Annotated in this window: 182 protein-coding genes and 15 pseudogenes (2 of these 197 cut by a window edge); 91 read left to right on the top strand and 106 right to left on the bottom strand. The window is 70.8% G+C overall.

Translation table 11 applies throughout. From position 1 onward, the window contains the following. Positions 1-21939, bottom strand: the 5' portion of a protein-coding gene (locus ACFPP6_RS02555; protein ID WP_382036594.1) for a type I polyketide synthase. The gene continues 1470 nt to the left of window position 1, outside the view; only the first 21939 of its 23409 coding nucleotides appear in the window; it begins with the start codon at positions 21937-21939; its stop codon lies beyond the left edge, outside the window. A 338-nt stretch (positions 21940-22277) separates the two neighbouring features. Between ACFPP6_RS02555 and ACFPP6_RS02550 the strand changes: the two genes are divergently transcribed. Together ACFPP6_RS02550 and ACFPP6_RS02545 are read left to right on the top strand one after the other, a co-directional pair. Beyond that, positions 22278-23495: a cytochrome P450 gene (locus tag ACFPP6_RS02550; protein WP_382036591.1), complete on the top strand. Its 1218-nt coding sequence runs from the start codon at positions 22278-22280 to the stop codon at positions 23493-23495. A gap of 13 nt (positions 23496-23508) precedes the next feature. Then, positions 23509-23700, top strand: a complete 192-nt coding sequence (locus ACFPP6_RS02545) for a ferredoxin (RefSeq protein WP_382036789.1) — start codon at positions 23509-23511, stop codon at positions 23698-23700. 107 nt (positions 23701-23807) lie between these two features. Here ACFPP6_RS02545 and ACFPP6_RS02540 read toward each other — a convergent pair whose 3' ends face one another. The 3 genes from ACFPP6_RS02540 to amcB all read right to left on the bottom strand — a co-directional run bounded on the left by ACFPP6_RS02540 (position 23808) and on the right by amcB (position 25507). Beyond that, entirely contained in the window at positions 23808-24029 is a 222-nt protein-coding gene (locus ACFPP6_RS02540) for a hypothetical protein (protein ID WP_382036588.1), read from the bottom strand. A gap of 94 nt (positions 24030-24123) precedes the next feature. Further along, complete coding sequence (locus ACFPP6_RS02535; RefSeq protein ID WP_382036586.1) at positions 24124-24333, bottom strand: hypothetical protein; 210 nt, start codon at positions 24331-24333, stop codon at positions 24124-24126. Between the two features lie 4 nt (positions 24334-24337). Continuing rightward, positions 24338-25507: a cyclophane-forming radical SAM peptide maturase AmcB gene (gene amcB / locus ACFPP6_RS02530; protein WP_382036583.1), complete on the bottom strand. Its 1170-nt coding sequence runs from the start codon at positions 25505-25507 to the stop codon at positions 24338-24340. A gap of 265 nt (positions 25508-25772) precedes the next feature. On the opposite strand from amcB, the gene ACFPP6_RS02525 reads away from it, so the two are divergent. Beyond that, the gene (locus ACFPP6_RS02525) at positions 25773-26546 is read left to right on the top strand and encodes an alpha/beta fold hydrolase (RefSeq protein ID WP_382036580.1); all 774 of its coding nucleotides are present in this window, start codon (positions 25773-25775) and stop codon (positions 26544-26546) included. 81 nt (positions 26547-26627) lie between these two features. Here the strand turns inward: ACFPP6_RS02525 and ACFPP6_RS02520 are convergent, their stop codons facing one another. The 3 genes from ACFPP6_RS02520 to ACFPP6_RS02510 form a co-directional block, all read right to left on the bottom strand. Next, positions 26628-27242, bottom strand: coding sequence for an AAA family ATPase (locus ACFPP6_RS02520; RefSeq protein WP_382036577.1), 615 nt, complete (start codon positions 27240-27242; stop codon positions 26628-26630). Between the two features lie 124 nt (positions 27243-27366). Then, positions 27367-27651 carry a hypothetical protein gene (locus ACFPP6_RS02515; RefSeq protein WP_382036575.1) on the bottom strand — a complete coding sequence of 95 codons (285 nt, stop codon included), beginning with the start codon at positions 27649-27651 and terminating at the stop codon, positions 27367-27369. Positions 27652-28001: 350 nt separating this feature from the next. Next, positions 28002-28253 (bottom strand): hypothetical protein, encoded by a 252-nt coding sequence (locus ACFPP6_RS02510; RefSeq protein ID WP_382036572.1) that lies wholly within the window; start codon positions 28251-28253, stop codon positions 28002-28004. 493 nt (positions 28254-28746) lie between these two features. Between ACFPP6_RS02510 and ACFPP6_RS02505 the strand changes: the two genes are divergently transcribed. Both ACFPP6_RS02505 and ACFPP6_RS02500 read left to right on the top strand, forming a co-directional pair. Further along, positions 28747-31329, top strand: coding sequence for a SpoIIE family protein phosphatase (locus ACFPP6_RS02505; protein WP_382036569.1), 2583 nt, complete (start codon positions 28747-28749; stop codon positions 31327-31329). 312 nt (positions 31330-31641) lie between these two features. Next, positions 31642-32142, top strand: a complete 501-nt coding sequence (locus ACFPP6_RS02500) for a hypothetical protein (RefSeq protein ID WP_382036568.1) — start codon at positions 31642-31644, stop codon at positions 32140-32142. 21 nt (positions 32143-32163) lie between these two features. Here the strand turns inward: ACFPP6_RS02500 and ACFPP6_RS02495 are convergent, their stop codons facing one another. Further along, entirely contained in the window at positions 32164-34233 is a 2070-nt protein-coding gene (locus ACFPP6_RS02495; protein WP_382036565.1) for a DUF8189 domain-containing protein, read from the bottom strand. Between the two features lie 69 nt (positions 34234-34302). Then, on the bottom strand, positions 34303-35826 hold the full coding sequence (locus ACFPP6_RS02490) for a DUF8189 domain-containing protein (RefSeq protein WP_382036562.1): 1524 nt from the start codon (positions 35824-35826) through the stop codon (positions 34303-34305). Positions 35827-36118: 292 nt separating this feature from the next. On the opposite strand from ACFPP6_RS02490, the gene ACFPP6_RS02485 reads away from it, so the two are divergent. Continuing rightward, positions 36119-36874, top strand: a complete 756-nt coding sequence (locus ACFPP6_RS02485; protein ID WP_382036559.1) for a serine hydrolase — start codon at positions 36119-36121, stop codon at positions 36872-36874. On the opposite strand, the gene ACFPP6_RS02480 is transcribed toward ACFPP6_RS02485, so the two are convergent. The 4 genes from ACFPP6_RS02480 to ACFPP6_RS02465 form a co-directional block, all read right to left on the bottom strand. Then, the gene (locus tag ACFPP6_RS02480; RefSeq protein WP_382036556.1) at positions 36824-37978 is read right to left on the bottom strand and encodes an aminotransferase class I/II-fold pyridoxal phosphate-dependent enzyme; all 1155 of its coding nucleotides are present in this window, start codon (positions 37976-37978) and stop codon (positions 36824-36826) included. The genes ACFPP6_RS02485 and ACFPP6_RS02480 overlap by 51 nt on opposite strands. A gap of 129 nt (positions 37979-38107) precedes the next feature. Continuing rightward, positions 38108-39007, bottom strand: a complete 900-nt coding sequence (locus ACFPP6_RS02475) for a galactosyltransferase-related protein (RefSeq protein ID WP_382036553.1) — start codon at positions 39005-39007, stop codon at positions 38108-38110. After that, the gene (locus ACFPP6_RS02470) at positions 38995-41025 is read right to left on the bottom strand and encodes a glycosyltransferase (protein WP_382036551.1); all 2031 of its coding nucleotides are present in this window, start codon (positions 41023-41025) and stop codon (positions 38995-38997) included. The genes ACFPP6_RS02475 and ACFPP6_RS02470 overlap by 13 nt, the downstream gene beginning before the upstream one ends. Next, positions 41022-42560 carry a carbamoyltransferase C-terminal domain-containing protein gene (locus tag ACFPP6_RS02465; RefSeq protein WP_382036548.1) on the bottom strand — a complete coding sequence of 513 codons (1539 nt, stop codon included), beginning with the start codon at positions 42558-42560 and terminating at the stop codon, positions 41022-41024. The genes ACFPP6_RS02470 and ACFPP6_RS02465 overlap by 4 nt, the downstream gene beginning before the upstream one ends. A 144-nt stretch (positions 42561-42704) precedes the next feature. Here ACFPP6_RS02465 and ACFPP6_RS02460 point away from each other — a divergent pair, with 144 nt between their 5' ends. Continuing rightward, a complete protein-coding gene (locus ACFPP6_RS02460; protein ID WP_382036545.1) occupies positions 42705-43622 on the top strand; it encodes a galactosyltransferase-related protein in 918 nt (305 codons plus the stop codon). 24 nt (positions 43623-43646) lie between these two features. Here the strand turns inward: ACFPP6_RS02460 and ACFPP6_RS02455 are convergent, their stop codons facing one another. The 3 genes from ACFPP6_RS02455 to ACFPP6_RS02445 all read right to left on the bottom strand — a co-directional run bounded on the left by ACFPP6_RS02455 (position 43647) and on the right by ACFPP6_RS02445 (position 47767). Further along, positions 43647-44750: a glycosyltransferase family 2 protein gene (locus ACFPP6_RS02455; RefSeq protein WP_382036542.1), complete on the bottom strand. Its 1104-nt coding sequence runs from the start codon at positions 44748-44750 to the stop codon at positions 43647-43649. Further along, a complete protein-coding gene (locus ACFPP6_RS02450; RefSeq protein WP_382036540.1) occupies positions 44747-46438 on the bottom strand; it encodes a carbamoyltransferase C-terminal domain-containing protein in 1692 nt (563 codons plus the stop codon). Before ACFPP6_RS02450 ends, ACFPP6_RS02455 begins: the two co-directional genes overlap by 4 nt. Before the next feature lie 393 nt (positions 46439-46831). Beyond that, the gene (locus ACFPP6_RS02445; protein ID WP_382036537.1) at positions 46832-47767 is read right to left on the bottom strand and encodes a CAP domain-containing protein; all 936 of its coding nucleotides are present in this window, start codon (positions 47765-47767) and stop codon (positions 46832-46834) included. Positions 47768-48046: 279 nt separating this feature from the next. On the opposite strand from ACFPP6_RS02445, the gene ACFPP6_RS02440 reads away from it, so the two are divergent. The 4 genes from ACFPP6_RS02440 to ACFPP6_RS02425 all read left to right on the top strand — a co-directional run bounded on the left by ACFPP6_RS02440 (position 48047) and on the right by ACFPP6_RS02425 (position 50758). Then, positions 48047-48631, top strand: coding sequence for a TetR/AcrR family transcriptional regulator (locus ACFPP6_RS02440; protein ID WP_382036534.1), 585 nt, complete (start codon positions 48047-48049; stop codon positions 48629-48631). Between the two features lie 215 nt (positions 48632-48846). Next, the gene (locus tag ACFPP6_RS02435) at positions 48847-49233 is read left to right on the top strand and encodes a VOC family protein (RefSeq protein ID WP_382036532.1); all 387 of its coding nucleotides are present in this window, start codon (positions 48847-48849) and stop codon (positions 49231-49233) included. A gap of 4 nt (positions 49234-49237) precedes the next feature. After that, entirely contained in the window at positions 49238-49567 is a 330-nt protein-coding gene (locus tag ACFPP6_RS02430; RefSeq protein WP_382036530.1) for a TfoX/Sxy family protein, read from the top strand. Between the two features lie 297 nt (positions 49568-49864). Beyond that, entirely contained in the window at positions 49865-50758 is an 894-nt protein-coding gene (locus tag ACFPP6_RS02425; protein WP_382036527.1) for a hypothetical protein, read from the top strand. A 393-nt stretch (positions 50759-51151) separates the two neighbouring features. On the opposite strand, the gene ACFPP6_RS02420 is transcribed toward ACFPP6_RS02425, so the two are convergent. Beyond that, positions 51152-51508 (bottom strand): DUF805 domain-containing protein, encoded by a 357-nt coding sequence (locus tag ACFPP6_RS02420; protein ID WP_382036525.1) that lies wholly within the window; start codon positions 51506-51508, stop codon positions 51152-51154. 365 nt (positions 51509-51873) lie between these two features. Here ACFPP6_RS02420 and ACFPP6_RS02415 point away from each other — a divergent pair, with 365 nt between their 5' ends. From ACFPP6_RS02415 to ACFPP6_RS02385, 7 genes are all read left to right on the top strand, one after another. Beyond that, entirely contained in the window at positions 51874-54570 is a 2697-nt protein-coding gene (locus ACFPP6_RS02415; protein WP_382036522.1) for a lantibiotic dehydratase, read from the top strand. A gap of 40 nt (positions 54571-54610) precedes the next feature. Next, positions 54611-55963, top strand: a complete 1353-nt coding sequence (locus ACFPP6_RS02410; RefSeq protein WP_382036519.1) for a B12-binding domain-containing radical SAM protein — start codon at positions 54611-54613, stop codon at positions 55961-55963. Then, on the top strand, positions 55960-57063 hold the full coding sequence (locus tag ACFPP6_RS02405; RefSeq protein ID WP_382036516.1) for an arginase family protein: 1104 nt from the start codon (positions 55960-55962) through the stop codon (positions 57061-57063). Before ACFPP6_RS02410 ends, ACFPP6_RS02405 begins: the two co-directional genes overlap by 4 nt. Further along, positions 57060-58112: a hypothetical protein gene (locus ACFPP6_RS02400; protein WP_382036513.1), complete on the top strand. Its 1053-nt coding sequence runs from the start codon at positions 57060-57062 to the stop codon at positions 58110-58112. Before ACFPP6_RS02405 ends, ACFPP6_RS02400 begins: the two co-directional genes overlap by 4 nt. Continuing rightward, a complete protein-coding gene (locus tag ACFPP6_RS02395) occupies positions 58109-61831 on the top strand; it encodes a lantibiotic dehydratase (protein ID WP_382036511.1) in 3723 nt (1240 codons plus the stop codon). Before ACFPP6_RS02400 ends, ACFPP6_RS02395 begins: the two co-directional genes overlap by 4 nt. Beyond that, positions 61828-63075 (top strand): MFS transporter, encoded by a 1248-nt coding sequence (locus ACFPP6_RS02390; RefSeq protein ID WP_382036508.1) that lies wholly within the window; start codon positions 61828-61830, stop codon positions 63073-63075. The genes ACFPP6_RS02395 and ACFPP6_RS02390 overlap by 4 nt, the downstream gene beginning before the upstream one ends. A gap of 120 nt (positions 63076-63195) precedes the next feature. Further along, complete coding sequence (locus ACFPP6_RS02385; RefSeq protein ID WP_382036505.1) at positions 63196-64110, top strand: phosphotransferase family protein; 915 nt, start codon at positions 63196-63198, stop codon at positions 64108-64110. Between the two features lie 177 nt (positions 64111-64287). Here the strand turns inward: ACFPP6_RS02385 and ACFPP6_RS02380 are convergent, their stop codons facing one another. Beyond that, on the bottom strand, positions 64288-64497 hold the full coding sequence (locus tag ACFPP6_RS02380; RefSeq protein WP_382036502.1) for a hypothetical protein: 210 nt from the start codon (positions 64495-64497) through the stop codon (positions 64288-64290). A 489-nt stretch (positions 64498-64986) separates the two neighbouring features. Here ACFPP6_RS02380 and ACFPP6_RS02375 point away from each other — a divergent pair, with 489 nt between their 5' ends. Together ACFPP6_RS02375 and ACFPP6_RS02370 are read left to right on the top strand one after the other, a co-directional pair. Continuing rightward, entirely contained in the window at positions 64987-65487 is a 501-nt protein-coding gene (locus ACFPP6_RS02375; protein ID WP_382036499.1) for a hypothetical protein, read from the top strand. A 300-nt stretch (positions 65488-65787) separates the two neighbouring features. After that, entirely contained in the window at positions 65788-67044 is a 1257-nt protein-coding gene (locus ACFPP6_RS02370) for a protein-glutamine gamma-glutamyltransferase (RefSeq protein WP_382036786.1), read from the top strand. A gap of 434 nt (positions 67045-67478) precedes the next feature. Here the strand turns inward: ACFPP6_RS02370 and ACFPP6_RS02365 are convergent, their stop codons facing one another. Then, a complete protein-coding gene (locus ACFPP6_RS02365; protein ID WP_382036497.1) occupies positions 67479-67760 on the bottom strand; it encodes a hypothetical protein in 282 nt (93 codons plus the stop codon). Positions 67761-67969: 209 nt separating this feature from the next. On the opposite strand from ACFPP6_RS02365, the gene ACFPP6_RS02360 reads away from it, so the two are divergent. The 3 genes from ACFPP6_RS02360 (at position 67970) to ACFPP6_RS02350 (ending at position 70984) form a co-directional block, all read left to right on the top strand. After that, entirely contained in the window at positions 67970-68344 is a 375-nt protein-coding gene (locus ACFPP6_RS02360) for an ectoine synthase (RefSeq protein ID WP_382036494.1), read from the top strand. A 230-nt stretch (positions 68345-68574) separates the two neighbouring features. After that, on the top strand, positions 68575-69483 hold the full coding sequence (thpD, locus tag ACFPP6_RS02355; protein WP_382036491.1) for an ectoine hydroxylase: 909 nt from the start codon (positions 68575-68577) through the stop codon (positions 69481-69483). Between the two features lie 643 nt (positions 69484-70126). Beyond that, the gene (locus ACFPP6_RS02350; RefSeq protein ID WP_382036488.1) at positions 70127-70984 is read left to right on the top strand and encodes an LppY/LpqO family protein; all 858 of its coding nucleotides are present in this window, start codon (positions 70127-70129) and stop codon (positions 70982-70984) included. Positions 70985-71037: 53 nt separating this feature from the next. Here the strand turns inward: ACFPP6_RS02350 and ACFPP6_RS02345 are convergent, their stop codons facing one another. After that, positions 71038-71505 carry an SRPBCC family protein gene (locus tag ACFPP6_RS02345; RefSeq protein ID WP_382036485.1) on the bottom strand — a complete coding sequence of 156 codons (468 nt, stop codon included), beginning with the start codon at positions 71503-71505 and terminating at the stop codon, positions 71038-71040. Positions 71506-71640: 135 nt separating this feature from the next. On the opposite strand from ACFPP6_RS02345, the gene ACFPP6_RS02340 reads away from it, so the two are divergent. The 4 genes from ACFPP6_RS02340 (at position 71641) to ACFPP6_RS02325 (ending at position 74395) form a co-directional block, all read left to right on the top strand. Further along, positions 71641-72219: an arginine deiminase family protein gene (locus ACFPP6_RS02340; RefSeq protein ID WP_382036483.1), complete on the top strand. Its 579-nt coding sequence runs from the start codon at positions 71641-71643 to the stop codon at positions 72217-72219. A gap of 212 nt (positions 72220-72431) precedes the next feature. Then, entirely contained in the window at positions 72432-73226 is a 795-nt protein-coding gene (locus ACFPP6_RS02335; protein WP_382036480.1) for a HalD/BesD family halogenase, read from the top strand. A 207-nt stretch (positions 73227-73433) separates the two neighbouring features. Further along, positions 73434-73934, top strand: a complete 501-nt coding sequence (locus ACFPP6_RS02330; protein WP_382036479.1) for a hypothetical protein — start codon at positions 73434-73436, stop codon at positions 73932-73934. A gap of 134 nt (positions 73935-74068) precedes the next feature. After that, positions 74069-74395, top strand: a complete 327-nt coding sequence (locus ACFPP6_RS02325) for a hypothetical protein (protein ID WP_382036807.1) — start codon at positions 74069-74071, stop codon at positions 74393-74395. Here ACFPP6_RS02325 and ACFPP6_RS02320 read toward each other — a convergent pair. The 3 genes and pseudogenes from ACFPP6_RS02320 to ACFPP6_RS02310 form a co-directional block, all read right to left on the bottom strand. After that, a pseudogene (locus ACFPP6_RS02320) lies at positions 74352-74591 on the bottom strand (helix-turn-helix domain-containing protein); the annotation flags it as partial. The gene ACFPP6_RS02325 and the pseudogene ACFPP6_RS02320 overlap by 44 nt on opposite strands. A gap of 96 nt (positions 74592-74687) precedes the next feature. Next, positions 74688-75131: a hypothetical protein gene (locus tag ACFPP6_RS02315; protein ID WP_382036476.1), complete on the bottom strand. Its 444-nt coding sequence runs from the start codon at positions 75129-75131 to the stop codon at positions 74688-74690. A gap of 461 nt (positions 75132-75592) precedes the next feature. Further along, the gene (locus ACFPP6_RS02310; RefSeq protein ID WP_382036473.1) at positions 75593-75853 is read right to left on the bottom strand and encodes a hypothetical protein; all 261 of its coding nucleotides are present in this window, start codon (positions 75851-75853) and stop codon (positions 75593-75595) included. A 182-nt stretch (positions 75854-76035) separates the two neighbouring features. Between ACFPP6_RS02310 and ACFPP6_RS02305 the strand changes: the two genes are divergently transcribed. Continuing rightward, entirely contained in the window at positions 76036-76434 is a 399-nt protein-coding gene (locus ACFPP6_RS02305; RefSeq protein ID WP_382036470.1) for a hypothetical protein, read from the top strand. A gap of 213 nt (positions 76435-76647) precedes the next feature. Continuing rightward, positions 76648-77175 (top strand): hypothetical protein, encoded by a 528-nt coding sequence (locus ACFPP6_RS02300; protein ID WP_382036467.1) that lies wholly within the window; start codon positions 76648-76650, stop codon positions 77173-77175. A 22-nt stretch (positions 77176-77197) separates the two neighbouring features. Here the strand turns inward: ACFPP6_RS02300 and ACFPP6_RS02295 are convergent. Further along, positions 77198-77357, bottom strand: a pseudogene (locus ACFPP6_RS02295) (IS5/IS1182 family transposase); the annotation flags it as partial. 821 nt (positions 77358-78178) lie between these two features. Here ACFPP6_RS02295 and ACFPP6_RS02290 point away from each other — a divergent pair. Together ACFPP6_RS02290 and ACFPP6_RS02285 are read left to right on the top strand one after the other, a co-directional pair. Then, entirely contained in the window at positions 78179-78484 is a 306-nt protein-coding gene (locus tag ACFPP6_RS02290; RefSeq protein WP_382036464.1) for a hypothetical protein, read from the top strand. Continuing rightward, on the top strand, positions 78481-79185 hold the full coding sequence (locus ACFPP6_RS02285) for a spirocyclase AveC family protein (protein WP_382036461.1): 705 nt from the start codon (positions 78481-78483) through the stop codon (positions 79183-79185). Before ACFPP6_RS02290 ends, ACFPP6_RS02285 begins: the two co-directional genes overlap by 4 nt. A gap of 127 nt (positions 79186-79312) precedes the next feature. Here the strand turns inward: ACFPP6_RS02285 and ACFPP6_RS02280 are convergent, their stop codons facing one another. From ACFPP6_RS02280 to ACFPP6_RS02265, 4 genes are all read right to left on the bottom strand, one after another. Continuing rightward, positions 79313-81136, bottom strand: coding sequence for a ricin-type beta-trefoil lectin domain protein (locus ACFPP6_RS02280; RefSeq protein WP_382036458.1), 1824 nt, complete (start codon positions 81134-81136; stop codon positions 79313-79315). 326 nt (positions 81137-81462) lie between these two features. Next, on the bottom strand, positions 81463-84132 hold the full coding sequence (locus tag ACFPP6_RS02275) for a SpoIIE family protein phosphatase (protein ID WP_382036455.1): 2670 nt from the start codon (positions 84130-84132) through the stop codon (positions 81463-81465). A gap of 277 nt (positions 84133-84409) precedes the next feature. Continuing rightward, a complete protein-coding gene (locus ACFPP6_RS02270; RefSeq protein ID WP_382036452.1) occupies positions 84410-84691 on the bottom strand; it encodes a peptidylprolyl isomerase in 282 nt (93 codons plus the stop codon). Positions 84692-84916: 225 nt separating this feature from the next. Further along, positions 84917-87343, bottom strand: a complete 2427-nt coding sequence (locus ACFPP6_RS02265) for a glycoside hydrolase family 65 protein (RefSeq protein ID WP_382036450.1) — start codon at positions 87341-87343, stop codon at positions 84917-84919. A 420-nt stretch (positions 87344-87763) separates the two neighbouring features. Here ACFPP6_RS02265 and ACFPP6_RS02260 point away from each other — a divergent pair, with 420 nt between their 5' ends. From ACFPP6_RS02260 to ACFPP6_RS02250, 3 genes and pseudogenes are all read left to right on the top strand, one after another. Next, positions 87764-87934 carry a hypothetical protein gene (locus ACFPP6_RS02260; protein WP_382036447.1) on the top strand — a complete coding sequence of 57 codons (171 nt, stop codon included), beginning with the start codon at positions 87764-87766 and terminating at the stop codon, positions 87932-87934. Continuing rightward, positions 87934-88284, top strand: coding sequence for an ArsR/SmtB family transcription factor (locus tag ACFPP6_RS02255; RefSeq protein ID WP_382036445.1), 351 nt, complete (start codon positions 87934-87936; stop codon positions 88282-88284). Before ACFPP6_RS02260 ends, ACFPP6_RS02255 begins: the two co-directional genes overlap by 1 nt. 314 nt (positions 88285-88598) lie before the next feature. Next, positions 88599-88805 (top strand): annotated as a pseudogene (locus tag ACFPP6_RS02250) (DUF6126 family protein); the annotation flags it as partial. A gap of 110 nt (positions 88806-88915) precedes the next feature. Here the strand turns inward: ACFPP6_RS02250 and ACFPP6_RS02245 are convergent. The 4 genes and pseudogenes from ACFPP6_RS02245 to ACFPP6_RS02230 all read right to left on the bottom strand — a co-directional run bounded on the left by ACFPP6_RS02245 (position 88916) and on the right by ACFPP6_RS02230 (position 91415). Continuing rightward, the gene (locus ACFPP6_RS02245; protein ID WP_382036443.1) at positions 88916-89335 is read right to left on the bottom strand and encodes an ATP-binding protein; all 420 of its coding nucleotides are present in this window, start codon (positions 89333-89335) and stop codon (positions 88916-88918) included. Continuing rightward, positions 89332-89760: a pyridoxamine 5'-phosphate oxidase family protein gene (locus ACFPP6_RS02240; RefSeq protein ID WP_382036440.1), complete on the bottom strand. Its 429-nt coding sequence runs from the start codon at positions 89758-89760 to the stop codon at positions 89332-89334. The genes ACFPP6_RS02245 and ACFPP6_RS02240 overlap by 4 nt, the downstream gene beginning before the upstream one ends. Before the next feature lie 77 nt (positions 89761-89837). After that, positions 89838-91071, bottom strand: a pseudogene (locus ACFPP6_RS02235) (SulP family inorganic anion transporter); the annotation flags it as partial. Beyond that, positions 91068-91415 carry an ArsR/SmtB family transcription factor gene (locus ACFPP6_RS02230; protein WP_382036437.1) on the bottom strand — a complete coding sequence of 116 codons (348 nt, stop codon included), beginning with the start codon at positions 91413-91415 and terminating at the stop codon, positions 91068-91070. The gene ACFPP6_RS02230 and the pseudogene ACFPP6_RS02235, both read right to left, overlap by 4 nt. Positions 91416-91570: 155 nt before the next feature. Here ACFPP6_RS02230 and ACFPP6_RS02225 point away from each other — a divergent pair, with 155 nt between their 5' ends. Both ACFPP6_RS02225 and ACFPP6_RS02220 read left to right on the top strand, forming a co-directional pair. Further along, entirely contained in the window at positions 91571-91924 is a 354-nt protein-coding gene (locus ACFPP6_RS02225; protein WP_382036434.1) for a zinc ribbon domain-containing protein YjdM, read from the top strand. Positions 91925-92137: 213 nt separating this feature from the next. After that, positions 92138-92869, top strand: a complete 732-nt coding sequence (locus ACFPP6_RS02220) for an SDR family NAD(P)-dependent oxidoreductase (protein WP_382036431.1) — start codon at positions 92138-92140, stop codon at positions 92867-92869. A gap of 388 nt (positions 92870-93257) precedes the next feature. Here the strand turns inward: ACFPP6_RS02220 and ACFPP6_RS02215 are convergent, their stop codons facing one another. Together ACFPP6_RS02215 and ACFPP6_RS02210 are read right to left on the bottom strand one after the other, a co-directional pair. Beyond that, positions 93258-93794, bottom strand: a complete 537-nt coding sequence (locus ACFPP6_RS02215) for a GNAT family N-acetyltransferase (RefSeq protein WP_382036783.1) — start codon at positions 93792-93794, stop codon at positions 93258-93260. 320 nt (positions 93795-94114) lie between these two features. Further along, the gene (locus ACFPP6_RS02210) at positions 94115-94930 is read right to left on the bottom strand and encodes an MFS transporter (RefSeq protein ID WP_382036429.1); all 816 of its coding nucleotides are present in this window, start codon (positions 94928-94930) and stop codon (positions 94115-94117) included. Here ACFPP6_RS02210 and ACFPP6_RS36635 point away from each other — a divergent pair. The 3 genes and pseudogenes from ACFPP6_RS36635 to ACFPP6_RS02200 form a co-directional block, all read left to right on the top strand. Then, positions 94916-95056 (top strand): annotated as a pseudogene (locus ACFPP6_RS36635) (IS256 family transposase); the annotation flags it as partial. The gene ACFPP6_RS02210 and the pseudogene ACFPP6_RS36635 sit on opposite strands and share 15 nt — an antisense overlap. 252 nt (positions 95057-95308) lie before the next feature. Continuing rightward, complete coding sequence (locus ACFPP6_RS02205; RefSeq protein WP_382036426.1) at positions 95309-95611, top strand: hypothetical protein; 303 nt, start codon at positions 95309-95311, stop codon at positions 95609-95611. A gap of 73 nt (positions 95612-95684) precedes the next feature. Next, positions 95685-96191: pseudogene (locus ACFPP6_RS02200) on the top strand (Tn3 family transposase); the annotation flags it as partial. Positions 96192-96287: 96 nt separating this feature from the next. On the opposite strand, the gene ACFPP6_RS02195 reads toward ACFPP6_RS02200, so the two are convergent. Continuing rightward, on the bottom strand, positions 96288-96890 hold the full coding sequence (locus ACFPP6_RS02195) for a TetR/AcrR family transcriptional regulator (RefSeq protein ID WP_382036423.1): 603 nt from the start codon (positions 96888-96890) through the stop codon (positions 96288-96290). 152 nt (positions 96891-97042) lie between these two features. Here ACFPP6_RS02195 and ACFPP6_RS02190 point away from each other — a divergent pair, with 152 nt between their 5' ends. Further along, positions 97043-97888 carry a 4Fe-4S domain-containing protein gene (locus ACFPP6_RS02190; protein WP_382036420.1) on the top strand — a complete coding sequence of 282 codons (846 nt, stop codon included), beginning with the start codon at positions 97043-97045 and terminating at the stop codon, positions 97886-97888. 54 nt (positions 97889-97942) lie between these two features. Beyond that, positions 97943-98401: a recombinase family protein gene (locus tag ACFPP6_RS02185; RefSeq protein ID WP_382036417.1), complete on the top strand. Its 459-nt coding sequence runs from the start codon at positions 97943-97945 to the stop codon at positions 98399-98401. A 50-nt stretch (positions 98402-98451) separates the two neighbouring features. On the opposite strand, the gene ACFPP6_RS02180 is transcribed toward ACFPP6_RS02185, so the two are convergent. The 6 genes from ACFPP6_RS02180 to ACFPP6_RS02155 form a co-directional block, all read right to left on the bottom strand. Then, positions 98452-98679 carry a hypothetical protein gene (locus ACFPP6_RS02180; protein WP_382036415.1) on the bottom strand — a complete coding sequence of 76 codons (228 nt, stop codon included), beginning with the start codon at positions 98677-98679 and terminating at the stop codon, positions 98452-98454. A gap of 581 nt (positions 98680-99260) precedes the next feature. After that, a complete protein-coding gene (locus ACFPP6_RS02175; protein WP_382036412.1) occupies positions 99261-101840 on the bottom strand; it encodes a glycosyltransferase in 2580 nt (859 codons plus the stop codon). Further along, complete coding sequence (locus ACFPP6_RS02170; RefSeq protein WP_382036410.1) at positions 101837-104863, bottom strand: glycosyltransferase; 3027 nt, start codon at positions 104861-104863, stop codon at positions 101837-101839. The genes ACFPP6_RS02175 and ACFPP6_RS02170 overlap by 4 nt, the downstream gene beginning before the upstream one ends. Beyond that, the gene (locus ACFPP6_RS02165) at positions 104860-105669 is read right to left on the bottom strand and encodes a glycosyltransferase (protein ID WP_382036407.1); all 810 of its coding nucleotides are present in this window, start codon (positions 105667-105669) and stop codon (positions 104860-104862) included. Before ACFPP6_RS02165 ends, ACFPP6_RS02170 begins: the two co-directional genes overlap by 4 nt. A 166-nt stretch (positions 105670-105835) precedes the next feature. Continuing rightward, entirely contained in the window at positions 105836-106198 is a 363-nt protein-coding gene (locus tag ACFPP6_RS02160; RefSeq protein WP_382036404.1) for a hypothetical protein, read from the bottom strand. Positions 106199-106293: 95 nt separating this feature from the next. Then, on the bottom strand, positions 106294-107067 hold the full coding sequence (locus ACFPP6_RS02155; RefSeq protein WP_382036401.1) for a hypothetical protein: 774 nt from the start codon (positions 107065-107067) through the stop codon (positions 106294-106296). A gap of 1173 nt (positions 107068-108240) precedes the next feature. On the opposite strand from ACFPP6_RS02155, the pseudogene ACFPP6_RS02150 reads away from it, so the two are divergent. Next, positions 108241-109016, top strand: a pseudogene (locus ACFPP6_RS02150) (transposase). A 17-nt stretch (positions 109017-109033) separates the two neighbouring features. Here the strand turns inward: ACFPP6_RS02150 and ACFPP6_RS02145 are convergent. Beyond that, positions 109034-109462, bottom strand: a complete 429-nt coding sequence (locus ACFPP6_RS02145) for a VOC family protein (RefSeq protein WP_382036398.1) — start codon at positions 109460-109462, stop codon at positions 109034-109036. 246 nt (positions 109463-109708) lie between these two features. Here ACFPP6_RS02145 and ACFPP6_RS02140 point away from each other — a divergent pair, with 246 nt between their 5' ends. Then, positions 109709-110035: a hypothetical protein gene (locus ACFPP6_RS02140; RefSeq protein WP_382036395.1), complete on the top strand. Its 327-nt coding sequence runs from the start codon at positions 109709-109711 to the stop codon at positions 110033-110035. A 249-nt stretch (positions 110036-110284) separates the two neighbouring features. On the opposite strand, the gene ACFPP6_RS02135 is transcribed toward ACFPP6_RS02140, so the two are convergent. Next, positions 110285-112357: a SpoIIE family protein phosphatase gene (locus ACFPP6_RS02135; RefSeq protein ID WP_382036392.1), complete on the bottom strand. Its 2073-nt coding sequence runs from the start codon at positions 112355-112357 to the stop codon at positions 110285-110287. 477 nt (positions 112358-112834) lie between these two features. Between ACFPP6_RS02135 and ACFPP6_RS02130 the strand changes: the two genes are divergently transcribed. Beyond that, positions 112835-113515, top strand: coding sequence for an adenosylcobinamide amidohydrolase (locus ACFPP6_RS02130; RefSeq protein ID WP_382036389.1), 681 nt, complete (start codon positions 112835-112837; stop codon positions 113513-113515). 70 nt (positions 113516-113585) lie between these two features. On the opposite strand, the gene ACFPP6_RS02125 is transcribed toward ACFPP6_RS02130, so the two are convergent. The 3 genes from ACFPP6_RS02125 to ACFPP6_RS02115 form a co-directional block, all read right to left on the bottom strand. After that, positions 113586-113759 carry a CsbD family protein gene (locus ACFPP6_RS02125; RefSeq protein ID WP_382036386.1) on the bottom strand — a complete coding sequence of 58 codons (174 nt, stop codon included), beginning with the start codon at positions 113757-113759 and terminating at the stop codon, positions 113586-113588. Between the two features lie 87 nt (positions 113760-113846). Further along, positions 113847-114023, bottom strand: coding sequence for a hydrophobic protein (locus ACFPP6_RS02120; protein WP_382036383.1), 177 nt, complete (start codon positions 114021-114023; stop codon positions 113847-113849). A gap of 1196 nt (positions 114024-115219) precedes the next feature. Further along, positions 115220-115774, bottom strand: a complete 555-nt coding sequence (locus ACFPP6_RS02115) for a hypothetical protein (protein WP_382036380.1) — start codon at positions 115772-115774, stop codon at positions 115220-115222. Positions 115775-116456: 682 nt separating this feature from the next. On the opposite strand from ACFPP6_RS02115, the gene ACFPP6_RS02110 reads away from it, so the two are divergent. Further along, the gene (locus tag ACFPP6_RS02110; RefSeq protein ID WP_382036377.1) at positions 116457-117203 is read left to right on the top strand and encodes a hypothetical protein; all 747 of its coding nucleotides are present in this window, start codon (positions 116457-116459) and stop codon (positions 117201-117203) included. 94 nt (positions 117204-117297) lie between these two features. Here ACFPP6_RS02110 and ACFPP6_RS02105 read toward each other — a convergent pair whose 3' ends face one another. The 3 genes from ACFPP6_RS02105 to ACFPP6_RS02095 form a co-directional block, all read right to left on the bottom strand. Next, the gene (locus tag ACFPP6_RS02105; protein ID WP_382036374.1) at positions 117298-117825 is read right to left on the bottom strand and encodes a hypothetical protein; all 528 of its coding nucleotides are present in this window, start codon (positions 117823-117825) and stop codon (positions 117298-117300) included. A gap of 176 nt (positions 117826-118001) precedes the next feature. After that, positions 118002-118454 carry an STAS domain-containing protein gene (locus ACFPP6_RS02100; RefSeq protein WP_382036372.1) on the bottom strand — a complete coding sequence of 151 codons (453 nt, stop codon included), beginning with the start codon at positions 118452-118454 and terminating at the stop codon, positions 118002-118004. A gap of 946 nt (positions 118455-119400) precedes the next feature. After that, positions 119401-119631, bottom strand: coding sequence for an e9imm peptide (locus tag ACFPP6_RS02095; protein ID WP_382036369.1), 231 nt, complete (start codon positions 119629-119631; stop codon positions 119401-119403). Positions 119632-119691: 60 nt separating this feature from the next. On the opposite strand from ACFPP6_RS02095, the pseudogene ACFPP6_RS02090 reads away from it, so the two are divergent. Beyond that, positions 119692-119910 (top strand): annotated as a pseudogene (locus ACFPP6_RS02090) (Tn3 family transposase); the annotation flags it as partial. A gap of 100 nt (positions 119911-120010) precedes the next feature. Here the strand turns inward: ACFPP6_RS02090 and ACFPP6_RS02085 are convergent. Next, positions 120011-120595 carry a DinB family protein gene (locus tag ACFPP6_RS02085; protein WP_382036368.1) on the bottom strand — a complete coding sequence of 195 codons (585 nt, stop codon included), beginning with the start codon at positions 120593-120595 and terminating at the stop codon, positions 120011-120013. A 148-nt stretch (positions 120596-120743) separates the two neighbouring features. Further along, a complete protein-coding gene (locus ACFPP6_RS02080; protein WP_382036366.1) occupies positions 120744-122060 on the bottom strand; it encodes an MFS transporter in 1317 nt (438 codons plus the stop codon). A gap of 89 nt (positions 122061-122149) precedes the next feature. On the opposite strand from ACFPP6_RS02080, the gene ACFPP6_RS02075 reads away from it, so the two are divergent. Next, positions 122150-123130: a winged helix-turn-helix domain-containing protein gene (locus ACFPP6_RS02075; RefSeq protein WP_382036363.1), complete on the top strand. Its 981-nt coding sequence runs from the start codon at positions 122150-122152 to the stop codon at positions 123128-123130. Positions 123131-123147: 17 nt separating this feature from the next. Here ACFPP6_RS02075 and ACFPP6_RS02070 read toward each other — a convergent pair. The 3 genes and pseudogenes from ACFPP6_RS02070 to ACFPP6_RS02060 form a co-directional block, all read right to left on the bottom strand. Then, a pseudogene (locus tag ACFPP6_RS02070) lies at positions 123148-123456 on the bottom strand (transposase family protein); the annotation flags it as partial. 129 nt (positions 123457-123585) lie between these two features. Then, on the bottom strand, positions 123586-124452 hold the full coding sequence (locus tag ACFPP6_RS02065) for a TauD/TfdA family dioxygenase (RefSeq protein WP_382036360.1): 867 nt from the start codon (positions 124450-124452) through the stop codon (positions 123586-123588). Between the two features lie 383 nt (positions 124453-124835). Beyond that, positions 124836-125258 carry a hypothetical protein gene (locus tag ACFPP6_RS02060; RefSeq protein ID WP_382036357.1) on the bottom strand — a complete coding sequence of 141 codons (423 nt, stop codon included), beginning with the start codon at positions 125256-125258 and terminating at the stop codon, positions 124836-124838. A 180-nt stretch (positions 125259-125438) separates the two neighbouring features. Between ACFPP6_RS02060 and ACFPP6_RS02055 the strand changes: the two genes are divergently transcribed. Then, positions 125439-126644, top strand: coding sequence for an ATP-grasp domain-containing protein (locus ACFPP6_RS02055; protein ID WP_382036355.1), 1206 nt, complete (start codon positions 125439-125441; stop codon positions 126642-126644). Continuing rightward, complete coding sequence (locus ACFPP6_RS02050) at positions 126641-128341, top strand: IucA/IucC family protein (RefSeq protein ID WP_382036353.1); 1701 nt, start codon at positions 126641-126643, stop codon at positions 128339-128341. The genes ACFPP6_RS02055 and ACFPP6_RS02050 overlap by 4 nt, the downstream gene beginning before the upstream one ends. A gap of 1049 nt (positions 128342-129390) precedes the next feature. Here ACFPP6_RS02050 and ACFPP6_RS02045 read toward each other — a convergent pair. Next, on the bottom strand, positions 129391-129993 hold the full coding sequence (locus ACFPP6_RS02045) for a hypothetical protein (RefSeq protein WP_382036350.1): 603 nt from the start codon (positions 129991-129993) through the stop codon (positions 129391-129393). After that, positions 129990-130877 (bottom strand): hypothetical protein, encoded by an 888-nt coding sequence (locus tag ACFPP6_RS02040; protein WP_382036347.1) that lies wholly within the window; start codon positions 130875-130877, stop codon positions 129990-129992. Before ACFPP6_RS02040 ends, ACFPP6_RS02045 begins: the two co-directional genes overlap by 4 nt. A gap of 207 nt (positions 130878-131084) precedes the next feature. On the opposite strand from ACFPP6_RS02040, the gene ACFPP6_RS02035 reads away from it, so the two are divergent. Together ACFPP6_RS02035 and ACFPP6_RS02030 are read left to right on the top strand one after the other, a co-directional pair. Next, positions 131085-132500: an FAD-dependent monooxygenase gene (locus tag ACFPP6_RS02035; protein ID WP_382036344.1), complete on the top strand. Its 1416-nt coding sequence runs from the start codon at positions 131085-131087 to the stop codon at positions 132498-132500. 26 nt (positions 132501-132526) lie between these two features. Further along, positions 132527-133981, top strand: a complete 1455-nt coding sequence (locus tag ACFPP6_RS02030) for an MFS transporter (RefSeq protein ID WP_382036341.1) — start codon at positions 132527-132529, stop codon at positions 133979-133981. Between the two features lie 52 nt (positions 133982-134033). Here the strand turns inward: ACFPP6_RS02030 and ACFPP6_RS02025 are convergent, their stop codons facing one another. Then, positions 134034-134264: a hypothetical protein gene (locus ACFPP6_RS02025; protein WP_382036339.1), complete on the bottom strand. Its 231-nt coding sequence runs from the start codon at positions 134262-134264 to the stop codon at positions 134034-134036. Here ACFPP6_RS02025 and ACFPP6_RS02020 point away from each other — a divergent pair. Further along, positions 134263-134559: a hypothetical protein gene (locus tag ACFPP6_RS02020; protein WP_382036337.1), complete on the top strand. Its 297-nt coding sequence runs from the start codon at positions 134263-134265 to the stop codon at positions 134557-134559. The genes ACFPP6_RS02025 and ACFPP6_RS02020 overlap by 2 nt on opposite strands. Before the next feature lie 979 nt (positions 134560-135538). Here the strand turns inward: ACFPP6_RS02020 and ACFPP6_RS02015 are convergent. The 3 genes from ACFPP6_RS02015 to ACFPP6_RS02010 form a co-directional block, all read right to left on the bottom strand. Continuing rightward, entirely contained in the window at positions 135539-136339 is an 801-nt protein-coding gene (locus ACFPP6_RS02015) for a GNAT family N-acetyltransferase (protein WP_382036334.1), read from the bottom strand. A gap of 67 nt (positions 136340-136406) precedes the next feature. After that, positions 136407-136481, bottom strand: coding sequence for a 50S ribosomal protein bL37 (locus ACFPP6_RS36630; protein WP_387571198.1), 75 nt, complete (start codon positions 136479-136481; stop codon positions 136407-136409). Positions 136482-136527: 46 nt separating this feature from the next. Continuing rightward, positions 136528-137340 (bottom strand): SDR family NAD(P)-dependent oxidoreductase, encoded by an 813-nt coding sequence (locus ACFPP6_RS02010; RefSeq protein ID WP_382036331.1) that lies wholly within the window; start codon positions 137338-137340, stop codon positions 136528-136530. A gap of 461 nt (positions 137341-137801) precedes the next feature. Here ACFPP6_RS02010 and ACFPP6_RS02005 point away from each other — a divergent pair. Next, positions 137802-138166: pseudogene (locus ACFPP6_RS02005) on the top strand (DNA-binding protein); the annotation flags it as partial. A 1013-nt stretch (positions 138167-139179) separates the two neighbouring features. Here the strand turns inward: ACFPP6_RS02005 and ACFPP6_RS02000 are convergent. Together ACFPP6_RS02000 and ACFPP6_RS01995 are read right to left on the bottom strand one after the other, a co-directional pair. Next, positions 139180-139389: a DUF6243 family protein gene (locus tag ACFPP6_RS02000; protein ID WP_382036328.1), complete on the bottom strand. Its 210-nt coding sequence runs from the start codon at positions 139387-139389 to the stop codon at positions 139180-139182. Positions 139390-139620: 231 nt separating this feature from the next. Then, complete coding sequence (locus ACFPP6_RS01995) at positions 139621-139872, bottom strand: hypothetical protein (RefSeq protein WP_382036326.1); 252 nt, start codon at positions 139870-139872, stop codon at positions 139621-139623. A 222-nt stretch (positions 139873-140094) separates the two neighbouring features. Between ACFPP6_RS01995 and ACFPP6_RS01990 the strand changes: the two genes are divergently transcribed. After that, complete coding sequence (locus ACFPP6_RS01990) at positions 140095-140574, top strand: transposase (RefSeq protein WP_382036324.1); 480 nt, start codon at positions 140095-140097, stop codon at positions 140572-140574. A gap of 267 nt (positions 140575-140841) precedes the next feature. Here the strand turns inward: ACFPP6_RS01990 and ACFPP6_RS01985 are convergent, their stop codons facing one another. Continuing rightward, positions 140842-141357 carry a GNAT family N-acetyltransferase gene (locus ACFPP6_RS01985; RefSeq protein ID WP_382036321.1) on the bottom strand — a complete coding sequence of 172 codons (516 nt, stop codon included), beginning with the start codon at positions 141355-141357 and terminating at the stop codon, positions 140842-140844. Positions 141358-141603: 246 nt separating this feature from the next. On the opposite strand from ACFPP6_RS01985, the pseudogene ACFPP6_RS01980 reads away from it, so the two are divergent. Then, positions 141604-142543, top strand: a pseudogene (locus ACFPP6_RS01980) (IS5 family transposase). A 192-nt stretch (positions 142544-142735) separates the two neighbouring features. On the opposite strand, the gene ACFPP6_RS01975 reads toward ACFPP6_RS01980, so the two are convergent. Further along, positions 142736-143482, bottom strand: a complete 747-nt coding sequence (locus tag ACFPP6_RS01975; RefSeq protein ID WP_382036318.1) for an SAM-dependent methyltransferase — start codon at positions 143480-143482, stop codon at positions 142736-142738. A gap of 370 nt (positions 143483-143852) precedes the next feature. Beyond that, positions 143853-144047 carry a Fe-S cluster assembly protein IscX gene (locus ACFPP6_RS36625; protein ID WP_465269359.1) on the bottom strand — a complete coding sequence of 65 codons (195 nt, stop codon included), beginning with the start codon at positions 144045-144047 and terminating at the stop codon, positions 143853-143855. Positions 144048-144378: 331 nt separating this feature from the next. Here ACFPP6_RS36625 and ACFPP6_RS01960 point away from each other — a divergent pair, with 331 nt between their 5' ends. After that, on the top strand, positions 144379-145899 hold the full coding sequence (locus ACFPP6_RS01960; protein WP_382036312.1) for an APC family permease: 1521 nt from the start codon (positions 144379-144381) through the stop codon (positions 145897-145899). Between the two features lie 119 nt (positions 145900-146018). On the opposite strand, the gene ACFPP6_RS01955 is transcribed toward ACFPP6_RS01960, so the two are convergent. Further along, complete coding sequence (locus ACFPP6_RS01955) at positions 146019-146375, bottom strand: hypothetical protein (RefSeq protein ID WP_382036310.1); 357 nt, start codon at positions 146373-146375, stop codon at positions 146019-146021. Positions 146376-146743: 368 nt separating this feature from the next. Between ACFPP6_RS01955 and ACFPP6_RS01950 the strand changes: the two genes are divergently transcribed. Both ACFPP6_RS01950 and ACFPP6_RS01945 read left to right on the top strand, forming a co-directional pair. After that, positions 146744-147043 carry a hypothetical protein gene (locus tag ACFPP6_RS01950; protein WP_382036309.1) on the top strand — a complete coding sequence of 100 codons (300 nt, stop codon included), beginning with the start codon at positions 146744-146746 and terminating at the stop codon, positions 147041-147043. Between the two features lie 1209 nt (positions 147044-148252). Further along, positions 148253-148498: pseudogene (locus ACFPP6_RS01945) on the top strand (IS5 family transposase); the annotation flags it as partial. Positions 148499-148571: 73 nt separating this feature from the next. Here ACFPP6_RS01945 and ACFPP6_RS01940 read toward each other — a convergent pair. Next, positions 148572-150092 (bottom strand): DUF4231 domain-containing protein, encoded by a 1521-nt coding sequence (locus ACFPP6_RS01940; protein ID WP_382036306.1) that lies wholly within the window; start codon positions 150090-150092, stop codon positions 148572-148574. Positions 150093-150202: 110 nt separating this feature from the next. Then, on the bottom strand, positions 150203-151846 hold the full coding sequence (locus tag ACFPP6_RS01935) for a DUF4231 domain-containing protein (RefSeq protein ID WP_382036304.1): 1644 nt from the start codon (positions 151844-151846) through the stop codon (positions 150203-150205). 532 nt (positions 151847-152378) lie between these two features. Here ACFPP6_RS01935 and ACFPP6_RS01930 point away from each other — a divergent pair. From ACFPP6_RS01930 to ACFPP6_RS01915, 4 genes are all read left to right on the top strand, one after another. Then, complete coding sequence (locus tag ACFPP6_RS01930; RefSeq protein WP_382036301.1) at positions 152379-153290, top strand: TIR domain-containing protein; 912 nt, start codon at positions 152379-152381, stop codon at positions 153288-153290. A gap of 21 nt (positions 153291-153311) precedes the next feature. Then, complete coding sequence (locus ACFPP6_RS01925) at positions 153312-153689, top strand: CD225/dispanin family protein (RefSeq protein WP_382036299.1); 378 nt, start codon at positions 153312-153314, stop codon at positions 153687-153689. A 653-nt stretch (positions 153690-154342) separates the two neighbouring features. Beyond that, positions 154343-154642, top strand: a complete 300-nt coding sequence (locus ACFPP6_RS01920) for a helix-turn-helix domain-containing protein (RefSeq protein WP_382036296.1) — start codon at positions 154343-154345, stop codon at positions 154640-154642. Next, entirely contained in the window at positions 154639-155025 is a 387-nt protein-coding gene (locus ACFPP6_RS01915; protein ID WP_382036294.1) for an ATP-binding protein, read from the top strand. The genes ACFPP6_RS01920 and ACFPP6_RS01915 overlap by 4 nt, the downstream gene beginning before the upstream one ends. A 258-nt stretch (positions 155026-155283) precedes the next feature. Here ACFPP6_RS01915 and ACFPP6_RS01910 read toward each other — a convergent pair whose 3' ends face one another. The 3 genes and pseudogenes from ACFPP6_RS01910 to ACFPP6_RS01900 form a co-directional block, all read right to left on the bottom strand. Beyond that, the gene (locus ACFPP6_RS01910; protein WP_382036292.1) at positions 155284-156612 is read right to left on the bottom strand and encodes a competence protein CoiA family protein; all 1329 of its coding nucleotides are present in this window, start codon (positions 156610-156612) and stop codon (positions 155284-155286) included. Positions 156613-156926: 314 nt separating this feature from the next. Then, positions 156927-157178 (bottom strand): hypothetical protein, encoded by a 252-nt coding sequence (locus ACFPP6_RS01905; protein ID WP_382036289.1) that lies wholly within the window; start codon positions 157176-157178, stop codon positions 156927-156929. A gap of 540 nt (positions 157179-157718) precedes the next feature. Further along, positions 157719-158607: pseudogene (locus tag ACFPP6_RS01900) on the bottom strand (transposase). A gap of 315 nt (positions 158608-158922) precedes the next feature. Between ACFPP6_RS01900 and ACFPP6_RS01895 the strand changes: the two are divergent. The 3 genes from ACFPP6_RS01895 to ACFPP6_RS01885 all read left to right on the top strand — a co-directional run bounded on the left by ACFPP6_RS01895 (position 158923) and on the right by ACFPP6_RS01885 (position 165397). Next, positions 158923-162936 carry an AAA domain-containing protein gene (locus ACFPP6_RS01895; protein ID WP_382036286.1) on the top strand — a complete coding sequence of 1338 codons (4014 nt, stop codon included), beginning with the start codon at positions 158923-158925 and terminating at the stop codon, positions 162934-162936. Positions 162937-163080: 144 nt separating this feature from the next. After that, positions 163081-165030, top strand: coding sequence for a hypothetical protein (locus ACFPP6_RS01890; RefSeq protein WP_382036805.1), 1950 nt, complete (start codon positions 163081-163083; stop codon positions 165028-165030). Positions 165031-165199: 169 nt separating this feature from the next. Next, positions 165200-165397: a hypothetical protein gene (locus ACFPP6_RS01885; protein ID WP_382036283.1), complete on the top strand. Its 198-nt coding sequence runs from the start codon at positions 165200-165202 to the stop codon at positions 165395-165397. Between the two features lie 110 nt (positions 165398-165507). Here the strand turns inward: ACFPP6_RS01885 and ACFPP6_RS01880 are convergent, their stop codons facing one another. Beyond that, the gene (locus tag ACFPP6_RS01880; RefSeq protein ID WP_382036280.1) at positions 165508-166545 is read right to left on the bottom strand and encodes a CU044_5270 family protein; all 1038 of its coding nucleotides are present in this window, start codon (positions 166543-166545) and stop codon (positions 165508-165510) included. Continuing rightward, positions 166542-167162, bottom strand: a complete 621-nt coding sequence (locus tag ACFPP6_RS01875) for an RNA polymerase sigma factor (RefSeq protein WP_382036780.1) — start codon at positions 167160-167162, stop codon at positions 166542-166544. The genes ACFPP6_RS01880 and ACFPP6_RS01875 overlap by 4 nt, the downstream gene beginning before the upstream one ends. A gap of 164 nt (positions 167163-167326) precedes the next feature. Between ACFPP6_RS01875 and ACFPP6_RS01870 the strand changes: the two genes are divergently transcribed. From ACFPP6_RS01870 to ACFPP6_RS01855, 4 genes are all read left to right on the top strand, one after another. Next, a complete protein-coding gene (locus ACFPP6_RS01870; RefSeq protein WP_382036278.1) occupies positions 167327-167878 on the top strand; it encodes a DnaB-like helicase N-terminal domain-containing protein in 552 nt (183 codons plus the stop codon). Between the two features lie 172 nt (positions 167879-168050). After that, positions 168051-169223 carry an ABC-three component system protein gene (locus tag ACFPP6_RS01865; RefSeq protein WP_382036275.1) on the top strand — a complete coding sequence of 391 codons (1173 nt, stop codon included), beginning with the start codon at positions 168051-168053 and terminating at the stop codon, positions 169221-169223. Next, complete coding sequence (locus ACFPP6_RS01860) at positions 169220-169693, top strand: ABC-three component system middle component 2 (protein WP_382036273.1); 474 nt, start codon at positions 169220-169222, stop codon at positions 169691-169693. Before ACFPP6_RS01865 ends, ACFPP6_RS01860 begins: the two co-directional genes overlap by 4 nt. Further along, complete coding sequence (locus ACFPP6_RS01855; RefSeq protein ID WP_382036270.1) at positions 169686-171521, top strand: ATP-binding protein; 1836 nt, start codon at positions 169686-169688, stop codon at positions 171519-171521. The genes ACFPP6_RS01860 and ACFPP6_RS01855 overlap by 8 nt, the downstream gene beginning before the upstream one ends. A gap of 188 nt (positions 171522-171709) precedes the next feature. Here the strand turns inward: ACFPP6_RS01855 and ACFPP6_RS01850 are convergent, their stop codons facing one another. Continuing rightward, the gene (locus ACFPP6_RS01850; RefSeq protein ID WP_382036267.1) at positions 171710-172258 is read right to left on the bottom strand and encodes a DUF5655 domain-containing protein; all 549 of its coding nucleotides are present in this window, start codon (positions 172256-172258) and stop codon (positions 171710-171712) included. Further along, positions 172185-172610, bottom strand: coding sequence for an endonuclease NucS domain-containing protein (locus tag ACFPP6_RS01845; protein ID WP_382036265.1), 426 nt, complete (start codon positions 172608-172610; stop codon positions 172185-172187). Before ACFPP6_RS01845 ends, ACFPP6_RS01850 begins: the two co-directional genes overlap by 74 nt. A 368-nt stretch (positions 172611-172978) precedes the next feature. On the opposite strand from ACFPP6_RS01845, the pseudogene ACFPP6_RS01840 reads away from it, so the two are divergent. Beyond that, positions 172979-174349 (top strand): annotated as a pseudogene (locus ACFPP6_RS01840) (MFS transporter); the annotation flags it as partial. Here the strand turns inward: ACFPP6_RS01840 and ACFPP6_RS01835 are convergent. From ACFPP6_RS01835 to ACFPP6_RS01825, 3 genes are all read right to left on the bottom strand, one after another. Beyond that, a complete protein-coding gene (locus ACFPP6_RS01835) occupies positions 174348-176441 on the bottom strand; it encodes a helix-turn-helix domain-containing protein (protein ID WP_382036262.1) in 2094 nt (697 codons plus the stop codon). The pseudogene ACFPP6_RS01840 and the gene ACFPP6_RS01835 sit on opposite strands and share 2 nt — an antisense overlap. 128 nt (positions 176442-176569) lie before the next feature. Next, positions 176570-177433: a 3-hydroxybutyrate dehydrogenase gene (locus ACFPP6_RS01830; protein WP_382036259.1), complete on the bottom strand. Its 864-nt coding sequence runs from the start codon at positions 177431-177433 to the stop codon at positions 176570-176572. A 284-nt stretch (positions 177434-177717) separates the two neighbouring features. Then, positions 177718-178395 carry a macro domain-containing protein gene (locus ACFPP6_RS01825; protein WP_382036256.1) on the bottom strand — a complete coding sequence of 226 codons (678 nt, stop codon included), beginning with the start codon at positions 178393-178395 and terminating at the stop codon, positions 177718-177720. A gap of 332 nt (positions 178396-178727) precedes the next feature. Between ACFPP6_RS01825 and ACFPP6_RS01820 the strand changes: the two genes are divergently transcribed. Further along, positions 178728-180359 carry an ADP-ribosyltransferase domain-containing protein gene (locus ACFPP6_RS01820; protein WP_382036253.1) on the top strand — a complete coding sequence of 544 codons (1632 nt, stop codon included), beginning with the start codon at positions 178728-178730 and terminating at the stop codon, positions 180357-180359. A gap of 84 nt (positions 180360-180443) precedes the next feature. Here the strand turns inward: ACFPP6_RS01820 and ACFPP6_RS01815 are convergent, their stop codons facing one another. Then, on the bottom strand, positions 180444-180740 hold the full coding sequence (locus tag ACFPP6_RS01815) for a GNAT family N-acetyltransferase (protein ID WP_382036777.1): 297 nt from the start codon (positions 180738-180740) through the stop codon (positions 180444-180446). 556 nt (positions 180741-181296) lie between these two features. Between ACFPP6_RS01815 and dmpI the strand changes: the two genes are divergently transcribed. Continuing rightward, positions 181297-181479, top strand: a complete 183-nt coding sequence (gene dmpI / locus ACFPP6_RS01810; protein WP_168094642.1) for a 4-oxalocrotonate tautomerase DmpI — start codon at positions 181297-181299, stop codon at positions 181477-181479. A gap of 158 nt (positions 181480-181637) precedes the next feature. Here the strand turns inward: dmpI and ACFPP6_RS01805 are convergent, their stop codons facing one another. Then, the gene (locus ACFPP6_RS01805; RefSeq protein WP_382036250.1) at positions 181638-182099 is read right to left on the bottom strand and encodes an SRPBCC family protein; all 462 of its coding nucleotides are present in this window, start codon (positions 182097-182099) and stop codon (positions 181638-181640) included. A 303-nt stretch (positions 182100-182402) separates the two neighbouring features. On the opposite strand from ACFPP6_RS01805, the gene ACFPP6_RS01800 reads away from it, so the two are divergent. Continuing rightward, the gene (locus tag ACFPP6_RS01800) at positions 182403-183320 is read left to right on the top strand and encodes a DMT family transporter (RefSeq protein ID WP_382036247.1); all 918 of its coding nucleotides are present in this window, start codon (positions 182403-182405) and stop codon (positions 183318-183320) included. Positions 183321-184136: 816 nt separating this feature from the next. On the opposite strand, the gene ACFPP6_RS01795 is transcribed toward ACFPP6_RS01800, so the two are convergent. Then, complete coding sequence (locus ACFPP6_RS01795) at positions 184137-185009, bottom strand: phosphotransferase family protein (protein ID WP_382036246.1); 873 nt, start codon at positions 185007-185009, stop codon at positions 184137-184139. Positions 185010-185448: 439 nt separating this feature from the next. Continuing rightward, positions 185449-186213 carry an alpha/beta fold hydrolase gene (locus ACFPP6_RS01790; protein ID WP_382036243.1) on the bottom strand — a complete coding sequence of 255 codons (765 nt, stop codon included), beginning with the start codon at positions 186211-186213 and terminating at the stop codon, positions 185449-185451. Between the two features lie 160 nt (positions 186214-186373). On the opposite strand from ACFPP6_RS01790, the gene ACFPP6_RS01785 reads away from it, so the two are divergent. Both ACFPP6_RS01785 and ACFPP6_RS01780 read left to right on the top strand, forming a co-directional pair. Then, positions 186374-187363: a LysR family transcriptional regulator gene (locus ACFPP6_RS01785; RefSeq protein ID WP_382036242.1), complete on the top strand. Its 990-nt coding sequence runs from the start codon at positions 186374-186376 to the stop codon at positions 187361-187363. Between the two features lie 319 nt (positions 187364-187682). Next, complete coding sequence (locus ACFPP6_RS01780; protein ID WP_382036239.1) at positions 187683-189431, top strand: hypothetical protein; 1749 nt, start codon at positions 187683-187685, stop codon at positions 189429-189431. A 143-nt stretch (positions 189432-189574) separates the two neighbouring features. Here the strand turns inward: ACFPP6_RS01780 and ACFPP6_RS01775 are convergent, their stop codons facing one another. Beyond that, positions 189575-190801, bottom strand: coding sequence for a cytochrome P450 family protein (locus tag ACFPP6_RS01775; RefSeq protein WP_382036236.1), 1227 nt, complete (start codon positions 190799-190801; stop codon positions 189575-189577). Positions 190802-191034: 233 nt separating this feature from the next. Between ACFPP6_RS01775 and ACFPP6_RS01770 the strand changes: the two genes are divergently transcribed. Then, positions 191035-191706: a TetR/AcrR family transcriptional regulator gene (locus tag ACFPP6_RS01770; protein WP_382036234.1), complete on the top strand. Its 672-nt coding sequence runs from the start codon at positions 191035-191037 to the stop codon at positions 191704-191706. Positions 191707-191839: 133 nt separating this feature from the next. On the opposite strand, the gene ACFPP6_RS01765 is transcribed toward ACFPP6_RS01770, so the two are convergent. The 7 genes and pseudogenes from ACFPP6_RS01765 to ACFPP6_RS01735 form a co-directional block, all read right to left on the bottom strand. Beyond that, positions 191840-194017, bottom strand: coding sequence for a hypothetical protein (locus tag ACFPP6_RS01765; protein ID WP_382036232.1), 2178 nt, complete (start codon positions 194015-194017; stop codon positions 191840-191842). Between the two features lie 71 nt (positions 194018-194088). After that, positions 194089-194925 carry a DNA glycosylase AlkZ-like family protein gene (locus ACFPP6_RS01760; RefSeq protein ID WP_382036774.1) on the bottom strand — a complete coding sequence of 279 codons (837 nt, stop codon included), beginning with the start codon at positions 194923-194925 and terminating at the stop codon, positions 194089-194091. Next, positions 194925-195287 (bottom strand): annotated as a pseudogene (locus tag ACFPP6_RS01755) (DNA glycosylase AlkZ-like family protein); the annotation flags it as partial. The pseudogene ACFPP6_RS01755 and the gene ACFPP6_RS01760, both read right to left, overlap by 1 nt. A 147-nt stretch (positions 195288-195434) precedes the next feature. After that, complete coding sequence (locus tag ACFPP6_RS01750) at positions 195435-195899, bottom strand: SRPBCC family protein (protein WP_382036229.1); 465 nt, start codon at positions 195897-195899, stop codon at positions 195435-195437. After that, the gene (sigJ, locus tag ACFPP6_RS01745; RefSeq protein WP_382036772.1) at positions 195887-196729 is read right to left on the bottom strand and encodes an RNA polymerase sigma factor SigJ; all 843 of its coding nucleotides are present in this window, start codon (positions 196727-196729) and stop codon (positions 195887-195889) included. Before sigJ ends, ACFPP6_RS01750 begins: the two co-directional genes overlap by 13 nt. A 202-nt stretch (positions 196730-196931) precedes the next feature. After that, on the bottom strand, positions 196932-197378 hold the full coding sequence (locus tag ACFPP6_RS01740; RefSeq protein WP_382036226.1) for a hypothetical protein: 447 nt from the start codon (positions 197376-197378) through the stop codon (positions 196932-196934). A gap of 185 nt (positions 197379-197563) precedes the next feature. Further along, a complete protein-coding gene (locus ACFPP6_RS01735; RefSeq protein ID WP_382036224.1) occupies positions 197564-198016 on the bottom strand; it encodes a VOC family protein in 453 nt (150 codons plus the stop codon). 57 nt (positions 198017-198073) lie between these two features. On the opposite strand from ACFPP6_RS01735, the gene ACFPP6_RS01730 reads away from it, so the two are divergent. The 3 genes from ACFPP6_RS01730 to ACFPP6_RS01720 all read left to right on the top strand — a co-directional run bounded on the left by ACFPP6_RS01730 (position 198074) and on the right by ACFPP6_RS01720 (position 200057). Continuing rightward, positions 198074-198676 carry a CGNR zinc finger domain-containing protein gene (locus ACFPP6_RS01730; RefSeq protein ID WP_382036222.1) on the top strand — a complete coding sequence of 201 codons (603 nt, stop codon included), beginning with the start codon at positions 198074-198076 and terminating at the stop codon, positions 198674-198676. Positions 198677-198681: 5 nt separating this feature from the next. Next, positions 198682-199080, top strand: a complete 399-nt coding sequence (locus ACFPP6_RS01725) for an SRPBCC family protein (RefSeq protein WP_382036220.1) — start codon at positions 198682-198684, stop codon at positions 199078-199080. 203 nt (positions 199081-199283) lie between these two features. After that, a complete protein-coding gene (locus ACFPP6_RS01720) occupies positions 199284-200057 on the top strand; it encodes an isocitrate lyase/PEP mutase family protein (RefSeq protein WP_382036219.1) in 774 nt (257 codons plus the stop codon). Positions 200058-200102: 45 nt separating this feature from the next. Here the strand turns inward: ACFPP6_RS01720 and ACFPP6_RS01715 are convergent, their stop codons facing one another. The 3 genes from ACFPP6_RS01715 to ACFPP6_RS01705 form a co-directional block, all read right to left on the bottom strand. Further along, entirely contained in the window at positions 200103-200993 is an 891-nt protein-coding gene (locus tag ACFPP6_RS01715) for an aminoglycoside phosphotransferase family protein (protein WP_382036216.1), read from the bottom strand. A gap of 133 nt (positions 200994-201126) precedes the next feature. Continuing rightward, entirely contained in the window at positions 201127-202668 is a 1542-nt protein-coding gene (locus tag ACFPP6_RS01710; RefSeq protein ID WP_382036213.1) for a sensor histidine kinase, read from the bottom strand. Continuing rightward, positions 202661-203347: a response regulator transcription factor gene (locus ACFPP6_RS01705; protein WP_382036211.1), complete on the bottom strand. Its 687-nt coding sequence runs from the start codon at positions 203345-203347 to the stop codon at positions 202661-202663. The genes ACFPP6_RS01710 and ACFPP6_RS01705 overlap by 8 nt, the downstream gene beginning before the upstream one ends. Before the next feature lie 155 nt (positions 203348-203502). Here ACFPP6_RS01705 and ACFPP6_RS01700 point away from each other — a divergent pair, with 155 nt between their 5' ends. After that, positions 203503-203943, top strand: a complete 441-nt coding sequence (locus ACFPP6_RS01700; protein ID WP_382036208.1) for a PepSY domain-containing protein — start codon at positions 203503-203505, stop codon at positions 203941-203943. 39 nt (positions 203944-203982) lie between these two features. On the opposite strand, the gene ACFPP6_RS01695 is transcribed toward ACFPP6_RS01700, so the two are convergent. Further along, complete coding sequence (locus ACFPP6_RS01695; protein ID WP_382036205.1) at positions 203983-204513, bottom strand: RDD family protein; 531 nt, start codon at positions 204511-204513, stop codon at positions 203983-203985. Between the two features lie 101 nt (positions 204514-204614). Here ACFPP6_RS01695 and ACFPP6_RS01690 point away from each other — a divergent pair, with 101 nt between their 5' ends. Further along, a complete protein-coding gene (locus ACFPP6_RS01690; RefSeq protein ID WP_382036202.1) occupies positions 204615-205076 on the top strand; it encodes a hypothetical protein in 462 nt (153 codons plus the stop codon). Positions 205077-205100: 24 nt separating this feature from the next. On the opposite strand, the gene ACFPP6_RS01685 is transcribed toward ACFPP6_RS01690, so the two are convergent. Then, on the bottom strand, positions 205101-206147 hold the full coding sequence (locus ACFPP6_RS01685; protein WP_382036200.1) for a DUF6461 domain-containing protein: 1047 nt from the start codon (positions 206145-206147) through the stop codon (positions 205101-205103). A gap of 198 nt (positions 206148-206345) precedes the next feature. On the opposite strand from ACFPP6_RS01685, the gene ACFPP6_RS01680 reads away from it, so the two are divergent. Beyond that, on the top strand, positions 206346-206777 hold the full coding sequence (locus ACFPP6_RS01680) for a cupin domain-containing protein (protein ID WP_382036197.1): 432 nt from the start codon (positions 206346-206348) through the stop codon (positions 206775-206777). A 35-nt stretch (positions 206778-206812) separates the two neighbouring features. Here ACFPP6_RS01680 and ACFPP6_RS01675 read toward each other — a convergent pair whose 3' ends face one another. Continuing rightward, complete coding sequence (locus ACFPP6_RS01675) at positions 206813-207859, bottom strand: magnesium and cobalt transport protein CorA (protein ID WP_382036194.1); 1047 nt, start codon at positions 207857-207859, stop codon at positions 206813-206815. 415 nt (positions 207860-208274) lie between these two features. On the opposite strand from ACFPP6_RS01675, the gene ACFPP6_RS01670 reads away from it, so the two are divergent. Further along, positions 208275-210848 carry a DUF4332 domain-containing protein gene (locus ACFPP6_RS01670; protein WP_382036191.1) on the top strand — a complete coding sequence of 858 codons (2574 nt, stop codon included), beginning with the start codon at positions 208275-208277 and terminating at the stop codon, positions 210846-210848. Positions 210849-210869: 21 nt separating this feature from the next. Here ACFPP6_RS01670 and ACFPP6_RS01665 read toward each other — a convergent pair whose 3' ends face one another. Both ACFPP6_RS01665 and ACFPP6_RS01660 read right to left on the bottom strand, forming a co-directional pair. After that, the gene (locus tag ACFPP6_RS01665) at positions 210870-212507 is read right to left on the bottom strand and encodes a carboxylesterase/lipase family protein (protein ID WP_382036188.1); all 1638 of its coding nucleotides are present in this window, start codon (positions 212505-212507) and stop codon (positions 210870-210872) included. 64 nt (positions 212508-212571) lie between these two features. Beyond that, positions 212572-213972, bottom strand: coding sequence for a condensation domain-containing protein (locus ACFPP6_RS01660; protein ID WP_382036186.1), 1401 nt, complete (start codon positions 213970-213972; stop codon positions 212572-212574). Between the two features lie 298 nt (positions 213973-214270). On the opposite strand from ACFPP6_RS01660, the gene ACFPP6_RS01655 reads away from it, so the two are divergent. Continuing rightward, positions 214271-214939, top strand: coding sequence for a dienelactone hydrolase family protein (locus ACFPP6_RS01655; RefSeq protein WP_382036184.1), 669 nt, complete (start codon positions 214271-214273; stop codon positions 214937-214939). Positions 214940-215099: 160 nt separating this feature from the next. Here ACFPP6_RS01655 and ACFPP6_RS01650 read toward each other — a convergent pair whose 3' ends face one another. Next, positions 215100-215951: an alpha/beta fold hydrolase gene (locus tag ACFPP6_RS01650; protein ID WP_382036181.1), complete on the bottom strand. Its 852-nt coding sequence runs from the start codon at positions 215949-215951 to the stop codon at positions 215100-215102. 3 nt (positions 215952-215954) lie between these two features. Next, on the bottom strand, positions 215955-216548 hold the full coding sequence (locus ACFPP6_RS01645; RefSeq protein WP_382036178.1) for a TetR/AcrR family transcriptional regulator: 594 nt from the start codon (positions 216546-216548) through the stop codon (positions 215955-215957). 120 nt (positions 216549-216668) lie between these two features. Here ACFPP6_RS01645 and ACFPP6_RS01640 point away from each other — a divergent pair, with 120 nt between their 5' ends. Then, a complete protein-coding gene (locus tag ACFPP6_RS01640; protein ID WP_382036176.1) occupies positions 216669-217244 on the top strand; it encodes a GNAT family N-acetyltransferase in 576 nt (191 codons plus the stop codon). Positions 217245-217306: 62 nt separating this feature from the next. Here ACFPP6_RS01640 and ACFPP6_RS01635 read toward each other — a convergent pair whose 3' ends face one another. Then, the gene (locus tag ACFPP6_RS01635) at positions 217307-219526 is read right to left on the bottom strand and encodes an MMPL family transporter (protein ID WP_382036173.1); all 2220 of its coding nucleotides are present in this window, start codon (positions 219524-219526) and stop codon (positions 217307-217309) included. Between the two features lie 372 nt (positions 219527-219898). Here ACFPP6_RS01635 and ACFPP6_RS01630 point away from each other — a divergent pair, with 372 nt between their 5' ends. Beyond that, complete coding sequence (locus ACFPP6_RS01630; protein ID WP_382036170.1) at positions 219899-221134, top strand: sensor histidine kinase; 1236 nt, start codon at positions 219899-219901, stop codon at positions 221132-221134. 86 nt (positions 221135-221220) lie between these two features. Continuing rightward, on the top strand, positions 221221-221952 hold the full coding sequence (locus ACFPP6_RS01625; protein ID WP_382036769.1) for a response regulator: 732 nt from the start codon (positions 221221-221223) through the stop codon (positions 221950-221952). A gap of 29 nt (positions 221953-221981) precedes the next feature. Here ACFPP6_RS01625 and ACFPP6_RS01620 read toward each other — a convergent pair whose 3' ends face one another. The 3 genes from ACFPP6_RS01620 to ACFPP6_RS01610 all read right to left on the bottom strand — a co-directional run bounded on the left by ACFPP6_RS01620 (position 221982) and on the right by ACFPP6_RS01610 (position 223225). Then, a complete protein-coding gene (locus tag ACFPP6_RS01620; protein WP_382036167.1) occupies positions 221982-222335 on the bottom strand; it encodes a hypothetical protein in 354 nt (117 codons plus the stop codon). A gap of 175 nt (positions 222336-222510) precedes the next feature. Then, positions 222511-222684, bottom strand: coding sequence for a hydrophobic protein (locus ACFPP6_RS01615; protein ID WP_382036165.1), 174 nt, complete (start codon positions 222682-222684; stop codon positions 222511-222513). A 79-nt stretch (positions 222685-222763) separates the two neighbouring features. After that, positions 222764-223225, bottom strand: coding sequence for a VOC family protein (locus ACFPP6_RS01610; RefSeq protein WP_382036162.1), 462 nt, complete (start codon positions 223223-223225; stop codon positions 222764-222766). Positions 223226-223443: 218 nt separating this feature from the next. Here ACFPP6_RS01610 and ACFPP6_RS01605 point away from each other — a divergent pair, with 218 nt between their 5' ends. The 4 genes from ACFPP6_RS01605 to ACFPP6_RS01590 all read left to right on the top strand — a co-directional run bounded on the left by ACFPP6_RS01605 (position 223444) and on the right by ACFPP6_RS01590 (position 227403). Beyond that, positions 223444-224979, top strand: coding sequence for a phage tail sheath family protein (locus tag ACFPP6_RS01605; protein WP_382036160.1), 1536 nt, complete (start codon positions 223444-223446; stop codon positions 224977-224979). Between the two features lie 86 nt (positions 224980-225065). Continuing rightward, a complete protein-coding gene (locus ACFPP6_RS01600) occupies positions 225066-225506 on the top strand; it encodes a phage tail protein (RefSeq protein WP_382036157.1) in 441 nt (146 codons plus the stop codon). Positions 225507-225576: 70 nt separating this feature from the next. Further along, the gene (locus tag ACFPP6_RS01595) at positions 225577-226905 is read left to right on the top strand and encodes a phage tail sheath family protein (protein WP_382036154.1); all 1329 of its coding nucleotides are present in this window, start codon (positions 225577-225579) and stop codon (positions 226903-226905) included. A gap of 45 nt (positions 226906-226950) precedes the next feature. Further along, entirely contained in the window at positions 226951-227403 is a 453-nt protein-coding gene (locus ACFPP6_RS01590) for a hypothetical protein (protein WP_382036151.1), read from the top strand. Positions 227404-227495: 92 nt separating this feature from the next. Here ACFPP6_RS01590 and ACFPP6_RS01585 read toward each other — a convergent pair whose 3' ends face one another. Together ACFPP6_RS01585 and ACFPP6_RS01580 are read right to left on the bottom strand one after the other, a co-directional pair. Continuing rightward, positions 227496-229832, bottom strand: coding sequence for an ADP-ribosyltransferase (locus tag ACFPP6_RS01585; RefSeq protein ID WP_382036148.1), 2337 nt, complete (start codon positions 229830-229832; stop codon positions 227496-227498). After that, on the bottom strand, positions 229829-230686 hold the end of the coding sequence (locus ACFPP6_RS01580; RefSeq protein ID WP_382036146.1) for an AAA family ATPase. It continues 1509 nt past the right edge of the window; 858 of the gene's 2367 nt are visible here — the last part of the coding sequence; the start codon falls outside the window, past its right edge; it ends in the stop codon at positions 229829-229831. Before ACFPP6_RS01580 ends, ACFPP6_RS01585 begins: the two co-directional genes overlap by 4 nt.

The raw sequence follows: 230686 nt of genomic DNA, 5'->3' as shown, positions 1-230686 counted from the left end.
CTCGGCCTCCACCAGCACGATCCGATCCGGGTTCTCCGACTGCGCGGACCGCACGAGACCCCACACCGCAGCATGAGCCAGATCACCGGGACGGGTCACCAGCGCCAGACGCGCCGGACGCTCCTCCCCCAGCCACCACTGCACCAGCTCCAGAACCTCGCTCACGATGCCGTGCACCCGCTCGGCGGTGTGCGCACCGGACCCGGATCCTGCCGGGCACGGCACGACCGCGACATCGGGAAGGGCCGGTTCGGCGGACAGAGCGGCCAGGTCAGCGTAAGCCCGTACGTCACTCCGGACGTCACTCGGTACGTCGATCCCTGCGGCAGTCCCGGTGAGGGCCACCGGCTGCCACGCGAGGCCGAACAGCGAGTCGTCGGCACGCCCGCCGGCGCCGCCCGCCTTGAGCAGCTGCTCCCGCGACACCGGGCGCAGCGACAGCGAGCCGGCCGTGGCCACCAGGCCACCGGCGGCATCGGCCACGGTCAGCGACACCGCGTCGGTGCCCGTCCGCGAGGCCCTGACCCGCAGCGCCGTCGCCCCGGCGGCCCGCACACCCACCCCGGACCAGGCGAAGGGCAGCAGCGGCCCGTCGCCGACGGGGACGAGCCCGCCCGCGCCGATCGCATGCAGCGCCGCGTCCAGCAGCGCCGGATGCAGGGCAAACGCGCCCGGTTCCGTGCCTTCGGGCAGGGCGACCTCGGCGAGGACGTCGTCCCCGCTGCGCCACACCGACCGCAGCCCCCGGAAGACCGGGCCGTAGCCCAGGCCGAGTCCGGCCAGGCCCTCGTAGTACCCCGTCAGGTCGACGGCCTCCGCGCCCGCCGGCGGCCACGCGCCGGCGTCCGCACCGTGCGGCGGCTCGGACAGCACATCCGTGAGGAAACCGACCGCGTGCCGGACCCACGGCGCCGCATCCGGAGCGTCCTCCAGCCGCGAGTGCACGCTCAGCGCGCGCCGGCCCGGCTCCTCCTCGGCACCGACCCACACCTGCACGGCCACACCGCCGCGCTCCGGGACGACCAGCGGCGCTTCCAGCGTCAGGTCCTCGATCTGCGCACAACCGGCCTCGTCACCCGCACGCACCGCCAGCTCCACCAGCGCGGTACCCGGCAGCAGCACCCTGCCCATGACCGTGTGGTCGGCGAGCCAGGGGTGGGTCTTGAGCGAGAGCCGCCCGGTGACCAGGAACCCGCCGGCGCCCGGCAGCGCGACCGCCGCACCCGCCAACGGGTGCTCGGCCGCACCCAGCCCGAGCCCGGTGGCAGCAGCGCTGCCCGTGAACTCCTCGGGCACCTCCAGCCAGAACCGCTCGTACTGGAAGGCGTACGTGGGCAGGTCGACGCGACGGGCACCCGGGAAGAGCGCCTGCCAGTCGGGGGAGACGCCGTACGTGTGCAGTTCGGCGAGCGCGGTGACGACGGCCTGCGGCTCGGGACGATCGGCCCGTACGACCGGGATGGTGATCACGTCGTCGTCCAGGCAGCCCTGGGTGAGGGCGCTGAGAACGCCGCCGGGGCCGATCTCCACGAAGGTCGTCACGCCCAGGTCGTGCAGGGTCTGGACACCGTCGGCGAAACGGACCGCCTCGCGGACGTGCCGGACCCAGTACTCGGGGGTGTACGACTCGGCGAGGCGGCCGGTGAGGTTGGAGACCACCGGGATCCGCGGCTCGTTGAAGGTCAGACCGCGGACGACCGCGGCGAAGTCCTCCAGCATCGGGTCCATGAGGGGCGAGTGGAAGGCGTGGCTGACCTTCAGGCGGGAGGTCTTACGACCCTGCTGCTTGAAGACTTCGCCGATCGCGGTGACGGCGTCTTCGGCACCGGAGACCACGACGGACTGAGGTCCGTTGATCGCCCCGATGCCCACCTGCTCAGTGAGGTGCGGCAGGACTTCCTCCTCGGTCGCCTGGACCGCCACCATCGCACCGCCGGCGGGCAGTGCCTGCATCAACGCAGCACGCGCCGACACCAGCTTCGCCGCGTCCTCCAGGGACAGCACCCCGGCCACGTGAGCCGCAGCGATCTCGCCTACAGAGTGACCGGCCACGTAATCCGGCCGGACGCCCCACGACTCCAGCAGACGGAACAGCGCCACCTCAACAGCGAACAGCGCAGGCTGGGTGCACCCGGTCTGATGAAGCGTTTCCGCATCCACATCGACCGGCGCGTCCAGCAGCGCACACACCTCGTCGTAAGCCGCCGCGAACACCGGATAGGCCGCGTACAGCTCACGCCCCATTCCCAGCCGCTGCGACCCCTGACCCGAGAACAAGAACCCGACCTTGCCCCCGGCGCCCGTCTCACCCTCGACGACCCGGGCGGACGGAGACCCTGCGGCCAGCGCACGGAGCCCTTCCAGGAGTTCGTCCCGGCTCTCCCCCACGACGGCAGCTCGGTGTTCCATGGCCGAGCGCGTGGTGGCGAGCGAGAAGCCGATGTCGGCCGGCTGCAGATCGGTGGCCGCGTCGGAGAGGGACAGCAGGCGTTCCGCCTGCGCCCGCAGCGCCGCCTCGGTCCTGCCCGACAGCACCCATGGCACCACCACGTCCGAGACCGGAGTCGGGGAGGAGGACGGGGACGGCTCGGCCATGGCAGGCGCCTGCTCGACGATCACGTGGGCGTTGGTGCCGCTGATGCCGAAGGACGACACAGCTGCTCGCCGCGGCAGGTCGCCCGCGGGCCACTCCACCGCCTCGGTCAGCAGGCGCACCGCGCCCGCCGACCAGTCCACGTGCGGCGTCGGCTCGTCCACGTGCAGCGTCCGCGGCAGCACACCGTGCCGCATCGCCATCACCATCTTGATCACGCCGCCGACACCCGCAGCGGCCTGCGCGTGACCGATGTTGGACTTCAGCGACCCCAGCCACAGCGGCCGGTCGCCGTCCCGCTCCTGGCCGTACGTGGCGATCAGCGCCTGGGCCTCGATCGGGTCGCCGAGCCGCGTGCCCGTGCCGTGTGCTTCGACGGCGTCGACCTGGTCCGAGGACAGGCCGGCGTTCGCGAGCGCCTGCCGGATCACCCGCTGCTGTGCCGGACCGTTGGGCGCCGTCAGGCCGTTGGACGCACCGTCCTGGTTCACCGCGGTGCCGCGAACGACCGCCAGCACGTGATGCCCGTTGCGCCGGGCGTCCGACAGCCGCTCCACGAGCAGCATGCCCGCACCCTCGGCCCAGCCCGTACCGTCCGCACCCGCGGCGAACGCCTTGCACCGGCCGTCGGCCGACAGGCCGCGCTGACGGCTGAACTCCACGAACGTAGAGGGAGTCGCCATGACCGTGACGCCGCCGACGAGGGCCATCGAGCACTCGCCGGTACGCAGGGCCTGGGTCGCCAGGTGCAGCGCCACGAGGGAGGACGAGCAGGCCGTGTCGACCGTGACCGCCGGTCCTTCGAGGCCGAAGGTGTACGAGACGCGGCCCGACGCGATGCTGCCCGCGCTGCCGCTGCCCAGGTAGGCGTCCATGCCCTCCGGGGCCGTCTTCACCCGCCCGCCGTAGTCGTGGTACATCACGCCGGCGAAGACACCGGTCCTGCTGCCCCGCACCGAAGCCGGATCGATGCCGGCCCGCTCGAACGCCTCCCACGACGTCTCCAGCAGCAGCCGCTGCTGCGGATCCATCGCCAGCGCCTCACGCGGCGAGATCCCGAAGAAGGCGGGGTCGAACTCGGCCGCCTCGTGGAGGAAGCCGCCGTGGCGCACGGAGGACTTGCCGGAGCGGTCGGGGTCGGGGTCGTAGAGGTTCTCGACGTCCCAGCCGCGGTCCTCGGGGAAGCCGGAGATCGCGTCGCCGCCGGACGCGACGAGGCGCCACAGGTCTTCGGGCGACCGCACGTCACCGGGGAACCGGCAGGCCATGCCCACGATCGCGATCGCCTCGTCCGTCCCGCCGACCGCGGCGACCGCGGCCTCGGACTGCTCCTGGACGCCCAGCGTCTCGGCCAGCAGGTAGCGGGAGAGCGCGGCGGGCGTCGGGTGGTCGAAGACCATGGTCGCGGGGAGCCGCAGCCCGGTCGCCGCGTTGAGGCGGTTGCGGAGTTCCACCGAGGTGAGGGAGTCGAAACCGGCGTCCTGGAAGGCGTGTTCGGGCTGAACCGCCTGGACCGAGGCGTGTCCGAGGACGGCTGCGACCTCGGTACGCACCAGGTCCAGCACCACCTGCCCGCGCTCGGCCTCCGGCAGCCCGGCCAGCCGCTGACCCAGCGATCCCTTCGGCGCGGTCTGCGCCGCGCGCCGCGCGTTGCCACGCACGGGGCCGCGCAGCCCTCGCAGCACCGGGGGCACCGTGCCCTGCAGGCCGCCGAGGTCCAGCCGCAGCGGGGCGACGGCCGCCCGGTCCAGGGCCAGCGCCGCGTCGAACAGCCGCAGGCCCTCGTCGACGGCTATCGGGGCCAGGCCCACCCGCTTGAGCCGGGTGAGGTCCGCCTGGTCGAGCCGGTCGGCCATGCCGCTGCCCTGCTCCCACAGGCCCCACGCCAGTGAGGTCGCGGGGAGGCCCTGGGCGCGGCGGGCTTCGGCGAAGGCGTCGAGGAAGGTGTTCGCCGCCGCGTAGTTGCCCTGCCCGGCGCTGCCCAGGATTCCGGACACCGACGAGAAGACCACGAACGCCGACAGGTCGCTCGTCAGCTCGTGGAGGTTCAGCACGGCGTCGACCTTCGGGCGCAGCACCGTATCCATGCGCTCCGGGGTCAGCGCGGCGATCACGCCGTCGTCGAGGACGCCGGCCGTGTGCACCACGGCGGTCACCGGTGTGCCGGCCAGTACGCCGGCGAGGGCGTTCCGGTCGGCGGCGTCGCAGGCCGCCCAGCGCACCTCGGCACCCCATGCGGCCAGCTCGGCCTCCAGCTCGACTGCGCCCGGGGCCTGCGCGCCGCGCCGGCTGAGCAGCAGCAGGCTGCGCACACCATGGGCGGCGACCAGGTGCCGGGCGACGAGCCCGCCCAGCGCACCGGACGCACCGGTCAGCAGGACAGGGCCTGCGCCGAAGTCCGGCGTAACAGCGTCCGTCCCGGTGGCCTTCGCCAAGCGCGGTACGAGTACCTCCTGGCCGCGCACCGCGAACTGCGGCTCACCGGAAGCGACCGCGGCGGGCAGCACACGGACCGCTTCCTCGGTGTCCTCGGCCTCCACCAGCACGATCCGGTCCGGATTCTCCGACTGCGCGGACCGCACGAGACCCCACACCGCAGCATGAGCCAGATCACCGGGACGGGTCACCAGCGCCAGACGCGCCGGACGCTCCTCCCCCAGCCACCACTGCACCAGCTCCAGCACGGCATGGGTGACTTCGCGGACCCGGGTGGCCGTGTCCACGCCGGCCCCGGTCGGGCACGGAACGGCGACGACGTCCGGTGCCCCTTCCGATTCCGACTCCCGCAGTGCCTCGAAGCCCGCGAAGGACTCGATCACCAGCGCTTCCGCTCCGGAGGAGGCGGAGGGCAGTGCGAACGGCGTCCACTCCAGCCCGAACAGCCGGTCACCGTCACCCGCACCGCGCAGTTGCTCCGCCGAGACGGCACGCAGCGACAGCGACTCGACCGAGGCCACCGGATCACCGGCACCATCGGCCACGGCCAGCGTCACCGAACCGGTGCCGGTCCGCGACAGCTTCACCCGCACCATGGCCGCACCGGCCGCCTGAAGAGCGACACCGGACCAGGCGAACGGCAGGACCGGCCCGTCGTCCAGCGAGACCAGCCCACCGGCGGCCAGGGCGTGCAGCGCCGCGTCCAGCAGCGCCGGGTGCAGAGCAAACGCGCCCGGTTCCGCGCCTTCGGGCAGGGCGACCTCGGCGAGGACGTCGTCCCCGCTGCGCCACACCGACCGCAGCCCCCGGAAGACCGGGCCGTACTCCAGGCCCGCAGCAGCCATGTCCGCGTAGAACGCGGTCAGATCGACGGCCTCCGCGTGTGCGGGCGGCCATGCGCCGACGTCCGCAGCGGGCGGTGCCTCGGCCGAGGACAACACACCCGTCGCGTGCCGCACCCAGGAACCGTCTTCGACGCGCGAATGCACCCTCAGCTGCCGCCGGCCGGACTCGTCCTCCGAGCCGACCGCCACCTGAAGGGTGACGCCGCCGCGCTCGGGCACGACCAGGGGCAGTTCCAGCGTGAGGTCCTCGATCCATCCGCAGCCGGCCTCGTCGCCCGCCCGGACCGCCAGCTCGACGAACGCGGTGCCGGGCAGCAGAACGGTCCCGTTCACGGCGTGGTCGGAGAGCCACGGGTGGCTTTCGAGGGACAGCAACCCGGTGAGCAGGAACCCGTCGCTGTCGGCGGTCGCGATCGCGGCACCGAGCAGCGGGTGGTCCGCCGCCCCGAGCCCGGCCGCCCGGACGTCACCGGGGGCCTGGGGTACGTCAAGCCAGTAGCGCTCGCGCTGGAACGCGTAGGTGGGCAGGTCGACGCGGCGGGCGCCGGGGAAGAGCGCCTGCCAGTCCGGGGAGAATCCGTGGGCGTGCAGCCGGCCGACGGCGGTGACGATCGCGTACGGCTCGGGGCGGTCGGCACGCAGGGCGGGGATGGTGATCACGTCGTCGTCCAGGCAAGCCTGGGTGAGGGCGCTGAGCACGCCGCCGGGGCCGATCTCGACGAAGGCCGTCACGCCCAGGTCGTGGAGGGTACGGATGCCGTCGGCGAAACGGACCGCCTCGCGGACGTGACGGACCCAGTACTCCGGCGTGTAGGGCTCGGCGAGGCGGCCGGTGAGGTTGGAGACCACCGGAATCCGCGGCTCGTTGAAGGACAGCCTGCCGACGACCTCGGTGAACTCCTCCAGCATCGGGTCCATCAACGGCGAGTGGAAAGCGTGGCTCACCTTCAACCGCGACGTCTTACGACCCTGCTGCTTGAAGACCTCGGCAATCGCCACGACGGCATCCTCGGCACCGGAGACCACGACGGACTGCGGGCCGTTGATCGCCGCAATGCCGACCCCGTCGGTCAGATGCGGCAGCACCTCGTCCTCGGTCGCCTGAACGGCAACCATGGCTCCACCGGCGGGCAGGGCCTGCATCAGCGCGGCACGCGCCGACACCAGCTTCGCCGCGTCGTCCAGCGACAGCACACCCGCCACATGAGCCGCAGCAATCTCACCCACAGAGTGGCCGGCCACGTAATCCGGCCGGATCCCCCACGACTCGAGGAGCCGGAACAGCGCCACCTCGACCGCGAAGAGGGCAGGCTGCGTGGATCCCGTCTCGTGCAGGGTCTCGGCATCGACGTCGACCGGCGCATCCAGAAGCGCACACACCTCGTCATACGCCGCAGCGAACACCGGATACGTCGCATACAGCTCACGGCCCATCCCGATCCGCTGCGAACCCTGACCCGAGAACAAGAACCCGACCTTGCCCCCGGCAGCACCACTCACCGCATCGGCACCGGAAGCAACCGCCTCCAGCCCCCGCCGGAACTCCGCGAGGTCACCACCCACGACCACGGCCCGGCGCTCCAGCGCCGCGCGCGACGTGGCCAGCGAGAACGCCACATCAACCGGGTTGACCCCAGTACCGCCGCCGGCACCCTCGGTGTCCATGAACGACAGCAGCCGGTCCGCCTGGTCCCGCAGCGCCGCCTCACTCTTCGCCGACAGCACCCACGGCACCACCGCAGCCGAGGCCGCGTCCGAAGAAGGCGTCGGCGACGGCGTGGCCCTGGCAGGCGCCTGCTCGACGATCACGTGGGCATTCGTGCCGCTCACACCGAACGAGGACACTGCCGCTCGCCGCGGCGCGTCGCCCGCGGGCCACTCCACCGCCTCGGTCAGCAGCCGTACCTCACCCGCCGACCAGTCCACGTGCGGCGTCGGCTCGTCCACGTGCAGCGTCCGCGGCAGCACACCGTGCCGCATCGCCATCACCATCTTGATCACGCCACCGACGCCCGCGGCCGCCTGCGCGTGACCGATGTTGGACTTCAGCGACCCCAGCCACAGCGGCCGTTCGCCGTCCCGCTCCTGGCCGTACGTCGCCAGCAGCGCCTGCGCCTCGATCGGGTCACCCAGTTTCGTACCCGTACCGTGCGCTTCGACCGCGTCGACCTGGTCCGACGACACACCGGCGTTCGCGAGCGCCTGCCGGATCACCCGCTGCTGTGCCGGACCGTTGGGCGCCGTCAGGCCGTTGGACGCACCGTCCTGGTTCACCGCGGTACCGCGGACCACCGCCAGCACCTGATGCCCGTTGCGCCGGGCGTCCGACAGCCGCTCCACCAGCAGCATGCCCGCGCCCTCGGCCCAGCCCGTACCGTCCGCACCCGCGGCGAACGCCTTGCACCGCCCATCGGCCGACAGGCCGCGCTGACGGCTGAACTCCACGAACACGGACGGGCCGGCCATCACCGTGACGCCGCCGACGAGAGCCATCGAGCACTCGCCGCTCCTCAAGGCCTGGGCCGCCAGGTGCAGCGCCACCAGGGACGACGAGCACGCCGTGTCGACCGTGACCGCCGGTCCTTCGAGGCCGAAGGTGTACGAGACGCGCCCCGAAGCGACGCTGCCCGCACTGCCGTTGACGAGGTAGCCCTCCAGGCCGGCCGGCGAGGTGTGCACGCGGCCGCCGTAGTCGTGGTACATCACGCCGGCGAACACACCGGTCCTGCTGCCCCGCACCGAAGCCGGATCGATGCCGGCCCGCTCGAACGCCTCCCACGACGTCTCCAGCAGCAACCGCTGCTGCGGATCCATCGCCAGCGCCTCACGCGGCGAGATCCCGAAGAACTCGGCGTCGAAGTCCGCCGCGTCGTGCAGGAAGCCGCCTTCTCGCGTGTAGCTGGTGCCCCACTGGTCGGGGTCCGGGTCGTAGAGGTTCTCGACGTCCCAGCCGCGGTCCTCGGGGAAGCCCGACACCGCGTCGCGGCCGGAGAACACCAGCTGCCACAGGTCTTCGGGCGACTGCACGCCGCCGGGGTAGCGGCAGGCCATGCCCACGATCGCGATCGGCTCGTCCGCCGCGCCGCCGGCCGTGGCGACGGTCACCGGCGCGGTCGCCGTCTCGCCGGAGCCCGCGGCTTCGGCGGTGAGGAAGCGGGCGAGGGCGAGCGGGTTCGGGTAGTCGAAGATCAGTGTGGCGGGCAGGCGCATGCCGACAGCCGAGTTGAGGCGGTTGCGCAGCTCGACGGCGGTCAGCGAATCGAACCCGACGTCCTTGAACGAGTCGTCCGCGCCGACCGCCTGCGCGCCGGCGTGCCCGAGCACGGTGGCGACCTCGGTACGCACCAGGTCCAGCACCACCTGCCCGCGCTCGGCCTCCGGCAGCCCGGCCAGCCGCTGACCCAGCGATCCCTTCGGTGCGGCCTGCGCCGCCGATGCCGCGCGCCGGACCGGAGCGACCCTGACGAGGCCGCGGAGGACCGCCGGTACGGGCTGCTGCCCCGGTCCGTCGCGGAAGGCGGAGGTGTCGAGCCGGACCGGGACGACGGCCGCCCGCCCGGTGGCCAGGGCCGCGTCGAACATCCGCAGGCCGTCCGCCGACGGGATCGCGGCAAGGCCCATGCGCTTGATGCGCGTGAGATCGGTGTGGTCGAGGCTGCCGGTCATCGCGCTCTCGCTGTCCTGCGCCCACAGGCCCCACGCCAGCGAAGTGGCGGGCAGGCCCTGGGCACGGCGGTGCTCGGCGAGGGCGTCGAGGAAGGTGTTGGCGGCGGCGTAGTTCCCCTGGCCCGGCGTGCCGAGGGTGCCCGCCACGGAGGAGAAGAGCACGAACGCGGACAGGTCGCCGGACAGCTCACCGGCCAGTTCGTGCAGGTTCAGCGCCGCGTCCACCTTGGGGCGGAACACGCCGTCCAGCCGCTCGGGTGTCAGCGCACCGATGATTCCGTCGTCCAGGACGCCGGCGGTGTGGATGATCGCGGACAGGCCCCGCCCGGCCAGGAGTTCGCGGACGGCGTCGCGGTCGGCCACGTCGCAGGCGGCCCAGGTGACCTCGGCGCCCTGCGCGGTCAGGTCGGCGGCGAGCTCGGCCGCACCGGGTGCGTCCCCGCCGCGGCGGCTGACGAGCAGCAGGCTGCGGACACCGTGCTCGGCGACCAGGTGCCGGGCGAACAGTCCGCCCAGCCCGCCCGACGCGCCGGTCAGCAGGACGGTGCCGGAACCGAGGGCGGGAAGCTCTGCCCCGGTGTCCGTCCCCGTCCCCGTCCGCGTCTCCCTGTCCGTGTCCGGCGCGGCGATGCGCACCAGCCGCGGCACCCGGACCTCGCCCGCGCGCACCGCGGCCTGCGGCTCGCCGGAGGCGATCAGGCCGGGCAGCACCCGGGCAAGGCCGGCGCGGTCGTCACCGCTGTCGGCGGCGGTTTCCACCAGCACGATGCGGTCGGGGTTCTCGCTCTGTGCCGAGCGCACCAGCCCGCTGACCGCCGACTGGGCGAGGTCTCCCGTACGCATCACGAGCACCAGCCGCGACGGGCGTTCCTCGGCCAGCCACCACTGCAGCAGCTCCAGCACGGCGTTGCCGACCTCGCGGACCCGGGCGGCGGTGTCCGAACCGGCCCCGGTCGGGCACAGCACGACCACGGCGTCGGTGCCGATGCCGGTGCCGGTGCCGGTGTCCGGCAGCGCGCCTGCGGCCCGTAGCGCGGCGAGGTCTTCGTACGTGTCGATCCTCATGCCGTCCGGCGCGGCCGGCAGGCTGACCGGTGTCCACTCCAGGCCGAAGACCGAGCCGTCGCCACCGGAACCGGCGCGCAGCTGGTCGGCGGGGAGCGGGCGCAGCGTCAGGGAGTCGATCTGTGCGACCGGCTCGCCGGTGCCGTCGGCCAGTACCAGCGACACCGTGGAGGTGCCGGTGCCGGCGCGCGAGACCTTCACCCGCAGCACGGAGGCTCCGGCGGCCGCCAGGCGCACGCCGCTCCAGGCGAACGGCAGCAGCCCGTGCCCCGTCCCGGCCTCGGGCTCGACCGCCCCCAGCCAGACGGTGTGCAGGGCGGCGTCGAACAGTGCGGGGTGCAGACCGTACGCGCCCGCGCCCGTCCGCTCGGCGCCGGGCAGTTCCACCTCGGCGAAGAAGTCGTCCCCGCTCCGCCACGCGGCGCGCAGCCCCTGGAAGACGGGGCCGTAGTCGAGCGCCATGCCCGCGAGGCGGTCGTAGAAGCCGTCGACGTCGACCGGCTCGGCGCCCGCGGGCGGCCATGCGGCGAGCGAGCCGTCCACCGGGCCCGGGGCGACGGCCAGGAAGCCGGACGCGTGCCGGACCCACGTCCGCTCGGACTCGTCCTCGTGGGCGTACGCGTCCCCGTCGTCGATCCGCGAGTGCACGGTCAGCGGCCTGCGGCCGGCGCCGTCGTCGGCGCCGACGCGCACCTGCAGGGCGACGCCGCCGCGCCCGGGCACGAGCAGCGGGGTCTCCAGCGTCAGCTCTTCCAGCAGGTCGCAGCCCACGGCGTCGGCAGCGGTGATCGCCAGCTCGACGAACGCGGTTCCCGGCAGCAGGGCGACCCCGTTCACGGCGTGATCCACCAGCCACGGATGCGTGTGCGCCGAGAGCCGCCCGGTGAGCAGGTGCCCGTCGCCGTCGGCCAACGGCACGGCGGCCCCGAGCAGCGGGTGACCGGCCTCGCCCTGGCCCACCGCACGCATGTCACCGGCGGAGGCGGGGGCGTCGAGCCAGTAGCGCTCGCGCTGGAAGGCGTACGTGGGCAGGGTGATGCGCCGGGTGCCGGGGAAGAAGGCGTGCCAGTCCACTTCGACGCCGCGGACGTGCAGCTGGGCGTACGCGGTGGTGATCGCCTGCGGCTCGGGGCGGTCGGCGCGGAGGACGGGGACGGTGAGGACGCCGTCGCCTTCGTCGTCGAGGCAGCCCTGAGTGAGGGCGCTGAGGACGCCGCCGGGGCCGATCTCCACGAAGGTCGTCACGCCCAGGTCGTGCAGGGTCCGGACACCGTCGGCGAAGCGCACGGCCTCGCGGACGTGGCGGACCCAGTATTCGGGGGTGTACGGCTCGGCCAGGCCGCCCGTGAGGTTGGAGACCACCGGGATCCGCGGCTCGCCGAAGGTGAGGCCGCGGACGACCTCGGCGAAGTCCTCCAGCATCGGGTCCATCAACGGCGAGTGGAAGGCGTGGCTGACCTTCAGGCGGGACGTCTTACGCCCCTGCTGCTTGAAGGTCTCGCCGATCGCGACGACTGCGTCCTCCGCGCCGGAGACCACCACGGACCGCGGGCCGTTAACGGCCGCGATGCCGACCTGTTCGGTCAGGTGCGGGAGGACTTCCTCCTCGGTGGCCTGGACGGCCACCATCGCACCACCCGCGGGCAGCGCCTGCATCAGCGCAGCACGCGCCGACACCAGCTTCGCCGCATCGGCGAGCGACAGCACACCAGCCACATGAGCCGCAGCAATCTCACCGACCGAGTGACCGGCCACGTAATCCGGCCGCACACCCCACGACTCCAGCAGACGGAACAGCGCCACTTCGACCGCGAACAACGCAGGCTGCGTCGAACCCGTCTGATGAAGCGTTTCCGCATCGACATCGACCGGCGCGTCCAGCAGCGCACACACCTCGTCATAGGCAGCAGCGAACACCGGATGCGCCGCGTACAGCTCACGACCCATCCCGATCCGCTGCGAACCCTGACCCGAGAACAAGAACCCGACCTTGTCCGCCGGGTGCGCGCGCCCCGCAACGACGTTGGCCGCCGGCTCTCCCGCTGCCAGGGCTTCCAGCCCCGCCCGCAGTTCGGCCGTGTCGGTGCCGATCACCGCGGCCCGGTGGTCGAGTGCCGATCGCGTCGTGGCCGACGAGAATCCGGTGTCGGCCGGCGAGACGTCGTCGGCTGCGAAGGCCAGCAGACGCTCGGCCTGTGCCCGCAGCGCCGCCTCGCTCTTCGCCGACAGCACCCACGGCACGGGCACAGGACGGTGTTCCCCGGCTCCGGCCGGCTCGGCCTCGGCCGGGGCCGAGCCGGTCGGCTCTGCCCCGGCCTCCGCGGGCGCCTCCTCGATGATCGTGTGCGCGTTGGTGCCGCCGATGCCGAAGGACGACACCGCGGCCCGGCGCGGCAGGTCGCCCGCGGGCCACTCCACCGCCTCGGTCAGCAGGCGCACCGCGCCCGCCGACCAGTCCACGTGCGCGGTCGGCTCGTCCACGTGCAGCGTCCGCGGCAGCACACCGTGCCGCATCGCCATCACCATCTTGATCACACCGGCGACACCCGCCGCGGCCTGCGTGTGGCCGATGTTGGACTTGACCGACCCCAGCCACAGCGGCCGGTCGCCGTCCCGCTCCTGGCCGTACGTCGCCAGCAGCGCCTGCGCCTCGATCGGGTCGCCGAGCTTGGTGCCCGTGCCGTGCGCCTCGACGGCGCCCACGTCGGCAGGCGTGAGTCCGGCCGAGGCCAGGGCCTGCCGGATGACGCGCTGCTGCGAGGGGCCGTTGGGCGCGGTCAGGCCGTTGGACGCACCGTCCTGGTTGACGGCGGAGCCCCGCACGACCGCCAGCACCTGATGTCCGTGGCGCTGAGCGTCGGACAACCGCTCCACCAGCAGCAGGCCGACGCCTTCGCCCCACCCGGTGCCGTCGGCACCGGCCGCGAACGCCTTGCAGCGGCCGTCCGCCGACAGGCCGCGCTGACGGCTGAACTCCACGAAGAGGTCCGGCGTGGTCATGACGGTGACGCCGCCGACCAGGGCCATGGTGCACTCGCCGCTCCGCAGTGCCTGCGCGGCGAGGTGGAGGGCCACGAGCGAGGACGAGCAGGCCGTATCGACCGTGACCGCCGGGCCCTCGAGGCCGAACGTGTAGGAGATGCGGCCGGAGACGACCGACGCCGCCTTGCCGGTGAGCGCGTACCCCTCGATCTCCTCGGGTGCGTTGCGCAGCCCGTTGGCGTAGTCCTGGCCGTTGGTGCCGATGAAGACGCCGGTGCGGCTGGCGCGGACGGACGCGGGGGCGATGCCGGCGCGTTCGAAGGCCTCCCACGCGGTCTCCAGCAGCAGGCGCTGCTGCGGGTCCATGGCCAGTGCCTCGCGCGGCGAGATCCCGAAGAGGGCGGCGTCGAAGCGGTCGGCGCCCTGGATGAATCCGCCCTCACGCGCGTACGTCCTGCCGGACCGGTCGGGGTCGGGGTCGTAGAGCGAGTCGATGTCCCAGCCGCGGTCGGTGGGGAAGCCGGACACCGCGTCCCGGCCGGAGCGCAGCAGCTCCCACAGGTCCTCCGGCGACTGGACGCCGCCCGGGAAGCGGCAGCTCATGCTGACGATCGCGAGGGGCTCGTCGGCCGCGGCGGCGGCCGACGCCTGCGCGGCTTCCGCCTCCAGCCCGTGCCGGCCGAGGAGTTCCTCGCGCAGGTGGCGGGCGAGGGCGGTGGGGGTCGGGTGGTCGAAGACCAGGGTGGTGGGCAGCTTGAGGCCGGTGGCCGTGTTGAGCCTGTGGCGCAGCTCGACGGCGGTGAGCGAGTCGAAGCCGGTCTCGCGGAACGTCCGGTCGGCCTCGAAGGCGCCCTTGCCCGTGTGGCCGAGCACGGTGGCGGCCTGCTCGCGGACCAGGTCCAGCAGGATGCGGTCCTGCTCCCCCGGCGTGCCGCCCAGGAGGCGCCGGCCCAGCGCGGACGCGGGCACGCCGGTGCTCTGCGCGGCCTGGGCGCGTGCTTCGAGGGCCTCTCGGGCCTCGGGCACACCCTGCAGCAGCGGGCAGGGGCGGGTGCCGGCGAAGGCCGGGACGAAACGGTCCCAGTCCACGTCGGCGACGGTCACGGAGGTCTCGCCGTGGGTCAGCGCGCCGTGCAGCACGGAGATCGCGGGAAGGGCCGCGATCGCCCGGACGCCGCGCCGCCGCAGGTGGTCGCCGGCGGCGCCGCCGGCCATGCCTCCGTCCGCCCAGGATCCCCACGCGACGGCGAGCGCGGGCAGGCCCTGTGCACGGCGCTGCTCGGCGAGGGCGTCGAGGAAGGCGTTCGCGGCACCGTAGGCGCCCTGGCCGCCGTTGCCCCAGACGCCCGTCATCGAGGAGAACATCACGAAGGCGTCGAGGTCGTGACGGCGGTCCTGCGTGAGCTCGTGCAGGTGGAGCGCGGCGCCCACCTTGGGGCGCAGCACGTGGTGCAGGCGCTCGGGCGTGAGCGATTCGACCAAGCCGTCGTCGAGCACGCCCGCGGTGTGCACCACGGCGTTCACGGCGTGCCGGCCGAGCAGCTCGGCGAGCGCGGCCCGGTCGGCCGCGTCGCACGCGGCGACGGTGACCCGTGCGCCCAGTTCCTCAAGCTCCGCCTTGAGTTCGGCGGCGCCCGGAGCGCCGGGGCCCCGGCGGCTGGTGAGCAGCAGGTGTTCGGCTCCGGCGGTGGCGAGCCAGCGGGCCACGTGCCCGCCGAGCGCACCCGTGCCGCCGGTCACGAGCACGGTGCCACGCGGCGACCACGGCGTGTCCGCCGGTGCGGCGCTCTGCGGGGCGCGTACGAGCCGGCGGCCGGACACGCCGGACGCGCGCACGGCGAGCTGGTCCTCGTCGGCCTGGGTCAGCAGGCCCGCCAGCCGCTCCAGCGAGCGCGGGTCGAGTGCGGCGGGCAGGTCGACCAGCCCGCCCCAGCGCTGCGGCTGCTCCAGGGCGACGACGCGGCCCAGGCCCCAGATCAGGGCGGATGCGGGGTCGGTGAGCGGGTCGGAGGTGCCGGTCGACACCGCGCCGCTGGTCAGGCACCACAGGGGGGCTTCGATCCCGGCGTCGCCGAGGGCCTGGACGAGGAGGACGAGCCGCTGGAGGGCGTCCGTTCCCCCCTCGGCCCGTGCTTCGGCCCGTGCTTCGGCCCCTGCCGCGGCGAACACGATGCCTGCGGCTTCCCCGTGGCCGGCGTCGGCCAAGGACCGGGCCAGCGAGTCGCGGTCGGCGTCCTCGTCCACGACGAACGGGACGAGGTCGACGCCGAGTTCCGTCAGGCCGGTGTGGATCGCCTCGGTCCAAGCGCTCTCCTCGGAGGTCACATAGAGCCAAGTCCCCGAGGGAGCAGAACCCCTGATGTCGCCGAGCGGCTGCCAGGTGATCCGGTAGCGCCAGCCGTCGGCGGTGGACTGCTCGCGCCGCTGCCGGCGCCAGGCGGACAGTCTGGGCGCGACCACGTCCAGTGCGGCGGGCTCCAGCCCCAGGAGCGCGCCGAGCGAGGCACGGTCCTCGCTCTCGACCGAGTCCCAGAAGTCGGCGTCCAACGCCTCCGGTGCGCCGGCGGCTGCCGTTCGGGGCGCATCGAGCCAGTAGCGCTCGCGCTGGAACGCGTAGGTGGGCAGGTCGACGCGGCGGGCGCCGGGGAAGAGCGCCTGCCAGTCCGGGGAGACGCCGTGGGTGTGCAGCTGTCCGAGGGCGAGGGTGATCGCCTCCGGCTCGGGACGGTCGGCACGGAGTGCGGGAACCGTGACGACGGCTTCGTCGTCCAGGCAGCCCTGGGTGAGGGCGCTCAGCACGCCGCCCGGGCCGATCTCCACGAAGGTGGTCACGCCCAGCTCGTGCAAGGTCCGCACGCCGTCGGCGAAACGTACGGCCTCGCGGACGTGCTGGACCCAGTACTCGGGGGTGTACGGCTCGGCGAGGCTGCCGGTCAGGTTGGACACCACCGGAATCCGCGGCTCGCTGAAGGACAGACCGCCCACGACCTCGGCGAAGTCGGCCAGCATGGGGGCCATCAGCGGCGAATGGAACGCGTGGCTGACCTTCAGACGGGACGTCTTACGGCCCTGCTGCTCGAAGACCTCGGCGATCGCGGTGACCGCGTCCTCCGCACCGGAGACCACGACGGACCGCGGACCATTGACCGCCGCAATACCGGCGTGCTCGGTCAGGTGCGGCAGGACTTCGTCCTCAGTGGCCTGGACCGCCACCATCGCACCGCCCACCGGCAGCGCCTGCATCAGCGCAGCACGCGCCGACACCAGCTTCGCCGCATCGGCGAGCGTCAGGACGCCCGCCACATGAGCGGCCGCAATTTCACCTACGGAGTGACCGGCCACGTAATCCGGCCGGATCCCCCACGACTCCAGCAGACGGAACAGCGCCACCTCGACCGCGAACAACGCCGGCTGCGTCGAACCCGTCTGGTGCAGCTCCTCCGACTCGACGTCCACCGGCTCGTCCAGCAGCGCACACACCTCGTCGTACGCCGCGGCAAAGACGGGGTGGGCCTCGTACAGCTCACGCCCCATGCCGATCCGCTGCGAACCCTGCCCCGAGAACAGGAACCCGACCCTGCCTCCGAGGGCACCGCCCACCGGAGCAGCTCCCGAGGCGACCGTCTCCAGCCCCCGCCGGAAGTCGGCAAGTTCCTCACCCACGACCACCGCGCGACGCTCCAGCGCCGCACGGGACGTGGCCAGTGAGAACCCCACATCGGCCGGCCGGACCTCGGCACCCTCCGCGTCCAGGAAGGACAGCAGCCGGCCCGCCTGGTCCCGCAGCGCCGCCTCGCTCTTCGCCGACAGCACCCACGGGACCGGTCCTGCGGCGGTCACCTCGCGGGCGGGCTCGTCGCTCGTGGCGGCCTGCTCGACGATGACGTGCGCGTTGGTGCCGCTGATGCCGAACGAGGACACCGCGGCCCGGCGCGGCAGGTCGCCCGCGGACCACTCCACCGCCTCGGTCAGCAGCCGTACGCCGCTCGCCGACCAGTCCACGTGCGGGGTCGGCTCGTCGACGTGCAGGGTCTGCGGCAGCATGCCGTGCCGCATCGCCATGACCATCTTGATCACGCCGGCCACGCCCGCCGCGGCCTGGGTGTGGCCGATGTTGGACTTCAGCGACCCCAGCCACAACGGCCGGTCGCCGTCCCGCCCCTGGCCGTAGGCGGCGATGAGGGCCTCCGCCTCGATGGGGTCGCCGAGCCGCGTGCCCGTGCCGTGCGCCTCGACCGCGTCGACGTCGCCCGGCGCGAGTCCGGCCGAGGCCAGGGCCTGCCGGATCACCCGCTGCTGGGAAGGACCGTTCGGCGCCGTGAGTCCGTTCGACGCGCCGTCCTGGTTGACCGCGCTGCCGCGTACGACCGCCAGTACCTGGTGGCCGTTGCGCTCGGCGTCGCTGAGCCGCTCCACCAGGAGCATGCCGACGCCCTCGGCCCAGCCGGTGCCGTCCGCGCCGGCCGCGAACGCCTTGCAGCGGCCGTCCGCCGACAGGCCGCGCTGACGGCTGAACTCCACGAACATGCCGGGCGTGGACATCACGGTCACGCCGCCGGCCAGGGCCATCGTGCACTCGCCGCTCCGCAGCGACTGGACGGCCAGGTGCAGGGCGACCAGCGACGAGGAGCACGCCGTGTCCACCGTGACCGCCGGGCCCTCGAGGCCGAACGAGTAGGCCACGCGGCCCGAGGCGACGCTGGTGGTCGTGCCGGTCAGCAGGTAGCCCTCGATGCCGTCGACCGGCTCGTGCAGCCGGGGGCCGTAGTCCTGTGCCGTCGCGCCGATGAACACGCCCGCCCGGCTCCCACGGAGCGTGGCCGGGTCGATGCCGGCACGTTCGAAGGCCTCCCACGCGGTTTCCAGGACCAGGCGCTGCTGCGGGTCGATCGCTACGGCCTCCCGGGGGCTGATGCCGAAGAAGCCGGCGTCGAACTCGGCCGCCTCGTGGAGGAAGCCGCCCTGCCGTGTCGAGGACTTGCCGGGGGTGCCGGGCTCCGGGTCGTAGAGCGCTTCGACGTCCCAGCCGCGGTCCGTCGGGAATCCGGAGACGGCGTCACCGCCGGAGGCGACGAGCCGCCACAGGTCCTCCGGAGAGCGCACGCCGCCGGGGAGGCGGCAGCTCATGGCCACGATGGCGATGGGCTCGTCGGGGTCGGCGGCGGTTCCGGGGAGGGCGACCCCCGCGACCTCGCCCTCGCCCTCGCCCAGGGATTCCGCGCCGAGGTGGCGGGCGAGGGCGGCCGGGGTCGGATGGTCGAAGAGGAGTCCGCTGGGCAGGCGCAGTCCGGTGGCCTCGCCGAGCTGGTTGCGCAGTTCCACCGAGCTGAGCGAGTCGAAGCCGAGGTCCTTGAAGGTCCACTCCGCCTGGACCTGGTGGGCTTCGGCGTGTCCGAGGACGGCGGCGATGTGGGCGCGGACCAGGTCGAGCACCACTTCGTCGCGCTCGGACTCGGGCAGGCCGGCCAGCCGCCGGGCCAGGGCTCCCACCGGCTCGCTCGCGGTCCCGGCGGTCGCTTCCGGCTGCGGGGCGGCAGGCGCCCAGGAGGTGTCGGTGGAGGCCGGGACGGAGGTGGAAGCGGAGGCAGAGGCGGAAGCGGAGGGCGTGGCGGCATCGTCCAGCCAGTACCGCTGCCGTTCGAACGCGTAGGTGGGGAGCGCGACCTTACGCCGTGCGCCCCGGCCGTCGAACAGGGCGGTCCAGTCCGGTTCCACGCCGTGGACGTGCAGTGAGCCGACCGCCGCCAGCAGGGCGTGCGCCTCGGGGCGGCGGGCGCGCAGGGCGGGCACGAACAGGGCGTCGCCGTCGGCGCTGGTGCGGGCCATGGAGGTCAGCACACCGCCGGGGCCGAGCTCCAGGTACGTGCGGACGCCCTGCTCGTCGAGACGGGCGACGCCGTCGGCGAACCGGACCGCGTCACGGACGTGGCGGACCCAGTAGTCGGCCGTGCTCCCCTCGTACGTGTCCTCGGCCTCCTCCCCGGCGGACAGCCGGCCCGTCACGTTGGACACGATCGGGATGCGCGGGGCGTGGAAGGCCAGGTCCTCGGCCACGCGGCGGAACTCCGCCAGCATGGGTTCCATGTGCGGGGAGTGGAAGGCGTGGCTGACCCGCAGCCGGCTGGTCTTGCGGCCCAGGGCCGCGAAGGCGTCGGCGATCTCGGTGACGAGGTCCTCGTCGCCGGAGACGACGACGGAGTCCGGGCCGTTCAGCGCGGCGATGCTCACGCGGTCCGTGCGCTCGCCGATGCGGGCGCGGACCTCGTCCTCCGCGGCCTGGACCGCGATCATGGCGCCGCCGGCGGGAAGCGCCTGCATCAGGCGGCCGCGCGCGGCGACCAGGGCGCAGGCGTCGGCGAGCGAGAGGACGCCGGCCACGTGCGCGGCGGCGAGTTCACCGACGGAGTGGCCCATCAGCACGTCGGGGGTGATGCCCCAGCTCTCCAGCAGCCGGAACAGGGCGACCTCGACGGCGAACAGCGAGGTCTGCGTGTAGAGGGTTCGGTCGAGCTCGGCCGCTTCCGCGGAGCCCTCGGGTGCGAACATCACCTCGCGCAGCGGCCGCGGCAGCCGGGGGTCGAGGTGTGCGCACACCTCGTCCAGCGCGGCGGCGAACGCCGGGAACGCCTCGGCCAGTTCGCGGCCCATGGCGGCGCGCTGGCTGCCCTGGCCCGAGAAGAGGAAGGCGAGCTTGCCGCGCGGGCGGGTGCGGCCCGTGGTCAGGGCGGCGTCGATGCCGCCGGTGGAGAGCTCGCGCAGGGCGCGCAGGAAGTCGTCGCGGTCCTCGCCCACGACGACGGCCCGGTGCTCGAAGGCGGTGCGGCCGGTGGCCAGTGACCGGCCGACGTCGGGCAGGGAGAGGCCGGGGTGCGCCTCGGTGTGCGAGAGCAGGGCGGCGGCCTGGGCGCGCAGCCCGGAGGCGGTCTTGGCGGACAGCGGCCACGGTGTCGGTGCCGTGTCCGGCTCTCCCACGGCCCCCGCGGGTTCCGCCTCGTCCGCCGCGGCGCGGTGTTCCGCGAGCACGATGTGGCAGTTCGTGCCGCCCATGCCGAACGAGCTGACTCCGGCGAGCAGCGGGCGGTCGTCCTGGGCGTCCCAGGCGGCGTGCTCGGTCTGTACCCGGAGGTTCAGCCGTGTCAGCGGGATCGCCGGGTTCGGGGTCTCGAAGTTGAGGCTGGCGGGCAGTTCGCGGTGGCGGAGCGCCAGGGCGGCCTTGAGCAGGCCGGTGATGCCGGCGGCGCCCTCCAGGTGGCCGACGTTGGTCTTGGCCGAGCCGACCCGCAGCGGCTGCTCGGGGTCGCGTCCGGCGCCGGCGCCGAGCACCGTGCCGAGCGCGGCCGCCTCGATCGGGTCGCCGACCTTGGTGCCGGTGCCGTGCAGTTCCACGTAGCCGACGTGGGCGGGGTCGACTCCGGCGCGCTCGTAGGCGAGGCGGAGCACCTGTTCCTGTCCGGACTGCAGGGGCACGGTCAGGCCGTCGCCGCCGCCGTCGTTGTTGACGGCGCTGCCGCGGATCACGCAGTGGACCGGGTCTCCGTCCGCGACGGCCTGGGCCAGGGGCTTGAGGACGACGATGCCGCCGCCCTCGCCGCGGACGTAGCCGTTCGCGCGGGCGTCGAAGGTGAAGCAGCGGCCGTCCGGGGACAGGCCGCCGAACTTGGCGGCACCCAGGGTGCTTTCGGGGACGATGTTGAGGTTCACGCCGCCCGCGAGCGCGATCGTCGACTCCCCCTTGCGGAGGCTCTCGCAGGCCAGGTGGACGGAGACCAGGGAGGAGGACTGGCCGGAGTCCACGGTCATGCTCGGGCCGTTCAGGCCGAGGAAGTACGACACCCGGTTGGCGATGATGCTGCGGTGCAGACCGGTGACGGTGTGCGGGGAGATGGCGGTGAGCCCGGATCGGTGGTGCAGGGTCGCGTAGTCGTCCCAGATGGCGCCGACGAACACACCGGTCCGGGTGGAGCGCAGCGTCCCGGCGCGCACGTGCGCGTCCTCCAGCGCTTCCCAGGCCAGTTCCAGAACGAGCCGCTGCTGCGGGTCCATGGCGGCGGCTTCCTTGGGGGAAAGCCCGAAGAACCCGGCGTCGAAATGGCCGATGCGGTCGAGGAATCCGCCGCGGCGGATGTCGGTCCTGCCCGGTACGGACGGGTCGGCGTCGGCCACCGCGGCGCCGTCCCACCGGTCCGGGGGGACATCGGTGATCGCGTCCGCACCCTCGCTGAGCAGCCGCCAGAAGGCGGCCGGATCGTCGGCTCCGGGCAGCCGGCAGGCAAGACCGATGACAGCTATGTCATCGGTCCCGACCGCCGAACCGGCGCGATTCCCCGATCCGTTGAGCCCGGACTCGACCATATTGCGCTCCACCCACCCACACAGAGAACGAAAAGGCACCACCCCGCCCGCGATGCGTGCGATCGGCTCGGCGGCTCGATGGCTCGACGGCGGCTGCGGCGCGACGGGCACGATGGGCACGACCGGCCACAGCATGGGGCGGAGTCACCCCAGTTTCGTTCCCACGGCCGTCTTCCGGCGCTGCAGCCGATGAGGTCTAGGGGAATCCCAAACGGACGACAGGCGTGAAGGCTTGCGACCGAGGCGCATCACTAAGGAGATCCCTAGGGACAGCCGTGGGAAGGTTATCGGCCGTATAACTTCCCCGCATTTTCCTCTGACGAAGAGGTCTCTTCGCTATGACGCAATCGAGAGAATCCGAGAATCGCTTAGCCCGGTCCTTTCCCACGGCGCGCCCCTCAGGCTGTCCCTTCGACCCGCCCGCGCCCTTCACCGAAGCGCGCGAGGAATGCCCCATCACCCCGCTGCGCTACCCCGACGGGCACGTCGGCCGCCTGGTCACCGGACTGCAGAGCGCGCGGACCGTGCTGGGCGACACCCGGTTCAGCTCCCTGCCGGCCGGGAAACGCTCCCCGGTGAAGGTGCCGGGCTCCGAGCTGAGCACCGACGCCCTCCCTCCGGGCATGTTCGTCAACATGGACCCGCCGGAGCACACCCGCTACCGCCGTCTGCTGAGCAAGCACTTCACCATCCGGCGGGTACGGGAACTCCGGCCGCGCATCCAGGAGATGACGGATCGCCTGCTGGACGAGATGGAGAGCACGGGCGGGCCCGTCGACCTGGTGCAGGCCTTCGCCAAGCCGCTGCCCACCCTGGTGACTTCGGAGCTGCTCGGGCTGCCGGAGGCGGACCGGTCGCAGTTCGGGCATCATGTCGACGTCCTCTTCAGCCTCTCCAGCAGCGGAGAGGAGATGCAGCAGTCGATGATGGGGCTCGGCGGCATGCTGAACGCCCTCATCGCCGCCGCACGCAAGGACCCGGGCCCGGACATCCTCGGCCGGCTCACCGTCGAGACCGACCTGACCGACGAAGAGCTGCTCGGCATCACGATCGTCCTGCTCATCGCGGGGCTGGAGACCACCACCAACATGCTGGCGCTGGGCACCTACGCCCTGCTGCGCCACCCCGAACAGCTGGCCGCCCTGCGCGCCGACTGGTCCCTGATGGACGACGCCGTCGAAGAGCTGCTGCGCTACCTCAGCGTCGTGCAGATCGGCCCGATCCGCGTCGCCGCCGAGGACTTCGAGTTCGAGGGGCAGTCGATCCGCAAGGGCGAGGTCGTCACGGTGTCGCTCCCCGCCGCCAACCGTGACCCGCTCGGCTTCGACGACCCCGACAGCCTCGACATCCGTCGCGGCGCGACCCGGCACGTCGCCTTCGGCAGCGGCCCCCACCAGTGCATGGGCCACCACCTGGCCCGCCTCGAACTCTCCATCGGCTACGAATCGCTGCTGCGCCGCTTCCCCCGCCTGGAGCTCGCCGTTCCGGCGGAAGAGGTCGGCACCCGGGAGATGATGGTGACGTACGGCGTCCTCGGACTGCCGGTGCGCTGGTGAGGAGGCGGCCGTGATGAGGATAGAAATCGACGAGGACCTGTGCTGCGGCGCGGGCACCTGTGTGCTCCTCGCCCCCGATGTCTTCGACCAGAACGACGAGGACGGCACGGTGATCCTGCTCGACGCCGCCCCGGGCGAGGAGCAGCGCGCAGCGGTGGAGGAGGCCGTCGCGCGGTGCCCGACGGCGGTCATCAGAATCGCGTGACGTAGCACCCGCCTGTACGCCGCCGTCGCCGCGGCCGTCCCGGGCACCGGCCAGGTCGTCCCGCGCGCCGAGAACGCGAAGACGAAGGCCGCGGCGATACCCCTTTGTCACACACCGGGAATCAGCAGACTGAGGGGGTTGATGTCCATTCCGACCGCCTGAACCGGCACGAACACCTCACGCCCCTCCGTATTGCCGGTGCCGTTCCCGCCGGCGATCTCGGCCGCATCGGCCGAAGCCGCGTGCCCGGCAGCATGGCCTACGGCTACGGCCGACAGCACGAGCGCTCCGCTGACAGCACCCAGGACAGAAATCCTTCGCAGGGACATAGCGACCTCCTCAAGTACAGAATCAACGCCTCTCCGAGGAGCAACCGCATCCGGAGCATACGGTTGCGGCCATTCGGCCGATCGGCAAGCAATTTCATCCCAACGCCACAAGCGTCCGCCGGAGCGCTCGCTCGCACCTCACCACGGGGAGGGCCGGTTCACGACGGACCACCCTGAACGGCAGCACCTGGAACCCGTTCACCAGGGCTTGGCCGAGGTCGGTGTGGTGGAGGGCTCCGGAGTAGCTGTAGTCGCCGCCGTGGGTGAGTGTGTCGCAGGGCACGGCCCGGTCCAGCAGTCGCATCAGGTCACGGCTGCGGCCCCGGACCTTGTGTGCCAGGGGGGTCTTGGGAGTGTGGTCGGTGGTCGGGTCGGGCATGGCGCAGGAGTCCTTCCATGAGTTGGATCTTGCTGCTGTTGCAGTGGTCGGTGACGGTCGTGTCCAGCCGTCCGGTCTCGAAGTACTTGTTGGCCGCCTGGCCGCCGCGGCAGTAGGCGAAGTGGTCGCAGGTGGTGCGGCAGTTCGTGATGCCGTCGAGGGCTTCGCGTACCCAGGGCAGGTCCGGGGCGCGGGCAAGGAGGGTGTCCAAGGGGGCGTCGCGGAGGTTTCCCGCGGTGAAGGGGCCGTGGCGGGGTGAGGAGAAGCCGGCCAGGTCGGGGCTGAGCGGGACGACGTCGCCGTCCCAGGTGATCAGGGGCAGTGGGCTGAACGGCCGACCCGCTCGGCTCTCGGCCGTGCCCGCGAGTTCGTCGCGGAGGTAGCCGAAGGCCTGGTCGAAGTCGCGGATCGGCACGGCCGGGTCGGCTCGCCAGGCGCCCGCCAGCGCGGCCCAGAAGTCTGCCGCCCCGGCCCGTGGACCCGGCCGGCGGTGGGCACCCTTGTGTTCGGCGAGGTTGACCCCCAGAGCCCTGACCCCCAGATCTCGGACGAAGCCATACAGGCGCTCGGCAGCGACGGGCGTGGGATCGGAGACCACGGCGATGCCCCCGAAGGGGATGCCGTGGGCGCGCAGCCTGCCGATACCGGCCAGGGTACGTCCGGTCGAGGAGCGCCCGGACCGGTCCGGACGCTGTGCGTTGTCCGCGCCGGGGCCATCGATGCTGACGGTCACCTCGACACCGCGCTCGGCCAGCATTTCGCACCAGGCGTCGTCGATGAGGGTGGCGTTGGTCTGCACCGCGTGCCGCACCGGGTGAGGACGACCGGGGCCGAACTTGTCCAGCAGCGCGCTGAAGTGCTCAAGACCGGTGGCCAGCGGCTCCCCGCCGTGCCACAGGACGCGTACCGGGTGCAGCCGCGACCATCCGGACACGGCAGCGGCGACCGCAGCTGCCACCTCCACCGTCATCCGCCGCGCCGTGGTGCGCTCCGGCAGGTAGCAGTAGGCGCAGTCCAGGTTGCACAAGGTCGTCGGCTGGCAGAACACCAGCGGCGACGTCGCCGCCAGACACACCCCGACGCCCTGGCCGTGAGCCATCGCCACCCCTTCCGCCGGTGCCAGGGTCCCCCTTCAGGCACGTGCCTGTCACCGGCCTTACCGGCCGCGTCTGCTCCTACGGCAGTCCGCGCAGTGCGGCCGCATACCTCCGGCGAGCGCCGCGAACCGGCTGGGACGTGGAAGGCAGAAGCGCAGGCATAAACGGTCCCTGCGCAGGCCGGGTGCGGGGTCGTGCGTGGCGCGTTGACCTGTCCCCCGGTGTCCGCAAGAGTTGATCACAGGGGAACTTCCGGACCAGAGGTGGATGGTGAAACCGCAGGTCATTCCGTACGACGTCCAGGGCTCCGGCCAGGAACGAGTCCTCCTGCTCCACCACTGGTTCGCGGGGCGGTCGAGCTTCGACGGGATGCGCGCGCATCTCGACGGGGACGCGTACAGCTACGCGTTCGTGGACTGCCGCGGGTACGGCGAGGCGATCGACACCGAGGGCGACTTCACCATGGATGAGGTCGCCGGCGACGCCCTGGCCGTGGCCGACCACCTGGGGTGGCGGACGTTCTCGGTCCTCGGCCACTCCATGGGCGGTATGGCGGCCCAGCTGATGCTACTGAACGCCCCCTCGCGCATCCGCTCGATCATCGGCGTGTCGCCGGTCCCGGCGTCCGGCCTGCCGCTCGTGGGAGAGGCCTGGGAGCTGTTCACGGGGGCCGAGGACAACCCCGGCAACCGGAAGGCCATCATCGACAGCACCACCGGTGGACGGCATGACGACGCCTGGCTGGACGCCATGGTGAGCAGCTCAATGGGGCAGTCCTCCCCTCAGGCCTTCCGCGCGTATCTGGACTCCTGGTCGCGGACCGACTTCCACGTGCGGGTTCAGGGCAATCCCGCCCGGGTGTTCCTCATCGCCGGTGCCCACGACCCCGTGATGGGAGCCGAGGCCCTGCAGGACACCTGGCTCCGGTGGTATCCCAACGCCGAGCTGGAAGTACTTGAGGACGCCGGCCATTTCGCGCCTGAAGAGGCCCCACGGGCCCTTGCCACGGCTGTCGAGCGAGCCCTCGCCGGTCCGGACTGAGCCCGCCTTCGCCCGGCACGACGCGCCCGGCCGTCGACGGTCACTTCCCGGGTGGTTGTCAGCCGCATGCGTTCCCGCCGGTCAAGCCTGCGAGGTCGCCCGGCCGAGGGCCCGCTCGACGCGTACGGCCACATCGTGCCACGGGCGGCACGACACGACAGGCATGCCGTGGAGCGCGGCCTGATCGGCGAGCCAGTGTGAGTATCGGACGCTGACTTGGGCCCTATGGGTCTGAAGACCGCTGTTCGGCTCGCGGGCAGCGTAGTTGGCGGTGATCTGCTCCGGATCGTCCTCGTGCAGGAAGACGGCCCGTATGTCCCGGCCGATCACCGCGCCTTCCCGTGCGGCGCGGGCAGCGGCGGCCGGGGTGAGGTAGTCGCCTTCGATGACCGCCGGCACGTCGATGGTCAACCGGTTCTCCACGACGCCGAGGAGGGCGGGCTGCAACGCGTCGGCTGTGGCGATCTGCAGCTCCACCACACGGCCGACGTCGAGTACGGAGGTGTCGGGGATCCGGTCGAAGCAGTGCAGGCCGGGGTGCTGTTCAACAGTGGTGAGGCGTTGGACGGCGCTGACCACGTCGTCGAACTCGACCACGAATGCGCCGTTCGACCGGGCCAGTTGGTCCGCGGCCCGGCTCTTGCCCACGCCCGAAGCGCCGCCGAGGAGAAGGACGTCCCACGATGAGTCGATCATGCTCAAACCGTAGCTGCGGGCAAGCGTGCGACGACCTCCAGACTCCCCGTTCCGGTCGCGACGGTGAGCGTCTCCGACAGCCGGCCGGTTGGTGAACGTGACGTTTTCGGCCGTCTCCGGGGTTTCAGGTGATGGTGAGGTCCGCGGTGCCGTTGGGCGCGGCGTGGACTTCGAACCGTACGGTGCTGGTGCCGGGAAGGGCGTCAGGGTCGATGGCGAGGTCGGCCGCGACCATGACGGTGTCGCTCCCGGCCGCCTGGGCGTGCAGGTCCAGCGGTACCGCGTCGGCGGTCAGTTCCCCGCCGTCGCCGGAGACGGCCGCGGGGATCGGGCAGGAGCGCCTGCGGGGCCACGCCGTCGAGCTGACCGGCCGCGACGTTCCCGGACGGCTGCACCAGGCCCTGGCCACGGAACGGGGCTGGACCTACGACGTCAGCTTCTGGGCCGGCTACCCCACCTCACCGAAGCCACCGCCGAAGAGGTCTCGCTGCTCGCCGAGGCCGTCGACCGCCATGACACCGGCCTGCGGCTCGCGGCCCTGCCGGTGACCATCACCCGGAGCGGGCAGCGAAGGCCGGACGGGTCCTTCGCCCCCATGTGGTGCCAGCACCGCTTGCAGTTCACCTCAGCCAGCACCTTCACCGTCCTGCGCTTCACCGACACCGCCGCCGCCCCCGGCCGGAGTGGGAACGGGTTCTCCGGCGCCCTGCTGGCCGACGTCCGCGTGACCGCCGAACTGACCCTCACCGGAACCCGGCCCTACCAGAAGGAGCCCATCCGCGTCATCGCCCCCGAAGGCATGCGTTCCTCACCGGCGAACGCGTACTCGCCCTTGATGACGCTTGCCGCGCATCCGGGCCAGCCGTCGTATCCGGCGGTGCGGGCCTCGATCGTCCAGCCCTCCAGCAACACCGCCTGCTCGAACGCGCGCACCCGCGGGTGGCCGGCTTCGCCGCCGTTGAAGCGCGGACCTTTGGTGAAGTCCCCGTTGAAGACGCGCTGCCTGCCCATGTACCCCCTCCCCTCGCCGAAGAGCCACCGGAGATCTCCGCGTTGCAGACGGGGCATGCCGCACCGCCACCGACCCGTGGCCGTACCTGGCCGCCGAGGGCGACCAGGAGCAGCGCGCCCAGTGTCCAGCCGCCCGACCATGCGGTCGAGGCCGCTACAAGCCATCACGCACCCCGCGTACGGCACGGGCTCGGCCGTGGCCTGCTCGTGGGCGTGCTTGAGCGCCATCCGCGTCGCCACGGCGGTTTCGCCGGACAGTCCGTGCCGCTACGGGTGGCAGGAGACGGTGACGGCCGGCCGCGCGGGATCACCTGCCGTCCGGGAGCCCGGAATGACCGGGTTCGCCAGGGGAAGTGACGGCACATCGGTTCGTACGCTTCGTGTCCGATCCGCCACTGTCCCCGCGAGCCGGGCGCTACGTCCTCCGCCCGGCCGGCTCCCGGCGCCTGCGCACACGGTCCCTGCGGCTGCTGCCTGTGACATCCTCGGTGACGTGACGAGCGAACCTGTCAAGGACGAGGAGTCCGGCGTCGCACCCGACGTCGTCGCGCTGGCCAAGGTCGTGGCCGCGTTACGCGCCGAAAACGAGCGCCTGCACCAGCAGGCGTCCACCGCGGCCGTACTGGAGCGCGCCAAAGGCCTTCTGATGGCACGGTCCGGGTGCTCGGCTGCCGAAGCACACGAGGAGCTGACCCGACGGGCGCGAGCCGACGGCCGCACACTGACCGAGGAGTGCTGGATCGCCCTCGGTGACCTCCCGCAGGCGGCCCGCCCGCCCTTCCTCCCCGTCCAGAGCGTGACGGACGTTCCCGAAGTCCCGGGCCAGGGTTCCGCGGGGCCGTCCCGGGCGACGCGCCATGGCCCGGCCCCCGCCGCCGACCGGGCCGGACAGGTGCCGGAATCCCGGACGGAGCCGCGCACGCCCTCCCGCACCGCGCTCCTCGGCAACCTCAGCCGGGCCCTCACCGGTGCCGGCTGCCCGCAGGACGTCGCGGAACGGCTGCTGGACCACCTGGCCGGGCCCCCGGTCCGGGCCGACGCCGTCCTCCTCTTCTCCCGCACCGTGCACGACGCCCTGGAGCTCGCCGGGCACGTCGGCACCGGGGCCGCGGTCGCCGCCCAGTGGCGGTCCGTGCCGCCCGTCGGCGGCATCGCCGCCCTGGACGCCGTCCGTCGCGGCGAAGCCGTCTGGCTGGAGAACCCGGCACAGGACGCTCAGCGCTACCACCTCATCGGGCAGCCGCCGCAGAAATGGCGTACCCGCGCCTGGCTCCCGGTCACCACCGGCGGCAGGGTCACCGCGGCCCTCGGCGTCCTGCGCACGCTGGACACGCCCTTCGGCGAGGACGTGCGCGAGCTGCTGCAGTCCGTCGCCCGGCTGTGCGCCGGCAGCCTCCGCGCAGGGGATGCAAGCCCGGAGCCGCTCCGGCTGAACGGACGCCCCGAACCACCCAGGTGCTCCGGGAGTTCCGGGGCCCCCGAGGCCTCCGAATCGTTTCCACCGTCCGGGCAGCCCGCGCAGCCCGGCTGCCCGGGAGTGCCCGAATCCGGCACGGCCGCACTCGTCCAGGCCGTCTTCGACGTCCTCCCGGGCCACGCCGTCCTCCTCGCCCCCCTGCGGTCACCGGCAGGTGACGTCGAGGACTTCCGCATCGACGCCGCCACGCCGCAATCCGTCGACCTCGCAGGCCGACGCGGCCGCCGGCTGGTCGGGCTGCGGGTCCTGGAGTGCTACCCCACCGTGGCCGGCGCCGACGTCTGGCAGGGCTACCTGCGGACACTCACCACGGGAACGCCGTACGAGGGCGATCCCTTCACCTACGAGGAGGTCGTCGCCGGCCTGCGGCAGCGCTCCACCTACTCCGTCCGTGCGGTGAAACTCGGTGACGCCCTCGTGGTCACCTGGACGGGCCACGACGATGTCGCCCGGCAGCAGTCCCTCCTGGCCGACCTGCAGCGGCTCGGCAACCTCGGCTGGACGGACTGGAACCTCAGCACGGGCGCCATCACCTGGTCACCCCAGGTCCACGCCGTCCTCGACCGCGACCCGGAATCGGGCCCGCTTCCCCTCGACGCCTTCCCCGGGGACGTCCTGCCCGAGGACGCCCCGGACTTCACCCGCGCGGTCCGGAACCTCATGAGCACCGGCACGCCCGTCGACCGCCAGGTCCGGATCACGACGCGGGGCGGTGTCCGACACCTGCGGGTCGTCGCCGAGGCGGTGCCGGATGCCCACGGCGCACCCGTCGAAGTGCACGGTTTCGTCCAGAACGTCACAGCGCAGCGCGCCGCCGAACTGGCCCTGACGGAGACCCGGCAGGCCGTCCTTGCCCAGCGCAACATCCTGCAGGCGGAACGGACGGTCGCCGCCCGCCTGCAGCACGCCCTTCTGCCGCTGCCCGGGCAGTCGCTGCACCTGGGCGATCTGCGCGTCGACGTCTCCTACCTCCCCTCCCACGACGACCTCAACGTGGGCGGCGACTGGTACAGCGCCCTCGAAATGCCCGGCGGCGGCGTGCTCTTCGCGGTCGGCGACGTGGCCGGACACGGCATCGACGCCGTGGCCACGATGGCCCAGCTGCGGTTCACGGCCAAGGGCATGATCGTCACCGGCTCGTCGCTCACCGGCGCGCTGCACCGGCTCAACACCCTGCTCCTGCACACCCGCGACCACCACGCCACCGCCACCCTCGTGCTCGGCCGCTACGACCCCGCCGACCGCTGCCTGACCTGGGTCCAGGCGGGCCATCCACCGCCCCTCCTCGTGCGCCACGGGAAGGCGGAGTTCCTGTCTCCGCCCGAGGGCATACTGCTCGGCGCCACGCTGCAGCCCTCCTTCGGCGAGGCCGTGTGCCGGATCGCACCCGGCGACCACCTGCTGCTGTACACCGACGGCCTGGTCGAACGCCCCGGGGAACACTTGGACAAGGGCCTTGACCGCCTCGCCCGCGCCGCCGAGACCGAACTGTCCGCGGACGGCGCCGGCTCGCTGGACACCCTGCTGCCCCGTCTCCTCCCGGACGAACAGCGCGACGACGTGTGCCTCCTGGACATCCACCTGCCCCCATCCACCTGACAGGCGATCTTCGCGAGGCCCCGGTGACGAGTCCGAAGGAGGATCACAGAATCGAACCGGAGCCGCGCTCGCGGACATCACGCGCGGGGACAGGCGGGTAGTGCAGTGTGCGGACGCGCGCTGGGGTGTGCGTGCCTTGGCGCGGCCGGGACGGGTGTGCTGCGGGAGCTTCCTACGGCGGATCGACGCGCGCGTTCCGCTCGGGTGGAGAACAGCGGAGCGGGGTAGAGAGCGGCGGAGCGCGATCGTAGACGCGGCCGTGGCTGTGCGGAGGGGTGGGAAATGTTCGGTGTGTGTGGTGCCGTGGTGGCCGTGTGTTCCCTGGTACTGGCGGGAGCGCCTGCGGCACCGGCGCCGGCCGCGGAACTCGGCAAGAAGATCGTCTGCGAGGGGGCGGAGAACACCAGATACAGCCCGGGGCTGACCCTTCTGCCGAAGCGGGTCTCCCTCAAGGCCGTCAGCGACTACAGCTGCCACGGTCTCGGGACGACGCCGGTTCCGGCCGCCGGGCACAGCGTGGGAGACTCGCCCGGCGCTTCCTGCTTGACCGTGAACTCGCCCCGCGTACGGGAGCGGGTGCGCTACGCCGACGGCCGCAAGTCGCTGATCGTCTACGGGGAGTCGACCGCCGTCCGGGTCGCGGGCCTCACGGTCGTGACGCTCACGGGACGGGTGACGGAAGGCCTCGGCGCGGGCGGCACGGCGCACCGCACGGTCCGGATGCTGCCTGCGGAGCCCCCGACGGCGTGCCTGACGCCGACCGGGCTGGGAGGCGTCACCGGAGTGGGCACGCTCAGGATCCTGACCGGATGAAGCGGGAGTATGACCGCAGTTTCAAGCCCAGTAGGCGGGACTCCCCGACGGCACGGGCGCGACGGTGCGGTCGCCGAATGCGGTCCACGGAAGCCAGCCGCTGCCGGGCCGGGCCCGTACGCGGGTGCGTATCCGTCCTTGGGTGGTGACGGCGAAGACGTGGACGCGTCCCGTGGCATCGGTCGTGGCCGTGGGCGGGGCGGCGAGGTGGACGCCGGGCTCGCCGAAGTCGTCGGCGGGATCCCAGCTGCCGCCGGGGGCGGCCTGCCGGCGGTGGCTGAGCCGGACGCCACCGGGAGACAGGGCGAAGGCGTCGAGCCTGCCGTCGGCGCCGGCGACGAGTGCCGGGGCCGTGGCGGTCCAGCCGAACATCGGTTGCCAGTCGTCCCAGCCTCCGCTCGGGACGGTCTGACGCCTGGAGAACGTCGCCACACCGGACGGGGCCGTCGCGGCGACGGTGAGTCTGCCGCTGCCGTCGCGTGCCACGCGCGGCGCGGTGCCGGCCGCGGTGCCGAAGCGGCTCCACGGCGCCCAGGCGCCGTTGGGTGTCTCCTGCCACCGGTGGTAGATCCCGGCGCCACCGGGCGAGAGGGCGAAGACTTCCAGTCGCCCGTCGGCGTTGGCGGTGACGACGGGCGGTGCGCCCGCGGGCCCGCCGAAGGCGCCGTCCCACGCGTCCCAGGTCAGCGATCCGGGCGAGGTCTGCCGTCGCCGGGCGACGGCGGTGCCGCCCGGGCCGAGCACGAAGACCTCCAGTCTGCCGTCGGCGTTGCGGGCGACGGCGGGGGCTGCGCCTGCCGGGCCGCCGAACTCCTCCCAGTCGTGCCAGCTGCCGTCCGGCCGCTGCACCCGGTGGTGCAGCTCGGCGCCGCCCGGGGCGAGGGAGAACACCTCCAGCCTGTCGTCGGCGTTGCGGCCGAGCGTGGGAACCGCCCCGGCCGGTCCGCCGAACGACTCCCAGGGCGACCACGTGTCGGCCTGCGGGTCGAGCTGGGCGCGTTGCAGCAACGAACCGTCGTTCGCGTCCAGTGCGAACACGGTCAGCCGGCCGTGGACATCGAGTCCGGCGACGGGGTTGTCGACGCTCTGCCAGGGCGGTGGTGTGTCCCGCCACTGCAAGGGGGCGAGGCACAGCCCCTGGTGGAACCAGCCCGCGGCACTCCCGTGCCACTCCTGTCCGCTGGTGACCTGCCCGTCGGTGGCCTGTACTCCGGTGACCACCTCGACCGCGTGACCGGGCACATGGCCCGCGTAACCACCGAGGTCGAAGGAGAACGGGTTCCGGGACGCGAGCACGTCGGTGCCGTCGTAGCCGTTGCGGGGCCCGATGAACAGGTAGTACCAGCCGTCCCGCTCGACGACGAAGGGCGACTCGGTGACCGACACCGTCGCGTCGGTGGTCGCGTCGGTGAACGCGACTCCCGGTTCACTCCAGTGCAACAGGTCGGCGGAGCGCCGGAAGGCCACCACGTGCCGGCCGTCCTGGCCGGACAGTTCGGTGTAGTACATCACCCACTGACCGGCGATCCTCACCACCATCGGGTCGCGCGCCACGCGCCCCCGGAAGAGCGGGCCGGTCGGGATCCGCGTCCAGGAGAACAGGTCGGTCGAGGTCGCGAGGTTGATCGCGGCGCCGCTCCGGCCACCGGCGGCGTAGAACATCCAGTACGTGCCGCCTGCCTCGATGACGTGCGGCGCCCATAGGTGTTCCTCCCCGAAGTAGGCCGGGTCGACGGTCAGCGCGTCGGCGTGCGTGGTCCACGGTCCGTACGGATCCGGGGCGGCGGCGTGGGCGAAGGAGACCTCGGCCGCGCTGTCGGGGGCCTGGCCGGGAGGCGCACCGGCACCGACGATGCTGAACAGGTGCCACCGGCCGGCCGCCTTGATCAGCGTGTGGTCGTTCAGGTAGCGCCGCACACCGGGGGTGGACGGATCGTGGACGTGCGTGAAGGGCCCCGCGCCGATCCACTGGTGGGGCGGGGGCGGCGCGGCGTCGGCGACCGCGCCGCCCCCGCCCACGGCTCCCGGCAGTACGAGTGCGCCCGCCGCGGCGCAGCCCTGGAGCAGACGGCGTCTGCTGATCGGATGCATGGGTCCTCCCGCAGGGGTGCCGCGGCCGGCCGGGCGGTCTCGTCGCCCCGGCCGGCCGCGGGTGTCGGGTCACTGGATGGGCGGGCCGGGAGTGCTGTTGAGCCGGGCCCATTCGGACCAGGTGCTGAAGCCGGTCTGCCACCTGTGGTGGACCCCGGCCTGGCTGGTGCCGAAGACCTCGATGCGGCCGTCGGCATTGGTGGCGGCAGTGATCTCGGTTCCGCCGATGCCGAAGTTGTCCCAGTCGCTGTACGCGGCGTTCAAGCCGTTCTGCCAGATGTGCGCGGCGGTCTCACCGTTGATGGCGAAGACCTCCACACGCCCGTCGGCGGTGCGGTCGCTCGTGAGCCGGGAATTGGCAGGGCCTCGCGTGGGCTCCCACTCCGACCAACTGGTGGGGCTCGTCTGGTACCGGTGGAACACCCCCACCGGCCCCGAAGCGAACACCTCGAGACGGCCGTCGGCATTGTGGTCGACGGTCACGTCGTGCCCGCCGACGCCGAACTCCTCCCACTGCGACCAGCCGCCGTTGACGGCGGTCTGGTACTGGTGCTGGAAGACGTTCCCGTTGAGCGCGAACACCTCGAGCCGGCCGTCAGGAGCCTTCCCCATCTTCACCCGGCTGCCGGCGGGGCCGCCGCCCGTGGGCTCCCACTCCGACCAACCGCTGTTGGGCGCGGTCTGATATCGGTGGAAGACGCCCACCGGACCGGAGGCGAACACCTCGATACGGCCATCGGCGTTGACTCCGGCAGCGACGGTGCTTCCGCCGGTACCGAACTTCTCCCAGTCCGACCAGGCGCCGGACGGCGACAGCTGGTAGCGGTGCTGGACGGTGTCGCCGTTCGCCGCGAACGCCTCCAGCCGCCCGTCGGCGTTGGGAGCGACGGCGAGCTGCGCGTTGGCGGGGCCGCCCAGTCGTTCCCACTCCGACCAGTCGCCGTTGACCCGGGTCTGCCAGGCGTGGTGCACCCCGTCGGCCCCGGCCGCGAAGATCTCCAGCCGGCCGTCGGCGGACCGCGCCGACACCACCCGGCCCGACTCCACCGGATACACGAGTGGCGGGGGCCCTGGGCGCCGGCCCGGCGTGCACGGTATGGTCACGCCGCGTTCCGCGAGGTAGGGAACCGGGTCGATGCCATGACTCATGCTGGTGTCGCGTCGCACCCGCAGGTGGAGGTGGGGACCGGACGCCTGACCCTCGGCACCCATGAGCGCGATGCGCTGACCTGCCGTGACCCGTTCGCCCACGGCGACGTCCCGGTGGTACATGTGCCCGTACTCGGTCACCGTGCCGTCGGGGTGCAGGATGCGGATCCACTGGCCGTAGCCCTCGGCAGGCCCGGAGTTGATGACCTCGCCGTCGCCCACGGCATGGATCGGGGTGCCGCGGGTGCTGGCGATGTCGATGCCGTCGTGATCGCGCGCGCCGCCGAAGGGATCGGAAATGAATCCGACCGTCGGGCAGGAGGCGGCGAATCCGGCTACCTGGGGTTGAGCGGTAGCCGGGGACGTCGTCACCAACGACGGCAATACGGTGACTGCCGCCGCGAGAACGAGGCGCAGCGCACGTCTGGAAAGACCGTGTAGCACGTGGCGTCCTTCCCCTCTCGGGGTCGTGTCGGAACGGACGGGTGGGGTGGGTGGGGTGGGTGGGGTACGGTCGCGGCTCGTTGCACGACGGCTCGCGCGCACCGGCGGGGTGGACGCTAGCCACGGCTGCCCGGGGAGGGCATCGGGAACGCTACGGATTGACAGGGTGGCGCCCCCGGGCGCATCGCACCCGCCCCTGCCACTGCCCCGGCCTGCTCCTGCGCCTGCCCGTCCCATGAACGCCGACATGCCGGACGGCACCAGGCTGTGTCTCGCCGGATACGATGCCGGCATGCTGTCGATGGTGGTGGCACCGTGGGGGCGCGGTCCGGCGGTGCTCCGCAATGCGGACGTTCCCCATGATGCGGCGAGCATGATGAAGGTGGCCGTTCTGGCGGCTCTTTGCCGCAGCGGTGTCGACATGGACGCGCAGATACCGGTGGTCAATGAGTTCCGGTCGGTGACGGGCAGCAGCTACGGCAACAGCCCCGCGTGGGACAGCGATCCGTTGCCCTGGGAGCGGGTCGGGGGCTGCGCCTCGGTCCGCTGGCTCGCCGGGCGCATGGTCACCCACTCCTCCAATCTGGCGACGAACCTGTGCCTGGCGCAGGTCGGACACGAGGCAGTGGCCCGGGTCTGGCGGCGGGCGGGGGCCACGGCCGGCGGCAGCCCGCGCGGGATCGAGGACTACGCGGGGCGCGATGCCGGTGTCCACAACCGCGTCTCCGCCCGGGACCTCGTCCGGCTGCTGGAGTCCCTGGAGCCGGAGGTGCTGGCGCTGCTGGAGCACAACGTGCACCGCGTTGACATCGCGGCCGGGCTGCCCCCGGGGACTCCCCTGGCCGGGAAGAACGGCTGGTTCCCGGGGATGCGTCACAGCGCGGCCGTCATCCGGCCCCCCGACTCGGCTCCGTACGTCCTCGCCATCTGCTACACGGGGCGGCTGGCGAACGGCCACGCTGCCGACGATCCCGCCGCCCGGCTGCTGGCCCGCATCTCAGCCGGAGTGTGGCGGCGCCGCCACGCCCTCGCCGGCCGCGGCGCCTGACGCCGAGCGGCCCAGGGACCCGCCGTTCCCGGGTGGGCCGGAGGCACCGCGGTCGGGGACGGTGGCCGTCAGGGCTTCGACGGCGGTGGGGTTGAGCAGGTTGATGCGGACGTGGCCGGGGTGTCCGCCGAGTTCGAAGTACCGCTCGTCGAGCGCCAGGAACCAGCGGTGCGGGACGCGTGGCCGGCCGAAGAGGAAGAAACCGGTCTCGACCGGTGTCCAGGCGTCGAGCGCACCGCTCGCGGTCAACCGCGCGTGGTTGTCCCGGATGTGCCCGACCAAGTCCCCGTTGCCGTGCCCGAGCATGAGGTCTGCGGCACGGTGGGCGAACAGCCGGTCGGAGACGGCGACGTCGCCATGGAGGTTGGTGTGCAGATCGGCCAGCTCCTGACGCAGCGTGGCGGGCACCAGCAGGTGGGCGCAGCGGTATCCGTGGATGGACAGGTACTTGGTGGGGCAGACCATGCGCAGCGTGTGCTCGGCCGGAAGCCGGGCGCTCGCCTCGCCCGGCCTTCCGTCCCAGGGCATGTACTGGAAGGTGCCGTCCACGAACACCATCGATCCCGTGGCCTGCTGCCATGCCGCGATCACGTCCAGGACAGCCACCGGCACCCGCCGCCCGGCGTACCAGACGGGGTCGGTCAGCACGAGGACCGTTCGCTCCCCGGGCAGGCTCAGGTCGAATTCCGGCTGGTAGGCGTGCCCGGAGGCCACCGGAACCGGCTCGATGCCGAACCTGCGTAAGAGGTAGGCCAGTTTGTAGTACACGGGCGCCACGTAGTGGATCCGCCGGTGACCGTTCACGGCGAGCCAGGTGACGAAGGTGCCGAGCACACTGCTCGAACCGCCGGCCGGGACGACGTTCCGCTCACCGTAGGCCACTCCGTCGTACCGCTCGTGCATCGCGGCGATCCTGGACCGGAGATCCAGGTCTTCGTCCAGGCCCGCGTACCGGGTGATGTCCGCCAGATGACGCGGCGCGGTATCGGCGAGCGGCCCGAGATACCGCTCCACGTAGGGGTGGCCGCCGTTGTAGTCGGAGAGGAACACGCGGGCGCCCGGTTGCTGCCGCTCCGCCTCGATGTGTTCGTGCAACTCCAGCATGCGGAACAGCGAAGGGTTCGCAGTTCGCCCGGACCCGGTCTGCATTCTTCCCCCTGGTGTGCCTGGAGACCCTGTCGGCCCGGCCCGGCAGCCCTACGGAACCCGACAGTCCTACGGAGCGCGACAGCCCTACGGAATGCGGAACCGGGCCGCGGAGCGCAGGTCCTCCTCGATCATCGCCGCCGGCCCCGCCGCCAGGCGTTCCCGCAGGCGGTCCTTGTTGGCACCCCACTCCGGCCCGGCGACATAGTGGCGCGGATGTTCCAGGTGCAGGCAGGTGAGGGAGGGCTCGGTCATCCAGGCGCGGACCAGCGGGACGCGCGAGGCGGTCTTCGCCAGCAGGTCGTCGTCCTCGCAGCCCCAGCCCGTGTAGGCCGGGCAATAACCCCCGACCTCCGCGAACCGCTCGGCCGGCACCATGAGCTGGCCCCAGTGGAAGGGCGCCTGGCGTTGCATCCACGACGGCAGGTCGGGGTCGTACGCGGGCGGTGGCGGCCAGACCATCGGGGTGGGCACCCGCATGCAGCCCGCCCCGATCAGTTCCCGCTCCATCCGCTCACCCCCGTAGGGGACGAGAGCGGGGCCGGGAGCCGCCGTGACGTAGCAGGTCCGCCCGGCCGGGGCCGTCACCCGGATGTCGACGGGCTCCGGCAGGCCGGTGCGCGCCAGGGCCGCGGCGCCGCCGGGCAGCCGGTACATCCAGGGCTGGGCGAACGCGGCGCCGTCCGCCAGCCGCAGGGCCCGCCGCACGAAGTCCCGGCCCAGCGGGAGGACGTCGGCGTCCGTCAGGCACAGCACGGGGGCCCGGGCTTCGGCGGCGGCGATGTTGCGCAGCGTGCCCGCCGACCGGATGCCCGGGTCGGCGCGGACGACCCGGGCCCCCGGGAGGTCCACGCCGAGGTCCCCGGCGGTCGCCACGACCACTTCGCAGGGCACGTCCTGCGCCAGCCAGGCCCCGGTGACGGCGGCGAGCCCGGCGCGGCCCCGGTGGTCCCCGTACAGCGGTATGGCCACGGTCACTTCGGGCATGAGGTTCCTTCCTGCCGGGCACGGCGCCAGCGCGCCGAGGGGCTGAACTCGACGCCGTTCTTCCACAGGTGCAGCAGGTGGTGACAGGCGGCCGGCCCCTGGGCGGCCAGCAGGTCGGCGTGTTTGGCGAGGATGTACTGGTGCTCGTCCACGAACTGTTCGCCCGCGGAGGCGAAAGTGAGCGACTCGGCGTGCCGCCGGTAGGAGAAGAGGGCCCGCGGGACGATGTCCCCTTCCTGCCCGGAGCGCTCCAGCCGGATCAGCAGTTCGACGTCGTCGAGCGTGGGAAGGCGCTCGTCGTAGCCGCCGACGGCGGCCAGGGCCGAGCGCCGCAGGAGGCGGGTGCGTTTGCCGCCGGTGCTGAGGAAGGGCATCAGGGCGGGAACCGTCCCCAGAGGCGCGTCCATGGCGTTCACCAGCCCGAAGTGCCGCACATAGCAACTGACATGGCCCAGCTCGGGGGCCCGTTGGAGGGCCGCCAGGGCGGTGGCGACGCAGTCGGGCTCCAGCAGGTCGTCCCCGTCGAGGGGGAGGACGAACTCGCCGCTCGCCGCGGCGATGCCCGCGTTGTACGCCGACCCGGGCCCGCCGTTGCGCTTGTCGACCTTGATGACTCCGGTCAGTGCGTCGAAGGCGGCACGCGTCGCGGGATCGGTGGAGCCGTCGTTGACCACGACGACCTCGGTCCGGGGATGGGTCTGCGCCCGGACGGAGGCGAGGGTCTCGGCCAGCCACCGGCCCTTGTTGTAGACGGTGATCACCACCGAGACGACGGGGGTGCCTGCCGCACCCGCCTTGCGGGGGCCTCGGCGCGCTTCGCGGTAGGCGTCGGCGAGGATCCGCACGGCGGAGGCGGGGTCGCTGTGGGACCGTACAGCGGCGGACGCCCGCCGGGCTGTCGCGTCCAGGAGGTGCGCGTCGGCGCCGGTGAGCCGGTCCAGCAGCCGGGCCAGCGCGTCCGGATCGCCCGCCGGGGTGACGAGCCCGGACACCCCGTCCGTGACCAGTTCCGCGGTGCCCCCGCCGGCGGCGCACACGACCGGGCAGCCGTGGCTCATCGCCTCCAGCGCCTCGTAGGGGCGGTTGTCCCAGCGCGCGGGGACCACGCACAGCCGCGTGTTCCGCCACAGGCTCCCCCGGTCGGGGGCTTCGGCGGGGTCGAGGAAGGTGACGCGTCCGCGCAGCGGTCCGGTCACGAGCCGGTCGAGGTGCCGGTCACCGAGCAGTCCCGCGCCCGGGCGGCCGGCCCTGCGGCCGAACAGCGTGAAGGTGACGTCCGGGTCGGACTCGGCGAGCCGGGCGGCCGCGGTCAGGAACACATCGGCTCCGCCCAGCGTGCCGACCGGTCCCGCGAACGTCACCTGCCGCAGCGGTTCGTCGCTCGGCGGCCGCGTGAGGAGATCGGAGGGGGCCAGCGGGCAGGGGCTGTAGCGGCACCTGCCGTTGAGGGACCGGGCGTATCCGGCGACCCGATGCGAGGGGAGCAGCACCAGATCGGCGTGGCGGATGCAGTACTCCTCGGCGTACGTGGCCATCGCCCGGTCGGTGTCCCCCGGGTGTTCTCCGCTGAGGGGACCGGTCAGGGCGGCGGGTGCGTGCGCCCGTACGGTCAGGGCGGTGTCCGGGAACTCGCCGAGCAGCCGCTTGGCCCGGATCGTCGTCAGTCCCTCGCCGTCGCGGTCGGGGAATTCCACCGCGTCCAGCCCGGATTCCGCGGCGAGCGCGCGCAGGGTCTCGTAGATCCGGTCGGCGTGGGCGTGCGCGGGGGTGAAGTAGGTGTACCCCTCGGGCCCGGCGGCGAGCGGGACGGGCCGCAGACCGTGTCGTTCGGCCTCGCCGAAGTCGCCGGTGGCCGAGAGCAGATGGACCCGGTGGCCGTCACGCGCCAGTTGCCGGCCCGCGTTGAGGACGTATCTGCTCACCTGGTCCCACGACGGCCGGAAGTCACGGACCACCAGGGCCACCCGCAGGCCCTCCCCCGCCCCTGCCTTCGCCCCCGCCGCCCCAGTTGCCGTCACAGCCGCCGGTAGCACTGGTCGCCCACCACCATGATGTCCACACCCCGCTTCTGGCAGTACCGCGTCAGATCGGACATGCGGTTGATGAAGCCGAGGCCGTTGAAGTTGAGCGAGGTGTTGCACAGCACCCCCGCGCCGTACTGCGCGGCGAAGGCCGAGAGCAGGGTGTGCAGGGCAGGGTTGGTGTCCGGGGTGACGGTCTGCACCCGGGCGGAGCCGTCGACGTGGGTGACCGCGCGCAGGTCCGCCGAACGCACCTTGCGGAAGAAGAGCATGTACGGGTCCTCGAAGCCGCCGTGGAAGAGGCGGTCGGTGTCCTCGGCGCGGCAGCAGGGCGCGATGGGCCGGTAGCCCTCCCTCTTCTTGATGGCGTTGAGCCGTTCCCTGGTGCTCTCCCGGAACGGCTCGGCCAGCAGTGAACGGTGGCCGAGGGCGCGCGGCCCGATCTCCCAGCGGCCCTGCACCCAGGCCACCACCGCGCCCTCGCCGATGGCCCGCGCCAGCGCTCCGTGGTCCAGCGCGGACCGCTGCCACACGGCGGGATCGGGCTCGGTGTCGTGGACGAAGTCCAGGCCGCGGTAGACGTCCCACTCGATGCGCGGGTCGCCGGTGAAGTGTGCCAGGGCGTCGGCGGCGGTGCCGATCGCCGAGCCGGAGTCGTTGGCGACAGGCGGCACGAACACGGAGGAGAAGTGGCCGAGCCCGGCCCACATGGCGTTCCAGTCACAGTTCAGGCCGCAGCCGCCGGAGACGAGCAACGGCGTCCCCGCGGGCAGGTGCGCGCGGGCGGCGTCGGCGAAAGTCCTGAACAGGCGGCTGCTGAGCAGCGCCGCCGCGGCCTTGGTGCGGGGCGACTCGACGCCCGCGTCGTGCAGCGGGGAATCCCGGAAAGCGTCCTTCGGCGGCGGGTAGACGGTGGGCAGGGCGAGAATCCGGTCGACGGCCTCCGTGGTCTCCCGGTCCGCGTCGCCGGGATCGGCGTAGGCGGCCAGCGCCATCAGCTTCCCCGCGTCTCCCAGCCGGGGTGCCCTGGCCTCCGCGGGGAAGGAGGGGTCGGCGAGCGCGAAGAGGAAGGCGTAGCGGCCGCCCGGCTCGTCCAGCACCGGAATGTGGCGCACGATGCGGCAGTCCCGGTCGACGAGGTAGAAAGCACCCGTCTCGCCCTCCCACACCAGAACGCTGCGCAATTCCGCGTCGTCCGGTGGCGCCAGGGCGAGTGCCGCCATGATGTGCGAGCGCTCGTGGGAGGACGAGAACCAGCGGACTTCCTTGCCGAAGAAGCGCGAGGTCCGCTGCTCGACGGCGTGCGGCCCGGTGTACCCCGCCCCGACGACGCGGTACGCGACCGGCGGGTCCTGGTTCCAGCCGCCGAGCGCGATGACATCGGGCAAGTCCCCGGCCAGCTCGGCCGCTTGGAGCAGCCCCGTGGCGCCGAGGGCGGAATAGCGCTTCCCGGAGTCCTTCTCCGCCTCCAGCGAATACAGCAGCTTGCGGTCCCGTACGACGGCGATCGTTCCGTCGTGAGCCGGCTTCACGGCGAATATCAGCAATTTCCGACCCTTCTCGGCATGGGGGCAGGCATGGCTTTCTCCTGTGGGCTCCGGTGGTTCCCGAGCGCGCTGGCCGAAATTCCCACGGCCGTGTTCTGCGGAATGGTCCGCGGATCTATCGTTCCGGAAATGACCGGGTACACGACTGAAGTGAGCGTGATCATTCCGCTCTACGGAGAGCACCGAGGGCGGACGAGCATTCCCGCCGTGACCGCCGCGTGGCTGGCCCAGGACGTGCCCTGCGAGGTGATCATCGCCACCGCGGGCGACCTGTCCCTCGGCGACACCGGCGGTGCCCGGCTGGTGCGCGCCGCTCCCTCGTTGCGCGCGCCGGGGCTGCTGCGCAACGCCGGGGCGGCTGTGGCCCGCGGCCGGATGCTGTACCTCTCCGACGCCGACGTGGCACCGCTGGGGCGCGACTACCTGACCCGGGCCCTCGCCGCCGCCCGGCACCGCGAGGGCGCCTGGGCGCAGCCGTGGATGTACCGGCTGGACGGGGCTGGGGAGCATGCGGAGCACGGCCCGGTCGTCGACCTGCGTCCCGGGCCGAGCCGCGACGGCCGGCCCTACTGCACGGTGACCGCGGGCCCCGGAGGGGTGCTGCGTCCGCTCCCCGGCGAGGTCATCGTCCGGCGCAGCATGCTGCACTGCGGCACGGTCACCGATGTCGCCGTCATGTACCCGCCGCCGGGCCCTGCTCCGGACTCCGGTGACCGGCGCGACTGGCGGGCCCCCTTCCACTGGGGCGCGATGCTGCTGGAGCGCCGGCTGTTCGATGCGGTCGGCGGCTACTGCAGGCGCTACTACGGCTGGGGCGGCGAGGACGACGACCTGTTCGTGAAGGTCGCCTCTCGGACTCCGGTGACCATGGCCTGGGCCGAAGCCGGTACGGGCATCAGCTGTCTGCACTTCGAGCATTCCTACCCCTACAGCGGCACGCCGGAGCGGGAGGCCAACAGCGATCTGTACGCGCGGCGGACGGCCGAGGGGCCGGAGGCCATGATCGGGCAGGACCTCGCCGACGCGCGGGCGGCGTCCCGTTCCTGAGGCTGCCGCCGGCTCCCGCCGCGCTCACGGCACCAGTTCGTAGCACTCGACCCCCGGCCGGCCGGCACCCGCGGCGCGCCGCAGCCGGTGCCGGGGGAAGCGGCGTTCCCCCAACGGCTCTCCCAGCATGCTCCGGTAGCGGTCGAGGGCCTGTTCCAGCCGGGCGCGTTCGACGGCCCGCGGCACACGCCGGCCTTCGTGCCGCAGGTGGAAGGCCACCCAGTCCAGCGCGGGCACGACCAAGATGCCACTGGCCGCCATCAGGGCCCCGAAGGCCAGGTCCTCCGCACCCCAGCGGGTGGCGTACTCCTCGGGGAACCCGCCGACGGCCACGGCGTCGGCACGCTTGACGCAGAGGCTGTGGCTGCTGACCATGCCGGGCAGGTCCCAGAAGCCGATCACCCGGCCGCGTCCGAAGTCCTTGAAGCACCGGCTCTCCTCGACGAGCTCGAAGGACGTCCGGTCACAGTGCGGGACATCCCGGTCGGCGGTGGTCATCAAGTACCGGTCACCGCCCCGGTCGCTCAGCCACCTCCAGTCCCGTTCGATGCGCGGTGTGTGCGGGCTGTCCGGGGCGAAGAAGACGTCGGGGCCGGTGTTGTCCCGGAAGCCCGTGAACATGCAGCCCTCGGTGTGCTGCTGCCGCAGCGCCAGCAGTGCCATCGCGTTCCGTGACACCCGGATGTCGTCGTCCAGGAACACCACGGTGGAGCCCCGGGCCACGGTCAGCCCGACATTGCGGGCCGCCCCCGCGCCCATGCCTACAGGGTTGCGGACGACCGTCACCGGCACCGCGAGGCCCGCGTCGAGCACCACTTGGAGCACGGGCGGGTCGGAGCCGTCGTCGACGACCACCACCTCGAAGCCGCGCCAGAGCTGGGCCTCCAGCCCGGCCAGCGTTCCGGCCAGCGACCGGGCGCCGTTGTACGTGGCGACGACGACCGAGACCGGTTCCGAGATCCCCTCCGGCATACGGTCGAGGGGGCCGGTCAGGTCCGGACCGGTCGAGGCGAGACCGGTCAGGGCGAGACCGGTGCGGGCGCGGAAGGCCCGCTCGGCCCCGGAGTAGTCGTTGCCGTGCGCGCGCAGGCCGTCGAGCACGGTGGCTGTCGCGACCGTCCCCGTCACGAACGCCTGACCAGATAGGGCGGCATGGCGAGCAGATCGATGTCCGGGCTCGCCACCATGAGGTCCACCCCCTGCTCGGGTGTGAGCACCATCGGCTCCCCCTTGATGTTGAGCGAGGTGTTGACGACCCCGGGCAGTCCGGTCTCCTCGGCCACAGCGGCGAGCAGCGCCCCGAACCCGGTGTCCGCGTCGGGGACGAGCTGTGCCCGGGTCGTACGGTCCACGTGCACTCCCGCCGGCGCGCGCTCGATCCGCTCGCGGCCCACCAGGTGCATGTTGAGCATGTAGTCGCTCAGCCCCTGGACCGGGGGCTCCATGTCCAGCGCGCGGAAGCCCTGCGCGGTCAGCGAGAGGGCGGCGGGCCGCCAGGGCTCGCGCCCCTTGACCCGGTTGATGCGGTCCAGCGTCGTACGGTGCCGGGGCGAGGCGAGCAGGCTGCGGGCGCCCAGCGCCCGGGGACCGAACTCGTTCGGGCCGTCGAACCAGGCGACCACCTCACCCTGCGCGATCGCGGCCGCGACCTCGGCCAGCAGCCGGTCCTGCTCCAGGGCGACGGCGGTGCAGCCCGCACGCTCCAGGGCCTTCTCGACCGCCCGGGCCGGCACCGGCGGCCCGAAGAAGACGGGCTGTCCCGCCTCGGCGGGCAACGGCGCGGGCATGGTGCCGAACAGCGCCTCCGCGAGCAGCGCGGCGCCGAAGACGGTCCCCCCGTCGTTGGGCGCGACCGTGCCGGAGACCCTGGCGTAGCCGCTCTCCAGCGCGATCCTGCGGTTCATGTGCGCGTTGAGCGCGACGCCGCCCGACAGCAGCAGGGTGTCCTCGCCGGACAGCCGCCGGGCCCGGGCGGCCAGGGCGAGTCCGGCCTCCTCCACGGTCAGCTGGGCGTCGGCGGCGAACGGCGCGTAGTCGAAGGCGTTGGCCGAGGAGTCCGTGTACGGGAACACGTTCTCCTCGAAGGCGGCGAGCCACTGCTTGCCCAGCTTCTCCCAGCTCGGGCCGCCTGCCAGATCGCCGCGCAGCCGCCGGTCGAGGGAGAAGCCGCCGGTCGCGGCGTCGAAGGAGATGAACCGCATGTCGCTGGTGCGGCCGTAGGAGCTCAGCCCCATCAGCTTGCCCGCGCCCCACCAGCCCAGCTTCGCGTACGCTGCCGCCGCGCCGTAGAACATGCCCAGCGACCAGCACTTGTCGTAGCGCTCCAGCAGCCGGAAGCGGCCGTGGTCGACGTGGAACAGCGAGGTCGAGCCGTCGCCGCCCCAGCCGTCGGCGACCAGGATGTCCGCCGTCGCGTAGGGGTTGAGGAAATAGGCACCCGCGGCATGGCACAGGTGGTGGTCGAAGAAAGTGATATCACGCGTGCCCAGACGGGAGGCGAGGTTCGGCAGGATCGTCTCGGTCAGGGCGTCGGTGACGTGCACCCCGCAGGGGATGCCGGGCGCCTCGGTGACCGGGGTGCCGGGTGGGGCGTCCGCCCACGCGTAGCCGATCGCCTGGATCTCACGTGGATGCACGCCGAACGCGTCCAGCAGCACGCGCACGGCATCCTCCGGGCCCTCACCCGGGGCGTGCCGCCGGCGGCTGACGCGTTCCTGCTCCAGCGCACCGACCACCTTGCCGTCGACGGCGAGACAGACGGCACCGTCGTGACAGCCGGGGACATCAGGGCGGCCGACGAGACCGAGGACGATCATCCGCACCTCCTAGAGGGACAGGGCGTGACCTGCCGCACCAGAGTGACGCGGCATGGCCGCACGACCCCGTGTCTGTTCGACGGATGTCCCGTTTCACTCCTCGATCGGCTGGTTCGGCAGACTTGCGGATCGCAAACCGCGGGCGATGCCCTGGCTTGTGATCCGACAGCGCCTACGCTCGGCCGGGCCGGACTGCGCCCCGAGGAACTCGCCGCGCACGGGGACGAGTTGGAGGTGGGTGCCGTGCTGTTCGAGCCGATCGCCAACCTCCCGGCGGACGTGATCACCGGTGCGCCGCCCGGCGCCGACGGCCGGCTCCGTCAGGCGCCCCGCCCGCGCCTACCGGTTGCAGGCGAATGTGCGTCGTCGCCGCCGGGCCGGGGGTGCGGCGGGTCAGCCGACGAAGTCCTGCGCCCACCAGTAGGTGCCGTTCGGGTCGATCGTCACGCCGACGCCGGTGTACTTGTGCCGGTCGTCCAGGATGTTCCGCTCGTGCAGCGGCTCCTTGATCCAGGCGTCGACCACCGACCGGGCGTCCTTCCAGAAGCCGCGGGCGCCCGCGGCGTTCTCGGCGACCTCGCTGAACGGGCGCGAGTAGCCGTACTTGCGGAGCGAATCCATCGTGCTGATGTAGTGGCCCTGCTGCTGGCGCCGGGCCTGCTCGTCGGCCGCGTCCTGGGCGGCGCGCTCGACGACGGGGTCGTACTCCAGGCGCGTCTTGCCGTGCTGCGCGCGGTAGTCGTTGACGAGGTCGAAGACCTGGCGCTGCAGCGAGGTGGAGTCCGGCATCGGATTCGGGTTCCCGTCGCCGCCGCCGGAGAACTTCCAGACCTGGGACGCGGTGTAGTTGCAGCTGTAGATCTGGACCGGAGTGCCGTCGTTGGTGTTGCCGCCGCGCACGTCCAGGCACTTGTTGGACTGCGGGTTGACCAGGACGTCACCCTGATAGCGCACCCACTTCTGGGCACCCGAGCCGTTGCAGTCCCACAGCTGGACGGGGGTCCCGTCGGCGGTGCCGCTGGACGCGACGTCCAGGCACTTGCCGAACGCGGTCATCGTGGCGCCGATCTCACCGGGCTGCTCGACGTACATCCACTGCTGGGACTCCGTGCCGTTGCAGCCGTAGAGCTGGACCGGGGTGCCGTTGTCACGGACGCCGCCGCGGACGTCCAGGCACTTGCCGGCGAGCCCGACGAGCGGGCCGGCCTGCGCGGCCGCCTGCGCCGGCGCCGGCAGGGCGGTGACACCGAGCGCGGCCAGGGCGAGGGTGCCCCATATGTGGGACACCTTGAGCGACTTGGCGGGCGACTTCGTGGTCGACATCTGCATGGGTCCCGTTTCCTCAATCCTCGAGTGGCCCCGGGACGCGGTGCGCCCGGGGTGTTTGCCCCACGGACGCTAGGAACGGGCGTTCAACAAACGGTCGACGCCGACGACGGCGCATCATCCGCGGCTGGGACCTCGCCCGCCACTACGGCGACACCACACCGGCCGGACACCGGCTGGGCCGCATCCGGCAGCAGGACGCGGTGGTGCCGTACGCGGGCCTTTCCCCAGCTACCCTCATGTTACGTACGTTCGTACTGATACATGGAAGGGGTTCCGATCGTGACAGAGGAGGCCGAGCGGCGGCCGCGCCGTACGCGCCGGCATGACCCGAATCGCCGGGAGCGCATCGCCGAGGTCGCGGAGGAGCTCATCGCAGAACGCGGCCTGGAAGGCCTCAGTCACCGGGCGATCGCCGAGCGGGCCGACGTCTCGCTCAGCTCCACGACCTACCACTTCGCCGACCGCGAAGCCCTCATCCAGGCCGCACTCGAGCGCGCCGCCGACCGCTTCGCCGGCTTCGTTCGCCAGTGGGCCGCCGAGCATGCACAGGACACCCGCGAGCAGCTGGCCGAGGCGCTGGCGGATTCCGTCATGGCTTCTTTGGGCGAGGGCCGGACCGGGATGGTCGTGGAGTTCGAGCTGTATCTCGCCGCGCTGCGCCGCCCGGCCCTGCGGGAAGCGGCCTCGCGCCTGACCCGGGAGAGCGTCGAGGCGATGACCCCGGCGGTGGGGCCCGTGCTCGCGGCGTGCATTCCGCCGCTGATGAACGGACTGTGCCTGCAGGTGATGACCGCGCCCGAGCCTGCGGACCGCGAGCAGGTCCTCACGGTTTTGAGGCAGGCACTGGGGGTGACGCCCGCGTAGCCGGGCTCACAGCAGGTTGCGGACAGGCCCGCCGCCGACGCGCAGGAACCAGAGTTCCGCCGACGCGTCGACGGCGGGCCTTCCTGCATGCGCGATGTGACCTGGGCCACCCTTTGCCTCCATATTGGTACGATCGTCCGTACTGATGAGCTAAAGTGAAGATGCCACGAAAGCGTGAGCAAATGATCTATATCGGACATCGAAAGGAAAGAACGATGGCGAAGGCAAATCCCTGCAACCTGGTGGACATCACGGTGCCGCAGGTGGCCCACAGCGAGGCGCAGAAGTTCTACACCGAGACCTTCGGATGGTGCGTGGACATCGACATCCCCGGTTACCCGATCATGGGGACCGGTGACGGCGGCGCGCAGGTCGGCCTGATGTGGGAGGGCAACCCGGATTCGGGTGACCTGGCGAAGTTCTGGAAGACGGGCAAGGCGATGCCGTTCCTGGGCACCGACGACATCAACGCCACCATCGCCGCGGTCGAGGGCAACGGCGGCAAGGTCCTGACACCCAAGCGCCAGAAGGGCCCGGTCTCGGTCGCGGTCGTCCAGGACCCGTGGGAGAACCAGTGGTTCCTCTGGCAGTTCGGCGGCTGACCCGATGGCCTACGACGAGGTGCTGGCGGACAGGGTCCGCCGGCACCTGGAACGAGCCGACCTGGATGCCGTGGAGAAGAAGATGTTCGGTGCGGTCTGTTTCCTGGACCGGGGGAACACGGTGGCCGGGGTGTTCGGGGACGACCTGCTCGTACGCGTCGACCCCGACGACATGGACGACGCCCTCGCCCAGCCCGGCGCGCGGCCCTTCGAATTCCGCGGCCGGACCTCCAACGGCTGGGTGCACGTGGCGGGCGAAGTCCTCGACGACGAAGTCCTGGACGAATGGCTGAAGGCCGCCTGGGACGCCACCGCCGGACTACCGCCCAAGTAACCCGCCGGGCATGGACCGACCCCACGTCCCCATGGGCCGGCCGTGCCCCCGCTGCTCCTCCTGGCCTCTCCCTCGGCCGGCTCCTCTTCGCCTACCGCTCCCTGCTGTTCTGCCTCCCCGCCCTGGCGCTGCTGCTCGCTACTGCGTCCGCCCCCGTACCGGTCCTGCAGGCTGTAGCCACCCGCCGGGTGGAACAGCTCAGCGAGTCCCTCCGAGGTCACCGCGGGGATTGGGCGGGGTGGACAGGCGGGAAGGCTGCCGCTGATCGTTGTCCATCGCTCAGAGGGGACCGTCGTGGTGCGCAGGAGTTCACGTACGACCGCGCAGAAGGGTCATCCGTTCGGTCGCCGCCCCTCCGGCGGGGTGGCCGATGTGCTGTGGGACTGGTCGAAGTCCGGCACCCGGCATGCCGCCCGCAACCGGCTGTTACGGAAGCTGCCCGGAGTCGGGGCCGCGGCGGCGTACCGGTTCGGCCTGGTCGAGCGGCCGCACTACGCCTACGGTGTGCGCCGTGCCACCGAGCTGGCCGCCAGGCTGGGGCACCGGGGTGTCACGGTGGTGGAGTTCGGAGTGGCCGGCGGCAACGGGCTGCTGGCCCTTGCCGAGCACGCCCGGTACTACGCCGCCGCCACCGGCGTGGCAGTGCGGGTGGTCGGCTTCGACAGCGGTGCGGGCATGCCCGCCGCCAAGGATCCCCGGGACCTGCCCTACCTGTTCGGTCCCGGCTTCTACACCATGGACCACGACCGGTTGCGCGCCCGCCTGGGCACGGCCGAGCTGGTGATCGGCGACCTCGCCGAAACTCTGCCCGCCTACCTCGACACCCACGCCCACCTGCTACGCGATCACCCGGTCGGCTTCGTCAGCCTGGACCTGGACTACTGCTCCTCCACGAACACCGCCCTGGGCCTCTTCCGCGGCCCGGCACACGAGCACCTGCTGCCGCGTGTCACCTGCTACCTCGACGACCTGCCCGGAACCATCGAGCAGATCGGCGAAGCCGCCGCGATCGCCGATTTCAACACCGCCCACACCGACCGGCCGATCGGCCGCGTCCTGGGCCTACGGGCGTTCACCCCCTTCGACCCGCCCTGGGCCGACCAGATCTACGTCCACCACCGCCTGGACCACCCCGATTACGGACGCCTCGAGATCGGTGCCACCGGCGACCAACTCCCCCTGGATCACTGACGTTCGGGGCCACAAGACGGGGTGCGCGATCCATGACGATCGCCCACGCGAGGCCCCGGCGCGCTGTCGCCCCGGGCCCTGCGTGTCGGGGGCACTCGCGTCGGACGGATCCTCAACGGCTGAGGTGCCGATCTTGAGACTTGGACCATCAACTGGCGTATCCGCCCCTTGGAGGCGCCGGGTCCGATTGCCTCGGCCTCGCCGTGCAGCGCGGGGCATTCGGCCCGATCGAGCGGGACGAGTCCGAGGCCCTGGCCGCGGCTGCCCCCTGGCTCGACGGACGCCCCGCACCGACCTGATGCCCCCGCAGGGCCCGGGCGTACTTGCAGGTCCGGCAGCGTGCCGAGTCGTGTCGACGCAGCCAGGGTGCAAGTACACCCGTAGGACACGGCGTCAGCGAGCCGGAGCCTCCTGCGGGTTCGGTCCGTAGGCGTTCTCCTGCGGTTTGCCGGCCATGGCCCAGAACACGATCAGGACGATGAGGCCCACGATCGGAATCAGGCCGATCAGTACCCACCAGCCCGACCGCTCGGTGTCATGCAGGCGCCGAACGCTGACAGCGAGGCTGGGGAGGAGCACAGCGACGTCGTAGACGGTTTCGATGATGATGCCCGTGCCGAGCAGAGTGTCGATGACGGCCAGCACGATGCTGATGACCAGGCTGATCAGGGTGAACATCCAGAACTCGGGGCGGCTCGCCCGTCCGCTGAATGTCGCGTATTTTTTGAGCACATCCACATACCAGTGCACCTGCGCCCCCAAGAGCCGCGACTGGCCCGGCCCCCTGGACCGAGCCTTATCCCGAACGTAGGTGGCTCAAAGAAGTCGGTCAACGGTCGTGAAGATGTGGGGCAACGGCGCCCGCAGGGCGCTCCCGGGCGCCTGCATGCGCGCATGGCACACGCGATGCGCATAACTCCTTGCATGACAGGCGTTGAGGCCGCACCGGCACTCACCGGCACCCAGTCGCCATGCGGGTGCCGGAGGCAGGGTAACCCGTGCGTGCATGGCCGGAAGTCGATGGCGTGTCCACGTATGTCGTTGAAGCCTCACCATTGCTTTGACTAGGGTGGCGTTTCCGCTCAATTACGGCACGGTTACCCAGGGGGCGCCAGTTGGGCAGCAACGGGACCGAAAGGATCATTACCCCGTACGGTGAAGGCGGCGGTGCTCAGCCCGGCCGGGACGGCCGGGCGTGGTCGCTCGTCCCGGTCGCGCTGCTGCGCCACGCCGGATTCCCGGTCTCCCTCCTGCAGCCGCTCGCCGACCCTGCGGCCGCCGAGGGGGCCGACGCGCTCCTCACCCACCACGACGCGGTGTGCCGCCTCGCGCAGCAGGTCAAGGCAGAGCTCAGGGCTGCGCGCGCCGGGCGCGAGGGCGATCTGGCCTCCGGTGTGGGGATGATGCGCCCCTTTCGCGACGAGGCCCTCGCGCGGCTCGGTGCTTGCCTCCCCGCGCCGGCCATGGAGGCCGTCGAGGGCTACCAGTCTGCGGCACTGCTCCTGGACCGCATGTGGAGGGCCTTCGAGGACGGTGTCGTCACCCGGCTCGCCGACGCTCGGCGCCACGTCGCCGGACTGTTCCGCGACCCGGCCCTGAAACAGGTCCTCCTGCTGTCGAACGACGCGCGCTTCGCGGAGTTCGAAGCCTGGATCGACGGGGGCGCGGGCGGTTCGGACGGCCACGTCCGGCGCATGACGGACCTGCTGACGATGTATCTCCAGCGGGTCGCCACGAAGAACGAGACCCACTCCCACTTCGGCCCCCTGTCCGTGGCCCGCCTCGCCCCGGACGCCGACGGCGTCTCCTGGACCGAACGCCCCCTGCGGCGGACCGCGTTCCTGAGCCACTGGGCGGGGGAGAAACTGGCCGAGGCGTTCAGCCGGCGGCCGGAGGTGTCCGAAGAGGTACGGCCCCGGCGCCGTCCCCTCGCCTTCGCCGACGGCGCGGACATCTCCTTGTACGCGTTCGAGACCACCACCGGCATGCCGGGCGACTGGCGCTTCGTCGCCGTCACCACCGGCACCCTCGACCCGGGACGGTTGTGGCTGTGGGAGCGGTGCGACGGCGAGCACACGGTCGCCCAGCTGCGCGCCGCATGGGCGGCGCGCTTCGGTGCGTCCGGGCCGGACTGTGCCTTCGACGCCGCCCTCGACGAACTGACCGGCAAGGATTTGCTCGTCGGCCGCTGGGAGATCCCCATCGGCTCGGCGGATCCGCTGCACGTACTCGAAGGCCACCTGCGCCGTGTGCCCTCACCCGGAGCCGGATCGTCCGACCCGGCCACGGTCCAATCGTCCGACCTGGCCACGGTCCACCGGCTCCGGGCACAGCTGAGTGAGTTCGCGGGCGCTCCCGCCGAAGCGCGCGCACCGCTGCTCGCCGCAATGAAGGAGACTTTCCAGGAGGTCACCGGGACGGCGGCCAACCGCGCCGACGGCATGCACTACGCCGACCGCGGCATCCTCTACGAAGAGGCGTACAGCCCGGTCGGGGGCCTGCGGTTCGGCCGGGACGTCGCCGACGTCATCAGCCGCGAACTGTCCCTCGTCTACGAGACGGCCCTCCTGGCACCGCGCCTGCGGATCCGCCGCGAGCAGGAGATCCTGCGCCGCTGGGTCGAGGCGCGCTTCGGGACCGGCGTGCCCGTCCCCCTTCAGCACTTCTACGCCGCCTTCTACGCCGACAAGCCGGCCCTCGCGCGGGAGTGCGAGGACGTCGACCGGGAACTCTCGGCCCTGGACCGCGAGTTCACCGCGCTCCTGCTCCGAGGCGAAACCGACAGCGATACCGACCGCGCGTACGGGGTGCACGAGGTGGTGGTGGAGCGCGAGCGCATCGAAGAGCTGATCGGCAGGTACCCGGCGGCGCCGCCCGCCCTGTGCAACCCCGACGTGATGCTCGCCGCCGCGGACACCGGGGCGATCGCCCGCGGGGACTTCCTCGCCGTCGTCGGCGACTGCCACGCGGTCCGGGAGGTCCTGACCCACTCCAGCTTCGCCCCGCTGATCGAGGCCGAGGCTCCGGAGGTGCTCGCCGAGGTCCACTCCCGGTACCTGGGCCTCCTGGACGAGGACGAGGAACTCGTCGACCTCGCCCGTTCCCACCCGGACAAGACCGGGGCCCAGCTCCTCCACCCGTGCCCCGACCTGGAGGTCTACGGCCTGTCCCCGAAGAGCCGGGACCAGGTGCTCCAGCCCCGGCAGCTGTACGTCACGGCGCGGGCCGGCCGGGTCGAACTGCGCGCCCACGGCACCGGGAAGCGGCTGAAGCTGCTCGCCCCGCTCGCCGGCGGGCCCAGCATCCGCCAGGACCCGCTGTCGACGTTCGCCTTCCCCCGCCACTTCGGCGGCATCGGACTGCGCGCCGCCGACCACGACCACCTGCCCAGGATCCGCTGCGGCCGCGTCGTCCTGCACCGGGAGCGCTGGCGGATCCCCGCGCAGGCCTTCCGCGGCTGGAGCCCCGGTGTGCACCGGGCGAACGGGGACGCCGCCGAGTTCACCGCAGGCCGCCGGCTCCGCCGCGACCTCGGCCTGCCGGAGGTGGGCTTCGCGAAGATCCCGGGCGAGCCGAAGCCCGTATACGTGGACTGGAGGTCGCCCCTGCTCGTACGGCAGCTCTTCCGGCTCGCCCGGAAGACCGGGTCCGCCACCGGGTGCGCCACCGGATCCATCATCGGATCCGCCACCGGATCCCCGGTCGAATTCACCGAGATGCTGCCCTCACCGGACCAGTTGTGGCTGGACATCGGCGGGCAGCGCCATACCAGCGAGCTGCGCTGCGCGGTCTTCTCCCGCGGCCGGGCGTGACGCCGCTCCACCACCGACTCCCGTGTTGCAGGGGGGAACCGTGATCACGAGTTGCATCGTCCAGTTACCCTTCCCGTCCACCCATGACCCCGACGCCCGTCTGTCCGCCTACTACGAGGACTACGACCGGCGGTTCCGGGCCTTCCTCCCGGAGTACTTCATCCCCTCCGACGGCCTGTGGGAAATGCCGCTGTGGGTGGCCCACCTGACCGCTCTCCTGGACACCGCGGGCCTGGCCTCGGCCTACCAGGACCTGTCGCGGACCCCCGCCGATGCCGAAGCCTGCTGCGACCCCCTGCTGCGCGCGACGGCGCCCGGTGATCTGGTGCTGATATCGCCGCTGGCCCAGAACTTCGGGCTCGCCCTCGATGTCGCCGGGCGCCTGGGCGCCGCGGGACGGCACGTCGTCCTCGGCGGGAACATGGCCCCGCTGGCGCCCGAGGGGTCGGTCCACACCGTGCACCGCGGGCAGCTCGACGCCGGCCTCGTGTCCCGGCTGGTGGCGATCGCCGAGGCACAGGGCGGCCGCACCGAGAAGCCCCCGAAGCGCGGGCTGTCCGCCGAGCGGATCACCTGGGCGCCGGACTACCGGCACCTGGCCGGATACGGCGGCAAGGTGCCGATGCTGCGGCTCAACGCCAGCCACGGCTGCCTCTACCAGTGCGCCTTCTGCGGCGACGCCTGGAGCAAGCAGCTCGTCCTCGTGGAGCGGAACGCCCTGGCCGCCGAAGTGGACGAGCTCGCCGCCCGTTTCCCCGAGACCCGTCTCGTCTACATAGGCGACAAGACCTTCGGCCAGTCGCGCGAAGCCGTCGACAACCTCCTGCGGGTCTTCCGGGACCGTCCCGGATACCGGTTCATCGTGCAGACCCACGTCATGCAGGTCAAGGACTGGATCATCGATGCCATGCACGAACTCGGCGTCGTCGCCGTCGAACTCGGCTTCGAATCGGCCGATTCCCAGATGCTGAAGCGGCTCGGGAAGCTCTCCCGCGGCCTCGACGACTACACCACGAAGATCCACGCCCTGAGCGACTCCGGCCTCAAGGTCGTCCTCAACATGATGGGCGGCCTGGACGAGGAGACGGAGGCCTCGCACTCCCAGACCGTCAGCTGGCTCCAGGACAACAGCCGCGCCCTGTGGCTCTTCAACCTCTACAACTTCGTCCCCTACCCCCTCACCCCCGACTTCCCGCGCCTGCGCGAACGCATCTTCGACTGGGACTACGCGCACTGGCGCGAGGACCTCCCGGTGGTCTACCGGCCCCGCCACCTCACGCCGGAACGCAGCTGGGACCTCTTCCAGGAGAAGATCGCCGCCGCCCACCGCATCATCCGCACCTCAGCACCGGAATCAGCCGCCCACGCCCGGCCCGCACAGGAGAGCGCATGACCCGGCCGCCCGACCTGCCCGACTTCGAGGCCCTGCAGCACAGCGTCAAACCGGAGGACTTCGCGGCGGACCCGCTGCCCGGCTGGGCCGGCGTCGCCACCCTCTTCGGCGCCCCCGCCGTCGCCGCGACCGCCATCGATGCCGGCGCCGGCGGCTGGGTGGCCGCCGGCATCCCCTACGACGCCACGGCCAGCTCCCGCCCCGGCGCCGCCGAGGGCCCCCGGGCGATCCGCCAGGCGAGCCTGGTCTTCTCCAGCTACCTGACGAGCCTGGGCGAGTGGCGGATGCTGGACACCCGCAGCGGGGGAACCTTCCGCTACCGCGCCCCGCGCGTGGCCGACGCCGGTGACCTGCACGTCTATCCCACCGACACCGTCCGCACCTTCCAGGCCGTCGCCGCCGAGACCCGGCGGCTCAGCCGCACCGCCCGCCGCCTCGTCCTCCTCAACGGCGACCACTCGGTCACCTTCCCCGCCTTCGCCGGCTTCCGCGCCGGCCGGCTCGACAACGGCGCCCGGCGGGTGGGCTTCGTCAACATCGACCACCACTTCGACTTCGGGAACTGGAGCACCCTCCACGGCCCGCTCTACCACGGCTCGAACTCCCGCCGGATCAGCGAACTGGCCGGCATGCACCCCGAGGACATCGCCTTCGTCGGTGTCGGTGACGTCACCAAATACGACCAGTTCCGGGACCTCCTCGACCGCGGGTTCCACGTGGTGCCCGGCGCCCGCATCCTGCGCGACGGAGCCGCCGCGGCCCTGCGCCCGGTCGTGGAAGGGCTCGGCGAACGCTGCGACACCGTCTACGTGTCCCTCGACATCGACGTCCTCGACAGCGCCGTGGCGACCGGCACCGGCCACGTCACCATGGGCGGCATCGGCACCGGCCACCTCCTCGACGTCTACGAGGCACTGCGCGCCCTCCCCGTGGAGGCCGTCGACGTCGCGGAAGTGGCCCCCCGCTACGACCCGTCCGGCAGCACGGCACAGATCGCCGCCCGGCTGCTCTTCGAATTCCTCTTCCGTACCGACTGCGAGCCCCCGGAGTGCTCCCCCTGGGCGGACACCGCTCCCGACGGCCCCCGGGAGGAGCGGTGAAGTTCGCCCCCGCCGAGGCCCAGCTCGACTGCGCCGACCTGGTCTCCGGCCCGCCCGCCCTGCGCGAGGCCGCCCTCGGCCGGCTCGCCGCCGAAGCCGCCGGCCACCTGCACCGCACCGGCTTCGCCGCCTTCCGCATCGGGCGGCTGCGGCAGGGCGTCGAAGACAGCCGCCGGCTCGCCCGCGCCCTCGCCGAACGCCTCCGCGACGCCCTCCTCGCCCGCGGGGCCCCGCCCGGGATGCGCCTGGAGGCCGACAAACCCCAGCAGACGCACGTGCCCGAAGGCTTCTCCACCCGCACCCTGCTCCCGCACCACGACGGCCAGCACTGCTCGTACCTCACCCCCAGCCTCCTGGACGCGCCCGAATGGGACCCCGCCTGGCGTGAGTTCGGCGCCTCCGGCTACACCACCACCCCCGCCCACAAGATGTACCAGGGCATCTTCCTGGCCGCCCCCGGCGAGGGCCTGAGTGCCACCACGTACTACGACTGGCTCGGCATCGTCCACGACGTCATCGACCGGCGTGCCGTCCCCTCAGGCGACGACCCGGTGCGCTCCGCGGCCCGCTGGCTCGGCGGGAACCTGCGCGCCGCGCTCGCGCGCCAGCCGGAACACGGCTGCCCCTACCCGTCCTTCGGCGCCATGCTCGGCCTGGAGGAACCGCTGTGGCACGGGCTGTCCTTCCACCACGCCGAGGCCGGCCTCACCAAGGAGGAACGCACCCGCCACCCCGCCGCCGTGCCGCTCGCCGGGCGGTGCACCTGCGGGGAGTGCCGGGGCGAGGCGGCACGCCTGTTCTGCCACCAGGTGGTCATGGCCACCGGCCTGACCTGGAGCGGATTCCGGACCCGCTGGGAAGTGCTCATGCCGGGCGACCAGTGCGACCTGATCTTCGGGCACAACCTGACGACGCTCCACGGCGGCCTCGCCGGCGGCCCCGGCCGCGTCATCGAACCGTACTGCCTGGTCATGGACACCCCGGCCGGCCCCGCCTACGAGCGCTGGCTGGCCGCGTCCTGGCGACGTTCCCTCCCGGAGGCCGGATGATGCCCGGCGTCCCCGCGCACCGCGCCACCGTGCTCGACCTGCACCTGCACACCCGGTGCTCCGACGGCGACGAGCCCCCCGCCGAGGTCGCCCGCCGCTGCCTGGCCGCCGGCCTGCGCGCCGCCGCGGTCACCGACCACAACACCATGGCGGGCGTCGCCGGCTTCACCCGGGCCGCCGGCGGCGCGCTCACCGTCGTCCCCGGGTGCGAGGTCACAGCGGAGTGGCGCGGCGAGGAAGTGCACTGCCTCGCCTACTTCACCGATCCCGCCGACCACCTCATCCGGCTCTTCCGGCGCAGGATCCGCCGCGTTCACGACGCCGAGCTGGACTGGTGGCGCACCTGGACCGAGCGCGCCCGGGCCATCGGCGTACCCCTGACCTGGGACCTCGTGGACGAACGGTTCGGCGGCGACCGCGTCGCCTACGTCGGCGACTACCTCGCCCTGCTGGCCGACACGGCGGGAGACGATCCCCGGTTCACGCCGTACGCTCCCGCCTCGTACGACCGGATCGCGGCCGACTGGTGCCGCCCCGGACAGCCGCTGCACGTCCCGCAGCCCTGGCGCCCCGGCCTCCTCGACGTCCTGACCTGGATCACCGAAGCGGGCGGCGCCGCCGTCCTCGCCCACCCCGCCGGCGCCCTGGCAGCCTCGGACGACGAGGAGTGCACCACCCTGCTCAAACCCCTGTGCGAGGCGGGACTGTCCGGGCTCGAAGCGTGGACCAGCTGGCACACCCCGGCCGAGAGCGGCCGCCTCGCCCGGATCTGCGCCGCCCTCGGCCTCGTGGCCACGGCCGGCTCGGACTACCACGGCACACGGGTCAAGTCCTGGGTGCCCGGCCCCGGCCGGCTGCCGGCACCGCCCGCCGACCCAATGGCGATCCTGGACGCGCTGCACGACCGGGCCGCCGCGACGGCGCCCGGCCATTCGTACGTCATCGCCGAGCCGCCGCCCCCGGCAGCCCTCCACGCCTCCCGGGCCTCCCAGGCCTCCCGCGCCCAAGAGGGGACCATGACCTCTGCGACCTCCCATGACCCCGGCAGCCGCGCCGCTCCTGACCCCGCCGCCCCGGCGCCGTTCGCGGAGCGCGCCTGGCACCTCGTCCCCGTCGTCGTCCTCCGGCAGGCCGGCTTCCCGATGGAACTGCTCGCCCCGCTGGTGGACACCGCCGCGGCGGCCGAGGCCGATGCCCTGATGGACCTCCGGGCCCGCCTCGCCGCCCTCGCGGACGACGTGAAGGAGCTGCTCCGGGACCACCAGGTGGCCGGTCGGCAGCGGATGTCGTCCTGGGTGGGCCAACTGCGCCCGGTCCCCGAGGCCGAGCTCGCCGGGGCGCTCGCGGAGCTGCCCGGCGACGGCCGGGCCGCCGGCACCCTCCGTGGGTACCAGGAGACCGCCGCACGGCTCGCCGCGGACCGGTCGTCGTTCGCTGCCCGCCACCGCGAACGGCTCGACGCGGCCGGCATCGCCGTCGCCCGCGCCTTCACGGACGATCCGGCACTGCGGGACGTCCTCCTGCTGTCCAACGACGCCGCCTACCCGGGATTCGCCGCGTGGCTCGACTCCTTCACAGGTGACACCGGGCGGCACACCCGCAAGATGACCGATCTGCTGGCCATGTACCTCCAGCGCGTCACCACGAAGAACGAGACCCACGCCCACTTCGGGCCGTTCACCGTCGGCCGCACCGCTCCCGACTGCGCACCGGGCATCACCTGGTCCTCACAACAGCCCCTGGAACGCCGCTCCTGCTTCACCCACTGGGCGGCGGAACGCCTCGCAGCGGCGGCGGGGGAGATCCCGGGGCTCGGCGACTGCGTGCGCCCCCGCAGGCGCCCCCTGGCGTTCCTCCGCGACGGGCGCATCGACCTGTACGCGTTCACCACCCGGGACGGGCTCGACACCGACTGGGACTTCCGGCGTCTCGGCGGCGCCGCCGTCTCCACCGACGAGGCCTGGCTGTGGAGGCAGTGCGACGGCGAGCGTACGGTGGGGGAACTACGGACGGCGTGGGATGCCCGGTACGGGCCTGATGCTGATGCCGAAGCCGAAGCTGATACCAATACCGATGCCGAGTCCCGAGTCGGCCCCGGAGCCGGAAGCGGAACCGGAACCGGAACCGCAATCCCCTCCTTCGACCGGACGCTACGGCGTCTGACGGAGCACGAATGGGTGATCGCCGAGTTCGAGATCCCCGTCGGTGATTCCCGGCCCCTGGCCGCCCTGCGCGACCTCCTCTCCGGCGCGCCCGGAGAACTCGCCCGCCCGCTCCTCGCCGCGACCGAACGCTTCGAGCAGGACCTGGCCCGCTTCTCGGCACTGCCCCCGGCAGAGCGACCGGCCCTGCTGGCCGACGCCAAGGACCGGTTCGAAAAGCTGACCCGCGTCCCGGCCAACCGCCACCGAGGCCTGCACTACGCCGACCGCAGCATCCTCTTCGAGGAGGCCCACAGCGGGCTGGCCGGCCTCACCGTCGGCCCGGACATCGCACGGTTCATCACGGACGAGCTGTCCGTCGTCTACGAGACCGTCCTGGCGGGCCCCCGGCTGCGCATGCGCCGCGAATCCGCGATCCTCACCCGCTGGGCAACCACGCGGTTCGGCACCGGCACCGCCGTCCCCCTGGACCGGCTGTACGCCGAGTTCTTCCGCGACCGGGAGCGGCTGGCCGCCGAATGCGCCACCGTCGACGCCGAACTGGCCGCCCTGGACGCCGAGATCACCCACGCCCTGCTCGGCGACGACACCGGCCGGCCCGAGACCGTCGTGCCGCGCGAGCGGTTGGAGGCCGTCCTCGGCGCCCACCCGGCCACACCGCCCGCCGTCTGCAACCCCGACGTCCTCTTCGCCGCCGAGAACCGGGAGGCGCTGGCCCGCGGCGACTTCACCGCCGTCATCGGCGACTGCCACGCCGTGCGCGAGGTCGTCACCCACACCAGCTTCGGTCCCCTGGTCCAGGAGCGGGCCCCGGAGCTCCTCCCCGAGGTGTACCGCGGCTACCTCTCCCTGCTGGACGACGACGAGATCCTCGTGAACCTGTCCCGGGGCCACCCCGACAAGTCCTCCACCCAGCTCTGCTACCCCTGCCACGACCTGGAGGTGTACGGCCGCTCCCCGCAGACCCGCGACAAGGTCCTGCAGCCCTCCCAGCTGTACGTGGTCGTGACCGGCGGCCGCCTCGAACTGCGCGCCCGCGGCGTCGGCGGCAGACTGCGTCTCATGGCCCCTCCCGCCGGCGGCCCCAGCATCCTCCAGGACCCGCTCTCGCCCTTCGCCTTCCCCCGCCACTTCGGCGGCGTCGGCCTGCGCGCCGAAGCCCTGGAGCACGTCCCCCGCATCCGCTGCGGACGCGTGGTCCTGCAGCGGGAGACCTGGCGGATCCCGGCGGCCTCCTTGCGCGGGACGGCCCTGTCCGGCAGCCGCACGGCCGCCGACGACGCCGCGGAGTTCCTCGCCGCCCGGCGGCTGCGCACCGAGCACGGCCTGCCCCGGCACGTCTTCGCCAAGGTCCCCGGTGAGCCCAAGCCGCTCTACGTCGACTGGGACGCCCCCCTGCTCGTACGCCAGCTGAGCCGGCTGGCCCGCAGGACCGGCGGCACGGTGGAGATCTCGGAGATGCTGCCCGCCCCGGACCGGCGCTGGCTGGAGGTGGACGGCCGCCGCTTCACGAGCGAGCTGCGCTGTGCCGTGTTCTCGCCCGGGCGGCCGCGATGACGACCACCACCCGGGTCGCCGGCTTCGGCACCGCGTACCACCGGCTGACCGGCGCCGCGGCGGTCTCCGCGGTCGGCGACGGCATGCGGTTCGCCGCCCTGCCGCTGCTCTCCGCCGCCCTGCTCCACGAAGCGTTCCAGGTCTCCGTGGTCACCGCGGCCACGACCATGCCCTGGCTGCTGTTCGGACTCCCGGCCGGCGCGTACGCCGACCGGTTCGAACGGCAGCGGCTCATGGTCCTCGCCGACCTGCTGCGCGCCGGCACTCTGATCGTCACCGCCGTCGTCCTGGCCGCCGGCCGGCTGACCTTCTGGCCGCTGGTGGCGGCGGCGTTCCTGCTCGGCGTGGGGGAGGTGCTCTTCGACTGCGCCTCCTTCGCGCTCCTGCCCGGCGTCGTGCCCAAGGACCGGCTCGAAGCGGCCAACGGACGGTTGTTCGCCGTCCAGACCGTGGGCCGTGACCTGCTGGGCCACGTCCTCGGCGGCGTCCTCTTCGCGGCAGGCCGCGCCGTCCCCCTCGTACTGGACGCGCTGTCCTTCCTGGCGTCCGCCGCCCTGCTCAGAGGCGTCCGCGGGCCGAGACCCGAACCCCCGGCAGGCCGGCGGCGGCTGCTGGGGGAGATCAGGGAGGGCCTGGAGTACGTGGCGCGTGACCCCCTGCTGCGCGCCCTGACCTTCTCCGCCGGCCTGATCAACGCCGTCTACCTCGGCCAAGTGGCCGTCTTCGTCATCCTCGTGCGCGACGTACTGGAGCTCCCGTCCGCCGCGTACGGGGCGCTCGTGGCGGCCGGCGCGGTCGGCGGGGTGATCGGCGGCGCCGCCGCGAGCCGCATCAGCCGCGCGGCGGGCCGGGTCCCCACCCTCCTGGGCGGCCTCGTCCTCATCGGCGCCGCGGGGCCCGCCGTGGCCGCGACCGGCAACGTCGCCGTGGTCGCGGTGGCGTACAGCGCAAGCGGGTTCGCCCTCATGCTCTGGAACGTCGTGGCGGTGTCCCTGCGGCAAGGCCTCATCCCCGACCGGCTGCTGGGCCGGGCGACGGGCGTCTACCGCCTGTTCGCCTGGGGCACGATGCCCCTCGGCGCTCTGCTCTTCGGCATGCTCACCGAAGCCGCCGGACCGCGCGCGGCCTTCGCGGCGGGCGGGGTGGCGATACTGGCGCTGTCCCTGGCCGTCGCGCCCGTCCTCTTCCGGGACGGCCGGGCGCGGTACGGCGGGCGGGCACTGGCGACGGCGGACGAGGACTGAAACGCTGAGCCGGCCTCCGGCTCTCGGACTCTCCGACCTACCAGCCCTCCGACCCTCCCCCACCGCCCCTCCGACCCTCCGACCCTCCGATCTGACGCCCGAACGGAGCACCGCGCCCCGATGACCCACCCCATGACCACCCTCGGCAGCCTGGCCGAACGCTGGAAGCTCGACGACCTCACGCCGGTCGGCAGCGGCCTCGAATTCTCCGTCTACTCCGCCCGGAACAAGGACGGCCGGGCCGTCGCCCTGCGGCTCGCGCACCGCCGCTTCGACTCCAACGCCAACGACCCTCAGGTCGACACGAGGGCGCTGCTGGTGCAGGAGTACGAGATCACCCGCCACCTGACCGCGCACGGCTTCCCGGTGGCCGAGCCGCTGGAACTCCACCTCGCCGAGGACGCGTCGTCCCCCGACGTCCTCCTCTCCGCGTACGTCCCCGACGACGGATCGGACATCGACGGCTTCGCCCTCGGCGAGCTCCTCGCCCGTCTCCACCGCCTGCCGCCGCCGCGCCGGCTCGTCCCCGTGGCAGCGGAGGGCGTGAGCACCCGCCAGGCGCTCGTCACCCGCATCCGGCGCAGGTGGGCGGAGACCGGCCGGCACGTGGCCGGCTGGCCGGCCCCGCCGGACCCCGCGCTGCTCGCCCGCCACCTCTCCGGCGTCACCGAGACCGCACTCGTGCACTTGGACGTCCGCAGCGCCAACATCCGGCGCGGCGAGGGACGGGTCAACGCCCTCCTGGACTGGTCGAACGCCTTGCTCGGCGACGCCACCCTCGAATTCGGCCGACTCACCGAATACGCCCGCTACCCGGAGAACCAACTCGACCCGGAAGCCCTACGAGCGGGCTACGGGACCCTGCAGCGCGAAGGCCTCCCGCCCGGCACCGCCCCGGCCATGCTGGCCTGCCGCCTGGACACCGCCCTGATGCTGGCCCTGGTCTTCCTCTCGGAAGCCCCGGACCCCACCCGAGGCCCGGCTGCGGCGGACCACGCCCGCGAACTGGCGGACACCCTCACGAAGGAGCGGTGAACACGAAGGAGCGGTGAGCTGAGCCGGACCGCTACCGGGAACGCGTGCGCTGCGTAACAGTGGCGACGGGGGTCGCGGGGGTGGCGGGCAGCACCGAGTCCAGCAGCAAGCACGACCTATGGACCTATGGGCTGGGGCTGAAGCGTCCAGGAGTTTCACAGCAGCGCTTGGGCGTTTCTACGACCATACGCCGGGCCCGCCGCCGAGCCATTCGATCAGGCTCGGATCGTCCAGCCGGACATCATTCATATCCAGCCCCGCCCGACGCAGAAATTCGAGCACATCGACGGTCCCGTACGCCGTGCCGAGGATCTCTGCCCCTACCGTCACCCGTCGTCCGCCCGATGGCGACGGCGGGTGCACCACTATCCGACTGAGTCCGGACATGTATCCAGCCTGCACCCGGACCTGCCCGGGCGCATCCGGATACGGACTGTCCAGCCACTCCTCGGCGTGCAAGCCTTCCCGGCCGGCTCGTCAGCCGGCTCCGCCTCAGTGCTGTCACCCGCGGCCAGGACCTGCAGCAGCGCCACCACGCCCCGTGTCTCGCGCCCCGCGCCTCGCCGAGCGTGACCAGCGGCCACCGGTCGCCCTGGTCCTCGATCAACGCCCGTAGGCGTGGGTTTTCCGCGGTGATGCCGGACAGCAGCAAGGCACACGCCCACTGGCGAACCCGAACCGAATCCGGCCGCACGGATCAAGAGCCCCGCACAACATCGCATCCCCACGCCGGGCGGTCGGCCGGAGCAGATGCATGGCCAGATACCGCCTCAGCGGCAGGCTGGCCGATTTTAAAGCCATGATGTTGCCGGGGAGTTAACACGGGGACATGATCACTGCTCGTATCAACCTCATCACTCATCCAGGAGCCGAGAAGTGATACGCAGAACCGCTCTCCGCACCCTCACCACCGTCGCCGTGACCGCGGCCCTCGCCCTGCCTCTCACTCAGGGAGCCCAGGCAGCCGCCCCGGCCACGACCGCCCCGACGACCGCCGCCACCCCCGCCGCCTCCGCCACGATCAACGCGGACGACGACAACCCCTTCCGCTGGATGGAACTGGACGGCCTGCGGGCCGACTTCCGGTTCATGTGTCCCGCGAGCCACTGTGTGGGCTTCTGGTCCCTGATCCTGACGGACGACGTCGCGCGGCAGAAGTTCGAGGGCGGCAAGTTCTTCGTCTATGCCCCGGCCACGGGTGAGTTCAGCTTCTTCCTCGACACGGACATCGCCGTGCGCACGGTTGACCACCCCGGCCGGGTCCGCCTGGTCGACACCGAGTTCATGCGCTCCCACCCACGCGTCGAGGTCCGCTACGGCGACCCCGACCACCCGGGCCGGGCCCGTGTCGTCGCCTCGGCAACGACGCTGATGTAGCGAGCCACCGGCCCCGCCCCACCGGGCGACCGGCCCCGCCGGGCAGGCGACCGAGTCGCGCCCGGCCCGCCGGCGGCCACCACAGCCATGACCGGCGACGAGCGCGCCGCCACCGCCATCTCCCGTATTGCTGCACCTCCTTCCGCCTCGCGGCGGCGCCCCTCCTGCCGTCGGCACAGCGACGCAGGACAGCGCGGCCAAGGCCCTGAACGGCGGATCGCCGCAAACCCCCCTCCATTCCGTCGCGCTCTCGCATGCCCTCGTTTCACGAGATTCACCACAAGGGAGTTGTTGATCTTCATGCACAAACGCCGGAGAGTCCTCGCATTCGCCACTGCGGGTGCAGTCATATGCACCGCCGGATTCATCCCGTCGGTCAGCCAGGCCGCCGGCAGCGGCGACAGGGAAGAGAAGGGATCCTACGCCGAAACGCACGGCCTGACGGCGGAAGACGTCAAGAACATCAACGCACTCAACGAAAGCGCCCTGACTCTGGGGCAACCCGGCAAGCCTCCGGCGGAGTTACCGCCGGGCGCCGGCCCGTCCCTCCGGCCCCCCGCCGTTACCGACGACAGGGAAACCCCTCCAGCCGAGCCGCTCGACAGGATGCCCGACGCGTACCGGCCCTACGGAGGCAGAGCCACTACGGTCGTCAACAACTACATACGCAAGTGGCAGCAGGAATACAGCCACCGCGACGGCAAGAAACAGCAGATGACCGAAGAACAGCGAGAAAAGCTGTCCTACGGTTGCGTCGGCGTCACCTGGGTCAATTCGGGTCCCTACCCGATGAACAAACTGGCGTTCGCGTTCTTCGACGAGAACAAGTACGAGAACGACCTCAAGAACACCAGCCCCCGACCCGGTGAAACGCGAGCAGAGTTCGAGGGTCGCATCGCCAAGGACAGTTTCGACGAGGGGAAGGGCTTCAAGCGGGCGCGTGATGTGGCGTCCATCATGAACAAGGCCCTGGAAAACGCCCACGACGAGGGGACGTACATCGACAACCTCAAGACGGAGCTCACGAACAACAATGACGCTCTGCTCCACGAGGACAGCCGCTCGAACTTCTACTCGGCACTGAGGAACACACCGTCTTACAAAGAAAGAGACGGGGGCGACTACGACCCGTCCAAGATGAAGGCGGTGATCTACTCGAAGCACTTCTGGAGCGGGCAGGACCAGCGGGGCCCCTCCGACAGGAGGAAGTACGGCGATCCGAACGCCTTCCGCCCCGACCAGGGCACCGGCCTGGTCGACATGTCGAAGGACAGGAGCATCCCACGCAGTCCCGGCAAGCCCGGCGAAAGTTGGGTCAATTTCGACTACGGCTGGTTCGGGGCTCAAACGGAAGCGGACGCCGACAAGACCGTATGGACCCACGGCGACCACTACCACTCGCCCAATAGCGACCTGGGCCCCATGCACGTGTACGAGAGCAAGTTCCGGAACTGGTCTGCCGGGTACGCGGACTTCGACCGCGGAACCTACATGATCACGTTCATCCCCAAGAACTGGAACACCGCCCCCGCCAAGGTGAAGCAAGGCTGGCCGTAACAGAATCGGGCAGGAGGGCCGGGCCGCCCGGCCCTCCTGCATCCACACCCTCGAGTCCCTCCTTCAGCCCGCGCTCTCAGCCCTGCTCGCTGCCGTAGGGCGCCGCAACACCTGTCAGCCTCTCCCAGCCTTTCGCCGACAGGCGAGTGCTTGCGATCCGAGTCGTCCATTCGGATGATGCATGGCCGATCCATCGGACAGCCCCTGGAGATGACCAGGCCAAGGAAGCCCGAGGCAGCCGAGAGCGGCCGGGCCCGTCGACCAGCTGCTGGAGCACGCCGGCATCCGACGCCCGCCTTACACCCGTACCCGGCAGACCGAGCAGCGTCTGACCGCGCGGATCGCCGCCCACACATGGCCAGGAGCTCTGCGTGTCGACGACGCGCTCGAGCCCGTACGGACGCTGCGCGCCCGACGGTCTCCCGGTCGCTGCCTCAGCGGATCTTCCGCGACCGCCTGCAGGCCCTGTGCGAGGCCACCGCCATCCAGTGCCTCCACCGGCTGCGCAGTTCGCTGCCGGCGCCGGAGACCTCTCCGCCGCCCCGTGCCTCCACCTCCACCACATGGCCCTCGGCGAGACGGACGAAGCCGAACTGTGGCACCAGCAGGCCGGACTCGACAACGAGGCCCCACACGGCCCCCGCCATCGGCCACAGCGACGACTTCGAACTCCCCCTGTCCACCCCCGACGTCGCCGCAAAGATGGCAGAACCCACCGCCACAACCACGGAGAACGGCGCTCACCGTCGGCCCGTGGGCCGCGGCCGGCCGTGTTCCGTCTCGGCGTGATGGCTGCGCTTGGGGTGATGTCGCCGGGCGTGGCCGTCAAGTGGCCGTCGGCAGCAAGAAGCGCGAGCCTGATGACCGCAGCAATCTGTGCCCTCCTCACCCGAGGCCAGGCTGTCCGTCACCGTAGGAGGTCGGAGTGATCATTCGAGACCTGGATGATGTCCGGGCCGTGGACTGGGGCAACGGCCTGAGCCGGCGCTTCCTGGTGGCCGACGACGGTCTGGGGTACAGCATCACGGACACCATCGTCCGTGCAGGGACGAAATCCCGTCTGGAGTACCGCAACCATGTGGAGGCTTGCTACTGCATCGCGGGCTCCGGAGAGGTGATCGGGACGGACGGTACCGCGCACCGCATCACGCCCGGGCGCATGTACTGCCTGGACAGACACGAGGCGCACTACCTGGTGGCGTCGCCGCACGAGGATCTGAGGCTGGTATGTGTCTTCGTGCCGGCGCTGCGTGGCGACGAGGTGCATCGCCTCGATCCGGACGCTGCCTCCTCGTACTGACCGTGCCGCTGTCATGAGTGGCCTCGCGCACCACAACTGCTCGATAGAGCCACATGAGGGGTACACAACACGGGATCTCCTCCCACTTGCCGGCCGGACCGGGGCAGGGGCAGGTCACCCAATTGCATGACGGTAGGCAACGCGTGCCCGGGTGGAAGGTTCCATCGCGCTCTGATGTGGAAGGCCCATGTGAGCGTCTCACCAGTAGTCAGGCGAACGGGGTAATACGAGTGGACAGCGCCACGACAACCGTAAACGTCGACGGGTACCCGACCCGAGGACGAACCGAGACAGTGATCCCGCGTGCTGAGCCCGTGGTCTGGTCCAAGCCCGGAGCCCCCGGGCCGCTGGACACCGCGGACCTGTCCGCCTTTGACAGGGACGGGTTCCTGGTCATCGACGAGCTCGTCACCGCCGACGAGGTGGGTGTCTACCAGAGGGAACTGAGCCGGCTCACGTCGGATCAGCAGCTGCGTGCCGACGAGCGCTCGGTCACGGAGCCCGGATCGCGGGTCATCAAGAGCGTGTTCGAGGTCCACAAGATCAGTAAGGTGTTCGCCCGTCTGGTGTCCGACCCCCGCGTGGTGGGGCGGGCACGCCAGATCCTCGGGTCGGACGTCTATGTCCATCAGTCACGCATCAACGTCAAGCGCGGCTTCGGCGCCAGCGGATTTTACTGGCACTCGGACTTCGAGACCTGGCACGCAGAAGACGGTCTGCCGACCATGCGAACCGTGTCCTTCTCCATCGCGCTCACCGACAACCACGAGACCAATGGCTCTCTCATGATCATTCCTGGGTCGCACAGGACGTTCGTCGGCTGCGCAGGAGAGACCCCGAAGGACAACTACCGCAAGTCCCTCCAGATGCAGGAGGCCGGAACACCGTCCGAAGAAGCCCTGACCCGCCTCTCCGACGCGCATGGCGTTCAGCTGCTCACCGGCAAGGCCGGTTCTGCGGTCCTGTTCGACTGCAACTGCATGCACGGCAGCAGCGACAACATCACACCTTTCCCCCGGAGCAACATCTTCATCGTCTTCAACAGCGTGGACAACCAGGCGGTGGAGCCCTTCGCCGCACCGGGCCGCCGTCCCACCTTCCTCGGAGCACGCGACTTCACCCCAGTCGTCGGCTGTTGACAGCAAACAATCCGGACAACCACGCGCAACAATCTGCGGGACGGCTCGCGCGGCCGGCGAGAGCCGCCCGGAACCAGCACATCGGCGACCCCGCCGAAGGATCGGCGACCGAACGGATGACCCTTCTGCGCGGTCGTACGCGAACCACTGCGCACCACGGCGCGCCCTCCGCAGTGGCGAAAGCCATGATGACAACTCAGGCCGACTCCCTGAGCCGTCAGATGTTCGGGGCCAAGCAGTCCGCCGGGGACTCCGAGCTCCTGTCGCCGGCCGCGCAACGCTCGCGGTCCTGTCCGGGTCGGGCGGGCTGAGGAGCACGGCCAGGGCCCGCGCGTGAGCCGGGTTCACCCGATCCGGTCGCGAAGTGGGCTGCTGGGCATGTGGGTTCCGTTTGGGGACCAGGCTCTGGGTGACTTCCGAGGCTGCGGACGGGTGCCGGTGGACGGGTTTGTCACCGGCCCAGAGGGATGGGTCCATGACAGGGGCAGATGTGCAGGGCGGGCGTGGCGGGCCGGGCAGGGTCGTCGGACGGCGGGGGGTCCTGACCGCTGTTGGTGTTCTGGCTCCCCTCGCTGTGGGGACAGCGGCTCTGGCTGCTGTCGCCGCCGATCCTGAGCCTGCCCACCACCACGTTCTTCATCCCGTGCGGACCACCCTCCAGGACTGGGAGGACGTCGGCAAGGAACTGCTGACGGAAGGCATCATGTGGGGAGAGACCTTCCGCGCCGGCTTCCCCCGTCGTGACCTGCGGGTGACCTCTCGTGGTGTCGATGTGGCCACCAACCTGGCGCTGCGCAGCTACGTGGCCTTCACCCGCTATGACGACGGGCGCACGATGGTCATGGGCGACCTCGCGGTGACCGAGGAAGAGCTCGGGCGGGTGACCGATGTGGTGCAGGCGGCCGGGCTGGAGCAGACGTCGGTCCACAAGCACCTGCTCGCCCATAGCCCGGCCCTGCTGTGGTGTCACGTCCACGCGCTCACCGATACCCCGGCCGTTGCCGCACGGCACATCCGTGCCGCCCTGGAGACGACGGGTACGCCGCTGCCGCCGCGGCTTTCGACCCCGGCGGCCGTGGACCTCGACACCGGACGTCTTGATGCGGTGTTGGGAGGCCGCGGTACGAACTACGCCGGCACGTACAAGTTCACCTTTGCCAGGCGCGAGACGCTCATCGACCACCACCGGGTGATCCCCTGGGGCATGGGCGCCGTGACCGGAGTGAACTTCCAGCCGCTGGGCCGAGGGCGGGCCGCGGTCAACGGTGCCCTGGCCCTGACCGCCGGCGAGGTACAGCCGGCGATCAAGGCCCTGCGCCGCGGGGGTGTCGATGTCGTCGAGCTGCACAACCACACGCTCACCGAGGAACCGCGTCTGTTCTTCGCCCACTACTGGGCAGTGGGCGACGCTGTCGGTCTGGCCCGCTGCCTGGGGGCGGCCGTGGCGACGACGAACGTGACCTGGCAGGCCACCCCCGGATTCGACCGCAGCGGCGCCTGACCGCCCGGCGGTACGGCCGGCGAGCGGTCGGCGAGCGGTCGGCGAGCATCGGATCAGGTGGTGCCGGGCTGGGCGGACAGCCGGGAACGCGCCGTCGCGAGAGTGGCCAGGATGGTCTCGGTGTAGTTGGCCTTCAGACGCTCGGCGCGTTGCCGTTCGGCAGTGCTGCCGGGAGCGGTCCCGTCGATGACGAGGCGGGCGTGGAAGGCGACGACCAGAGCTCCGGCGCCGGTGGTGGTGATCTCGTTGTCGATGGTGCCGCGGGTGCGGCCGAGCGTGCGGACGAAATGGATCCGCTGCTGCGGGTAGAAGGTGACGAGTTCGCGCACCGGCTCGCCCTCGAGGACGAAGTCACGCACGAGGCCGCCGTCGAACCGCTCGGTGACCCGGCATTCGGTGATGCGGCGTACGTAGCGGTCGGGATGGTGCGCCTTGCGTTCCAGCTCGCGCCAGACGTCACCGGCGCTCAGGGTGGGGGCGGGGCCGTCGTTGACCGGGATGCTGTGCCTGACATCGATCATCGCGCAGACTTTCTCGCTGAATGGCGGTGTGCCGCCGGGCCGAGCCCGGTGGCACACCGCTGCGGTTGTTCGGAAGGAGATCTACCCGATGGCCGGCGTGACTCCCACGTCATCCGGCAGCTGGAGACGGCGGCGATGGAGACCGCGGCGCGGACACTGGGCCTCTCCGCGGCACTCCGCGTCCCTGACCATCTGATCCTCGAGGGCGGGGACGTCATCCCGTTCTCGCGGGAGGGAAACCGTGCCCTGCTGATCGGGTACGGCAGGCGCACCCAGTTGCCCACCTTGGACTTCCTCGCCCGGGAGCTGATCCCCTGGGGTGTGGACGAGATCATAGGCGTCGAGCTGGCACCGTGGCGGATCAACCTCGACGGCTGCATGGTGCCGGTCGCCGAGGACGTGGTGCTCGCGCACCCGGACAGCGTCCTGAGCTCGGTCCGTTTCAGTGTCGCAGGGCAAGAGCGGTTCGACGTGCTGGGCATGATGCTGGGCATCGGGATGCAGATCATCGATGTGACCCAAGATGAGTCGCTGTTCCGGCAGGCGTGCAACAGTCTGTGCCTGGGGAACCGGAGGATCATCTGCTATGACATGACGCCCTCCGCGCTCCGGCGGCTGGAAGAGGCGGGTGTCGAAGCGCTGGCCGTGGCCGGAAGCGAGCTCGTCAAGGGCACGGGTGGGCCGCGGTGCATGAGCAGGCCGATCTATTCCTGACCCGCGTGCCGTGGCCCGGCTGCCACGGCCGTTCGCCGACGCGCCGGGCGCGGCCATGCCGGGCAGACCCAGCGACCGAGCGGCAGCTTGGCGCGCCGTTCATGTGCCTGCACCTGCCCCCGGCGCGCCGGTGATGGCACCTGGCCGGACGAGGAGATGCGCCGTTCAGATGGCCCGAGCAGATCCGGCACTCTTATCAGCGGGAGAGCAGCGTGTTCCCTGAGGTGGAATCTCTGATCGACCTGGACGGTTACCCGGTGCACGAGCTGGATCGCGGCGCGGGCCGCGCCATGGTCGAGGCCGCCCGCAGGACATTCGACGACACCAGCCTCGTCGTCCTCGACGGCTTCCTGCGGCCTGCGGCGGTTCGGCGGATCACCGAGCAGAGCCTTGCGGACGCCGCCCGGCAGGGCTACCGGTTCACCGGATCGAACAACGTCTACCTCGGCACCGAACCCACTGCCGGACGCAGCGCCGAACTGGACCGCACGTACACCAAGACCACTCCCGCCTTCGACCGCATCGACTCCACCTCGCCGCTCAAGGCTCTGTACGGCTGGGAGCCTCTGGCTCAGTTCATCGAGGCGGTCGTCGGCAGGCCCGTGCACCGCTCGGCCGACCCGCTGGGAGCCGTGACCGTCCACCTCCATCACGACGGCGACGAGCAGGACTGGCACTTCGACGTCTCCGAGTACACCGTCGTCCTGCACCTCCATGCTCCACAGGCCGGCGGCGTCCTGCAGTACGTACCCCGTTCCCGCACCCAGCTGACGCAGAATCACCGGGCCCTCCGCGAGATCGCCGCCGGCCGTCGGCACGCCCTCACCCGAGACCTGCCCACCGTGCCCGGCACCTTCGTCCTGCACGCCGGACGCGTCTCCATGCACCGCGTCACCCCGGTCCACGGGCCGGACCCGCGCATCAGCGCCACCCTCTCCTACAACATCTCCCCAGGACTCCGTCTGAACGAGTACACCCGCCGCCTCTACTTCGGGCGCGACCGCTGAATCAGGCCCCGCCCTGCCGCGACACATGGCGCGCCCTGGAGCGCAGGCAACCTCCCTGCCTCACGCCCGGTGGCGGTCGGGGCGGCGTGTCCGCGGGTATCCGCCAGCCGATCGCGGAACGAGGACGCAGCCCGGGCCTCCGACCGGGCATCCACGTTCCGCATGCGCCGCACCACCCATCGCACACCACGCGAACGGAGACGTGACATGTCAGCTCGTACTGCCACGATGCGCGTACTCGCCCTCACCACGGCGGCCACGGCACTGGGACTGGCGCTCGCCCAGGGCGCACAGGCCGCCTCCCCGGCAGCTCCCGCGACCGGCCCGGGCAACAACCGGACGGCCGCAGCGGCGGCCTCCGAGGACAACCCCTTCGCCGCAATCGACTTGCAGCACCTCAAGGCCGAGCAGCGCATCATGTGGCCCGCCGGGCACCCGGTCCCCTTCTGGGCGCTCGTACTCGACGACGAGACCGTCTCGAAGCGGTACGCCGACGGCGAATTCTTCGTCTACGCCCCGGCCACGCACGAGTTCGGCTGGTTCCTCGACACCGACATAGCAACCAGGGCCGTCAGGAACCCGCACCAAGTGGTGATCGCCGACAGCGACTTCCTGCGTTCGCACCCCCGCGTCGAGGTGCGGTACGGCAACCCGGACCGGCCGCAGCGGGCTCGTGTCGTAGCCACCGCGACGACGTGGATGCGGTAGCGCGGACGACACACCGGTGGACGCGTAGCGCTGCCACCGCCGAGACAGCCGGAGGGCACCGCCCGGCGCCCGAGGCCCCAGCAACCCGCCTCCCGCCACGACCCGAACGTGCCCGCCCCCGGCTGACCCTGCTCTTGGCCGGTCTGGAATCGCAGGGGGACCACAACCCCACCGTGATCGCCCGCCTCAACATCGACCTGAGCACCTCCGACCAGCCGGACCGGCTGTCCACGGCCACCTCGCCCGTGGACACCGGTATCGACGAGAACGGCACCATCAGCGTGGCCCCGGACGGCCGGCACGGCTACATGGTCGACACGGATGCCACTCTCTCCGCGGTAGAACTGCGCAGCGGCGTCAAGGATCCGCTGATCCGCATCTGCGACCTCGTCGACCTGGACGCCGCCCGGGACTGTGCTTGCCCGGGGCCAAGGCCGGCAGGGGCCCGTGCCGGCCGATGATCCGGCCGACGGCCGCCGGTGAGACCCCGAAGAGCGGGGCGAGCTGGCGCATGGTGAGGTTCGTGCGGCAGTACATCGCCACGAGCAGGACCCGGTCCCCCAGGGGCGGTCCCCATGGGCGGCCCGGCCGGTCCGGGTGCCACCGCCAGCCAGTACCGGGTGGACCCTGGCGTCGCCCTCCCGCGGCTCGGCTCACAACCGCTCGATCCAGCCGAAGCCGCCGTCCGGCCCGACGATGTAACCGTCGGGAGTGGCCCGCGGGCCGAGGGCCCGCGGCTCGCCGTGGGTGGTTTCAGGATCTGGTTGTCGTCCATGAGCTGCAGGTGCTGTCGATGACATGCTTGTTGCCCCACTCGCCGGCGCAGACCCGGAACTCGAGGATGTATCCCTCGGAGAAGTCCTTGTTCTTGTATCGATACGTCTGGAATCCGGCGGTGTTCCAGATGGTCCCTTGCCGAACGGTCGCCTGGCTCTCGGGGTAGATGCTGCGCCAGGCAACGAGGGCCGAGTGCCCGTCCGCCTTGTGGTCGACGATCTCGAACCAGTCCCCGACCTCGCGGAAGCATGCCTTCCCCACGGAGTTTGAGACGCACTTCATGGCAGACGGAACACTCCCGTCCCACGGCCCGTCGTCGGCCTGTTCGACCGAGAAGATGACGGCCGAGGCGTTACTGATCGTGAGTAAGGTCGCGGCGGCGATACCGCCGAGGACAGTGGCTATTCGTGCTTTACGCAAGGCAGTTACTTCCTTTGACAGTTGTTCGGCTGGGACGCTGCGAGTGTAGAGCTGCCCGGCGTCTTCCGCATCGGGTCGCGCCCCGAAGGGAATCCCACAGATTGATCACCACTCGATACACGCCTTCGGCACGTGCCGGCGAGCCCACCGGCCTGGGCCGGAAGGCCGAACCTTGATCGGCTGTGCGACGGTGACGGCGCACCGGCAGCGGCTGACAGTGGGGAGTCCCACACCCAAGCCGGCCAGCGGAGGCCGACGATGAACACCCACGACCGGTCGGACATCTCCGATACCAGGAGGCCGCCGCCGCGGCGGCGGCCCAGCTGATCGAGCTGTCGCCCGGCCACCTCCACTCCACCGCCCTGCGCACCGCCGCACACATCCTGCCGCCCCCTCCTTCACGTCGATCGTCGAGGCGGAGGAGGAGGCGACGGCATAGACCAGCAGACCAGCAGGCCAGGTCACACGTACGTGAACGTGACGTCGTTGCTCTTCTCACCGTCGGCGACGGCGACGACCTGGACGGTTCCCGCCCCTGCGGGGACGGTCACGTCGAGCTCCGTGTGGCCGTCGGGGTAGGTCTCCTCGAACCAGTCCTCCGCGCTGAGCGAGGTGTTTCCCCAGATCACTTCGGTCACGCTCTCCAGCTCCCCGCTGAGGGTGACCCACTGCTGCCCTTCCTGCCCTTTGGGAGGCCGGATGCTGTCGATGTGGACGCTCATCGCTGTGCCCTTTCGACGGGGTTCTTCGGCATCGTTCCCACTGTTGGGCAGGGGCCTGGCTGCCGCAACCGCGGGGGCCTGCGCCCGGTGCACGGCCCGTGCCTTCTACTGAAAAGTGCAATAAAAACAGCCCTCTGTAAGCTATGCCGGATTTGCAGTTCTCACTACGTCAGGACCTTTACGTGCACGTCCCGCACCTGCCCTTGAGCGCCTGGTGGGCCATCACCATCGCTGCGCTCGCGACAGACTTGGCCTTCTGGCTGCCGCTCATGCCATCCGCCACGAGCAAGTGGAAGCGGGGCACCGGTACCGCCGCACCCGCGGCATGCGTCGCAGCGCTCCTCCTGCTCACCGGCGGCACCCTGGAAGAGACCCTGCCGGTCCTCGCCATCTGGTTCGTCACGCCGTCCCTGATGTTCGCCGGCCACCGGAAGGTGATGCGGCAGCTCTGGCTGGACCACGAGCGGCCCGAAGCGGTCCAGGAGGACCGCAAGGTGCCCGTACTGATATGGGTGCAGGCGGCGGTCGTGCTTGCGGTGATGGCCTGCCCTGCGGGGTGGCTCGTCTGGCACATCGGCTGACCAAGCCGACCCTGGGGGCTGTCCGACGGGTCCTGCAAGAGCCGACCCATCGGACAGCCATCAGGTGTCGGGTGGGCCTTGAGCGAGCCCAGGTGAGGCGCGGCACACCCGATCGGGTGAAGTGCTTGCGGGAGGTCTGTTCAGTGTGGGCAAGTCCCGCTCTTCTGGCACTGCTCCCGGAGCGAGGGGGCACAAGCGAGTGGAGGCCCTGGAATGGCTCGATCGGCGATCAGACGCCTCTGGAATCCCGTCATCGCAGTACTGGCGCTGTCCGGCTCCCTCTTCGTCACTACCGCCACGGCCGCGGAGCACCGGGCCGCTGCCGTACCGCCGGGCGACTACTGCGGCCCGCAAGAAGGCTTCTACGGTGGGGGCCAGTACACCTACGCCGAAGTGCGGGTGTGTCTGCACTTCGAAGACGGTGGTTCCTCGGAGGTGCGGGTGAGCACCCACAACAACAGCTATTACTGGGGCAGCTCCTGGTACAACGCGAGCGCGAACTACCCGGCTTACTGGAGAGCCGAGGGGGCCGTGAGCAAGGGTGGCCAGACGGCTGACTACTCTGTCTCCCACCGCCAGGAGTCCCGCGACGGCTGGGCCGGCGCAGCGCAATCGGCAGCCCGCGAGTGCGGCGCGGCCACCGTCACCCTGAACTTCCATCAAAACGGTCCGTACTGGACCGGCAGCGACAATGACATCGACTCGGGCGAGCGCACCTACCAGATCGACGTGCCGTGCTGACTTCTAAGGCTTGCCTGGTAGGTCATGTGCGGAGCCGGAGGCGGATGGCTGCGGCGGTCACAGTGCGGTGAAAGACATATGTCGAAGCGTGTCGCTACAGCCTGGAAGATCTTCAACCGGTTGAACAGCCGCTCGACCTCGTTCCTGCGGGCGTAGCACGCTGGATGGAAACCGGCGCGTCTCGAGTCTGCCGACGCGGCAGGTAGCGGCGGTTGCGGGGCGCTTCGAGCGCAGTGCCGTCGTCCCCGCTGACGCCGGGGCCGCCCAGTACGAGCGCACCCGCACAACGGCGGGATCGGCGGCGACACGCCTCGTCAGCTGCCGTCCTGCGGCAGCCGGTCCCGCCCGGTCCACCGGCTGCCGTGCGCGGGCAAGCAGGAGGAGGTCGGGCGCACCGAGACGGAAATGCGCCTCCGCCGCCCTGTCCGCCCGCACGGATTCCGCCGTGGGCGGCAGGAACCCCGCGGTCGACAAGTGATCGTCGACGGAGTACGCCAGCCAGGCCGAAGCCACGGCGAACGCCAAGGCACACAGGAGGACCGCGCGCCATCGCCGCAGCAGAACCCGACGCCACCCATCAGGCCGGCCCGGACGTCCGCGCAGTCCGGTCGAATCACCAGTCCTCTCGGCGGGCTCCTGAGCCCTGCGGGGCGAGGTGACGCGTGGGCGTTGACCGGTCGCGTTCGAGGCCGCGCCGCCGTCCGTGCCCCGGGAGGCGCGGCGAGTTCGCTCCTTCACCCGTCGGCTCCCCGCCATGGTGACGTCCGGTGGATCGCCGTCACCGGTGGGTGCTCTCGTCCGTCTTCCGTCCGGGCGCGCGCTCCGGGCGGCGGGGCCAGGGAACCGAACCGTAAGCGGCCCCCCGGCAACGGCGCGGGCGATGCCCCGCGCCTCGACACCGGCCTGATACAGCGCTCCGCTCAACGGATTGGTGAAACCGGTGAAGTAGAGATGGGGCGCTGTTGCGCACGTTCGGGGCCCGCACACGACGGGGTACCCAGCCTTGCGCGCCTATCGCCCGCGTCAGGCGCGGCAGCTGCGCTGGCCGTGGCTGCTGTCCACCTCGATGGACCGCGGCTGGCAGGAGGGGCCCGAGCCGCTGCCGTCAAGGTTCCTGAGCGGGGCGGCGGACGCGTGGATGTGTTCCCTCGCCGGAGACGCGGAGATGTTCTCCCGCTTCATCACCGTCACGCACATGCTGTCCGGGCCCGGCGTGCTGCTGGCTCCCCGCTCTCTCGCCCGCATCGGTAGGGCATATCTGCACCATCGCCAGGCTCCCGGGGGCTCCCACCGGGAGGAGGTTCCGTGAAGCACTCTCCCGAGACCAAAAGCCCTGACGCGGCGGCCCCGCAGATGTGGATGCCTCGCCTGTTCCGGACTCCGGCCTTCGCGTGGGCTGCGGTCGGCGCAGTGTTCCTGGCGGCCCAGACGTGGGTGATCGGCCGCTGGCTCGCCGGCGGGGGCCCGGACCAGAAGGTCACCGGCGCCTACGGGATCTCTCAGACGCGTCGCACTGTTCTGACCGTGTGCGAGCTGGCCGTCATTGCCGCAGTGGCCGTGTGTGCGGCGTGGATCATCCGTGACCTGCGGCGCAAACGGCACGTCACCGTCCACGCGGCGCTCTTCCTCGGCTACGGCACCGCGCACTGGATGGACCCGGTCCTGAACTACAGCGGGTGGGGGTTCGCCAACAACCGCTCGGTGCATCACGTCGCCGGATGGGGTCCGTTCCTGCCGGGCTGGAGTGGACCCGAGGCATCCCCGCAGCCCCTCATCTACGCGACCGGCCTGTTCTTTCCCCTGCTCATCCTGAGTCCCCGCATGACCGTGCGGGAGGTGGCCATCTTCGCCGGGACACCCGCGTACGGCGGAGTTCGTCACAGTGCGGTCCGGCTGCTGGCCGGCATCGGGTTCGCGCACGTAACGCTGCTGATCTGGCTGCTCGGTGTCGGCTTGTCCCTGCGCCATCAGGGCATTCCTGCCGACACCCCCTCCTTCCTGCGCCTGTGATCCGTTCAGGGCACGGGGATACTCCCTGAAGGTCTCGCCGGAAGGCTCGGTCGCGTTGGCGGTGGGGGGACGGGCTGATGCCCGGCGGCCCCAGTGGCCGCCGGGCATCACGGGTGCACTGCGGGTATCAGTCCCCCGTCTCGTCGGGTCCGGCGGAGGCGTCGAAGGGGGCGAAGAACCAGCGCTGGGAGGCGCGGCCGCGTTCGCACTGATTGACGTTGACGATGTCCGAGCCGGTGTGGGCGGCCAGCTGGTTCAGGTCCAGGCAAGGCTCAGTACCGAGGACGCTCTGGTCGCTGCGGAGCCGGAAGGTATTCTCGGCGGCCGGCTCCACGTGCCAGGTCTGGGCGCGGGAGCTGTTGCAGGCCCGCAGGTCGAGGCCGAGGACCCCGCTGTTCGGGACGTTCGCGTCCGTCTCGATGCAGAGGCCGGTCGCCGCGTCGCGCATGCGCAGCCGCTCGGCGCCGACCCATTCGGGGATCCACTTCTCCTCGTTGGGCGTGGGCTTGGTGCGGTGCGGGTGGGCGCGCACGCGGGTACCGCTGAGCCCGCGGGGTTCGCCGGCCAGCATCCGGCCGGTGCGGACGTTCTCCAGCCCGAAGGGGCCGGGGTGGGCGATGGACAGGTCGCCCGCGAAGAAGTTGGCCCTGGGGTCGGAGTCGGCGGGGGGACCGAGGAACCAGTGCTGGCTGTCCTTCGCCTTGCAGGGGTTCAGCTCGAGGCCGTAGAGGTCACGCGGGCTGGTCGCCGTGCCCGCGTCCAGGCAGAGCCCGAGCGCGATGTTGCGGACCTGGTACTGCTCGTTGCCGAACGAGAGCAGCCGCCAGCGTTGGATGCTGCTCGTTCCGCAGTCGAACATGAGGGGCTTGCCGTGGTCCCGGCGGTCCTTCAGGCTGCTGAGGCACCTGCCCTTGGGGAGCCGGATGCGGACGGCTTCGGTCCCGTTGAATTCGAGGTCCCAGCGCTGGGCGAACCCTCCGTTGCGCTGGTTGGTGAGGGCGGGCATGCCGTTGAGCGCGCCCCCGCCCAGGGCCTCCAGCGTCCCGCCGCTCTGCATGTTCTCGATGTGGCGGGGGCTGGTGAACAGGGGCTGCGGCTCGCCGCCCGCGCGCATGCCGCCGACGGCGACGGCCCAGTGGTCCGCAGAGGCGCCGTTGAGGCGGCGCCTCGGGTGGTCCGGGATATTGACGGACGCCACCACATAGTCCAGCTCGCGGCGGCCCTCGTGGGTGGGCAGACCGGTGGCGTAGGCGTGGGCGCCGGGCGGCAGGGCGAAGTTGCCCGGCTCGTTGTTGAAGTCGGCCCCGACGGTCCACGACCGGCCCGGCACCTGGTTCACGAAGGCCGCGATGCGGGCGAGCATGACGTCCGACTCGTTGGTCGGGTTGTTCCTGCTGGTGGGCCGGGCATGGAACGTGAAGTACCAGTCGTCGTCGAACCGCACCCCGAGCGCGGCCCGCCCGTCGGCGATCGGGCTGGGCACGGCGGTCACCTCGTCCGGTGTGCGCTGCGTGACGACGGCGACGTTGTTGCGGCCGCCCTCGTAGCGCCCGCCCATGCGGTCGGTCTGCAGGAAGTAGACCTCGTAGTCCGCGGACCTGTACGTCCAGCGGTGGTGCTGGATGTATCCCGCCCGGCCGACCTGCGGCAGTCCCGCAACGGGGGTGGTGCCCTGGAACCTGCCGGGCGGCGTCGGACCCGCCTCCTGCAGGGTCACGATCTCGGCGGCCTGGATGTAATTGCCGATCGTGGTGGTCCACTTGCTGTCCTGGCCGCTTGTGGCGCCGAGCATGTTGTACGTGATGAGCGGGGTGCTGCGGAGCGGCGAGGCCTGTGCGGGTGCTGCCGGCAGGACCGCGATCGCTGCCGACGCGACGACCGTCACCAGGGAGGTGAGGCCGGCGACCGGCCGGCGGCGCGGATTTCTCGCGAGACGTGCCGGCGGCCTCACGCGTTGCTTCGAAAAGGGGCGGAGCAATCGCCTCATGTCTCTCCCGTACGTCGGGTGGCGCACTGTCGCGCACCGAGCCTCCGGTGAGCCAACTCGCCTTGGTGAGAGGGAAGTTATTGATTTCGGAAGCCTGTCTACCGAATCCGGGGGTGGAGTTTCCAGGGGTCCGGTTGAAATGAGAACGTGTCCTCGGTCACGCGCTGCCGCGCCGGCACACGGGCGATCGACGGGATCAGTGGAGGCCTCTCAGGTGCTCTGTCCTGAGGCCGGTGAGGAAGTGGGGCGAATGTCCAGGACGGCTTCGCCGCAACGGCTGAGCCGGTGGCTCACTCCGCGGTCGGCAGGGGCTGCTCGGTCCAGATGATCTTGCCGGTGGGTGTGTAGCGGGTGCCCCACCGCTGGGTGATCTGGGCGACGATGAACAGGCCCCGGCCCCCCTCGTCGTCGGCGGCGGCGTGGCGCAGGTGGGGCGAGGTGTGGCCGGTGTCGGCGACCTCGCAGACGAGGCTGCGGTCGCGGATCAGCCGGACGTGGACCGGCCCGCCGGAGGCGTAGCGGACGGCGTTGGTGACCAGCTCGCTGACGATCAGCTCGGTCGTGAACGACAGGTCCTCGAGCCCCCACTCGCCCAGCTGCCCGCTGGTGACGGACCGGGCCCGCGCGACGCTCGCGGGGTCGGCGTCCAGCTCCCAGACCGCCACCTGGTGCCGGTCGAGCAGCCGGGTACGGACCAGGAGCAGGGCCGCGTCGTCGTCCACCGGTCCGGGCAGCAGCTCGGCCACGGTGCGGTCGCAGAGCTCCTCCAGGGGGCGCCGGCACTCGGTGAGGACGCCGGTGAGCAGGCCGATCCCCGTCTCGGCGTCGTGGTCCGGGGCCTGGACGAGACCGTCGGTGAACAGGGCGAGCAGGCTGCCGGCGGGCAGCTGGAGTTCCACGCTCTGGAAGGGCGCGCCGCCCAGGCCCAGGGGCGGGCCCTCCGGGAGGCCCGGACGGCTGACGGCACCGCGGGCGGGGTCGACGAGGGCGGGCGGCGAGTGGCCCGCGCGCGCCATGCTGCACCGCCCGGACACCGGGTCGTAGACGGCGTACAGGCAGGTGACCCCCAGGGCCTCGTCGCCGCCGGCCCCCGGCGTGCCCCCGCCGCGGCCTTGCGCCCGCTCCTCGGCGGCGCGCTCCTCCTCGGCGGTCCGCCCGACCACGTCGTCCAAGCGCGCGAGCAGCTCGTCCGGGGCGAGGTCGAGCCGGGCCAGGACCCGTACGCTCGTACGCAGCCGGCCCATGGTGGCGGCGGCGCGCAGCCCGTGGCCGCGCACGTCCCCGACCACCAGGCCGACCCGGGAGCTCGACAGCGGGATGACGTCGAACCAGTCGCCGCCCACCCCGGAGCGGCTGTCGGCGGGCACGTAGCGGCTGGCCGTCTCGACGCCGGTCAGCGAGGGCAGGTGGTGGGGCAGCAGACCGCGTTGCAGTTTGAGGGCGGCGGTGTGTTCTCGCGTGATGACCAGCATCAGGACGACACCGACCAGCAGGGCACCCAGGCCCACGACGCTCACCCCGCCGGTGTGCCCGAGGAGCGGCAGGTCGAAGGAGGTCGAGCCGTAGTCCGGGGCGGCGTAGACGACGAAGGCGGCGTAGCAGAACAGGCTGAGCATCAGGAGCCCGCCCAGCCCCGGAAGCACCCCCTTGAAGAGCAGGTCCCGGGGGCTGCGGGTGAGCCGCTCGCGGTAGCACCAGACGCAGGCGAAGCCGGTGAGGCCGTAGTAGAAGGCGATCGCGAGGCCGACCGCACTGATGGAGTCGGCCAGCACGTCGTGGCTGATCACGGTCAGCAGGACGAGGAAACCGATGGAGACCAGGCCCATGCCGACGGTCGACCAGGTCGGGGTGAGGAACCTGCGGTGCACCCGGGCGAAGTGCGAGGGGACGGCCTTGTGGGCCGCCATGGAGAAGACGGTGCGGGCCAGCGGCAGGATGGTGGTCTGGGTGGACGCGACCGCCGAGGTCAGCACCGTGAAGATGAGCAGCTTGGTGAGGAACCAGCCGGTGCCCGTGGTGCCGAAGACGGCACCGCCCAGGCCGGAGAGCACGTCCCCGGAGTTGGCCGTGTTGCCCAGACCGGTGCCCTCGGTGCCGATCCCGGCGAACGCCTGCGCGGACGTCGCCACCAGGGCGTAGATGCCCAGGAGGAGCACGGTGGAGACGACCGCCGCCCGTCCGGGGGTGTGCCTGCTGTCGGCGGTCTCCTCGTTGACCGCGACGGCGGTGTCCCAGCCCCAGTAGATGAAGACCGCGGCGAGGAGGCCCGCGGTCAGCTCCTTGGCCGAGGGCACATGGAGGGGGTTGAACCAGGAGGCGGAGACGTGGATCGCCGTCGGTGGCCCGTCGGTGTAAACCTTGACCAGGGCGGCCACCGCGAACAGGATCAGCACCGCCACCTCGGCGCACACCAGCCAGCGCTGGAGGGCCGCCGACACCTCGATACCCACGTAGCAGACCGCGGTCATCACGGCGATCCAGGTGACCCCCGCGACGGTGGTCCACAGCCGGTCCTCGGCGAGCGAGTCGAACCCCAGCAGCCGGAAGCCGTAGATGCCGGCGATCTCCGAGAGGTTCGCCATGGCGATGACGTCGGCGACGATGATGCCCCAGCCGCCCATCCAGCCGATGCGCGGGCCGAAGGCGCGGGATGCCCAGGTGAAGGTGGTCCCGCAGTCGGCGTCGCCCGCGTTGAGCTCCCGGTAGGCGTACGCGATCAGCAGCATCGGCACGAAGGCCAGCATCGTCACGACCGGCGCCTGAAGGCCGACGCCCGCGACGATCAGGCCGAGCGTCGCCGCCAGGCTGTACGCCGGAGCGGTGGAGGACAGGCCCATGGCGACCGAGGAGAACAGTCCCAGGGCACCGGCCTTGAGCCCCTTCTCGCCCGCGCCGGGGCCGGGCGCGAGCGGCGCGGCGGACTCGACCGGACCACCGAAGAGCTTCACCCCTGCATTCATCTCCGCTCGATCTGCATTCATCTCCGCATCTCGCCTGGAGAGCTCGCGCCCTCGAGGGAACTCATGATCGCCATTTTCCCCGTGGTCGATCAGGTCCGCCATACGATGACGCGCCGGGCGGGTGCGGGCCGCCACATGGGGGTAACACGCCACGGCCCGCCCGCACCCAGCGGTGCAGGCGGGCCGGACACAAGCGGCCGGCAGAACCACCTCAGCCAGGTGCGACGGAGAACCGTACCGGCGTCATCGGCGAATCCGTGCGAAAGTGGCCACCGTGTCAGTCCTGGCGGGCGGTCACCTCAATGAGGTGGTATCCGAACTGGGTCTTCACCGGCCCCTGGACCACATGCGTCGGGGCCGAGAAGACGACCGTGTCGAACTCGGGAACCATCTGCCCCGGACCGAACGAACCCAGGTCGCCGCCCTGTCGGCCGGAGGGGCACGTGGAGTGCGCCTTGGCGAGCTCGGCGAAATCAGCCCCGGCCTCGACCTGCGCCTTCAGCTCGTTCGCCTTGTCCTCAGAACTGACCAGAATGTGCCGCGCAGAAGCCCTAGCCATTATTTACATCCCTTCGAGTACATATCAACATCGCCGGGAAGACGCTCCGAGGGACCTTCTCAGGTGCGACGCCCACGGCACCGACCTGCCGTCGATCCCCTCGTCTCCCGTGAGCCGGCCTCATCGGACGGCCGCCAGCGCATCGTCTCACGTGCCACCCCCGCCACCGGGCCACCACGCCTTCACTTGCGAAACCGGCCGGGCCGGGGCCGGGAACCCGGGAGCTCACCGGCACGGCGGTCCGGCCCGGGGGCGCCCTCGACGCAGCGTCAGTGTTCTCGTCTCCCCCGGGTCGATGGTGAGCGAACGGCCGGGCAGGACGACCCTGACAGGGGATTCTTCCGAGTCCGGCACGCTGACGGTCAGTTGCTCGCCCCGCAGCCGTACCCCGATCCCCCAGTGTCCCCGGTAGCGGATGGTGAAGCCGAACTCGGACAGTTCGGGGAGCTCCACCGGGTCGAGCCGGAGGGCGTCTTCGCGGGTCTCCATCCCGGTCAGGCCGCGCTGCACCAGATCCAGGGTGCCGGCCATCGCGCCGAGGTGGATGCCCTCGGCCGTGGTGCCGCCCTGGAGGTCGGCGACGTCGCCCTCCAGGGCTTCCCTGCAGTAGAACCAGGCGTCGGCGCGGCGGGCCCGGACGAGTACCCAGCCGTGGACCAGCCCGCTGAGGGTGGAGCCGTGGCTGGTGCGGCGCAGGTAGTAGTCCACGGTGCGCTGCCACGTCTCGTCGGTGAGCTCGTATCCGAGGCGGGCGAAGACGGCGGACAGCTCGGCCGGTGAGAAGAGGTATCCGAGCATCAGTGCGTCCGCCTGCTTCGACGCCTGATACCGGTTGACGGAGTCGCCTTCGGCCTCCAGGATGCGGTCCAGCCGGCGGATGTCGCCGTACTGTTCCCGGTAGCCGTCCCAGTCGAGCTCGGCCAGCTGCTCGTAGCCCTCGAACTGGCTGATGACGCCTTGGTGGAACGGTACGCGCAGGTGACGGGAGACGTCTTCCCACAGGGACAGCTCCCCGGCGTCCAGGCCTCCGTGCTCCAGCAGCTCCTGCCGGCGCCGCGGCGGCAGGGCCCTGATCAGCTCCAGAGCGCGTGCGATGACCCAGGCAGCCGTGACGTTCGTGTAGGCGTTGTCGTCGATGCCGGGCCGCACGGCCCCGTGGTAGCCGTCGTGGTATTCGTCCGGCCCGACGACACCGCGGATCCGGTAGCGACCGCTCGCCGGATCGTGCTCCGCGCTCGCCGCCCAGAAGCGGGCGATCTGCAGCAGCATCTCCGCGCCCCTGGTGTGCAGGTACCCGGTGTCACCCGTCGCCTGGCAGTACTGCCACACGTTGTAGGCGACGGCGGAACCGACGTGGTGCTGGAGGCCGGAGTGGTCGGGCAGCCAGCGGCCGGAGCGCGGGTTGAGGTGCAGCGTCTGGGTCTCGTCCCGGCCGTCGCTGCCGCTCTGCCACGGGTATTTCGCCCCAGGACGGCCCGCTTCTCGTGCGGCCGCCACGGCCCTGGGCAGGCGGCGGTGGCGGTAGTCCAGCAGCGCGCGGGAGACCTCCGGGAAGTGCAGGTTCAGATAGGGCAGGACGAACAGCTCGTCCCAGAAGACGTGTCCGCGGTACGCCTCGCCGTGCAGCCCTCTGGCCGGCACCCCCACGTCCAGGTCGGCGGTGTGCGGGGAGAGCGTCTGCAGGACGTGGAAGAGGTGGAGCCGCAGGACCCGGCCCGCCTCCCCCGGCACGCTGAGGTCCGCCTGTCTCCACAGCTCTTCCCAGGCGGCCCTGTGGGAGCGCAGCAGTGTGTCGAAGTCAGGTGCTGACGATGCCCGTTCCACGGCGGCGGAGAGAGGGTCGCTGATCGCCCGGTCCCGGGAAGTGTGCAGTGCCACGCGCTTGTCCACGGTGGCGGACCGTCCGTCATTGAGGGTGAGTTCGACTTGCTGGGCAGCCTTGTGACGGTCACCGGTTCTGGAGAAGGACGTCGGACGACATCCGGTGGCGGTCGTGCGTTCTGCCATGCCGATGCCGATGTCCGAGGTCCTCGTGCGGCAGTACAGCCAGACCGTGCCGGGCTGCGCCTCGCCGGTGCGGAAGGCGGTGAGGTGGTTGCGGTCGAGGGCCCGGTAGCGGTGCACGTTGCCGTTGATGACGTACCCGTCGAGGCCGGATTCGACGTCGATCCGCCCGGACCAGCCCTCGGGGGTGAAGACGGTCCGCAGCGCCGCGAGGTGCGGGTCGCCCATGTGGACCAGCCTGCACTGCTCCACGCGCAGGACCCGTCCGCCGGGTCCCCGGTAGCGGAAGGACCGGGTCAGCGTGCCCTGGCGCAGGTGCAGGCTCTGCCGGTGGCCGGAGACCTCACACGTGTCCATCGAGAACCACGGGCCCGGCGTACCGTCCTCGGAGAGCAGACGGAAGCGCAGGAGCAGCCAGTTCGGCAGGTTGACCATGTCCTCGTTCTCGACGCGGCGGCCCGCCACGGTCGAGACCCGGCGGTCGTAGCAGCCGGCCGCGTACGTACCCGGGTAGTGCACCAGCCCGGCCCTGCTCTCGGGCGCCGCGCCGCGCGTGGCGAAGTAGCCGTTGCCGAGCGTGCACAGCGACTCCCGCAACCGCTCACCGTCCGGGTCGTAGCCTTCGTACTCCCACGTCCACTCCGGCATCACCGGCCTCGCTTCCCGTCCTCCGCACCAGGAGATCAGACGCCCGTGCCGTCGGTGGCCCCGTGTCACCCGTTCGGGCCGGTACTGACCCGTCCGGGCGCAACTTGCCCGGCCTCACTCGTCGCCCGAGAGCGCTGTCCGTATACAGGGTCAGTTTTCGCCGGACGCCCCCTCCCGCTCCTGATGCCCGGTGAGCGAAGGCACGAGCGTGCGAATGCTCGTCGTCAACGTCGACCTCCAGCTCACCACCTCCGCCCCGACCACGACCCCCTGAACCTCCGGCGGCACCCGGCCACGCGAGCACTGGATCCCGGAGGGCTGACGGGCTTCGGTCTCGCCGCCGCCCTGGGGTAGACTTGAAGAGTTCTTCAATTCACCAGTTGCCGTAATAGCCAAGTCGTTTCGGGTGTGGAGGTCTGGGTGGGCGGGTTCATCGAGGCGGCGCGGGGTCGGGTGCGCCGGGCGCGTACGACTCTCGATGCCGCGAAGGAAGCCGGGGACGCGCACGCGGTGGCCATGGCGGAGGACGAACTGGAGGACGCGCTGCGTATCGCCGAGGCACATGGCGTGGAAACGGAGGGCGAGCAGTGATGAGGGCGCCGGTTCCGCTGTACCAGGCGAAGGCCGAGTTCTTCCGGATGCTGGGCCACCCGGTCCGCATCCGGGTGCTGGAGCTGCTCCAGGACGGACCGAGGCCGGTGCGTGACCTGCTGGCCGAGATCGACATCGAACCGTCCAGCCTGTCCCAGCAACTCGCGGTGCTACGCCGCTCGGGCATCGTGACCTCCACCCGCACCGGCTCCACCGTCATCTACGAACTCGCCGGCGGCGACGTCGCCGAACTGATGCGAGCCGCTCGCCGCATCCTCACCGAAATGCTCAGCGGACAGAACGAACTCCTGGAAGAACTCCGCGGCGCCGAGACCGAGGCTTCGCAGTGACGTGGCGCCGCAGGCGCGCGTCGCCGACGGCAGCATGTGCGGGTTCCTCTCCTGTGTGGCGGCACGTCCTGACGGTTCCGCTGGTTCCGGAGGCTTTGCGGCAGGCACGGCACGATACGACGATGGCGCTTTCGGAGTACGGGCTCCCCCCGGACTCGGCCTTCGCCGGCGCTGTCCCACTGGTGGTGAGCGAGCTGGGCGCGAACGCCGTGCGGCACGCAGCTGACCAGCCCCCACAGCGGATGTGACCATCGCGGCCGGGGCCGGTCAGCTCGTCGTCGGCGTAGCCGCCGCTCCTTCAACGCGCGGAGAGACAAGTATCCCTGCGGGTCCTGGTCCGCATCTTCGTCACCCACCTCATAGCCGGCTTCATCTGGCTGCTGTTCTACCTCGGCGGTCACGCCGGCGGCCCGCAGGACAGCTCCCCGGCGCCTGCGGCTCGTGGGTGGGCGGCCATGGGTGTCCCCGGGGCACTGGTACGTACCCGGTGGGCAGCCAGGGCCGCGGGCAGGTCGGGGTGAACCGGTATGGGGAGCCTGGTCCGCGTCGCGGACGAGGAAATCGTCGGCAGGACGACTGCCAGGTCATCCCTCGTATGTGCCGTCCGGGTCTTCTTCCTGCTGTACGGGCGTCAGATCGGCAGGGAGATCCAGATGGTCTTGCCGCCGCCGTCGACGTCCCGCAGCACTGTGCAGCTGCCGCACAGCTCCGCGGTCAGCTCGGCGATGAGGCGGAGCCCGCCGGTGCAGGCTGCGAAGCGTGCCGGGTCGGGCTGGTGGGGGTGACGGTCGTGGACGCCGAAGGCGAGGGTCTCCGGACCGGCGGCGTAGGTGACGGTCACCTGAGGTGAGACGGCTGCCGTGTGCCGGACGGTATTGGTGACGAGCTCGCTGAGCATGAGCAGTGCCGGGCCGAAGGCCTGGTGGCGGGGGTTGATGCCCCAGGACTCGACGTAGATCATCTCCGCGGTGCGGCGGGCCAGGGCCACCGAGGCGGGCACGGTGGGGCAGACGAGCACGGACCGGAACGGCAGGGAAGCGGACAGTTTCATGAAACCGTGGACCGGGTCGTGCCGCCGGTGGTGCCGGACGCGTCGGCGGCGTGGGCGAAGCGGAAGGCGGTCACGGCCTGCGGATGGATGCGCAGGAGGGTGTCGTGGGGGCCGTGGGCCCAGCCGGGGAGAGTGCGGCGGTAGTGGGCGGCTTCGTCCGGGCTGGTGATGACCTCGGCGAGACCACCGGCTGTCACCGCCCAGCCGGTCCCGGTGTTGGGGTGGAGGTAGTCGCAGTGGTAGGTGACGGTGACACGCCCGAAGAGGGCTGCGCCGGGGGCCGGGGTGCGGACGATCAGGCGCCCGTACTCCAGAACGTGGCATGCGGGGCGTACGGCGACGCCGCCCCGCTGCTCGTAGACGATGCGGCCCTGGGCGACACCGCCGAGCAGGTACCAGGCCTCCTCACCGGACACCTCGAACATGCGGCGGAGCGAGGGAGAAGTGGCCATCGGGAAGACTCCTCGGTGATCACGGCTACGGGGGCGTGCGAGCGCGCCTGGGCCGGGACGGCAGGGGCGGGGGGCAGGATTCCGGCGCTGCGCAAACGGTTGCGTGCTGCGGCGACGGCTTCGGAGGTGTCGGCGTAGTCGTCGCCCGTGGCCGCCCGGAGCAGGCCGAGGGCGCCTACCGAGTCGAGGACCCGGCGCCGGCCGGGGCGTATGCCGGAGGGCAGGGCAGTGATGCCGCGAGACCTGGTCCAGATGGGCCTGCTCGGCCACCGCCCTCAGGGCGAGCGCGCCGGCGACGAACGGTCGCGAGCTCGCGCCGGTACGGACGTTGACGGCGGTGCGGGCTATCGCGCCGGTGGCCGGGACGCCGCCGAACAGCGGGGCCGCCAGGTTGGCGAGGCCCTGGCCGAACAGCTCCTTGTCGCGGTCGTGCTTCTGCCCGGCGGTCATGCCGTCGGCGACGGACGCCGACAGCAGCGAATCCAGCGCGGCCAGGGCCGCCACTGCCACGGCGGGCGCCAGCAGTGAACCCAGTGCTCCGAGGTCCAGGAAGGCGAGCGACGGGACGGGAAGCCCCGCGGGCAGGTCCCCGATCGGACGGGCCGCGTCCAGGTGACACAGCTGCGCCACGACGGTGGCGCCGGTCACCGCGAGGATGGAGAAGGGGACGGCGGGCCGCCACCGCGCACCGATCAGCATGACCGCGGCGACCGCAGCGGCCAGTCCGACGGCGGCCCGGTTGGGCGCCTCGACGAAGGCGTCGACCGCACGCCAGGTGGCCACGAGGACCTGGCCGCCCTCGGGCTCGGCCACCCCCAGCACCTTCGGCACCTGCTGCAGCCCGATCACGCACACGATGCCGAAGGGGAAGCCTCCGACCACGGGGGCCGGCACGTACCGCATGTGGCGTCCGGCGCGGGCGAGGGCGAGCGCGGTCAGCATCGGTCCGGCGAGCAGACCGGCCATGAGGACGCCGCCGGGGCCGTACGGGGCGACGATGGGCACCAGGACCACCGTCATGGCGCCCGTGGGCCCGGACACCTGGAGATTCGACCCACCGAATACCGCGGCCGGCCCGCCCGCCGCCACCGCGGTGGCAAGCCCCGCCTCCGCGCCCAGGCCGGAGGAGACCCCGAACCCGAGGGCGAGCGGCAGGGCCACGATCGCCACCGTCGGCCCGGGCAGCAGATCACGGCGTGGGCTGCGGCCCGTGCCCGCCGGCTCGGCGCGGGCAGGCAGTACGGAACGCACCCGGGCCCACGCCCGGGCAGCAGGAGAGTTCACCGAGCACCGGCCTCGGTCTCGGCGCCGCGGAGTTCTTCCAGGAGTTCGTTCTGTCCGCTGAGCATTTCGGTGAGGATGCGGCGAGCGGCTCGCATCAGTTCGGCGACGTCGCCGCCGGCGAGTTCGTAGATGACGGTGGAGCCGGTGCGGGTGGAGGTCACGATGCCCGAGCGGCGTAGCACCGCGAGTTGCTGGGACAGGCTGGACGGTTCGATGTCGATCTCGGCCAGCAGGTCACGCACCGGCCTCGGTCCGTCCTGGAGCAGCTCCAGCACCCGGATGCGGACCGGGTGGCCCAGCATCCGGAAGAACTCGGCCTTCGCCTGCCACAGCGGAACCGGCACGGAACCCTCAGCCTCTCGCCTCGCCGAGCCTCCTGCGCGGAGGCAACGTCCGACGCTGCGCCCCGGCTACCTGCAGGCACAGCCAAACCATCATGTAGCGAATTGAAAAATTCTGCAATTCGTCATCCCTGCGGGCGCCGGGCTACAGTGGCCCGGTGATCGAGAACCTGCCCCCGTGCCCCGAATGCTCCAGTGCGTACACCTACGAGATGGGCGCATTCCTGGTCTGCCCCGAGTGCGGCCACGAGTGGTCTCCCACGGCCGCCGATCCCGCGGGCGACACCGAGGACGGGGTGATCAAGGACGCGGTCGGCAATGCACTCGCCGACGGAGACACGGTCACAGTGATCAAGACCCTGAAAGTCAAGGGCCACCCGACCGGGATCAAGGCCGGCACCAAGGTGCGCAACATCCGCCTCGTGGACGGTGTGGCCGGCCACGACATCGACTGCAAGATCGACGGCTTCGGCGCCATGCAGCTCAAGTCCAGCGTGGTCAAGAAGGCCTGACCAAATACGTCAGCACGCCTATTGGACTCTTCCCGTGACCGGGCCGGGTGGCCTGCGTTGCTCTAGTCGTGATGCCCGGGTCGCTGCACGGGAAGGGCCGGTCGCCCTGTCGCGCCCGATGCCGACCTGACGGAACTACGCGAACACGGTCCGGAACCGGCGCGCTGCCGCTGTCACCGCGGCCGCACCGGCCGGCTGGAGACGAGGACGGCCATGCCTGACACACCCCGCAGGATCCTTGTCTCCGGCGGCACCAGCGGTATCGGGCGTGCCTGCGTCGAACGCCTCGCCTCCCGCGGGCACCGGCTATGGGTCCTCGGCTCGCGCGAACCCGGGCTGCGAGCCGTCCGGGAAGCCGTGCCACTGGCCGGGAGCAGCCGCTGCGACGTCGCCGACGCCGACGCCGTTGAGGGCGCGGTCGCCGAGGCGGTGGCCGAACTCGATGGTCTCGACGGGGCGTTCGTCAACGCCGGCATCGACGGCCTCGGCGTCCCGGCGGCCGATGTCGACGTCGCCCACTTCCGCCGGGTCCTGGACGTCAACGTCATCGGTGCGTTCCTCGTGGCCCGGGAGACCGCCAAGGCCATGAAAGGCCCGGCTTCGATCGTCATGAACGCGTCCGTCAACGCGCTCCGTCCGGAGACCGGGTTCGTCGACTACAACGCCAGCAAGGCCGCCGTCGTCAGCATCGCGCGTACCATGGCGATCGAACTGGCACCGCAGGGCATCGCGGTGACGGCTCTGTGCCCCGGCTGCTTCCCCACCCCCATGACGGCCCCGTACCTGGACGACCCGTCCACCCGAGCCGGGCTGCTGGCGAGAATCCCGGCGGGACGCTTCGGCCGGCTCGACGAGGTCGCGGCGCTCGTGGACTTCCTGCTGACCTCGAATGCCGCCTACATGACCGGTGGCGTCATCACCATGGACGGCGGGGCCAGCGTCTGACCCCTTCGGCGCCAACATGCAAGTCACCGCCATTGCGGCGGGCGCACTGAACGTCTCGATCGGCCTCGGCCCCGACCCTGAAGCCCCTGCCACACCACGCCCCCCGGACACGTGCACCGCCTCCATCGCACCGGCAACGGACACGGCATCTCAGCCACTTCCCTCAGGACGTTGAGCGCCGCGAGCTTGCGGGTCGACGGTGCTTCCCCGGTCAGCTCGCCTGCGGTCTCGTTGCGTCTGAGATTGCACCGGACGTGTATGCGCCCCTCGCGTTCTTCGAAGACCGGTGCCCACACCACCGGCGGCTCACCCAGGGGCGCGACATGGCCCTGTCATAGGTGCATCAAACTCGTGGCCCGCTGGGAGGCGACCGTTCTCGTTGCCATCGTCAACGAGTGGTTGTGGCGTACTGGTCCGACGACAGCTCGAACACCCGTACTCGCCGGCCATAGGCGGGGTTGACGGTCTCCCGGACCGGACGCATCCCCAGTTTGGTCATGATCCGTTCGGAGGCGTCATTGCCCACTTGAGCGATGCTGACGATCCGTTCCAGTCCTCGCTCTTCGAACCCGAACCGTACAGCGGCGGCAGCGGCCTCGGTGGCCAGGCCCTGCCCCCAGTGGGAACATCCCAGCCGCCAGCCGACCTCGACCGCCGGCAGTACCTCCGGCAAGAAGCGGGGCACCGAAAGGCCGGTGAACCCGGCCAGCTCGCCGGTGGACCGGATCTCCACGGCGAACAGGCCGAAGCCCTGTGACTCCCACTCGCTCTCCCATGCCTGGACCCCGTCGCGAGTCTGCTGCTCGTCACGGACGCTGCCGTCACGGATCCACCGCATGACCTCGGGGTCGGCGTTGACGGCAGCCATGGGCACAACGTCTTCCTCGCGCCAGCGACGCAGAATCAAACGGGGAGTCTCCAGCATGACCATCCCATCATTCTGGATCACCAAATGGGCTCTCCGCCATCCTCGCCGTGGTCGGCCTCGCCGGTCTTCCACACGTCGCCCGTTCTGCCGGGGTCAGGTGCGGGGTGGAAGCCTGGTACGGGGCGCCGGCGTGGCCTTCGCTCAGCCCTCGGCGGGGAGACCGGGCGTCGGCGCCCTTTCCGTGGCGTGTCGCTGAAGGTCGCTCAGTGCCGGGCGCCAAACACTGCGGCGACGTTGTCCCGGTAAGTGAGCGCGGCCCGGCCAGTGCCGCCCAGCTCGTAACGGGGCGGTCCCGCCGCGGTCGAGGGAAGGGCCGGTCAGCCGAGGTCGGGCACGGCGGCGATGGCCTTGCCTACGGGCTCGGGCCGGGTGCGGATGGCGGCCGTCGCGGTCAGGAACGCGGCCAGCGTGATGAAACCGGCCGTCAGGAAGGCCTCGCGGTAGCCCTGTGTGAAGGCAGCACGGGCCAGCTCCTCAGCGGGCACCCGGGCCGTGCCGGGGCGGCGCTCCCATTCCCTGGCCGCGTTGCCGGCAACGGTGACGAGGGCCGTCAGGCCGAATGAACCGCCGATCTGCTGGGAGGCGTTGAGCAGGGCGGAGGCGATGCCGCGATCCTCGGGCCGGACCGTGGCCACGGTGATGAGGGTGAGCGGGACGAAGCTCATGCCCACACCAGCAGACGTCATCACGAACGGCCCGAGCAGGTCCAGGTAGCTGCTGTGGGTGGTCACCGTGGTGGCCCAGAACAGCCCGGCGGTGATGACCAGGGGGCCGGTGGTGACGGCGAGCCGGGTGCCGGTCCGGTCGCCCAGGACCCGTGAGACCACGGTGGCCACGACGACCAGGGTCACGGTCAAGGGCAGGAAGACCACGCCTGACCGGAGCGGGCTGTAACCGAGGACGTTCTGCTCGTACTGCGTGGTGAAGAAGAACATCGCGAACATGACAGCACCGATGGCCATCATGATGGCGTAGGTGCCGGAGCGGTTGCGGTCGCGGAAGAGGCGGAGCGGTACCAGGGGCTGCGAGGCAACCCGTTCGATCAAGAGGAAGCCCGCGAGCAGGATCGCAGCGCGACGAGGAGCTGGCGGCGTTCGGGCCGGGCCCCCCGAGCGTCCGCTGGCGAACTGCACGACGAGTGGCAGGTCTTCGCCCGCCGCTACCTCTCAGAAACCTCCATGGCCTAACTCCTCACCGCCCACCCCACCGAGAACGACCGCCGGCTTCCCGCGCCTGAACCGAATCAGCTCGGCCAGTGACTGCACCACTCGGCGAGACACGGCCCGTGGTCGGCAGATGCCACAGCGGGAACCGTCCCGTGCGACGGGACTCACCGGGAGTCCGAGGTGCAGGGAGGCGTACAGCCAGACTATGACCAAGGCAGGAGACGTCCAGATCACGCTACTGATAGCAGGACCTCGCTCGGCATGCGGGCAACATTTTGATGACTTAACATGAAAAATAGCGCCTGCTAGTCGACTACTGCTCGAGCAGGAAAGCAGGATCACGTCATGTACATGATACGCGAGGTCTACCAAGCCGAACGCGGGAAGGCGCCGGAGATCGTGGCGGCGTTCAAGACCCTCACCAAGGTGTTTGAAGAGGCCGGGTACGCGAACCGGCGAATCTACGTCGATTACGCCGGTCCCATGGATACGGTCGTCTGCCAATGGGAATTCGACAGCCTCGACCAGTACTTCACCATGGAGCGAGCGTTCTTCGTGAATCCAGATGAGAACGCCCAGTCACTGATCGATACGTTTAACAGCAACGCGGCATCCGGCTACAAGGAGATCTACGAGGTCATCCAGTAACGGATCGCCCTGGGCGACAGAGGCCACCGTCACCCGCGCATTCCCGGGTCGCTCACCGGGATGCCATCGCCTGGCGGACCTGCTGCGGATGTTCGGCCGCGAGGGCCACCCGACCCCGCTGGGTACCGCGTTCGCCGAGTACGGGCGCATCGACAAGACCATGCACCTGCTCGCTCTGGTCGACCCGGTCGACGACACCTACCGCCGGCTGATGAACCGGCAGCTGACCGTGCAGGAGTCGCGCCACCGGCTGGCCCGCGCGATCTGCCACTGCGGCCGCGGCCAGATCCGCCAGGCGTACCGCGAGGGCCAGGAGGACCAGCTCGCCGCCCTCGGCCCGGTCCTCAACGCCGTGGTCCTGTGGAACACCCGCTACCTGGACGTCGTCGTCGCCCAGCTCCGCACCGAGGGCCACGACATCAAGGACGAGGACCTCGTCCGCCTCTCCCCGCTCAAGGACCGGCACATCAACTTCCTGGGTCGCTACCTGTTCAACATCACAGCCAGCGGCCCCGGCCAGGGCCTGCGTCCCCTCCGGGACCCGGATGCCTTTGCGGACGACGCGGACGACGAAGGCTGACGAGGACTGCACCTGGACTCGCCGCCGGATCGCTCTCGGCCTCTTCGGACGTGGGGCGCCCATCATTCCGACCTGTTGGATGGCTGAGTTCGCGGCTCATGCCTGACGGTGTTCCGGATTCGACGTATGGATACCGTTTTCGAGCGTGCGAATGACAGTGGAGACGATGCCGTGCCTCGGCAGCCCACAGGCCTCGGCGTCCTGGTACCCGGTGTACACCAGCGACCAGAGCACACGTTGGATCCAGGCGGGAGTGACGTCCGGGTCGAAGGCGCCTTCGGCTTGCCCGCGCTTGATGAGAGTGAGCACGGGGTCATCGAGAGGCTCCGGTGTCTTTGCTGCGCCGCGGCCTTCCAGAACGCGTGGATCGCCGAAGAGGAACACCAGCCGGTCGCCGACCGCCACCATCGCCGTGACCAGCCTGCGCATCGCCTCGATGGGGGAGCCCTGGTCGATGGCCGCGCCGGCCACCGACTCATCGATCGCCGCGATGGAGTCCTCGATGGCTGCGCTGATGAGCCCGGTGCGGTCGGAGAAGTGGCGGTGCAGTGTCGTGCGGCCGACGCCGGCGGCGTCCGCGATATCCGCCAGCGTGGCGTGATAGTCACGGCCGAGCACAGAGGCGGCCGCGCTGAGGATGGCGCGGCGTGTACGACTGCGCGTTCGTGCTCCCGCGGCCTCGGATCCAGACTCCTTCATACTGGTCACTGTACTACCGAACCCCAATAAGTTACATCGCTGATCATTAATGGAACATCAATGTTCCATTAGGTGATACGTTTGCCCCCCTGGTGACCTTGCTCAGAGGAGGAACGGCGATGGCCCGCGGAGACCGGCGTCACCCTGAGAACGTGGCCGGAGACTGGTTCGTCGACGACCGCTGTATCGGCTGCGGAGGTTCGGTCTCGCTCGCGCCGACTCTGTTCGGGCTGGCAACCGACGGCGAGCATTTCGTCATGACCCGCCAGCCGGCCACCGAAGACGAGATCCTGCAGGCACAGCTCGCCGCCGAGGTGTGCCCGTCCCGGTCGATCGGCACCGAATCCGGCGTGACGTGGCGGCGACACCACCCCTTGGAGATCACACCCGGCACCTGGCGGACGGGCTCGAACTCGCCCAAAACCGCAGGCGGCAACGCATTCCTCGTGCAGCGCACCGAGGGCAACCTCCTCGTCGACGCGCCGCGCTTCACCCCGTCGCTCCGCGCCTGGATGGAATCGCTCGGTGGAATCACGGCGATCTTGCTGACGCACCGCGACGACGTCGGCGACGCCGAGCGCTATGCCGACGCATTCGGCTCTGAAGTGGTCATCCATGCCGCCGACGCTGACGCCGCCCCATTCGCAGGCCGGATCCTGAGAAGTGCCGAGACCTGCGAGGTTGCCGCCGGCGTGCTGGCGATCCCCACCCCCGGGCACACCGAGGGACACGTTATGTACCTGAATGACGATGGCACCCTGTTCACCGGCGACTCGCTCGGCTGGGACCCCTATCGTCATGACCTCAGCGCAGAACCGTCCGTGTGCTGGTACTCCTGGCCCGCCCAGGTCGGCTCACTCCAGCGGCTCGACGGCTTCGATTTCGCACGGGTCGTTCCCACCCACGGCACGATGAGCCCGACGCTCGAACCGGGCGACATGCGCCGGCGGCTGCAGGCGCTGGTCGCCCGCCTGCAGCGTGACCTGGCGGACGAGTAGCACGCTCCACTCGCACGGGTTCGCGTCAGCGCCGCGAACCCGTGCGAGTGGAGCGTGAGGTGGGGGCAGTCGGACGGTTCCCGCGTCGTCCCGAGTCTGGACCGCTACGGCCGCGGCCTCCAGGACCTCATCAACATGGTCGCCGAACTGCGCGAGCATGGGATCGGCTTCACCTCGCTGCACGAGAACCTGGACACCACCACCCCCGGCGGCCGGCTCGTCTTCCACGTCTTCGCCGCGCTGGCCGAGTTCATCCGCGAGCTCATCGTCATCGGCGCCAACGAGGGCCTGGCCGCCGCCCGCGAGCGCGGCCGGGTCGGCGGGCGCCCGAGCGTCGCCACCGAGGAAGTCATCCGCGCCGCACGCGATCTGCTGCCTGACCCCGGCCGCTCGATCACCTCGATCGCCAAGCTGCTGGGCGTCTCCCCAGGCACCCTCTACAACCCCATCCCGGACCTGCGCGAGCTGCGCGCTGGCGCCGTGCCCCGTCAGCTCGAAGCGCCGACGAGGTAAGCCAATTTCAACATGATCAATCTCAGCGGCACTTTCTGTACCGCAACTACTCACACCCGGATGTCCGTGGTCAGCACGTGCCCGGTCAGACCGACGGCCGCCGCGAGCGCTTCCGGGATAGAGGGGCCACCCGCCCCCACTTCCCAGCAGCGCGAGCCGGCCCTGACCCCCAGTCGATCGAAGTGCCCGCGCGTCACACCGTCGAACAGCTCGGCCGGCCAAACGAATCGCTCGCCCGCCTCGGCGCACGCGTGCGGCCCCCACAGCCGGCGCACCACGCGCGGGGTCCCACCCGACACACCCTCATGAACCGGACACCATCCGACTACGCCGAAGCCCTGGTCGGCCTGGGCGAGCAGAGCAGCAAAGGCCGTTCCCAGGTACCGTCGATCGCCCAGTTCAGCAGCCGCGTGTAAGCGCCCTTTCACGAGCTGTACTTCTCCGGCAGATGGACTCACTGCGCCCCGGTCTGGAACTTCCAGGCGATCGCGTCGATCACCTCACGGTGATCACGCCACCGACGTCTACGTCTGGCCACCTCTTCCTGCCGCAGCAGGTGGAGTATGGCCACCCCCTCCCCACACGCTCCAACTCCCAACTCACTCCCCAGAATCGTCGTGGCAAGCCTCATCGGGACCACCATCAAGTGCTACGACCGCTCATTCAAGTAGAGCTCTGACCTGCGGGTTCACCTTCTGGGACGCGACGGAGTCAGCTCCGAGATCCACAGGCCAGGCAACGGGTGCACGAGATACTTGCCACCGATCTGATGACACAGCGAGACTTGCGGAAGACCTCCACTTCGCGACAGGCCTCACTGCAAGAAGAGGCAGACATCAGCCCGCAGACCTCACCGCTGCTACGAGTGCCCGACGACAGCCGGCGCCCCCTCGAACCCGCGACCGGACGCCCTCTGGTACACGGCCAGTTGGGCCTCCGCGACGCGGTCCCAGTCCAGGTGGCGCACGTGTCCGGGGCCGGCCACCCCCAGTGCGGCGCAGCGGGCCGGGTCGGTGACGAGGGCGGTGAGCGCGGCGGCGTAGGCGTCGATGTCCTCCGGGGGTACGCGGATGCCGACGTGGTCGGTGACGAGGGAGCGCAGGCAGGGGATGTCGAAGGCGAGCACGGGGGTGCCGGTGGCGAGGGCTTCGGCGGCGACCATGCCGAACGTCTCGTAGCGGCTGGGGACGCACACCAGCCGCGCCGTGGCGAGCAGGTCGAAGCGGGCCGGGCCCGTCACCCGGCCCAGCCAGTGGACGCGGGCGGTGATGCCGAGCTCTTCGGCCAGTACCCGGGCGGCGTCCGCGTGCGGCCCGTCGCCCGCGATGTGCAGGTCGGCGGTGATGCGGGGGGCAGCCCGGGCGTAGGCGCGCAGGAGTAGATCGAGGCCTTTGGAGCTGGTCTCCAGGCGGCCCAGGTAGAGCAGGTGGTCGCCGCGCGGCGTCGTGCGGTGGGTGAAGGCGGCCGGGTCGACGCCGTTGGGGACGACCTCGACCCGCGCGGCAGGGTTGCGTCGCGCCAGCTCAGCGCCGAGGTCGGCGCTGACGGCGACGAGCGTGGTGTGGGAGGCGAGGCCGAGGCGCTCGACGCGGTGGAACGGAAGGTGGTACTCGCGTCCCTTGTCCGCCGCGGCGAGCCACTGGACGAGGCCGACCACCGGCCGTCGCGTCAGGTGGGGGATGCAGACGGACGAGAAGGGTGCGGCGAAGTCCTCCACGATCACATCCGGGGCGTGGCGCCGGACCAGGCGGCCCAGGCCGACCACGATCGCCGCGAAGTAGGCCAGTTGGGAGGCGAAGCGGCTGCGGGCGAGAGGGCCGGGGTGGGCAGGCAGCGGTACGTAGTGAACGCCGTCGAGGACCGTGGCCGTGGCGCCGGGCCAGGGGGCACAGACAACGGTGACCTCGACGCCTCGTGAGACCAGGCGCCGGTTGACCTCGTGGGTACGGACCGAGCCGCCGCCCGCCCCGGGCCGGCGGGGGTCCTCGAAGCCCAGGTGGAGCACGCGGTACGGGCCGGGGCCGCGCCGTACGGGCCGGGCGGCGATCGCGCCCAGGCACAGGACCAGCACGGCCGCCCCGGCCCAGGGCAGGGGGTGGGGGCGCAGGGCGAAGAGCGCGGCGGCTGCCAGGGCACCCGCCGCCAGCGGACCGAGGGCGCCGGCCAGGGGCCCGAGGCCCGGCACGCGGCGCCGGGCCCGTACCAGCAGCGCGGCCGCCACGGCGCCGGTGACGGCTGCCGAGCACCAGGCGAGGCGGAGGGGTGAGACGGCCGCGACGGCGTACAGACCCCCGCCGAGCAGGCAGGCCACTGCCAGTGGCGCGACGGCCCGCCGGGCCGGGCCCCATACCTGGAAGACCACGCTGACCAGCACGGTCGTGGCGCTCGCCGCGCCGGCGAGGGCGAGCGGTGGCAGCAGCGCGGCCGAGGTGCCGTACTGCGGGGGCAGGACGAGCGCCAGCACCGCGTCGGGGCAGCTCGCCACGAGCACGGTGACGGTGATGCTCCCGATCCAGTGCAACCGGAGCACCGGACGGAGCTGCCCGGCGCCGTCCCGCGCGCTGATGCCCACGAGTTGGGAGAAGACGACGGTGGCCAGAGCGGTGGAGAGGAACAGCGGGATCCGCGCGAGCACGAGAAGTGCCTGGTAAGGCGCCAGTTCGCCGGATCCGCTCCGTACGGCTGCGGCCACCACCACGTCCAGGGTGAAGAGCACACAGCACAGAAGCTGGATGCCGCCCACGGACAGCGCCCGCCGCCACAGCCCGGAACCACAGGGCCCACCGGACGGCACGTGCGGTCCGCCCACCAGGTCGGGGCGCAGGGCGAGCAGTCCGAGGGCCGAGGCGACGGCCGCACCGACGGAGAAAGCGCTGATCGCCCCGGCGGCGCCCCAGCCGGCGAGGACGGCCGCAGCCGTGACGGCGATCCGCACGGCCACCTCGCCGAGTCGCAGGAACCCGAGTGCGGCGAATCGCCGACAGCCCTGGAGGTAGCCGGCTCCGACGGAGTTGACCCATATCGCGACGCAGGACGCCGCCATGCCGGCCAGCGGGCCCGGCCCCGCGTACGGGACGACGGCGCCGCACGCAACGACTGCGCACATCAGGGCGAGGCCGAGGGAGAGGCGGAGACAGAAGCGCACCGAAGTGCGCCGCCGCGGGCTGCCCGCGACGTCCAGCGCGACTTCCCGGGCGAGCACCCACGGCACGGTGGCCCCGGCGAGGGTCCCTACGCTCAACAGCACTGAGGACAGGGCGGAGTAGACGGTGTAGTCGGACGCGGACAGCGCGTGGACCAGAAAGACCGAGAGCCCGTAGTTGCCCACGCCGACCAGCGCGGCGGAGGCGGTGAGGAGCATGGCGCCGCGCGTCACGCCCCGCTCCGGTGCGGGGCCGCCGGTGGTCGTCCCACGGTCGAGCGTGGCGGTGCCGGTCACGGCCGGCTCTCCGTTCCGGTCGATGCGGGGGCAAGGAGCGACCGGACGTCGTACACCCGCAACGCACCCGTCGTACGGCCCGGTTCGCTGTGCACGAGCCGTCCCTTCCGCAGGACGGTGGACGACAGCCCGCCGTCGATCCGCGCGTATCCCTGCGCCAGCAGCTCGGTGGAGACCACGACGTAGTCGACGCGGTCGCGACGGAGGTCGGACAGGGTGTGCCAGTCCCCCAGGCGGGCTCCGGGCAGGACGAAGGAGGCGCCCTCGTCGGTGGCAGCGATCACGCTGCCGGAGGGGACGTGGGTGCGGGTCCAGGCCAGGGTCCGCCGCAGGGCGTCGTCGTGCCGGGTGTGCACACGCGCCCAGACGACGGCGTTCAGGATGAGTGCGGCCGCGGTGATCGCTGCCGCGGCCCACACGGCGGGACGGCGGGTTCGCAGTGGGGGGAGGAGGCCGGCGGCGAGCGCGAGCGCGGCGATGCTGGTGACGAGAAGCGGGTAGAACATCTGCTCCTCGACGGTGCCCAGCGTCACCGCATAGGTCAGGTGGAGCAGGGTGCAGGACGCCCATGCGGTGACGAGCGTCCTGCCGGGGCCGCCGCCCGTGACGTGCCGTCGCCGGCGGATCCCGGACCACACGAGCCAGAGGGTGGCGGCGCAGCCCAGCACGATCAGCACGTAGGGCACGGCGAACTGGCCGAGCTGAGCGACGAGCCGGTCGGTGAAGCCCACCGCCCCGTCGTGGCTGTTGAAGCCCGAAATCTGTTTCAGGCCCAGCGCCCGGGCGACGCCGTCGCTCTTCTGCGCCCACCATGGCCGCCACTCCCCGCAGGCCGCCACCGTGACGACATACACCGCGTACCCGGCGAGGGTGACGGCGGCGGCCGTCAGCCGCATCCGCCGCACCGTGCCGCGCGCGGCCAGTGCCAGCACGGTGACCGGCACGAACGTCTCCAGCGCGTAGGGCTCCTTGGTGGTGACCGCGACGGCGAACAGCAGACCCGCACCCACGCCGGTGGCCGTCCGGCCCCGCCCGGTGGCCGGAGTGCGGGCGAGCAGCAGCATGCCGAGCGCGGTGGCTGCCGTGGCTTGCGCCTCGAGCATGACCCGGCTGTCGAACCGGTTCAGGAACGGGTCCAGGGCGAGCAGAAGCCCGGCCGCCACGGCGATCGGCCCCCTGACGCCGGCGCGGCGCAGCAGGGCCGTCACCGCGGCCACGGTGACGGCCCCGCAGATCGCGATGACCGGGCGCAGCGTGAGGACGAGGTGGAGCAGGTCGCCGGAGGTGCTGCCACCGACGCGGAGGGCGGCTGCGAGCAGGGCGAAGAGGGCGGGCGGGTGGAGGGCGAAGTACCCGCCCTGGAAGGTGAGGCCGCGGCCGCTCGCGAGGTTGTCGCTGATGGCGGTGTAGTACAGCTCGTCGACGAAGACGTCGTAGGAGCGTCCGGTCGCGGCGAGTCGCAGGGCGAGCGCGAGGGCGAAGAGGAAGCCGAGGGCCGGGACGGCGCCGCGCCGGCGGCGCGCCGGCTGCGGCCGCGGGTGCACCTGCGGCAGTGGCGGGTGAGTCTCCCAGCCGAGCAGGTCCGCGTGGCGGGCGAGCCGTACGGTGACCCGCTCGTCGGTGGGGTCCACGCCGATCCGTGACAGCACGGACCGGGCGTCGTGCTCGTCGGCGCCCGGCAGCAGCAGGCGTCCGGGGCCCGGACCGGTGGTGGCGATCAGGTCGGTGGCGCGCAGCGAGCCGAGGTCGGCGCGCCGGAGCAGTCCGGCGGGTGCGGTGACAAGTGCGCAGGCGTCCGTGAGGGTACGGCGCTCGGCGCGTGTGCCCGCGCGCAGCCGTCCGTCCTCGGCGGTCAGCACGGAGAGCAGGTGGCCGGCGGTGGCGGCCCAGGTGAACTTCGCGGCCCACGAACGGCACGCGGCGTCCCGGCGGCCGGCCTCCGCGGGGTCCTCGACGGCGCGCAGGGCCTTGGCGAGCCCGGCCGCGAGCTCGTCCTCCGGCCCCAGGAGCCAGCCCGTGACGCCGTCGCGGACCGTGTCCCGGAGCCCGGGAACGTCGTGGGCGAGGGCGGGGACCCCGGCGGCCGCCGCCTCCATCACCGACAGTCCCCAGCCCTCGGCCAGCGAGGCGGTGGCGGTGATCCAGGCGGAGTCGACGAGGGCGTCCCGCGTCTTGTCCGGCACCCGGCCGTGCAGGACGACGGCGTCGCCGAGCCCCAGCTCGGCCACGAGCCCGTGAAGTTCTTCGCGGGCCTCTCCGTCCCCGACGATGTGCAGCTCCGCATCCGGCAGTTCGCGCCGGAGCGCGGGCATGGCACGGACGAGAAGGCCGATGCGTTTCTGTGTGACCAGCCGGCCCACGCACACGATGCGGGGAACGCCGGCCCGGTGGCGGGGAGGGCCCGCCGGCCCTGACGAGCACGGGTCCGGGAGAGCCGCCGGGCCGGGCGGCTCCAGCCCGGCCGGGGCGAGGTGGACGGGGCCGCGCAGACCGAGCCGCCCGCGGACGTCGGCGCGGGTGGACGGCGACACGGCGCAGACGGCGCGCCGCCCGTACACCAGGCGGCTGCCCCGGCTCTCCAGCCATCGTCCGACGGCGGCGGGCGGGCGGGGGAACCACAGGGCGAACTGCCCCTGGTGGACGTGGTGGACGAGCAGGACGACGGGGGTGCGCCGACGCAGGACGAGCGGCGCGAAGAAGGGTATGCCGTTTTGCGAGTCGATCACCCCGGCGATGGAGCGGCGGTGCCACAGCAGCCAGAGCAGGGCGAAGGGGTAGACGGTGAAGCGACCGCCGCCGCGCACCACGGTGCCGTGGTCAGTACGGTCACGGCGGGCGGTGCCGCGGGGACGGGCGGTCAGACAGGTGACCCGGACGCCCGCTCCGTGCAGGTGCCGGGCGACCTCCTCGCAGTACAGCTCGGCGCCGCCGGCCTGCGGATGACGCCCGTCCCGCCAGTTGCAGACCACGACGTGACGGCCCTGCCAGTGCCGGACACCGGGGAAGGCGGAGTTCAGGTTCATGCCACTCCCCCGGCGGAGCGAGCCGGGCCGCCCGGTAACGCCCTGCGCAGCCGCCACAGCTCTCCGGCCACCCGGCGGCCGTCGGCGAAGGGACGGAAGCTGGAGCCCTGCTGGTCGCTCCATACGACGGGGAACTCCGTCAGGCTCAGCCCGAGGGCACGGGCCCGGGCGATCACCTCGAGGTCGAAGGCGAAACCGGTGGTCGTGATGGCTGCGAAGATCCGGCGAGCGGCCTCGGCGTCGAAGAACTTGAAGCCGCACTGGGTGTCCCTGACCGGTCCCGACAGGTTCCGCGTCAGCAACCGGAATCCGGCTCCTCCGAGCCGGCGCAGGGCGGGCTGCCGCACGGGAATGTCCGCCCCGGCACAGCGCCGGGAGCCGATGACGACCGACCAGCCGTCCCGGAGCAACCGCAGTGCGTCGTCGACGGCGGAGACCGGCGTGGCCAGGTCGGCGTCGCAGAACCCGACCCATCGCGCCCGCGTGGTGACCATGCCCCGGGCGACAGCCGCCCCCTTGCCCCGCCGGGAGCAGCCCGTGACGGACACGGGGACGCCGGACGCCGCAAGGGCGTCGACGCATTCGGCGGTACGGTCGCTGCTGCCGTTGTCGACGACCCTCAGGGCCGCGGTCAGCGGCAGACGGCCCAGGTGGTCGGCGAGGGCCAGCACGGTGGGGACGAGGCGTTGCTCCTCGTTGTAGGCGGGGATGACGATCTCGAGTTCGCGGGCAGCGACGGCCGGTACGGATCCGGAACCCGGTACGGGAAGGTGCACGTCCCGAGCTGCCGTGTGGGGCGATTCCACTGCGGGTGTCTCCTTCGTGCGAGGTGCGAGGTGCGAGGTGCTACGCGTGTGAGGTCCGCTGAGTGGCGCGGGTGGCGCGCGACCGGGGCGGACAGCAGTGCACGCACCCGCGCCGCGTCGGCGCGGGTGCGTGCCGTCGATCACGAGCCGGATTCAGCTGCCGCTACTACTTGGAGTCCTCCAGGTCGGCGATGACGAGGACCTCGACGCTGCCCTGGTAGGTCCAGCTCTGGTTCCTCGCCACGTCCGGGCGGGGGGCCAGCTGGGCCTCCACGACCACCTCACCGGACGTGTGGCCACTGCTCCGCCACGACGCGGAGACCTTCTGGACGCCGATCTCGAAGTCCTCGAGCCGGCCGTTGGAGCGGACTTCGAAGTTGAACCCCTTGATCGCGACGTCGACGACCTTGTTGTCGTCGTCGTCCTTACGGATCTTGCCGGAGAACCGTACGGGCTGCGGCTCCGAGGCCAGGTCCAGGGTGTGGGTGGAGCGTATGGGCAGGGTGAACTTCTGGAATGCGAGCGCCACAGCGCTTCTCCTCTTCTGTGTTCTCTGTCTGGATGTCTGGCTGGGTGTCCGGATGCCGGGGTGTTCCGTGGGTCCGATGCCGGCGCTGCCGGCGATCAGGACTCCAGGTCGGCGACGACCAGGACCTCGACGCTGCCCTGGAAGGTCCAGCCCTGGTTCCTCGCCACGTCCGGGCGAGGGGCCAGCTGGGCCTCCACGACCACCTCACCGGACGTGTGGCCACTGCTCCGCCACGACGCGGAGACCTTCTGGGCACCGATCTCGAAGTCCTCGAGCCGGCCGTCGTAGCGGACTTCGAAGTTGAACCCCTTGAGCAGGACGTCGACGACCTTGTTGTCGTAGGCGTCCTTACGGATCTTGCCGGGGAACTCCACGGACTGCTTCGCCGTGGCCACACCCGCTACCTGGGTGGACTGGATGGGCAGTGTGTACTTCCGGAACGCGAGCATCCCTGCACTCCTCCCACGGGCGATGTCGACGGCCAAGTCGCCCTGCACACCGCCGATCTCCAGACGGCCGTGCACCGTGCCCGGCCGGGCGTTCTCGTCCGCCTTGACGTCGACCGCGTAGAAGCAGCCGGGCGACCCGCCGGGCACCAGGTCGGCCACCGTCTGGAACCGGAGCGTCCGTGCCTTCGGGTCCCACTTGAACCTGGGCTGGGGCTCCGGCCGCTGGCCCCCGCAGACGTAACCGACCTGGCCGCCCTCGGGGAAGGACACCCCTTGCGGGAACGTGACCTGGACCCACTCCCCCTTCTTCACCGGCTCCTGCGTGTCCGGGGTCAAGCCCACGTCGACGGCGAGGGACCCCAGCGTCCCGGGCTGGAGATCTCCCGGGGTTCCCTTCCCCTGACTGATGGTGAAAGGCATTCCTCCTCCTTTCTGTTGAACCGCGCAAGGAAACACATGTTGCTTGTCGCTTGTCGCTTGTCACCGCCGAGCAGCTCCTTGCCGGCATGCCCTCGGCGGAACGGTGACCACCTTGGCAGGGCCGTCCGCACCCCCCGCGAGAAATACGCCAAGGTCCCTGCGGCGTTGTCGCTTTGTGGAGCGCGCCGAAAAGCGCAGGTGGTCGAAGTGGAGTCGGGTCGCCATGACACCGGCTCGCCACTGTGTTCCGTCACCGGAGTACAGGTTCACAGCGACCGAAAATCGCTGAGAAGCACGGACAGTCTTCTCCGCAATCCAGCCACCATCGAATGCCCGGTGCCGGACGGCGGCGCCGCGATACGCGGGAAATGACACCATTCCCACAATGCTACGACCGGGGATCCCTACCGTCCCGAACAGCCCGGAAGATGCATTCATACAGGTCAGGTGCCGTTGCACTATCGCAATCTCACGGCTTGGCAATATTTGGTTCAACCGCTGGCCCACTCAGCACTTGCACACACTCCGAAGCTCGCTTCTACGGCCCCTGGTAAGGCCTGTCGCCCCAGATGCCTCTGTCTCCCTTCAGCGAATTTCAGCCACCCGTCGGTGTGGCAACGCGCGCCTGTCACGCTCCGTTTATCGAGCGGGGCCGGAAGGGCGCTGTTGACACCGCCCGGCCCCGGCAGCCCGTATAAGAAAGTCCCTGCTCAACGGCGACTTTCCCGGCGGCAGCGGCAACCTGGCAGTGCTCGGCGATGCGTTCCCGATAGCCGAGAAATGCGTTTATCCACGCCTCTCAGCCGACTGCCCACCGTCCCCGAATCCGATCAGGTCGTGAGAACCGTCACGCGCCGGTCACCCGGCAAGGGCGAATCACCCATTTTCCCTGTCCTTGTTCCCCTGCGAAGCCCTCTGGGAGGTCATTCGGGGTTCGGCCGAGATCCCGTGAAGGCCCGCCGTGCGCAACAGACGTTCATGAGTTGTTTAACTCTGCCGCTGCGCCGCCGCCCCCGCCGGGTGGGCAGGGAGCCCCCGAACCGGCACGCCTCGCTGCCGGGCACCTGCCCTGAGCGGCATTCCCCCGACGAGGCCGACTTCTCGATGACGCCGCTGCGCCGCACATGCCTAAGATTGTCCCGCAACGGCTGATCCTGGTGTCATGATCTTGCCGTGCCTGGTCTGATCACGGCGTCGGAGCCGTCCTGGATAGCCCCGTTCACCGGGCTGAGCCCGCGGCAGTTCGGCAAGCTGGTTACTGCGATGCGGCGCAAAGGTGCGAAGTCGGTACGCAGGGGCCGACCGTGGATCCTGACTCTGGAGGACCGGATCCTGCTGGTAGCGGCCTACTGGCGTACGAACTTGACGCTGCGGCAGCTCGCTCCCGCTGTTCGGGGTGTCGATGTCGGCCGCTGACCGCACAATCGGCCGCCTCGGGCCGCTGCTCGCGCTCAAGCCCCGTCAGCGGTTCCGTAAGGATGCCGTGCTGATCGTCGATGGCACCGTGGTTCCCACGCGGGATCATGCGGTTGCCGAACAGTCGAAGAACCACCGGTACTCGACCAACCACCAGGTCATCATCGACGCCGACACCCGACTCGTCGCCGTCGGTCGGCCGGCCGGCAGGTCGCGGGCAACCGCAACGATTGCAAGGCGTGGGAACTTTCCGGTGCGAAGGCCGCAGTCGGCCGGGCCACGGTCATCGCGGACGGCGGCTACCGGGGCACCGGCCTGGTCATCCCGCACCGCCGTGAACGCGGCCAGACCGAACTGTCCGCGTGGAAGGAGGAGCACAACACCTCCCACCGCAAGGTCCGGGCCGGCGGCGAGCATGTTTTCGCGCGGATGAAGGCATGGAAGATTCTTCGCGACTGCCGTCTGAACGGCGACGGCGTTCACACCGCCATGCTCGGCATCGCCCGGTGCACAACCTCGCCCTCACGGGATGATTCCCGCCCCATGATGCTCAGTCGATACAGAACTCGTTGCCCTCGATGTCCAGCATCGGGATGCACGAATCATTGCCGTCATACAGCGTTTGCACGTGCACTGCGCCGAGCGGGACCAGTCGTGCGCGTTCGGCCTCAAGTGCGGCGAGGCGTTCTTCACCCACGAGTCCGGTGCCGACCCGCACATCAAGATGCACCCGGTTCTTGGCGGCCTTCCCTTCGGGGACGCGCTGGAAGTACAGTCGCGGGCCCACACCTGAGGGATCAATGCAGGCGAACCATGAATCCCGCTGCTCAGGTGGCTGCGAACGCTTGAAATCATCCCAAGTGGCAAACCCCACTGGCGGCGGCGGTATGACGTACCCCAACACCTCGCACCAGAAGCGAGCGAGGCGCTCAGGTTCCGCGCAGTCGAAGGTGACTTGGAACGTCCTGATCGCTGACATCGGTGCACCGTACCAAGGGGACTTGGGACTCTGCATCTCATTTCGCCGGATGGATCTGCCCGCAACCTCCTCGCGCCCTGAGCCACCTTGGACACCAAATGATCAAACCGCACCACCCACAAGAGGGACATGGACGCCCCTCCCCCACACTCTCGGCCTGGCGAGCTGTTTGATCAAAGAATCGACATCTGACGGACCGGCGTTCGCTACCGTACGGACCGCGGTCCTCTCACCCCTGGAGAGCCGATGGACGACAGCACCACCGCACGGCGCGTCATCGACGAGGACGAATACCAGGACGCGGCCAAGATCGTTCGCGAGGTCGCCGACCGATACGGGACCAGCCTCACCCCCGCCGCGACGGACGACATCGTGACGGCACTCCTGACGAGTGCCGGTCTCCTCACTCCGCCCCCGGCTCCGGAACCCGGCACGTGCACCGCGCTCTTGCCGGACGACGAGGGCATCTGGGTGCAGTGCGAGAGGGATCCCGGCCACGCCGACACGTCCCACCACGACGGCGAATTCGGCTGGACCGACGAGCACCCCGAGGCCGTACCGCCGCAGAGCTGACCCACCGATGAACACGCCGGACACCACGGCGCCGCCGGAGTGGCAAGCGGCCAACAATTCGCCGGCAGTGCCGCTCACGCGAGATCAGGACCTTCGTGTGCGGGCCCGCAGTCGGCGGGGGAAGCTGACGCGGCCCGACGCCGGGCGGGAATCGGAGCCGTGGACTGCACCGGCCCGCTGTAGGGGTCCCAACCAGTGCACGCACCGAACCCACCAACGCCGACTGCGGCCGGAAGGACGCGGCTCGCGTCAACGTGCGGGCGTGGCTTGTGCGATGAGGATCGCGACGTCGTCGTGGTCGTCGGGGTGCCGCTGCGCGTGCAGGAGCCACTGGCAGGTGTCGTTCAGGGGCCGGCGCGGTCCGTCGAGGGTGTGCAGCAGGGTGTTCAGGCGCTCGTCGATGGGGTGGTGGCGGGTTTCGACGAGGCCGTCGGTGTAGAGGACGAGCCGGTCGCCGGGGTTGAGGTCGAAGGCGGTGGTGTGGAAGGGGACGCCGCCGACGCCCAGGGGCGCGCCGGTGGGCAGGTCAAGCAGCCGGGGCCGCTGACCGGCGGGAGCGAGGACGGGCGGGAGGTGTCCGGCGTTGGCGATACGGCAGCGGTGGTCGCGGGGGTCGTAGACGATGTAGATGCAGGTGGCGATGTAGTGCTCGAGCCCGTGGGTGATCTTGTCGAGGTGCTGGAGAACTTCGTCGGGGGCGAGGTCGAGGTCGGCGAAGGCGCAGGTGGCGGTGCGCAGGCGGCCCATGGTGGCGGCGGCGTCGATGCCGTTGCCCATGACGTCACCGACGACCAGGGCGGTCTTGCCGCCGTCGAGGGGGATGACGTCGTACCAGTCCCCTCCGACCTCGTGGGTGGCCTGGGCCGGCTGGTAGAGCGAGGCGACGTTCAGGCCCGCGAGCGGGGGCGGGTCGCTGGGCAGGAGGCTGCGCTGGAGGGTCTCGGCGGTGTTGCGGACGCTCTGGTGCCAGCGGGCGTTGTCGATGGCGACTGCGGCGCGTGCGGCCAGTTCCCCGGCAAGGAGGACGTCATCCTCGTCGAACGGGGACGGGTTGCGGGCACGCAGCAGGTCGAGAGCGCCGAGCACCTCGTTGCGGGCGATCAGTGGCACCGCGAGGTAGGAGTGCACCCCGGCCTGGGCCAACGCGGCCGCCGCCTCGGCATCGCGGGTGATGCGCTCCAGGTCACGGCCGTCGGCGTGGGCGACGACGACGGGCTGTCCCGTGTGGACGCACCGGGTGACCAGCCGGTCCGCACCGTACGCGGCGAGGTCGCCGACCTTCAGAGCGGTGGTGGCGCCGGTGGGGTAGGCGGCGGCCACGGCGAGTGCCCGGAACAGCTCCGGGCCCGGCTGGTGGGGGGTGCTGCGGCGGAAGGCCAGGACGTCGTCGAGGACGTCGACCGCAGCGACATCGGCCAGGTCGGGCACGGCGACCTCCACCAGCTCCTGGGCGGTGCGCTCCACCTCCAAGGTGGTGCCGACGCGGGCGGAGGCATCCGCGATCACCACGAGGCGCCGCCGGGCCCGGTCCGCCTCAGTGGCGGCCCGGTGGCGTTCGCTGACATCGACCACCGAATTCGCCACCCCCATCACCCGGCCGTCGGCGCTTTCGATCCTGTAGAACGACACCGACCAGGCATGGTCGTGATCAGGGTCCGCGGGAGTGCGGCCGACGGTGTACTGGTCGATCAGCGGAGTGCCGGTGAGCAGCACCTGGCGCAGTGCGGACTCGATGGTCTCCACGTCGAGGAAGGTCAGAATGTCGTGGGGGTGCCGGCCGATGTGGTCGGCGGCCGGGATGCCGTTGATGCGCTCGAGAGCCGGGTTGACCAGCAGGTAGCGCAGGTCGGGATCCAGCAGGGCGATGCCGATGGGTGCCTGGGAGACCAGCCGCTGGGACAGGGCCAGGTCCGTCTCGACCTGTTGCAGCGTGGTCTGGTCGGCGGCGATGCCCAGGGCGTAGACGTCGCCGAGGTCGTCCAGGAGTCGCATGTTGCGGAACTCCACCAGGCGTGTGGTCCCGTCCTTGTGCCGGATGGGGAACGCGCCGGCCCAGCTCGCCCCGGTGCTCATCACCTCGGCGAACAGTTTGATCACCATGTCCTTGTGTTCGTCGTGGACCAGCATGACCGCGTACTGGCCCAGGGCTTCCTCGGCGGTGTATCCGAAGACCTGGTCGGCCTGTGGGCTCCAGAACACGATTCGTCCCCGGAGATCCAGCACGACCGCGGCCACGCTGAGCAGATCGAGCAGCCCTCCTGGCGGCAACGGCCCCGCCCGGCGGTCCCGCTCCCCCTCATGAAACGGCTCGTGTGCACTCATCCTGGAAGGCTTCCTCCTTGGCGGATCCACGCCCGCAGGCGCGCGCCGGTCGAGGGCTTCTCTTCCATGCTGCTCCCCGAACCGGGCGCCTGCCGCCGATGGTGATCGGGTCCGTGGTGCTCCTGGCGGGCGTGAAGGAACCGGCACCGGCGCCTGGGCCTGTCGCCCGCCCGCAAGGCGAAGGTATGAGGTGACAGTGGCAGCCGATGACCCCGGCTCATTGCGCGTTCAACAACATTGGCCGGCGCCTTGCTGCCCGTGTAGGTGCGTGTACGTGCGTGTACGTGCCTACGCTGTCCCGATCACCAACCCGACGCCAAGGCGTGCAACCAGGGCGCATAGGAGGTGTACCGTCAGCGCCTGCGCTAAAGCCGCGCTCCCCATGGAGCCTGCGCATGGAGCCTGCGCATGGAGCCTGCGCGTCGGGCAACGGCCGTAGGATCACCCGGTCCACACCGCCGCTGGTCAGGAGTCCAGGTGCCCGCCGTCGTCCCCCCGCCCCGTACCTCTGCTGGTCTGCTGTCCACTCGGCTGCTGACCCGCGTCGAGGACGGCGAGGAGCTGCACGCGCTGCTGTGGGAGGCGGGCGCGGGATGGCGGATGGTCAGCAGTGCCGTGCTCGGCGGAGGCATCGGTGAGCGCGCCTGGCTCCTCAACGCTCAGGTATCACACGGCTACCGGCGCACCGACCCGGAGCGCCACCTCGCTGCCCTGGCCCGAGACGCCGGCGCCAACGGAACGGGGGTGGGGCTGATGACGGCCGCCGACGTCTCCCAGCATGTCTGTTCGCATGACGGCGGCGTCGATGCTGTGGTCACCGCGGGCGTCGAGGTGCGCGGGTGGGCCGCCTCACCGGCCCAGGGGGCCCCCGGTCCGACGGAGCCGGGCACGATCAACATCATTGCTGCTGTTCCGGTGGTGCTGTCCGACGCCGCCCTGGTCAACGCGGTGGCCACCGCCACTGAGGCCAAGGTCCAGGCGCTGCTCGATGCGGGCTACGACTGCTCCGGCACGCCCACCGACGCCGTGTGCATCGCCGCCCGCACCCCGCGCCCCGGGGAAGAGAGCCACGCCTTCGCCGGGCCCCGCTCGGTGTGGGGCGCCCGCCTGGCCCGCGCAGTCCACCGCGCCGTTCACCGCGCCGTCCAGGTGATGTGAGGCGCAGCCCGCGCACCCTGCGTGGGTAGGGCGGACGTCTCGCGACTGCCGGGCCCAAAGGGTGCAAGGGTCAGTACTTGAAGGCGTCCTTGGCCTTCTCGCCGGACTGCTTCAGGTTGCCTGCGACCCGGTCCGTTTTCCCTTCGGTCTGCAGCCGCCTGTTCCGGGTGGCCCGGCCGAAGCTTTGCTTGATCCTGCCGTGGAGTACCTGTTTCTTGTCCCTGATCTTCTTTGCGAGGTTCATGGCGGTCCCTTCTCTCGTCCGTCGGGTCGGCTTCCTCACGCGTGTTCTCCGTACAGAACGTCATTCCCGCACGGGGCCCGGTATGGATTACCGGCGATTCTTGGCGTACCGGTGTCCGCTGCCCTGGCGGCCACGACGGTGTCGGGCGAAACCCAGGATCCAGACGATCAGCACGACGGCCGCGGCGATCCACAGCAGGGGCACGACGAAGCCGAACCCGAACAGAACCAGGGCCAGCAGGAGAAGGGCGATCAAAATCATCATGGCCGGGCCTCCGGATGGGCCAGGGAGGATTCCCTGATTTTCGCGGGGTCCGGGCGAAGCTGGACGGGGGGCGCCGCCCGGAGGATGCCGGAGCGTCGTAGCCCTACGCCGTGGTGTTCAGTCAACGCCCGGCACCACTGCCTGTCAACGAGCCGGCGATACTGGCGTGTTCCGGCTCCGGGACCGGGACCGGCGGGGTTCGCAAGGCCCCTTCGGCGGCAGTATCCGGCGGGTCGGCCGGTAGCAGGACGTGGTCCTCCCACCAGGACAGGCCCATGACACCGGCGAGCAGGACGAAGGGGGTCAGAGCGGGGATGATCAGCACGTACATGAGTGCCGCCTGCCATCGGTTGCGCGTGACGCGGACGAGCGGCGGAACGCTGCCCGCGAGAGACGCACCGAGGCCGTGCCAGGATCGTGTCGGCGAGCGCGGGGCCGGCCCCGATCGTGAGGGGGAGGCTCCGGCACCGATGCGCAGCGTGCGCCCCTCAGGGGCGCGATCAGTGCTCGCTGCTGCCGGGGTCCCGGGCGGCAACGTGCAGGCTAGTCCTCCCCGCATCATCCGAACAGGCCTCTGGGACCGGCCTGTTCGGGCTCTGTCCACGGTGGACGGGCAGGACTACGCTGTGCGGTGAGGCCCCGGTCCCCCGGCAGTGTGAGATCCCCTCCGCTCCGAGGAGGCCCATGGCGCACAGGCGCCGGAATCTCACGCGCCACGCTCGGATACCTTCCCGCCCGCGAGGGTTACTGCCCACGCCTCCGCCTCGTGCCACGGCCCTGGTTTCCCGTCCCGGGTCCCTGCCAGGCGCCGGCGGCATGAGCCGCCCTTGATGCGCGAAGAGTGCCCGCAGGCCCCAGGGGCCGAAGCGGCAGAAGACCGGCGAGTTCCCGAACAGCCACCGTCCCGATGAAGGAAACACACGATCCACGTCTCGCGGGCCAAGGAAGAGAACTCCCCGGAGTTCGACAAGGACAAGCACCTCGGCGACACCGACTACCACCGCAGCGTCGGCTCTTACTACCAGCGCCCTCGCAGCTGACACCGCCTCGCGCTGGGCAGGACGGCAAGGACGGTGGGCGCAGACCGGGAATGCACCTGGTCCGCGCCCACCGCGTCCTTCGCGTCTTGACCGCCCCGCTGCATCCCAGCGGTTCGGGGGACGCTGTATCCCAGCAGGCCGGGGGGACGGGTTGTTTCAGCAGATGCCGCTGCCGGTGCCGGGGGTGCCGTGCGCGCCGTTGCCGACGCCGCCGGTCCCGCCGATGCCGCCGGGGCCGCAGTGGCCGAGCACGCCGGTGCCGGTGGTGCCGCTGTTGCCGCCGCCTCCGCCCGTTCCGCCGTCCCCGCCGTTGTTGTTGCTGCCGGTGGCCGCCCCGCCGGCCCCGCCATGACCGCCGGCCCCGCCGGTACTGACGGTGGAGTTGCCGCCGAGCCCGCCGACGCCACCCGCGGCACCGGCACTGCCGGAGGAACTCCCGACCCCGCCGACCCCGCCGACCCCGCCGGCTCCGCCGGCACCGCCTGCACCGCCGCCCCAGCCGTCTCCGCCCTTGCCGCCGGCACCGCCCGCACAGCCAGGGGCGCCGTCGCCACCGTCGGTACCGGGCCACCCTGCCGGGTGGGAGGGCGTGCCGTCGGCACCGTTGAGACCGTTGGTTCCGGAGCAGACGGCGACCGCTGGGGCCGTGCCCACAGCCAGGGCTGCGGCGGGCACCGCCGTGAGCATCACCGCGGCGAGAAGGGCACGCATGCCCGGCAAAGCTGTGGGTCGTCGTTTTTCACTCATGACGCAATCTCCTTTGGAGGAGGCGGGTTCGCGACCACGAACGCACTTGATGGCACGGTCGGTTGACGCTCACCCGGAAGGCCACGAACAGGGGAATTACGTAACCTCGACCCATTCCAGGTCATCCCTGAAGCCAATACGGATACAATGAATAAGCCAGACTCGGAACTTTGCGGAAATTAATTCTTTTTGCATTCTTGTATGCCTTTGCGTCCGTGGTATCAGATGCCGAACTACCCCCTCCAGGAGTTCGCGCCCGAGGCTGAATGCCATCACCACCTCAGATACGAGGTGCCAACGGATTACCGCCGACCCGATATCGGGAGCCAGGCCAAAGGCGCCACACCTGGGCGATCCTCCGCCGGCCCAGGTATCCGGGACCCCGGACCGGGCGGTGGGCGCGGAAGCGAGCGGTGGCCGATCGGCTGGCAGCCGAGCGCCCGCACTCGCGTTGCACGGTCAGCCCGTAATTCGGGAGTGCGGCGGCGGGAGTCCTCCCAACGACTCACTCTTGCTACGCATTTCCGTATATAGAGAAAAGCTGTCCGGCGTATTCCCTTGCGGGTCAAGGGGTACGTCTGAGCTCGCTGTGCATCGACGCAGCCACCCGCACCAGCGGGGCAGCCGAACTGGTTCCAGGGGGTTCATGAGAGTTCGTCGTGCTCTTCTCGCCCTTGCCGGGGCCGCTGTTCTGGCCACCAGCACGACCGTCCTCCTGCCCGCGACCGCCCAGGCCCGGATCATGGCCGTCGCCTGCGACGAGACATCACTGATCACCGCCGTGAACGCGGCCAACGCCGCCGGCGGCGGGACCGTGACCCTCACCCCGGGCTGTACGTACACCCTCACCGCCGCCCACGGCAACGACGGTGTCAACGGCCCCACCGGGCTCCCGATCATCACTACGCCCATCACCTTCGAGGGCAACGCCAACACCATCACCCGCGCCGGGGCAACCAACTTCCGCATCGCCCAGGTCAGCACCACCGGCGGGCTCACCCTCAAGGCCGTCACCCTCAGCGGCGGTCACGCGGCCACGAACGGCGGTGGCATCCTCAACTTCGGCGCGGTCACCCTCACCGGCAGCGAGCTGTCCAACAACGCCGCCGACGGCACCGGCGGTGGCATCCACAGCACCGGCGGAGCGGCAGCGGCCACCTTCACGAGCAGCAACGTCACGAACAACACCGCCCACCAGGCCGCCGGCATCGCCAGCGACAGCGCGACACTCACCCTCACCAGCAGCGTGGTCAGCGGCAACGCCGCAGGCACCAACCCCGGCGGTATCTACTACGTCGCCGGCACCGCAACGCTCAACACCTCCTCGGTGACCGCCAACACCCCCACCAACTGCACCGGCAGCTCCTCCCCCGTCCCCCGCTGCATCGGATAACACCACCCCGCCACGAGAGCGACACCGAGACCGGGCCGCCCGCTGCCGACGCAGGCGGCCCAGCCGGAGTGCACCTTCCGGCCACTGGTCGCCGTTACCTCACCCCGGGGCCCATGGCGTCCGCTCCACGGGGCGGCTCAGCGTCCGCATTGTGCACCAGGCCGTCCGGCTTCGCCGCGCTCCGCTCGCCGATGGGAAGGACCAGTACCCGCAGCACGGTGGGGCCGGGTGGCCAGCGGAACTCGCCGATGTCCTGCCACCCCCAGGACCGGAAGGCAGCACAGGACACACGGTCGGCCTGATCCACCAAGGTGGCACCGAGCGATGCCTGATGGCTGGTGAGCAGCCGTTCCTGAAGATGACCGGCGAGACCACGGTCGCGCTCATGCGGGTGGACCACGATCTCGCTGATCGCGAAGACACGCCCGGACGCGGTGAGCTGCTCGACGTCCTGCGGGAGCGCCCCGGAGAACCCCTGCCACCAGGAACCGTCACGCCGCACGGGAAACCCGAAGGCACACCCCACCAAGGCCGGTGCCTGCCCTGCCTGCGTGGCTTCCGCGATCATCATGTCGAACCCGGGCCGACGGACGTCATCGGCAAGGCGCCGCAGGAAGCTCACACGGCTGCGGTACTCCTCGCCGGGCTCCGTGTCGGCGGACTCCACGTACAGATCCGCCAGGTCCTCACGCTGGCCCTCGGCCTGCCAGCGGCTCAGCCCACGCAAGTACACCCCGCCCCCCGCCGTCGGTGCGTAACCCTCCAGCCTCTGGGCCTGCCCCGGCCCGGAGCGGGCCGTCACAGCACACCACCCCCGACAGCAGGCACCACAACACCCCGTCGTCCGATGGCCCCGTGCGCGGGGGAAGGCCGTGGTGGCGGAAGGCCTCCACCCGGGCGTTCCTGCAGGAGGAAGTCCACAGGGGCGGCCGGGAGGCCGAGGAGCAGGGGGCCGGAGCCGGTGAGGGTGAGGATCCGGACCAGCGTGGGAGGCGGGTAGTGCAGACGCAGGGACCCTCCGGCCGCGATGGTGTGGTGCGAGGCACGGAGGAAGGCGTTGAGGCCGCTGCAGTCGCAGAAGGTGACAGGGGTGAGGTCGACGTCGATGGTGCGGATGCCCTCGCACAGGCACCGCTCCAGCGTCTCGCTCACCAAGGGCGCCGAGACCTGGTCGATCTCACCGGCCAGGGTGATCAGCGTCCGGATCTTGTTGTCGTGCCGGTAGACGTTCAGCATCTGAAGGGCGGGCATGGCGCCTCGGTTCAGGAGACCGGCCGGGGCAGTGCCAGGTGAGGGTGCCGGGCTTCGGCACTTCCTGCTCTGCTCCCGGGTCATGGCTTTCGGACAGCAAGCGAACCGCTGGTCCAGCAGCCCGTGTTCCAGGGCCGAGGGCCCAGCTGGTTCCCCGCGGGCATGCCCTGAGCGAAGGGACGAACAGTCCTCTCCCCACGGGCACCGTGTGCCGAGCAACAGCGTGCCGCCGGGGTCCGGGGCGTCCACTCAGCAGCATAGACCCCGCTCCCGCCCCGGGAAACGGCCCCAAGCCGACAAGTTTCCACCGTCATCCGGCCCTCAAGTACCGAGGAGATCGTCCAGGAAGGCGAGCCGTAATCCAGCTCAGCGACTCCGGCTCAGGTCAGAGCCGTGCGGGCGTCCAGTTGATGCAGGCTCATCCGGGCCTGCCCCAGGGCGTTCATGCACGCACCGCTCATGCATTGATCGAGGCCGAGTTCGCGGCCCTGGGCTACGTTCGCCCTCAATCGCACCGACCACCGCAGCCACAGCGAGCAGAACGGCGCCATCGCCGCCTACATCCGCCGGCGCAATGCCAGGGCCGAACCCAAGACCCGAAAAGGGGGCCGGAACGGCAGAACACCAGGGCGAAACACCGTGGCAGAGCCTGCTCACCCGGCTGATGGAGGTGGTCCGGGAGGTGAGGGCCTGGGCCGCTCGCGGGGCGGGTGCACCAGCAAACTCCACCTGAGCGCGGGCGGCCGCCGCCGCCCGCTGTCCCTGGTCGTCACGCCAGGGCAGCGGGCGGACTGCACCCCCCTGCGGCGCCGTGGCAGAACGAGCGATCAACAGGCTGAAGCAGTCCCGGGCCGTGGCCACTCGCCATGACAAGCGTGGCCACGTCCTCCTCGGCACCGCCACCACCGCGGCTCTGCTCATCTGGCTTCGGAGTCGAGCCGCTGCCTCACAAAGGGATCGGCCGGTACGCCAGAGCCTGATCGACTACCTCGTCAGCCGAAAGCTCCCGCTCCGGCGGCCAGAAGATCAAGTCGCCGACATAACCGGACGGGCATGCCAGGGCTCTGTCCAGTCCGTCCAGCCAGCCGTCCACCTCGTCGTCCGAGGCGTAGTCCGCGTCCATGATCCGCTGCACGAGCGCGACCGCCTCCTCACGACCCATCTCCCCAACACTCATCACGCCCCTCCGTAGAGACCCTAACGGGACGCGTGATCGACCGGACAGCTCCTAGCGATCTCCCGCCACAAGCCGGCCCGGGACGTATGCCACGGCAAGCGCGGCACCATCCACCAGGCGTACCGGGACGGCGTGGAGGACCAGCTCGGCTCGCTCAGTCCGGTCCTCAGCACCATCGTGTTCTGGACGACCCGTTACGTCGACGCCGCCGGCGCCCTGCGCCCGCTGAGCGACGCGGACGCGCTCGAGTTGGACGAGGACGACGAAGGCGCGGACTGAACGCCCACATCGGGTGACGCGGGCATATCAGGTGGCCGGGTGCTCGGAAATCGCAAGCGCCGGTAGGGGGAGCTGATGCCAGGCTGCCAGATCTGTCCGACTAAGCCTTGATTGGTGCGGCCGTCCTGGCGGCCTGCTCGATCTTCGCGCGGTAGGCGGCACGGGCTTCCTCGTCGATCTGCTGCTCGTATTCGGCGCGCAATCCGGTCCGGCCGTCGAGGCCCTCGCGCAGGATATCGGCGTGCCCGGCATGCCGGATGGACTCGCCGAGGACATGGACCATGATGGCGAACAGGTTCGTGTTGGGATGAGGCTCCGGCCACCACGGCACGTGGCCGGGGGCGTCGAGGGGAAGCTCGTTGATCGTCGCGTCCGAGTGTTCCCACGTGCGCCGGTAGAACCCGATGATCTGATCGCGGGTCTCGTCCTCGGTGGCCCACTGATCGCTGCCGTTGGAGTCCTGCCACCGGGGCAGCGGTTCCGGGGAAGGGCGGTCGAAGACCTCGCCGAAGTACCTGGCCTCGACCGTGGCCACGTGTTTGACCAGGCCGAGGAGGTTGGTCCCGGTCGCTGTCAAAGGCCGGCGGGCGTCGTATTCGGACAAGCCGTCGAGTTTCCACAGCAGGGCCTCGCGGTCCCGCCGCAGTCTCCCGTGCAGGTTGTCCTTCGCGAATTCATCGATCATGCGGCATGAACCTTCCATGAGCTGTTCGTGGTCTCAAGATCCCGTACGTGGTCCGCAAAGGCCGGCAGAGCCGAGGCTTAGAGAGACGTGTGGGGTGGGGGTGGCGGTGGGGTGCGTGACGGCTCACGGCCGACCCGCCCTGCGACGGTTACTGCGCAGGAGAACTACGCGCATGCTGTTCGGTGCCGTTCTCCGATCCCGTTGAGCAGTTCGGGACGGGGACCGGGGAGGTGGGCGGGTGCCAGGTGAGAATCCAGCCGGCGGTAAGCACCGCCGCGCCGCCTGCCAGGGCGATTGCGCCGCCAGTTCCGATGCCTGCGGCCACCGAGCCGAAGCATGCCGGGGCGACGCCCTGCAGCGTCATGCTGCCGGAGCCGAGCAGGCCGAAGGCCTGGCCCTGGCCATCCTGCGGCAGGGCGTCCAGGAACGGCCGTTGCAGGCCGAGACCGTAGGCCAATCCGAAGCCGCAGAGCAGCAGCAAACAGGACGAGACGCCCACTCCGGGCTCGGTGGCGAAGCCGGCCAGCGGCAGTCCCGTCAGCGCAATCAACGGGACTACCACTCGCTCCCGGGTGGGTGGCCGTAGCAGTCGACCGACCAGCAGGTCACCGGCAAGCATGCCGACCGGCAGACAGCCCATCAGCACCGCGTACCAGCCGGGCGCGAAGTGGCGTCCTCCCGCGTAGGCGACGATCAGACCTTCCGCGCCCGCTACGAACGCGGGCGGTAGCCACTGGGCCAGCATCAGTCGTCGTACCGTGTGTCCGCGCAGCAGCAGGCCGGCACCGTGCAGGCTTGCCCGGACGGCCCCGCCATCGCCCCGAGCGCTGCCGGGTGTGCCGCCGAACTCTCCCGGCTCCAGCCGGGGTAGCCGGATGCGGATGGCGAGCGCGCAGCCGAGGTAGAGGGCGGCGCTTACCGCGAGCGCCCGGTGCGGGCCGAGTACCGCGACGACCGCACCTCCCAGTGCCAGACCGAACAATTGCGCGCCGGAGGAGGCGATGTTGTTCAGTGAACGGCCCAGTACATAGGCGTCGCCCTTTAGCCACTGCGCGACCAGCCGACTCGACGCGCCGCCGAACACCGGTGTGGCGAGGGCGACCAGCGCCACGACACCGAGGCTTGCTGCGATCGGCATCCGCACCAGGGCGAGCAGCAGGGCGGCGGCGGACTCCAAGGCGTAGCCGCGGGCGATGAGCGCGCGGGGCGGCAGTCGGTCGGCCAGTGAGCCCAGCAGCAGCGAGCCGAACAACTGCGGGAGAAAGCCGATGCCGAAGGCCAGTGCGCTCAACAGCGCGGAGCCGGTGGCCGCGAAGACCAGCACCGAGAACGTGGTGATCCGCAGCGAGCCCGCAGTGATCGCGACGGCGCGGGTCGAGAAGAGCAGCCGGAATCGTGGCTCGGCCAGCACCTCCCGGTAGGTGGCACGGTGGTTGCCCTGCGCGGGTTCGGCGGTTGGGGTCATGACGCCCAGCCTCGCCGTGCGCCCACACCACTCACCAATGATTCGTCGCTGGACGAATCGGAACAGCCGTCCGGCGGTAGCATCGCGGGGTGCTCCGTTTCGAAGTCTCCGTCGAGGACCTGCTGCGCAGCCGCTTCGCACTGTCGCCCGCGATGGACCTCTGCCTACTGCTGCGCTCGCTCGCCGGCCAGAACAGGTCGCTGCCGCGAGCCTGGGCCACCCGGCTCCTGCCGGCCTTTGAACGGCTTCGCCGCGAGACCGAACTGGACGCCGCCCTCGCCCTGCACACCCCGCAATCCGGACCGAACTTCGTCGCCCCGCCCCCGCGCGGCATCAACCAGACCTGGGCAGACGACCTGGCCATGATCCGGGCCACACCGCTGGAAGCGGCCCGCCACGAATTCGCCACCACCGCAACCGGCCCGTCCGCCCACGATCCCCGCGTACGCGCAGTGCTGGACTCCACGGACGCCGTCTCCAGGATCGCCGAGGCGATGGACCAGGCGTGGCACGAGCTGCTCGCCGCGGACTGGCCGCAACTGCGCGCGATCTGTGAGCGCGATGTCGTGCACCGGGTGGGTGTGATCGGCGAACACGGATGGGCCACGACCATCGAGAGCCTGCACCCGAGCATCGCCTGGCGCGCCGGCGGTATCGAGATCGGCTTCTTCCCCCCAGTCGGAAACGTCCGCCTCGCCGGCGACGGGCTACTGCTGATCCCTTCGGTCTTCGTCGCGAATATCGCCGCCCACCTGGAAGACCCCTGGCCCAGGACCTTGGTCTATCCTGCCCGCGGCACCGCCGCCCTCTGGGGAGAACAGGCGACCGTCCCCCAACCGGACGCGCTGACCGCTCTGGTCGGCCGGGCCCGAGCCCGGCTGCTGCTGGCGCTGGACGCCCCGGCCAGTACCAGCCACCTCGCCCGAAGCCTCGCCATGACACCCGGCGCGGTTGGAGACCACCTCGCCATCCTGCGAGGCGCGGGACTGCTCGTCCGCGCCCGGTCCGGACGGTCGGTGCTCTACCGGCGCACCCCGCTCGGCGAGGCGCTGGTCGCCGGTTCGGGCTGAGGGCTCGGATCAGCACTGTTTTTGAGGCGCCGCCAGCAGATGATCGCGCAGCCGAGGGTGAGGAAGGCCTGGTGGATGCCGGCGCGGATTTCCCAGCGGATACGCAGTCGGCGGAACCGGCGCAGAAGCGCGAAGGCCGCTTCGACGACCCAGCGGTTCTCGCCCGGGCCGCTTCCGTGCCCGGTGCCGCGCCGGGCGATGAGCGTGCGGATGCCCAGCTCACGGACCTGGCGGCGGTAGACGTTGTGGTCGTAACCGCGGTCGGCGCAGGGGACGTCGGGGCGCTGACGGGATCGTCCGCGCTTGCCGCGGATGGGCGGTACGGCGCCTCCTGTGAAACTCCACGACGTCGGCTTGGCCGCCGCCGCGGGCAGAGGTCGCCTCAACGCCCGACGAACATCCAGGTGACGCGGCCTGGTTCGAGACGCATTCGACACTGGAGGTTGAAGAACGGATCAGTCGGCCCATACCCGCACAAGGCAGCGGCCGGCGTGCGGTGGGGGCGGGTCGGCGAATGAAGTCCTGCCGTGGAGGATGGCCATGTTGTTCACCAGTAGCAGGTCACCGCGGCGGAGCCGCACGCGCAGGGCCATGCGAGGGTCCGCCAGGACCTCGTCGAAGGCGTCCAGAGCGGCAACCTGAGCGGTGGACAGTGGGATTCCGTGCTCTTGGTGGCCGCGGGTGATCCAGTACCGGTTGTACTGCACGTGCAGGCGACCGGCGCTGCGCCGGAAGACGGGGTAGATGTGTTCGAAGTCCGGCCCGCGGCCGAAGTGGAAGTCCTGGTAGAGGTCAGGAAGGACATCCGGTCGGGACCTGAGCAGTGCGTTGTGTACGGCGTGGCCGCTCACCAGCACCGATTCGCCGCCGTGGCGCGCCGGGCGGATGCACAGCATGCCCAGCAGCCGTGGAGGTCCGGGGAATTTCGCCCGGTCGGTGTGCAGGGCGAGGTCTTCCCCGGGGTGGTGCACGCGTGCCGGGGGCGCGGGGGCGGCGGCCGCATCCGTCACCAGGTGGTCGCCCGGGTGGTCCGGGTTCACAGGGCGCACGTCGCCCAGCGGTGCCATGAACCGCCGGCACACCACGACGCACTCGTCATCGGTCAACGTGTCAAGGCCGAGGCCGCGTACCACCGCCAGCCCGGGACCGCGGTTCAGGCACTGCGCGGCCCGGGCCGCGGGATCGGCACCCCCCTGGCCTGGGGGCGCGTCACCCGTGGCGCCCCCAGGCAGCAGAGGATGCACCGGAACCAGCCAGTCCCGTTCCTTCAGCGTCGCGCCCTGCCACACGGAGGGCCCCGCGACTGCAACCGGTGTGTCCATCAACGAGCTCCTTCCGGTCTTTCGGACCTTGCCACCGCCGGGTAGATCGGACCAGCACCTACGTCAGGGTGAGGTCATCTGATCTCCCAACGCTGGATGGCGAGGAAGGCTGCCACGGCACGTTCGATGCGATGCACGTTGGTCCCGGTGGTCGGGACGACACTGAGGTGGTCGCACTCGGAGCGGTAGAGAGGATACTCCTCGCAGGCCATGCGATGTCCGGTGATCAACGAGCGGTGGCGCTCCAACCGCCGCTGGAGTCCACGCCTTGCGGGCGATGTGGACGCCACCCCGCCTGCCCGTAGCTGTTTCCGCAAGTGAGGGGCGTCGTAGGCCCCTCGTCGCGAGAGGGCGTGCTCCCTCCGGGAAGGCGGGCAGGCGTCTCAGGGGCGGACCAGTAGGCCCACCGTGCCGAACGTGTGCGACGCCCCGTACTGCTCGTCGCCTCGGAAGGTGGCGACGTAGCCGTTGGTCAGAGTGCCGGCGCTCGCCGTGCCCAGTCGGAGGGGTCCGATGCACGCGGCCTCGCCCTCGGCGCCGGTGACGGCGCGGCAGATCTCGCTGCCGTCGGGGGTCGTGAACTCCACACGCTTACCCCTGAGCGGTTTGCCGGTCTCGGCGTCGTACAGAAAGGCCCTCGCGCCGATGGAGGGCGGGAAGAGGTTGGCGTTCGCGTTCTGGGCGGAGATGCGCGTCGCATGCGGTTCACGGGAGCCGTGCTCCCCGTGGGCCGAAGCGGCTTGCGTGCAGGACAGGACCGTGGCGGCGGCGAGGACCGCGGTGCCGAACCAGGACCGTACGGACATGGGGTCTCCTTGAGCGGCGGATTCCGGAGCTGAATGATCTGCTCCTCATACTGTTCGCCTAACGGTGCGATGCGGCGGAGGTTACGGGGCGAACGGACCGGGCGGCGCGGCGTGTGTCCGGCCAACTACCGCACTGCGTAGAAGGATTGACATGACCGGCACCAGTCCTACAGTTCCCTCGTGCTGTATTTGCTGGCGCTGCCCCCAACCGACTCCGTCACCGAGGGTTACCTCCCGGCTGCCGCCCGGCTGGGGCTCGACGTCACGCTGCTCACCGACGCACCCGAAGCACACCGACGGGCCTACGCGGGGCGCGGCGGGGACGCGTGGCCCCGGATCCATATCGTCCCCTGCGAGGTACGCGACTTCCGCGAGGTGATCGCCCGCATCGCGGCGCTCGACCGCCGGCCGGAGGCCGTGTTCACCAACAGTGACCACCTCCAGGTGCAAGCTGCGCTCGCTGCCGAGTGGTTCGGCCTGCCGGGCAAGGACTGGCGGGCCGCGCTGCTCACCAAGAACAAGGCGCAGATGCGGCGGGCCCTCGCCGAGGCGGGGCTGGAGACCGTATGGAGCGCGGAGTTGACCCGGCCCGGGGACGCGGAGGATGTCCGGCCGCCCTTCCCCTGTGTGGTCAAACCCCGCGAAGGGGTGGCCAGTGAGGACGCCGAGCTGGTCGAGGACCGCGCGGAACTGCTCCGCCACTGCCAGGACGTGTGGTCCCGGCGGCCCGGCCTGCCCTTGGTCGTCGAGGACTACCTGCCGGGGCCGTTGCGCACCCTGGAGACCCTGGGGGACGGACGCGTCCTGCACATCCTCGGTTCCTTCCATGAAGTGGATGTCGTGCCACCGCACTTCGTCCTGCGGCGCGCCGATCTGCTGCCCGCGCCGCCCCGGACGCACGTGGAGCAGGTCGTCGCACGGCTCGAGGCCCTCGGTGTCGGGTTCGGCGCCTGCCACACAGAGTTCGTGGTCCAGGGCGAGCGGGTCCGCGTGATCGAAGTCAACTACCGCTCCGCCGGCGACCAGGCCGACCTCGGTCTCGCCGAAGCGCTCGGTATCCCCTTGTTCGAGCACGTCCTCGGCACCCACCTCGGCCACCTGCTCCCGGCCGACCTCGGCGCACGGCGAGCGGGACGGCTGCTCCGTATCGAGACCGTGCATGCCGAGCGCGCCGGAACCCTCACGTCCGCACCGGGGCCCGTGGAGTGGGACCGGGACGGGGTGCGGCTGGTCTACCGGCCGCAGCGCAAGATCGGCGAGGAGCACCCACTTCACCACTCCGATCGCGACCACCTCGGCATCATGCGGGCCACCGGACCCGACCAGGACCGGATCGGACGTGTCGTGGCAGCGTTCCTCGCCGCCCATCGCTGGGAGATCGCGTGACGGCGGAGGAGGACGAAATCCTCGCCCGGGCCCTCGGCGCCCTGCTGCGGGAAGACCCGTATGACCTGCGCCCCGGGGCGGTCGTCGAGCAACGGCCCGACGGCGACTGGCTCGTCCTTCCCGAGGTGGACATTCCCGTACGTCCCGACGGCTTCCAGTGCGAGGTCCGGGTTCGCCCGGTCCCCGGCCTCGGTGCCGTACTGGACCGGCTGCGCGAGGGCGTGGCCGAGCGGGATCTGCCGGGCTTCGACGCCTTCCGTGCCGAATGCGATCAGGCTGTGGCCATGGCCCGGTTGCAGCGGCGGGAGCGGTCGCGCGTGGTCGCGAGGCTGACCGAGGAGCACGGGCCCGTGGAGGAGTGGACGGGGGTGCGGGGTTCCCTCGCATTCGAGGCACTGGCCGCCTTCCGGGACCATCCGGTCTACCCCACCGGTCAGGTGCGCAGCGGTCTCGACGAGCGCCAACTCCTCGCGTACGCACCGGAATTCCGGCCTGTGTTCGGCCTGCGATGGCTCGTTCTGCCGGGTGACGCGCTGACCCTCGGACGGCGGGCCCGGCTGCCGCGCTGGTGGCCGACCCCCGCTTCCCTCGGCCTGGCCCGGTCCGGCGACGGGTACCTCGCGCTGCCCGTCCACCCGCTCACCGCCGAGGGCCCCCTCGCCGAGGCCGTCACCGGCGCCGGCCTCGGCGGCAGCGCGCGGCTCGCCGGGACGACGTGGCCGGCCGTGGTCCCCACGCTGTCCATGCGAACCGTCGCCGTTGTCGACGACCCCGGCGTCCACATCAAACTTCCCCTGGCCACGTCCACCTTGGGACTGCTCAACCGGCGCACCATCAAACCGGGTGTCCTGCCCGGCGGAGAGTGCGGGCAGCGACTGGTGGCGGAGATCGCTGCCCGTGAGCCCCGCTTCGCCGACGCCGTGCTGTTCACCGATGAACGCACCCACCTCGGCGCGGGCCACGAACTGCTCGCCGCGCTGGTCCGCCGCTACCCGTCCGGCCTCGACGACGTCCACGTGGTGCCGGTTGCCGCCCTGCTGGCCACCTGCCCCGACGGCCGTCCCGTCGTCGACGTGCTCGCCGAACGCCACTACGGGGGCTCGGCGGTCGCGCTGCTCGACGCCTACCTCCGGCTGCTGCTGGACTGGCACACCACCCTCTTCTCCTATGGCATCGCGCTGGAATCGCACCAGCAGAACACCTCGATCGTCCTCGACGGCCACGGCGGCCTCCCCCGGATGCGGCTGCTGCTCAAGGACAACGACGGGCCACGCGTACACCCTGCGCGCCTTGCCGCACGGATCGGCGAGGCGGCAGCCGCCGGCCTGCTGGGCTTCACCGACCCCCGAGTCCTCGTCACCGACGACGGCCCGCTGGCAGACCTGTTCACGACCGTGACCGTTCATCTGTGTGCGGCTGCCCTTGCCTTCGAACTGGCCGAACGCGGCCGGGGCCCGTTGGACACCTGGCTGGGGCTCCTCCGGAACCGGCTCACCGAAGCCGTCGACCGGCTTCCCGCGGGACCGGCCGCGGTGCTGCGCGCCCGGGTGCTCAAGGCGCCCCGGCTGCCGATCAAGGCGATGGTCACCGCCGGTACGCTGTTCAGCAAGGACCGCTCGGGGGCCGTGGACATCAACAAGTTCTACGTGGACGGGCCCAACTACCTGCTCCCCACTGATTCAGGGCGGCCGGCATGACCACCGTCCCCCGGCCCACAGCATGTTGTCCAATTCCGCGGTACATACGACGGACCACCCGCTGACCGGCGGCTCCTCCTCGGTTCCGGTGATTCCGATCGACGCGCGGTCAAGGGGAACCCGGTCCGCCATGGGGGTGACGACCCGCAACAGCCCTCCGGGGGCGAGCGGGCCGCGGACCTGGTCGAGGAAGCGCGCTCGGCCCTGATGGAGGCGTAGACCAGCCGCGCTGTGATCAGGGCATAGGCATTCTCCGGCAAGGGCGGTGGGTGCGGAGCTTCGATGTCACCGCAGCAAAACGTGAGCCTCTCATCTGCCTCGTCGGCGGCGGGGGCGATCACGGTGGGTGCCGTCGCCGCTTTCGACGCCGAGAGCGTATCGGCCCCGGCCGGGCCCTGCGTGCCGTTCGAGGGGTGAGGCCTCCGTCTCGTCGAGAGGGCTGTACCGCGGGTCGCGATGCGGGATGCGGACCGCGAGTGCGGCCGCCGCTCGATCCGCCGGCTGACGCACCACCCGGACGCCCGGACGCTCAGGACAGCCGCAAGGACGGCGTCGGAGATGTCCCGGCAGCCCACGGGCACGGCGGATCTGTCCGGCGATCACCTGGCGCGGGCCCGCCTGGGGGAGGAACACGTCAGGGAGGCGGAGACCGGCTTCCGGATGGGGCATCCGTTGCGCGCCCTGCGCGGGGAGCCGAAGCCGGCCCACGACCCGGCCGTGACCACGATGACCGAGCGGCGGCGGGCGAAGGCCGCCGGGCTGAGGGCTCTGGACGGGGACGAGGCGGCGAGACTGAGCCTTGCGCACATGGGTACACGGACACTGGAGCGGTTGGCGGCCACGAGCGTCGAGGACCTGGTGGTGGCCTCGCGGACGGCCACTGGACGCGCCGCGGCGGGGGCCACCCGAGCGTCACCGAGGAGATCCGGGAGGCGGTCTTCGCCGTCCGGTGGGAGTGCCCGCGGCACTCGCGGATCAGCATGGGGAGGTGTCCGGGGTCGCGGGCGGGACTCGTGAGTTGACCGGTGGGCTCCGAGACGAGCTCGTACTCAGACCCGGGTGATGGTCACCGTGGTGGGGCCGGAAGCGGAGGTGAGGCCTTGAGGGGTCGGACAGGCGGCTTGTCGGGAGGCGAGCAGGGTCACCTCGGTGACGACGGTCGCCCCCTTGAAGACGCCATCGGTGATGGTCCCCGTGCTCACGGTGACGATGTTTCCATTCGGCCGTACGGCTGCCAGGCTGTGGATCGAGGCGGTCGACGTCATGCCGCCGGCGTCGCCGTGATGGGGGGACGTCTTCCCCTTGCGCTCCTCCCCCTCGTCGTTGCCCCAGTGGAAGGTGAGGGTGCCGCCGGCGGGCCCCAGGAGGCAGGACAAGGCGCCGGTGGAGTCTCCGCCGAAGGTCGCGGAAGTGAACCTGCTGTCCGTCGAGAGAGGGCATCCGACGACTGCCCGGGACGTGACGGAGGTGGCTCTCGGCGTGAAGGTCAGCCCCGGTGCGTAGGAGGCGGCGACGGTGCCGGCGCATGCCAGGAGGGCGCCGGTCGGCCGGTCGTCGGCATGCGCCGTCTGGGCCGTGGGCGTGAGCGTCGCCGCCATGACGGCGACCACCGCGGCGAGTCCGTGGGGTTTGCGCGATCCTGTGGTGTTCACACGGTCCCTTTCCTCGGTCCCTGGTTCTCGGGTGCGGTGCGGTGAAGGGTGACGGTGACGGCGCTCTGCTGGTGGTCCGTCGCGGTGTAGACGCGGCCTTCGTTGGCGACTCCGAACGGGGCCAGGTCCACCAGGCCGCGGGTCAGGTGGGCTCCCTCGACGCGGACCTCCGCGACCTCCGGGCAGGCGTCCAGCACGGCGGCGCCCAAGTGGTGGAAGGTGTGCTGACTGGAGCGGCTGGTGTGCTCGCCGAAGGCCTTGACGACGGCCTGTTCGGCGCGGGCACGGCACTGGCGGTGGTCGGTGCCCGTCCCGGCGTGCCGCCACGTCACGTTCATCCGGGCGCCGAAGACCCGATCGGTGACGGCCTGTGTGGTGGTGTAGGCGTCGCGGGCGAAGCCCGTGAACGTCGCGCCGCCGGTCGCGAAGAGTTCCATGTTCAGCAGGCCGCTGCGTACGACGGGTTCGCCGTGACGCGGGAGCGTGAGGTGAACGTGATCCTGGTGGCGGGCGGGGGCGGAGAAGTGCTGGGCCGAGGTTGTCGGCGGGTCGGACAGGAGCGGGGAGAACTCGGAGGCGGTCAGGCGCACATCGGCGGTTCGGACGCGCGTCGTCGCGGTGAGAAAGCGCTCGGCAAGCGCGAGCGCATACGATTCGGGCTCCGACGCCGCGTGCTGGGCGCCGATCGCCAGCACGGAGTTGCTGATCGAACTCACGGGGACGAGACGGGTGTTGTCTCCGTCCCTGTAGACCTCGGGGTGGTCCATCAGCAGGCGGACGTCTGCCCGGAACCGGCGTACCCGCTGCCGAGTGCCGGACCGGTCCACGAGGAGGAATTCGATTCCGCATTCGCCGTAGGCGTGATCGCCGATGGAATGGCCCATCGTTCTCCGTTCGGCTGGACGACGAGAGCGCGAACGTGCCGGAGTCACCTTCGCAGGAGCCTCTCGGACGGTCAACGGGCCACATGGAAGTAGGACAATCCTACCGCCCGTGAATCCATCGGCCGGTTCGAGCCGGTCTGGACACGTGCGGTGGCGGATGTCAGCCTGGACCGGTCAACGGGAGGACACACAAAAGGAATTCACTGTATGGCCGACGCCACGCCCTTGCCCGACGCGGTTCAGGTGGCCGTGGTCGGCGGCGGACCCGTCGGTCTGCAGTTGGCCGGGGAGCTGGGTCTTCGGGGTATCAGCTGTGTCGTGCTCGAACGGGATGTCCGGCTGTCGCAGGCGACCCGCGCACTCGTCCTGCACTCCCGGACCCTGGAATTCCTCGACATGCGCGGAATCGCCGAACCCTTTCTCGCCCACGGGCACCGCTATCGACACTACCCCCTGGGTTCCGAAGGGTCCGTCGCGCATTTCGCCGCCCTGGACAGCCCCTTTCCTTATGCGCTCGCACTGCCTCAGCACCGCACCACAGCGCTGTTGGAGGCATACGCCCTCAAGAACGGCGCACTCATCGCCCGCGGGGCGGAAGTCACCGGAATCAGTCAGGACGAGGAAGGCGCCGAGCTGACCGTCCGGCGTGCGGGCGGTGTGCGGCGGATACGTGCCGACTACATCGCCGGGTGCGACGGCGCGCGAAGTGCCGTGCGCCGGCTGTCGGGCATAGCCGCGTCGCACACCGTGCACCCCTACGACGTCATTTCGGTCGACGCACAGCTCGACTTCGAGCCGCAACAGCCGTGGAGCCGATGGGGGTCGGACGGCATGGTCCTGCTCCTGCCGTTCGGCGACGGACGGTGGCGCGTCATCCTCTACCCCTACCGTCGCCCCGAGGCCGGTGACGCACGGGCCGACGCCCCCGACGCGGCCTGGGTCCAGGCGCTGCTGTACCGGATCGCGGGCCGCGAGCTCGCACTGCACGAGATCGAGTGGCTCAGCCGCTATCGCTGCGAGCACCGCCACGCGGCCCGGTACCGGCGCCACCGCGTCGTGCTGGTGGGCGATGCCGCCCATGTCCACCCACCCACCGGCGGCCAGGGCCTCAACACCGGCCTGGCCGACGCCATGAGCCTGGGATGGCGCCTCGCGGCGGCGGTCACCGAGCCCCGCCACGAGGTCCTGCTCGATGCCTACGCCGAGGAACGGCGTCGCTCCGCTACCCACGTCATGCGGCTCACCGCCGCCATGCTCCACTTCAACGCGCTGCCCTCGCCCTGGGGGCACGCACTCCGCGCCGTCGTCCTCACCACCCTTCGCCCGCCCCTCCCGCGACGACGCCTCGCCGCTCGCCTGGCCGGCCTGCCGGGGAGCGCCGCACGGCGCGGCACATGCGTCCGCAGCGGCGCGCCGGCCCCCGATGTGCCGCTGCTGGCCACGGCGACCACCGCCCCCGGCAGGCTGTTCGAGGCCCTCAGAGCAGGCCGTCATGTGCACCTGACCTCCACCCGTGGCACACCGGATGCCCGAGCGCCCGGCATCACGATGCCCATGGTGACCGTCCGGTCCGCGGCCGGCCGGCAGCCGTGCATCGTCCGTCCGGACGGGCACTATCTGTGAGTCCCGGATCCGTGCATCCCGGATCTGTGAGTCCCGGCCCACCGGACGACTCCCGGGCCCGGACGGCGACGCCCGGCCGCGTTCCCTGTCTCGCCCCCTTCGCCTGCCACGCGGCACTGCTCTGCGGAGCGCTCGCCATCGCCTCCGTCACGGCGGCCGTGCCCACGGTCGCGGCCGACCTGGAGATGAAGCCCGTCCAGACCCAGTGGTTCGCCGCCGCCTATCAACTCACCTGTGGCCCTCTGCAACTCGGGGTGAGCCACTTCGCCGATCGGTACGGTGCCCGCCGTATCCTGCTCGTCGCCCTGGTCACCTTCGCCGCGGCGAGCCTGCTGGCCACTGCGGCAACCACCACCGCCGTCCTCATCGCCGCCCGACTGGTCCAGGGCGTCGGCGGTGCCGCCCTCTCGCCCGTCAGCCTCGCCCTGCTGCTCACCCTGCGCGGGAGAACGGAGAACGAGCCGCATGCCGTCGCGGGGTGGGTCTCCACTGCCGCCGCGGCCGCCTGCCTCGGGCCGGTACTGGGTGGCCTGCTCACCAGCCTGCTGGGCTGGCGGGCGGCCTTCGGCGCCCTCGCCCTTCTCGCGACCGCCAGCGCGGGCTGCGCCCTTCACGCGCCCGGCGGCCCCGGAACCTCACCGACATCGCCCCGGCAGGCTATGGACGTCGTCGGAATCGCCCTGTGCACGGGGGCCGCTGTCGCCGCGCTGATCACGCTGATCACGCTGACCGCTCCGACGGTCACCGCTTCCGCACCGGTACAGGCGTCGACCGGGCTGCTGACCGCGACATTGACCGGCCTTCTCGTCCTCCGGACGCGACGTCACCCCCAGGGTGCTCTGGACGCCGGGTTGCTGCGGCAGGCGGTCACGCGCCGAGCCCTGCTCGTCCTGCCGGCACTCTTCGGCGCGAACTCCGCCTTCACCTTCCTCACGTACTTCACTCTGACCCGCGCATACGGTCTGAGTCCGCTCTCGGCGGCGCTCGTCGCACTGCCCGCCGCGGCCCCCGCCGTCCTCACCGCGCGCCTGGCCGTCAAGCGGACCGGTGAACACCGGGACGGCGCACCCCTCATGCGAACCGGGCTCATGTGCGTCGCGGCCGGCATGCTCATCAGCGGCTCCGGGCAGCGGCACCCCGCGCCCCTGTGGTTGATCAGCGGCGCGTGCGCCTTCGTGGGAAGCGGCCTGGGACTGGCCAACGGCGCCGCCATGACCGTGATCAGCCGCGGCCGCACGCCCCACGGCACTGCGCGAGGGGCGGCGACGGCGACGACGTTCGCCATGCTCGGCGGCGCGACGGGGCCGGCGGCGGCAGGAGCCGCACTCGCCCTGGTCGGGCACCCTCCCCGGACCTGCGGGGCATCGACCTGCGACGCGCTCGGCACACCACAGGGCACCCAACTCGCCCTTGCTTTCCTCGGTTTGCTCACTGCCGCTATGGCTTTCGCACTGACGAGCAGGCGACACGGGCGGACGTGACCGCATCACCTGGGCCGTGCGCCACGGACACCGACCACACCGACCTTCGCCTTCAGAACCTGCCGGATCGCTTGGGGAAGCAGTCCTCCAGCACGCCTTCGCGGTGGACGTCGAGCGTGGCGCAGCGCAGTCCGTCGCCGAAGGGGGCCACGTCCCAGAACGGCACGGGCACGACCTCGAAGCCCATCCGGTCGAGCTGTTCCATCTGCGCGGTCCCGCTCGCTTCCCCGCAGACCGTCCCGGGGTCCAGGACCAGCACGTACATCGACACCCAGCGGCCCATGACCCTCGTCGGAGCTCCCGGCCCGCACAACGACGTCTTGTACGCCGGGCACAACGGCCTTCCCGGCGCCCCGGGCGCGGGCCAGCGGATGGGCCAGGCCGTCGGCGTCTCCCCGACCCACATCTATGTGGGCATGCCGACGGGCCCGAACGCGCAGGGCGCGGCGTACGCAGTGCCGTGGCGGAACGTCACCTCCCACGACGCCTCCGGTGCCGACCAGCCGGTGACGGTGTATCAGCCGGGCAAGGACGGCATCCCGTCCGGCGGCAAGGCGTTCGGAGCCGTCATCCGGTAACACCGCCCCGGCCGAACAGGTCAGCGGGCCTCGTCCTCCATGGGGGAGGACGAGGCCCGCGTACATGTGTCTGCTGTTCACCGCCCGCTCGGCCGGGGGCGCCGGGCCACGACCGGCAGGGTGAGGGTGACCGTCCACTCCCTTTCGCCGTGACCGTCGACCGGGCCTCCAGCGTGCCTCCCATCGCTTCGGCAAGGTCCCGGGCCTGCCCCGCAAGGAAAGGTCTCCGGCCTGCTCGCCCCTTCGCTGCCAGCAGCAGCGGTCGCGTCGCCCGCCTGTTCTCCGGCACAGGCCACGCGAATGACCAGCCGGTCTTCCGGCGACCGGGCCGTGAGGGCGGGCGAGCGGCCGGAATCACCACGGCGCAGGGCGTCCACCACCACGGTCGTGAGAACGCGAGCGAGAACAGCGGCATGGTCGACGACGTCCGGCAGCTCGTCCGGAAGTGGGACCGAGATCGTACGGCCGCCGAGTCCGAGGTCGTCCAGGACGGTGGTGCGCGCTTCGCCGGCGTTCAACGGGCGAAGGTGGAGTTCGCGGGCTCCCGCATGCAGTCCAAGAATGCCCGGAGGCCACACACAGCCAGGGCGGGCACCATCACACGGCTTCGTTCCGCAGCCTCCTGGGTGCCTGTCTCCGAGGCTTCGAGGCTTCGAGGCTTCGAGCGCGACTCTGCCGCGGGTGCGGGCGACGCCCGGCTGGGAGGCCCACGCGGCAAAGATTCTCCGGTCGTCCGCGCTCAGGTCACAGCCGCACGCAGCAAGGGTCAGGTGCTCGTCGACGGGCTTTCGAGGCCGGCCCGCGCAGCCGCTGGCCCTCCTTACCCACGCCGGGGGCGGCCCCGGGGTGGGTCCGCAGTTTTCCGCGCGCTGTCATCGACCGACTCCCGCCGGTTGTCCACGAGTCCCCGGCTGAGCCGTACCCCGCCCAGCGAGCCTCCGCTTGCACGGTGCGCCGGACCGGGAGCGGATGCCCGCGATTACGGCCGGGTCGCCTCCGCGAGCGGCCGTGTGCCTACGACCGGTGCTCCGAGCGCGTAGTGCACGTAGGTGTGGATCAGCCGGAACCCGGACTTCACGGCCAAGTGGCGGCTGGGGTGGTTGTCCCTCGAGCAGCTCCACGACGGGATGCGGCCGCGGGCGGTCACGTCGGCGCACAGCGCCCGGACGCAGGCCGAGGCCAGGCCCCGGCCGCGCGCGGCGGGCAGCGTGGCCACGGCGATGTCCTCATAGCGACTGCCGGCGAAGAACGTGCACGCGAGAGAGAGGAGGCAGCTGTCGCGGAAGACGCCCCAGCCGTGCCCGGACGCGGCGAGGCCGGCGGGGCCGCCCCAGCTCTCGGCGATCCAGGCGAGGTCCGGACCGGCGGCCCGTACGGCGGGCGCGTCGGCGGGCACGAGGGGACGGGCAACGAGGCCGGGGCCCGGTCGAGTGCCGGGCGCCGGATCATCGTGGGCCCAGATCATGCGCTCCCACGGGACGATCCGCTCGAACGCTCTGCCGAGCAGAGGCAGGAAGCGGTCCGGGGCAACGACGTAACAGTGGGCCATCGGTGCGAGATCCGCAGGGTCCGTGGCGCAAGGGTCGCCGGCCAGGACCGCGTGACCAGCGCAGGAGACGGCGGCGGCGCGCGGACACAAGGGGTGGTCGGTCCACCATGTGCCCAGCCCGGTGCGGGCCGCGTGCTCGGGGAGGGCGCCCACTCCCGGGCGGCCGGCGGGGAACCATCGCCGCCACGACCTGACGGCCGGTGCTGAGGGAAGGGCATTGTCGTTGGGCATGACGGCTCCGGAGGACCCGAGGGGCGGGCGGTGCCTCACCGCCCGCCCCGGTCGTGACAGCCTGCGGTCAGCTGCAGGCCTTGCTGCCGTGGTTGGCATTCTTCTTACGGCGGGCTCGCTTCTTACGGGCGCGCTTGGACACGGATGTCGTTCCTTTCTTGGTGGACGGCTGCTGGGTGTCCGGGAGGTCAGGCCGTGCGCGCGACCAGCTGGTCGGCGAGCTTGGACAGCCGTCGTACGGTGCGGTCCTCCATGGCGACGGGAGCGACCGGGGACAGGGCGGTGCAGTCGTAGTACGCGCCGGGGACGACCTCGGTGGCGGGGTCGCACAGTCGTACGACGCGCTCGGCGCCCTGGACGGCGGAGTCACCCTCGTGCGCGTACAGCGACAGCAGGGCGGTGTCACACACGCCCGGGTGCACGCTGACGGACGTCCAAGGCGTCTTCTCGCGGGCGAAAACGGTCAGCGCGAGCTGGGACTGGGCGTAGGCGGCGAGGCGGGAGTAGTGCTTGGTGCGCTGGGGGTCGTTCCAGGAGATGGAAGCCGTGCGGTGCATGGAGGACGAGACGTTGACGACGCGGCTGCCCGGGCGGGCGCTGAGCGGGCCGGCGAGCTCGTGGGTGAGGAGGTAGGCGGCCAGGAAGTTGACCTGGAAGGAGAGTTCGTTGCCGTCGGCGGTCACGGTGCGCCGCTCGGGCGCGGCGACGGCCGCGTTGTTGACGAGCACGTCGAGGGCGGGGTGCTCCTCGGCGACGCGCGCGGCCATGGCTCGGACTTCGTCCAGCCGGGAGAAGTCGGCGACGACCAGACGCAGCCGCAGGATGTCGGCACCGGCCGTGACCAGGCGGGCGACGGCGTCGTCGCCGGATGTCTGGTCGGGGGCGTGCACGATGACCGTGTCCCCCCGGCCGGCAAGCAGCCGGGCGGTCTCCCAGCCGATGCCGGAGGTGGCACCGGTGACCAGAACGGTCCTGGGAGCGGGCGAGACAACAGAAGACATGGGAATCCACTCCGGGAATCAAGAATGCGGCAGCACCCCACCCGGAAGGGAGGGGGTTGCCGTGCGAACAAGAGGACACGTCAGCGACTGCATGTGTGCATCAGAAGAGGCGTGCTGACGGGCCGTGAGGGGTGACGTCATGACGACCGGCGCGTCGTGCACCTTCACGGTGTCGTGGAACGGAAGTGCGCTCAGCGCACGAGAAGCGAACAGCGCGCAGAGCCGGACAGCGCCGTATGAGGCGGCCGGTCGTCGTGGCGCAGATGGCTGTTCACGAGAACCATTCAAGGCAACAAGGCAGCCGGCCGCAAGCAGCACACCGCGTCCCTGACGCCGCCCTGACGGGCCGCCACATGGAGCACGCCAAGAGCCCCGAATAGCACGATTGGGGACTGTACAACTTGCGCTCGCCTCGTGATCAACGTGACGGGCTTCTGAAGCGGCCGGCGATCGGCCGGGCCATGCGCAGTGAGGAGCTGCACGAGACGCTGCTGCCCGAGCGGCTGGCGCTGCCGATCTTCGTCTCCGACCCGCTGTCGTCCGTCGCCTACGCCACGCAGGAGATCCTCCTCGTGCTCGCTCTGGGCGGCATGGCGTATCCCCACTTCACACCGTGGACCGCCACGGCCGTTGTGGCGCTGAAGGCGGTGGTGGTCCTGTCGTACCGCCAGGTGGTGCACGCCTATCCGAGTGGTGGCGGGTCGTACGAGGTCGTGGCGACCAACCTCGGGGCCTCGGCCGGCCTGGTGGTGGCCGCGTCGTTGCTGGTCAACTACGTGATGACGGTGCGGTGTCGGTCGCCTCGGGGGTCGACAACATCATCACAGTCCACGGTTCCAGCACGACGATACCCGCCGCAAGTCGCAACGTGAGCTGCCTGCTGGCGCGCGGCAACAGCGGTAATGGGGTGAAGGCACTGCAGCTTTCCCTGAACGAATGCTACGGAGAGGATCTCACCCGAGACGGGATCTTCGGGGCGGGCACCCAGGCGACACTGCGGCGTGCATACTCCCAGGAGGGGCAGGCGGCCGACGGGTCTACGGCCCGCGCACTCGGGACGCCCTTCACTGGCGAGTGGCCGGCTTCGGCCGCGACCGCATGCAGCCCTCAAGGAAGAACCTGAGACGACCCGCACACCGCACCGTCCGATGGGACAAGGTCGTGAGACAGAAATGCCGTGTCCTTGGAACGAGAAGCTCAGGAAATCCCAGCTCGTCACAACGTAACGGGACATAGAACGACGCGTTGCAGGGCACCCGTAACAGCCTCACGCACATCCGCGCCACCTGGGGCGGAACGGGGAGCGTGGAGGACGCATCCAGGGGCGCTGGGATTCTCGCGGGCGAAGAGCTACGACCTCGTTCGCCGCGGGGAGTTCCCGTGCCGAGTGCTGCGCATCGGCCGAAGCGCACGTGTCGTCACCGCATCCTCGCTCCGCGTACTCGAGAGCGGAGAGGCGGAGTACAGCGGCGCTCACGCCGGATGCCAACCGCCCTCGTCACACGCGCGCAGAAACCCCGCCGGAGCAACCGGGGGTTCGTCGTCTCTCACACAGCCCCTATAGGCGGGGTCATGGCCGCAGGGGTTTGACCAGGTGAAAGACCACCCGGGCCGCGTAGCGCTTGAGGCAGCGGAAGATCGTGACCGCACAGCAGCTTCTGTCTGGCCGGGGGGTGACGCCCGGCACACTCTTCCTGACGGTGTCGCCCGGGCAGGGCACGCGGGTGCGCGGCCGCGAGCTGAGCGGGATCGGCCGTGCCCGGCACGGCAGCGGGGCCCGGACCACGACACGCGGTCCGGGCCCCGCCCCGTGCGGTGCCGCCCTGCGGCGGCGGTGCGTCAGCTCTGTGCGGTGCCGTCGCCCGTCTGCCCGGCACCCCCGGCTGCGCCTGCCTTCTCGCGCATCTTGCGCACCAGCTCCGCCTTCTGGTCGGCGGCACCCTGGCGGTCGAGGTTGCGGTGCGGACCGTTGTTCTGCCGTTCGGCGCGGGACAGCTTCTTGCGCTGGCCGCCGCCCATGCCCACGGGGTTATTGATGTTCTTGCTCACGGGTTCTCCCGGAATGAGGTGAAATGATCTATGGATTCATCGGTGGGGGACGGGCGCGGCGACATCGAAGGACGTCAGCAGGGGCCCATCACGCGCTCACTCGTAAATCGGTGTCTGGAAGAACATGGCCCAGACGTTACCCGGTTCCGTCGGCCCCGCACACCAAGTTTTCGCTGTACCGGCGTCGGCCGGGCCTTCGGCGAGGGCCCGGGGCCAGTCGTTTCCTTCCACTCAGCCAACGGACCATGCCCCCACACACCGCTGAGCCCAGCCAGATGGAGGCGAGCCAGCGGGGTTCTCAGCGCCATTCCTGTCGTCCGGTTCCCACGGCCGGGTCAGGTACTCATCGAGCGCCGACAAGGCGATGTTCGCCAGGAGTGGGGAGAGGATGCCGCCCTGCGGGGTGCCCGTGATGGTGTCCTCGCGGTTGTTGCCCTCGGTGAGGACACCTGCCTTGAGGAACGCCTTGATCAGCCTCAGCACGCGCTTGTCCTTGCCCCGGTCTCACACCCGGCCCATCAGGGCCGCATGGTCGATCGAGTCAAAGGACGTCTCGATCTCCGCGTCCAGGACCCATCGGTAGCCGTGGGTGCCGTAGAAGTGGATCTCGGCGATCGCGTCATGTGCCCGCCGCAGGGGCCGGAAGCCGTAGGGCTTGCCCGCCCGATCATGTGACTGTCCGGCTGATGCCTCGTTGCGTCAAGCATGCGGCGGGGTGACTTGGCGGATGCCGAGTGGGAACGGCTGCGTCCGTTCCTGCCGGTCAGCAACGGACATTGTGGCCGGTGGCGGGAGCATCGGCAGGTGATCGACGGGATCCTGCACCGAGTTCGGATCGGAGTGCAGTGGAGGGATCTTCCAGAGCGGTCAGGCCCTGGCCGGACGCCGGGGAAGTCGACCGACACGGTCAGCCGGACGGTGGCCCCGTCCGGGTCGGGGGAGCAGATGAGCCGTGGGGCGGGCGGCGCGTCGATCAGCGGGACGGCGACGACGCAGCATCCCCGCCGGTCCCGAGGTGCCTCCTGCCCGCTGGCGCCGACCGGCACGAGTTGCAGCGCCCGCAGCGCCTCCAGTCGGCCGGGCAGTCGGCAGCGGATCCGCAGCCGCCCGCCGGCCTCGGTGACCGTCGCGTCGGTGACGCGGGCCATCGGGGTGCGGCCGACGACGGTGTCCACCCGGAACTGATCGGCGCGCAGCCAGCGCGGCTGTTCGGCGGCCGCGCCCGTGCGCGGCGCCTGTTCTTCGCCCGCGTACAGCCGCCAGCCGGTGCCAGCTGGGGCGTCGGCGGGCCGTGCCGTCCAGATGTCCAGTTCGGCGTAGCCGTCCGGGCGCCGGTCGCCGCTGAACCGGATCACCTCGCTTAGGTCCCGTCTCTCCGATCATGCTGGTGACCCGGGAATTCAGCGACCGCGGTGGGGTCCTGGAGGGCATTGCTTCCAGGACCCCACGCAATCAGCGCAGATCGCGGTCCGGGATCGAGATCCTGAACTTGGCTACGTTCTCCCCGGTCGTCCAACGGTGGAAGCCGGCCTTCTCCAGTACTCGGACTGAGGCCGGGTTCGACAGTTCCACGTCGGCGGACACGGTGTGGACACCTGGCAAGGTGAGGGCGAAGTCGGCGAGGACCTGGGTGGCCTCGGGGGCATAACCTCGGCCACGCCGAGAGGCCACGATGCCGTAGCCGATCTCAAGGACCCCCTCGCTGGGCGGCCAGAACAGGCCGATGGAGCCCACCACCAGACCGCTGTCGCGCTCGATGACCAGACGGTGACCGTAGGGGCCGAGCCAGTCGGGGTACTGCTCGAAGAGGCCCGCGACCACGCGATCGCCTTCGGCGGGAAAGTCGTCCGCCCAGTACGGGGACCGGGCGCCTTCGAGGACCGCGGTGGCCTGGCTCCTGGCCCAGGGCCGCAGGACGAGGCGCTTGGTGACCACGTCGACGTGGACGGGTGAAGCAGAGGAAGACATGTGTCTCTCCTGGTCGTTGGAACGACCGGCCGCGCTCGGTTATCGCACGGGCCGGATGAGGGGATGCTGATGACGGCCGACGGCAGCCATATTCATCAACCTCCTCATCCCGAGATCACGCGTCTGTCGCGCTGGCGTGAGAGTAGTAGCCCGCCTCTGCCGGGGCAACTCCTTTCCGGACTGCCGACCGGGGCCTTCGCTCGCTGAAGGTCGTATCCCTTCGCGCGGCGGCTCGTTGCTCTGATCATGCTCAGCAGAGGGGATCTCAGCGACGACGAGTGGGCGATCCTGGAACCGCTCCTGCCCAAGGGCAACAACCGGTGCGGCCGGTGGCCGGGCCACCGCCAGGTGATCAACGGGATCATCCATCGGCTCGGCACCGGCTGCCAGTGGCGAGAGCTGCCCGAACGCTTCGGCCCATGGCAGACCGTCCACAAACGCCACATGTTGTGGTCGGCCGACGGCACCTGGAAGAAGCTGCTCCAACACGCCCAGGCCGTCGCCGACACCACGGGCGACATCGACTGGAATATCAACATCGACTCCACCTCGATCCGCGCCCACCAGCACGCCGCCGGGGCCCCGAAAGACCCGCCGCCGGCAACGTCCGGTGCTTCAAAAGGGGCCGCGCAAAGATCAGTTCACGTGCAGGTGCACATGCGCGCACGCCCGTTCCCGGCGGGGGCGGTGCTCCAGGCGAAGTCCTCGGCCGCTCGCGCGGCGGGCTGACCTGCAAGCTCCACCTGAGTGCGGACGGCAAGTGCCGCCCGCTCTCCCTGGTGATCACTCCGGGGCAGCGGGCGGACTGCACCCAGTTCGAGCGGGTCATGGGCGAGATCCGCGCCCCCGGCGCCGCGGCGTCGGCAGGCCACGGCTGGTACCGGAGAGCGTCGGCGCCGACAAGGCGTACAGCAACGGCATGATCCGCGCCTACCTGCGGCGACGCGGTATCCGGCACGTGATCCCGGAGAAGAGCGATACCAAGACGGCCCGCCTGCGCAGAGGTTCACGTGGCGGCCGACCCGCCCACTTCGACAAGATCCGGTACAAAGCCAGGAACACTGTCGAGCGGGCGATCAACAGAATCAAGCACTTCCGAGCCGTCGCCACCCGCTACGACAAGCGTGGATACGTCTTCCTCGGCACCGTCACCGCCGCCGCACTCCTTATCTGGCTCCGCTCGTGACCGAAGACGGCCTCGGGGATCAATGGAACCGTGGTTGTCGGGCACCCGGTGGTCCCCGACCCGAACAGGCTCGTGGGCGGCGCCCTCCAGCTCGGCACCGGCGAGCCCAACGAACAGTCAGCGGGCTGGGGGCACGGTCTGCAACGTGCGGGTCTGGGCAGCATGCTGCCCAGACCCGCACTGCCCGGAGTGTCAGCGGCTCATCAGCGCAAAGACGCCCCAGCCGAGGTACTCACGGGTGTGCTGCACGTAGCGGGCGGGCCCGGTGGCGAGTTCGGCCCGCACCTCGGCGGCCAACTCGTCATCGGGGTTCTGGTCGAGCCAGCAGCGAAGGTTGAACCACTGCGCCGCCTGGTACCGGTCCCAGCTGTCCTGATCGGCCAGCACCATCTCCACGACGTCGTACCCGAGGTCGCCGAAGTGCCCGATCAACTCCGGCAGCATCCAAAAGTCGGCTCTGCTGCCGGCGTGGCAGCCCTCGATGACATCCTGGGCCGGCGGTGCCTGACGCCAGTACGGCTCGCCGATCAGCATGAGGCCGCCTGGGCGGAGGCTGCGGCCCAGCAGTTCGACGGTGCCGGCCACGCCGCCCCCGATCCAGGTGGCGCCGACACACGAGGCGAGATCGACCGGCTCGTCCGCGACGTAGCCGGAGGCATCTCCGTGAACGAAGTCGACCTGGTCGGCGACTCCGACTTCAGCGGCTCGGGCGCGGGCCTTCTCGGTGAACACGGTGCTGATGTCCACCCCCGTTCCCGTGACGCGGTGGTCACGCGCCCAGGTGCACAGCATCTCGCCCGTTCCGCTGGCGAGGTCGAGCGCCCGCGTGCCAGGTGCAAGATGGAGCGCCTGGCCCAGTGCGGCGAGCTTGTCAGCGGTGATCGGGTTGTGGACGCGATGACTGCTTTCGCGAATGGTCCAAATGCGTGGAAGATCCACAGGAGGGATTCCTTAGTTCGATGAGGTCCTGCCGTTCCTGGAGGGCAGCCGTCCGCAGTCAGCCGCCACCGCTTGAACCGTCATCAAATGCACCCCGCTTGGACGTTTCGATCTTGGACGCGGGTAAACCTAAAGCCCTCGGGAGCGACGTGTCCACCGATTTCAAGCGGCGCTGCCAACACGCGGCCCGGGCAGGCGCTGAACATCATCCCCGCGGCCAGAGCGTGAACCGGCCTGTCATCGGCATGCTCTCTCCGATCGTGATCGGAGAGACAGAACCTAAAGACTGTCCCTACCTCACCTCATCAGACCAAAAGCCCTGACCGTCGGCACCAAAGATCAAACCCGCGTGTTAATCATCTGCACGCCCTTAGCCAACGGCGCTGGCCTCGGCGATCCAGGCGGTCAGAATGACTTCGAGGATCTTCTCCCCACCGCTTGGGGTCGTCGTCGAAGCCGTCCAGCTCCAGGACCCGACGGTGGAGATCAGTGAAGGGCATGTACTGGGGTTCACATCCGGGTACTTGTCGTACAGAGCAATGGCTATGTCGTACGTGTCATCCACTTCATGCTTGCTTTCCCCTCTGAAAGCTCTTCAGCAGCCGGCACAGCATGCCCCACGGCAGGCGTGGCAGGTCAGTCCGGGCTGTGTCTGAGGGGATGATGGTGAGGCGAGCAGACGGGGTACGGGGCCTGGCCCCGATGGGCGGGCCGGGCGGAACGGGCGGGCCCACGGCCAGCCGACGGACAGTCCCCGCCCCGTTCGCGCACCACGCGCGACGGCCGCTCGAACTGCCCGGCCCGCAGCCCGGTGCAGAGTTCGACCGCCGCCGAGACACGGCCGTCGCCCTCAACGCGAACATGGGTAGAACCTAGAACCCGATATGTTTGGTCACTTGGGCAGTGCCTCTTTCCTCACAGCCAACAGGACTCTCGACAAGCCCTGTCGTTGCGGGTCAGGAGCGGTTCTCGCGTTCGCGATCAGGCATCGGACAGCTCACTTCACGAAAGCACGAGGCCAGGGAGGCGGCGTGATCGAGGAGGGGACGGCGATCGTCGGGAAGGCGCCGGGGGAACAGGATCCGACCGGGCTGGAATCCTCGGCGCTCCGGCCGTTGAACGTGCTGGCGATCGCGGTTTCGGCGGTCTCCCCGACGACCTCGGTCTTCCTCGTCTACGGCACCGGGCTCGCCTCGGCCGGCACCGGTGTGGTCTACGCCTTCCTTATCGCCGCGGTGATCGTGCTGGCCATGGCGCTGTGCTACGCCGAGACCGGTTCGCTCTTCCCATCCGCCGGGGGCGCGTACACCATCGTCTACCGGGCGCTGGGACCGCTGTGGGGCGGCCTGGCGACGGTGCTGTTCCTGCTGCTCGGGCTGGTGACCACGGCTTCGGTGTTCACCGCCGCCGCGACGTATCTGTCCGGACTGGTGCCCGGCGGGCTGCCGGTCGGCTGGACCGCGCTGGCCATGCTCGCCGCCGTCACCGCACTGTCGATGGGCCGGATTGCACCGGCGAGCTGGGTCGCTGCCGGCATGCTCCTCCTCGAACTCGTGGTGATCCTCGTCTTCACCGGTTGCGCCCTGGCCCATGTCACCCCCGACAGCCGACCGTTCACTCATCCTGTCGTACCGGGCGCGTCGGGGCTGATCGCGGCGGTGGTTCCCGCGCTGTTCGCGTTCAACGGATACGACTGGCCTCTGTACTTCGCCGAGGAGGCCCGCGGGCCGCGGCACATGCTGCCGCGGGCGGTGATGTGGGCGGCGTGGGTGTCGGTGACGGTGGAACTGCTCGCGGTGGTGGCGGCCACCTTCGCAGTACGGGACGCCGGCCGGACCGCGGCCGACGACTCGCCGCTGTCGCTGATTGCCCACCAGGTGATGGGGCCGACTGGAGCGACCATCCTGTTGGCCGGGGTCGTGGTGGCCATGTTCGATGCCGGACTGTCGGCCAACCTCGGCTACGCCCGGGTCTACTACGCCGCGGCACGCGACGGCATGCTCCCCGGGCCGCTGGGGCGGTTCTTCGGGCACACCTCGCCGCGCTCCCGGGTCCCGGTCCACGGCTTCGCATTCCTCTTTGTGGGCAACGGCGTCCTGTGCGTCTTCAGCTCGCTCAACGACCTGATCACCTTCACCGGAGTCGTGATCGTCATCGTGTGCCTGCTGGTCGCGGTGGCGGCACTGGTGTGCCGGGTCCGTGCGCGCCGGATCGCCCCGGGTGGCCGGCCGCCGTTCCGCATGCCGCTGTGGCCCGTACCGCCGCTGGTCGTGGTCACGGGCGTGGCCGTGGCACTGACCCAGCAGTCGGCCCATGATCTGCTCATCGTGTGTGCCGTTTGCGTGATCGCCGTCGCCGGTTACGGTTACGCCGTTGTACGGCGACCGGGTGATGCGGGGAGCAGCCGGCGTCGGTAGGGCGAGCGCCTTTGTCGCTCACGCGCGACCAGCGGGTTGCGTCGAGGCGGGGTGCGTGCGTGAGCGGACGTCCCGCCCCCAGCCAGCCGAGAGCGGCCCCCTGCCTCCCCCCCAACGGTTCAGGCACACTGGTGCGGCCCGGCCGACGCACCCGCAAGTCGTGCGTAGGCCTCCTTGGCCTGGGGTGTCTGGCCGTGGACCAGGTGGAACGACGCTTCCGCCATCAAGCGCGCCGCAGGGGTGTCCGAGGACATGGAACGGGCACCTGTTGCGGCGATGCAGGCGGCGGCGGTGCGCAAAGCCAGGTCAACGGCGGCCGCGCGGATGGTGAGCCGTTCGTCGATCGCTTCGCCGGGTGGCTTCGTGTCGATCAAGGCGTAGGCACGGGAGCGCAGCGGCAGCGGGTGCGCATGCCGCAGCTGCGGCAGTACGTCGACGGCCTCTCCTGGAGGCACGACCCGCGTCTTGGCTTCCACCACAGCACGCTGATCTCTCCTCCGTGAACGCGAATTCACGACCCGGGCCGGTAGCTCCCCAGCATGGCCCACGCATCTGAACTGCCGAACGACTCGAGGAACGGTCTATCACGGCCCGCATCTCTGTGTCGGTCCTCGGCAGCGCGCGGCGAGCGAGTGCTCGTCAGGTGCGGCGGCGAAGACGTCAGGTGCGGGCGCGCGTTGTTCGGGTCGGCCCACCTTCCGCCCGGAGCCAGACGCTCAGCGCCCCACGGCGGCTGCAAAGCGACGAGGCCCCGGGCGGACCGAGATCCACACCAGTTGCGGGCCGGCCCGCCGCCACCCCGGTCGTGGATAGACGTTCTACCTGGTCAACGGAGGTGCAAGCGGTGTACCAGCAGCAGACGGAGAACGTCTATTGCAGCTATGGCCCCAAGAACTTGGCTGACGCCGGCCGGGATCGGATAGTCGGCGAGACTGGTGTCAGTCGTGACGGTCCGGGTGAACATCCAGCATGGGGGCTAGAGTCGGAGCGTCTCGGCAAGGATCCGACCGGTCAACTCCAGCCGGGGCAACTGGGCCTGTCCGAGGTCAGCGGCGACGAGTTGCGCGAGGCGCACGCGCTTCACCCGATCGCGGACCAGGTGACGGGCGACCGTTACGCGGATATGAGCAGCGTCTCGCGCTGACCGCCGCCCGGACGGACGCATGTTCAGGCCTGCACGCGGCTGGTGCTGTCGGTGATGCAGACCACCTCACGGTTCGCGCGAGTGGTTCCCGAGTGCCTTGACCTCCGCGGCGCCGATTGGGAGCGGGGTTTCGCGCTGCAGACGCGCCTTCAGCAGCACCGCTACGGCTACCTGAAATGGAGGACCGCGTACTTGAGTGAGCGCGGGCCCCGGAAGGTGCTCCTCGCCGCGGATCAGGGGAGGTAAGCCGAGGCGCTGAACGACGCCGGCCAGGGAATCGACGCCATTACGGACCAGCGGGTAGTCGATCGATTCGGGGGCAGGCCGACCGGACCCACTGTCCTGGGGATGCCGCCCGTTCCGTGGCGCTGATCTTGTCCACGCACCCATCTTCGCGCATAGGACCATCCCAGCCGCCGCCGGTGTCCATCTCGTCATCACACCCGTAGACGTGACAGGACGCTATGAGCGGAGGAATCCGCCCGCCATGGCCGGCCGAAGATGTGAGCGGGCGGACGAAACCTGGACCTTCAGGGCGGAGCTTCTACCGGCGGGCGCACCATGTCGCCGTAGTAGCCGCGGTACCCCGGTGTTTCACCGGGTTCAGGGACGTAAGTGAACCCGAGCTTGAGCCACACCTCGTACAGCTCGCGGTCCCACGCGGGCAACATGATCTACTGGTCGGGAACCCGAGCGAACAACTCCTCGACCAAGGCGTGTGCCACTCCCGTTTCTCGAAACTCGGGGGAACGTGGAGCTCGGGCTGTCCGGCCGGGCCAGGGAGCCGGATCTCTGATGTCCCACCCTGGCCTCGTCGCCCACGCCTACGACACCGCCGGCGAAGTCCCTGGGAATTCCGGCACCTCTACGGTGACGCCGTCCGCACCGGCCTGCCACCCCGCCAGCGCCCCGGGAAGTGGCCGACGGTGGATGAGTCAGCAGGCCTAGGTTTTCTTGCAGCTGATCGCTACCCCGAGAGCAGCAATATTGTTACCGCAGACGGGAATTGCCGCGGGCGTGGATACGGCCACGTCTGCCGTGTCGAGGAGGCCGACGTGAATCTCGTCGGCATTCGCTGCTGGGGCACCGGTCAGTGGGAGCACTGCCGCGGCGCGGGTGGCGGCTGCCACTCGGGCGATCTTCACGTGCCCTCTCTGGAATGGGCCGAGGAACTGGGAGTGGGCAGGCCCCACTGCACAACGTGCCTTAGCCCGCCTGGGCATCGACGTCCACCCCGTCCAGCGACCCCCCGGGAACCCACCCGGGGATTCAAGGTCATTCCAAGGCGCTGGACGAACGAGCGGACATTCGACTGGTTCATGCACCACCGCCGCCTCGCCCGCGGCTACGAGACCCACCCCCACCGCTCCGAAGCCGTGATCCACCTCGCGTTGATCGACCTCATGACCCGCCGCCTCACCAGAGAAAACCACCCCGAACTGGTGCGGAACCTGACCCCGGAACCAAACACGAATCAGCGGACCAGACACGGTCGAATTTCAGGAAACTGGGACCTCGGAAACACGCCTCAAGAGATCAGTTCGATGTCGTGGAAGCGCATAACGCCGAACCAGGCGCTCGTCTCGTCCCGCATGACGCGCTCCGTCTCGATCGCGACCTCACGGATCCGCTCCAACGTGCGGGCCCGCTGCAACTTCCCTTCGAGGCCCTCCAGCAGCTGGGCCATGCGCAGGTAGCGCTGGCAGTGCTGCCGGAACTGAGCCTGCGTCCGGATGCCGTGCATGGCGGCGCCGAGGGTCGGCATGCCGATCGACAGCACGATGAGGAGCAGTCCCCACGAGGAGCCGTGGTCCGCGTGCTGACCGGCGCCCAGCATATGCAGGAATGCGGCGATCAGGGTGATGCCGAAGATGGCGTTGGTCGCCAGGTACAGCCTGGTATCCCAGGCACCCTGCCGCCGGGCCGCCTGCTGGTGGTAGCGGATCTGGGCACGGATCCAGTGCTGGCTGAGGTGCTGCTTGAGTGCCGGGACGTCCGCCGGCGTCAGATGAACGGGCGGGCGGCGCGCGATGATTTCCAGCACGGCCCGTCTCACCCATGCTTCGGACGGATCGAAGAGCTGGCTTCCACCGCCGGTGCGCACCCTGCGGCTCCTCGTTCCGCACAGCGCGAAGAAGTACTCGGACCGCAGGCGTTCGGCCAGGAACCGGTAGGAGATCCAGCGATCGAGCACCCGACGCCGGCGGGTCACGATCGGAACCACCAGAAGCAGAGCGAGCAGCACGACCTCCACCACGGTGATCCAGTCGCGCCGGGGCAAGAAGGTGACCTGGGTGGCTACGACGACGGCGGCCGCCGCTGCCATGATGAAGATCGCCGCGCTCGCCACGCGGAATCGACGGTGCAGCCGCGATGCCAGGACGTCCGCCCGGACGAAGTAGGGAACGATCCAGTCGGCGACGGCCTCGTGGGCCTGCTCGACGGCCGCCGATCCGCCGGACGTGGGCTTCAGCCGGTCCCGCTCGACACGTACCGACAGGGGGAAATCGCGTACTCCGCCCGCGTTGTACTGGCGGAACTCGTATGCCGCTTCACGCGTTCCGCGGGCACGGGCCTCCTCCAGCCGGTACTCCACCCGTGGCTCACCCGTCGTACGGATCCACGCCAGTGGCACGCCACGCTCCTGTGCGTAGCGCACGATGGCCGCGGTACCGCCCCGCCCTTGGGCCGGCTGGCCGTCCCAGAGCGCAACCATCACGTCGGACCGGTCCACGATGTCGTGCCCGGCCCTCTCGTATGCTTCCTCCCGCGTCGCGACGACAGGCACACGCCGGATGGCCGCGGATCGGGCGAGGAGCGCGTGGAATTCGGCCCGTGACTCCGCGCTGCCGAAGTCGCCGAGGTAGTCGTCGGGCGGTACGGGCAGCACCGCTTCCAGGGTGGCTCCGGGCCATTCCAGCAGCTTGGTGGCGACCAGACGGTCGGCGCCTTCCGCCAGCGCCGAGAGGACACACACCGTCGGCAGCGGTCCCGCTATGCCGGACAGCCGTGCGCTCAGCTCGCGGACCGCCTCCTGGACCGCGGACATGAGGTCGCCCGGCCGGTCCAGAGCGCGGTGCCCGGTCACGCCGACCCGGAGCGTGAACGGTAGGCGTCCTTCGCCGTCCAGGGCCGAAGCGGCACCCGACGGTTCCCCGCTCATGGCGCGCCTCCCGAACCATCGTGCGGCGCGGGCCGTTTCTTCGGCGCCAGATCCTGTCTGTCCTTCAGTTCCTGGAGGACCTCGCTCATCTGGTGCACCCACCTGGCACGCTCGCGCCCCAGGACCGCCTCCGTCCTCATGACCAAGGCGACGACGGAGCTTGCCTCCTGTTCCTCGGTGGCACGCGCTTCCCAGCTCTGCCTCAGCACCTCAAGATCACCGGCGGTCCGGTTGTACGCCATGATGTTGGCGTCGGCCTGCACATAGCCGAGGGCGGCCAGCGCAGCGGTCGACACACCCGTGGTCAACCCGATCCAGGGATCGACCTGGACGGCCGCCAGCAGCGTGCCCACCGCACCTGCACAGATCGCCAGAGCTTCCAGTGCGGACCGCAGCCGGTGCAGATGCCGGACGCGGGAATGGTAGTAGGCGACCTGGTCTCTCAATCGGATCCCGACGTACTGCGCGGCCGTCAGCGGGCTCAGCCCGTCATCGGCGCAACCACTGCCGGCCATCGGAGGTGGCAGTGGCCCGTGGTACGGAGTGAGGGGAGCAGTGCCGGCGTTGGTCCTGACCAGCCGCCCCTCGATGTCACCGAGCCATTTGAGCATCCGTCGACGGCGCTCTGCGGCCATACGCCCGCTGCCCTCTGCGGGACCGGCGGCGCCTTCAAGGGCCCGGTGCCGGTAGATCTCGGACTTGACGTCCTCTGCCGCGGCGCGGAGCGCGATCCACCGCGGACCGCGGGCGTGGCGGCTGGACCATGCGATGAGGACCGAGACGGCGACCGGTACCGCGACGACCACCCAGTGCAGCTTCCCCCCGCCGATCTCGGCGTCGATCAGCGCGAGAAGCGTGGCGAAGACCCCGAGCCCGAGGACCAGCGCCTGCAAACGCTGGAAGGCGCGGCGCAGCCGAGTGGCGAGCCGATCGTAGGTGGCGAACGTCTGCCAGGCGGCCTTCAACACCGGCTTGTCCTGCAACTCCCAGGTGAGACGGCGCGAGAGCGCACAGGGGTCATGCTCCGAGAGCACCCGGAGGTCACCGTGCCGAAGGATCTCGTCCACCTCCTCCGACTGTGCCTGTGCCGCTGCCTCTGACCCTCCTCTCGTCCCTGCCTTCCGGTCGGCTGTCGGCAGCGGAGAGCCGTCCCTGCGCGACCGGTGCGGCAGACCGGTCCGGCCCGGTCGGTGCGACCGCTGTCGGTGCTCACCAAGTTGCCTTGCCAGTCCGCCGGACCATGCCAGGACGAAGACCGGAATCCCACAGCGCACCGCCGACAGCACCTCCGCCCTGGCGGCCGCGTCTCCCCCCGCCAGCACCGTCACTACCGGCGCTCCCTCGGCCAGGGTGGCAGCCACGGCCGGCTTCCAGGCGGCAGCTGTGTCCCCCTCGGCAACGTCGACCTCGATGACCCGCGTATGCTCCTGCTCCTCGTCGCCCGGCGTTCCCCGTCCGACCGCGCGGTGCCCAGAGACCACGCTGAGCACGGTCGGCGGACTGCCGGTGCCCCGGGCGCCATCGGCAGCCAACGCAGCAGCGGCCACCGACCCGCCCCCGTCGTCGATCAGGATCGCACCACTCAGCTCCCGCGCCGTCGCGACCGCCGCTCCCAGCGCCGCGGCGGCCTGCCGCGGCACCCTCTGACCTGCTGAACCTGCCGGACCTGCCCCGTCCCGCAGCTCTGGTTGATCCCCCGGCCCCGGCCCGGTTTCATCGGCTCCGCCGCTGACCACGAGCACCGGTCGCCGCTCGGCCGGCGGGAACAGTCCCAGACGGGACAGCGCCGCGTCCAGGGCCCCCGCCCGGCCCGCTGCGCCGCGTCCTCCCCTGGCCCCCGGCCGGAATACCGTCCGCTCCGGAAGAGGTACGGTCCGTGTCCATCCTTCGGCCGCTTCGGCCGGCTGTCCCCCAACCCTCTCGTCACCGGAGCCGAAGGTCATTGGGTCACCTCGGAGAGCTCGCCGATCCCGATGCGTACTGCCCCTTCCCAGGATCTCCCGCCGCCCCGCCTCCCGCATCAGCAACATCCGCCGTACCCGCTGTGCCCGGGCGGTTCCAGACCGCTGCTCGGTCTCTCCCGTGCCTGTCCGTTGGGGTGGCGCTAACCTGAAAACAGCAGCGTGGGCCGCGAAACACAGGAGCGTGGGCGCACACGTGTAGGGGATTCCCATGACCTCGACAACGCCAGCAGGAGCGCCGGGCGGGCGTCGTCTCTTCATCTCGTACGCGCGCCCTGACAGTGAATCCGTGCTGAGGCTGGTGGAAGTGTTCAAAGCGCTGCGCCACACCCCCTGGGTGGACCGCGAGCTGGAGTCCGAGGGCGGAAAGCCGTGGTGGGACCGGATCCTCGCGGAAATCGAGGCGTGCGACGCCATCGTCATCGTGCTCTCACCTGAGCTCTTCGATTCGGTCCCTGCTCAGCGGGAGCGCGAGTACGCAGCCGATCTCGGCAAGCCGCCGCTGCCCGTCATGGTCGAACCGGTCACACCCGACATCCTGCCGCCGGATCTGAGCAATCGACAGTTCGTCGACTTCACCCAAGCCGACCCATTGGCCGGAGCCAAGCTTGCGAGCGCCCTGACAGGACTGCCCTGCGCCCCGCCGCTGCCCGACCCCATGCCCAAACGCCCGGATGTGCCCTCCAGCTACCTGGGCGATCTCCGCGACCGCGTACGAGCAACGGGCCTGACGCTGGACGAACAGGTCGGGCTGATCACCGAGTTGCGTATCCGCCTGGACCTGGAGAGAGAGCGCCAGGCCGTCGTCACCCTGCTGCGCGAACTGCAACGGCGCCGCGATCTCTGCCATGCCGCCTGGCAGATACTGGACCCACTACTGAGGGATGTGAGCGGGGAGCCGTCGGAAATACCCTCCCCCGGACCGGAGTCGCAGGAAGAGCCCGCCGCGCCGTCCACGTCCGCAAGTGTCCAGCAAGAGCCGACGACACCGGAATCCGGTCTACCACCGGCCGGCTGGTACCCGGACCCCTCGGGCCGGCATCAACTGCGGTGGTTCTGGAACGGCTGCTGGACCAGCCAAGCCTCCGACAACGGCAAGGTCATCGACGACCCGAACTTCTGAAGATGAAGGGAATTCACCGCCATGAGCACACCAGGACCGTCATCCGGCGACAGCAACAGCTCCCCCGATCCTCCTCCTGGAAGACACTACCCACCACCCGACGCGCCCCCGGTCTATCAGCGGCCTCCCACGCGCGGCAGAGTAGCGCCAAAGGCCACGCAGGGCACCAAACCACCCACCTACTGGTGGCTGTCGATCGTCGTCTTCGTGTTCTTCTGGTTCCTCTTCGGCGCCATTGGGATGTACTACTCGGCGCAGGTTTCCACCCGCTGGGGTTACGGGGACGCACTCGGCGCACAGCGTGCGTCGAAGTCCGCCCTCATCGTCAACTTGGTCGGGCTGGGCTTCGGCATTCTTTTCTGGATTTTCCTGATGTCCCTCGGCTCCGAGTCCGAGTAGTGCGAGGCCGCCCTGGAGCACACCCCGGGCGCCCACACGCTCCTTTTCCCCGTCGACGAGGAGCTGCTCGCCCGGGCCGATCCGAACGCGCTGGACACCGTCACGTCCGTGAGACGACGTAATCACTGACGTGTGGTGACGAGCAGTTTATGCACGCGCTCGGCTGGGGTTTCCCAGCCGAGCGGGTTCGAGCCGCGCTGCTCTCGTTTCGTAGAGTCAAACCGAAAGGCCCGGTCCACCGTACGTAGCGAGTAGCGCCATCGCACCCCACTTGCCCCACTGGCCTTGAAGCCGGTCGACTTCTCCTCGCTCTTTTGAAGGGCCCGCTGTCGATGGTCTCTTTTCCATGCCCGCAGCCACTTGGAGGCCCTTCCCGTCCGGCAAGAGCAAAGGCCACGGCCTACTCGTGATCGCACTCACCGACGACCGCGTCCGACTGCTCTGGCCCTCCGAGGCCCGCCCCGGACGGACGGTTGCCCTTGGCCGGCAATCCCGTAGTCGTCACGTAGGACCACGGCCATGATGTGGGTCATGTTGTACGTATGCGGTCCGGCTGTCTGCGCTGCTCGGACGCGTGTCGCTGTGACATGCGGCTTGCTGCGGGGCAGGGTCCCCTTCGCGCCGTGGAGACAAGCGCGTGGGCGGGTGGCGAGATGAACCCCCTCGAAGCGACCGGCGTCGACCCCGGCGACGCACACAACAGCAGCGAATTCGTGGCCCAACTGCGGCGGCTGAAGACCAGAACCGGCCTGTCCTTTCGTGACATCGAACGACGTGCCCGTCAGCAGGGCTACAGCCTGCCGATGAGCACGCTCGCCAGCGCCCTCAACCGGGACACATTGCCTCACGGCGAATTGATCGGCATGCTGCTGCGCACCCTCGGCCTGCCGGAAGACGAAGTGGCTCGATGGCTGGAGGTGCGCCGATCCATGGCCGAGGGGCCCCGGCCATGAAGAGCAGCAGATCCGAGGGAGCGCCGTGTCTTCTGCCGCCGGCTCGGCTTCCTCTTGTCGGGCGCGACGAGGAGGTCCACGTCGCAGGCAGGTTCCTGAAGGCGGCCGACGACGAATCGCAGTGCCTGATCATCACCGGGCCGGCCGGTGTGGGCAAGACATCCCTGGCCGTCTACGGCCAGAGCTGGTGCTACTCGGGCACCGGGTACACCGACGTCCCGGCCTTCCTCCACGACAATGCCGCTTCCTTCCTTTCCGAGTCGAGCCAAAGCGTCTACGCGATCGACTGGCCTCGCTCGGGCGGTTGCGTCTACCGCCACATCAGGCCCCGTACTCTCAGCAACAACTGGTCCTGGGGGGTCACTCATCGATGGCGTCGGTGACAGCACGATGGACTGCCATGCCGGCTGACCCATGCAAGCTCCCTACGCCACGCTGCCCCTCCCCTGGCCTTGCAGTGTGGGGGATGGCAATCCTCGGCCTTTGGGACTCGCACGGCTTTCCGCTGACATTCTCCGTGTCCAACCCCTGACGTTCTCGTGTCCACCGACAGGGCTTAACTCGCTCCGGGCGAAGGCTGCCCTGCCTGGTGCACACCGCCAGGCGTTCCGGCATCTCTTCGGAACTCTGCGGAGCTGCGCCTACGGGAAGGGATGCTCGCCGTCCCGCCTGACGAGTCGGCCGATCGGCTTGCTGCTGGTCCGGCGCCACGGCCGCTCGTACTTCCCCCCGCACGCCCGGCATTCGGCCCGGAAGAGCGCGGCCGCGGGCTCCATCTGCTCGCTCGGCTCCGCGAGGTATTCGGCGTTGTGGATCCGCGCGACGAGTTGCGGGACAGGGCAGGTACAGGGGGCGGTGGAGCTGCTGGCGGGCACGAACTCGGCGACGTCGGTCCGGTAGCCGTCGAGCGGCCGGTGCCTCTTCTTGATGTTCGCGGCGTTCTCGAAACGGCGCTGGCTGTCCTTGCTGGGAAAGATCAGGAGGAGCCCGGCCAGCAGTAGGAATGCCTCGCCGCGCACTCGTCCGGGGTCCGGGTCGAATACCGCGGCCGGGACGCCGTCGTCGACGACGAGGGGGATGCCGCCGGCGTACCGGGGGTCGCCGGTGCTCCAGCCGACGCTCGCGCTGACGCCGTGCTCGTCGGCGAGTTTCGCGAGGGCCTGGTCGATCCCTCTGCGGAAGCCGATGGCGATCTCGCGCAGCTTCCGGGCCCCGGTCTGGCGTGCTGCTTGCTCGGCGGCGGTGGCTTCTTCGAGGGCCTTCGCCCGGGAGATCGCGTTCCTTGCGCGGATCGCGTCCCGCCGCTTCTCGTGTGCCTGCTGTAGAGCGGCCCGGCGGTCTTCGCGGATGCGCCACTGGCGTTCTTCCTCGGCGAGGTAGGCGTCCTCGGCGTGGATGTACTGCGGTGCTGTCCAGACCTGCGGGAGCTGGCGGAGCGGGGAAGCCAAGGGCTTTCGGGGCTCGTGGACGGTGACCTTGTCGGTGAAAACCCAGCGCAGGAAGTCGGCGATGGCGACCTGCGGGGCCGGCTTCCAGTACGGGCCGGAGAACTTCACCAGGCCCTCGGCGACGACCGGGCAGTGGCCCGCGGCCTGTGTGGTGAGCCGTATGGACGGGACGGTGCCCAGCCATGGTGGGCGGGGACGGTCGCTGAACCATATGGAGGTGACGCCGTCGGCGCGCATCTTGTCGGTGCGGGCGGTGATGTCGGCGTCGGTGATGGGCGCGAGCTGGGCTTCGAGCGCCACTTTCCAGGCCCCGGCGGGGTCAGTGGCCAGGACGTCGGCCCGCCAGGTGCCGTCCGGGCCCCGGACCTCGAGTTCGGCGTGGGCGCCGGCGTCACGAGCGGCGGAGGCGAGCTCAAGCTTGAGGAGGTGGTGGGCGACGGATTCCCCGCTCAGTGCGCAGTTCGGCGCGCCGGGTGCGTGGGCGAAGAACCGCAGGCCCGCGTGGGAGGTTTTCGCGTGCATCGGGTGACGGCACTCGTCGCACACGAGCGGTGCGGGTGGCCGGGCCTTCCATACCTCGGCCCAGCTGTGTCCGCACCCAAGGTCAGGCAGGTGTGCGAAGACGGTTCCCCACTCCTGGTGCACGGCACGAAACGCCACACTGACCTCCCGCTGGTCGGCAAGGAGACCAGTGTGACGGGCAGCGCTGACATCGCGTCAGGCCGAGACGGGCTGGTCCGAGGATGGGTCCGCAGCCGCTCCCTCGGGGTACGGCAGGGGCCCCGCACGGTGTGCGGGGCCCTGGGGCGGGGCATCAGGCCGGCGGCTGGCAGCGGTCAGCCGGTGAGGGCGCGGAGGTAGTCCACTGCCTCCCGGGCGGCGTGCTGCGTCTCCTCATCGTCGGCCTGCTGTTCTAGTTCGGCCAGCAGGCCGACGATGCCGTCGAGGACGACAAGGGGGACCTGGGCGGTCTGGACGGCGGCCAAGGCCGCCCGGGCGCGGGCGACGGGGGTCTGAGCTTCGGGGTCGGCGGGGATCAGGGCGTTGACGCCGAGCCCAAGGGCGCGTTCGCGTATCGGGTTGCTCACCCGCGCAGTTTCCCGCGCCCGCGGCCTGACGGCCGCATCCGGGGGCTCGCAGCAAACAGTGCGGGTCTGCGACGGGGATGGGCTACTCCTGCTTGTCGCCGTAAACGGTGCCGTGGTGGATCCCGCCACTGACGCCGCGGAAGTCGCCTCCCACGATCGATCCGTCGACGGTGCCGCCCGCAGCGCGTCCGCCTGCGCGTACAAGTGCCGACCGGAGAAGTCGAGAGCGGGCTTGACGGCCATGCAGAACCTCCCATACGAGCGGTGGCTGGGAACGCGATCGGGCAGCCAGCGACCCAGCCGGTTGACGACGGAGTTGATACTCAACGCGAGGCCGGTCCTGCAGGCCTCAATGGCGGGCCGGGCCGTCAAAGTGGAAACGGCGTCGCTGTCGACGGGGGCAACTATTCTCAAAACGGACACTACAACCTGCTGGGCGTGACAGCACGCGAATCCCTGCGCACACCCAAGCCCGTGTCCTACGTAGTGAGGCCGACGAGTCGCTAGTGCTGTGACCGCATAGGTTCGCGGGGTTGGTGGTCAGGCTGCGGGTTGTAGTGGTCTGCCACCCCAGCGGATGCCTTTCTCACTGCGGACGCGTGCGCCTTCACGTCGTTGGGCGGCCAGGACGTCCGGGTGGCGGGCGTTCTGGTTTCGCCAGTGCAGGTGGCGTGCAGGGCCCGGGGCTGGACGGTGTGGTTGGGGTGGTTCGAAAGGGGTGAGGGTGAACTGGACCGCAGGGGCCGACGTGGGCCTCGATCGGGTTGGCCCAGGACGCGTAGGTCGGGGTGAAGCACAGCTCGAGACGTTGTTCCGTGCGGCCCACCTGCGGATTCTCCAGTTCGCGTGGGCGGAGAGGTTGTCGAGGATCACGTAGATGGGGGCGCCGTCCGGGCGGCCCGCGCGGATCGACCGCAGGGCCGCCCAGGTGTGGTCGATGCCCTTGCGCCGTCGGACAACACCCCAGAGCCGGTCGTCACCGACCGAGTAACAGCCGTGGAAATAGGTGATCCCGTGGGTGCGTCGATAAGTGGCCGGCAGCCGGTCCGGGCGGCCGGTGCCCAGCACGAGCCACCGGTCGGACGGATACCGAGCGGCCGAACTCGCCGAAAGCAAGGGTGCGGTCCGGCCGTTCGTTGATCGCGTACTCGATCCGGTCCAGCTTCACGTCGAAGTCCGGGTCCGGGGATTCCTTCCAGGTCTTGGTCCGCTGGAAGGAGATCCCGCGGCGGACGAGCAGGCCACGAAGGGCTTCACGTCCGCTCCGGACAGGACGGGCGATGACCGGGACGGTGTTCCCGCCGGCCGAAGCCAGCAGCGTCATCGCCCGCCGGAACCGCACCGCACGCATAGTGCCCCGCCGCACGATCCGCTGCAGTTTCTGCCCCTCATGCTCGGTCAACCGACGAACCCTGACCAGTGCCGCCATCCCCGCCCCTAGCTGGCCGTTGCCTCCTACCAGCACAACGAGCAACCGGCGAACCAATACGGTCACAGCACTAGAAGCCGCCACCGCTCCGCCTTATCCGCATCCGGACGCGACCATCCACTCCCGGCAATCGATTACCGCGGTGCGTCCGGCAGATGTGCTCGCCGAGCCGAAGCCGACACACGTACTTGTACTTGTCGCCGAGCTGTATCCCAGCTTGCCGGGACCCGGCCTGATGGAGGTCCGGTAGATTCGACGGACAGCTGATCGGCAAGGGGAGCGGCCGGGTGCCGCGCGTGGGACAGGGGGCCGGGGGTGCGGAGCGGACAGGGGCAGGACCGCCGCCGGGAAGCGTTGCTGGAGTGCTGGCGCGCCATCGAGCTGTTCGGTCCGCCGAGCATCCCGGCGTTGCCCCGGCGGCGCTCCGCCGCACGGTCCGGCCCGAGGGACGAGTGCGTCGTCGACCTGGCGCCGCTGCCGGGACGGATACCACCGCACCTGCCGTGGGATGCCGACCATCCGGAGACGGGCGCGCGCCGGGCGCCGGACGGCCGGATGTGGCGGCACGAAATCTACTGCGGGGTTTTCGATCTGGAGCTGCTCCGTCAGGCGATGATCGCGGTATTGCCCGCGGGGACCGATCCGGATCCCGGTGTGCCGCAGTCCGAGCTGACGCTGCCGGGCCAGAGCGCGATGTTCGCCCTGGTCCTGGACGATCAGGGGCGACCGGTCGAGGACACGTCCGTGATCTCCGCCTGTGCCTGGGCGACCGGCCGCCTCTTCGATCCGGGACCCTCCGCGCCGGGCTGGCTGGACGGATTCGAGGACCTCGACGACGCGTTCGGCACGGCGATCGACGAGCTGACGGCCACCGCGATTCCCTACGGCTCCGCCGCCCCACCTCACGGCACGGCGTACGGGCAGCGGCCCGGCTCCGGCCGTGGGCCGGGAACTGCGGCCGGGGCCGGGGCCGGCCGCGTGAGCTGGCAGCGACTGCTCGGCGAGATCCTGGGCGAAGCCGCAGTCGGCGCGGTCGGGGCCCTGTTCGGCGAGGTCGTCGGCGCCGTCCTGCAGGGCGCGGCTGAACCCCTGGTGCGCCGCGCCGCCGACTGGGCAGCGGCTCGCCGGCCCGCCGGGGACCATGCCGAGTCCGGGCATCCGGAGGGTGGCGGGAGTGTTCCCGAGCGGGCGCCGGCCGACCCTGCGGACATGCCGGAGGCGCACAGGGGTGGCTCTGGTCCCCGCGCGCTCACGTTCGCCGATCTCGTCGCCCTGACCGCGCAGATCGCCGACCTGTGCGGGGTGCAGGACCATCTGCGGCCCCAGGTGATCAGGGTGCGGAGCAGGCTGGTCCACCGGCCTCGGGACCCACAGGCGAAGGTCGCCGCCGCAGCGCCTTTCCTCAACAGCCTGCTCCCTCCGGATCTCGCCCGGGTCGCCGGGGCCCTCGGCAAGGGGGTCGGCCCGGCACTGGACGCGTATCTGACCGAGCACGATGCCATTGCCGTGGGGATGCGGACTGATGTGCGCCAGGAGCGGGGAGTCGTCCTGACCGGGGTGAGTCCGGAGCTGGTTCCGCCGGGGCGGTGGCCCGCACCAGCGCGGTTCCCGCTCGCGCTGAGCCAGCAGTTCGCGGTCGACCGGATGCTCGCCGACCGCGCAGGCACCGAAGGGGGGATGTTCTCCGTGAACGGCCCGCCCGGCACGGGCAAGACGACGATGTTGCGCGACCTGGTCGCCGCGCTGGTGGTCGAGCGGGCAGCGGTGTTGGCGACGTTCGACCGGCCCGCACAGGCATTTGACGGTCCGGCGTGGCGAGGCAAGGACCGGCAGGGCAAGCACGCGCGATTCGTGTCGCGGCTCGACCCTCGGCTGACCGGGTTCGAGATCGTGGTCGCCTCCTCCAACAACGGCGCGGTCGAGAACATCACCGCCGAGCTGCCCGGCATCGGCGCGCTCGGTGAGCACTGGCACGGCGGCCCCGACCATTTCTCCGACCTCGCCTCCGCCCTCCTCGGCGGCCAAGCGTGGGGCCTGGTCGCGGCGGTGCTCGGGAACAAGACCAACCGCAAGGAGTTCGGCGACCGGTTCTGGTGGGGCCGGCTGCCGGAGAAGGAGGCTGCCGCCCGGTCCGCAGCAGGACTGCCACCACTGCGCGGCATGCAGGCTGTCCTGAGTGACTGGATCCCGCCGAGGACTCCGCCCGGCAGCCGGCGCCCCGCCGCCCCGGCGAACCGGGACGCGACGGACAGGGACGCGGCGAACCGGGACGCGGCGGCCGGGCCCGCCGAGCCCGTGCCGTCGTGGACCGCCGCCGTCGCCGCGTTCCGCACCGCCCAGGCCGAGGTCGAGCGCCTGCGTACCGAGCGTGCCCGGCTGGCCTCGGCGCTGATAGCCGTCGAGTCTCCGTCGGCCGGGCAGCGGATCGCGGACCTGGAAGCCGCCGTGTTCCGCACAGACCAGCAGGTCACCGCCGCGACGTCCGCCCTGGAACGGGCCACCGTCGCCACCGGCGCAGCCCGGAGTGCCACCGCGGCGGCCGAAGCCGGACACCGGGCGGCCACCGAGCGCGTACCACGAGCCCGGCAGGAGCTTGCCGCCGCCCGTGCGGACCTGTCGGCCGCTCGTGAACTGGCCGCGCACCACCGCGAGTACGTCACGGTGCTCACCGCACACCAGGACACACCACCTACCGCCAAGCGGGGCCTGCGCGGCGGACTACGGCACCTGTTTCAGAGCTCCGCCGACCGGCAGGCCGCCGAAGAGCAGCAAGAGCGTGCCCGGGCCGAGAACGCGCAATTGCTCGTCCAGCAGCGCGCCGCCCTCGACGACTGCCTGGAGCAGGTCGCCGCAGCCGTACGCGCCGAATCCCTGGCCGAGGGCCGGAACTCCCGGTCCGCCACCGCCGTCGACGAGGCCGCCGCCGGCCTCACCGCCGCCCTCGCGCACGAACAGACCACGCGCGCCCGGCAGGCCGCGGCGGACACTGCACTGCGGCGGGCCCGGCAGGCTGCTGAAGCGGCCCGCCACGACCTGCGGGCCGCCATAACCGAGCTCAACGAACGCCATCACGAACTGCGACAGGCGGCTCGGAGTCTGCCCTCACTGCCGCTCGACTGGCTCCACCTCGACGAAGCCGACCAGGAACTCGGCTCCCCCTGGTCCGACGAGGCGTGGTCCACCGCGCGCAGCGACCTGTTCCTGCGCGCCCTCGACCTGCACCGCGCCTTCGTGGCCGGGGCTGCGAAGAGGGTCCGCGGCAATCTCCAGGTCCTGATGGAGCTGATGGCGGGAACCAGTGGACCGCTGCCCGACGAAGAGGTCGAGCATGCCTGGCAGACCCTCTTCCTCATGGTGCCCGTCGTCTCCACCACGTTCTCCTCCGTCGGCAGCATGTTCGCGCGCCTCGGCCGGGAGTCGATCGGCTGGCTGCTCGTAGACGAGGCCGGGCAGGCCACCCCGCAGGCCGCCGTGGGCGCACTGTGGCGAGCCCGCCGTGCCGTTCTGGTCGGCGATCCTCTCCAGCTCGAGCCCGTCGTCACCATGCCCACCGCTCTGCAACGCCGGCTGCTGCGCGCCTACGGCGTCGACGAGCGGTGGCTGCCCTCGGCCACCTCGGCCCAGGCCGTGGCCGACCGGTCCAACCGCTACGGCACCTACCTGCCGGCCCCGGACGGGGACGACGACCACGTCTGGGTGGGTTCACCGCTGCGAGTCCACCGCCGCTGCGAAGAACCGATGTTCACCGTCAGCAATGGGGTCGCGTACGACGGCCTCATGGTCTACGGCACCGCGCAACAGGCGTTCCCCGACGGAGAACGGGATGGGCTGCTCCCCAGCCGCTGGCTCAACACCGACGACCCAGCCCGCCCGGCCGACGCCCCTTGGGGCGAACGCGACCGCCGTGCCTTCGAGTTCGTCCTCGGCCTCCTGGACCGGCACGGCGTCGGTGTCGAGCGCGTACGCGTCATCGCTCCATTCCGGGCCCTCGTCGCCGAGTGCACGAAGGTCTGCCGCGGCCGTGAAGGCTGGACCGCTGAACTCCTCGACGAACGGTGCGCCACCGTCCACCGAGCACAAGGCAAGGAAGCCGACGTCGTCATCCTCATACTCGGCGGCGGCCGTCCCGGGGCCCGCGAGTGGGCGGCCCGCACCCCCCATCTGCTCAACGTCGCCGCGAGCCGTGCCAAGCGCCGCCTCTACGTCATCGGTGAGCGCAGCTTGTGGGCCCCGCTCCCCCATTTCGACGTCCTCGCCCGCGAACTGGTGGAATTCAACCACCTGCGTGACCGCGCATCCTGGCCGCCGGCGGCCAATGACCAGGACTAGGTGGAACGGCTCCGGGGTGAGTTAACGGAGTTCGTTGCGGATGTGTTCGCCTCGCTCCCGCGGCGGGATCAGCGCCGGTGGGGTGGGTGTTATCTGCGAGGCCTGATGCTGCGGGATGTAGAGGTCAGCCGGCTGGCGGTGGGCATGGAGCTGGCGTTCGTCCCCGTCGTAGTGCTGCCCCACCTTGTCGCGGTGGGGGCCGATGACATGAGCCGCTATCTCGGCAAGGGCCTGTGGCGCCTGGTTGCCCTGGGCGTGGTGGTGTTCTTGTTGTTCGGTTCCGTCATGCGCACACGGGAGCTGCAAGCCGATGCTCGCGCCAAGTTGCCGGGGAGGGTCTGGGCGTGCCTGCCGCCCGGACGTTTCCCGTGGGTCCACCCCAGTCCCGGCAAGCGTCGGGCGGCCGCGGCCGACCCGTGGGTGGTGGACCGGTCCAGTCCGTGGCGGGCAGCCGCCACCGGCGTGGCGGCCGGCATCGCGGTCTTCCCCCTCGACAGCGCCTTCACAGTGGTGACCGACGACACCGCCCGCCTGGGCCGCTCAGCAATCGAGGGCCTGGCGATCGGGCTGATCATCGCAGCGGTCATCGGGCCGGCCATGTGGCGTCTGGCAGCTCACCGGGACCGTACCGGTGCGTGGTGGTGGCTCGAGGGCCTGGCCCTGGGCGCAGGCGTCCTGGCCGGGGCCGAGCTGACGATGCAGAAATCGCTGGCCCTGGACATCATGGACACCGACCGCCTCTGGCTGGCAGACGTGTGCTTCATCGCCCTCCTGCCGTTCTGCAGGCATTGCTGTGCCGGTGGGTCGTGGTCACTGCTCCGGCATGGCAGACGGGCACACCGGCCACGCGAACAGCACCCGAGAACCTCGGCAGCCCCGGCGAGCAGTCCCGGCTACGCCCCCTGGCGCCTGCCCACGACCGGCCAGGTGGGCACCGCGGCGCCCAGGGGGGGTGATGCGGGCTTACGGTTCCGCAGCAGGTGGCATCTTCTCGGCGCCGTGGTGACCGCGGTTCTTCCGACCGCTGCGGTCTGGGCGTTCTTCCTGCGCACCTTCGCAGCGATCACCAGCTACCCGCAGACCTTGATTGACAGGATGCCGGGCTGCTTCGGCCACCGGGTCTCCTCACCACCGAGCCTGCTGGACCAGATCGAGCTGTTCGGCATCGCGCTCCACGAGGCATTCGTCGTCCAGCCGATGACCATGGCCCCCGCCTACACCATGGCCATGACCTGCATCTGTCTCCCCCTGGCCTTCACTCCACTGCGCGCGGCAGCCTTGTGGCGGCGCACCACTCTGCTCATCATGGCCGGCCTGGGCGTGTTTCTGATCGTTCTGCCGTTCGTGGCCCGCCTCACGTCGGATGCTGTCTCCCGCAGCACCTATGACGGCATCGTGCTGGCCCAGTTCTCCCGCGTCATGTTCCTTTACCGGCATCTGCCTCTCACGCTCATGGGCATCGCGGTGGCCGTCGCTGCGGCAGCCCTGGCCGCCCGATTCGGTTACCGCGCACCTGTACTCCACGCGGTGTCCGTGACCGTCTTGTGGGGAGCCGTCACCTTCGTGCCCATCATCTGCTACTTCTGGCCGCCGGCAAGGGCAGTCGCCAACGCGGACGTCGCCGCACCACTGCTCAGCCTCGCTGTGACCGCCCCACTGGCCCGCCTCCTACGCCGCCCCGCAATCACCACCCCGCCGCCGGCTACCCGGCTGCGTGACCGGTGGCGCCTGATCACCGCAATCACCACGGCAGGTGTCCTGATCATCGTTGGGAGCTTCTTCGCAGCCCACCACTTCGTCACCATCGCCCCCGCCCTTCCGGCAGACGAACGGGCAACTCGCTGCACCACAGGACGCTGGCACGTGTACTCAGACGTCCACACCTTCACCATCCAAGGCGAAAAAGCGCAGGCCGTCGGTGGGAAGGGAATCACCTGGGACTTCATGGCCGACGGCCGTTACCGCAGGGAGAGCCGCGCCGCCGAGTTCGACGTCATCTGGCGCGCCCGCGTCTGGCGCCTGGTCCACAACGGCACGACCGAAGGCACCTGGCACGTCAAGGACCACAGGCACCATTTGGGCATTCGGCGTTAACCACCGAGTCGACATGATAGGAATTGATTGCAATGTGAGAACTGCCCAATTACGGGCCTTGGGTGGCAGGATGCGGCCCCGGAGCCTGTGGCATAACACGGGCTCCTCGGTACGTTCGCCACGTGCTCCCTGGTTGCCCCAGAGGTGAAAGCACACCGGGAGCCGAGAGATGACTCAGACCAGTGCAGGCAGTGCCATTCCGGGGCAGCGAGACAGCTTTTGCCGGGTCACCCGGCCTCAGCCTTTCGACGCCACCCCGGCCGGCCAAGGCCGTCATCGCCTGACGTTGTGCGTCGGCCGTAACAACACGGGGAAGACCTCGCTGGCGAAGTTGTTCAAGCTCTTCATCGCTCGCGACCACACCTGACATGGCGGGGAAGCGAGCAGGGACCGGTAGCCGGCCCGGAACCGCCGCGGCGAGCGAGGCCCCTCGGGCAGGTGCGGCTGCTGATCCAGACGCTCGGGGTCCGGAGCAGCTCAGAGCGTCGTGCCGTCGGGGAGTTCCTTCTTCGCGTCGACCACGGCTCGCTTGATGACCACGGTCTCGTAGGTGACGGCGCCGGGTTCGAGACCCCGATACGGCTTGACCAGCACGTCACGCTGGCCGAGGTACGCATAGGTGTTCCTGTCGAAGATCCACTCCTGACGGCTCTCGGGGCCGGTAAAAGTGATCGCGACACCGGGCCGGCCGGTCGCGTCGGCAGCCTTGTCCACGAGCGTGACGCCCGGGATCTTGGCAGCCGCCTTGAACAGTGCGGCGCTGATCTTCGGCGCCGCGATCTGCTCCTCCAACAGCTGGCCTATCTCCCCGAACGCCGTCCAGTCGGCCTGCGGGTCGCCCATCCTGCCCCCCTGGTAGAGGCGCTTGAGGAGGACGTCGGGGTCGGTGGGGAGCGCCTTGACGCTGTTGTAGGAGCCCCGATCGGTGACGTCATCGGCACGCTCGAGGTCGAGGTCCTCGCCGTTCTTGTCCATGAATTCATGGCCGGGCTCATAGATGAAGCTCTTGAGGCCGTCGGGCGAGTGCCAGACCTGGCGCGAGTGCAGCGGAGTCACCGCGAGCTTCTCCTTGCCGCCCGCCCTGTCGACCCGCCCGCCCGTCACCTTGCTCTCCACGTAGATGTACTGGTCCTGCCGGGGCTCCAGGGCCGGCTGCCGTGCCGCCGCGAGCGAGATGCGGTCGACGGTCGCCGACAGGCCTTTGGAGGTGCCGGGTTGCAGCTTCGCACCGGCCTTCGGCGGGCGGGTGTCCGTACCCGAGGTACCCGAGCTGCCCGGGGCAACGATCACGGCGCCCGCTATCACGGCTGTGGCGGCCGGCAGCGCGATCCAGGCCGTGCGGCGCGCAAGGGAGCGCGGTGTGCACAGGGCGGTCCGGTGCGCCTCGGCCCACAGGGCCTCTTCGAGCAGGTCCTGCCGGGCCTTGGGCAGGGCGGTCTCGTCCTGCCGGGGAAGCAGCAGGTCGAAGTCGCCGTGGTCGAGCGGCGCTTGGGGCCGCCGGGAGATACGCATCATCGGTTCCACTTCTCGTTCGGCCGGTTCAGGTTCAGGTGCAGGTGGAGGCGCTCGGGCCGCCGGGCCGCCATCTCGGCAGCGTGTTGCCGGAGCTCCTGTTCGGTGAGCTTGCGCAGGCGCTCGCGGGCCCGGAACAGCCGCGACCGTACGGTGCCGACGGCCACGCCCAGAGCCTCGGCCGCTTCCGCATAGCTCAGGCCGGACCAGACGCAGAGGGTGACGACCTCGCGCTCCGACCGGCGCAACCTCCCCAGGGCGTTCTTCGCGGCGGTGAGCTGTTCGGCGTCCGCCATCCTGCCCACCACTTCACCCGCGATGTCAGGCACGGCTTCCTTGGCGGGCATGCGGGCCATGGCCTTCGCGTGGCGGCGGGCGGCACGGTTGGTGTTGCGCTGGACGTTCACCGCGATGCCCATCAGCCAGGCCTTCGCGCCGTCCGGCTCCTCGGGAAGCTGGGCGCGGAGGCGCCATGCCTCCAGGAACGTGAGCGAGACGATGTCCTCGGCGGTAGACCGGTCGCCGGTGGCGCGGACGGCGTAGCGGTGGACGATCTGGGCGTGTGAGCGGAAGAGATGGCGGAAGGAGTCCGGGTCGCCGTCCCTGATGCGGGTGTGTATTGACGTCACGATTTGATATGTCCGGCAGGAGGTACGGGTTCCCATGATGTGGGTCACACGACGGGACGAGAGCGCCCCGGCTGCGCTGTTCGGGTGGGGGGCGGGGCCTCCCACCGGCTTCAGGTGAGGTCGGTGGCGGGCTCGGTAGCGTAGCGGCTCATCACGTGGATGCCGGCCTGGCCCGTGTTCTCGACAGATTCGCCCAGCAGTGGCGCCCCTACCCAGGCTCCGATACCCGCATCGCCTCCGTTCCACCGCCCGCTGTCCAGGGCCGGGAGGAGGGTCGGCTCGAGGACGAGCGGGCGTTCCTCTCCGCTGCCACCACACAGCCGGCTGCCCTGAAGGAGGTCCGGGCCTACCTCCACGTGGAGGACTTCGCGGACCCCGTACACGCAGGGCTCTTCGGCTGCCTTGCTGCGCTGGTCCACCGTGGTGAGGTGATCGACCCCGTCACCGTCGTCTGGGAAGCCCAGCACCGCGGCCTCCTCACCCACACCACACCCACAGCCATCCTGACCACCTGCGCCCCCTCCGGAGCCGACCCCGCCTACTGGGCCCAACGCATCCTGCGCCACTCCCTGCTGGAAACAGCCGCCACCACCGCCGACCACATCGGCCACCTCGCCGCCGACCCCACCCTCACACCCCACCAGCTCATCACCACAACCCACCGCACCCTGGGCGACCTCACCGCCGTCCGGCTCCGCCCACGGTGACGACCCACCAACTGCTGCTCACCCGTCACAACAAGCACGGTTGCAGCACCAGGTCCAGGTGCAGATGGCCCCGGTGCCCCTACTGCTGATGCCTGGAGCAGCTCTCCACAGGAGACTCGGGTGGCCGATCGTTCAAGGTTGGCCTGTCCATGAACGTTTTCCGGTGGTAAAAATGAACACCGGCGTTCGTATGGGGGATGGCGCACGGGGGGTAGGGGTGGACGCATTACCGCAGGGCAGCGGCTCGACGGGCGCGGAGAACGTGTCTGTGTCGCAGTATGCGCCTCTGCCATCGGCGGTTTCACATAACCGGTTCGACACACGCACACCACTGCAACAGGTCTTCTACTGGACGCCAGACCAGTGGGAGCAGTTCACCTGTGAGTGGGTCCGCATGCGCAGGGACGAACTCGGTTACCTCGGTGTCGAAATCGTCGGAGGGACCAACGACCGCGGCGCCGATGTAGTGGCCTTTATGAGCGACCAGAGGCTGAACGGCGTTTGGCACTGTTACCAGTGCAAGCACTACTCCGCAGACCTGACGCTCGACGACACATTGCCCGAGATGATCAAACCGTTCGTGGCCACGTTGGAGACAAGTAGGACTCTTCCTACCAGATACACCTTCGTTGCGCCGAGGATCCACCCCCGTCTGAAGGACACCGTACTGACGCCAGCCGAGCTGAAGAAGCGGTTCCTGGCCTACATGGACGGACGGACACGGCCGGTCGCCGCGCTGCCCTCCGCGACCCGCGAGGCAGTGCGCGAGCTGGCGGTCCGCACTGACTTCTCGATGTTCTGGACCGTAAACCTTGACGAGGTCTTGGAGGTGTACAGCAAGTCACAGCTATTCGCCTCCCGCTTCAACCTCCCTCCCACAGGCGAACCCCGCAAATTACTCCCTCCGCCCGTTCCTCAAGGCAATGAGGCGCGCTACCTCCAGAAGCTCCTGGACGTTTACCAGGAGAGGTTCGGCGTGGATATCACGACCGTTGAGGACGCGTTCGAGCACCCGTCTTCGGGACAGCATCTTGGGCGACAGCGTGTGGCATTCTTCGATGCCGAGTCTCTCCGCATGTATGCGCGGGAAAGCGTTCCAGGGGATGCCTACGAGGAGTTACAGGACGACGTGCTGGCCAACCTGATTGAGGTGGTTGATATGGACTTCCCCTCGGGGTGGGACCGGTTGCAGGAGGTACTGAAAGCGTCCGGGCAACTGGTCCCTACTGGCTCGCCCCTGCTGACTCACTTGGTGTCGCACTTCCGCAACAGCCAGCGAAAGGGTATGTGTCACCAGCTGGCGAACGACGATAAGTTGACGTGGTGCAAGGGGGGTTGCCGGTGAATCCGCTCAACAGCCCGGTTGAATTGGGGATGCGAGCATTGGTTCTGCTGGCCCGCAGCCATCCCGACCCACTGGACCTTTCCTGGCTTGTCCTGCTGGATCACGCCATGCTGCACAGCGGTCAGTTCGACGGCCCGCCGAGCCTCCACCCGCAGCTACCGGCCCAGCCGGGCGAGCTTGGCATGAAGCGCCATCTGGTACAGGAAGGGCTGGAGGTCCTGATGCGCGCCGGTCTTGCCACGGTCGAGGCGACCGGTGACGGGCTGGTCTATAAGGTCACGCAGCGCGGGTCGGGGTTTGTGGGAATTCTGGAGGCGCCGTACGTCGATGCACTGAGCCTGCGTGCGCAGTGGGCCATCGACCAGTTCGCGTCAACCACGGACGCTGTGGCCGCCACACGCGACATCACCGCTCGCTGGCACGACGAGTTCACTGCCGGCACACGACACCTGGGGATCAGCCATGGGTAGCCTCACCCTCACGCATCTGACATACGCAGGCGCGGGGCTGCCCACTGCCAGCGTGGAATTCGACCCCACGTTCACGGTCATCTACGGATCTTCCAACACCGGGAAGACTTTCATCGTCGACTCCATCGACTACATGCTCGGCGGCCATGTGCGCCCGTACATCCCACGCGCTGAGGGCTACGGGCAGATCCTGCTCGGGCTGCTGTTGCCCGACGGAAGTCCCCTGACACTCGTACGCAAGCCCGGTGGCAAGAGCATCCATGTGCACCAAGCCGACCTGCGGGGCATGGTCCACGACACACCCGACGCCGTCGTCTCGGCCCGCAGGATCCGCAGTCGCCGAGATATCTCGCACTATCTACTCAGCAAGGTAGGCCTGGACGACAGGTACATCCGCACCAATGAGTCCGGCAATACCGAACTGCTCAAACTTGCCGACCTGACACACCTTTCCGTAGTCACCGACACGCGCATGATCGATCCAAACCCTCCCTCGCAGCGAACGCGCGGCACTGCGGCCCGGACCGCCGCGCGCTCGGTCATGAAGCTGATGTTGACCGGTGAGGATGAGCCTCCAGCGACGACGCTCCCCAATGTGTCTCAACGTCGTGTCCAAAGAGGCAAGATCAACCTGATCGACTCGCTGGCATTGGACTTACACGCCAAGCTCTCCCGCGACCAGTCCCCAGCAGAGCTGCGAGAGCAGCTGGCTCTTCTGGAAGGCACGCTGGAAGATATGGCCCGTTCCTTGGCCCGTGAGTCCGAACAGCAAGCCCGTGCCGTCGCTGCTCGCGCGCAACTCGCCCAGACAGACGCCGAGCTGGAGACACGTCTGGGCGAGGTGCTCGACCTGTTGGGACGATTCGACATCCTGCGTCAGCAGTACGAGTCGGACCTGGCACGCCTGGAGATGGTCAGTGAAGCCGGGAACCTCCTGGGCTACTTCCAGGTCGGTCGCTGTGTCTTTTGCGGAGCAGACCCTGAGCACCAACATGCCCAGCACGGCAACCAGGAAACCACGCAGCTACATGAGGCCGTCGTTGTCGAGTCCGCCAAGACCCACTCCCTGCTCGCTGATCTGCTGCTGACTCTCTCGGACCTGGAAGCCCAGCGCGACGAACTAATCGAACGCCGGAATGCTTTGACGCGACAGGTAGGCGAGGCGGACAGTGTCCTGGCGCAGATCGAAGCGCGGCTGGCTCCCCTCAATGAGGAGCTGCAAGCGGTTGTCGCCGAACGGCTGCGCGTGGAGAGGGACCTGGAACTGCGTGCCCGGATCGACGAACTGGACGAGCACCGCTCCGAGCTGGTTTCCCAAGGGGCTTTACCCTCCAAACGCGTGGAAGCGTTCATCGCGGGCAGAATCCTGACTTCCTTCGACCGCGTCTTGCAAAGCACCCTGGACTCCTGGCGCATCCCCAACGTCGAGGCGGCCGGCTTCGACCCCCACGGCGGGGATGTAAGTGCGGGTGGGACCACTCGTGCGGGGCACGGCAGGGGCATGCGGGCGCTGCTGCATGCCGCATTCTCAATTGCCCTGGCCCGCTACTGCCTGGACCGCCGGCTCCCGCACCTCGGCTTCCTCGTTCTGGACTCACCTTTGGTGACGTACAAGGAGCCTGACTATGACGCCGACCGTATCCCGCCGAACGTGATCGACCACTTCTACCGCTCAATCCTGGCCTTCCCCGGCCAGGCGATCGTCGTCGAAAATGCGCCCCCGCCCCCCGACGTCCTCGAGCATGCGCGAATCATCACGTTCAGCGGTAGCGGAGACCGCCCCGGCTTCTTCCCCGCTCGCCCCACCAGCGTCCTGGCCAGGCCCTGACCACCGGGGGCCTGAAGCAAGGTTACGACTCCACCTTCATACTCAGGACGCACGAGCGACTTCTCCAAAAGGTTGCTTCTGGCAAATTGCGCCACGGCAGCTGATCGGAACCACCTGAGCGCGACCACCGATCGTTCGGGCTGCGCCTAGGACCAGGATGCGTGGAGCCCTGAGGCCGCCCGCCTTTCCTACGCCACCTCGTAGCTCCTGCGGATCATCTCGTCAGCCCGCTGCAGGTCCGCCCTGGAGCGCAGGCGGACCTCCAGGTCGCCGGTGCCGTGGTGACCGATCCCGCGGACATCGCGACTGAAGCCGTCGACGAGGTCGAACTCGTCCGGGCCAGCCTTGAGGTACATCACGATCGCATCCCGGCGGGTGTTCACCACACAGGCGAAGTTCCGCAGGCGCGGGTAGGCGTCGTAGGTCTGGCGCTCCACCTGCTGGGTGTCCTCCCCGAGCGCGAGCAGCGTGTCGTGCAAGGCTTCCCGCAGCGCCGCCAGCGATCCCTCTGCCGGCTCCCCGCTCGTGGGCGCGGCGGGCCTGGCCGGCCGTTGGGCTGTGCGGCGGGCGGTGCCGGGTTCCTGGACGGAGGCGACGGTCTCCAGGGTGAGGAGGCTGTCGCTGAAGCAGCGGTAGGTGACCAGGTCGATGGTGCGGCCCATCTCATGGACGGCGTGGAGGTCGTAGCGGGTGAAGTTCTCCGCGATGCAGATCACCCGCGGAGCGGACCACAGCACCTGGGAAGCGGCCTCCTTCCCGAGGCGCTCGCGGACCAGGGAGCTGGAACTCACCCCGGTGATCGACCAGCCAGGAGAGGTAGAACAGCCCCTGGCTGATGACGTTGGCGCCCCGCTCACGCTTGTACTCGACGATCACCGGAGCGCCGTTCTCATCAAGGCCGAGAGAGTCGATCCGTCCGCGGTGCCGGGCACCGGTGCTGTACTCGCTCGCCAGGAAGCGCACCCCTAGCAACGCCTCCATGTTCGCCTCGACCAGATCCTGCAGATGACGCTCACGCACCGCACCGCGGGCGGTGATCTCCGCCACGCCCTCGTCACCGATACTGAACAGCCTCAGACCACCCGACACCCTGCTCCTCCTCGCTCCCGTCTGCCGCAACGGCGGCGGACTCACGATTGTTTCCAGGACGCCACGTGTGCCGCTGACGATCTTCCAGAGCGGACCCCCTGGGGGCCCTCGCGACCATCCGGTCGGCACGCCCTCCGCTCCGCCCGACCTGTAGCCAAATGTCGAAGTTCAACGCTCCGTAGTCAGCACAAAGTCAGCACGGGAGAGGCTCGCAGGGGTGCTGACGTGCGATTTTAGTCAGCACGAAATCAGCACGGGAGTCAGCACCGCATCAACAAATGATATCAAATCAGGGCAATCGATTTCTTGGGCTCTCTCGGATTTTCTAATACGAGTTGGGCCCCTGACGTCAACCCTCACACCCCGGCATGGCTGCCGCCCTCACACACCGACCCCGAACTATGGATCCCCACAACATAGGCTCCCCACCTGCCACTTCCTACGGTATTGCGACGCAACGAAGCGCCCCCCACCCGGAAGTGATGACCATGACCACCCCAGCCCCACCTGCTCCCACCCCCAACTCACTCCCCAAGATCGTCGTCGCGAGCCTCATCGGGACCACCATCGAGTGGTACGACTTCTTCCTCTACGGCTCCGCCGCCGCGCTTGTCTTCAACAAGCTCTTCTTTCCCGGGTCCGATCCACTCGTCGGGACTCTGCTCTCCTTTCTCACCTACGCCGTCGGATTCGTCGCGCGGCCCGTCGGGGCGTTGGTGTTCGGGCACTTCGGGGACCGGCTGGGGCGGAAGCGGTTGCTTGTGGTGAGTCTGGTGATGATGGGGGGTGCTACGTGTGCCATCGGGGTGTTGCCCACCCATGCTGCCGTCGGGTCGCTGGCGCCCGTGTTGCTGACTCTGCTCCGGCTCGTGCAGGGGTTTGCGCTGGGTGGGGAGTGGGGTGGGGCCGTGTTGTTGGTGTCCGAGCACGGGGATGCTCGGCGACGGGGGTTCTGGGCTGCTTGGCCGCAGACCGGGGCTCCTGCCGGGCAACTGCTCGCCACCGGGGTGTTGTCCGCGCTGACGGCGCTGTTGTCCGATGCGGCGTTTCTGTCGTGGGGCTGGCGGGTGCCGTTTTTGTTGTCGGGGCTGCTGGTGATCGTAGGGCTGTGGATCCGGCTGTCGGTCGACGAGTCGCCGGTGTTCAAAGCCGCCCTCGCGCGGGCCTCGACGGCTGAGCCGGAGAAGCCGCCGCTCGTCGCGGTGCTGCGGGACCACTGGCGCGATGTCCTGGTCGCCATGGGTGCCCGTATGGCGGAGAACATCAGCTACTACGTCATCACCGCTTTCATCCTCGTCTACGCCACCGAGCACACCCAGCTGTCCAAGCAGACGGCCCTCGACGCCGTACTCATCGGCTCCGCCGTGCACTTCGCGGCCATCCCGGCCTGGGGCGCCCTCTCGGACCGGATCGGGCGGCGGCCCGTGTATCTCATCGGGGCCGCCGGCGTGGGGCTCTGGGCCTTTCCGTTCTTTGCTCTCGTGGACTCCGGGAGTTTCGGCGGGCTCGTGACCGCCGTTACGGTCGGACTGGTGCTTCACGGCGGGATGTACGCGCCACAGGCGGCCTTCTTCTCGGAGATGTTCGCGACACGGATGCGGTACTCGGGTGCCTCGATCGGCGCGCAGTTCGCGTCCGTGGCTGCCGGTGCGCCCGCCCCGCTGATCGCCACCGCACTGCTCGCGGAGTACGACAGCGGCACGCCGGTCGCCCTGTACGTGATCGCCGCCGTCGTGCTCACTCTGGTGGCGGTCGGTCTCGCGCCGGAGACGCGCCACCGTGACCTCGACGATCCGACGGCGGTGGAGGCGAGGCCGAGGCCGCGAGGCGGTGGAGCCGCAGCGCCAGCTGGATCTCCAGGGACCGGGCGGGCGTCTGCCAGTCCGCGCCCAGCAGACGGCCGACGCGGTCCAGACGCTGGGCGACGGTGTTGACGTGCACGTGCAGGGCGTCCTTGGTGCGGGCCGGGCTCATGCCGGCGGCGAAGTATGCGTCCAGAGTGGGGACGAGTGCGGTGCCGCGTCGCGTGTCGTAGTCGACTACGGGCCCTATGGTGCGGGTCACGAAACGCCCGATGCGGTCCCCTCCCCCGCCCTCGTCGCCCTCCCCGGCCAGGAGCAGCCCGACGAAGCCGAAGTCGTCGGCCGCCGCGCCTTCTCCGTCCCGGCCGAGCACGTGCAGCACGTCGAGGCAGCGCCTCGCCTCGGCGTACGCGCCGGCTACAGCTGCGGGGTCGGCGGCCGGAGCGGGTACGGGCGCCGAGGCGCCCACCGTGACGCCGCCGGGGACCGCGGCACCGAGCTGCCGGGCGGCGCGGCGGGCGGCTTCGGACGGGCTGTGCCGCCCGTCGTGCGGCAACAGCAGCACCGTGCCTCCGTCACGGGCCGCGGCCAGGCCCTGCCGGGTCGCCGCCAGGTGGGACGCCGCGGACCACAGGCGTTGCCGGTGGTCCGCGGGTGGGGGCCATGTGGTCGCGGGTCCGATGCCTGCGGGTTCTCCCTCGTCCGGAGGGCTTTCCGGATTCGCCGGACGTGCAGGGCTCAGCACACTCGCCGGGCTCAGTTCACTCGGTGCACAGCCTCGCGTGGCACCCGCCTCGCCTTCCACCACCCTCGCCGCCAGGACCACGTGCGGCGTGTCCAGATCCGCGCGCAGGCGTGCGGCGCGCTCTCTCAGCAGGCGCGGGTCGCGGCCGGGAGCGTCGAGGAGGTCGTCGAGCAGCTCGCCGCGTACCCGCTGTTCGGCCTCGCCCGCCTGGCGGCTTGCGAGTTGCAGGAGTGAGGTGACCATGGCCGCCCGTTCCAGGGTGCGCTGGTCGACGGGGTCGAGTGCCGGGTGTCCGTGCAGGACCAGGGCGCCGAGGAGTTCGCCGCCTGCGGAGACGGCGGCGTACCAGCCGTCGTCGTGCCATACGGCGCGGGAGCGGTCGACGGCGGCCGTGGGGAACTGACCGGCCTCCAGGAAGGTGACCTGCCCGCCGAGGCTCTCCGCGACGGCCGCGGCGACGTCGTGCACGTCGCCTCCGTGCAGTACGAGTGAGGTCAGCCGGTCGTGGACGTCGGAGGCGCGCTCGATGACGGCGCTGCGGTCGCGGATGATCTCGTTCGCGGCCTCCAGTCCGGCGAGGGCGGAACGGGTCTCGGCCAGCAGGTTCGCCGTGTCGATGGCGACGGCGGCGTGTGCGGCGAACGAGGCGAGGAGCGCGGTCTGCCCGCGTTCGAACGCGCGGGCGCGGCGGTCCGCCGCGAAGAGCACCCCGATGACGCGGCTGCCGAGCTTGAGCGGCACGCCGAGGATCGCGACCAGGCCCTCGTCGCGGACTCCCGAATCGATGGCCCGGGTGTGCTGAAAACGAGGGTCGTCGAAGTAGTCGTCGGTGACGTAGGGGCGGGCGGTCTGGGCGACCAGTCCGCCCAGCCCCTCCCCCATGCCGAGCCGCAGCTGCTGGAACCGGGCCGAGACCGAGCCATCGGTGACGCGCATGTACGTGTCGCCGGCGGCCTGGTCGTGGAGGGTGAGGTACGCGACGTCCGTGCCCAGCAGGGAGCGGGCCCGCTGCACGATGGCCTGCAGCACCGCGTCGAGGTCACGCAGGCCGGCCAGGTCGTGGGCGGTCGCGAACAGGGCCGACAGCTCGGCCTCGCGCCGCCGCCGGTCCTCCAGCTCGGCCCGTACGCGCAGGGCCAAGTGCTTGGCCCGGTCGAGCGCGGCGAGCCGGTCCGGTGGTGCCCCGTCGGCGCGGGCGCGCAGCACCGGACGCTCGTACTCCCCGGCGGGGGCGCCGCGAGCGAGCAGCGCGAGGTACGGGGTCTCCGTGTGATCGTCGGACATGGGCACAGACCTAGGCTTACCGCCGCCGGCCGGCGGCGCGCCAGTCACCGGATGCCTGTGCACGTGCCCATGCCCATGCCCATGCCCATGCCCGTGCCCGTGCCCGTGCCCGTGCCCGTGCCCGTCCGTCAGTGAGCGGTCCATCCGCCGTCCATGGTCAAGGTGCTGCCGGTGATGAAGGAGGCGTGCGGTCCGCACAGGTAGGCGACCGCCTCCGCGACCTCACCCGGCTCTATGAGGCGTTTGAGGGCCGAGTCCGCCAGGAGGACCCCTGTGAGGACGCTCTCGGCCGGGATGTCGTGGAGGGCCGCCTGGTCGGCGAGCTGCTTCTCGACGAGGGGGGTGCGCACGTAGCCAGGGCTCACACAGTTGGACGTGACTCCGTGGGGCGCCCCTTCCAGGGCGGTGACCTTGGACAGCCCTTCGAGGCCGTGCTTGGCGGCGACGTAGGCGGACTTGTAGGCGGATCCGCGCAGGCCATGCACGGAAGAGATGTTGACGACGCGGCCCCAACCCCGCTCGTACATGTGCGGCAGGGCTCCCCTCAGTAGCCGGAATGGGGCCTCCAGTAGGAGGGTGAGGACGGCGCGGAACCCCTCCGGCGGAAAGTCCTGGATGGGGCGTACGAGCTGGGTGCCGGCATTGTTGACGAGGATGTCGGTGCCGGCGGCCGCCTCCTCGGCCGCGTCGAGGTCGGTGAGATCGAGCAGCACGCTCTCGACGGCGCCGGGCAGACATGCCGCCCGTGTGCGGAGGGCGTCCAGGCCGGGGGCGTCCCGGTCCAGGGCACGGACCCGTGCACCGGCAGCGGCCAGCCGCAGGGCGCAGGCGGCTCCGATGCCGCCCGCGGCCCCGGTGACGAGTGCCGTACGCCCGCGCAGGTCGAGCGCGGTGGCCACCGGGTGGGGGCGCGGATCTGAAGGTTGGGGAGGGGGCGGGGAGTTCAGCGGGTTCACGGGCTTCCGCGGGTGCGGGGAGTGGGACGCGGTCATGCCCGCACCCTAGGTGGGCGGGACAGCCGGCCCGATGTGCTGCACCACCACAGTGCCCCTCGGAACCATGGCATTCAAAGACATGCAGTCCCTCCACACCACTCTGGAGACATGGACGTTTCGGCACGTCAGGTTCGTGGTGCTCTGCTCTGCTCTGCTCTGCGCTCGTCGGCAGAGCAGAGCAGTGGGAGCAGTGGGAGCGTGTCACAGCAGCAACCGCTCTCCTTGTGGCACGCTCCCTCCCGCCGGGCCCGGCCCGGCGACATCACCCGCGAGGAACCTCGTCAGCGACGGGAGGCCGAGCGCTTGGGCGGCTCGATGCGCACCCGCTGTTCGGCAGGTGCGCTCTCGATGTCGTCGAGTTGCCCGATGATCGTGCTGCGCAGGTCGTCGTAGTCATCGAAGTAGTAGTCGTTGAACAGCGTGTGGCCCGTCCACATCAGGTTGGCGCACACGCGTGCCGGCACCCGGCCGGTCTGGGCGCCCATGCCGACCAGCGCCACCGACTCGATGCTGCCCGGCGCCTCCTTGTTCTGCCGGTGGATCGCCTGGAATGCGGCGGCGCACGCCAGGGCCACATTCAGGGTCTCGCTCACGTTCTGCGAGGACGTTTCCATCGTGGGCGTCGATATCAGAAACTTCGGATTGACCGCCCCGGACGGCACGCACACCGCACCACCCACCGGAAGACTTCCCGCGAACTGGTCGCGGATCGCCCGCTGAACGCGCAGTTGGATTCCGGCTCCGAGATGCCGCTTGATGGCCGCGTCGACCCCTCCGTCCATCCGGCCACGGGAATTGGTTGGAGTGACCCAGGCATCGACGTTCTCATCGAGGATCGAGCCTTTGCGGATCTCGATCCCGGGGGTGTCGGCGAACGCTGCCCGCCATGCCTCCACCACCTTGGTGTTGATGTCGGTCAGCACCACCCTGAGCGGGGACTGCATGCGGTTCACGGTCATAGTGCGCTCCTATCGGCAACCGGTCCTTCGACCACTCACGAAGCTACCTTGCCCCACTGACAACGGCGCCGACAGCAGTGGTTCGTGACTCGACGTCATGATTGCGAGCGCACCGGCCCGGTGCTAGCCTGCCGCCAGATTTCCGCAGGTCAGCCCTGACCTCCGACACTCAGACACTCCGACGAGAGCCCACCGGCCCGCCCGCACGCAGGGCGCTCGGGGCTCCTGCCCCCTCTTGTCGCATTCGGTACTTTTGCGCGGACGTCGCCCACTACCCGCCTCACTGACCATGTCTCCATCAGCACGGTTCGATAATTCGGAGTACCTCCACAATGAGCGATGCCAACAACCCGGCCCAGCCCGACCCGAATGACCCTCTGGCCCTCGCCGAACTGTTCAAAGGCGGCGGTGAACCGTGGCTTCCGCTCCTGAAGCCGGTTATCGAGGCACAGCCGGACGCAGCCAGGTTCATCGGCCCCGGCCGAGGCCCGGAAGTCGTCCCCGTACGCGAACTGACCTTCCAGGCACTCAAGCCCAATCCACCGCACAAGTGGAAGGTCGTCATATTCGGGCAGAACCCGTATCCGCGGCCCGAAAGCGCCACCGGCATCGCCATGTTCGACAACACCTTCCACGACTGGAAGGACAGCCAGTTCGGCCGGGTCGTCAGCATTCGCTGCATCATCAAGGCAGCGGCGATGTGGAAGTACGGGATTCCCAAGAAGACACCGATCGCCGACATTCGTGCGCTGCTGAAGAAACAGGACACCGTCCAGCCGCCGGAATGGTTCCAGGCGATGCTCACGCAGGGCGTGCTGCTGCTGAACGCGGCGCTCACCGCCAGCAGTGAGGGGGCGAGGGGAGCCGACCCGCACACCGTGTTCTGGCGCCCGGTGGCCGAGCGGATCGTCGAGGAGATCCTCAAGGCCAAGCAGAACGCCGACGAGGAGGACCGCGGCGTCGTCTTCGCCTGGTGGGGCGCTCACGCGCGCAATCTGAAGAAGATCGTCCTGCGGCTCCAGGAGAAGTACCCCGAGGTCGAGGTCCGGCACATCGACCACCCCAACCCCGCGGCGCAGGGCGACATCTTCTGTGACGGCGACCATTTCGAAATGGTGAACGATGCCCTCGCATCGCTCGGTGCCGACCAGGTCGACTGGCTGCCGAGCAAGGGCTGGAACAAGCTCACGGAGGGGGCCGGCGGAACCGGCGGAACGGACAACGACGTCGCCGAACGCATGGGCGCGTTCATCACGTCCACCATGGAGTTGCACCAGCTCTACCTGGAACGGCTCGCCAGCGTCAAGGACGAGGGCCTCGCCCTCCCCGCGATCACCGGCGTGTTCGACACTCCGCTCATGGAGTTCCGCGACGCCGTCGCCCCCGTCGCCAAGCTGCTGTCCGGTCTCGACCGGCACGTCGACCGGTCGCACGAATTCGGCAAGGGCCGGGCGGACGAAGCGGCCGGCAACGGCGCTCTGTCCGCGGACGCGATTGCCGCCCTCTACCTCTACACCTGCGAGTCCGCGTTCTACCGGGAGATCAACAAGGTCCTGCGCTCACCGGACCGGGCGGGAGTCGTCCCGTACCTCCCTTACCTGCGGCTGCTGTTCTCGGCGGTGTCACAGCTTCCCGCCCGCACCGAGCCCTTGTGGCGTGGCGTCTCGTTGGACCTGCGCGCACAGTACCCGCTCGGTCGGACCGTGACCTGGTGGGGCGTGTCCTCGTGCACGCCCAAGCTCAGCGTGGCGCAGGCATTCCTCGGCAGCCGCGGCAAGCGGACGCTCTTCGAGGTGGTACCCGCCCGAGCCGTGGGCATCAGCAGATTCTCCGCCTTCACCGGCGAGGAGGAATTCATCCTCTCGCCGGGAACACAGCTCAAGGTGACGGGCGTAACGACCGAACGCGGGGGTCTGTGCACCGTGAAACTGACCGAATTGGAGGAGCAGTCCCTGGTCTCCTGAGCGGGGGTCGGCACGGCGGGCGGCGGGCGGCGGGCCCACGGCAGGCTGGGCGCCGGGGCATCCCTCTCGCCTGCCTGCCAAGGGTTACGGGAGGACGAGCGGCAGGTCCCGGTGGAAGACGGCCATGGGCCGGCCGGGGCCGTCGTAGTCGTCGACGATTTTCACGTCGAAGCCGAGGCTGCGGTGGAAGGCGATCGAGCCGGTGTTCGCCACCGAAGTGATGGCCTTCAGCCGCCACGCTCCAAGGCCTTCCGCCGCCTGGGCGAACGCTGTGTACAGACGGCGCCCGAGACCGGTGCCGCGGGCGTCGTCACGCGTGGCGATCAGGCTGCGCCGGCCGACTCGATCTGTATGCCCTGCCCATGCCGAGGAGCATGACAGGGGTGCGCCGGCTGCCTCTCCCGGCCGACTGCCCGCACAGCGCACACGGGCGGCTCGGGGACGAGCGTCGAAGACCTGGGAGTCAGGTACTACGACGCGCAGGCCGTCATCAGCAGCCCCTCCGTCATGGGGTGGAGTTGGTCGCGCTGCCCGTGCGGGAACGTCTCGCGCGGTTCGTCGACGGTCGTCTGGATGCCGTCTTCGTGCGTGGCGGGGCGCCGGCCTTCGACAGTGCGCCTACTCCGACCGGTGACGAGCTGCGGCGCCGCCCGCTCTGGGAGGACGAGCTGGTGGTGGCAGTGCCTGCCCCTGGGGCCCGGCTGCCGGGCGGAGCGTCCCTCGCCACCGACGCCTCTCGCTGTCGACGCCTCTCGCGACCTGATCAGCAGTCCTCCCCATCGGCGTCAGTGATCAATGATCAGTAATCGTGATCGCTGCGAGAGTCATTCGGGTCTGGGTGGGCACCGGCCCCACGCGGTGCACTGTTTCCAGCGACGGAACACACCGCACCGGAACCGCCGGTGAGGCACTCCCGTCAGGAAGCAAGGAGCGCATCATGCCCATCGTCACCATTCAGCAGGGCCCCCGTGACATCGAGCTCAAGCGTGATCTGGTGGCTCGCGTCACCGACGCGTTCGTGGATGCCCTGCACATTCCTGCCGAGGCCGTGCAGGTATGGATTCACGAGGTTCCGGCCGACAGCTGGGGCGTGGCGGGCCAGCTGACCGCCGACAAGTAGGCCGCTCTGCCTCTGGGCGGGGCCGCATCTGTCTCGAGACCACGTGTCCGGGGGTCACGTGGTCTCGGGACGAGGCCGCCTCCCCGGCGGGGAGCGGGAGCCGACCCGGCCGGTCGGCGCCCGGCCTGAGGCGCCTCGCGCTGCAGCGGGGGCCGAGGTCAGCCACCAGGCGTGATCCGGCCCCGCCAGGCTCCCGTTACGCCGCCCCGGTTCTCGACGTAGTCCTTGAAGCGCCGCATGTCGCCTTTGACGCGCCGGTCGATCGCCCCCGTCAGATCGGCGGCCGCTTCCGCGACTCCGCTGGGCTCGACGTCCATCACCAGCACCACGCGTGTGTGTGCCTCGTCCACGCGCTGGAAGCTGACCGTGCCCCTCTGCTCCGTCTCGCCGCCGACCGTCCGCCAAGTGATCCGCTCATCGGGGAACTGGTCGACGATCTCGGTGTCGAACTCCCGTCGTACGCCACCGATCTTGGTGACCCAGTGGTTGAGGCTGTCGTCGATCTGCCGGACCTCCTCGACGCCCTCCATGAAGTTCGGGAATTCCTCGAACTGCGTCCACTGGTTGTAGGCGGTGTGGAGGGGCACGTCGACCTCTACAGCCTCTTTCACCGTGCTCATCAGCGACCACTCCTCGTTCTCGTAAGGTCAGGGTCACTTGTGCGCGTACCCGCTCACGTCCGGTTACGCGTGAGCGGGGCGAGAAGCCCGCATCGGCGCCCGTGCCCTACCTCGCGCCCATCCCCGGCCGACCCCGCCGGCTCCGGCTCCGGCTCCGGCTCCGGCTCCGTCGGGAATGCTCCCCCAGCGGCCGACGTGTCCTGCGCGCCTCTTCCCCGGGTCCGTCCAGCCGTGTGATCGTCTTTCCCACGTGACGGCCGGTGAGGTCACGCCCGGGGTACGGACGAACGACGGGAGGACTGCATGTCAGCCACCCTGCTCTCCGCGGCCTTCGCCCTGCTGGCGGCCGCGGCCAACGCGACGGGGACGGTGCTCCAGCGCATCGGCGCACGCACCGTGCCTCACGGGGACGCGTTCAGTGTGCGCCTCATCCGGCATCTGCTGCACAACCCGGCATGGCTCGGCGGGGTCGCGGTGATCGTGGGCGCTGCGGCCTGCCAGGCGCTGGCCCTGAACCTCGGGTCGCTCTCGCTCGTCCAGCCCATCCTCGTGACGGAACTGCCCTTCACCCTCGTCATCGCCTGCGCGTTCTCCCGCCGCCGCCTTTCCGCGACCGGCTGGGCCGCGGCCCTCATGGTGGCCTTCGGGCTGGGGCTGGCCCTGGTCGCCGCCGCGCCCTCCGGGGGACACGAGGAGGTTTCCGCCTGGGTCTGGGTCCTCACCCTGGTCTCCACCCTGGGCGCCATGGCCCTCTGCGTCATGGCCGCCCTCACCAGGCCCCGCGGTATGAGCAGGGCGGCGCTGTTCAGCTCCGCGTCGGCGATCAGCTACGCCTTGACGGCGACCCTGATGACGACCGCCACCGACGTCTTCGAACGACAAGGTGCCGGAGCGTTTCTCACCTGCTGGCAGACGTACGGTTTCTTCGCCGCCGGCGGCCTGGCGCTCTTCCTCCTGGCCAACGCCATGGAGTCAGGGCCGCTGGTGGCCTCTCAGCCGGCCCTCACCCTCGGCGAGGCGCTGGTCAGCCTGGCGTTGGGCGGCCTGGTGTACGGCGAACGCGTACGGACCGGCTGGTGGCTCGTCCCGGAAGGGGTGGGTGCGGTGCTGGTCACGTGGGGCATCCTGCTCCTCCCCGGGGTCGAGACGGAGGCCGATGAGTCATCCGAGCCGTCCGAGCCGTCCGAGTCATCCGAGTCGTCTGAATCATCCGAGTCGTAGGCCACGTGACTTGCCCGTCGGCACCCGCCCGTCCGCCACGGGGATTTGCCGACCCCTCCAGTGCGCCATTGCCATTGCTGAACCTTCGGGCTCCATCGCCCCACAGCCGGAGGCGGTGAGCGACGCGTGCCCGCCGTACGCGCTCCAAGACGCTCCAGGACCCTGCATTCCGCCGACCTCGTACGGACATCATCGGGATCCCATCGGGTAAACGGAAGACAGACGGCCTGAAGGAGGAGCCATGGCAGGGTTGCTGGCACGTATCAAGCAGTTCGCCCGCAGCCCGCAGGGGCAGCGGACCATCGCGTCGGCCCGGCGCGCTGCAGCCGACCCGCGCAAACGTGACCAAGCCCGCAAGCTGCTCGGGCGGCTACGCGGACGCCGGTAACTCCGGTAACGTCCGCTGACACTGCAGCGGAGGGTCAATGCCTGCCACGACCGTCGCACCGTTGGAGGACGGCTGACCAACTGCACGTGTCCGACCAGACGGGATGTCGTTGATCCGGTCACCAGGCCGCAATGATGAGCGGCCCATATGACAGGAGTGCAGCGATGGTCTTGCCCCATGTCGGTCAGCTCTTGGGCTTGGCAGCGGCCGGGCTCCACGCCTTCTTCGGAGCCTTGATCAACCCTGTGGCCGGCCTGCTCTGAGAGCAGTGCACTTTCTCTGAGAGCAGTGCACTTTCCCATGGCGTCGGGCCGAGGAAGCCTTGCGGTCTCCCTCGGCCCACGCCGCCCGGCCCTCCGCCGGCCCAGCCGTCACGCGACCCATCGAAGAGGCCCTAGGGCGCCGGAGCCCGAAGCCCGGCCCCTCACTCAGAGGTAGTCGGCCAGGCCTTCCGACAGTTCCTCGTCGTCGCCGTCCAGGCGCCCGGCGAGGGCTTGCTGCAGAGCGAACGTGCCGCGGATCGGGGCGATGCGGGCGGTAGGTCCGTCAGTCGGCCGGTCTCCACAAGCCAGCACCCACCCCAAGAAGTCCTCGCCGTAGCTCGCGCCGACGGCCGCGAGGTCTTCGGCAGGGTCGCCGAGCCCCGCCTCGTCCCAGTCGACGACGCCACTGAGCCGTGGCAGTCCGTCTGTGTGCTCCCACAGGACGTTCTCGCCGCCGAGGTCGCCGTGCACCACTGCGTCGGTGATGCGAGGAAGGGTGTCGAGTGCCGTGAGTTCCCGCTCGGCTCGTCGCCGTCCGCTGCCGGACATGAGGGGGAACAGCTCTGCGCGCACGTCCGCCGCGAACTGCCGCCACCGGTCTTCGGGGGCCCGGGGCAGAGCCGCTCGCACCGTCCCGTCGGTGCCGGCGCGGGCCAGTCCGGCCAGCAGTGAGGCGTACTGCGCTGCCACGGCATCGGCCACGACGGGATCGTCGAGCGCCCCGGCCTCCAGGGGTGCCCCTGGGATGCGGCTCAGAACCAGGAACGGCGTCCCGTCCCCGTCATGGCCTCCTCCGCCCCTGGAGGAGGCCAACACCTCAGGCGTGCGGAAGCCGAGATCGAGCCCGGCCAGCGTGCGCAGTGCGGCTGCCCGCTCCGGCAATCCGGCGGCCGCCGCCTCCGTACGGGGCAGGCATACGACGCGGTCGGCGCCGATGACGATGTGATGGAACTGGCCCCGGCGGACGGTCAGATCGCCCGCTCCGTCGTCCGGCAGCAGCCGGTTCAGCAGCACACGGTGCGTTTCCCATGACTTCACACCATCAGACTCTGCACAAGATCGAGGCGTTCGGCGACCTTGGCCGTGAGGAGGGCCGGGTTCTCGGCCGGGAGGCCGTGTCCGCCCGGCACGCGCAGAACCCGGGCGTGAGGGGATGCCGTCGGCCAATTCGTGCTGGTGGTGCGGGTACACGATGCGGTCGTCCGCGCTGGAGATGATCAGCGTCGGGGTCGCGGGTGCCGCCGGAACCGGGCAGGTCCGGGGCCACGATGGTGTAGCGGTCGCTGAGGGCCTCGATGAGCGGCCCCCAGTCTCTGCGTGGTGGCACCGGTGCCGTGGACCATTGATGCCGCCGGAGACGGCGACATCGACATCGGCTACGGGCATGGTGCTTCTCTTCAGAGGTCCAGAGAGTTCGGGTTGGGTGCTTGGACAGGGCGGGGGCGGTCGAGGGCGGTCCAGAGCTATTGAGGGCTGTTCATCGCAAGGCCTCACGAAGCGCCCGGTTGAAGCGTTCGGCCTGGTCCTGCTGGGGCATGTGGCCGGCGCCTTCGATGACGGTCAGCTGCGCGCCGGGGATCAGGTCGGCGCACTCCCGGGGGACGGACAGCGGGACCTCGGTGTCCAGTTCGCCGTGCAGGAAGTGGGTGGGCACCTGTATGCGGCCCAGCCGGTGGCGCGGGTCGTAGTTTGCCTGGTCGACGACGAGCCGGTCGATGAGGAACGTGGAGTCCAGCACCTGCCGGACCGTCCAGTCGATCAGGGCTGCGCTGACTCCCGGGCGGTACCAGTGCGGGACGAAGCCGGCCAGGGTGCCCGCCCTGTCGGCGCGCAGGTCCGCCAGCAGCTTGTCCATCGCCTGCCGCATCCCGCAGAAGTGGTGGATGCCCGCGTCCACCGGGACGATCGCGCCGATCCGGTCCGGGGCGGCGAGCGCGGCCTCGATGGTGAACGCCCCTGCGATCGACGATCCGATCAGCACCGGGCGATCGAGCTCCAGGGCGTCGACGAACCCCAGGATGTCCTGGGCGATGTCGGCGATGGTGTAGCCGGTGGCGGGCCGGTCCGACCTGCCGCAGCCCCGCCAGTCGAGGGTGATCACGCGGTGGTCGGTCATCAGATCGGCCGCCTGGGCGTCCCACACCCGGCCGCTGGTGCCCCAGCCGTGCAGGAACACCAGGGGCCGGCCGGAGCCGAGGTCCTGGTAGTAGAGCGTGGTGCCGTTGACGGTCGCGTGGGCCATTGTCGTATTCCCTTCCCCTGTCCCTCGGGCTCCCCGGGCTCCCCGGGCTCCCCGGGCTCCCCGGAACGATTTCAGCGGACAGGCCGGTGACGACCAATGTGCAATCCGCTCCTAAACTGATCAAGGACCATGATCAATAAGGGCGTCAGCAGGGGGCGGCGTGGAACTGCGGCAGGTGCGCTACTTCATAGCGGTGGCCGAGGAACTGCACTTCGGGCGCGCCGCCGAGCGGCTGCACATCGTTCAGCCGACCGTGAGCCAGCAGATCCAGCGGCTCGAGCGCGAACTCGGCCTGAAGCTGTTCGACCGCACGACCCGCACCGTGACGCTGACCGCCGCGGGGCACGCCTTCCTGACGTACGCCCACGCCCTCCTCCAGGCCGAGCGTTCGGCGAACGAGGCCATGGCCGCCTTCCGCGCCGAGCAGGAATCGACCCTGCGCGTCGGCACCACCACCGGACTCGGCCTCCGCTTGGACGCCGTACTGACCGCCCTCACCGAACGAGCCCCGCAGCTGGTGGTCGAGCTGGTCAGCGCACCCCAGGCGGTCCGGCTCCAGCAAGTCCGCGACGGCGAACTGGACGCCGCGTTCGTCCGCGGTACAGACCTCGCGCCCCACACGGGCGATGCAGACCACAGCCCGGGCCTGGAGCTTCTCCCCCTCTGGGACGACGCCCTCGTCGCTGCCCTGCCCGCCGGACATCCTCTGGCCTCACAGCCGAACGTAGCCCTCTCCGACCTGGCCGACCTGCCCCTACGGATCGCGCCGCGCGACGCCAACCCCCTCCTGGTCGACACGGTCATCGACGCCTGCCACGCGGCAGGGGTCGAACCGGTCATGGGCGCTGCGTTCACCACCGACCAGGACACCCTGGCCGCGATCGCCACCGGCAGGCCGAGCTGGACCGTCTACTACGCCTCACAGGCCGAAATCCAACCGGCTCCCCGCATCTCCTTCCGCCCCTTCGCCTCCCCCGCCCCGGCCGTCCGGACGTACCTGGCGGTGCGCCCTGACCCGCCTTCCCGCCGGCTGGCGGCTCTCCTGGACGCCTGCAACAGCCTTCCGCCCTCCTCCTCAACGTCCCCCTCAACGTCCTCCTCAACGTCCTCCTCAGCCGAGTGCGTGACGAGGTCCCCGGCCGCCACCTGATCGAGTCCACAGCCGCCCGCCGGTCCGGGGCAGCAGCAGGTAGACCGTGCAGACCGTGCCGCTCGCCCGCACAAGGGTGCGTTCGTCACGCAGGGAACTTAGTGTGGAACCGACCGTGACCACCTCGGGGAGGTGAGGAGGGCGTGGCATGCCGGACCGGTCGGGCCTGGTGTACCGGCTGCGCTCCGCGATCAGGATTCCCGGGCGTCCGGCCCCTGGCCGCCCGCGACACGACGAGCGCGGGCGGTACGGTGCGCCGGCTTCGTACGCGCGGCGCATGGCGGGCGCTGCCCGGCTGCGGCTGACGTCGACCTGTCGTATGGCTACGGGTCCCGTGATCGACGCCTACGGGGTGTGCCGTTCCCCCTTGTCCTGGATCAGCTTGTCCCGGATCGGCTTGTCCCGGATCGGCCGCCCGGTCGCGGACGACCGTGATCCCGTAGCCGGGCCGACCGCCCGCCACGACGCCGGCCCGGCCCGCGCCCGCCACGCGGCGGGAGTCCGGCGGTGGCGGCGCGGAATCGCGCCGTTGGTGTGGGTGGCCGTGGCCTTCGGTGTGGTGCAGCTGCTGGTGGTGCCGTTGCGGCTGCCGCTGGGCTGGGACGAGGCCGTGTACGCGAGCCAGGTCAGCCCGCGGGTGCCGGCCGCGTATTTCAGCGCGCCGCGGGCCCGGGGCATCAGCTGGCTGGCCGCGCCTGCGGTGCTGCTCAGCGCGTCGGTGGTGGTGTTGCGGGCCTGGATGCTGGCGCTGGCCACGGCCGGCTTGGTGGCGGCCTTCTGGCCTTGGCGCCGCCTGGTCGGCGAAGCGGTGACGGCGGTGGCCGCGGCGGCGTTCGCCGGCCTGTGGGTCGTGCAGTTCTACGCGGGCGAGGTCATGCCGAACCTGTACGTGGCCTACGGGGCCATGGCCGCGACGGGATGGTTCCTGCGGGCTGCCGCTACCTGCACCGCCACCTCTACCTCTACCGCTGCCGTCGCCAGGCCGGGGTGGCGCGGCGCGTGGGCGGGGGTAGCGGTGAGTGTGGCGTTCACGGCGTTGATGCGCCCGCCCGACGCGGTCTTCCTCGCGTTCGCGCTGCTCGCGGCCGTGGCGTTGGTGCGCTCGTGGCGCCGGTGGCGCCCGGCGGCCGCCGTGGTGGGCGGGCTGACGGCCGGGCTGGTGCCGTGGCTCATCGAGGCGTACACCGACTTCGACGGTCCGGTGGCCCGGCTGCGGGACGGCAGCGGCGTCCAGGGTGGCATGGGGTGGACCAACACCCTCGGCATGCACCTGCGCGCCCTCAACGGGCCGCTGCTGTGCCGGCCGTGCCACATCCCCTGGGACTATCCGCTGCTGTCACTGTGGTGGCTCGCCACGCCCGTCGTGGCCGCCGCGTCCTTGATCCTGGTCCTGGGCCTGACCATGAGGACCCGGCACCGGCAGGGCGGCCGGACCGCCGTCGGTGGACGGACCACCGTCAGCGGGCGCGGCACACCACCGGTGGCTGCAGTCGCGCTGCCCCTGGCCTGCGCGGCGGCGATGGCGCTGCAGTACCTCTTCCTCCTCGACTACGCGGCCCCTCGCTTCCTCATCCCCGCCTACGCCCAACTCGCCATTCCCGTCGCCGCCTTCGCCGTGACCCTGTGGCGTGGCGCCCGGCGCCGATGGCGACCGATCCTGGCCGTGGCACTGGGCCTCGCCTTTGCCGTGCATCTGACGTCCCAATACCTCGTACTCCAACGGAGGGTCGGCGATCAGGTGCGTCTCCGCGCCGATACGCTGCAGGCCGCCGAACGCCTGCACCGCGCCGGGCTGAGCCCGCCGTGCACGCTGGTCGGCCCCGAGGTCGTCTCCGTCGCCTTCCACGCGGGCTGCTCGTCCGAAGCGCTGACCGGCAACAACACGTCCACCACCGCCGGCGAACTGCTGCAGCGGGCCCGGTCGGAACCGGTCGCCACCGCCGCTCGTATCCCGGGAGCGCCGGGGTTCGCGCGCGGCTGGACGCCGTGCGTGCTGCGGATGCCGGACGGGGCCGACTGGTACCTCTACCTGGCCCCGTCGCCCCGCATGACGGGCCACTGCGGCTGACGGGGCTGATGCGGCCTCCGGTGCAGTCTCTGATGCGGGGATGCGGGGATGCGGGGATGCGGGGATGCGGGGATGCGGCTGAGCGCAGTGAGGGCAAGCGAGGGCAGGGGCCGGATGGCGGATCACCGGGACGGGGCGGCCGGTCACCGCGTCGGGCTGTAGCGGACCGGCAGACGGGACAGGCCTCGGATCAGGCCGGGGCGCCAGGGGGCCTCGGCCGGGTCGGTGTCCAGCTTGAGGTCGGGGAGGCGGCCGAGGAGGGCGGGGAGGGCGACGGCCGCCTCCAGGCGGGCGAGTGGCGCGCCCAGGCAGTGGTGTATGCCGTGGCCGAAGGCCAGATGTCCGCCGCCGGGCGTGCGGGGGCGGCGGATGTCGAAGCGGTCGGGTCCGGCGAAGCGGCCGGGGTCCCGGGAGGCCGAGCCAAGCAGAATGAGGACGGCCTCCCCCGCCGGGATGGTCCGGCCGGCGATCTCCACCGCCTGCCTGGTCCAGCGGTACGCGGCAGAGGTCACCGGTCCCTCGTAACGCAGCATCTCCTCGATCGCGCCTTCGAGCAGGGAGGGGTCGGATTGCAGGGCCGCGAGCTGCTCGGGGTGGGTGAGCAGGGCGTACGTGCCGTTGGCAAGCAGGTTGACGGTGGTCTCGTGGCCGGCGACTAGCAGGAGGAAGGCCATGCCGATCAACTCGTCCAGGGGGAGGCGGCGCCCTTCGGCGTCCTCGGCCCGGACCAGCGCGCTCAGCAAGTCCTCCTCCGGATGGCGCTCCTTGGACTGGAGCAGCTCGGTGAGGAAGGCCGCCATCGCTGCGGCCGCCTCGGCACCTGCCGGGGAGGCGGGTTCGAAGACCATCCGTTGCGACCACTGGTGGAAGGACTCCCGCTCCGCTTCGGGTACGCCCAGGAGCTCGCAGATGACGGCGATGGGGAGGGGGAGCGCGAAGGACGCGACGAGGTCGGTGGCGCCCAACGGGGCGATACGGTCCAGCAGTTCGTCGGCGATCTGCTGGATGCGCGGCCTGAGGGCTTCGATGCGCCGGGCGGTGAACTCTCCGGCGACCAGGGCGCGCAAGCGGGTGTGCTGGGGCGGGTCGGTCTGGAGCATGTTGCGGCCGACGGCCTGGCCGCCGTCGCTGCTCCAGCGGGAGGAGTGGCGGACGTCGGTGCTGAGCCCGGGGTTCGTGAGGGCTGCGCGCACCGCGTCGTACCCGAGGACCACCCAGACGTCGCCGGCGCCTTCCGTGGGGACGCGGTGGACGGGGCCCTGTTCGCGCAGGTGGGCGTAGAGGGGATAGGGGTCGGCCACGAAGTCCGGGAAGTCCCGGGAGTCCGTGCCGGCCGGGGCCAGGGACTGGAAGTCGGGAAGCGTGTTCATCAATCGTCATCCCTTCGTCGGCCGGTGCGAGCACAAGCCCGTCCCCCGGCTTCAGCAAAGTGGGGACAGCTCCCCACTACGTGGCCGTGACCTTAACAGCGAAACGGGGACCAGTCCACGGTTCGCTGTTAGAGTGCTGCCACGCCCGCTGACCTGCCCCGGGGCAAAGCGAAGGAAGGGGCGGGCGCGGAACAGGCAGGCAGACATCCCGCAGCAGCGGGCAAGGAGGGCCGATGAGCGACGGAGGGACGGGCCCCTTGCGCAAGGACGCCCAGCGCAACCGGGACCTGCTCATCGCAGCCGCACGCGAGATCTACGCCGAACGCGGCGTCGAAGCCCCCCTGGACGACATCGCCCGCCGCGCCGGCGTCGGCAACGCCACCCTCTACCGGCGCTTCCCCACCCGCGGCGCACTCATCGAGGCCGTCTTCGGTGACGCCCTGACCCACACGCTGCGCCGGGGCGAAGAAGCGCGTGGTGCCGACGACGCGTGGGCCGGCCTGACCGGCTATCTCGAGTACATCTTCGAAGGCCTGGCCGCCGACAGAGGCGCCAACGACCTGATGACCACCAGCATCCCCGAAGTCCCCTCCCTCGACGCCCTCAAGACCCACCACTACGAGACCGTCTGCGCGCTCATCCGGCGCGCTCAGGAACAGGGCTCCATGCGCGACGACGTGGTCGTCGAGGACCTGCTGTTCGCGCTGGCCGCCCTCGGCCGCGTCGTCCCCGCCTCCGTGACCGTCGCCCCGGAGGCCTGGCGACGCCACCTCCGCCTCCTCCTGGACGGCCTCCGCGCCCCTGCCGCCACCGCAACCGCAACCGCTCTCCCCGTACCGCCGCTCACCCCTGACCAGCTGACAGGCGCACTCCGCGCACTCGCCGGCCACGACGCCACCGACTGACGTCCGGTCGGGGTGTCGGGGCGCGAGACAGCGTCAGGGGGCGGGGGCGGAGTGGTCGCCATCGGTCATCCCGCCGTCCACTGCAGTGCACAGCGGGCGGTGGACGGCGGGCGGTGCACGACGGGCGGTGATGTCAGGGGACGGCCGGGGTCGTGAACGCGGCGAGGACTGCCCGGGCGCGGTTTCGGAAGGCTTCGTCTTCGTGGGGGATGCGTCCTTCCACTCCCGAGCGGATGATCCGGGCGTCGCCGTCGGCGAGGACGGCCAGTCGTCGCAGGTGGTCGGCGGTCAGGGCGGCGGCGCCGAGGGCTTCCAAGGCGTCGCAGGCACCCATCGGGTCGGCTTCCTGTTCGGCGGAGTGCAGGACGGCCGTGGCGAGTGCGGTGCGGTCCAGTTCGGTGCGTTCCGCCACCACCGTGAGGGCTGTCACCGCGGCCGGCGCCTGTATCGGATCGTCGAGGAGAGCCCGCAAGCGGGGGGTGAGCGGCCGTCCTGCCGGACCGAGGAGTGCCGTCGCACGGGCGGCCCGCACCACGGACCACTGGGACCAGGGGTTCTGTCCGGCACGAGCGAAGACCGAGTCCAGGGCAGCGACCACCGTGGCGGTGTCCGCCGTGATGTGCCACAGAGCTTCGGCGAGTGCCGTGTCCGCATCCAGCGTCGGCGTGATCGTGCCGCCGTCCGGGCCGCTGAGCGCCTCGCGCAGGACCGGCGCCAGAGATGCCGCCCGGGGGCCGAGCTCGCCGGCCGTCCCCACGGCCTCCCGTAGCCGCCGGCCACCGCTCCGGAGCTCCCGGTCGAGGCAGCGCACCAGGGGTTCGTGTTCCCCGGCGAGCTTGTACAGGGCCTTCGCCGCCGGGAGCGTGCCCTTCTCGGCCGATGCCCGCAACGCCGCGACCGCCCGGGCGCGTTCGCCCGGCGCGCAGTCGGCGGCGATGGCGGCGATGGCCGGAGCGGCCTGGGCCGGGAAGCGCGGGAGCACCTCGTACAACTCGGGCAGCGCTGAAGCGGCCAGAGCACCCCAGCCACCCAGGAGGCTCGTGAGCAGCCCCGGTTCGTTACCGCTGAGGACCTCGGGACGGGCGAGGCGGTCCCGGACCGCGCCGAGGAGTTCCCCGTCGTACGGGAAGGCGGAGTCCGCCGGACGCAGGAAGTCGGCTGCGGCGTCGAGAGCTCGCGGGCGTCGCCCGAGCCCGCGGGCCAGAAGCGGCGCGGCCTGGGCGGGCGCCACAAGGACGAGCGCGGCCAGGGCCCGGTCCGCGGAGTCGTCCTCCTGCCCCGGGTTGCGGCCGGCAAGCGGGGCCAGGACGTCTGCGGCCGCTGCGGCGGCGGTGCCCGTACGGCCCAGCAGCGACGCCATCGCGAGGACGGCCTCCTCGTCGACGGCCGCCGCGCACAGGCCGGCCAGCAAGTGCTGCGGGGCGCTGCGGGAGAGCATGCAGGCGCCGTCGGCCGCCCACAGGGCCTCGGCCCGTACCCCGGGCCGGTTGTCACGCAGGGCGGCATCGATCAGGGCGAACGCCGCCTCCCGGTCCACGCTGCTGCCACGGCCCAGGAGCGCTTCCACGACGGCCGCGAGCGGCTCGTTGCGTTCGAGATCGAGGCGGCCACAAGCGAGCAGGTCGGCGGGCAGGAGGGAGAGCATCGTGGTGTGGAGCGCCTCGGTCCAGGGCTCGTCCGCGTCGAGGCAGGCGAAGACGGCGGCCATGCGCAGGTCGGCGGGCTGGGACGGATCCAGGACGGTTGCGGCCGCCGCGGCGCCGGCCGGCGGGTCGAGCCGGGAGATCCCGGCCAGCACCTCCGCGCGCACCAGCGGCTCGCTCTCCTCCTCCCAGCGCCTGCGGAGGGCGGGCAGCACGAGCGCGGAGGCGCGGGTGTGGGACGCGGCCCAGGCGGCGTTCCGGCGGATCTCGGGCTCTGCGGCCCCCAGCAGGGGCAGGAGTTGCGGAAGCTGCGCGGCCACGGCGGCCCGGACCGTCCCCGGCGCGACGCCGTGCTCGTCCTCGCTCTCGGCCATGCCTCCCAGCAGCATCAGAACGTCCGCCACCTGGTGGCCGGCCGCCGCGGCCCTGGCCAGGAACGGCGCCACCTCCGCACTGGCGGCGTACACCGTCCCCTGATGCAGCACGCTCTCGTACAACTCCGACAGCGCTTCGCCCGCCGCAGCCGCGTCGGTGCCGGTGCCGGTGCCGGTGCCGGTGCCGGTAAGGGCCCGTAGCAGACCGGGGAGGTCCTCCGCGCTGCCGTAGGCGTGGCTGAAGGAGGACCAGGGGTGGGAGTCCAGGCCGTCGAGCGGGTGTACGAGTTCCATGCGGAGCATCGTGCCAGCCACGTCTGACATCGGAACGGTCGGACGACCACTGCCGTTTCCCGTCCGGCGGGTCAGCTCGCGAGTCGGCGTTCGAGGGGAGTGCGGTAGCAGGGGGTGACTCGGGTGCCGTCCAGGAAGGTGGTCAGGCGCTGGATCTCGGTGGTGATGAGCGCGCGGGCGTGGCTGCCGGGGTCGGTGAGGAGGTGGTGGTTGATGTGGCCGTCGGGGTGCTGGGCCCAGGCGCCGATGATGCGGCCGTCGGCCCAGATGGTGGGGCCGATGTTGCCGTTGCGGTCGAACAGGGCCGCCGTGCGGGCCGGGTCGAGGTACCAGTCGCGGTGGCGCCAGCCCAAGGGGGTGGGGTCGAGACCGGGCAGCAGTGCCACCCACGGCTCCGGCTCCGGCTCCCCCTCGGCTACGGGCTGGTTGTCCTCGGGGAGGAGGTAGCCGGTGCCTTCGTCGAGTTCGACGGCTTCGGCGCCGGTGGCGGCAATCGCCTTGCGGGTGTCGGTCAGGGTCCAGCCCGTCCACCACTTCACATCCGCCGCCGTGACCGGGCCGAACGCGGCGAGGTAGTGACGGGCGAGCGCGGCCTTGGCTTCGGGGGCCGGCACGGTGGGGAGGGGTTCGGCGGGGGCCCAGCGGAACTGGGCGGAGGTCCACGAGCCCGCGGGGCGGGTGCGGTGGATGCAGCCGTCGGCGGCGAGGGCGCCCAGGATGGGGGCGGTGACGCGCTGGCGCGTCTCGTACGACTTGCCGGGGTTGAGGGCGTAGTACCGGGGTTGAGGGCGTAGTACTCGCGCAGGTCGGGGATATCGGCGGCCAGCTCGGCCGCGGTGGCCCCGCCGCGGGCGGTCAGGGCGCCGAGGGTGGCCTTCTCCACGGCCGCGTAGCGGGCGGTGGTCCAGCCGAGGGTGGTGCGCAGGTGCTCCACGGCGTCGCCGCGGTTGCGGTGGGCGTCCTTCACGGTGGCGGCGTGGAGGGTGGGCGCGAGGTGGCGGGGAGTGACGAACATGGTGCGGCGCATGCACCGGATGCGGGCGAGCGGAGGCGCGGCGTCGTAGAGGGCGTGGTCGATGGCCGCGGCGGTGGGGGCGGCCGTACGGGCGGCGGCGGAGAGGAAGACGGTGGCCGGGTCGGTGGCATGCAGGCCTATGAGGGCCCCGGCCACCTCCTGCGCCGCGGCGGCCCGGTGGGCGGGGGCGAGCAGGTGCCGTCCGGCGAGCCGGGCGCGGCGTTCAGCAGGGGTGATACGGCGCAGAGCGGTCATCGTGCGGAGGCTTCCAGGCTCACCGCTCCCGCTTCTGTACGACGCCGATGCGCACGCTCGTCCGCACCAGCCACCAGGCGCCCCACTTCGCCCCTCCCCGGCCCCCACCCAGGCAATCCACCTACGTTACAGATGTACCGTAATCCGTTACACCCGGCGCCCACTGGCCCGTCCGGCCAGCGCAGCATCCGCAGCGGCGAGGATGTTCCCGAACGTGCGGGTGATGATCGGCCGCGCGAAGCGACGGGTGAGGAAGGTCCCGATCAGCGGGACGGGGATCTCGGCGCGCGTGGTCCAGCGGACGTGGGTGCCGCGGTCGGTCTCGGTGAACGTCATGCTGCCGACGTCGTGCCGGGCCGGCGGCAGGCTGCGCTCGACGACGTACTCGGTGGCGAACGGCGGGTCGTAGTGCGTGATGCGCTCGCGAAACCAGCCGATCAGCCACAGGTGATTGCGCACCGCGCCGAGGCCGTACGGCGCGGTCTCGCCGCGCCGGGTCAGGCGGCAGCGCAGCACCAGGGGCGAGGACGTGTAGTTCGTGGTCGTGGTGAGCCAGGCGAAGACGTCGTCGATCGGGGCGTCGATGGTGCGCTCGACGATCATGGTTTCCATGGCTGGCGTTCTCCCCTGTTGAGTGGGTGCACCGCATCGGCGCGGTGCATCTTGTCCGGGTTGCGCATGACGTAGAGGCCGGTGATCCGTCCGTCGTGGATCTCGAAGGCGAGCAGCCAGTCGAGTTCGCCGCCGGTGAGCGAGCGCGCCGCGGGCATGCCGTTGTAGGTGGCGTGCTCGATACGGGTGGTCGCCGTGACGCTGGTGCGGGCCACGCCGAGGACGTACCGCGCGACCTCGGCGCGGCCCGTGATCGGGTGGCGGGCGGCGGACACCTTCCCGCCGCCGTCGGAGACCTGCACGACGTCGGGTGCCAGCAGGTCCATCAGTGCCTGGACCTCGCCGGTCGTCGTCGCGAGCAGGAACCGCTGGACGATCTCCCGGGTGGCTTCGGAGTCGGGCTCGAAGCGGCGGCGCCGGGCGTGGACGTGCCGGCGTGCGCGGTGGGCGATCTGCCGGACGGTGACCTCGGTCTTCCCGATCGAGGCGGCGATCTCGCCGTGGGTGTAGCCGAACACGTCGTGCAGCACGAACACCGCACGCTCGGCCGGGTTCAGCGTCTCCAGGACGAGCATCATGGCCATCGACACCGACTCGTTGAGGATCACGTCCTCGCTCAGCTCGGGTGCGGTGCGGATCGGCTCGGGCAGCCACGTGCCGACGTACTCCTCGCGCCGCGCCTTGACGGCACGCAGGTGGTTGAGGGACTGCCGGGTCACCACACGGACCAGGTAGGCGCGCGGATGCTCGACCGTGGCCGGGTCGACCGCGCTCCATCGCAGGTAGCTCTCCTGCAGCACGTCCTCGGCATCGGTGGCGCTGCCCAGCATCTCGTAGGCGATGGTGAACAGCAGCGCGCGGTGCTCGGTGAAGGCGTCCACGACGAACCGGCTCCTTTCTTTCGGGCACCCATCGAGACACACCGCACCGGAAAACCGTGACAGTCCCTGACTGTGAATCACTTCACAGTCAGGGGCTCGGCCGGGCTCGGGGCGCCGGAGGTTCGCCGACAGGGCGCCGACGCGCCCGCCCCTACCTCCGGCGTCGGTAGTAGTGAACCGTGACCGCACCCAGCAGCGGACCCCACAGCAGCAGCGGCGCATAGGCGATGTTGAGGAGCCAGGTGCCCCAGGCGGAAGCGGCCATCTCCGCGTGGAACGTCGTGTACACGAACGCCACGCCGTAGACCGTCGTCGCCACCGTGCCGAGTCCCGCCAGGACGGTGACCGGCAGGACGGGGACCGGGCGCCCGCGCAGATACGGGATCCAGCGCGGCCAGACCTCGCCCCAGCCCTGCACGAGACCAAAGGCGAGGAACGCGAAGAGCTCCGAGACCAGACTGAGGACGACGAGCCAGAGCGACCCCCAGCCGGGGACACCCATCTGGTCGTACTCCGACTGCGCGAGCCCCACCGGGATGCCCACGACGATGGCCAGGCGCCACAACGCCGACGGGACATTGGTCAACGCGGCTCCCATGGCGGCGCGCTCCGCCCAAGCCGGCACACCCGGCAGCACATTCACTCTCGGCATGTGATCCACACTGGTCGCGAAGCCGCCGCCACGCGTCGCTCCGCGGTCCTGGCCCTCTCCGCCGCACGGCGGAGGTGCGCGTACGACCGCGGTGCGCGGCTACGCCCCTACGTCCCTACGTCCCTACGTCCCTACGCCGCGCAGAATTCGTTGCCCTCCGGGTCCTGCATCACCCACCAGTGCCCGGCCGGGCCCTGGTTCACCTCGCGGATACGGGTCGCCCCCAGCCCTTCCAGCCGGGGCACCAGTTCGTCGAGGCCGCCGGGCTCGCTGTGCACGTCGAGGTGCAGGCGGTTCTTGCCGGACTTGCCCTCGGGCACGTCCTGGAAGAGCAGCCGCCGGCCGCGGCCGACGCCGCTCGTCTCGTCGAACGGGTCCTCGGGGTGGCGGATCGCGGCGTACCCGCGGAAGATCTTGCGGCCGCGGTGCTCGACGACCGCCTCCTCACCGATGTGACCGGCGGACAGCAGCTGCTCGACGAGCCTGCTGGGGTCTTCCACCTCGTACTCCAGGGCCGCGGCCCAGAAGTCGGCGAGGGCGGGTGCGTTCGTGCTGTCGATGACCAGCTTCCAGTTCAATGCCATGCCGCCAGTGTAGCGCGTGTAACCAGTTATATCGGTTACACGCGCTACACTGGCGGCATGGACTCCCCCGCAGCCAAGGGCCTCACTCTGCGCTCCCACACCGGCGTCGCCTACCGGTTCGACCCCGGCGCCCTGTGCCTGGAACTGCTGACCACCGGCGGCCCCGGTCCGTACCGCCGCTACGAGGTCCTGCACCAGCCCGCCGACCTGGCCGCCTGGGCCGAGCGGTCGCGGCTGACGCCGACGCCCGTGCTCGACATATCCGAGGCCGAGGTGACCGGCATGCGGGAGCTGCGCGACGCGCTGTTCCGGGTGGTCATCGCCCACACGGGCGGCGAGCCCCACCCGCAGGGCGACCTGGAGACCATCAACGAGGCGGCCGCCCGCCCGTCCCTGGCCCCCGCCGTCGGGCCGACCGGCGAGCGGCAGTGGGCCGGTTCCCCCAGCGGCACACAGCTGGCGGCCACCGTCGCCCGGGACGCCGTCGAGCTGCTGACCGGCCCCTACGCGCACCGCATCCGTACCTGCGCCGCCGAGGACTGCCACCTCGTCTACGTCGACACCTCACGCCCCGGCCGGCGCCGCTGGTGCTCCATGGAGCACTGCGGCAACCGCCACAAGGTAAGGGCGCTGCGCGCCCGCCACTCCGAGGAAGGATGACCACCATGCCCACGGGACTCACCAAGGACGCCGGCTGGCAGATCGGCGTGTCCCGCACGCTGCCCCACCCCGCACCCGCCGTCTGGGACTTCATCAGCAGCCCCGAAGGGATCGCCCTCTGGCTCGGCCCCGGCGCGGCCCTCACCCCGGAGCGCGGCGCCCCCTACCGGACGGCCGCCGGAGTGACGGGCGAAGTACGCGGCTACCGGCCGGGAGACCGCATCCGCGTCACCCACGGCACCACCACGGTCCAGGTCGCCCTCACACCCGCCGCCGACGGGGCCCGGACGACCCTCCGCTTCCACCAGGAACACCTGGCGAGCGCAGACGAGCGCGAACAGCAGCGGGCCCACTGGCAGGGCATCATGGACCGGGTCGCCACAGCCCTCGACGGGCAGCAGTGACGGCGAGCTGACACTCGCCCTGGGTCGGCCACCCGCCCTGACACCGGCCGACCCACGTCACAGGTCACTGTCCCCCATCGCCCGCCGCCGCTGACCCGTCACCCGCGGCCCGTGGCCCGTCACCCGTCACCCGTCAATGGCCCATAAAACGGGCCCTCAAGTGGACCACCTCCACGCAATCCTCCGCGTCTACGGTCGTTCACATGACAGCAATCACCGGCAACGCCGCTGCCTTCCGCGGCCTGCACCACGACCGTGCCGGGCGCGGCCCGCTCATCCTGCCCGGCCCTTGGGACCCCGCCAGCGCCCGCGCCTTCGCCGCCGCCGGCTTCCGGGCCCTGGCCACGCCGAGCGCCGGCATCGCGGCCTCCCTCGGCTACGCCGACGGCAGCACCCCGGCGGACGAGATGTTCACCGCGGTCGCCCGCATCGCCCGGGCCGTCGCGGAGGACGGCGTGATGGTCTCCGCCGACATCGAGGACGGGTACGGCCTGCCGCCCGCGGAACTCGTCGAGCGGCTGCTGGAGACCGGCGCCGTCGGCTGCAACCTGGAGGACAGCGACCGCATCACCGGACGGCTCAAGGACCCGGCCGAGCAGGCCGAGTGGCTGGCGGAGGTACGTGCCGCGGCCGGCGACCGGCTCGTGATCAACGCCCGCACCGACACCTTCCTGCGAGCCGACCGAGCGGCCCCGGATGCCACGTCGGCCATCGCGCGTGCCCGCCTCTACGTCCTCGCCGGCGCCGACTGCGTGTACCCCATCCTGGCCCCCGCGGAGCTCCTCCCGGAGATCACCCGAGCCGTTCCCGCACCGGTCAACGCCATCGCCCTCTCCCACGGGCCCGCGCCTCGCGAGCTCGGCGAACTGGGCGCTGCCCGGGTCACGTTCGGCGGCGGGCTCCACCGTCGCACGATGGCCATGGTGGAGGACCTGGCCGCCGGGCTGCGGAAGACGGCGGACGTCACAGCGAACTGACCCCTCGGCCCGCCCGCGCCCCGGCCCCGGCACGTACCGCTCAGCTCAGCCCGCGAGAACCTGCTTGATCACGTAGCGGGCGTTGGCCGAGATGACCGGGTTGGTCTTCCGGTAGTACGGCAGCTGGATGACCGCCATGGACAGCGCCCAACCGCGCCCGCGCGCCCAGGTGTCGTCGTCGACGTCCACGCAGTCACGGAAGACCTGCCGGGCGGAGGACGGCAGGAGGTTCCACGCCGGGATGAGGTCGACGGCGGGATCGCCGAGCCCCGCGGCGCCGAAGTCGATCACCGCGGCCAGGCGGTCGCCGGCGCCCAGCAGGTTGCTCGGCATGAGGTCGGAATGGATCCAGCACGGTGCCTGCGGCCAGGCCGGGACGGCGAGCGCCGCGTCCCAGGCGGCGAGGATCGCGTCGGCGTCGAACGGCTCGTCCGTGCGCCGGAGCGCCTCGATCGCGTCCCGGGTCTCCGCATCCGCACCGGCCAGCGGTTCGCCCCGGTGAGCCGGAGGGCCGCCGTCGAGGCCGGCCTTGCGGATGGCGGTGACGAAGCCCGCGAGGTCGCGGGCCATCACCTCGGGCCGGGCCACCCGGCCCTCGGCCAGCACCTCGCCCTCGATCCACCGGTGGACGGACCACGCCCACGGGTAGCCCTCGGCGGGCTCCCCCAGGCCGACGGCCGTCGGGATCGGGACGGGCACCAGAGGCGCCAGCTCCCCCAGCCATCGGGCCTCCGCGTCCAGCCCTTCGGCGCCGTCCACGGTGAGCGGCAGACGGACGGTCAGCTCGTCGCCGACCCGGTAGATCGCGTTCACCGTCCCGCCGGACGCCAGACGCCGGACCGGCAGGTCCGCCCACTCGGGGAATTGGGTACGGAGCAACCGCTGGACGAGACCCGCGTCGATGTCCGCCTCATCCGCATGCATCTTGGTTGCCATGTGCCGACCGATCATCCGCTCTCGCCGTCGGGAGCGCGTTCGCCCCGCCCTGCCCTGCCGCGCATCAACCTACGCCTCCCGGGCCGATCGGCGGCAAGGCATTTATCCGAGATCGCCACGCGGTTCCGCAGCTTCAGGCAACGCCCGGGCCCGCGTCCGCCAGGGGAAGCCTGACCTCGAAGAGTGCACCGCCTTCCGGCGCCCGGCGTACGGAGATCCGTCCGCCGTGACGCCGCACGACGTCGCGGACGATGGCCAGACCCAGCCCGGCGCCGCCCTCGTCGCGGCTGCGGGCGTCGTCGAGGCGGACGAACCGTTCGAAGATGCGCTCCCGCTCGGCCGGGGGCACGCCCGCGCCGTCGTCGCCGACGGTCAGCACGACCAGGTCGCCCTCCCCGCGCAGGGCCACGGTCACGCAGGAGGTGGCGTGGCGCTGGGCGTTGTCGAGCAGGTTGGCCAGCACCCGGGTGAGCTGGGAGGCGTTGCCGCTGACGCCGTGCCTCTCCCCGGTGATCCGCACATCGGGGGTGATCCGGTCGGTTGCCGCGCGCTGGACCAGCTCGGCCCGTACCAGGCGGGCGAGGTCCACGGTGCCCGTGCCCCTGCCGGCGCTTTCACTGCTTTCAGGGTTTTCGGCGCTTTCAGCGCTTTCCCCGGCGTCGAGGCGGGCGAGCAGAAGCAGGTCCGCGGCCAGGGTCTGCAGACGCGTGACCTCTTCGAGGAGACCGTCCGCCTCGAGCAGTTCGGGGTGGGCTTGGGCCACTTCGAGCTGGGCGCGGAGGCTGGCGATGGGGTTGCGCAGCTCGTGCGAGGCATCGGCGACGAAGCTGCGTTGCCGTTCGACGGAGGTCTCCAGCGCCGCCAGGGTCTGGTTGGTGGTCGCGGCCAGGCGGGCGACTTCGTCGCGCGAGGCGGGTTCGGGTACGCGGCGGCCGAGGTCGTGGCTGGTGGTGATCTCCGCCATCCGCGCGCGGATGGCCTCGACGGGGCGCAGGGCACGGCGGGTGACCAGCCAGGTGACGGCGGCGATCACGAGGAGGAGCAGGGCCAGGCCGATGAGCATGGCCCGGGTGACGGAGGTGACGGTCTCCTGTTCGTCCTCCAGAGGGGTGGCGGCGTAGACCGTGTAGGTGCGGCCGTCGTAGGTGGTGGCGTGGACGGACGCGAAGCGGTAGTCGTGCTTCTCGCCCGGCTCGTCGCTGTCGCTGTCGCTGTCGGTGTCGGTGTTCACGGCGACGGTCTTGTGCTCGGCGCCGGTGGAGACCTGCCCCCGGGGCGGCGTCTCCTCGCTGTCGTCGCCGTCGTCGCCGTCGTCGTCATCGCGGTCCGAAGGCTTCGCCGTGGGGGCGGGGGCGGGCGCGGGATCGTAGGTGGTCAGCGGGGCCCGCCCGCGCAGGGGCTCGCTCGCGGCGAGCACCTTTCCGGCGCTGTCGACGATCTGGACGAGGTGGTCCTCGTCGTCGGGGAGGGAGACCTCGGTGAAGCGGCCGTTGAGGGCCGCCTGGGAGCCGGCCACCGCGCGGGCCCGTACCTCGGACTCCAGGGACACGCGGTCCATCAGGTCCCCGCGCAGCACGCTGATGACGGTGATCCCCGCCGCCACCAGGGCCAGGGCGACCACGACCGTGGCACCGAGGGTGGTGCGTGCCCGTACGGAGGCGAACGGCCTAAACATGGGTGCCGCCGTCGGTGGCCAGCCGGTAGCCCGCTCCCCGTACCGTGGTGATCGAGCGACGCCCGAAGGGGATGTCGAGCTTGCGGCGCAGTGTGCGGATGTAGACCTCGACGATGTTCGGGTCGCCGTCGTAGGCGAAGTCCCACACGTGCTCGAGGATTTCGGCCTTGGAGACCACCTGTCCGGCCCGCAGCGCCAGCTGTTCGAGCACCGCGAACTCCCGTGCCGTGAGGGGCACTTCCGTCTCCCCGCGCCGCACCTGCTTCGCGTCCGGGTCCACCGTCAGGTCGCCCAGGCGCAGCACCGGGGTGCCGGCGCGGGTCCGGCGGCGCAGCAGGGCGCGGATGCGGGCGACGAGCACGACGTAGGAGAACGGCTTGGTGAGGTAGTCGTCGGCGCCGGTGTCGAGGCCCTCGGCCTCGTCGTACTCCCCGTCCTTGGCGGTCAGCATGAGGATGGGTGTGTCGTCCCCGGCCGCCCGCAGGGTGGAGCAGACCCGGTAGCCGTTCATGCCGGGCAGCATGATGTCCAGGACGATCAGGTCGTACGCGGTCTCGCGGGCCCGGTGCAGGCCGTCCAGGCCGTTGTGGGCGACGTCGACGGCGAAGCCCTCGGCGCCCAGCCCGCGGGCAAGGGTGGTGGCCAGCCGTTTCTCGTCCTCCACGATCAGCAGTCGCATGCCTTCAGCGTCGCAGAGCGAACCTGAAAAGAGTTTCAGGTTCCTTCAGCGGGCGTTCAGGAACGCTTCGGCACCGTGAGGACCGCAACGACAACCGCATCGACGACCTGCCCCGCCACCGGGGCCGGGTCCTCGAAGACGAAGGGACTGCCCTTATGAAGCCGCAGCTCAAGCGCGTACTGACCGGCCGCCGCCGCATGCTCGCCGCTGTGCTGGCCGCAACCGCCCTCCTCGGCGGCGCGGGCGCCGCGACCGCCGCTTCCCTCGCGGAGGACGGCGGCGACACTCCGGCCGTGTCCTCCATCGGGGCGGACGAGCGCGAGCACCGCGCGCTCGTCAAGAGCGCGAAGGTCGACGTCAAGCAGGCCGCCGACGCCGCGCTCAAGAGCGTCTCCGGCACCGTCGTCTCCGCCGAGCTCGACGACGACCACGGCCGCACCGCCTGGGACGTCGAGATCGTCGACGCCAAGGGCACCGAGCACGACGTCACCGTCGACGCCGCATCCGGCAAGGTCACGGCCAACACCGTCGACGCGCCCGACAACGACCGCGGTGATCGCGATGACCACGACGACCACGACGACCAGGACGACTGACCGTCGCCGCCCGGTCCCGGGCGGTGCCCGGGGCCTTGATCAGCGCAGGTCCCTGCTGCGTACGTAGCGCAGGCCGCAGGCGTCCTCGTACGGGTCGCCCTCCGCGCCGATCAGGCTCCGCACCGGCTGCATCGGGAGCCAGGTCAGGCCGAGGAGCCAGCGGCCCACGGCCTGCCAGAAGCGCGGCCGCCCGGCGTCAGCGTCGCGCACCACACGGGACACCAGCAGGAACTTGCCCACCGTCGTCCGGAACACCACGGCCCCCAGCACGTGGTGGACGAAGGAAATCCCGAACACGCACCCGGCCACGTAGGCCCAGAAGACACCGACGCTCTTGTCGTCCGCGAGCTGCAGGGCGAGGCCGAGACCGCCGACGACCGTGATGGTGCCGTCGACCGCCGCGGCGAGCATGCGGCGCTCGTCCCCGATCGCCTCGGGGACCACGGGCTGCGGGGTCGGGTTCGCGTTCGGGTTCGGGTATTGAGGCGGGTACGCGTAGGGGAGCGGGTGCTGCTGCTGGTTCGGGTGGTGCTGGTACGGGTGCTGCTGCTGGTGCTGATAGTCGATCACGGGAGGTCATCCTGCCTGATGACTGTCACAGCTCATTCTCAGGTTGATACCCGACCGGAACCGAACAGGCTCGAACGCGCAAGCGCGGCTACCATCTGCGGATGGCTCGCAAGGGGAAGACCGCACGGCGTCTCGTGGTCGGCGGGGCGACGTGTATGTGGTCGATCGGCCACACCCACCACGTGCTGGGCGGCGGCCGGTACGAGGACTGCTGCGAAACCCTCGTCATCCGCCTGTTCAAAGCGAGCGGCCCTCTCCGCGTCTCCTTCACAACAGGCCCCGGCAAACTCGTCCCGGACGGCCGCTACATGCCGTCCGGGGTGGTCGGCACCACCGACGGCAGGACGCTGAACCTCAACGAGCCGGGGACCGTCAGGGCGCTGCTGGACGAGGCGCTGAGCCGGGGATGGCGTCCCGACGACCCTCCGGTCGAAGAGATGGACGGCTGGAGCCTCTTCGACGTCGTAGCCGCCCGCCGCGGCGCGGCCCCGCGCGAGCAGCCTGCGGCGGCCGAGCCCGGTAACGGCAACGGCGGCAGCAGCAGCACCGGCACCGGCCTGTGACACCAGCGGGGCCCGGCAGCAGCCCTACCCTCGCGCGGCCGCCCTCATCAAGGACGTCAGCAACCAGTAGCGCTCCGCACTGCTGCCGGGCCCCCGCATGGCATACGTCAGCAGGCTCTCGGGGCCGGGGCGGCATAGGGAATCGTCCGGCTCCCGGTCTTCGGCGGCCAGCCGCTCTTCCAGCGCCCACCACATGGCGGACCGGATGTGGAAGACATGGGACGGGAGGGTCCACGCAGGTATCGGCTCGTCCTCGTCGAGATCGTCCGGCTCGTCGCGCATCAGCGCGAACGCCTGCTCACGGTCCGCCGACTGCGCTGCGGCAAGCCGGGTACGAAGCTCCTCACGGCCGGATTCGGTTCCGTCCCCGCCCGCGAGTGCGGAGAGAGCAAGCGGGTCCTCGTCGAGGCCGGTGTGCTGCAGAGCGAGCTGGAAGGCGTACTGCCGCATGTGCGGCAGGTGGTGCGGGCCGAGATCGGCCATGTAGTGGTCGAAGGGCGGCTCGGCGAGGAGAGACGAGCCCTCGTCGCACTGGTGCAGGACCGCTTCCTTCACCGGCCGGATCGGCACGATCTGCTGAGGCCCCGTCTCCCATGCGGTGTCCAGCCGCGCGCCCGTCGCCCGGGCCACGGCGGTCATACCGACTGCCCAGGTGGAACCGGCCGGGGGGTCGAAGTCGAGGCCGTGCAGATAGCGATCCCACGCCTCCGGGCGGGCACCGCCGCGGTCATCGGGGAACAGCATGTCGAGCGAGGACTGGACCAGCCCGTCCTCGGCGAGGCTCAGGCTCGAATGCGCATTGACGTTCCAGAAGGCACTGGCCGCGCGGCCCAGCCCGGACAACGGCCGGAGCACCTCCTCCCTGGTTCCCTCGAACCCGTTGTCCTCCCAGACCACCACGGTCGATCCGCTCCGCGACACGAAGATGTACTGCAGGCCGCTGCCGGTTTCCACGCCCCTGAGGTCGGCGAACGTACAGGCCCGGGCCTCAGCGGGGTCGCCTCCGAAGCAGCGGATCACATCGGCCTCATCGGCACCGGCCACCGCGGTGACACACGCCGCCTCGCTCATGGCGAAGCGTCCGACGGTGCTGTCGTGAGCATTGGCTACGGTCATACGCCGACTATGGCCGCACCCACTGACAATCGCCCTCCTTCCTCCGACTTCCTCCGGCCTCTCCGGCCTCTCCGGCCTCTCCGGCCTCTCCGGCCACCCGCCGCCTGGCTCGAACTGATCGCAGTCTGCGGGCAGACTTGTTGTACTGCGCGCATGGAAGATCACAAGCAGTGCACGGTGGTCCGCACCGGGCAGTACGAAGGTATTCAGGGCGGCTTGTTCGGAGCGGGGATCAGCGCCCAGTCGGCAGGCGCGAAGGCGCTTTGTCTTCACCGGCTGGTGATGCCCGCCGGCACCCGGGGGCGCCCGCACCTGCACGAGGGCCACGAATCGGCCATCTTCATCCAGTCGGGTCAGGTCGAGGTGTGGCACGGCGAGGGTCTGGCCGGGCACGTGGTGCTTCACGCGGGCGACTACTTCCACATCCCCGCCGACACCCCGCACATGCCGGTGAACAGCAGTGACGAAGACATGGTGTGCCTCGTCGCGCGGACGGACCCCGACGAGCAGGAAGGCGTCCGGCTGCTGGAGCTGCCGGACTGGCTGGAGGCACGGCTCGCTCCGCTGACGGTCGGGGTCGGCTGAGACCAGGCCCACCCGCGTGCGGGGACGCGGCCGGTTCACCGCGCCCCCGCACGCGGGTGGGCGTCCCTCACCTCCGGGACCGGCGGGGCGGGGTGACTGCGGCGCCGGCGCAGCCAGACGTACAGCAGCACGCAAGGCAGCAGCAGTCCGCCGACGGTGAGGACGAGGAAGGCCGTGAAGCTGCTGATGTGCGTGACGAGCCAGTCGAAGTTCTGCCCGAAGAAGCCGACCACGAACGACAGCGGGAGGAACACCGACGCCAGGATCGTCAGCCGCTCCATCGTGGCGCTCTGCCGCAGGTTGATCTTGTTCTGTTCCACGGAGATCACCGCGATGTTGGCCTCGAGGACGGTGGCCAGCAGGTCTCGCTGGGCGGCGACCTCCTCGTTGACGAGCAGCAGGTGGTCGTGCACGTCGCGGAAGTACGGCAGGAGCCCGGCCGGCGCCTTGCCCGGCTGCAGGCGGCGGGTCACCACGGCGAGCAGCGGGTGCACCGCGCGGTAGAAGTCGGTGGCTTCGCGGCGCAGGGAGTAGATCCGCTCGGTCGGAGCGACCGCGCCCGAGAAGACGGTGGCCTCGATCTGCTCGATGTCGCGCTCCAGTTCCGCGACGACGGGCGCGTAGCCGTCCACGACCTGGTCGAGGATCGCCCACAGCGTGGAGACGCTTCCTGCCCGGAGCAGTTCGGGGCGGCGTTCCAGCCGGCTGCGGGCCCCGCTCAGCTCACTGGCGATGCCCTGCCGCACCGTGATCACGAAGTGTTCGGCGAGGAAGATGCTGATCTCGCCGGTGTCGACCTCCTCGCGCTCGTCGTCGTAGCGCGCCGTGCGCAGGATGATGAGTTCGGTGCCGTCCTCGTACTGCTCGGCCTTCGGCCGCAGGTGAAACGCCCGGGCGTCCTCGACGGCGAGCTCGTGCAGCCCGAAGCACTCGCGCACCCTGGCCAGCTCCGCAGGCCCCGGCTCGAACATGCCCAGCCAGACGAACCCGCCCTGCGCGCACCGCGCGGCCGCCTGCTCCAGCGGCATCGCGCCCTCGTGCTGCCGCCGGCCGTCACGGTAGTGGGCACAGTCGACGATCACGGCCTTCCTCCTCGCGGCCGGGGACAAAACCGGGTGTCGGGGCGGGCCCACGAGGGCTCACAACGGTTCACGAAAGGGGCCTGGGCGTGAGGACGTGCGAGCTGCGCGGTTCCGGCAGGCCTGCGCCGCCGACCGCGGTCAGCTGCTGCCGCACCCTCCCGAGGAGCCTGGCCACTGCCCTGCATATGAACCTAGCTGCCTGACGGAAGAAAAAGAGGCAGCCACACGGCCCAGTGCAAACATCTCGCCGAGAACGAGCCGACGTATGCCGCGGCAGGAGACCGGCGGCCATTCTCGCGATGCGCGTGCGCCGACATTCTTCTACGTTCAGGAACGAGAGCCACTATCGAGGTGTGGGACCGGAATGGGGAATACACCCTGGCGCTGGGCTGCGCGAATGGCAGTGCCTGCAGGCATGGCACTGCTCGTCCTGGTTACGCCCGAGAGGGCCACTGCAGCGCCGCCCCCTCCCGATGTGGCCTGTCGCACGGCTGCTGCTCATCTCGGCGCAGGCCAGCTGAAGGAAGCCGAAAAGCTCTACGTCATGGCGGCAGCCGCCGGTACGGACACGTGCGCGGTCGAAGGCCTCAAGCAGCTCTCCGCGCGGCGGGCCCGGGCCGACGAGGCGGTCACTCGTGGCCGCGAAGAATTACGTGCCGGTGAACCGGCCAGAGCCCAGAAGTCCTTCGCCCTCGCTCTGGAACTGAATGCAGGCAGCGTCGCGGCAGCGCAAGGCCGCAGCGAAGCACAGGCGCTGCGGGAGAGGGGCATCTCCGGGGCATGGGCCAAATGGGAGGCCTTCTACTCCGACTGGGTCAACCCGGTGGTCGTCAGACTGCTCATGCCGGCTGTGCTGACGCTGGCGGTGCTGCTGGCCATCAGCAGCCTGTGCTCGGGGCTCATGGTGAGAGCGGACGCCGTCAGCTGGCCCAAACGGCAGCAGCGGACGACGCTGGCACTCGGCATCGGCCTGCTGGCAGGCGGGGCGTTCCTGTTCCCCGTGTACGCGATGTTCAGGCCCTTCAGCGCGCAAGGGCACCTGGTGACAGCAGCAGCGGCGGTCATGGGGCTGGTCCTGCTGGCCGTTGCTGCGCTCCTCGTGACGGCCGGTCGACGCCACACCCAGCAGTACGGCATCACCCGTCTGGGCCGGCAGTGGAGGTGGCTGCTGCTCGCCCTCTGCACTACCGGCGCGCTGACCGCCTTGCTGTGGTGGTGGCAGACGACCCTTCACCGGCAGATCGTGGTGCTGTACGGCGGGCTGGTGGCGTTCGGCCTGCTGATCACCTCCGCCGCGGTGGGTCAGAACCGGCGTCTGCAGATCCATGCACAAGCAGGCGGCTCGGGGTCGGACGAAGCAGCCACGGACTACGTACTGGCGAGGCTGCAAAGCCTCGGTATGGAGTCGCCGCGCGATCTGCTCGCCATCCCGGCGCTGACTCCTCTGAGCAGACTCACCAGCGCGGACCTGAGCGCCCTGCCCAGTGGTCCCCTCGCCGGCGCTCTTGCCCGCGTCTTCTCCGTCTTCAGACCGGACCTGACATGGCGCGCGCGAGTGACCATCATGGACGACAACCGGGTGACCGTTGCCCTGACGCGTAACAGCCGGCATGCCGAGAGCGTCATCTTCAGCCGTCTGGATCTCGCGCTCCCGCCTCTCGAGCCCGGGGACTCGGAATTCGAGACATCACTTGTCACAGACCGCGCCCATGCCCAGTTGCTGACCGGCGCGGCGTCGTTCATCCTGCTTCACTTGAGCCAAGTGCACCCGGAACTGCGCGCCGGACTGTGCGGGGCCGAGAACTGGAAGAGCGTCACGCAGCAGGTCATCGCATGCAGCAAGTCCCTCATCGATGACCCTGCTGAACGGACCGCGCTGCTGGCGCGTGCTGTGGACGAGGATCCCGGAAACGTCCTGGCGCGTTTCGAATATGTATGGGCACTCCTCAAAGGTCTACCCCCCGATCAGTCCGGTCGGCACCAAAAGATCGCAGAGACGGTGGAGCTGCAATACCGGCGCCTGCCCGCCATCGGTACGGAGAAGGGCTGGGAGCCACTGCATATGCGTGCCCTCTACAAGATGACGGCTTTCTGGCTGAACCACTACGTGGAGAGCAACCGCACGGACACTGCTGCCCTGACCAAGGCGCAGGAACGAGCTGATCAACTCGTTGATCTGTGCGAGAACCGCGAAGCCTACGGCAAACAGCTGGAGTGGGTCGCCAGGCGCATGCTGCCCATCGCCGAAAACCTGCGACACACCGTCGACGTGACCAGACATGGCCCCTTGCCCGAAGCCTGGCTGCACCCGCACGCCAAGGTTCCGCCCTCGCCGCTCCTGGCCTACAACCAGGCATGTCTGGAATGCCTGCTGCTGATGGAACGAAATCACACCGACGCCACCAGCAATGCCATCGATGACCTGCGGTTCGCACTGGCTACCAAGGACGACCGGGACGAGGCATGGGCCGACCCGTTCTTCCGGGCGCTTCGCCCGAACGAGGACTTCCAACGCCTCATCAAGCGTCCGCCCACCAAATTCCTGGACCTGCCCGCCTTCAGCACGCACAAATCCCTCCTGGAGGAGGCCGGCATCAGCGTCGCCGACGACCTTGTCAAACGCACCGTCACGGAAGCCCAGCGAAGCGCGCTCGCTTCCTACCTCAGCACGTCCTCCGTGATCATCGACCGCTTCCGCGCCCTCGCGCTCCTCGCCGAGATCCACCCGGATCTCAACCATCCCACCATGCTCTTTCTTCTTGAGCAGAGCGATGTGAGTTCATCGGCAGCCCTCGCCGAACGTGCTCGCAGCGATCCTCGGGGCCTCCTGCGCGCTCTGCGCCGGGAAGCCGGTACCTACGCCGTGCACCACTTGCCCGGTGTGAGGCGACCCTACGGCTGGCTGGTGAACGTAGGGCTTACACCGTTGCAGGCCAGAACAGCAGTCTGGCCGGGGCGAGATACCGACAGAGACCGACCGGTCATCTGACAGCTGTCACCCTCGTCAGCCTCAGCCGTGGTGACGGTCCCAGAAGGGGCAGTGGTGTGCCGGGCCCACAGCGAAGGGCTCCACGCCGTGTCGGCCCGGTGCCAGGGACTGGGCGAGTGGGGCCTGGCTGTGGAACGCGGGCCAGCCGGGAGCGCCGGGGTGGTTCGGGTTGCCGGTGTGTGCGAAGCGTGTCCAGTAGTCGGTCATCCGGTTCGCCAAGGCGCGCTGGCGGTCGGTGAGGGGTTGTTTCGTGAGGGGGGAGACGAAGAGGTAGGGGAGCTCGAAGCCGTGCGCGGCGCCGTAAGGGAAACCGGGTACGTCGGGCAGGCCCTCAAGGACGGGGGCGGTCCGGTCGGCGAACTCGTAGGCGTACGCGGGGACGTGCCTGGCGAGGGCCTTGTCGGCGCGCAGTGTGGTGCAGGCCCATGCGTGGTCGGTGGTCACCGCGGCCCAGGCCAGGGCGGGCGTGGGGTACGCGGAGAGCGGGTATTCCGCTTCGACGGCCCCGGCCGCGCCGCCGAAGGAGTTCCGCAGGCGGGCCCGGTAGTCCCGGGCGCCGCGAAGGGGGTACTGGCCGAGGGTGAAGCCGAGGAACATGCGCATCTCGTCGCGGTTGGCGCCCTGCATCACCGGCACGCGGTGGAAGCGACCGGCCTCCAGGGCGCGCGCCGGTTCCGTGGGCAGGAGGGGGTTGCCGTACGCGGGTCTGTTGAAGACCGCGTTCAGCTCGGGCGTGACGAGTGTGGCGGCGCTCAGGCCACGCAGGCAGTCCAGCGCACCCGCACCGCCCTGCGGGCAGCCGAGACGGGCGGCTGCGGCCGCGCCCTCGTCGCGGAGGCTGCGCTGGGAGACGAAGGGCCGGTAGGCGGGGAGGCTCGGGATGAGGGCGCCGGGCGGGTACGCGGTCATGCAGGAGCCGCTCTGCAGGACGGCCTTGTCGAAGAGGCCGGTGGCGGTCGGCGAGACCAGCTGGGCGCAGGTGCTGAGCCCGCCGGCCGACACCCCGAAGAGGGTCACGTTGCCCGGGTCCCCGCCGAAGCGGGCCGCGTTGGCCCGGACCCAGCGCAGGGCCGCCTGCTGGTCGGCCAGGCCGAACGGAGGAGCGTCCTTCAGCTCCGGGTGGCCGAAGAACCCGAGCGTTCCGAGCCGGTAGTTGACGGTGACGACGACGGCACCGCCCCGTACCGCCAGCCGCTCGGCGTGGTGGGTGCTGCCCGTACCGTAGGTGAACCCGCCGCCGTGCAGCCACACCATGACGGGCCGCCCACGGGCGGGTCCGGGGCCCGTGGGTGCGGTGACGTTGAGGTGCAGGCAGTCCTCCGAGCCTGTGGGGGCTCCACCGCCGAACACCGGCGGCTGCAGGCACTGGGGTCCGGGCTCCCCCGCCTCCCGCACGCCGCGCCAGGGGCGAGCGGGTTGCGGGGGCCGCCAGCGCAGCCCGCCCGTGGGAGGCGCCGCGAAGGGGATGCCCTCGTACGTGGCGAAGCCGTCGTGCGCCCTGCCCCGTACGAGCCCGTGGCCGGTCGCGACGACAGGGCGCTCCGGCGCGCCGGCCCCGGCTCCCGGTGCTGCGGCGGCCGCGGTGACGGCGGACGACAGCATCAGGAGCACGGTGACCAGAGCGCCTCGGCGGCGGCGCGGGAACCGGGTACTCTGCATGCCGCTCTGCCCCTTCGACAACTTCAGCACCTTCCGCGCCCTTTGCGTCTTCGACCCCTGCAGCTCAGAACTCCCCCGAGCCGGTCATGTTCTCCAGCGTGCGGGTGAGGGTCCGCCGGAGACCGGACACCGTGCGCCGGGCCTCCGGCGTGCCGACGTAGATCGAGTTCACGTACAGGCCGGTGTCGGTGCGGTGGAGCCAGAAGCAGAAGCCGTTGGTGCGCGACAGCCACACGTGCTTCCTGGCCTGCCGGGGCACGTGGTGCCGGGCTCCGGGCGACCGCCGGAAGTCGAGGTAGGAGAAGAAGTTCACGGCGTACGGCCAGTAGCGGATCTTCGTGTACTCCACCGGGGCCAGCAGCTGCCACGCCTTCACGAACGGAACGTCGACGTGCCGCTGCATCTCGGCGGACGCGGTGCGCACGTTCGCCATGACGGTCGCGAAGTCCTGGCCCTCGGCGACGGAGAAGGCGATGGGCATGGTGTTGATGAACCAGCCCATGGTGTGCGCGTAGGGGCCCCGGCCGCGTTCGCTGACCGGCATGATGCCCCGGTAGACGTCCGGGCCGCCCTCCTTCCTGAGGGACACGCCGACGGCGGCCAGGAGCCCCATGAAGAGCCTGCCGCCGACGGCGCGGCACGTGGCCTCCAGCTTCTCGATCTCGTCGGGCGCGAGCAGCTTCTCGGTCTCGTTCACCGCGGGGTACATCCGGCCCGGCTCCGCACCGAGGTCCAGGGGGAACCGCGGGAAGAAGCTGTCGCCGCCCGCCATGAACGTCTTCCAGTGGTCCAGCCGGGTGTCGTCGGCGTCCAGGGAGACGTTCCGGCGGCGCTGCTCGCGGCTGAAGTCGACGTAGCTGCCGGTCTCCGGGAGAGCAGGGGTGCGGCCGTTCGAGAACGCCTCGTAGGCCGCGGCGATGTCGTGCACGGCGATCGGCGTGGACAGGCCGTCGGTCACGAGGTGGTCGCAGGCGAACCAGACCGTGGCGGAGTCCTCCCTGACCACGGCGCCCATGCGGATCAGCGGCCAGGACAGCGGGTCGACCTCCTGGAACGTACGGTGCAGATGCTCCCGTACGCCGTCGGCGGAGGCGACGAACCCCATGTCGTGCTCCTTGAGCTCCACGTCGTCCGGCCCGAGGACGTCGCAGGACACCTCGCCGACGAGCTGCTGGAAGCTGCAGCGCAGCACCTCGTGGCGCCGCACGAAGTACAGCATGGCGGAGCCGAGCGCGTCGCGGTCGACGGGCCCGGGGAGGTCGAAGGTCCCGGCGACGTAGGCGCAGACGGTGTCGTTCGCTCTGTGCGCGTCCTGCGCGACGGCGAAATGTTTCGCCTGGTTGTACGTCGTGGCCGCGCCCGGCCGGGGCGACCCGGCGGAGCCGACCATTTTCGAAGAGACCACTGACCACTCGAAGACGTGCCCTGGGGCGATTTCCACATCCTCGACGGATACCTGGATCACGGGGTCCCTTCCCCTTGTCGGTTGCCCTGGACGGGAGTTGCCGCCACGGGCCGGGCAGAGACCCGGCCGGCGCACTCACTCGTTCAGCCCAACGAGCCGACTGGTCAGGGGAAACGGGCGGGGTGGTCACCCTGCCGTGTCGTTCCTCCGGGCCGTTTCTCCGTGTCGTTCCTCCGTGCCACCCCGGGCCGCATCTCCGGGCCAGCAGGAGTTCGAGCACCGGCGTGGCGGGCCGGCCGGACGCCGCGCCCGGGGGAAGGTGGCTCCAGCGATACGAGGCGAGAGGAGAAGGGTGCCGGTGATCTCCGAGGAGGTTCTGATTCCCACCGACGGGCCGGCGCTCGTCGGCGACCTCGCCGTGCCCGGGTCCGCCCGGGCGGTGGTGCTGTTCGCCCACGGCAGCGGCAGTTCCCGGATGAGCCCGCGCAACCGGGCCGTCGCCGCGACGCTGCAGGAGGCCGGCCTGGCCACGTTGCTGATGGACCTCCTGAGCGAACAGGAGGAGCGGGTGGACGCGGTCACGGCCCAGCATCGCTTCGACATCGCCCTGCTGAGCGGGCGCCTGGCCGCGGCGATCGACTGGCTCGGCCAGGACCCGAGAACCGCCGACCTGGAAGTACATCTGTTCGGGGCCAGTACGGGCGCGGCGGCGGCGCTCACCGCGGCCGCAGAGCGACCCGATCGCGTGCGGTCGGTCGTCTCGCGCGGCGGGCGCCCCGACCTCGCCGACGACGCGCTCGGCCGGGTCCGGGCGCCCGTCCTGCTGATCGTGGGCGGCCGGGACTACGACGTGCTGCAGATGAACCGCGCGGCCGCCACGCAGCTGAAGACACCCCACCAGGTACATGTCGTACCGGCGGCCACCCACCTCTTCGAGGAACCGGGGACGCTGGAGGAGGTCGCCGACGTGGCATGCCGGTGGTTCCTCGGGCCCGCGGAGGCCCCGGACGGGGGCGCACAGCCGTAGCGGGACGGCCGGAGCAGACGGCGGCCCAACCGCACGGCGCCCCAGCCGGAGGCCGGACGGGCGGAGGCCCGACGGCCGGGCCGAGGCCGCCTGGAGCAGCGGCCGCCCGGTCGCCGGGTTTCGGGATCTCGGGGTCGCCGGGTTTCGGAGTCCCGAGGTCTCAGGCGAGCGCCTTGAGCAGCTGCTCGCCGAACTCCTCCGCGTGGTCCACGCCTCCGAGGTGCCCGCCGGGGAACTCCACCAGCGGAATGCCGAAGAGTTCCGCAAGCCGGGCGGCCGGCCCGTAGAAGGGCTCCTGGGTGCGCGACAGCCGCCCCGCCGCCGGGACCAGCTTGTGCGCGACCGGGCGCAGCGCCTCCAGGTCCGGGACGGACGAGGAGAAGGGGCACAGCATGTGCTCCAGGAAGACGGGGAAGTTGGCGTGCATCCGGGGCGCCATCTCCTGGACCTCGGGCGGTAGTTCGGTCGCCTGCTCCGCCTCCTCCGCCGTCACCGGCTCCCCGATCCCTTCGCTGAACCGGGCCATCGCCGGGCCGAGGCCCTCCGCCCGGTAGGTGTCGCGGACCTCGGCGAAGAGCGCCCGGTACGGGGCGGGATCCGGGAGGAGCTCCACGAGCGGCGGCTCGTGCACGACCACGCGGCGCAGCCGTTCGGGGCGGCGGGCCAGCAGGTCGAGCGCGACGATGGCGCCGGAGCTGCAGCCCATCACGGCGACCTCTTCCTCGCCGGGCGCGAGGTGGTCGAGCAGGCGCCGCGCGTCGTCGCTCCAGACCTGGACCTGCTGGTCGGTGAGCGGGCCGTCGAGGGTGCTGCGGGAGAGGGCGCGCGGGTCGTAGGTCACCACGGTGTACTCGGCGGCCAGCGCCGGGAACATGCCCGCGTACATGCCCGCGTCTCCCGCGCCGCCGGAGATGAGCAGCAGGAGCGGGCCGCTGCCGCGCGTCTCGTAGTACAGGGTCGCGCCGGGCACGGCGAGCGTTCCGGTGGTGGTGGGGTTGGGTTTGTCGTTCATCTCTTACTCCCCGTTCGTTTCTGAAAGCTCCGAAGAAGGCCACTGCTCCAGGAGCACGTGAAGGGCCTCCAGCCCGCGCGACCAGGACTCCTGCACGGGGCGGGAGTGGCCGAAGCCGCCGCTGAGCTCCAGGTGGATGTAGCCGTGGAAGGTGCTGCGCAGCAGCCGGCCGGCGTCGGTCAGGTCCGGCTCGGTCAGGCCGTAGCCGCGCAGCATGCCGTAGGTCAGCTCGACGCTGCGCCGGAACCCGGTGGAGTCCGCGACCTCTTCCGGCGCGAGCTGCATCTGCGTCGCGGCGTACCGGCCGGGGTGCGCGAGCGCGTAGGCCCGGTAGGCGTCGGCGAAGGCGACGAGCGCGTCCTTGCCGGCCCGGCCCGCGACGGCGGCGGCGATGCGCTCGGTCATCTCCGCGGACCCCAGCAGGGCGATCCGCACGCGCAGCTCCCGCAGGTTCTTCACGTGCGAGTACAGGCTGGCGTCCTTGACGCCGAAGTGCCGCGCGAGGGCGGAGACGGTGACCTTCTCCAGTCCGGCTTCGTCCGCCATCACCGCGGCCGCGTCCGTCAGCCTGGCCACGGTCAGCCCTGCTCGCACCATGCGGACCCCTTTCCTAGGACCTCTAGGAAAAAACCTAGCATGTCTAGCCGTCGCCTGTCCGCGCCCTGCATGCGAAGATCACTTCGCCGTATGTGCTGGTAACGACCGTGGAGGGCAACGATGTACGCGATACCCCTGGGCGACGACGGCGCGGAGCTGTGCCCGCTCGAACCGTGGCAGGCCGAGGAGTTCCTGGCCCACATGGACCGCGGACGGGAGTTCATCGGGCAGCACATCGCGCTGGCCGACGTGGTCGCGGACCTGGAGACGAGCCGGGCCTTCCTCCGGTCGTACGCGGAGAAGGCCGCCTCCGACAGCGGGCGGATCTACGGCATCCGCGTCGACGGCAAGCTGGTCGGCGGCGTCCTCTTCCGGACCATGGACGTCGCTCAGGGCACCGCCGAGGCGGGCTGCTGGCTGGAGCCGGCGGCGGTGGGCAAGGGCCTGATCACCAGGGCCGTCGGCGTGCTCATCGACTGGGCCGTCGAAGAACGGGGGATCCACCGCGTGGAGTGGCAGGTCGCGGCGGCCAACCAGTCCAGCATCGCCGTGGCCCGGCGGCTGGGGATGACGAAGGACGGCGTGCTGCGCGAGAGCTTCCTGTACCGGGGGAAGCGGCGCGACATCGAAATCTGGTCGGTGCTGGCGCCGGAGTGGCGGGCGCGCAGGCGTGACGCGCAGGTTCGGACGGCGTAACGGCAAAGAGGGCCCGGCCGACTGAGGTCGACCGGGCCCCCTTCCGTTGTTCCGTCACCAGGTCACCGGGCGGACGCGCCCTCGTAGTACGGCTGGGAGGCCTGTGGCCCCGCCTGGTGGCGACCCCCGTCACGCCCCGGCCGGAAGGGCCACCACGTGCCCCGGCCGAGGATCGCGGCGAGCGCGGGCACCAGCACGATGGACAGGACGAAGGCGGAGAGCACGATGCCGAGCGCCGTCGCGAAGCCGATCTGCTGCGTGGACGGGGAGGCGTTGACGGCGAGACTGCCGAAGGAGGCGGCCAGGACGATTCCCGCCGTGGCGATGGCGGGTGCGGTGTGGCGCACGGCGCGGGCGACGGCGGCGCGGGCCGGGCCTGGGCGTTCCATCTCCTCGCGGATGCGGTCGCTGATGAGGATGTTGTAGTCGGTGCCGAGGGCGACGACGAAGAGGAACAGCACCAGCGGCAGGACGAAGTTGACGCCCGGCTTGCCTAGGAGGTGCTGGAAGAAGAGCGCGGAGGCGCCGAGCGTGGCCGCGAAGCCCAGGCCGACGGCGACCATGAGGACGGCCGGGGCCAGCAGGCTGCGCAGCAGGACGAGCAGGATGAGGGCGATGAGCACCGCGGCGATGGGGAACACGACCTTCAGGTCGTGGTCGACGGCGGTGGAGATGTCCGCGAAGATCGCGGCCGTGCCGCCGACGTGGGCTTCCAGGCCGGCGGGGGTGTGCGCGGCGACGGTGGCGCGTACGGGCCCCGAGACGAGGTCGCGTGCCTGCTGGGACTGGGTGTCGGCGGTGAGGTAGAGGTCGATGCGGGCGGCGGTGCGGTCGTCGTTGAGGGTGGTCCTGCCGACCTGACCGACGCCCTTGACCCCGGCAAGGGCCTTGGGCAGGGCGCCGAGCGCCCCGGCGGTGAGGGCACGGCCGTCCTTGGCGGTCACGTAGACGGTGGCCGGGTCGGACACTCCGGCGGGCAGGGCGCGGGAGATCTCGGCGGAGGTGGCGGCGGCCGGGGTGTCGTGGGTGCCGGAGGTCCGGCCGAAGTCCATCCGGATGCCGGCCAGTCCGGTCGCCAGGGCGCCGAGCAGGGCGACGCAGGCCAGCGCGGCGGTGAACGGCCGGCGGGCGACCAGGTCGCCGATGCGCGCGGCCGCACCGGGGCGGGGCTCGCGCTTGAGGGAGCGTGAGGGCCAGAACATCTTGCGCCCGGTGACCGCGAGCAGCGCGGGCATCAGGGTCAGGCTGGCCAGCAGCATGACGAGCACCGACACGGCGATGGCGGGGCCGAGCACGCGGAACTGCCCGAAGGTCGCCACGCCCAGGGTGGCGAAGGCGGCCACGATGGTCAGTGCGGCGGAGGTGATCGCGGTGCCGACGCGGGCGCTGACCTCGGCCGACACGGCGCGCGGGGCCAGGTCGGGGCGGGCCCGCAACTGTTCGCGGAAGCGGAAGAGGAGGAAGAGGAAGTAGTCGACGCCTATGCCGATCAGCACCACGCTGATCATGCTCGGGGTGGAGGGGTCGAGCGTGGTGCCGGTGAGCTTCGCGAGGCCGACCACCGCTCCCGCCGCGGCGCCGCCGACGATGACGACCGCCAGCAGGGGCACGAAGGCGGCCAGCACGCTGCGGAACACCAGGATGTTGATCAGCACGATCAGGCCGACCATGAGGATGCCGACGACCTTCTGGGTGGTCTCCTCGGCCTCGGCGGTGTCGACGAGGTCGGCCAGGCCGCCGGTGAAGCCCGTACGCATCCCGGCCTCGGCGAAGTCGGCCTTCGCCCGGTCGCGGAAGGCGCGGTAGAGGTCGTGCATGCCGGGGTCCGCGGAGTTGCCGGTCAGCCGCACCGAGAGCAGCTCGAAGCTGCGGTCGGGCGCGACCATGGCGGGGCCGGCCTCGGGCGTCTGGGAGTGGTCCTCGGCCAGGAAGGAAGGCGGCCCGTCCTCCTTGGGTTGGGGCATCTCGACACGCCGGTGGCCGAGTTGCCCGGCGAGCGCTCCGACGCGACGGTGGTCGGCACCGGTCAAGGGCTTGCCGTCGGCGCGGGCGACGAGCACGGTCACCGCGTTGGCGTCGGGCTTCACCCCGAACCGCTCCTCGGCGACCTTGAGTGCGGCGGCCGAGTCGTACTTCGCGGGCAGGAAGTCGCCGCTCTGGCTCTGGGTGACGCGGTAGAGCAGCGCCTGGCCGAGCACGGTCAGAAGGATGCCGAGCACCGACCAGAGGGCGATGACCTTCCATGGATTGCGGGTGGAGAGCCCGGTCAGGGCGCGGATCACGGTGTCCTCCGGCAGTGGGTGGTGCGCCGGGTCGTCCCGGCCGGTGTCCAGCTCATCAGCGCGAAACGCGGGATTCGTCGGAGCGCGGGACGAGAAGCAGCCTGGGAGCGGGGGCCGGGAAACGCCGCCGACCAGGACCCTGGTCCTGGTCAGGGATCGGCTCGGGGGCCCGGAGCCGGGCCGCCGGCCGGTGCCAGAATGGATCATCAGATGACAGCCGCGCCGGACCGGAAGCCGCACCGGAAGTGGTCGGAGGCGGGGGCGGCTGAGGGGTCTGAGGGGACTGAGGGTTCCGAGGGGACTGAGGGGGGAAGGACCGTGATGTCGACGACGCGCCCTGGCGCAAGAGAGTCCGCCGGAGGGTTCCGGACTGTGCCGGGCGGCGACACGCTGCCGTGGACGCGCAACGACGCGCTCGTCGCCGTCGGGGCCGCGGCCGTGGACCTGATCGGGTTCACGCTCGCCAGCCAGATCGACCTCGGATACGTCCCGCCGGGCGGGTGCGTACTCATGGTGGTCTCCGCGCTGCCGCTCCTGGCCCGGCGCCGGGCCCCGGTGCTGACGCTCGCGGCCGTCCTGCTGTTCGGCCTGGGGCTGAACCTGAGCGTGCCGGTGGCGCAGCACTTCAACGCCACGATCGTGGTCGCGCTCTACACGGTCGTACGAACCCGGCGCGCGGCCGTGGCCGCGCCGGCGACGCTCGCGGCCGTGACAGTACCGCTGGTGGGACTGGCGTCCTGGCCGCGGCCGAGGCTCGTCGAGGTGGTGGGCAACGTGGCCACCGGGGCGATCGTCGTCATCGCCGCGATCGTGATGACCCGCTGGCAGCGGGACATCGAGGCCAACCGCCGGCTCCTCGCCGACCGGGCCGTCGCCGACGAACGACGGCGCATCGCACGCGAACTGCACGACATCGTGGCGCACCACATCACCACCATGCAGCTGATGGCCGGAGGTGCACGGGCCAACCTCGCCCACGACCCGGAGGTGGCCAGGGAGGCACTGGTCGACCTGGAGGCGTCCGGGCGGATCGCGCTGCGCGAGATGCGCCAACTGCTGGACGTACTGCGCGCCGGGGAGGAGCCTGAGGAGGCGCCGACCGCTCCGCAGCCCGGGATCGGGGACCTGGAGCGGGTCGTCTCCGAGTCGTGCCGGGCCGGGTTGCCGACCGCGCTCGACGTGCGGGGCGAGGAGCGCCCACTGCCGCCGAGCGTGGGCCTGACCGTGTTCCGGATCGTGCAGGAGGCGCTGACGAACACGCGCAAGCACGCGGGCAAGGCGCAGGCGTCCGTACGGCTGACCTACGAGCCGGGCGGGGTGACGGTGGAGGTGTCGGACGACGGCGCGGGAGCCGACGCGGACGCGGGCTTCGGGTGGGGAGTCGGGGCCGGGGCCGGGATCGGAGCCGGGGCTGGAACCAGGGCTGGAGCCGGGGCCGGCGCGCGCTCCGGTTACGGACTGGTCGGGATGCGGGAGCGGGTCGTCCTGCACGGCGGGACGCTGGAGGCCGGTCCGCTGGACGAGGGCGGGTTCCGGGTCTCGGCCCGGTTGCCGCTGAAAACCGAGGAAGAGCTGCTGCCGGCGACCGGCGAGGGGGTACTGCGATGAGCGCGGTGACGAACGATGCGAAGGCGAACGTGGGTGTGGGCGTGAGTGTGGGCCTGAACGGGGGCGGGGACGGGAACGTGGACGTGATGGGTGACGCGGTGAGTGACCCTGTGGGGCGGCGGACGGTCAAAGTGCTGATCGCGGACGACCAGCCACTGGTGCGGCGCGGGCTGGCGCTGATCCTCACGCCCGACCCGGCCTTCGAAGTGGTGGGCGAGGCGGGAGACGGCGCGCAGGCGGTGGCCCTCGCGCACCGGCTGCAGCCGGACGTCGTCGTGATGGACATCCGGATGCCGGTACTGGACGGGGTCGCCGCGACCGGGCAGCTCGCGCGGGAGCTGCCCGGCTGCCGGGTGCTGGCGCTCAGCACCTTCGACATGGACGAGTACGTGGTGGCCGCCCTGCGGGCCGGTGCCTACGGCTTCCTGCCCAAGGACATCTCGCCGGAGGAGCTGGTCGCGGCGGTACGGGTGGTGCACACGGGAGAGGCCGCGGTCGCGCCCCGGCTGCTGACCCGGCTCATCTCCACCTACGTCAGGGCCCCGCACCGCCCGGAGCCGCCCGTCGCGCTCACGGGCGAGCTCACACCGCGCGAGCTGCAGGTGTGGCGGCTGATGGCCACGGGGCTCGACAACACCGGGATCGCGGGGGCGATGGACATCAGCCTGTCCACCGTGAAGAACCACATCACCAACGTCTTCGGGAAACTCGGCGTCCGTGACCGCGCCCAGGCGGTGATCGCCGCGTACGAGACGGGACTGGTCGAAGTGGGCGGCGGCCGGAACTCCACGCCTCGGCGGACCCCCGCGCCTCGGTAGGCCTCCGTGCTTCAGCAGAACTCCGCGCCTCAGCGGAACTCGTGAACCACCTGGATCTCCCCGACGATATGGGCGTTGAATTCCTCGAGCTCTTCGGCCGGAACCCACAGTTCGAGAATCGTCCGGCCACCGGCCTGCTGGACCGGATAGCGGCTCAGGAATTCGGTCTCGACCTCGAATCGGGTGACGAAACCGGCGCCGTCGTGTTTCACGTTCCAGTCCCGGGCAATGGTGACCGCGTAATCCTCGTTGAGGACCGGGTAGAAGATCGGCTGCTCGGGGAGACGGGGCGGCCAGGCACGCCAGCCCGAGTCCCGGACCAGGTCCAGCTCCTTGGGGCCGGTGGGGCGCCACAGGGTCGTCGTCGCCGGTCGGCTGGGCATGTGAATCACTCTCTGGATCTGTATCCGGAACTGGGAAGCTGTTGGTACGGCTGATCGGGAGACCGGACAGTACCTGCCTCACCGGCTGGGCGACCACCCGTTTTCGTACCGCTGCCGTATCGCCCGAAGGACCGTGAGCAGAGCGCTCACGGTCCGACGTTCGGGTGATGTCAGGTCACCAGCGGTACCAGCGGCCGCGGCCGCCGCCCCCCGGTCCCGGGGAACGCATGACGAAGCCGAGGAGCCAGAGCACCAGAACCACTACGGCGACCCACCAGAGCACCTTCACCGCGAACCCGGCACCGAAAAGGATCAGCGCGAGGAGCAGAACAAGGAGAAGGGGAACCATCGTTATCAACCTCCGAAAGGGCGTCTTCCCCGGATTCCCGTTCACACACGCTCCGCGGCATTCCCGAACGGCCCGCGGCTCAGCGTTCCGAGAGCTCCGAGGGAGCCTCCTGGACCACCCAGCCGTTGCCGTCCGGGTCCTCGAACGTCATGAAGGAGTTCCAGGTGTCGCCCTTGCCGTCCTCCCAGCCCGTCGCGCCGACGTGGCGGACCGGGGAGACGTCCACACCCCGGCTCACCAGCTCCTCGCGGGCCGCCTCGATGTCGGTGACGCACAGCTGGAGGCCCTGCAGCGTGCCCGGGGCCATCGTCTTCGTACCCGGTGCCGCCGGCATCCCCTGAAGCATCGCGATCGAACACCGCGAGCCGGGCGGGGTCATCTGGATGATGCGGATGCCGGGAGCCACCTCGTCGTCGAGGTCGAGCTTGAAGCCGGCCTTGCCGACGTAGAACTCCTTCGCCCGGTCCATGTCGGCGACGGGGACCGGGACGACTTCGAGTGTCCAGTTCCGGTGGTTGGTGTTCTTGTTCGTGGTGTTCATGGTGAGCCTCCTCAAGAACGCCGGCGTCTCCGGCACGACGCCGACCGCCCGGTTACCCAGTGTGCAACCGCACACCCGGAACGGCGTAGTCGAGATCACCAAGTGGGTGAAGGGCCTCCGTACGTCATCCGGCTTAGCTTCACTCGTTCGCGTGCGCGCACGCGCGCGCAATGATTCGCTGAGGGCGCGCATTTCCCGATGAGAGGGGCAAACAGCGCATGTCTAAAGGCCCGTTAGCGCCCGGAGTGTTCGTCAAGGAACAGCCCAGCGGAGTCAGGACGATCACCGGCGCGGGGACGTCCACCCCTGCCTTCCTCGGGTACGCCCTCCGGGGCCCCGGTGATCACACGGCTTCCCCGCCGACCCTCGTCAGGAGCTGGCCCGAGTTCGTCGACCTCTTCCACTTTCGCCCGCCGCAGCCGGTGGAAGCGGTCGAGGAGGAGCTGAAGAGGCTGGTCAAGGCCATCGAGGAGGTCGACGGGGCGCTCAAGCCGCTCGAGGACGGCCTCCGGGAGGCGGCGACGACCGGAGAGTCGCCGACCGTACCTCTGGAGACATTCAACAAGCTCGTCACTGTCCGTACGGCCCAGTGGCACGATCAGCCCGTCACGCCGGCGGACGAGCAGGAGGCCGCAGCCACTGCGACGACGGTCTCCGGAGCCCACCCCGACGAGTACGCGAAATGGGACTCGACCGGTGCCCGTCTGCTGCCGCTCCATCAGCGCCAGGTGGAGCTGACCGCCCTCAAGGAACGTCTCGACGAGGCGAGGACCTATCAACTCGCCGAATCCGTCTATGGATTCTTCGCCAACGGCGGGACGTCGTGCTACGTCCTCCGGCTCGATCCCACCAAGGAACTCGCCGCGCAAGTCGACGGCGACCCCGGCACACGCACGGGACTCGCCGGGCTGAAGACCGTCCCGGAAGTGACCATGGTCGCCGTCCCGGACCTCTGGTCCAAGGGGACCGATGCCGCGACGGGCGCGACTGTCATCAGCAAAGTCGTGGGCCACTGCACGACCATGCGCAACCGGCTCGCCCTGCTGGAACCACCGCCCGGCACGAAGCCCGGCGACGTTCCCGGTTTCCTGACGAAGCTGGCATCGCCGGACACGTCCGACGCGGAGTTCACCACGCTCTACTATCCGTGGGTCGACGTGCCCGGTGTCGACGGCTCCCCGCGCACCGTCCCGCCCTGCGGCCACATCGCCGGTGTGTGGGCCCGCACGGATACCGAGCGCGGCGTCTTCAAGGCCCCCGCCAACCAGAACCTCCGCGGCGTGCTGACGCTGCCCACGCTGCTGACCGAGGCCCGCCACGGCGAGCTCAATGACAAAGGCGTGAACTGCCTGCGGGTCTTCCCGGACCGTGGCCTGCTGGTGTGGGGTGCGCGGACGAGGTCCAGCAGCCGCGACTGGAAGTACCTCAACGTCCGCCGCCTCGTCAGCTTCCTCTCCGACTCCATCCGCCAATCCACCACCTGGGCCGTCTTCGAACCCAACGACGACCGCCTCTGGGCCACCCTCCGCCACTCCGTCACCAGCTTCCTCACCGACCAATGGCGCCAAGGCGCCCTCCAAGGCCGCACACCCGACGAAGCCTTCTACGTCATCTGCGACGCCACCAACAACACCCCCACCACCATCGACAACGGCGAAGTCCACTGCGACATCGGCATCGCACCCGTCCGCCCCGCCGAATTCGTCCACTTCACCATCACCCAGATCGCCGACGGTCCTGCACAGTCCGGCTGATCCGCGCAGCTCGGCACAGCCCGGCCCGGCCCGGCCCCAGCCCGGCCCGGCGCACGAGGACACCATGAGCCCAGGAGGCACCGCACGTGTTGACCGGTGACACCTTCAGCAGCAGCACCTTCGCCATCGAACTGGGCAAGTTCCAGGTCGAGACCGTCCAGGACGTCTCAGGGCTGACCCTGGAACAGGACGTGGTCGAGACGCGCCAGGTCTCCTCCACGGGGGAACTGATCGTGCGCAAACAGCCGGGCGCCCGCCGCACCGGCGAGATCACGATCACCCGCGGCATGGACAAGAGCACCGCGTTCACCGACTGGATCAAGGCCACGCTGGTCAACGCCGACCTCGACAGCGCCCGGCAGAACATCACCATCGCCCTCAAGGACGCCAAGAAGGAGACCGTCCGGCGCATCCACCTGAGCAACGCCTGGGCCTCGCGCTGGGAAGGCCCCCAGCTCGGGGCGACGAACTCCGGCGTCGCCACCGAACAGGTGACGATCACCTACGAGGACATCACCGTCGAATAGCTCTCCCCCGTCACGATGCGTCGCAAGCACAGCAACAGCGGATGATGATGAAGGAGAGGGAGCAGCAGCGATGGCCACACCGAAGCCCCCGGGCGTCTACGTCACGGAGAAGTCCAGCGGCGTCCGCATGATCGTCGGGGTGGGTACCTCCACTCCTGCGTTCCTGGGATACACCAAGGTTCCGGACACCGGGAACGAGGGGGCTGCCACTCCCCCGTTCACGGCCGAGGAGCGCACGCATCCCCAGCGGATCCGCGGCTGGCAGGAGTTCGCCGCCCGCTACAGCATCCAGGAGCTGAGCGCGGAGCTCGCCGGCCTTCTGAAGGAGAACAGCAGGGCAGCGCACGACCTCAAGAAGGTCCGCGCATTGCAGCGGTGCCTCGTCCTCGCGGAATCCGTCTACGGGTTCTTCGCCAACGGGGGCACCTCCTGCTACGTCGTGGGCTTCACCGACCCGTCAGCGGCCGTCGCGAGCACAGCGCTGCAAGGCGACGCCGAGGAGCGCACGGGCCTTCGCGGACTGGAGACCGTCCCCGAGGTGACCATGGTCGTCGTGCCGAACCTGTGGGACATGACCGCCCCGGTCTCCGAGGCCGAAACGCCCCCCGCGCCGGACCAGGCCAAGGGGCGGGAGCTGATGAGCGCCGTCGTGGGCCACTGCAGGGCGCTGAACAACCGCCTCGCGGTGCTCGACGCCCCTCCGGACCAGACCGCCGATCAGCTCAAGGCGTTCGCCGACTTGCTCCCCGCCCAGGACACGTCCGACGCCGAGTTCACCACGCTCTACTATCCGTGGGTCGACGTGCCCGGTGTCGACGGCTCCCCGCGCACCGTCCCGCCCTCCGGCCACATCGCCGGTGTATGGGCCCGTACCGATGCCGAACGCGGGGTCTTCAAGGCCCCCGCCAACCAGAACCTCCGCGGCGTACTCGACATCCCGGTCCTGCTCACCGACGACATGCAGGGAGAACTCAACGCCAAGGGCGTGAACTGCCTGCGGGTCTTCCCCGACCGCGGGCTACTGGTGTGGGGTGCGCGGACGAGGTCCAGCAGCCGCGACTGGAAGTACCTCAACGTCCGCCGCCTCGTCAGCTTCCTCTCCGACTCCATCCGCCAATCCACCACCTGGGCCGTCTTCGAACCCAACGACGACCGCCTCTGGGCCACCCTCCGCCACTCCGTCACCAGCTTCCTCACCGACCAATGGCGCCAAGGCGCCCTCCAAGGCCGCACACCCGACGAAGCCTTCTACGTCATCTGCGACGCCACCAACAACACCCCCACCACCATCGACAACGGCGAAGTCCACTGCGACATCGGCATCGCACCCGTCCGCCCCGCCGAATTCGTCCACTTCACCATCACCCAGATCGCCGGACAGCCGGGGCAGAACAGCTAGCCGCCGTTCACGGCCCCGCCCACGACGTCAGGAGTGCTGTCCGTCATGCAGAAGCTCGTGGTGCGGGAGGGTGATCTGGTGACGATCCAGGTGACCTTGACCGAGCCTCCGGTGGGTGCCGTACTCACGCCCCCGCTTCCCTTCCCCTTGCAGGGCTCGGCCGGCTTCCGGGTCGAGGGACACGTCGCCTGCGTCCCGGGCGACATCGAGTCCCTGCGGATCGAAGGAGTCCCCTACGTGGTGCCGCCGGCGTTTCCCGTCCCGGGGGCCGGCACCGTCGAACTCAAGGTGCCGAAGCGGAACCGCGCCCAGTACGCCAGGACCACACAAGGCAAAGAGGTCGTCGTCGACGGCGGCCCGCTCGAGCTGGTCTTCACCCCGACGAAGGCGGCGAGCATCCTCAACCCGCCCGCCGAGGACACGGAGAAGGAGTACGAAGGCACGGCCGTCCTCACCTGCGTCCGCGCACGGCCCGTCACCGCCGGTCCTGCCACCTGACCGGCCCTTTCGCGCTTGTGCCCTGGACACCGGTCCGGCGTCCAGGGCACAAGCACATCAAGGACGGCAAGGCACGGGGCGGAGCGGCGCAGTCAGCCCGTCGCTTCCGTGGCCCAGACGAAGTCGTAACGGATCTCCTGCCCGTTGACCCGTACGGCTTCGTCGCGGTTGCGCAGCTGCACGGTGAACGCCGCCCCCGGCAGGAGGAGCACTTCTTTCTCCTCCGGCTTCTGCGAGAAGGCGGAGATGTCCCGTCCGCTGCGTCCGGAGAGTTCAAGCCGGTAGAGGACCCTGCGGCCTCCGGCGGTCGGGTACTGGAGCGGCAGGAACTCCTCGGCCTTCTTCCGCTTCTCGCTGGTGCTGGTGAAGCCGTCGAAGGCAATGCGTTTCCGGGGCCACATCTCCCACCCCGCGCGGTACACCGACCCCGTTACGGGAGGCAGCCGGTGGAGGGAGTCGGCGAGCATATCGGCATGGGTCTTGGCCTCGGCCCGCAGTGTGCCGGCGAGGGCGTGCATCCTCTTCCGCACGGGCTCCAGCCGGGCCTTCCGCTCCTGATCGTCGATACCGGGCGCCGTGTACCGGCTGATCAGCCCCTGGAGCTCGTCGTCACGCCACCTGGTGAAGGGCACCTCCGTGGGCACGCCCTCGGCGACCCGGGAGATCATCTCGTCGATCAGCCGGCCGACGCCGACCGACGTGAAACCGCCGGGAGTGGTGAGAACACGGTTGATGAGCTGGTGGTTGTCACCGGTGTACTGCGTCAGCGCCAGGAAATGCGCGAAGTCGAGGTCCTTGCCGGGTCCGTCCGCGCCGCCCGCCTGCCGCTGCAGGCGCCGCTGCTTGCGGCGCGCCGCGCGCACCGTGTCGTCGTGAACGGTGAGCATCCCGCCGTCCTCCCGCTCGGCCTGCGCCTCCTGCTCGTAGAGCGCGGCGTACGGCAGCTCGGGCAGCTTCGCCCGGGGCAGCGTGGCCCGCACGAACGCGTCGAAGTCCCGGTACATCGCGGCCACGTCCTTGGAGGACGCCGTGATACCGGAGAGGCTCGCGAGGCCGGCCGCTTTCGCGCCGCGCAGGATCTCGTACAGCGAGTGGTCCCGGCCCGTCAGCATCCAGGAGGCGACGGCGAGGAAGAACTCCCGCTCGGAACGCTCCTGCCCGCCGCCCGGTCCTCCCGGCACGGCCTTCAGCCAGCGGAAGGCGCTGAGCATGCGGGTGGTGGTGCCGGAGATGCCCGCGACGAGGGGTGCGCCGCGCTCGTGGTGCTTGCGGTACCAGGCGGCTGCGGGGTTCATGGCGAAGAGCGCCTGCCCCGAGGCCCAGGGCAGGGGGAACTCGGGCCCCTGCTCCCCGGCCGGAGCCACGGCCGCCCAGATGGCTTCGGGGGTGACGTCGTACTCCTGCGGGTGGATCCGGTCGCCGTCGAGCCGGACGCCTTCGACGCGCAGGGGTGTGGTGCTGCTCTGTGCGTGTGCCCGCTCCGCTTCGCTCAGGGGCACGCCGAGGTCCTGGTAGTTGCGGAGGGTGCTCCTGCCCGGTCCGGTCCCGGCCGCGGCCTCGGGCCGCTCGGTCCTGCCCTGCTGACTGCGGCCCATCGACACGGTGGTGCCGGTGCCGTGCTGGAGGGTCATGTTGCCCAGGGCGAAGATGTCCTTCGCGAACAGGCGCCCGATGTCCTGCGGCAGTTGCCCGAGGACGCTGCGGGTGGCACCGGTCAGGTACTCCCGCTGCGCGCTCAGGGCTTCGGTGTCGAGGCCGACTTCGCGAGCGCGTCGCAGGTCGCCGTCGAGGACGATGCGGTGCAGGAGAGTCTTGAAGGAGACGTCGCGATCGTCTCCGGACAGCCCCGGCTGGGGGCCGTATTTGTAGTAGGCGGCGTTGTAGAAGGCGGTGACGAGCTCGCGGACGGTGGCGGAGGAGCCGGGGGCGGTCCACTGCAGGAGCCGCTCCCGGGCGTCTCCCCCCGTTCCCCCCGTTCCCGCCGTTCCCGCCGTATCTCCCGTGCCGACCTGGCCGGCGCTGGCCGGATCGTCCTTGAGGAAGGCCCCGGCCGCCCGCTCCGCGGTGAATTCCGCGCTCAGCACCTCGTTCAGCCGCAGCACGGCCGTACGGGCTGCGCGGCCGACCTCGGGGGCGGCTGCCAGTGCGGCGCCGAGCCGCTGTTCGTAGAGCTCGGCCTCCTGGTGCCAGCGGGGCGAGGCGACGAGGCGGCGGTGGCCGAACGGCGCGCCGGCCGCGGCCTGCTGTCCGCCGGCGCCGAGCGCGTGGGCGGCCGTCGCCGCGTTGCCGGCCTGCTGCTGGAGCTCCTTGAGGCGGGCAGCAAGGATGTCACCCACCGCAGCCGCGGGCGAGGCCGACAGTGCCGCGGCTTCGGGGGCAGGGGCGGGATCATGGCGCTGCTCCGGCTCCGGGAGCGGTCCCGGGCTCACCGCGACACCGCCCGAGCCACCCGTACCGCCTGCCCGACCCGGCCCGCCTGCCCGGCCCGGCCGACCTGGGCTGCCTGGGCCGCCTGCCCGACCTGCGCCGTTGCGGGGAACCGGGACTCGTCCACGTAGCGCCCGAGCTTGGCGTACTCCTCCCGGACGGCGGCCAGCAGGTCGGCCGCGCTCAGGGGGCGGTCCTCGTCGGCGGCGCGGTAGGCGGCGGTGATCGCGCTGCAGCGGATCGCGCCGCCGGGCAGGTCGAAGGCGGCGGCGAGCGTGTCGAGCGCGGCGTCGTCGAGGTCGGCGGCCCGGGGTACGCAGGGGCCCAGGCAGCGGTCCCACAGGGCGCGGCGCTGGGCTTCGTCGGGGGCGGGGAAGTGCACGACGAGGTCCAGTCGGCGCAGGAAGGCGGGGTCGATGTTGGCGTGCATGTTGGTGGTGAGGAGGGCGAGGCCGTCGAAGGACTCCAGGCGCTGGAGGAGGTAGGAGGTGCCGGTGTTGGCGTAGCGGTCGTGGGCGTCCTGGGTGGCGGTGCGCTTGCCGAAGACGGCGTCGGCCTCGTCGAAGAGGAGGACGGCGTTGACGGCGTCGGCTTCGGTGAAGATGCGTTCGAGGTTCTTCTCGGTCTCGCCGATGTATTTGTCGACGACCGTGGCGAGGTCGACGACGTACAGGTCGAGGCCGAGGTCCGCGGCCACGACCTCGGCGGCGAAGGTTTTCCCGGTGCCCGAGGCGCCGCTGAAGAGGGCGGTGACGCCGCGCCCGCGCCCGCCGCCGGGGCGCATCCCCCACTGGCCGAGGACCTGGTCGCGGTGGCGGATGCGGCGGGCGAGGCCGCGCAGTTGCTCGTACGGGCG

The sequence above is a fragment of the Streptomyces aureoversilis genome (assembly GCF_042657885.1).
In the GTDB taxonomy this organism is placed as follows: Bacteria; Actinomycetota; Actinomycetes; order Streptomycetales; family Streptomycetaceae; genus Streptomyces; species Streptomyces aureoversilis.
Note: the sequence above shows the minus strand (reverse complement) of the source record. Positions and strands in the feature narration are given on the sequence as shown.

Excerpts from the sequence above, each read along its gene's own strand:
- ACFPP6_RS02550 (WP_382036591.1), top strand. The coding sequence starts at position 22,278 with ATGACGCAATCGAGAGAATCCGAGAATCGCTTAGCCCGGTCCTTTCCC.
- ACFPP6_RS02545 (WP_382036789.1), top strand. The coding sequence starts at position 23,509 with ATGAGGATAGAAATCGACGAGGACCTGTGCTGCGGCGCGGGCACCTGT.
- ACFPP6_RS02540 (WP_382036588.1), bottom strand. The coding sequence starts at position 24,029 with ATGTCCCTGCGAAGGATTTCTGTCCTGGGTGCTGTCAGCGGAGCGCTC.
- ACFPP6_RS02535 (WP_382036586.1), bottom strand. The coding sequence starts at position 24,333 with ATGCGACTGCTGGACCGGGCCGTGCCCTGCGACACACTCACCCACGGC.
- amcB (WP_382036583.1), bottom strand. The coding sequence starts at position 25,507 with ATGGCTCACGGCCAGGGCGTCGGGGTGTGTCTGGCGGCGACGTCGCCG.
- ACFPP6_RS02525 (WP_382036580.1), top strand. The coding sequence starts at position 25,773 with ATGGTGAAACCGCAGGTCATTCCGTACGACGTCCAGGGCTCCGGCCAG.
- ACFPP6_RS02520 (WP_382036577.1), bottom strand. The coding sequence starts at position 27,242 with ATGATCGACTCATCGTGGGACGTCCTTCTCCTCGGCGGCGCTTCGGGC.
- ACFPP6_RS02510 (WP_382036572.1), bottom strand. The coding sequence starts at position 28,253 with ATGGGCAGGCAGCGCGTCTTCAACGGGGACTTCACCAAAGGTCCGCGC.
- ACFPP6_RS02495 (WP_382036565.1), bottom strand. The coding sequence starts at position 34,233 with ATGCATCCGATCAGCAGACGCCGTCTGCTCCAGGGCTGCGCCGCGGCG.
- ACFPP6_RS02485 (WP_382036559.1), top strand. The coding sequence starts at position 36,119 with ATGCTGTCGATGGTGGTGGCACCGTGGGGGCGCGGTCCGGCGGTGCTC.
- ACFPP6_RS02480 (WP_382036556.1), bottom strand. The coding sequence starts at position 37,978 with ATGCTGGAGTTGCACGAACACATCGAGGCGGAGCGGCAGCAACCGGGC.
- ACFPP6_RS02475 (WP_382036553.1), bottom strand. The coding sequence starts at position 39,007 with ATGCCCGAAGTGACCGTGGCCATACCGCTGTACGGGGACCACCGGGGC.
- ACFPP6_RS02460 (WP_382036545.1), top strand. The coding sequence starts at position 42,705 with ATGACCGGGTACACGACTGAAGTGAGCGTGATCATTCCGCTCTACGGA.
- ACFPP6_RS02450 (WP_382036540.1), bottom strand. The coding sequence starts at position 46,438 with ATGATCGTCCTCGGTCTCGTCGGCCGCCCTGATGTCCCCGGCTGTCAC.
- ACFPP6_RS02445 (WP_382036537.1), bottom strand. The coding sequence starts at position 47,767 with ATGCAGATGTCGACCACGAAGTCGCCCGCCAAGTCGCTCAAGGTGTCC.
- ACFPP6_RS02435 (WP_382036532.1), top strand. The coding sequence starts at position 48,847 with ATGGCGAAGGCAAATCCCTGCAACCTGGTGGACATCACGGTGCCGCAG.
- ACFPP6_RS02430 (WP_382036530.1), top strand. The coding sequence starts at position 49,238 with ATGGCCTACGACGAGGTGCTGGCGGACAGGGTCCGCCGGCACCTGGAA.
- ACFPP6_RS02405 (WP_382036516.1), top strand. The coding sequence starts at position 55,960 with ATGACCCGGCCGCCCGACCTGCCCGACTTCGAGGCCCTGCAGCACAGC.
- ACFPP6_RS02395 (WP_382036511.1), top strand. The coding sequence starts at position 58,109 with ATGATGCCCGGCGTCCCCGCGCACCGCGCCACCGTGCTCGACCTGCAC.
- ACFPP6_RS02390 (WP_382036508.1), top strand. The coding sequence starts at position 61,828 with ATGACGACCACCACCCGGGTCGCCGGCTTCGGCACCGCGTACCACCGG.
- ACFPP6_RS02385 (WP_382036505.1), top strand. The coding sequence starts at position 63,196 with ATGACCCACCCCATGACCACCCTCGGCAGCCTGGCCGAACGCTGGAAG.
- ACFPP6_RS02380 (WP_382036502.1), bottom strand. The coding sequence starts at position 64,497 with ATGTCCGGACTCAGTCGGATAGTGGTGCACCCGCCGTCGCCATCGGGC.
- ACFPP6_RS02370 (WP_382036786.1), top strand. The coding sequence starts at position 65,788 with ATGCACAAACGCCGGAGAGTCCTCGCATTCGCCACTGCGGGTGCAGTC.
- ACFPP6_RS02345 (WP_382036485.1), bottom strand. The coding sequence starts at position 71,505 with ATGATCGATGTCAGGCACAGCATCCCGGTCAACGACGGCCCCGCCCCC.
- ACFPP6_RS02340 (WP_382036483.1), top strand. The coding sequence starts at position 71,641 with ATGGAGACCGCGGCGCGGACACTGGGCCTCTCCGCGGCACTCCGCGTC.
- ACFPP6_RS02330 (WP_382036479.1), top strand. The coding sequence starts at position 73,434 with ATGTCAGCTCGTACTGCCACGATGCGCGTACTCGCCCTCACCACGGCG.
- ACFPP6_RS02310 (WP_382036473.1), bottom strand. The coding sequence starts at position 75,853 with ATGAGCGTCCACATCGACAGCATCCGGCCTCCCAAAGGGCAGGAAGGG.
- ACFPP6_RS02300 (WP_382036467.1), top strand. The coding sequence starts at position 76,648 with ATGGCTCGATCGGCGATCAGACGCCTCTGGAATCCCGTCATCGCAGTA.
- ACFPP6_RS02275 (WP_382036455.1), bottom strand. The coding sequence starts at position 84,132 with ATGAATGCAGGGGTGAAGCTCTTCGGTGGTCCGGTCGAGTCCGCCGCG.
- ACFPP6_RS02270 (WP_382036452.1), bottom strand. The coding sequence starts at position 84,691 with ATGGCTAGGGCTTCTGCGCGGCACATTCTGGTCAGTTCTGAGGACAAG.
- ACFPP6_RS02265 (WP_382036450.1), bottom strand. The coding sequence starts at position 87,343 with ATGCCGGAGTGGACGTGGGAGTACGAAGGCTACGACCCGGACGGTGAG.
- ACFPP6_RS02255 (WP_382036445.1), top strand. The coding sequence starts at position 87,934 with ATGAGGGCGCCGGTTCCGCTGTACCAGGCGAAGGCCGAGTTCTTCCGG.
- ACFPP6_RS02245 (WP_382036443.1), bottom strand. The coding sequence starts at position 89,335 with ATGAAACTGTCCGCTTCCCTGCCGTTCCGGTCCGTGCTCGTCTGCCCC.
- ACFPP6_RS02240 (WP_382036440.1), bottom strand. The coding sequence starts at position 89,760 with ATGTTCGAGGTGTCCGGTGAGGAGGCCTGGTACCTGCTCGGCGGTGTC.
- ACFPP6_RS02220 (WP_382036431.1), top strand. The coding sequence starts at position 92,138 with ATGCCTGACACACCCCGCAGGATCCTTGTCTCCGGCGGCACCAGCGGT.
- ACFPP6_RS02215 (WP_382036783.1), bottom strand. The coding sequence starts at position 93,794 with ATGCTGGAGACTCCCCGTTTGATTCTGCGTCGCTGGCGCGAGGAAGAC.
- ACFPP6_RS02205 (WP_382036426.1), top strand. The coding sequence starts at position 95,309 with ATGTACATGATACGCGAGGTCTACCAAGCCGAACGCGGGAAGGCGCCG.
- ACFPP6_RS02195 (WP_382036423.1), bottom strand. The coding sequence starts at position 96,890 with ATGAAGGAGTCTGGATCCGAGGCCGCGGGAGCACGAACGCGCAGTCGT.
- ACFPP6_RS02170 (WP_382036410.1), bottom strand. The coding sequence starts at position 104,863 with ATGAACCTGAACTCCGCCTTCCCCGGTGTCCGGCACTGGCAGGGCCGT.
- ACFPP6_RS02155 (WP_382036401.1), bottom strand. The coding sequence starts at position 107,067 with ATGCCTTTCACCATCAGTCAGGGGAAGGGAACCCCGGGAGATCTCCAG.
- ACFPP6_RS02145 (WP_382036398.1), bottom strand. The coding sequence starts at position 109,462 with ATGTCAGCGATCAGGACGTTCCAAGTCACCTTCGACTGCGCGGAACCT.
- ACFPP6_RS02140 (WP_382036395.1), top strand. The coding sequence starts at position 109,709 with ATGGACGACAGCACCACCGCACGGCGCGTCATCGACGAGGACGAATAC.
- ACFPP6_RS02135 (WP_382036392.1), bottom strand. The coding sequence starts at position 112,357 with ATGAGTGCACACGAGCCGTTTCATGAGGGGGAGCGGGACCGCCGGGCG.
- ACFPP6_RS02125 (WP_382036386.1), bottom strand. The coding sequence starts at position 113,759 with ATGAACCTCGCAAAGAAGATCAGGGACAAGAAACAGGTACTCCACGGC.
- ACFPP6_RS02120 (WP_382036383.1), bottom strand. The coding sequence starts at position 114,023 with ATGATGATTTTGATCGCCCTTCTCCTGCTGGCCCTGGTTCTGTTCGGG.
- ACFPP6_RS02115 (WP_382036380.1), bottom strand. The coding sequence starts at position 115,774 with ATGCGTGCCCTTCTCGCCGCGGTGATGCTCACGGCGGTGCCCGCCGCA.
- ACFPP6_RS02110 (WP_382036377.1), top strand. The coding sequence starts at position 116,457 with ATGAGAGTTCGTCGTGCTCTTCTCGCCCTTGCCGGGGCCGCTGTTCTG.
- ACFPP6_RS02100 (WP_382036372.1), bottom strand. The coding sequence starts at position 118,454 with ATGCCCGCCCTTCAGATGCTGAACGTCTACCGGCACGACAACAAGATC.
- ACFPP6_RS02095 (WP_382036369.1), bottom strand. The coding sequence starts at position 119,631 with ATGAGTGTTGGGGAGATGGGTCGTGAGGAGGCGGTCGCGCTCGTGCAG.
- ACFPP6_RS02085 (WP_382036368.1), bottom strand. The coding sequence starts at position 120,595 with ATGATCGATGAATTCGCGAAGGACAACCTGCACGGGAGACTGCGGCGG.
- ACFPP6_RS02080 (WP_382036366.1), bottom strand. The coding sequence starts at position 122,060 with ATGACCCCAACCGCCGAACCCGCGCAGGGCAACCACCGTGCCACCTAC.
- ACFPP6_RS02065 (WP_382036360.1), bottom strand. The coding sequence starts at position 124,452 with ATGGACACACCGGTTGCAGTCGCGGGGCCCTCCGTGTGGCAGGGCGCG.
- ACFPP6_RS02060 (WP_382036357.1), bottom strand. The coding sequence starts at position 125,258 with ATGTCCGTACGGTCCTGGTTCGGCACCGCGGTCCTCGCCGCCGCCACG.
- ACFPP6_RS02040 (WP_382036347.1), bottom strand. The coding sequence starts at position 130,877 with ATGGGCCATTCCATCGGCGATCACGCCTACGGCGAATGCGGAATCGAA.
- ACFPP6_RS02035 (WP_382036344.1), top strand. The coding sequence starts at position 131,085 with ATGGCCGACGCCACGCCCTTGCCCGACGCGGTTCAGGTGGCCGTGGTC.
- ACFPP6_RS02020 (WP_382036337.1), top strand. The coding sequence starts at position 134,263 with ATGACCCTCGTCGGAGCTCCCGGCCCGCACAACGACGTCTTGTACGCC.
- ACFPP6_RS02025 (WP_382036339.1), bottom strand. The coding sequence starts at position 134,264 with ATGGGCCGCTGGGTGTCGATGTACGTGCTGGTCCTGGACCCCGGGACG.
- ACFPP6_RS02015 (WP_382036334.1), bottom strand. The coding sequence starts at position 136,339 with ATGCCCAACGACAATGCCCTTCCCTCAGCACCGGCCGTCAGGTCGTGG.
- ACFPP6_RS02010 (WP_382036331.1), bottom strand. The coding sequence starts at position 137,340 with ATGTCTTCTGTTGTCTCGCCCGCTCCCAGGACCGTTCTGGTCACCGGT.
- ACFPP6_RS01990 (WP_382036324.1), top strand. The coding sequence starts at position 140,095 with ATGCGGCGGGGTGACTTGGCGGATGCCGAGTGGGAACGGCTGCGTCCG.
- ACFPP6_RS01985 (WP_382036321.1), bottom strand. The coding sequence starts at position 141,357 with ATGTCTTCCTCTGCTTCACCCGTCCACGTCGACGTGGTCACCAAGCGC.
- ACFPP6_RS01940 (WP_382036306.1), bottom strand. The coding sequence starts at position 150,092 with ATGTCCGCGGTCCAGGAGGCGGTCCGCGAGCTGAGCGCACGGCTGTCC.
- ACFPP6_RS01930 (WP_382036301.1), top strand. The coding sequence starts at position 152,379 with ATGACCTCGACAACGCCAGCAGGAGCGCCGGGCGGGCGTCGTCTCTTC.
- ACFPP6_RS01925 (WP_382036299.1), top strand. The coding sequence starts at position 153,312 with ATGAGCACACCAGGACCGTCATCCGGCGACAGCAACAGCTCCCCCGAT.
- ACFPP6_RS01920 (WP_382036296.1), top strand. The coding sequence starts at position 154,343 with ATGAACCCCCTCGAAGCGACCGGCGTCGACCCCGGCGACGCACACAAC.
- ACFPP6_RS01915 (WP_382036294.1), top strand. The coding sequence starts at position 154,639 with ATGAAGAGCAGCAGATCCGAGGGAGCGCCGTGTCTTCTGCCGCCGGCT.
- ACFPP6_RS01910 (WP_382036292.1), bottom strand. The coding sequence starts at position 156,612 with ATGCACGCGAAAACCTCCCACGCGGGCCTGCGGTTCTTCGCCCACGCA.
- ACFPP6_RS01890 (WP_382036805.1), top strand. The coding sequence starts at position 163,081 with ATGGAGCTGGCGTTCGTCCCCGTCGTAGTGCTGCCCCACCTTGTCGCG.
- ACFPP6_RS01885 (WP_382036283.1), top strand. The coding sequence starts at position 165,200 with ATGACTCAGACCAGTGCAGGCAGTGCCATTCCGGGGCAGCGAGACAGC.
- ACFPP6_RS01880 (WP_382036280.1), bottom strand. The coding sequence starts at position 166,545 with ATGATGCGTATCTCCCGGCGGCCCCAAGCGCCGCTCGACCACGGCGAC.
- ACFPP6_RS01865 (WP_382036275.1), top strand. The coding sequence starts at position 168,051 with ATGAACACCGGCGTTCGTATGGGGGATGGCGCACGGGGGGTAGGGGTG.
- ACFPP6_RS01855 (WP_382036270.1), top strand. The coding sequence starts at position 169,686 with ATGGGTAGCCTCACCCTCACGCATCTGACATACGCAGGCGCGGGGCTG.
- ACFPP6_RS01835 (WP_382036262.1), bottom strand. The coding sequence starts at position 176,441 with ATGTCCGACGATCACACGGAGACCCCGTACCTCGCGCTGCTCGCTCGC.
- ACFPP6_RS01830 (WP_382036259.1), bottom strand. The coding sequence starts at position 177,433 with ATGACCGCGTCCCACTCCCCGCACCCGCGGAAGCCCGTGAACCCGCTG.
- ACFPP6_RS01825 (WP_382036256.1), bottom strand. The coding sequence starts at position 178,395 with ATGACCGTGAACCGCATGCAGTCCCCGCTCAGGGTGGTGCTGACCGAC.
- ACFPP6_RS01820 (WP_382036253.1), top strand. The coding sequence starts at position 178,728 with ATGAGCGATGCCAACAACCCGGCCCAGCCCGACCCGAATGACCCTCTG.
- dmpI (WP_168094642.1), top strand. The coding sequence starts at position 181,297 with ATGCCCATCGTCACCATTCAGCAGGGCCCCCGTGACATCGAGCTCAAG.
- ACFPP6_RS01805 (WP_382036250.1), bottom strand. The coding sequence starts at position 182,099 with ATGAGCACGGTGAAAGAGGCTGTAGAGGTCGACGTGCCCCTCCACACC.
- ACFPP6_RS01800 (WP_382036247.1), top strand. The coding sequence starts at position 182,403 with ATGTCAGCCACCCTGCTCTCCGCGGCCTTCGCCCTGCTGGCGGCCGCG.
- ACFPP6_RS01790 (WP_382036243.1), bottom strand. The coding sequence starts at position 186,213 with ATGGCCCACGCGACCGTCAACGGCACCACGCTCTACTACCAGGACCTC.
- ACFPP6_RS01780 (WP_382036239.1), top strand. The coding sequence starts at position 187,683 with ATGGCTACGGGTCCCGTGATCGACGCCTACGGGGTGTGCCGTTCCCCC.
- ACFPP6_RS01775 (WP_382036236.1), bottom strand. The coding sequence starts at position 190,801 with ATGAACACGCTTCCCGACTTCCAGTCCCTGGCCCCGGCCGGCACGGAC.
- ACFPP6_RS01770 (WP_382036234.1), top strand. The coding sequence starts at position 191,035 with ATGAGCGACGGAGGGACGGGCCCCTTGCGCAAGGACGCCCAGCGCAAC.
- ACFPP6_RS01765 (WP_382036232.1), bottom strand. The coding sequence starts at position 194,017 with ATGGAACTCGTACACCCGCTCGACGGCCTGGACTCCCACCCCTGGTCC.
- ACFPP6_RS01750 (WP_382036229.1), bottom strand. The coding sequence starts at position 195,899 with ATGGAAACCATGATCGTCGAGCGCACCATCGACGCCCCGATCGACGAC.
- sigJ (WP_382036772.1), bottom strand. The coding sequence starts at position 196,729 with ATGCTGGGCAGCGCCACCGATGCCGAGGACGTGCTGCAGGAGAGCTAC.
- ACFPP6_RS01740 (WP_382036226.1), bottom strand. The coding sequence starts at position 197,378 with ATGGGAGCCGCGTTGACCAATGTCCCGTCGGCGTTGTGGCGCCTGGCC.
- ACFPP6_RS01735 (WP_382036224.1), bottom strand. The coding sequence starts at position 198,016 with ATGGCATTGAACTGGAAGCTGGTCATCGACAGCACGAACGCACCCGCC.
- ACFPP6_RS01730 (WP_382036222.1), top strand. The coding sequence starts at position 198,074 with ATGGACTCCCCCGCAGCCAAGGGCCTCACTCTGCGCTCCCACACCGGC.
- ACFPP6_RS01725 (WP_382036220.1), top strand. The coding sequence starts at position 198,682 with ATGCCCACGGGACTCACCAAGGACGCCGGCTGGCAGATCGGCGTGTCC.
- ACFPP6_RS01720 (WP_382036219.1), top strand. The coding sequence starts at position 199,284 with ATGACAGCAATCACCGGCAACGCCGCTGCCTTCCGCGGCCTGCACCAC.
- ACFPP6_RS01715 (WP_382036216.1), bottom strand. The coding sequence starts at position 200,993 with ATGGCAACCAAGATGCATGCGGATGAGGCGGACATCGACGCGGGTCTC.
- ACFPP6_RS01710 (WP_382036213.1), bottom strand. The coding sequence starts at position 202,668 with ATGTTTAGGCCGTTCGCCTCCGTACGGGCACGCACCACCCTCGGTGCC.
- ACFPP6_RS01705 (WP_382036211.1), bottom strand. The coding sequence starts at position 203,347 with ATGCGACTGCTGATCGTGGAGGACGAGAAACGGCTGGCCACCACCCTT.
- ACFPP6_RS01700 (WP_382036208.1), top strand. The coding sequence starts at position 203,503 with ATGAAGCCGCAGCTCAAGCGCGTACTGACCGGCCGCCGCCGCATGCTC.
- ACFPP6_RS01690 (WP_382036202.1), top strand. The coding sequence starts at position 204,615 with ATGGCTCGCAAGGGGAAGACCGCACGGCGTCTCGTGGTCGGCGGGGCG.
- ACFPP6_RS01685 (WP_382036200.1), bottom strand. The coding sequence starts at position 206,147 with ATGAGCGAGGCGGCGTGTGTCACCGCGGTGGCCGGTGCCGATGAGGCC.
- ACFPP6_RS01680 (WP_382036197.1), top strand. The coding sequence starts at position 206,346 with ATGGAAGATCACAAGCAGTGCACGGTGGTCCGCACCGGGCAGTACGAA.
- ACFPP6_RS01670 (WP_382036191.1), top strand. The coding sequence starts at position 208,275 with ATGGCACTGCTCGTCCTGGTTACGCCCGAGAGGGCCACTGCAGCGCCG.
- ACFPP6_RS01665 (WP_382036188.1), bottom strand. The coding sequence starts at position 212,507 with ATGCAGAGTACCCGGTTCCCGCGCCGCCGCCGAGGCGCTCTGGTCACC.
- ACFPP6_RS01650 (WP_382036181.1), bottom strand. The coding sequence starts at position 215,951 with ATGAACGACAAACCCAACCCCACCACCACCGGAACGCTCGCCGTGCCC.
- ACFPP6_RS01645 (WP_382036178.1), bottom strand. The coding sequence starts at position 216,548 with ATGGTGCGAGCAGGGCTGACCGTGGCCAGGCTGACGGACGCGGCCGCG.
- ACFPP6_RS01640 (WP_382036176.1), top strand. The coding sequence starts at position 216,669 with ATGTACGCGATACCCCTGGGCGACGACGGCGCGGAGCTGTGCCCGCTC.
- ACFPP6_RS01625 (WP_382036769.1), top strand. The coding sequence starts at position 221,221 with ATGGGTGACGCGGTGAGTGACCCTGTGGGGCGGCGGACGGTCAAAGTG.
- ACFPP6_RS01620 (WP_382036167.1), bottom strand. The coding sequence starts at position 222,335 with ATGCCCAGCCGACCGGCGACGACGACCCTGTGGCGCCCCACCGGCCCC.
- ACFPP6_RS01615 (WP_382036165.1), bottom strand. The coding sequence starts at position 222,684 with ATGGTTCCCCTTCTCCTTGTTCTGCTCCTCGCGCTGATCCTTTTCGGT.
- ACFPP6_RS01610 (WP_382036162.1), bottom strand. The coding sequence starts at position 223,225 with ATGAACACCACGAACAAGAACACCAACCACCGGAACTGGACACTCGAA.
- ACFPP6_RS01605 (WP_382036160.1), top strand. The coding sequence starts at position 223,444 with ATGTCTAAAGGCCCGTTAGCGCCCGGAGTGTTCGTCAAGGAACAGCCC.
- ACFPP6_RS01595 (WP_382036154.1), top strand. The coding sequence starts at position 225,577 with ATGGCCACACCGAAGCCCCCGGGCGTCTACGTCACGGAGAAGTCCAGC.
- ACFPP6_RS01590 (WP_382036151.1), top strand. The coding sequence starts at position 226,951 with ATGCAGAAGCTCGTGGTGCGGGAGGGTGATCTGGTGACGATCCAGGTG.